227 protein-coding genes, 3 tRNA genes, 1 other RNA gene, 7 pseudogenes and 1 riboswitch (2 of these 239 only partly in view) are annotated in these 220,427 nt (G+C 68.4%); of the genes and pseudogenes, 104 read left to right on the top strand and 134 right to left on the bottom strand.

The window, feature by feature from the left end:
* The 4 genes from FGL25_RS01370 to FGL25_RS01355 all read right to left on the bottom strand — a co-directional run.
* On the bottom strand, positions 1-19 hold the 5' portion of the coding sequence (locus tag FGL25_RS01370) for a tryptophan 2,3-dioxygenase (protein WP_252969947.1). 824 nt of this gene lie to the left of the window's left edge; the window shows 19 of its 843 coding nt (coding positions 1-19); the start codon lies at positions 17-19; its stop codon lies off the left edge, out of view.
* Positions 20-75: 56 nt separating this feature from the next.
* Positions 76-606, bottom strand: a complete 531-nt coding sequence (locus FGL25_RS01365; RefSeq protein WP_046652349.1) for a CHAP domain-containing protein — start codon at positions 604-606, stop codon at positions 76-78.
* A gap of 32 nt (positions 607-638) precedes the next feature.
* Positions 639-1,772 carry an acyltransferase family protein gene (locus FGL25_RS01360; RefSeq protein ID WP_088410522.1) on the bottom strand — a complete coding sequence of 378 codons (1,134 nt, stop codon included), beginning with the start codon at positions 1,770-1,772 and terminating at the stop codon, positions 639-641.
* A gap of 82 nt (positions 1,773-1,854) precedes the next feature.
* Positions 1,855-2,319, bottom strand: a complete 465-nt coding sequence (locus tag FGL25_RS01355; RefSeq protein ID WP_040346237.1) for a COG3650 family protein — start codon at positions 2,317-2,319, stop codon at positions 1,855-1,857.
* Between the two features lie 96 nt (positions 2,320-2,415).
* Here FGL25_RS01355 and FGL25_RS01350 point away from each other — a divergent pair, with 96 nt between their 5' ends.
* Positions 2,416-3,576, top strand: a complete 1,161-nt coding sequence (locus FGL25_RS01350; protein WP_050796733.1) for a DNA cytosine methyltransferase — start codon at positions 2,416-2,418, stop codon at positions 3,574-3,576.
* Positions 3,577-3,580: 4 nt separating this feature from the next.
* On the opposite strand, the gene FGL25_RS01345 is transcribed toward FGL25_RS01350, so the two are convergent.
* From FGL25_RS01345 to FGL25_RS17130, 5 genes are all read right to left on the bottom strand, one after another.
* Complete coding sequence (locus tag FGL25_RS01345) at positions 3,581-3,889, bottom strand: hypothetical protein (RefSeq protein WP_138140738.1); 309 nt, start codon at positions 3,887-3,889, stop codon at positions 3,581-3,583.
* An 8-nt stretch (positions 3,890-3,897) separates the two neighbouring features.
* Positions 3,898-4,257, bottom strand: a complete 360-nt coding sequence (locus FGL25_RS01340) for a YdbL family protein (protein ID WP_046652354.1) — start codon at positions 4,255-4,257, stop codon at positions 3,898-3,900.
* 19 nt (positions 4,258-4,276) lie between these two features.
* Complete coding sequence (locus FGL25_RS01335; RefSeq protein WP_040346241.1) at positions 4,277-4,465, bottom strand: YnbE family lipoprotein; 189 nt, start codon at positions 4,463-4,465, stop codon at positions 4,277-4,279.
* Between the two features lie 88 nt (positions 4,466-4,553).
* Positions 4,554-5,903, bottom strand: coding sequence for an intermembrane phospholipid transport protein YdbH family protein (locus FGL25_RS01330; protein WP_436835257.1), 1,350 nt, complete (start codon positions 5,901-5,903; stop codon positions 4,554-4,556).
* 92 nt (positions 5,904-5,995) lie between these two features.
* Positions 5,996-7,684 carry a hypothetical protein gene (locus FGL25_RS17130; protein WP_252969946.1) on the bottom strand — a complete coding sequence of 563 codons (1,689 nt, stop codon included), beginning with the start codon at positions 7,682-7,684 and terminating at the stop codon, positions 5,996-5,998.
* Positions 7,685-8,100: 416 nt separating this feature from the next.
* Between FGL25_RS17130 and FGL25_RS01325 the strand changes: the two genes are divergently transcribed.
* Positions 8,101-9,456 carry a M23 family metallopeptidase gene (locus tag FGL25_RS01325; RefSeq protein WP_138140736.1) on the top strand — a complete coding sequence of 452 codons (1,356 nt, stop codon included), beginning with the start codon at positions 8,101-8,103 and terminating at the stop codon, positions 9,454-9,456.
* 21 nt (positions 9,457-9,477) lie between these two features.
* Here the strand turns inward: FGL25_RS01325 and FGL25_RS01320 are convergent, their stop codons facing one another.
* From FGL25_RS01320 to FGL25_RS17120, 6 genes and pseudogenes are all read right to left on the bottom strand, one after another.
* Entirely contained in the window at positions 9,478-11,130 is a 1,653-nt protein-coding gene (locus tag FGL25_RS01320; protein ID WP_252969944.1) for a TadG family pilus assembly protein, read from the bottom strand.
* Between the two features lies 1 nt (position 11,131).
* Positions 11,132-11,551, bottom strand: a complete 420-nt coding sequence (locus FGL25_RS01315; RefSeq protein WP_197733789.1) for a TadE/TadG family type IV pilus assembly protein — start codon at positions 11,549-11,551, stop codon at positions 11,132-11,134.
* 114 nt (positions 11,552-11,665) lie between these two features.
* Positions 11,666-12,073 (bottom strand): hypothetical protein, encoded by a 408-nt coding sequence (locus FGL25_RS01310; RefSeq protein WP_003166223.1) that lies wholly within the window; start codon positions 12,071-12,073, stop codon positions 11,666-11,668.
* A 26-nt stretch (positions 12,074-12,099) separates the two neighbouring features.
* Positions 12,100-12,456, bottom strand: a complete 357-nt coding sequence (locus FGL25_RS01305) for a hypothetical protein (protein WP_167493272.1) — start codon at positions 12,454-12,456, stop codon at positions 12,100-12,102.
* A gap of 99 nt (positions 12,457-12,555) precedes the next feature.
* Positions 12,556-12,840 (bottom strand): hypothetical protein, encoded by a 285-nt coding sequence (locus FGL25_RS17125; RefSeq protein WP_223850704.1) that lies wholly within the window; start codon positions 12,838-12,840, stop codon positions 12,556-12,558.
* Positions 12,841-12,958: 118 nt separating this feature from the next.
* Positions 12,959-13,126, bottom strand: a pseudogene (locus FGL25_RS17120) (response regulator transcription factor); the annotation flags it as partial.
* A gap of 370 nt (positions 13,127-13,496) precedes the next feature.
* On the opposite strand from FGL25_RS17120, the gene FGL25_RS01295 reads away from it, so the two are divergent.
* The 3 genes from FGL25_RS01295 to FGL25_RS01285 all read left to right on the top strand — a co-directional run bounded on the left by FGL25_RS01295 (position 13,497) and on the right by FGL25_RS01285 (position 17,058).
* Positions 13,497-14,870, top strand: a complete 1,374-nt coding sequence (locus FGL25_RS01295; protein ID WP_138140734.1) for a transposase — start codon at positions 13,497-13,499, stop codon at positions 14,868-14,870.
* Positions 14,871-15,082: 212 nt separating this feature from the next.
* The gene (locus FGL25_RS01290; protein ID WP_138140733.1) at positions 15,083-15,553 is read left to right on the top strand and encodes a hypothetical protein; all 471 of its coding nucleotides are present in this window, start codon (positions 15,083-15,085) and stop codon (positions 15,551-15,553) included.
* A gap of 41 nt (positions 15,554-15,594) precedes the next feature.
* A complete protein-coding gene (locus tag FGL25_RS01285) occupies positions 15,595-17,058 on the top strand; it encodes an N-6 DNA methylase (protein ID WP_252969943.1) in 1,464 nt (487 codons plus the stop codon).
* On the opposite strand, the gene FGL25_RS01280 is transcribed toward FGL25_RS01285, so the two are convergent.
* A protein-coding gene (locus tag FGL25_RS01280; protein ID WP_095046155.1) for an IS3 family transposase occupies positions 17,003-18,375 on the bottom strand; the annotation gives its coding sequence in 2 pieces (ribosomal slippage) (positions 17,003-18,018 and positions 18,018-18,375; 1,374 coding nt in all). The two genes, FGL25_RS01285 and FGL25_RS01280, sit on opposite strands and share 56 nt — an antisense overlap.
* A gap of 80 nt (positions 18,376-18,455) precedes the next feature.
* Between FGL25_RS01280 and FGL25_RS01275 the strand changes: the two are divergent.
* Positions 18,456-19,388: pseudogene (locus FGL25_RS01275) on the top strand (IS3 family transposase); the annotation flags it as partial.
* 4 nt (positions 19,389-19,392) lie between these two features.
* Here FGL25_RS01275 and FGL25_RS01270 read toward each other — a convergent pair.
* Both FGL25_RS01270 and FGL25_RS17865 read right to left on the bottom strand, forming a co-directional pair.
* Positions 19,393-19,989, bottom strand: coding sequence for a DEAD/DEAH box helicase (locus FGL25_RS01270; protein WP_252969942.1), 597 nt, complete (start codon positions 19,987-19,989; stop codon positions 19,393-19,395).
* The gene (locus FGL25_RS17865) at positions 19,986-20,585 is read right to left on the bottom strand and encodes a type IIL restriction-modification enzyme MmeI (protein WP_354702783.1); all 600 of its coding nucleotides are present in this window, start codon (positions 20,583-20,585) and stop codon (positions 19,986-19,988) included. Before FGL25_RS17865 ends, FGL25_RS01270 begins: the two co-directional genes overlap by 4 nt.
* Here FGL25_RS17865 and FGL25_RS01260 point away from each other — a divergent pair.
* Positions 20,487-21,859 (top strand): IS3 family transposase gene (locus FGL25_RS01260; protein ID WP_095046155.1). Its coding sequence is split into 2 segments (ribosomal slippage): positions 20,487-20,844 and positions 20,844-21,859, totalling 1,374 coding nucleotides; the frame shifts between segments, so codons are not numbered across the junction. The two genes, FGL25_RS17865 and FGL25_RS01260, sit on opposite strands and share 99 nt — an antisense overlap.
* A 636-nt stretch (positions 21,860-22,495) precedes the next feature.
* Here FGL25_RS01260 and FGL25_RS01255 read toward each other — a convergent pair.
* The gene (locus FGL25_RS01255; protein WP_138140731.1) at positions 22,496-22,786 is read right to left on the bottom strand and encodes a helix-turn-helix domain-containing protein; all 291 of its coding nucleotides are present in this window, start codon (positions 22,784-22,786) and stop codon (positions 22,496-22,498) included.
* A gap of 76 nt (positions 22,787-22,862) precedes the next feature.
* Between FGL25_RS01255 and FGL25_RS01250 the strand changes: the two genes are divergently transcribed.
* The 4 genes from FGL25_RS01250 (at position 22,863) to FGL25_RS01240 (ending at position 25,944) form a co-directional block, all read left to right on the top strand.
* Positions 22,863-23,243, top strand: coding sequence for a hypothetical protein (locus tag FGL25_RS01250; RefSeq protein WP_138140730.1), 381 nt, complete (start codon positions 22,863-22,865; stop codon positions 23,241-23,243).
* Positions 23,240-23,680: a hypothetical protein gene (locus tag FGL25_RS16760; protein ID WP_167493271.1), complete on the top strand. Its 441-nt coding sequence runs from the start codon at positions 23,240-23,242 to the stop codon at positions 23,678-23,680. The genes FGL25_RS01250 and FGL25_RS16760 overlap by 4 nt, the downstream gene beginning before the upstream one ends.
* On the top strand, positions 23,677-23,928 hold the full coding sequence (locus FGL25_RS16755; RefSeq protein ID WP_167493270.1) for a sigma-70 region 4 domain-containing protein: 252 nt from the start codon (positions 23,677-23,679) through the stop codon (positions 23,926-23,928). Before FGL25_RS16760 ends, FGL25_RS16755 begins: the two co-directional genes overlap by 4 nt.
* Positions 23,929-24,264: 336 nt before the next feature.
* Complete coding sequence (locus FGL25_RS01240; RefSeq protein ID WP_138140728.1) at positions 24,265-25,944, top strand: recombinase family protein; 1,680 nt, start codon at positions 24,265-24,267, stop codon at positions 25,942-25,944.
* Here FGL25_RS01240 and FGL25_RS01235 read toward each other — a convergent pair.
* Positions 25,915-25,991, bottom strand: a tRNA-Arg gene (locus tag FGL25_RS01235). The two genes, FGL25_RS01240 and FGL25_RS01235, sit on opposite strands and share 30 nt — an antisense overlap.
* Positions 25,992-26,128: 137 nt before the next feature.
* Here FGL25_RS01235 and FGL25_RS01230 point away from each other — a divergent pair.
* Together FGL25_RS01230 and FGL25_RS01225 are read left to right on the top strand one after the other, a co-directional pair.
* Positions 26,129-27,415 carry a hypothetical protein gene (locus FGL25_RS01230; RefSeq protein ID WP_138140727.1) on the top strand — a complete coding sequence of 429 codons (1,287 nt, stop codon included), beginning with the start codon at positions 26,129-26,131 and terminating at the stop codon, positions 27,413-27,415.
* Between the two features lie 70 nt (positions 27,416-27,485).
* Positions 27,486-27,791: a hypothetical protein gene (locus FGL25_RS01225; RefSeq protein WP_040346247.1), complete on the top strand. Its 306-nt coding sequence runs from the start codon at positions 27,486-27,488 to the stop codon at positions 27,789-27,791.
* 52 nt (positions 27,792-27,843) lie between these two features.
* On the opposite strand, the gene FGL25_RS01220 is transcribed toward FGL25_RS01225, so the two are convergent.
* On the bottom strand, positions 27,844-28,482 hold the full coding sequence (locus FGL25_RS01220) for a TlpA family protein disulfide reductase (protein ID WP_138140726.1): 639 nt from the start codon (positions 28,480-28,482) through the stop codon (positions 27,844-27,846).
* Here FGL25_RS01220 and argH point away from each other — a divergent pair.
* From argH to lysA, 3 genes are read left to right on the top strand one after another with little or no spacing between them, the layout of a single operon-like run.
* On the top strand, positions 28,481-29,899 hold the full coding sequence (gene argH, locus FGL25_RS01215; protein ID WP_088410526.1) for an argininosuccinate lyase: 1,419 nt from the start codon (positions 28,481-28,483) through the stop codon (positions 29,897-29,899). The genes FGL25_RS01220 and argH overlap by 2 nt on opposite strands.
* Positions 29,896-30,147 (top strand): LPS translocon maturation chaperone LptM, encoded by a 252-nt coding sequence (lptM, locus tag FGL25_RS01210; protein WP_223850705.1) that lies wholly within the window; start codon positions 29,896-29,898, stop codon positions 30,145-30,147. Before argH ends, lptM begins: the two co-directional genes overlap by 4 nt.
* Before the next feature lie 36 nt (positions 30,148-30,183).
* Positions 30,184-31,458, top strand: a complete 1,275-nt coding sequence (gene lysA, locus FGL25_RS01205; protein WP_138140725.1) for a diaminopimelate decarboxylase — start codon at positions 30,184-30,186, stop codon at positions 31,456-31,458.
* A gap of 3 nt (positions 31,459-31,461) precedes the next feature.
* Here the strand turns inward: lysA and FGL25_RS01200 are convergent, their stop codons facing one another.
* Positions 31,462-32,001 (bottom strand): phosphoribosyltransferase, encoded by a 540-nt coding sequence (locus FGL25_RS01200; protein WP_046652372.1) that lies wholly within the window; start codon positions 31,999-32,001, stop codon positions 31,462-31,464.
* Between the two features lie 70 nt (positions 32,002-32,071).
* Entirely contained in the window at positions 32,072-32,869 is a 798-nt protein-coding gene (locus FGL25_RS01195; protein ID WP_138140724.1) for a DUF3426 domain-containing protein, read from the bottom strand.
* A 69-nt stretch (positions 32,870-32,938) separates the two neighbouring features.
* Here FGL25_RS01195 and FGL25_RS01190 point away from each other — a divergent pair, with 69 nt between their 5' ends.
* The 7 genes and pseudogenes from FGL25_RS01190 (at position 32,939) to FGL25_RS17105 (ending at position 36,782) form a co-directional block, all read left to right on the top strand.
* Positions 32,939-33,682: a cell division ATP-binding protein FtsE gene (locus tag FGL25_RS01190; protein WP_088410529.1), complete on the top strand. Its 744-nt coding sequence runs from the start codon at positions 32,939-32,941 to the stop codon at positions 33,680-33,682.
* On the top strand, positions 33,679-34,560 hold the full coding sequence (locus tag FGL25_RS01185) for a cell division protein FtsX (protein ID WP_046652374.1): 882 nt from the start codon (positions 33,679-33,681) through the stop codon (positions 34,558-34,560). Before FGL25_RS01190 ends, FGL25_RS01185 begins: the two co-directional genes overlap by 4 nt.
* A 10-nt stretch (positions 34,561-34,570) precedes the next feature.
* A complete protein-coding gene (locus FGL25_RS01180) occupies positions 34,571-35,227 on the top strand; it encodes a YdcF family protein (RefSeq protein WP_003166233.1) in 657 nt (218 codons plus the stop codon).
* Positions 35,224-35,937, top strand: a complete 714-nt coding sequence (locus tag FGL25_RS01175; protein ID WP_003166234.1) for a lysophospholipid acyltransferase family protein — start codon at positions 35,224-35,226, stop codon at positions 35,935-35,937. Before FGL25_RS01180 ends, FGL25_RS01175 begins: the two co-directional genes overlap by 4 nt.
* A gap of 51 nt (positions 35,938-35,988) precedes the next feature.
* Positions 35,989-36,411, top strand: a complete 423-nt coding sequence (locus FGL25_RS17115) for a hypothetical protein (protein ID WP_252969941.1) — start codon at positions 35,989-35,991, stop codon at positions 36,409-36,411.
* A 22-nt stretch (positions 36,412-36,433) separates the two neighbouring features.
* Positions 36,434-36,580, top strand: a pseudogene (locus tag FGL25_RS17110) (MipA/OmpV family protein); the annotation flags it as partial.
* 79 nt (positions 36,581-36,659) lie between these two features.
* On the top strand, positions 36,660-36,782 hold the full coding sequence (locus FGL25_RS17105) for a MipA/OmpV family protein (RefSeq protein ID WP_252969940.1): 123 nt from the start codon (positions 36,660-36,662) through the stop codon (positions 36,780-36,782).
* Positions 36,783-36,846: 64 nt separating this feature from the next.
* Here the strand turns inward: FGL25_RS17105 and hisC are convergent, their stop codons facing one another.
* The 3 genes from hisC to FGL25_RS01155 are packed head-to-tail and all read right to left on the bottom strand — an operon-like array spanning position 36,847 to position 39,766.
* The gene (gene hisC, locus FGL25_RS01165) at positions 36,847-37,962 is read right to left on the bottom strand and encodes a histidinol-phosphate transaminase (RefSeq protein WP_138140723.1); all 1,116 of its coding nucleotides are present in this window, start codon (positions 37,960-37,962) and stop codon (positions 36,847-36,849) included.
* A gap of 30 nt (positions 37,963-37,992) precedes the next feature.
* Positions 37,993-38,685: a hypothetical protein gene (locus tag FGL25_RS01160; RefSeq protein ID WP_138140722.1), complete on the bottom strand. Its 693-nt coding sequence runs from the start codon at positions 38,683-38,685 to the stop codon at positions 37,993-37,995.
* Positions 38,686-38,698: 13 nt separating this feature from the next.
* Complete coding sequence (locus FGL25_RS01155; RefSeq protein ID WP_138140721.1) at positions 38,699-39,766, bottom strand: DUF2125 domain-containing protein; 1,068 nt, start codon at positions 39,764-39,766, stop codon at positions 38,699-38,701.
* A 102-nt stretch (positions 39,767-39,868) separates the two neighbouring features.
* Between FGL25_RS01155 and FGL25_RS01150 the strand changes: the two genes are divergently transcribed.
* The gene (locus FGL25_RS01150; RefSeq protein ID WP_088410535.1) at positions 39,869-40,303 is read left to right on the top strand and encodes a VOC family protein; all 435 of its coding nucleotides are present in this window, start codon (positions 39,869-39,871) and stop codon (positions 40,301-40,303) included.
* Between the two features lie 5 nt (positions 40,304-40,308).
* On the opposite strand, the gene ybaK is transcribed toward FGL25_RS01150, so the two are convergent.
* On the bottom strand, positions 40,309-40,782 hold the full coding sequence (gene ybaK / locus FGL25_RS01145) for a Cys-tRNA(Pro) deacylase (RefSeq protein ID WP_138140720.1): 474 nt from the start codon (positions 40,780-40,782) through the stop codon (positions 40,309-40,311).
* A 2-nt stretch (positions 40,783-40,784) separates the two neighbouring features.
* Positions 40,785-43,634: an ATP-dependent DNA helicase gene (locus FGL25_RS01140; protein ID WP_138140719.1), complete on the bottom strand. Its 2,850-nt coding sequence runs from the start codon at positions 43,632-43,634 to the stop codon at positions 40,785-40,787.
* Between the two features lie 58 nt (positions 43,635-43,692).
* On the opposite strand from FGL25_RS01140, the gene FGL25_RS01135 reads away from it, so the two are divergent.
* Positions 43,693-46,323, top strand: coding sequence for a ligase-associated DNA damage response DEXH box helicase (locus FGL25_RS01135; protein ID WP_138140718.1), 2,631 nt, complete (start codon positions 43,693-43,695; stop codon positions 46,321-46,323).
* 166 nt (positions 46,324-46,489) lie between these two features.
* Entirely contained in the window at positions 46,490-47,233 is a 744-nt protein-coding gene (gene pdeM / locus FGL25_RS01130; RefSeq protein WP_138140717.1) for a ligase-associated DNA damage response endonuclease PdeM, read from the top strand.
* 24 nt (positions 47,234-47,257) lie between these two features.
* On the opposite strand, the gene FGL25_RS01125 is transcribed toward pdeM, so the two are convergent.
* Entirely contained in the window at positions 47,258-47,746 is a 489-nt protein-coding gene (locus FGL25_RS01125) for an Lrp/AsnC family transcriptional regulator (protein WP_003166242.1), read from the bottom strand.
* 148 nt (positions 47,747-47,894) lie between these two features.
* Here FGL25_RS01125 and FGL25_RS01120 point away from each other — a divergent pair, with 148 nt between their 5' ends.
* The 5 genes from FGL25_RS01120 (at position 47,895) to FGL25_RS01100 (ending at position 54,691) form a co-directional block, all read left to right on the top strand.
* Positions 47,895-49,124, top strand: coding sequence for a 3-methyl-2-oxobutanoate dehydrogenase (2-methylpropanoyl-transferring) subunit alpha (locus FGL25_RS01120; RefSeq protein ID WP_138140716.1), 1,230 nt, complete (start codon positions 47,895-47,897; stop codon positions 49,122-49,124).
* A gap of 3 nt (positions 49,125-49,127) precedes the next feature.
* On the top strand, positions 49,128-50,231 hold the full coding sequence (locus tag FGL25_RS01115) for an alpha-ketoacid dehydrogenase subunit beta (RefSeq protein ID WP_197733788.1): 1,104 nt from the start codon (positions 49,128-49,130) through the stop codon (positions 50,229-50,231).
* Position 50,232: 1 nt separating this feature from the next.
* Entirely contained in the window at positions 50,233-51,882 is a 1,650-nt protein-coding gene (locus FGL25_RS01110) for a 2-oxo acid dehydrogenase subunit E2 (protein ID WP_138140715.1), read from the top strand.
* On the top strand, positions 51,882-53,279 hold the full coding sequence (gene lpdA / locus FGL25_RS01105; protein WP_138140714.1) for a dihydrolipoyl dehydrogenase: 1,398 nt from the start codon (positions 51,882-51,884) through the stop codon (positions 53,277-53,279). The genes FGL25_RS01110 and lpdA (FGL25_RS01105) overlap by 1 nt, the downstream gene beginning before the upstream one ends.
* 1,055 nt (positions 53,280-54,334) lie before the next feature.
* Positions 54,335-54,691, top strand: coding sequence for a YciI family protein (locus FGL25_RS01100; protein ID WP_138140713.1), 357 nt, complete (start codon positions 54,335-54,337; stop codon positions 54,689-54,691).
* A 3-nt stretch (positions 54,692-54,694) separates the two neighbouring features.
* On the opposite strand, the gene FGL25_RS01095 is transcribed toward FGL25_RS01100, so the two are convergent.
* Together FGL25_RS01095 and clpB are read right to left on the bottom strand one after the other, a co-directional pair.
* Positions 54,695-55,030, bottom strand: a complete 336-nt coding sequence (locus FGL25_RS01095) for a GIY-YIG nuclease family protein (RefSeq protein ID WP_138140712.1) — start codon at positions 55,028-55,030, stop codon at positions 54,695-54,697.
* A gap of 242 nt (positions 55,031-55,272) precedes the next feature.
* On the bottom strand, positions 55,273-57,858 hold the full coding sequence (gene clpB / locus FGL25_RS01090; protein ID WP_138140711.1) for an ATP-dependent chaperone ClpB: 2,586 nt from the start codon (positions 57,856-57,858) through the stop codon (positions 55,273-55,275).
* 182 nt (positions 57,859-58,040) lie between these two features.
* Between clpB and FGL25_RS01085 the strand changes: the two genes are divergently transcribed.
* Positions 58,041-58,673, top strand: a complete 633-nt coding sequence (locus FGL25_RS01085; protein ID WP_046652396.1) for a LysE family translocator — start codon at positions 58,041-58,043, stop codon at positions 58,671-58,673.
* A gap of 16 nt (positions 58,674-58,689) precedes the next feature.
* Here FGL25_RS01085 and FGL25_RS17100 read toward each other — a convergent pair whose 3' ends face one another.
* Both FGL25_RS17100 and FGL25_RS17095 read right to left on the bottom strand, forming a co-directional pair.
* Positions 58,690-60,144, bottom strand: coding sequence for an outer membrane beta-barrel family protein (locus FGL25_RS17100; RefSeq protein WP_252969939.1), 1,455 nt, complete (start codon positions 60,142-60,144; stop codon positions 58,690-58,692).
* A gap of 136 nt (positions 60,145-60,280) precedes the next feature.
* Entirely contained in the window at positions 60,281-60,967 is a 687-nt protein-coding gene (locus FGL25_RS17095) for a TonB-dependent receptor plug domain-containing protein (protein WP_252969938.1), read from the bottom strand.
* 164 nt (positions 60,968-61,131) lie between these two features.
* Between FGL25_RS17095 and FGL25_RS01075 the strand changes: the two genes are divergently transcribed.
* The 3 genes from FGL25_RS01075 to FGL25_RS01070 all read left to right on the top strand — a co-directional run bounded on the left by FGL25_RS01075 (position 61,132) and on the right by FGL25_RS01070 (position 64,751).
* Positions 61,132-62,796, top strand: a complete 1,665-nt coding sequence (locus tag FGL25_RS01075; protein WP_252969937.1) for a BCCT family transporter — start codon at positions 61,132-61,134, stop codon at positions 62,794-62,796.
* Positions 62,724-63,026, top strand: coding sequence for a hypothetical protein (locus FGL25_RS17090; RefSeq protein ID WP_252969936.1), 303 nt, complete (start codon positions 62,724-62,726; stop codon positions 63,024-63,026). Before FGL25_RS01075 ends, FGL25_RS17090 begins: the two co-directional genes overlap by 73 nt.
* A gap of 72 nt (positions 63,027-63,098) precedes the next feature.
* Positions 63,099-64,751 carry a serine hydrolase gene (locus FGL25_RS01070; protein WP_138140710.1) on the top strand — a complete coding sequence of 551 codons (1,653 nt, stop codon included), beginning with the start codon at positions 63,099-63,101 and terminating at the stop codon, positions 64,749-64,751.
* A gap of 40 nt (positions 64,752-64,791) precedes the next feature.
* On the opposite strand, the gene FGL25_RS01065 is transcribed toward FGL25_RS01070, so the two are convergent.
* The 6 genes from FGL25_RS01065 to prmC form a co-directional block, all read right to left on the bottom strand.
* On the bottom strand, positions 64,792-65,193 hold the full coding sequence (locus FGL25_RS01065; protein WP_003166255.1) for a hypothetical protein: 402 nt from the start codon (positions 65,191-65,193) through the stop codon (positions 64,792-64,794).
* A 72-nt stretch (positions 65,194-65,265) separates the two neighbouring features.
* On the bottom strand, positions 65,266-65,991 hold the full coding sequence (locus FGL25_RS01060; RefSeq protein WP_138140709.1) for a DUF4893 domain-containing protein: 726 nt from the start codon (positions 65,989-65,991) through the stop codon (positions 65,266-65,268).
* 48 nt (positions 65,992-66,039) lie between these two features.
* A complete protein-coding gene (locus tag FGL25_RS01055) occupies positions 66,040-66,765 on the bottom strand; it encodes a DUF4893 domain-containing protein (protein ID WP_138140708.1) in 726 nt (241 codons plus the stop codon).
* A 104-nt stretch (positions 66,766-66,869) separates the two neighbouring features.
* Positions 66,870-68,228, bottom strand: a complete 1,359-nt coding sequence (locus FGL25_RS01050; protein WP_138140707.1) for a hybrid sensor histidine kinase/response regulator — start codon at positions 68,226-68,228, stop codon at positions 66,870-66,872.
* 82 nt (positions 68,229-68,310) lie between these two features.
* The gene (locus tag FGL25_RS01045) at positions 68,311-69,195 is read right to left on the bottom strand and encodes a DUF4167 domain-containing protein (protein WP_252969935.1); all 885 of its coding nucleotides are present in this window, start codon (positions 69,193-69,195) and stop codon (positions 68,311-68,313) included.
* Between the two features lie 277 nt (positions 69,196-69,472).
* Positions 69,473-70,381, bottom strand: a complete 909-nt coding sequence (gene prmC / locus FGL25_RS01040; RefSeq protein ID WP_138140705.1) for a peptide chain release factor N(5)-glutamine methyltransferase — start codon at positions 70,379-70,381, stop codon at positions 69,473-69,475.
* Positions 70,382-70,459: 78 nt separating this feature from the next.
* On the opposite strand from prmC, the gene FGL25_RS01035 reads away from it, so the two are divergent.
* A complete protein-coding gene (locus tag FGL25_RS01035) occupies positions 70,460-71,731 on the top strand; it encodes a YihY/virulence factor BrkB family protein (RefSeq protein ID WP_223850622.1) in 1,272 nt (423 codons plus the stop codon).
* On the opposite strand, the gene recR is transcribed toward FGL25_RS01035, so the two are convergent.
* On the bottom strand, positions 71,728-72,330 hold the full coding sequence (recR, locus tag FGL25_RS01030) for a recombination mediator RecR (RefSeq protein WP_003166259.1): 603 nt from the start codon (positions 72,328-72,330) through the stop codon (positions 71,728-71,730). The genes FGL25_RS01035 and recR overlap by 4 nt on opposite strands.
* A complete protein-coding gene (locus FGL25_RS01025; protein ID WP_003166260.1) occupies positions 72,330-72,659 on the bottom strand; it encodes a YbaB/EbfC family nucleoid-associated protein in 330 nt (109 codons plus the stop codon). The genes recR and FGL25_RS01025 overlap by 1 nt, the downstream gene beginning before the upstream one ends.
* A 174-nt stretch (positions 72,660-72,833) precedes the next feature.
* Between FGL25_RS01025 and FGL25_RS01020 the strand changes: the two genes are divergently transcribed.
* The gene (locus FGL25_RS01020; protein ID WP_138140704.1) at positions 72,834-73,448 is read left to right on the top strand and encodes a malonic semialdehyde reductase; all 615 of its coding nucleotides are present in this window, start codon (positions 72,834-72,836) and stop codon (positions 73,446-73,448) included.
* A gap of 32 nt (positions 73,449-73,480) precedes the next feature.
* On the opposite strand, the gene nudC is transcribed toward FGL25_RS01020, so the two are convergent.
* Positions 73,481-74,404, bottom strand: coding sequence for an NAD(+) diphosphatase (gene nudC / locus FGL25_RS01015; RefSeq protein ID WP_138140703.1), 924 nt, complete (start codon positions 74,402-74,404; stop codon positions 73,481-73,483).
* Positions 74,405-74,474: 70 nt separating this feature from the next.
* Between nudC and ffs the strand changes: the two genes are divergently transcribed.
* The 3 genes from ffs to FGL25_RS01000 all read left to right on the top strand — a co-directional run bounded on the left by ffs (position 74,475) and on the right by FGL25_RS01000 (position 77,105).
* An RNA gene (ffs, locus tag FGL25_RS01010) (signal recognition particle sRNA small type) lies at positions 74,475-74,570 on the top strand.
* Between the two features lie 213 nt (positions 74,571-74,783).
* Positions 74,784-75,182 carry a DUF3597 domain-containing protein gene (locus tag FGL25_RS01005; protein WP_138140702.1) on the top strand — a complete coding sequence of 133 codons (399 nt, stop codon included), beginning with the start codon at positions 74,784-74,786 and terminating at the stop codon, positions 75,180-75,182.
* A gap of 57 nt (positions 75,183-75,239) precedes the next feature.
* Complete coding sequence (locus tag FGL25_RS01000; protein ID WP_138140701.1) at positions 75,240-77,105, top strand: DNA polymerase III subunit gamma/tau; 1,866 nt, start codon at positions 75,240-75,242, stop codon at positions 77,103-77,105.
* On the opposite strand, the gene FGL25_RS00995 is transcribed toward FGL25_RS01000, so the two are convergent.
* On the bottom strand, positions 77,106-77,828 hold the full coding sequence (locus FGL25_RS00995) for a 3-deoxy-manno-octulosonate cytidylyltransferase (RefSeq protein ID WP_138140700.1): 723 nt from the start codon (positions 77,826-77,828) through the stop codon (positions 77,106-77,108).
* A 148-nt stretch (positions 77,829-77,976) separates the two neighbouring features.
* On the opposite strand from FGL25_RS00995, the gene FGL25_RS00990 reads away from it, so the two are divergent.
* Positions 77,977-78,684 carry a c-type cytochrome gene (locus FGL25_RS00990; protein ID WP_046652421.1) on the top strand — a complete coding sequence of 236 codons (708 nt, stop codon included), beginning with the start codon at positions 77,977-77,979 and terminating at the stop codon, positions 78,682-78,684.
* Between the two features lie 78 nt (positions 78,685-78,762).
* Here FGL25_RS00990 and FGL25_RS00985 read toward each other — a convergent pair whose 3' ends face one another.
* Both FGL25_RS00985 and FGL25_RS00980 read right to left on the bottom strand, forming a co-directional pair.
* The gene (locus FGL25_RS00985; protein WP_138140699.1) at positions 78,763-79,563 is read right to left on the bottom strand and encodes a C40 family peptidase; all 801 of its coding nucleotides are present in this window, start codon (positions 79,561-79,563) and stop codon (positions 78,763-78,765) included.
* Between the two features lie 80 nt (positions 79,564-79,643).
* Positions 79,644-81,026: a leucyl aminopeptidase family protein gene (locus tag FGL25_RS00980; RefSeq protein WP_138140698.1), complete on the bottom strand. Its 1,383-nt coding sequence runs from the start codon at positions 81,024-81,026 to the stop codon at positions 79,644-79,646.
* A gap of 89 nt (positions 81,027-81,115) precedes the next feature.
* On the opposite strand from FGL25_RS00980, the gene FGL25_RS00975 reads away from it, so the two are divergent.
* From FGL25_RS00975 to arfB, 6 genes are all read left to right on the top strand, one after another.
* Positions 81,116-81,928, top strand: a complete 813-nt coding sequence (locus tag FGL25_RS00975; protein ID WP_138140697.1) for a tetratricopeptide repeat protein — start codon at positions 81,116-81,118, stop codon at positions 81,926-81,928.
* A 209-nt stretch (positions 81,929-82,137) separates the two neighbouring features.
* Entirely contained in the window at positions 82,138-82,608 is a 471-nt protein-coding gene (locus FGL25_RS00970) for an iron-sulfur cluster assembly scaffold protein (protein ID WP_138140696.1), read from the top strand.
* Positions 82,609-82,688: 80 nt separating this feature from the next.
* A complete protein-coding gene (yidD, locus tag FGL25_RS00965) occupies positions 82,689-82,937 on the top strand; it encodes a membrane protein insertion efficiency factor YidD (protein ID WP_040346297.1) in 249 nt (82 codons plus the stop codon).
* Complete coding sequence (gene thrS, locus FGL25_RS00960) at positions 82,934-84,874, top strand: threonine--tRNA ligase (protein ID WP_138140695.1); 1,941 nt, start codon at positions 82,934-82,936, stop codon at positions 84,872-84,874. Before yidD ends, thrS begins: the two co-directional genes overlap by 4 nt.
* Positions 84,875-85,026: 152 nt before the next feature.
* Entirely contained in the window at positions 85,027-85,485 is a 459-nt protein-coding gene (locus tag FGL25_RS00955; RefSeq protein WP_138140694.1) for a YaiI/YqxD family protein, read from the top strand.
* Positions 85,482-85,883, top strand: coding sequence for an alternative ribosome rescue aminoacyl-tRNA hydrolase ArfB (gene arfB, locus FGL25_RS00950; protein WP_046652431.1), 402 nt, complete (start codon positions 85,482-85,484; stop codon positions 85,881-85,883). Before FGL25_RS00955 ends, arfB begins: the two co-directional genes overlap by 4 nt.
* Here arfB and FGL25_RS00945 read toward each other — a convergent pair whose 3' ends face one another.
* The 3 genes from FGL25_RS00945 to FGL25_RS00935 are packed head-to-tail and all read right to left on the bottom strand — an operon-like array spanning position 85,884 to position 88,761.
* The gene (locus FGL25_RS00945) at positions 85,884-86,381 is read right to left on the bottom strand and encodes a hypothetical protein (RefSeq protein ID WP_167493269.1); all 498 of its coding nucleotides are present in this window, start codon (positions 86,379-86,381) and stop codon (positions 85,884-85,886) included.
* A 23-nt stretch (positions 86,382-86,404) separates the two neighbouring features.
* Positions 86,405-87,988, bottom strand: coding sequence for a 2-polyprenylphenol 6-hydroxylase (gene ubiB, locus FGL25_RS00940; RefSeq protein ID WP_138140693.1), 1,584 nt, complete (start codon positions 87,986-87,988; stop codon positions 86,405-86,407).
* Positions 87,976-88,761 carry a class I SAM-dependent methyltransferase gene (locus FGL25_RS00935; protein ID WP_040346301.1) on the bottom strand — a complete coding sequence of 262 codons (786 nt, stop codon included), beginning with the start codon at positions 88,759-88,761 and terminating at the stop codon, positions 87,976-87,978. The genes ubiB and FGL25_RS00935 overlap by 13 nt, the downstream gene beginning before the upstream one ends.
* A gap of 135 nt (positions 88,762-88,896) precedes the next feature.
* Here FGL25_RS00935 and FGL25_RS00930 point away from each other — a divergent pair, with 135 nt between their 5' ends.
* Both FGL25_RS00930 and FGL25_RS00925 read left to right on the top strand, forming a co-directional pair.
* The gene (locus FGL25_RS00930; RefSeq protein ID WP_138140692.1) at positions 88,897-89,193 is read left to right on the top strand and encodes a 4a-hydroxytetrahydrobiopterin dehydratase; all 297 of its coding nucleotides are present in this window, start codon (positions 88,897-88,899) and stop codon (positions 89,191-89,193) included.
* The gene (locus FGL25_RS00925; RefSeq protein WP_138140691.1) at positions 89,190-89,975 is read left to right on the top strand and encodes an SDR family oxidoreductase; all 786 of its coding nucleotides are present in this window, start codon (positions 89,190-89,192) and stop codon (positions 89,973-89,975) included. Before FGL25_RS00930 ends, FGL25_RS00925 begins: the two co-directional genes overlap by 4 nt.
* Before the next feature lie 103 nt (positions 89,976-90,078).
* On the opposite strand, the gene FGL25_RS00920 is transcribed toward FGL25_RS00925, so the two are convergent.
* The 5 genes from FGL25_RS00920 to FGL25_RS00900 all read right to left on the bottom strand — a co-directional run bounded on the left by FGL25_RS00920 (position 90,079) and on the right by FGL25_RS00900 (position 95,165).
* Positions 90,079-91,422, bottom strand: coding sequence for an amidohydrolase family protein (locus FGL25_RS00920; RefSeq protein WP_046652436.1), 1,344 nt, complete (start codon positions 91,420-91,422; stop codon positions 90,079-90,081).
* 3 nt (positions 91,423-91,425) lie between these two features.
* Positions 91,426-92,922, bottom strand: a complete 1,497-nt coding sequence (locus FGL25_RS00915) for an amidohydrolase (RefSeq protein WP_088410567.1) — start codon at positions 92,920-92,922, stop codon at positions 91,426-91,428.
* Positions 92,923-93,038: 116 nt separating this feature from the next.
* Positions 93,039-93,320 (bottom strand): DUF167 family protein, encoded by a 282-nt coding sequence (locus tag FGL25_RS00910; RefSeq protein WP_003166274.1) that lies wholly within the window; start codon positions 93,318-93,320, stop codon positions 93,039-93,041.
* Positions 93,321-93,471: 151 nt separating this feature from the next.
* A complete protein-coding gene (locus FGL25_RS00905) occupies positions 93,472-94,401 on the bottom strand; it encodes an electron transfer flavoprotein subunit alpha/FixB family protein (protein ID WP_138140690.1) in 930 nt (309 codons plus the stop codon).
* The gene (locus FGL25_RS00900; RefSeq protein ID WP_046652441.1) at positions 94,401-95,165 is read right to left on the bottom strand and encodes an electron transfer flavoprotein subunit beta/FixA family protein; all 765 of its coding nucleotides are present in this window, start codon (positions 95,163-95,165) and stop codon (positions 94,401-94,403) included. Before FGL25_RS00900 ends, FGL25_RS00905 begins: the two co-directional genes overlap by 1 nt.
* Before the next feature lie 125 nt (positions 95,166-95,290).
* On the opposite strand from FGL25_RS00900, the gene FGL25_RS00895 reads away from it, so the two are divergent.
* A complete protein-coding gene (locus FGL25_RS00895; protein ID WP_076222848.1) occupies positions 95,291-95,632 on the top strand; it encodes a hypothetical protein in 342 nt (113 codons plus the stop codon).
* 9 nt (positions 95,633-95,641) lie between these two features.
* On the opposite strand, the gene FGL25_RS00890 is transcribed toward FGL25_RS00895, so the two are convergent.
* Together FGL25_RS00890 and FGL25_RS00885 are read right to left on the bottom strand one after the other, a co-directional pair.
* A complete protein-coding gene (locus FGL25_RS00890) occupies positions 95,642-96,214 on the bottom strand; it encodes a cob(I)yrinic acid a,c-diamide adenosyltransferase (RefSeq protein ID WP_138140689.1) in 573 nt (190 codons plus the stop codon).
* A gap of 34 nt (positions 96,215-96,248) precedes the next feature.
* Positions 96,249-96,452, bottom strand: coding sequence for a twin transmembrane helix small protein (locus tag FGL25_RS00885; RefSeq protein WP_076222851.1), 204 nt, complete (start codon positions 96,450-96,452; stop codon positions 96,249-96,251).
* Positions 96,453-96,608: 156 nt separating this feature from the next.
* On the opposite strand from FGL25_RS00885, the gene FGL25_RS00880 reads away from it, so the two are divergent.
* Together FGL25_RS00880 and FGL25_RS00875 are read left to right on the top strand one after the other, a co-directional pair.
* The gene (locus FGL25_RS00880) at positions 96,609-98,750 is read left to right on the top strand and encodes a TonB-dependent receptor domain-containing protein (RefSeq protein WP_197733787.1); all 2,142 of its coding nucleotides are present in this window, start codon (positions 96,609-96,611) and stop codon (positions 98,748-98,750) included.
* A 116-nt stretch (positions 98,751-98,866) separates the two neighbouring features.
* On the top strand, positions 98,867-99,991 hold the full coding sequence (locus FGL25_RS00875) for a hypothetical protein (RefSeq protein WP_167493268.1): 1,125 nt from the start codon (positions 98,867-98,869) through the stop codon (positions 99,989-99,991).
* Positions 99,992-100,055: 64 nt separating this feature from the next.
* On the opposite strand, the gene ahcY is transcribed toward FGL25_RS00875, so the two are convergent.
* Complete coding sequence (gene ahcY, locus FGL25_RS00870) at positions 100,056-101,447, bottom strand: adenosylhomocysteinase (protein WP_003166281.1); 1,392 nt, start codon at positions 101,445-101,447, stop codon at positions 100,056-100,058.
* A gap of 235 nt (positions 101,448-101,682) precedes the next feature.
* On the opposite strand from ahcY, the gene FGL25_RS00865 reads away from it, so the two are divergent.
* From FGL25_RS00865 to FGL25_RS00850, 4 genes are all read left to right on the top strand, one after another.
* Positions 101,683-103,176, top strand: coding sequence for a globin-coupled sensor protein (locus tag FGL25_RS00865; protein WP_138140686.1), 1,494 nt, complete (start codon positions 101,683-101,685; stop codon positions 103,174-103,176).
* Positions 103,177-103,379: 203 nt separating this feature from the next.
* Positions 103,380-104,615 (top strand): metal-dependent hydrolase family protein, encoded by a 1,236-nt coding sequence (locus FGL25_RS00860; RefSeq protein ID WP_138140685.1) that lies wholly within the window; start codon positions 103,380-103,382, stop codon positions 104,613-104,615.
* Positions 104,616-104,682: 67 nt separating this feature from the next.
* Complete coding sequence (bioB, locus tag FGL25_RS00855) at positions 104,683-105,699, top strand: biotin synthase BioB (protein WP_138140684.1); 1,017 nt, start codon at positions 104,683-104,685, stop codon at positions 105,697-105,699.
* On the top strand, positions 105,696-106,205 hold the full coding sequence (locus FGL25_RS00850; protein ID WP_138140683.1) for a GNAT family N-acetyltransferase: 510 nt from the start codon (positions 105,696-105,698) through the stop codon (positions 106,203-106,205). The genes bioB and FGL25_RS00850 overlap by 4 nt, the downstream gene beginning before the upstream one ends.
* 3 nt (positions 106,206-106,208) lie before the next feature.
* Here the strand turns inward: FGL25_RS00850 and FGL25_RS00845 are convergent, their stop codons facing one another.
* The gene (locus tag FGL25_RS00845; RefSeq protein ID WP_088410574.1) at positions 106,209-106,406 is read right to left on the bottom strand and encodes a hypothetical protein; all 198 of its coding nucleotides are present in this window, start codon (positions 106,404-106,406) and stop codon (positions 106,209-106,211) included.
* Positions 106,407-106,504: 98 nt separating this feature from the next.
* Between FGL25_RS00845 and FGL25_RS00840 the strand changes: the two genes are divergently transcribed.
* On the top strand, positions 106,505-106,696 hold the full coding sequence (locus FGL25_RS00840) for a hypothetical protein (RefSeq protein ID WP_138140682.1): 192 nt from the start codon (positions 106,505-106,507) through the stop codon (positions 106,694-106,696).
* A 257-nt stretch (positions 106,697-106,953) separates the two neighbouring features.
* Here the strand turns inward: FGL25_RS00840 and FGL25_RS00835 are convergent, their stop codons facing one another.
* The 10 genes from FGL25_RS00835 to FGL25_RS00790 form a co-directional block, all read right to left on the bottom strand.
* Positions 106,954-108,156 carry a divergent polysaccharide deacetylase family protein gene (locus FGL25_RS00835; protein WP_138142330.1) on the bottom strand — a complete coding sequence of 401 codons (1,203 nt, stop codon included), beginning with the start codon at positions 108,154-108,156 and terminating at the stop codon, positions 106,954-106,956.
* Positions 108,157-108,361: 205 nt separating this feature from the next.
* Positions 108,362-109,780: a S41 family peptidase gene (locus FGL25_RS00830; RefSeq protein ID WP_046652452.1), complete on the bottom strand. Its 1,419-nt coding sequence runs from the start codon at positions 109,778-109,780 to the stop codon at positions 108,362-108,364.
* A 149-nt stretch (positions 109,781-109,929) separates the two neighbouring features.
* A complete protein-coding gene (locus tag FGL25_RS00825) occupies positions 109,930-111,024 on the bottom strand; it encodes a murein hydrolase activator EnvC family protein (protein WP_138140681.1) in 1,095 nt (364 codons plus the stop codon).
* On the bottom strand, positions 111,024-111,488 hold the full coding sequence (gene rlmH / locus FGL25_RS00820; RefSeq protein WP_003166290.1) for a 23S rRNA (pseudouridine(1915)-N(3))-methyltransferase RlmH: 465 nt from the start codon (positions 111,486-111,488) through the stop codon (positions 111,024-111,026). Before rlmH ends, FGL25_RS00825 begins: the two co-directional genes overlap by 1 nt.
* Positions 111,489-111,515: 27 nt before the next feature.
* Positions 111,516-111,965 carry a ribosome silencing factor gene (rsfS, locus tag FGL25_RS00815; protein WP_197733786.1) on the bottom strand — a complete coding sequence of 150 codons (450 nt, stop codon included), beginning with the start codon at positions 111,963-111,965 and terminating at the stop codon, positions 111,516-111,518.
* A 135-nt stretch (positions 111,966-112,100) separates the two neighbouring features.
* Positions 112,101-112,763, bottom strand: coding sequence for a nicotinate-nucleotide adenylyltransferase (locus tag FGL25_RS00810; protein ID WP_040346317.1), 663 nt, complete (start codon positions 112,761-112,763; stop codon positions 112,101-112,103).
* 116 nt (positions 112,764-112,879) lie between these two features.
* Positions 112,880-113,497 carry a DUF6655 family protein gene (locus tag FGL25_RS00805; protein WP_003166294.1) on the bottom strand — a complete coding sequence of 206 codons (618 nt, stop codon included), beginning with the start codon at positions 113,495-113,497 and terminating at the stop codon, positions 112,880-112,882.
* Positions 113,494-113,934, bottom strand: coding sequence for a VOC family protein (locus tag FGL25_RS00800; RefSeq protein WP_003166295.1), 441 nt, complete (start codon positions 113,932-113,934; stop codon positions 113,494-113,496). The genes FGL25_RS00805 and FGL25_RS00800 overlap by 4 nt, the downstream gene beginning before the upstream one ends.
* Before the next feature lie 8 nt (positions 113,935-113,942).
* Positions 113,943-114,182 (bottom strand): zinc-finger domain-containing protein, encoded by a 240-nt coding sequence (locus FGL25_RS00795; RefSeq protein ID WP_040346318.1) that lies wholly within the window; start codon positions 114,180-114,182, stop codon positions 113,943-113,945.
* Positions 114,183-114,239: 57 nt separating this feature from the next.
* Positions 114,240-114,530: a hypothetical protein gene (locus tag FGL25_RS00790; protein ID WP_003166297.1), complete on the bottom strand. Its 291-nt coding sequence runs from the start codon at positions 114,528-114,530 to the stop codon at positions 114,240-114,242.
* Positions 114,531-114,719: 189 nt separating this feature from the next.
* Between FGL25_RS00790 and FGL25_RS00785 the strand changes: the two genes are divergently transcribed.
* Positions 114,720-115,694, top strand: a complete 975-nt coding sequence (locus FGL25_RS00785) for an ABC transporter ATP-binding protein (protein WP_046652455.1) — start codon at positions 114,720-114,722, stop codon at positions 115,692-115,694.
* An 18-nt stretch (positions 115,695-115,712) separates the two neighbouring features.
* On the opposite strand, the gene FGL25_RS00780 is transcribed toward FGL25_RS00785, so the two are convergent.
* A complete protein-coding gene (locus FGL25_RS00780; RefSeq protein ID WP_138140679.1) occupies positions 115,713-116,123 on the bottom strand; it encodes a Tat pathway signal protein in 411 nt (136 codons plus the stop codon).
* A gap of 77 nt (positions 116,124-116,200) precedes the next feature.
* On the opposite strand from FGL25_RS00780, the gene FGL25_RS00775 reads away from it, so the two are divergent.
* Positions 116,201-116,677, top strand: a complete 477-nt coding sequence (locus tag FGL25_RS00775; protein WP_138140678.1) for an RNA pyrophosphohydrolase — start codon at positions 116,201-116,203, stop codon at positions 116,675-116,677.
* 225 nt (positions 116,678-116,902) lie between these two features.
* Here FGL25_RS00775 and FGL25_RS00770 read toward each other — a convergent pair whose 3' ends face one another.
* The 5 genes from FGL25_RS00770 to FGL25_RS00750 form a co-directional block, all read right to left on the bottom strand.
* A complete protein-coding gene (locus tag FGL25_RS00770; protein ID WP_003166300.1) occupies positions 116,903-117,172 on the bottom strand; it encodes an ATP synthase F1 subunit epsilon in 270 nt (89 codons plus the stop codon).
* Between the two features lie 3 nt (positions 117,173-117,175).
* Positions 117,176-118,717 carry a F0F1 ATP synthase subunit beta gene (gene atpD, locus FGL25_RS00765; protein WP_076222865.1) on the bottom strand — a complete coding sequence of 514 codons (1,542 nt, stop codon included), beginning with the start codon at positions 118,715-118,717 and terminating at the stop codon, positions 117,176-117,178.
* A gap of 38 nt (positions 118,718-118,755) precedes the next feature.
* A complete protein-coding gene (locus tag FGL25_RS00760) occupies positions 118,756-119,625 on the bottom strand; it encodes a F0F1 ATP synthase subunit gamma (RefSeq protein ID WP_138140677.1) in 870 nt (289 codons plus the stop codon).
* A gap of 37 nt (positions 119,626-119,662) precedes the next feature.
* Positions 119,663-121,195 carry a F0F1 ATP synthase subunit alpha gene (atpA, locus tag FGL25_RS00755; protein WP_046652460.1) on the bottom strand — a complete coding sequence of 511 codons (1,533 nt, stop codon included), beginning with the start codon at positions 121,193-121,195 and terminating at the stop codon, positions 119,663-119,665.
* 67 nt (positions 121,196-121,262) lie between these two features.
* Positions 121,263-121,817 (bottom strand): F0F1 ATP synthase subunit delta, encoded by a 555-nt coding sequence (locus FGL25_RS00750; RefSeq protein ID WP_138140676.1) that lies wholly within the window; start codon positions 121,815-121,817, stop codon positions 121,263-121,265.
* A gap of 332 nt (positions 121,818-122,149) precedes the next feature.
* Here FGL25_RS00750 and FGL25_RS00745 point away from each other — a divergent pair, with 332 nt between their 5' ends.
* Positions 122,150-122,980, top strand: coding sequence for a TerC family protein (locus FGL25_RS00745; protein WP_128114898.1), 831 nt, complete (start codon positions 122,150-122,152; stop codon positions 122,978-122,980).
* 2 nt (positions 122,981-122,982) lie between these two features.
* Positions 122,983-123,792, top strand: coding sequence for a glutaminyl-peptide cyclotransferase (locus tag FGL25_RS00740; protein WP_252969934.1), 810 nt, complete (start codon positions 122,983-122,985; stop codon positions 123,790-123,792).
* A gap of 161 nt (positions 123,793-123,953) precedes the next feature.
* On the opposite strand, the gene FGL25_RS00735 is transcribed toward FGL25_RS00740, so the two are convergent.
* Positions 123,954-126,134: a primosomal protein N' gene (locus FGL25_RS00735; protein WP_197733785.1), complete on the bottom strand. Its 2,181-nt coding sequence runs from the start codon at positions 126,132-126,134 to the stop codon at positions 123,954-123,956.
* 162 nt (positions 126,135-126,296) lie between these two features.
* Between FGL25_RS00735 and fsa the strand changes: the two genes are divergently transcribed.
* From fsa to FGL25_RS00715, 4 genes are all read left to right on the top strand, one after another.
* Entirely contained in the window at positions 126,297-126,950 is a 654-nt protein-coding gene (fsa, locus tag FGL25_RS00730; protein WP_003166309.1) for a fructose-6-phosphate aldolase, read from the top strand.
* Between the two features lie 24 nt (positions 126,951-126,974).
* On the top strand, positions 126,975-127,676 hold the full coding sequence (locus FGL25_RS00725) for a DUF484 family protein (protein WP_138140674.1): 702 nt from the start codon (positions 126,975-126,977) through the stop codon (positions 127,674-127,676).
* Between the two features lie 11 nt (positions 127,677-127,687).
* Positions 127,688-128,602, top strand: coding sequence for a tyrosine recombinase XerC (locus tag FGL25_RS00720; protein WP_138140673.1), 915 nt, complete (start codon positions 127,688-127,690; stop codon positions 128,600-128,602).
* A gap of 135 nt (positions 128,603-128,737) precedes the next feature.
* Complete coding sequence (locus FGL25_RS00715; RefSeq protein ID WP_138140672.1) at positions 128,738-129,706, top strand: pepsin/retropepsin-like aspartic protease family protein; 969 nt, start codon at positions 128,738-128,740, stop codon at positions 129,704-129,706.
* A gap of 5 nt (positions 129,707-129,711) precedes the next feature.
* Here the strand turns inward: FGL25_RS00715 and FGL25_RS17085 are convergent, their stop codons facing one another.
* Positions 129,712-130,119: an SDR family oxidoreductase gene (locus FGL25_RS17085; protein WP_252969932.1), complete on the bottom strand. Its 408-nt coding sequence runs from the start codon at positions 130,117-130,119 to the stop codon at positions 129,712-129,714.
* Positions 130,120-130,186: 67 nt separating this feature from the next.
* Positions 130,187-130,504 (bottom strand): annotated as a pseudogene (locus FGL25_RS17080) (SDR family NAD(P)-dependent oxidoreductase); the annotation flags it as partial.
* 69 nt (positions 130,505-130,573) lie between these two features.
* On the opposite strand from FGL25_RS17080, the gene FGL25_RS00705 reads away from it, so the two are divergent.
* Positions 130,574-131,140, top strand: a complete 567-nt coding sequence (locus FGL25_RS00705) for a GNAT family N-acetyltransferase (RefSeq protein WP_138140671.1) — start codon at positions 130,574-130,576, stop codon at positions 131,138-131,140.
* Here FGL25_RS00705 and FGL25_RS00700 read toward each other — a convergent pair.
* The 3 genes from FGL25_RS00700 to FGL25_RS00690 all read right to left on the bottom strand — a co-directional run bounded on the left by FGL25_RS00700 (position 131,115) and on the right by FGL25_RS00690 (position 136,794).
* Positions 131,115-132,200 (bottom strand): DUF5694 domain-containing protein, encoded by a 1,086-nt coding sequence (locus tag FGL25_RS00700; RefSeq protein ID WP_138140670.1) that lies wholly within the window; start codon positions 132,198-132,200, stop codon positions 131,115-131,117. The two genes, FGL25_RS00705 and FGL25_RS00700, sit on opposite strands and share 26 nt — an antisense overlap.
* 138 nt (positions 132,201-132,338) lie before the next feature.
* The gene (gene lpdA, locus FGL25_RS00695) at positions 132,339-133,751 is read right to left on the bottom strand and encodes a dihydrolipoyl dehydrogenase (RefSeq protein ID WP_138140669.1); all 1,413 of its coding nucleotides are present in this window, start codon (positions 133,749-133,751) and stop codon (positions 132,339-132,341) included.
* Between the two features lie 199 nt (positions 133,752-133,950).
* Complete coding sequence (locus FGL25_RS00690) at positions 133,951-136,794, bottom strand: TonB-dependent receptor (RefSeq protein WP_138140668.1); 2,844 nt, start codon at positions 136,792-136,794, stop codon at positions 133,951-133,953.
* A gap of 253 nt (positions 136,795-137,047) precedes the next feature.
* On the opposite strand from FGL25_RS00690, the gene FGL25_RS00685 reads away from it, so the two are divergent.
* Positions 137,048-138,154 carry a phytase gene (locus FGL25_RS00685; RefSeq protein WP_138140667.1) on the top strand — a complete coding sequence of 369 codons (1,107 nt, stop codon included), beginning with the start codon at positions 137,048-137,050 and terminating at the stop codon, positions 138,152-138,154.
* 125 nt (positions 138,155-138,279) lie between these two features.
* Here FGL25_RS00685 and FGL25_RS00680 read toward each other — a convergent pair.
* Together FGL25_RS00680 and FGL25_RS00675 are read right to left on the bottom strand one after the other, a co-directional pair.
* A tRNA-Gly gene (locus FGL25_RS00680) sits at positions 138,280-138,354 on the bottom strand.
* A 272-nt stretch (positions 138,355-138,626) separates the two neighbouring features.
* On the bottom strand, positions 138,627-139,409 hold the full coding sequence (locus tag FGL25_RS00675) for an SDR family oxidoreductase (protein ID WP_138140666.1): 783 nt from the start codon (positions 139,407-139,409) through the stop codon (positions 138,627-138,629).
* A gap of 54 nt (positions 139,410-139,463) precedes the next feature.
* On the opposite strand from FGL25_RS00675, the gene FGL25_RS00670 reads away from it, so the two are divergent.
* Complete coding sequence (locus tag FGL25_RS00670; RefSeq protein ID WP_003166321.1) at positions 139,464-139,868, top strand: YkvA family protein; 405 nt, start codon at positions 139,464-139,466, stop codon at positions 139,866-139,868.
* A 157-nt stretch (positions 139,869-140,025) separates the two neighbouring features.
* Here FGL25_RS00670 and FGL25_RS00665 read toward each other — a convergent pair whose 3' ends face one another.
* Positions 140,026-141,027, bottom strand: coding sequence for an NADPH:quinone oxidoreductase family protein (locus tag FGL25_RS00665; protein WP_138140665.1), 1,002 nt, complete (start codon positions 141,025-141,027; stop codon positions 140,026-140,028).
* A 109-nt stretch (positions 141,028-141,136) separates the two neighbouring features.
* Between FGL25_RS00665 and FGL25_RS00660 the strand changes: the two genes are divergently transcribed.
* Both FGL25_RS00660 and FGL25_RS00655 read left to right on the top strand, forming a co-directional pair.
* The gene (locus FGL25_RS00660; RefSeq protein WP_076222880.1) at positions 141,137-142,012 is read left to right on the top strand and encodes an isoaspartyl peptidase/L-asparaginase family protein; all 876 of its coding nucleotides are present in this window, start codon (positions 141,137-141,139) and stop codon (positions 142,010-142,012) included.
* Between the two features lie 107 nt (positions 142,013-142,119).
* Positions 142,120-144,975: a M16 family metallopeptidase gene (locus tag FGL25_RS00655; protein ID WP_138140664.1), complete on the top strand. Its 2,856-nt coding sequence runs from the start codon at positions 142,120-142,122 to the stop codon at positions 144,973-144,975.
* 160 nt (positions 144,976-145,135) lie between these two features.
* Here the strand turns inward: FGL25_RS00655 and FGL25_RS00650 are convergent, their stop codons facing one another.
* From FGL25_RS00650 to rlmN, 3 genes are all read right to left on the bottom strand, one after another.
* Complete coding sequence (locus tag FGL25_RS00650; RefSeq protein ID WP_003166325.1) at positions 145,136-145,960, bottom strand: S1 family peptidase; 825 nt, start codon at positions 145,958-145,960, stop codon at positions 145,136-145,138.
* 10 nt (positions 145,961-145,970) lie between these two features.
* On the bottom strand, positions 145,971-146,414 hold the full coding sequence (locus tag FGL25_RS00645; RefSeq protein WP_003166326.1) for a DUF350 domain-containing protein: 444 nt from the start codon (positions 146,412-146,414) through the stop codon (positions 145,971-145,973).
* 130 nt (positions 146,415-146,544) lie between these two features.
* Positions 146,545-147,708, bottom strand: a complete 1,164-nt coding sequence (gene rlmN, locus FGL25_RS00640; RefSeq protein ID WP_138140663.1) for a 23S rRNA (adenine(2503)-C(2))-methyltransferase RlmN — start codon at positions 147,706-147,708, stop codon at positions 146,545-146,547.
* Between the two features lie 118 nt (positions 147,709-147,826).
* Positions 147,827-148,016: riboswitch (yybP-ykoY riboswitch) on the top strand.
* On the opposite strand from rlmN, the gene FGL25_RS00635 reads away from it, so the two are divergent.
* The 4 genes from FGL25_RS00635 to FGL25_RS00620 all read left to right on the top strand — a co-directional run bounded on the left by FGL25_RS00635 (position 148,005) and on the right by FGL25_RS00620 (position 150,068).
* Entirely contained in the window at positions 148,005-148,595 is a 591-nt protein-coding gene (locus FGL25_RS00635) for a manganese efflux pump MntP (protein WP_083673858.1), read from the top strand. It overlaps the preceding riboswitch by 12 nt.
* A 108-nt stretch (positions 148,596-148,703) precedes the next feature.
* A complete protein-coding gene (locus FGL25_RS00630) occupies positions 148,704-148,931 on the top strand; it encodes a hypothetical protein (protein ID WP_138140662.1) in 228 nt (75 codons plus the stop codon).
* Between the two features lie 344 nt (positions 148,932-149,275).
* Entirely contained in the window at positions 149,276-149,515 is a 240-nt protein-coding gene (locus tag FGL25_RS00625; protein ID WP_138140661.1) for a hypothetical protein, read from the top strand.
* A gap of 265 nt (positions 149,516-149,780) precedes the next feature.
* The gene (locus FGL25_RS00620) at positions 149,781-150,068 is read left to right on the top strand and encodes a hypothetical protein (protein ID WP_138140660.1); all 288 of its coding nucleotides are present in this window, start codon (positions 149,781-149,783) and stop codon (positions 150,066-150,068) included.
* Positions 150,069-150,694: 626 nt separating this feature from the next.
* On the opposite strand, the gene FGL25_RS00615 is transcribed toward FGL25_RS00620, so the two are convergent.
* Together FGL25_RS00615 and FGL25_RS00610 are read right to left on the bottom strand one after the other, a co-directional pair.
* Positions 150,695-152,067 (bottom strand): IS3 family transposase gene (locus tag FGL25_RS00615; RefSeq protein WP_095046155.1). Its coding sequence is split into 2 segments (ribosomal slippage): positions 150,695-151,710 and positions 151,710-152,067, totalling 1,374 coding nucleotides; the frame shifts between segments, so codons are not numbered across the junction.
* 9 nt (positions 152,068-152,076) lie between these two features.
* Positions 152,077-152,451: a hypothetical protein gene (locus FGL25_RS00610; protein WP_138140659.1), complete on the bottom strand. Its 375-nt coding sequence runs from the start codon at positions 152,449-152,451 to the stop codon at positions 152,077-152,079.
* A gap of 302 nt (positions 152,452-152,753) precedes the next feature.
* Here FGL25_RS00610 and FGL25_RS00605 point away from each other — a divergent pair, with 302 nt between their 5' ends.
* Positions 152,754-153,809, top strand: a complete 1,056-nt coding sequence (locus tag FGL25_RS00605; protein ID WP_138140658.1) for a GNAT family N-acetyltransferase — start codon at positions 152,754-152,756, stop codon at positions 153,807-153,809.
* Between the two features lie 484 nt (positions 153,810-154,293).
* Here the strand turns inward: FGL25_RS00605 and FGL25_RS00600 are convergent, their stop codons facing one another.
* Complete coding sequence (locus tag FGL25_RS00600) at positions 154,294-155,157, bottom strand: DNA adenine methylase (RefSeq protein WP_138140657.1); 864 nt, start codon at positions 155,155-155,157, stop codon at positions 154,294-154,296.
* A 187-nt stretch (positions 155,158-155,344) separates the two neighbouring features.
* Between FGL25_RS00600 and FGL25_RS00595 the strand changes: the two genes are divergently transcribed.
* A complete protein-coding gene (locus FGL25_RS00595; RefSeq protein ID WP_167493267.1) occupies positions 155,345-156,103 on the top strand; it encodes a type II toxin-antitoxin system HicB family antitoxin in 759 nt (252 codons plus the stop codon).
* On the opposite strand, the gene FGL25_RS00590 is transcribed toward FGL25_RS00595, so the two are convergent.
* Genes FGL25_RS00590 through FGL25_RS00580 form a run of 3 tightly spaced genes read right to left on the bottom strand, consistent with a single transcriptional unit; the run spans position 156,100 to position 157,095 of the window.
* Positions 156,100-156,324, bottom strand: a complete 225-nt coding sequence (locus tag FGL25_RS00590) for a hypothetical protein (RefSeq protein WP_138140655.1) — start codon at positions 156,322-156,324, stop codon at positions 156,100-156,102. The genes FGL25_RS00595 and FGL25_RS00590 overlap by 4 nt on opposite strands.
* Positions 156,290-156,661, bottom strand: a complete 372-nt coding sequence (locus tag FGL25_RS00585; protein ID WP_138140654.1) for a hypothetical protein — start codon at positions 156,659-156,661, stop codon at positions 156,290-156,292. The genes FGL25_RS00590 and FGL25_RS00585 overlap by 35 nt, the downstream gene beginning before the upstream one ends.
* Complete coding sequence (locus FGL25_RS00580; protein WP_138140653.1) at positions 156,658-157,095, bottom strand: M15 family metallopeptidase; 438 nt, start codon at positions 157,093-157,095, stop codon at positions 156,658-156,660. Before FGL25_RS00580 ends, FGL25_RS00585 begins: the two co-directional genes overlap by 4 nt.
* Positions 157,096-157,189: 94 nt before the next feature.
* Here FGL25_RS00580 and FGL25_RS16750 point away from each other — a divergent pair, with 94 nt between their 5' ends.
* Positions 157,190-157,351 carry a hypothetical protein gene (locus FGL25_RS16750; RefSeq protein ID WP_167493266.1) on the top strand — a complete coding sequence of 54 codons (162 nt, stop codon included), beginning with the start codon at positions 157,190-157,192 and terminating at the stop codon, positions 157,349-157,351.
* Between the two features lie 39 nt (positions 157,352-157,390).
* Here FGL25_RS16750 and FGL25_RS00575 read toward each other — a convergent pair whose 3' ends face one another.
* The 29 genes from FGL25_RS00575 to FGL25_RS16740 form a co-directional block, all read right to left on the bottom strand.
* Entirely contained in the window at positions 157,391-157,903 is a 513-nt protein-coding gene (locus tag FGL25_RS00575) for a hypothetical protein (protein ID WP_138140652.1), read from the bottom strand.
* Complete coding sequence (locus FGL25_RS00570) at positions 157,900-158,235, bottom strand: hypothetical protein (protein ID WP_252969931.1); 336 nt, start codon at positions 158,233-158,235, stop codon at positions 157,900-157,902. The genes FGL25_RS00575 and FGL25_RS00570 overlap by 4 nt, the downstream gene beginning before the upstream one ends.
* A 174-nt stretch (positions 158,236-158,409) precedes the next feature.
* Positions 158,410-158,970 (bottom strand): DUF4376 domain-containing protein, encoded by a 561-nt coding sequence (locus FGL25_RS00565; protein WP_138140651.1) that lies wholly within the window; start codon positions 158,968-158,970, stop codon positions 158,410-158,412.
* A 239-nt stretch (positions 158,971-159,209) separates the two neighbouring features.
* Positions 159,210-159,812: a hypothetical protein gene (locus FGL25_RS00560; RefSeq protein ID WP_138140650.1), complete on the bottom strand. Its 603-nt coding sequence runs from the start codon at positions 159,810-159,812 to the stop codon at positions 159,210-159,212.
* A gap of 3 nt (positions 159,813-159,815) precedes the next feature.
* Positions 159,816-160,127 (bottom strand): hypothetical protein, encoded by a 312-nt coding sequence (locus tag FGL25_RS00555; RefSeq protein WP_138140649.1) that lies wholly within the window; start codon positions 160,125-160,127, stop codon positions 159,816-159,818.
* Positions 160,128-160,162: 35 nt separating this feature from the next.
* A complete protein-coding gene (gpJ, locus tag FGL25_RS00550) occupies positions 160,163-164,704 on the bottom strand; it encodes a TipJ family phage tail tip protein (protein WP_138140648.1) in 4,542 nt (1,513 codons plus the stop codon).
* 111 nt (positions 164,705-164,815) lie between these two features.
* On the bottom strand, positions 164,816-165,271 hold the full coding sequence (locus FGL25_RS00545; RefSeq protein WP_138140647.1) for a C40 family peptidase: 456 nt from the start codon (positions 165,269-165,271) through the stop codon (positions 164,816-164,818).
* Complete coding sequence (locus FGL25_RS00540) at positions 165,271-165,732, bottom strand: hypothetical protein (protein WP_138140646.1); 462 nt, start codon at positions 165,730-165,732, stop codon at positions 165,271-165,273. The genes FGL25_RS00545 and FGL25_RS00540 overlap by 1 nt, the downstream gene beginning before the upstream one ends.
* A gap of 8 nt (positions 165,733-165,740) precedes the next feature.
* Positions 165,741-166,655, bottom strand: a complete 915-nt coding sequence (locus tag FGL25_RS00535; protein ID WP_138140645.1) for a hypothetical protein — start codon at positions 166,653-166,655, stop codon at positions 165,741-165,743.
* A gap of 7 nt (positions 166,656-166,662) precedes the next feature.
* The gene (locus FGL25_RS00530) at positions 166,663-169,401 is read right to left on the bottom strand and encodes a phage tail length tape measure family protein (RefSeq protein ID WP_138140644.1); all 2,739 of its coding nucleotides are present in this window, start codon (positions 169,399-169,401) and stop codon (positions 166,663-166,665) included.
* 1 nt (position 169,402) lies between these two features.
* Positions 169,403-170,104: a DUF6441 family protein gene (locus FGL25_RS00525; protein ID WP_197733784.1), complete on the bottom strand. Its 702-nt coding sequence runs from the start codon at positions 170,102-170,104 to the stop codon at positions 169,403-169,405.
* A gap of 160 nt (positions 170,105-170,264) precedes the next feature.
* Positions 170,265-170,819, bottom strand: a complete 555-nt coding sequence (locus FGL25_RS00520) for a hypothetical protein (protein WP_138140643.1) — start codon at positions 170,817-170,819, stop codon at positions 170,265-170,267.
* Between the two features lie 15 nt (positions 170,820-170,834).
* On the bottom strand, positions 170,835-172,142 hold the full coding sequence (locus FGL25_RS00515) for a phage tail tube protein (RefSeq protein ID WP_138140642.1): 1,308 nt from the start codon (positions 172,140-172,142) through the stop codon (positions 170,835-170,837).
* 38 nt (positions 172,143-172,180) lie between these two features.
* Complete coding sequence (locus tag FGL25_RS00510) at positions 172,181-172,606, bottom strand: hypothetical protein (RefSeq protein WP_138140641.1); 426 nt, start codon at positions 172,604-172,606, stop codon at positions 172,181-172,183.
* Positions 172,603-172,917: a head-tail joining protein gene (locus FGL25_RS00505; RefSeq protein ID WP_138140640.1), complete on the bottom strand. Its 315-nt coding sequence runs from the start codon at positions 172,915-172,917 to the stop codon at positions 172,603-172,605. The genes FGL25_RS00510 and FGL25_RS00505 overlap by 4 nt, the downstream gene beginning before the upstream one ends.
* A gap of 4 nt (positions 172,918-172,921) precedes the next feature.
* Complete coding sequence (locus FGL25_RS00500; RefSeq protein WP_138140639.1) at positions 172,922-173,290, bottom strand: hypothetical protein; 369 nt, start codon at positions 173,288-173,290, stop codon at positions 172,922-172,924.
* Positions 173,291-173,332: 42 nt separating this feature from the next.
* Positions 173,333-173,674, bottom strand: coding sequence for a DUF2190 family protein (locus FGL25_RS00495; RefSeq protein WP_138140638.1), 342 nt, complete (start codon positions 173,672-173,674; stop codon positions 173,333-173,335).
* 86 nt (positions 173,675-173,760) lie between these two features.
* Positions 173,761-175,818 (bottom strand): prohead protease/major capsid protein fusion protein, encoded by a 2,058-nt coding sequence (locus FGL25_RS00490; protein WP_138140637.1) that lies wholly within the window; start codon positions 175,816-175,818, stop codon positions 173,761-173,763.
* Positions 175,819-175,829: 11 nt separating this feature from the next.
* A complete protein-coding gene (locus FGL25_RS00485) occupies positions 175,830-177,368 on the bottom strand; it encodes a phage portal protein (protein ID WP_138140636.1) in 1,539 nt (512 codons plus the stop codon).
* Positions 177,369-177,370: 2 nt separating this feature from the next.
* Positions 177,371-177,589: a phage head-tail joining protein gene (locus FGL25_RS00480; protein WP_138140635.1), complete on the bottom strand. Its 219-nt coding sequence runs from the start codon at positions 177,587-177,589 to the stop codon at positions 177,371-177,373.
* Entirely contained in the window at positions 177,589-179,760 is a 2,172-nt protein-coding gene (locus FGL25_RS00475) for a phage terminase large subunit family protein (RefSeq protein ID WP_138140634.1), read from the bottom strand. Before FGL25_RS00475 ends, FGL25_RS00480 begins: the two co-directional genes overlap by 1 nt.
* Positions 179,757-180,371 carry a hypothetical protein gene (locus FGL25_RS00470; RefSeq protein ID WP_138140633.1) on the bottom strand — a complete coding sequence of 205 codons (615 nt, stop codon included), beginning with the start codon at positions 180,369-180,371 and terminating at the stop codon, positions 179,757-179,759. The genes FGL25_RS00475 and FGL25_RS00470 overlap by 4 nt, the downstream gene beginning before the upstream one ends.
* Positions 180,372-180,569: 198 nt before the next feature.
* Positions 180,570-181,250: a hypothetical protein gene (locus FGL25_RS00465; RefSeq protein WP_167493265.1), complete on the bottom strand. Its 681-nt coding sequence runs from the start codon at positions 181,248-181,250 to the stop codon at positions 180,570-180,572.
* A 312-nt stretch (positions 181,251-181,562) separates the two neighbouring features.
* A complete protein-coding gene (locus FGL25_RS00460; protein ID WP_138140631.1) occupies positions 181,563-183,125 on the bottom strand; it encodes a DNA primase family protein in 1,563 nt (520 codons plus the stop codon).
* A complete protein-coding gene (locus tag FGL25_RS00455; protein WP_138140630.1) occupies positions 183,122-183,568 on the bottom strand; it encodes a hypothetical protein in 447 nt (148 codons plus the stop codon). Before FGL25_RS00455 ends, FGL25_RS00460 begins: the two co-directional genes overlap by 4 nt.
* 23 nt (positions 183,569-183,591) lie before the next feature.
* Positions 183,592-184,335: a DUF7146 domain-containing protein gene (locus FGL25_RS00450; RefSeq protein WP_138140629.1), complete on the bottom strand. Its 744-nt coding sequence runs from the start codon at positions 184,333-184,335 to the stop codon at positions 183,592-183,594.
* A complete protein-coding gene (locus FGL25_RS16925; protein WP_197733783.1) occupies positions 184,332-184,685 on the bottom strand; it encodes a DNA methyltransferase in 354 nt (117 codons plus the stop codon). Before FGL25_RS16925 ends, FGL25_RS00450 begins: the two co-directional genes overlap by 4 nt.
* A gap of 334 nt (positions 184,686-185,019) precedes the next feature.
* On the bottom strand, positions 185,020-185,727 hold the full coding sequence (locus FGL25_RS16745) for a hypothetical protein (protein ID WP_167493264.1): 708 nt from the start codon (positions 185,725-185,727) through the stop codon (positions 185,020-185,022).
* Positions 185,724-186,086: a hypothetical protein gene (locus FGL25_RS16740; protein WP_167493263.1), complete on the bottom strand. Its 363-nt coding sequence runs from the start codon at positions 186,084-186,086 to the stop codon at positions 185,724-185,726. The genes FGL25_RS16745 and FGL25_RS16740 overlap by 4 nt, the downstream gene beginning before the upstream one ends.
* Before the next feature lie 89 nt (positions 186,087-186,175).
* On the opposite strand from FGL25_RS16740, the gene FGL25_RS00440 reads away from it, so the two are divergent.
* Both FGL25_RS00440 and FGL25_RS00435 read left to right on the top strand, forming a co-directional pair.
* Positions 186,176-186,643: a hypothetical protein gene (locus tag FGL25_RS00440; RefSeq protein WP_138140628.1), complete on the top strand. Its 468-nt coding sequence runs from the start codon at positions 186,176-186,178 to the stop codon at positions 186,641-186,643.
* A 547-nt stretch (positions 186,644-187,190) separates the two neighbouring features.
* Complete coding sequence (locus FGL25_RS00435; RefSeq protein ID WP_167493262.1) at positions 187,191-187,958, top strand: LexA family protein; 768 nt, start codon at positions 187,191-187,193, stop codon at positions 187,956-187,958.
* Here the strand turns inward: FGL25_RS00435 and FGL25_RS00430 are convergent, their stop codons facing one another.
* Positions 187,959-188,360 carry a hypothetical protein gene (locus tag FGL25_RS00430; protein ID WP_138140626.1) on the bottom strand — a complete coding sequence of 134 codons (402 nt, stop codon included), beginning with the start codon at positions 188,358-188,360 and terminating at the stop codon, positions 187,959-187,961.
* Between the two features lie 248 nt (positions 188,361-188,608).
* Between FGL25_RS00430 and FGL25_RS00425 the strand changes: the two genes are divergently transcribed.
* The 13 genes and pseudogenes from FGL25_RS00425 to FGL25_RS00380 all read left to right on the top strand — a co-directional run bounded on the left by FGL25_RS00425 (position 188,609) and on the right by FGL25_RS00380 (position 195,005).
* A complete protein-coding gene (locus tag FGL25_RS00425) occupies positions 188,609-189,037 on the top strand; it encodes a hypothetical protein (protein ID WP_138140625.1) in 429 nt (142 codons plus the stop codon).
* Entirely contained in the window at positions 189,037-189,456 is a 420-nt protein-coding gene (locus FGL25_RS00420) for a hypothetical protein (protein ID WP_138140624.1), read from the top strand. The genes FGL25_RS00425 and FGL25_RS00420 overlap by 1 nt, the downstream gene beginning before the upstream one ends.
* Positions 189,453-189,698 (top strand): hypothetical protein, encoded by a 246-nt coding sequence (locus FGL25_RS00415; RefSeq protein WP_138140623.1) that lies wholly within the window; start codon positions 189,453-189,455, stop codon positions 189,696-189,698. The genes FGL25_RS00420 and FGL25_RS00415 overlap by 4 nt, the downstream gene beginning before the upstream one ends.
* On the top strand, positions 189,698-189,859 hold the full coding sequence (locus FGL25_RS16735; protein ID WP_167493261.1) for a hypothetical protein: 162 nt from the start codon (positions 189,698-189,700) through the stop codon (positions 189,857-189,859). Before FGL25_RS00415 ends, FGL25_RS16735 begins: the two co-directional genes overlap by 1 nt.
* A 1-nt stretch (position 189,860) precedes the next feature.
* Positions 189,861-190,352 (top strand): annotated as a pseudogene (locus tag FGL25_RS17075) (ParB N-terminal domain-containing protein); the annotation flags it as partial.
* Positions 190,353-191,744: 1,392 nt separating this feature from the next.
* A pseudogene (locus FGL25_RS17070) lies at positions 191,745-191,993 on the top strand (MucR family transcriptional regulator); the annotation flags it as partial.
* Complete coding sequence (locus FGL25_RS00405) at positions 191,993-192,415, top strand: hypothetical protein (RefSeq protein ID WP_138140621.1); 423 nt, start codon at positions 191,993-191,995, stop codon at positions 192,413-192,415. The pseudogene FGL25_RS17070 and the gene FGL25_RS00405, both read left to right, overlap by 1 nt.
* Positions 192,415-192,858, top strand: coding sequence for a TetR/AcrR family transcriptional regulator (locus FGL25_RS17860; protein WP_138140620.1), 444 nt, complete (start codon positions 192,415-192,417; stop codon positions 192,856-192,858). The genes FGL25_RS00405 and FGL25_RS17860 overlap by 1 nt, the downstream gene beginning before the upstream one ends.
* Complete coding sequence (locus FGL25_RS00395) at positions 192,851-193,216, top strand: hypothetical protein (protein WP_138140619.1); 366 nt, start codon at positions 192,851-192,853, stop codon at positions 193,214-193,216. Before FGL25_RS17860 ends, FGL25_RS00395 begins: the two co-directional genes overlap by 8 nt.
* A complete protein-coding gene (locus FGL25_RS16730; RefSeq protein WP_167493260.1) occupies positions 193,216-193,365 on the top strand; it encodes a hypothetical protein in 150 nt (49 codons plus the stop codon). Before FGL25_RS00395 ends, FGL25_RS16730 begins: the two co-directional genes overlap by 1 nt.
* Positions 193,362-194,270: a hypothetical protein gene (locus FGL25_RS00390; RefSeq protein WP_138140618.1), complete on the top strand. Its 909-nt coding sequence runs from the start codon at positions 193,362-193,364 to the stop codon at positions 194,268-194,270. Before FGL25_RS16730 ends, FGL25_RS00390 begins: the two co-directional genes overlap by 4 nt.
* Positions 194,263-194,682 (top strand): hypothetical protein, encoded by a 420-nt coding sequence (locus FGL25_RS00385; protein ID WP_138140617.1) that lies wholly within the window; start codon positions 194,263-194,265, stop codon positions 194,680-194,682. The genes FGL25_RS00390 and FGL25_RS00385 overlap by 8 nt, the downstream gene beginning before the upstream one ends.
* Entirely contained in the window at positions 194,679-195,005 is a 327-nt protein-coding gene (locus FGL25_RS00380) for a hypothetical protein (protein ID WP_138140616.1), read from the top strand. Before FGL25_RS00385 ends, FGL25_RS00380 begins: the two co-directional genes overlap by 4 nt.
* Here the strand turns inward: FGL25_RS00380 and FGL25_RS00375 are convergent.
* Positions 195,002-195,277 carry a hypothetical protein gene (locus FGL25_RS00375; protein ID WP_138140615.1) on the bottom strand — a complete coding sequence of 92 codons (276 nt, stop codon included), beginning with the start codon at positions 195,275-195,277 and terminating at the stop codon, positions 195,002-195,004. The genes FGL25_RS00380 and FGL25_RS00375 overlap by 4 nt on opposite strands.
* A gap of 236 nt (positions 195,278-195,513) precedes the next feature.
* Between FGL25_RS00375 and FGL25_RS17855 the strand changes: the two genes are divergently transcribed.
* Positions 195,514-197,142, top strand: coding sequence for a recombinase family protein (locus FGL25_RS17855; RefSeq protein WP_354702814.1), 1,629 nt, complete (start codon positions 195,514-195,516; stop codon positions 197,140-197,142).
* On the opposite strand, the gene FGL25_RS00360 is transcribed toward FGL25_RS17855, so the two are convergent.
* A tRNA-Met gene (locus FGL25_RS00360) sits at positions 197,099-197,175 on the bottom strand. The two genes, FGL25_RS17855 and FGL25_RS00360, sit on opposite strands and share 44 nt — an antisense overlap.
* A gap of 184 nt (positions 197,176-197,359) precedes the next feature.
* The gene (locus FGL25_RS17850) at positions 197,360-197,569 is read right to left on the bottom strand and encodes a hypothetical protein (protein ID WP_354702782.1); all 210 of its coding nucleotides are present in this window, start codon (positions 197,567-197,569) and stop codon (positions 197,360-197,362) included.
* Here FGL25_RS17850 and FGL25_RS00355 point away from each other — a divergent pair.
* From FGL25_RS00355 to FGL25_RS00345, 3 genes and pseudogenes are all read left to right on the top strand, one after another.
* On the top strand, positions 197,568-198,608 hold the full coding sequence (locus tag FGL25_RS00355) for a PQQ-dependent sugar dehydrogenase (protein WP_354702781.1): 1,041 nt from the start codon (positions 197,568-197,570) through the stop codon (positions 198,606-198,608). The two genes, FGL25_RS17850 and FGL25_RS00355, sit on opposite strands and share 2 nt — an antisense overlap.
* Positions 198,609-198,899: 291 nt before the next feature.
* Positions 198,900-200,106: pseudogene (locus FGL25_RS00350) on the top strand (acetyl-CoA C-acetyltransferase).
* A 17-nt stretch (positions 200,107-200,123) separates the two neighbouring features.
* Positions 200,124-202,316: a 3-hydroxyacyl-CoA dehydrogenase NAD-binding domain-containing protein gene (locus FGL25_RS00345; protein WP_088412000.1), complete on the top strand. Its 2,193-nt coding sequence runs from the start codon at positions 200,124-200,126 to the stop codon at positions 202,314-202,316.
* Between the two features lie 149 nt (positions 202,317-202,465).
* Here the strand turns inward: FGL25_RS00345 and FGL25_RS00340 are convergent, their stop codons facing one another.
* The 3 genes from FGL25_RS00340 to FGL25_RS00330 form a co-directional block, all read right to left on the bottom strand.
* Positions 202,466-203,284 (bottom strand): TIGR02186 family protein, encoded by an 819-nt coding sequence (locus FGL25_RS00340; RefSeq protein ID WP_076222980.1) that lies wholly within the window; start codon positions 203,282-203,284, stop codon positions 202,466-202,468.
* The gene (locus tag FGL25_RS00335) at positions 203,284-204,207 is read right to left on the bottom strand and encodes a sulfite exporter TauE/SafE family protein (protein ID WP_040346327.1); all 924 of its coding nucleotides are present in this window, start codon (positions 204,205-204,207) and stop codon (positions 203,284-203,286) included. Before FGL25_RS00335 ends, FGL25_RS00340 begins: the two co-directional genes overlap by 1 nt.
* A gap of 116 nt (positions 204,208-204,323) precedes the next feature.
* Complete coding sequence (locus tag FGL25_RS00330; protein ID WP_252969929.1) at positions 204,324-207,116, bottom strand: SEL1-like repeat protein; 2,793 nt, start codon at positions 207,114-207,116, stop codon at positions 204,324-204,326.
* Between the two features lie 244 nt (positions 207,117-207,360).
* Here FGL25_RS00330 and FGL25_RS00325 point away from each other — a divergent pair, with 244 nt between their 5' ends.
* Positions 207,361-207,579, top strand: a complete 219-nt coding sequence (locus tag FGL25_RS00325; RefSeq protein WP_003166340.1) for a hypothetical protein — start codon at positions 207,361-207,363, stop codon at positions 207,577-207,579.
* A 64-nt stretch (positions 207,580-207,643) separates the two neighbouring features.
* Complete coding sequence (locus FGL25_RS00320; protein ID WP_040346328.1) at positions 207,644-208,150, top strand: pyridoxamine 5'-phosphate oxidase family protein; 507 nt, start codon at positions 207,644-207,646, stop codon at positions 208,148-208,150.
* A 42-nt stretch (positions 208,151-208,192) separates the two neighbouring features.
* Here the strand turns inward: FGL25_RS00320 and argF are convergent, their stop codons facing one another.
* The 4 genes from argF to FGL25_RS00300 all read right to left on the bottom strand — a co-directional run bounded on the left by argF (position 208,193) and on the right by FGL25_RS00300 (position 212,416).
* Complete coding sequence (argF, locus tag FGL25_RS00315) at positions 208,193-209,110, bottom strand: ornithine carbamoyltransferase (protein ID WP_003166342.1); 918 nt, start codon at positions 209,108-209,110, stop codon at positions 208,193-208,195.
* A gap of 155 nt (positions 209,111-209,265) precedes the next feature.
* Positions 209,266-210,441, bottom strand: a complete 1,176-nt coding sequence (locus FGL25_RS00310) for an aspartate aminotransferase family protein (protein ID WP_138142324.1) — start codon at positions 210,439-210,441, stop codon at positions 209,266-209,268.
* A gap of 134 nt (positions 210,442-210,575) precedes the next feature.
* Entirely contained in the window at positions 210,576-211,490 is a 915-nt protein-coding gene (locus tag FGL25_RS00305) for a M20/M25/M40 family metallo-hydrolase (protein WP_138140614.1), read from the bottom strand.
* A gap of 86 nt (positions 211,491-211,576) precedes the next feature.
* Positions 211,577-212,416: an ABC transporter permease gene (locus FGL25_RS00300; protein WP_138140613.1), complete on the bottom strand. Its 840-nt coding sequence runs from the start codon at positions 212,414-212,416 to the stop codon at positions 211,577-211,579.
* 235 nt (positions 212,417-212,651) lie between these two features.
* Between FGL25_RS00300 and gcrA the strand changes: the two genes are divergently transcribed.
* From gcrA to FGL25_RS00285, 3 genes are all read left to right on the top strand, one after another.
* Positions 212,652-213,194: a cell cycle sigma 70 cofactor GcrA gene (gcrA, locus tag FGL25_RS00295; protein ID WP_088410612.1), complete on the top strand. Its 543-nt coding sequence runs from the start codon at positions 212,652-212,654 to the stop codon at positions 213,192-213,194.
* Between the two features lie 323 nt (positions 213,195-213,517).
* Positions 213,518-213,967 carry a redox-sensitive transcriptional activator SoxR gene (gene soxR, locus FGL25_RS00290; RefSeq protein WP_138140612.1) on the top strand — a complete coding sequence of 150 codons (450 nt, stop codon included), beginning with the start codon at positions 213,518-213,520 and terminating at the stop codon, positions 213,965-213,967.
* A gap of 82 nt (positions 213,968-214,049) precedes the next feature.
* A complete protein-coding gene (locus tag FGL25_RS00285; protein ID WP_138140611.1) occupies positions 214,050-215,489 on the top strand; it encodes an MFS transporter in 1,440 nt (479 codons plus the stop codon).
* Here the strand turns inward: FGL25_RS00285 and apaG are convergent.
* Entirely contained in the window at positions 215,469-215,876 is a 408-nt protein-coding gene (apaG, locus tag FGL25_RS00280; RefSeq protein WP_003166348.1) for a Co2+/Mg2+ efflux protein ApaG, read from the bottom strand. The two genes, FGL25_RS00285 and apaG, sit on opposite strands and share 21 nt — an antisense overlap.
* Positions 215,877-215,969: 93 nt before the next feature.
* Between apaG and FGL25_RS00275 the strand changes: the two genes are divergently transcribed.
* Positions 215,970-217,007 carry a 2'-deoxycytidine 5'-triphosphate deaminase gene (locus FGL25_RS00275; RefSeq protein WP_003166349.1) on the top strand — a complete coding sequence of 346 codons (1,038 nt, stop codon included), beginning with the start codon at positions 215,970-215,972 and terminating at the stop codon, positions 217,005-217,007.
* 193 nt (positions 217,008-217,200) lie between these two features.
* Here FGL25_RS00275 and FGL25_RS00270 read toward each other — a convergent pair whose 3' ends face one another.
* Together FGL25_RS00270 and FGL25_RS00265 are read right to left on the bottom strand one after the other, a co-directional pair.
* Complete coding sequence (locus FGL25_RS00270; RefSeq protein ID WP_197733782.1) at positions 217,201-218,469, bottom strand: MFS transporter; 1,269 nt, start codon at positions 218,467-218,469, stop codon at positions 217,201-217,203.
* Complete coding sequence (locus FGL25_RS00265) at positions 218,466-218,954, bottom strand: cupin domain-containing protein (protein WP_138140610.1); 489 nt, start codon at positions 218,952-218,954, stop codon at positions 218,466-218,468. Before FGL25_RS00265 ends, FGL25_RS00270 begins: the two co-directional genes overlap by 4 nt.
* A gap of 50 nt (positions 218,955-219,004) precedes the next feature.
* Here FGL25_RS00265 and dapE point away from each other — a divergent pair, with 50 nt between their 5' ends.
* Both dapE and FGL25_RS00255 read left to right on the top strand, forming a co-directional pair.
* Entirely contained in the window at positions 219,005-220,198 is a 1,194-nt protein-coding gene (dapE, locus tag FGL25_RS00260) for a succinyl-diaminopimelate desuccinylase (RefSeq protein WP_046652516.1), read from the top strand.
* Positions 220,199-220,276: 78 nt separating this feature from the next.
* On the top strand, positions 220,277-220,427 hold the start of the coding sequence (locus tag FGL25_RS00255) for a carboxymuconolactone decarboxylase family protein (protein ID WP_138140609.1). Its footprint extends 314 nt past the window's final position; only the first 151 of its 465 coding nucleotides appear in the window; the start codon lies at positions 220,277-220,279; its stop codon lies off the right edge, out of view.

The following is a 220,427-nucleotide window of genomic DNA, read 5'->3' as shown; positions in this document are numbered from 1 at the left end:
TGTCGTTTGCTTCGGTCATGCGCCAGCTATCGCCCGATCAGCCGGGCGGGGCCAGACCCTTTTTGACTTGAGAAACTAGTTGGCGGCGCGGTCGTCGGCGACGGCGTTGGCGGCCATCTGACGGCCGTTGGCGAAGGCGTCGCGGGCGTTGTTGTAGATGAAGCCGTAGGTCGGATAGACGGTCGTGCCCAGATCGTTGATCGGGTTGTACCAGACCTTCACCCGGCTCCAGTCGCCCGAGGACGAGACGTCGACGACGGTGACGTTTTCCTCGACCTTGCCGCGGCTGCCGCCCCAATTGGCGTGAGTGACGCGGATCACGCGGTCGGTCAGGACGTCGGAGACGACGGCGACGTGGCCGGCGCTCATGCGGCCGTGGGGCTGGAACACCAGCACCGAGCCGGTCTCAGGCGCGTCGCCGGTGCGGAACTTGCTGACGGCCTGACGCCACCAGGTCCAGGCGTCGCCGAAGATCTGAATCCCCGAGAACATGCGCGCGAAGGTCACGCACTGCCAATAGGGGTCGCCGGCCTGAGCCGGGGTCGTGCTGAAGGCGAAGAAGCCAAGGGTCGCCGCAAGGGCGGCGGCTGTGAGCCGTTTCATCATCTGGCGTGCTCCCGACTGAACGCGGACAAGCCTTAGACGATAGGGTCAGAATGTTGAAGAACTGTTTCCGACTGTTTCCCCGGCTGATCCACAGATGATCGCCGCTTCGCCGCCCATCCACGCAGGAAACGACGGGCCGGGCGCTCGATCAGCTGGTGAACAATCGCCGCCGCGACAATCAAGCCCGCGATGACCGCCAGCCACAATACGAGAGGAAGCTGCTTGTCTTCCGCTCCGGTCAGGCGCGCCGCGACATTGACCGCCAGGATCTGCCACGGGGCGCACAGCATATAGACCGCATAGCTGATCTCGCCGAGATAGACTGCGGGCGCGGAGCCGAGAACGCCCGCCTTGTTCGCCGGAATGCTAGCCAAGGCCAGGATCAGCAGGCCGCCGGACAGGACGGTGATCCCGTCCCAGCTCATCAGCGAGGCGCTGAGCGCCATCACGACCGCCGCCGCCAGGGCCAGCAGGCCCGCGCGCGGCAAGGGCGCCCGGCGATAAACCAGGTAGAGGGCGCAGCCGTAGGCGAAGCAGGGCACGATCCGCAGCGCGCCCCATTTGAAGGTCGCCTCGGTCAGGCGATAGCCGGCGACGCGCTCAAAACCGACATAGAGGGCGGCAAGGAACAGCGCCGCCGCCCCTGTCGCCAACCACGGCCGGTTCCGCAACTTCCACGCTGCGGCGGCGAAGACGGGAAAGGCCAGATAGGCGAACCACTCGGCCGAGATCGACCAGGACGGGTGGTTCCAGCCTGCCTCGCCCGCAAACCCCCAGGCGTGGACCATCAGCAGGTTGGGCAGCAGCGTCTTCCAGCTGAGGATGCTGGCGTCGATCGCCATACCCGCCGCCGTCGCCGCCAACCCCAGGGCCATGACGCCGAAGAGGGTCAACAGGTGCAGCGGATAGACCCGCGCGATGCGCGCCCACAGGAAGCCCCTGTAGCCGAAGCGTTTCTCGCCGAACGCTTGCAGATAGACGTGGCTGAGGATGAAGCCCGACAGGACGAAGAAGAGCTCGACCCCCAGGTAGCCCTTGGCGGCCAGGGCGGGCATGCCGCCGACCGCCAGATTGGGCCACATCAGATAGACCACGACCCACAGGGCCGCGAGGAACCTGAGCGAAGTCAGGGGACGGATGTCGATCGGCGTCGCTACGGGCGTCATGGGACCATCCTGGCCGGTGAACCGACCGGGGACAGCCCGGCCGCATAACAGCGCTCAATGCAAGCCGGGCGCCAGCTTCGCCTTACTCTACGCGGCCGCTCTCCCCGGCCCTCTCGATGGCGGCCGTGGCGGCGGCGCAGCCGGTCAGGGTCTCATCCCCGATCTCGACCTTGGCGGTCAGGGGGTAAGTGCGGTCGCTCATGCCGTCCGAGCAGTCCGTCGCCGTCAGGGTGACGGTCAGATCCGTTCCGGCCTCGGTCTTGGCGGTCCAGCTGGCGACCGTGCCCTGCAAGCTCGGACCGGGATTGGCGGCCTTCTGCTCGGCCCGGTCGACGCCGGAATAGGTCAGGCCGTCCGGCTTGATCTCCACCGCCCAGAAGGGCTCGGTTCCCAGCACGCGCACCGGCTGGTCCAGATCGACGCCCGCCAGGGCGCGCGGCTCGACCTTAGCGGGCGCGGGCGCCTTTTCAGCGGGCTGCGAGCAGGCGGCCAGGGCCAAAGACAGAGTCAGGGACAAGGCGGCGGCGGAGAGGAGGGCGACGCGCATGGCGGTCCTTTCTGAAAACTCGCGGCCAAAGTCCCGGTTTGCCCTCCCCCCGTCAAGACAGGCGCCAAAGCGGCTCGCCTGGGTTAATGTCCCCCCATGCCGATTCGCCCCGCCCCGATTGCACACGCAGGCGCCGCCTTCACAGCCTGCGAATTCTTCGCGGGAGGCGGTCTGGCGGGGCTGGGGCTGAACCTGGACGGCGTCGGCTTCCGCACCGTTCTGGCCAACGACATCGACGCGGCCAAGGCGCGCGCCTTTCGCGCCAACCACCCCGAGACCTCGCTGATCCACGCCGACGTCTGGGCGGTGACGCCGGATCAGGTTCCGGGCGCGCCCGACCTGTGCTGGGCGTCGTCGCCGTGTCAGGACGTCAGCCTGGCGGGCGCGCGCGGCGGGCTGAAGGCCCAGCGCTCGGGCGCCTTCTGGGGCTTCTGGAAGCTGATGCAGGGTTTGGACGCCGAAGGCCGCGCCCCGCCCATCATCGTGCTGGAGAACGTCGTCGGCCTGCTGACCTCGGGCGAAGGGCAGGACTTCGCCGCTGTGTGCGGGGCTATGGCTGAGGCGGGCTATACGGTCGGCGCCCTGGAGATCGACGCCGGGCTGTGGCTGCCGCAGTCGCGCCCGCGCCTGTTCATCATCGCCATGCGGGGCGTCGAGGGGCCGCGCCTGCCCGCCCCCGCCCAACCCTTCCATTCCTCGCGCCTGATCTCCGCCTGGGAGCGCCTGCCCGAAGCGGCGAAGGCGAACTGGGCCTGGTGGCGGCTGGCCGTTCCGCCGCGCCGCAACCTCGACCTGGCGACCGTTCTGGAAGCTGAGACGCCCTGTTTCAGCGAAGCGGAGACGCAGACTCTGCTGACCATGCTGTCGCCGCTGCACCGGGCGCGGCTGGAGACGCTCAAAGCCTCAGGCGAGCGGCGCGTCGGCGCGGCCTTCCGCCGGGTGCGAACCAAGGACGGAAAAAAGCTGCAACGGCTGGAGATGCGCTTCGACGGTCTAGCCGGATGCCTGCGCACGCCGTCAGGCGGTTCATCGCGCCAGTACGTCGTGATCGTCGACGGCGGCCGCGTCGCCATGCGTCGGCTGACCGGGCGCGAGGCCGCCCGCCTGATGGGGGTGGACGACGCCTATCGCCTGCCGGCCAGCGAAAGCGCGGCGCTGAAGCTGATGGGCGACGCCGTGGCCGTGCCGGTGGTGGACGCCCTGGCGCGCGGCCTGTTCCTGCCCGCCCTCTCCGGCCAGGCGGAAGCCGCCGCCTGAAGCCTTAGTAGTAGAGGTCGTCGTCCTTGCGGTCCTCGGCGCTCTCGATGCCGGGGTCGAAGCTATTGTCGACCTGATCGTCCCAGCCGTCGCGATCAGAGCGGAAGGCCAGGGCCATCAGCCCCCAGGCCAGGCCGACCGCGCCCAGCACGCCCAGCCCCATGGCGATCCAGCCGTGCAGGCTCATCTCGCCCCCGCCGATCAGACGCCAATAGGCCGCCAGCCCAAGCGTGCTGACGGCCGATATGGCGACGGCGAGGAGCAACGACCGCAGAAGCCGGACCAGCCGCCCGCCTCTGGAGGTCGATGTCATGGCTCAGCTCAGCGCTGGACCCACTGGCCCTGGGCGTTCTTGTACCACTGGCCCGAGCTGATGCGCGGCAGCAGCTGGGTCTCGAACATCCGGGCGCCGGCCACTTCGGCCGAGGTGCCGGCGTCGGCGGCGCTGCGGGCGTAGGCCTGGCGGCGGCCGGCGTTGGTCGCGCTGATGGCGGCCTGGGTAGGACCGTCGACCGAGGTGCGCACGCCGACGTAGCCGTCGGCCTGCTCGCCCGCCGCGCCGGCGGCCTTGGCCTGATCGACCAGAGCCTTCTGCGAGGCGGTCTGAGCCACGGCGGCGCCGGCGGCGACGCCCAGAGCAGCGACAGCGGCCACAGCCACGAAGAGTTTGCGGTAAGTCATGTCAAAGCCCCCTTTCGTATCAGAACAGGTTGGGGTTTTCGCGGAGCAGGTTCTGCAGTTCCTGGTCCAGCTTGATGCGGATGTCGGCGTCCAGCTTGGCGTAGATCTGCAGCGGCTCGCTGAACTTGATGTTCACCGTAGGCGCGCATGCGGCCAGGCTGACGGCGCCGAGGCCGAGCATGGCGACGATCTGACGCTTGCTGATCATGGGGCCGGTCTCCGAAGGCGGCGTTGGAAGTCATCGCCACTAAACGCTGCGGCGTGTGAATGGGTTCTGAACAAAGCGCGGCCGCGACTCAAGGCGTTTCATCCGTCGTCAGCACGGGCGTTTCGCCGCGCCGGGCGTATTCCAGCAGATCCGAGATGATCTGGTTGGCGTTCCACGTCGTGTCCAGCGTCAGATCGATCGGCGTATCCGACGGCAGATTCAGCTTCTTGTTGAGGAAGTCGCGACGGATCAACTCCATGAAGGTCAGGCGAAGCTGCTCGCGCTCCGGCGGATCGTGGCGGCCGTTGATGCGGAAGCGAACGCCGAGCCGTCCCTGGTCCAGGCTGTTGACCTCGGCGGTCAGGTCGCTGATCGCCAGATCCTGCATGGCCTGATAGGCCAGATCCTGCATGGTGTTGGGCGGCACGCCCGTCTCGCCTCCGCCGCCGGCGGACAGGTCGTCGAACACCTGGGGCTGGATCGACAGGCGGCCGGGCCGCACCCCGTTCAGCACGCCGCCGACGATGCGCCAGCCGCCCTTGGGGTCATAGGTGAAGGGCAGCCGCCCCGACACCACGGCGTCGAACTCAGCCTTGTCCTGAAGATTGGCGCTCTTCAGCAGTTCGTTCAGCTGCACGCCCTCGACCACGACCACCCCGCCCCAGCCTTCGCCCGGCGTCAGCGGCAGCGAAAGAGGCTCGACGCTGATGCGCCCGCCCGCCGCCTGGATCTGGCCGCCGCCGATGGTCAGGGCCTTTTCGTCCAGGCCGAAGGAGAGCTGAAGATCGGTCAGCGGCGTCACCGTCTGCACCCGGTCGGCGGTCAGCGTCTGGTTCGGGGCGGTGATCAGCGGCGTCAGGCTGGTGAACTCCACCCGCCCCTTCAGCCCCTGGACCTTGCCCGCCGGGCTGGTGAAATCCAGCTCCGGCACCGTCAGGACGCCCGAACTGGTCGCGCCCTCGGCCGCCCAGTCGAACCGCCCCTCGAACCCGGCCGAACCTTCGACCGGCGACTTCACATAGTCAGCAACGAGCGGACTGAGGTCGTCCGGCTGAAGCCCGTGCTCGGTGAAGGCCAGGCTGGGCGCCGAGATCACCGCCTCGCCCGCTTCGGCCTGAACGTCGTGACGCACCTCGACGCGGCCGACGGCGTGGCCCAGTCGGCTGAGATCAAAGCCGGCCGTCCAGACGTCGCCCGCCAGCCGCGCCTCGCCCTTGGCCTGAAGCGGCAGGAAGCGGACCGGATCGGCCGTGTCCGCGACCTGGGCCTTGCTGACGCCCACCCGCATCGACAGCCCCTTGGCCGCGCCGTCGACGACCAGATCGCCCTCGGCGCCCGTGAAGCCGACCTCGAAGACGGGCGCCGTCGCCGCCACCTCGGCCAGACGAGCCTGAGCGCGCCAGGCGCCGTTGCGGGCGGTGAACAAGGGCGCCGACATCGGGCACACGCGGCCGGACACGGCCTCGACCGAGTTCTCGCCCAGGTCGAGCTTGTCCAGCGTCACCGGAATGCAGTCGCTCGCCGTATAGGTCAGGCTCCCGCCCGCCGAGGCCAGTTCGCCCTGGGTGCTGAAGGCGATCCCGCGCGCCGGACGAAGTCCAGCGCCGCCTGCCCCTTCAGCTTCGCCGCGAATCCGCCCGGCGTCAGCCGCCATTCAACGCCGTCGAAGCGCGCCTCGGGCAGGCCGCCGCCGCGCATCGACGCCACGCTGAAGGCCCCGCGCGTCGCCCCGCCCGCCGTCAGGGACAGGACCGGCCCCGTCGCCGCCGACAGCCTCAGCTCGCCGCCGTTGGCGGGGCGGGCGGTGATCGGCCGCAGCAGGGTCAGCTCGACCCCGGCGTTGTCGCTGACCAACCGCACCTGAGGCGCGTCCAGGGCGAAGGCGCCCAGCGCCCGCTTCAACTCGGCCAGTTCCGGAAGATCGTCTGCCAGCGGCGCGCCCAGCACCGGCGCCGAAACCCGATCAGCCCCCAGCGCGCCGGTCGCGCTGATCCGCGTGATGGAATCCCGCACCAGATCGAAGTCCAGACGACCGCGCGCGCCGTCCAGGGTCACGTCGCCGGTCGCCAGCCGTCCCGCGGCCAGGGTCGCCGGTCCCCGCACCTCGAAGGCGGCGCCCTTGCCGCCCGCCTCGATCGCGCTCGAAGCGACCACCGCCTGGGTCAGGCGGGCCTCGCCGAACCGGCCCGACGCCGCCGTCAACCGCAGGGGCGAGGCCGCGCGCCATTTCATCTCCTGCCCCTCGGTCCCGCCCGACGTCGACAGGGTCAGGCGATTAAGGTCCAGCGCCGCCTGGCGAACCTCCATACCCTCTCCCTGAAGCCGGTCCGCCGTCGCCGACGCCTTCGCCTCGCCCTTGAGGCTATAGGCGTTGAGCCAGCCTTCGACCGCCCCGGCGAAATTCATCGTCGCCGCCGCCTGACGCGCCGTCGTCCCGGCGCCGGCCAGTTCATCCGCCGTCAGCCGCGCGGTCAGACCGATCCGCCCGTCGCCGCGCCGGGTCTTCATGTCCGGGTAGGGCAGGTCGCCGCTGAGGCTGAGGGCCGCCCCCTGCCCGCCGACGCCCGCCACGGCGAAGCGCTCGGCCTGGGCGTCCAGCTTCACCGCCGTACGGTCGCCCACGGTCGTCACCTCAATGACCCCGGCCAGGCCGCGCGCCTCGGTCTCGCCGCTCTTGAGCGAGGCTGCGGGCATCCGCCCCGACAGCCGCATCAGCTTGCCGTCGTCGATCCGCGCGTCCGCCAGCAGGCGAACCGGGCCGTATTCGGTGTCGAGCCGCGCCTGGCCGCCTTCGACGATGACCAGAGGCGCGCGGGAATCCGGCTTGGGCGGCTTGCCGGTGAACTCCTCGACCAGGGGATCAAGGCTGCCCAGCGACAGCTTGCCGTCCTTCCACGCCGCGCGAACGATCGGGCGGACCAGACGGACGCGGCTGGGCGTCACCCCCAGCCCGGCCTTCGACCACGGCAGGCCCACGGCGTAGTCGACCTCGACTCGCTCGACCTTGAAATCGGGGTTCTTGGGGTCGCCGATGGAGACCTTGCCGACGAAGCCGTTGAGCTCAAGCCGTTCGACCTCGACGTCGGCGTCTATGCCCTTGCGATCCAGCCAGCCGACCAGCAGTTCGCGCGCCGCCGCCCGCCGGTTCAGATAGAGGGTCGCGGCCAGCACCAGCAGCAAGGCCAGCAGGATCAGCAGCATCCGGGCCGCCAGCCGCATCCGCGGCGGCCTTCCCTTGCCGGACGGCGCGCCAGAGGAATGAGGGGGTCCAGCGTCGGACCCTGAGGTGGCGATGTCGTCGGTCAAGGGGGCGCGGCGTTCAACTTAACAGGAAGGGCAACAACGCCACAGAATGCGCGACAACAACAGTCGTTGCAGAATGAGCACTGCGGCGTGACACCTCCGCCACTACCAATCGACCTCGACTACAAGAAGGCGAAGTTTGGCGTGAGACTCACGCAGAACGCTAAATTACTGCCCATCATCGCCGCCACGTTAACCAAACGTAACATTCCATCTTCCCAAGATGGGACGTGCGGGCTATACGGCTCGCTTCGCGTTCGCTGGGCGATCGGCAGACGCATCGAGATTCGACTGTTTTGGCGCGTAACGCGTCGCCGACTTGCCGGGGACCCATGGCTCAGTTCGATCCTCGCCGCCAGCCTGTTCGGCTCGCGCCGCATCTGCTGACGACCTGCGCTGCTGTAGGCATCGCTCTGTTAGCCGGTCGTGGATATGAACAGGTGAAGGCCGAGGAAGTTCCGGCCCTGACCGCGGCGCAGATCGAATCGCTGGAAGCCCAGGCCTACGCCGCCGCCGCCGCGCCGGCCGGCATGACCGCCCCGGAAGCCATCCCCGTCCAGATTCGCCGCGGCGAGACCTTCGAGCAGGCCGTGCGCCGCACCGGCATCGGCGCCGACGAGGCTCGCGCCGTGGCCGCCACCATCGCCAGCGCCTTCGACCTGAAAGACATGCGCGCGGGCCTGCGCTTCGAAACCGCCGTGTCCAAGCCGCGCGGCGGTCTGGGCGACGCCCGCCTGATCGGCCTGACCATGCGCACCGGCCCGGCCAGCCAGCTGACCGTGTCGCGCAGCTTCGACGGCGCCCTTCGCCTGCGCTCGCTGGACGAGAAGATCACCGAGGAAACCGTCGTCGCCAACGACAAGGTGCAGCGGTCCCTGTCGGCCAGCGCCCGCGAACTGGGCGCCACCTCCGCCGTGGTGCGTCGCGCCAGCCAGCTGTTCGCCCACAAGTTCGACATGCAGCGCGACGTGCGCGCGTCGGACGAGTTCACCCTGGTCTTCGACCGCACGGTCACGGAATCGGGCCGCACGGTGGAAACCGGCGAACTGCTCTACGCCGAGCTGAAGGGCCACGCCTTCTACCGCTTCCAGCCCGCCGGCTCGAAGACGGCCCAGTATTTCGACGCTACGGGCAAGAACACGCGCACCGCCATGATGCGCACCCCGCTGCAGAACTTCCGTCGCGTCAGCTCCAACTTCGGCGTCCGCACCCACCCCATCTCGGGCTATCGCAAGATGCACCAGGGGATGGACTTCGCCGCCTCCACCGGCACGCCGGTCGTGGCCCCCGCCGACGGGGTGGTGGTCGAGGCCCGTCGCTGGGGCGGTTACGGCAACTGGCTGCGCATCCGCCACTCGAACGGCCTGGAAAGCGGCTACGGCCACCTGTCGCGCTTCGCCTCGGGCATGCGCGCCGGTCAGCGCGTGACCCAGGGCCAGGTCGTGGCCTACGTCGGTTCGACCGGCGCCTCGACCGGACCCCACCTGCACTATGAGATCTGGCGCAACGGCCAGCGGATCAATCCGGCCGGCATCAAGACCCAGGAAGGCACCGTCCTGGCGGGCGCCGATCTGGCCGCCTTCCGCGCCGAGAAGGCCCGCATCGACCGCGTCATCGCCGCCGGCGGCCAACGCCGTCCGGCCGCCGTGCAGCAAGCCGCCAACGGCCTGCGTCCCGCCGAGGGCTGATCCGTCTTCCAAGCGCTGATCTCAGCCTACCAGTTGCGGAACGCCGCCCTGGTTCGGACAGCGCACGCCATGCACCCAGACGTCGGCCTCGCCTAGCCGAACGCCGAGCAGCTCCAGCAACGGCTGAACCACGCTGTCCAGCACCGGCCCCAGCGGCGTCAGAACGGCCGCCAGAAGTTGGGTCACCAGATGCAGCGGTATGCCCAGGGCCGTCAGCTTGGTGTCCCGCAACAGGGTCGTCAGCAGCCCATTCGCAAACCCCTTGGCCTTGACGCTCTGGGGCTGCGCCGAACCGATCTCAGCCCCTGTAAAGCGCAGCTCGCTCCATTCCATATCCGCGACCTGAATATCGGCGCTGCCCTCGACGGCGATCAGCAACACAGACACCAGCCTGGCCGGGCTGACCTTAAGCTCGGACTTGAAGTCACGCAGGCGCTTCTCGTCAATCTCGCCCAGGCGCACGCGGGCCACGCCGGGCCGCGTTTCGATCAAAACACGCGGCTCGCCCTGGCACTGCACCGCCTTCAGCCGCGCCTCGGCGCTGGCCGCCTCGACCAGGATGGGAACCTTGACCTGCGCCAGCAGGCCGACCAACGGGACTTTGTCCAACGCCGTCGCCTTCAGATAGAGGCGCGTCTGCACCGTGCGGATGATGGGCTCGCCGGTGCTGGTCACGGTCAGCCATGGCGCGCGATTGGGCCGCTCGCCGATGGCCAGCATGACGTCGATATCCGCCAGCCCCGTGCGGGCGCCCACGTCCAGGGCCAGCTGACGCTCCTGATTGGCGGTCTGCAGCGTCGCCATCAACAGGTCCATGGCCGAAACCTCGGCGTTCAGTCCGCGCCGAAAGCCTTCGCGCGCATCTGTCTCGACGCCGACCAGTTCATCCAGCTTCACCGTCGCGCTCGCCGGAAGGCGAGTCAGCTTGCCCAGCGCGCTCTGGGCGCCCGAGCCGGCCACGGCCTCCAACGCCTTCAGCACCTGGCCGGTCTGGGCTTCATGCGCGAGCAAGGCGTCATAGTCGCCCGCGGTGACGCCCAGCTCCGCCGCCAGGGCGTCCGAGAATTGCAGCAGATTGACCCGCGCGTCGGCCAGGGCGCGATAATCCATCACCGTCAGCGACACATGGCTCCCCAACAGGCCGGACAACAGGGCGTTGGCCAGGCCCCCGTCCAGGCTCGCCAGCCGCGAGCCGATGGAAAACATGGCGCTGGGTTGGCCGCCCGGCAGGGCCGCCGTCGCCGACTTGGACACCGTCACGCTGTCACGCCCCATGATCCAGCGGCCGAAATAGAGCGGCGCCGGCGCGCTCAGAACCACGCGGGCGGCGTTGGGGCGGGCCGCGCCCGGGGTGAAGCGTGCGTCGGGCTTCAACCGACGATCCGGCGTATAGCCGCCGAGCTGAAGCCGCACGCTCGCCAGATGCGCCAGATTGGCGCGTGCGGTGTCGGCGGCGGCGGCCTCCGTCCGCGCCAAAGGCTGCGACAGGGTCTGGGCGGCGGCCAGGGCCGACAGATCCGCCGCGCCCTGCACCTCGCGCCCCTTCAGCACCATGGAGCCCACATCAACCGCCAAGGCGGCTGCGATACAGATCAGAGCGCCGAACACGGCCGCCATGACGGCCACCCCGCCCCGGTCGTCGCCCCAGCGGTTCATACGTCGGCGCGGGCGCATCTCAGCTCTCCTCGACGCGGATGACGGCGGCGCGGCGAATGGTGCGGGGCGGCGGCACGGTCAGCGGCGACAGGGCCATCAGCGGATGACCACCCGCATCATAGGCGACCTCCACCCTGACCCGCCCCGGCTCGGCCCGCACCCCCACGACGGCGTCGGCGGCCTTCAGGCCGAGAGCCTTCAGCTGCGTCTCGATCACCTCTCGTGCAAGTTGTTCCCGCTCGGCCGCATCCAGCCCCGCGATCGCCGCCCTCGCGCCCTCGGATACGGCCGACTGGACCGAATGCGCCATCCAGAACCAGGCGCCGTAGACGACCATCCCCACCAGCAGCAGGAAGAACACCGGCCCTACAAGGGCGAACTCAACCGCCGCTGCGCCCTCGCGCTCTGCGCCCCGGATACGTGCATAGCTTCGCATCATCGCACCTCATGACGCGACGATCATCATATTTACAACTTAAAGGAGAATGTAGGCGCGTGATGAATACGCCCTAACCCTCGCTGGCGTTCAACAAGCGCCCAGCGGCGCGCGGGCTTAAACTCGCGACCGGCTGCGCCTTCTCGTGAGGCTCCCGATCATGAGAGAGCCGATCACGCCGATGTTCCAGACATAGTAGGCCGAGATATAGCCCCACTGCTCCAGCTGCAGATTGGAGGCGAAGGCGTAATGGGTGGCCAGCACCAGGAATTGGAAGCCCGCCGCTGCGATCAACCACCGACGGCCGCTGCTGACGACGCCGTACAGAAGGAGCAGGAACACCCCCGCGTCCGCTCCGATCGCGAACCAGGGCGGCGACCGATGATCGAACGGGGCGACGGCCGAGATCACCCCCGCCACGATGATGGCGATCGCTACAGCGCGCTCCCAGGGGCCGCCGCGAACGAGGGCGAGCCCCGTCGCAACGGCCAGCAGGATGATCGTGAACAGGAAAATGGGCGACATGACGCACCATGCCACCCACAGATGATTCAGCCCACCCGTTCGATAAGCGAGAGACGGACGTTGCGCGGAATCTGCTGGTCCTCCTTGTCCAGACCTACCAGTTGCACGCCGCGGAAGCGCGTCGTCTCCTTCACATTGGCGAGGGCCTCGTGCAGCTCGACCATTGCGGCCTGGGCGGCGACCTGGGCCGCCATCGCCCTGGCCAGGGCGTCAAACGCCGGCTGGCCGACGGTGGCGGCCAAGCCCGCGTCCTTTCGACCGCGCGTCAGGGCTTGGGCGAGGCCCCCGAGACGTTCGATCGATTGATCCTGCCCGTCCTCGGCCCGTTTGAGCGCGCGCTGTATGCGCGAGGCGATCAAGGTCGCCTGCTCGGTTCTCTTCATCAGTTCAGTGTCTTCCGGTATTGAAGCCGGCGAACCTTCAGGAGCCGTACCGCAGCTTCTGCAGTACGAAGGCGAACTGTTCGGCGCCGGCTGCGGCTGTCAGGATCCAGGCGGCTGCGGCGGCGACGCCGAAGACGATGAGGATGCTTCCCAGACGCCCGAGTCCGACTGGGTCGGCGCGAAGTTCACGTCCAACATGGCCGCTGCGATATAGGCCAGCTCCCTCATCACGCCGCTCGGCGTCAGGAACGGCGCCTGCTTGCGCGCCCCCTCCATGAGGAGAGGCAGCATCCGGCGCTTGGCGGAGGTCGTCGCCATCTTCATGAAGAGGGCTTCGGCCTCGCCCCAACGCAGGGTGGGGATGGGATCGTTGCTCGAAAACATAGGGCGTCCTTTCGGCGCCCCCAGTCGATGCGATCAGCCCCTCGGCGGGTATTGGGAACGAGCCCGATTGGGAACCGCCCCCAACGCCTTCGCGGGCCGCTAGGGCCAGTGCGGCGGCGATGCGGTTCTCGACCTGCAGCTTTCTTGTCGCGTTCTCGCAATGACGGTCCACCGTGCCGGGGCGAATGCCCAGCTCCCGCGCGATCTGCTTCGAGTTGAAGTGAGCATGGACAAGCCGGAGGCACTGGCGCTCTCTCTCGGTCAGCAAGGCTACGGATTCAGTCACGCCTTCCACCTGCGACGATCGTTCGACGATGAATGTCGCCCGCCGCCCTGAGCGACACAAGCCGGCATGACCGTCGCACACACTGTCGAGGTCCGGCTAATGGAACGGACGCATCTGCCCGCCGCATTGGCGATGCGAATGCTCTCAGACCGGGGCCAATCGCAGTGATTATACACGCGCCTAAGGGATTCAGCATCATGCTTGAAGAAGTGGCGCGCCGCCGTGGATGATCCTGAGAACTATTCAGCTAAGGTCGGGTGGGCGGCGTAGGTCGGAGAAGCGCCGATTTCGTTGAAAAAGGCGGCCTTCGGCAATTGGCATGAGGGCGCCGCGCTGATTCACTCTGGTCGTTGATACCGGAGGTGCAGCGATGATGGGCGAACGGCGGGTCGATCAGTCGGCCCTGTTCTACGAGTTCTCGCTGGAGCGTCATGTGCCGGGAGATCACATGCTGCGCGCGATCGACCGGTTCGTGGAACTGGACGGACTGCGGGCGCATCTGGCGCCGTTCTACAGCGCCATCGGCCGGCCTTCGATGGATCCGGAGTTGCTGATCCGCATGCTGCTGGTCGGCTACTGCTTCGGCATCCGTTCGGAGCGACGGCTGTGCGAGGAGGTTCACCTGAATCTGGCTTATCGCTGGTTCTGCCGGTTGGGCCTGGACGGGGATGTGCCGGACCACTCAACCTTTTCGAAGAACCGCCACGGCCGTTTTCGCGACAGCGATCTGCTGCGGCAGTTGTTCGAGACGGTCCTGCGCCGCTGCATCGCCGAGGGCCTGGTCGGCGGCGAGGGTTTCGCCGTCGACGCCAGCCTGATCAAGGCCGACGCCAACCGCCAGCGCTGCGTGCCCGGCGACGAAGGGCTGCCGCCCGAGGCCGCCAGCCGCGCCATCGACGAGTATCTGGCCGTGCTGGACGACGCGGCCTTCGGTGGAGCGACCCCGGTGACGCCCAAGTTCATCTCGCCGGCCGATCCGGCCTCGCGCTGGACCGGCGCCAACAAGGGCCTGGCCTTCTTCGCCTATGCGACCAACTATCTGATCGACCTGGACCACGCGATCATCGTCGATGTCGAGCCGTCCACGGCGGTGCGCCAGGCCGAGGTGACGGCGGCCCGCACCATGATCGAGCGTGCGCGCGAGCATCATGATCTGTGGCCCGCCCGGCTGGCGGCGGACACTGCTTATGGCTCGGCCGAGATGCTGGACTGGCTGGTCCACGACCAGGGCATGGAGCCCCACATCCCCGTCATCGATAAGTCCGAACGGATCGACGGGACCTTCTCGCGCGCCGACTTCGCCTATGACCACACCGCCGACCTCTACCGCTGCCCGGCGGGCAAGACGCTGGTCCACGGTCGGCGCGTCTTCTCGACGCCTCGGAACCAGGCGCCGCCTGATGACACCCTGCGCTATCGCGCCAGCACGGTCGACTGCCGGGCCTGCGCCCTCAAGCCCCGCTGCTGCCCCAACACGCCGATGCGCAAGGTCACGCGCTCCATCCACGAAGGCGCCCGGGACTTCGCTCGCGAGATCGCCAGGACCGACGCCTACGTCGTCTCCCGGCGCGAACGGAAGAAGGTCGAGATGCTGTTCGCCCACCTCAAGCGCATCCTGAAGCTAGATCGTTTGCGCCTGAGAGGCCCCAACGGCGCCAAGGACGAGTTCCTCCTCGCCGCAACCGCCCAGAACCTGCGCAAACTCGCAAAACTGATCCCGCCACCGACGCCGGCGACCGCGTGAGGCGCGAGCAAACCGCCACGTCCGTTGCTAGCGGCGATCTCAGCAGCCGCCTTTTTCAACGAAATCCGCCAGATGCGGACTTTGATTTCGCTCCGCACAGGCGACATTGGGCCCTCCACGCCGCCTGAGCTCGTCAGCCACACGCCCGTTGGGCGGCACGTCTTTCATGCGTTACAGCTTGCAGATTTTCCTGTCGTCTGCGACAAGTGTTCATGTCGCTTCAAACGATTCAGTTCACCCAAGAGCAAGCGCGCGATCTCGCCGGCGTCTCGCCGGGTGAAGTGCGTGCGTGGCGTAAGGCCGTGAGCTACCTCGCCGACAAGCCGGGTAAAGCCGCGCGTTTTACTTTCGCAGACATTCTCGGACTGGCGATCACGCGGCGGATCACCAGCGACTTCCACGTTCGCATCAGTGACATCGGCGACAGCATGGACGCGCTTTTTCGCGCCCTGTCAGAGACTCGTCCCTCCGATCTTGAGGGCTCGGTCGCTTTGATTGACGCCCAGACTGCGCGTTTGGTGTCCGGCGCGGACCTCGGAGCCAAGTCGCTTAAAGATCCGACTTTTGTCGTCCCCTGCGACCAGCTCATCCACGATTTGAGCCAGAGGGTGATGCCGCTTGCGCCCGCCTCGTTCCAGGCGGCCCTGCCCTTCGCGCCCCAAATGGTGAAGACGGGACGATGACTAGCGAGGCGCTTCGCCAAGTCCTGTCGGCAACCGGCTATATGGCCGACGGCGAAGCTGCGCCGGGCGTTCTGCTCGGCGACGAAGCTCGCCTGGGCCGTCGAGGCCGATCCTTCACGCCCGACGCCTTGTGGCGCGGCCAGTCCTCGCTGACGGTGTATTTCAAGTTCACTTCGAGCCCGCCGGCCGATGCGGAATTGGCCGCATGGCGTCAGGAAATCTGGAACGAGGGTTTCGCGCCCCTTCTCTGGGTCGTGTCTCCAGACCGCATCGATCTCTATAATGGCTTCGGCAGGCCTCTCCCCAAGGCCGATCCGGCCAAGAACCGTCTCGCGACCTTCCTGACGATCGCCTCCGGACTGGAGGAGCTCGACGCGCTCGCTGGCCGCTTCGCGATGGAGACCGGGCAGTTCTGGACCAAAACGAAGCAGGTGGATCGCAAGACCGCGGTCGATCAACAACTGCTCTCGGACCTTGCCGTGCTCGAACGTGACCTGGTCTCGGCGCACCTCGTCCGGGACGAGGCCCAGGCGCTGATCGGCCGGGCGATCTTCACGCAGTATCTGCTTGATCGCGACATCATTACCGCAGAACGGATGAACAGTCTATGCGGAACGACACGTCTGTCGGCCGCGCTGCGCGACCGGCAGGCAACCAGCCAGCTGTTCCAGTGGCTTGCCAAGACCTTCAACGGCGACATGTTCCCGCCGTCCTCGGCGGCCCCGCCCGCGCCAGAGCATCTGTCCCGGGTCGCTAACTTTCTGGACGCCGTCGATCCGGTCAGCGGGCAGACCACCTTCTTTCCGTATCAGTTCGACGTCATTCCGGTAGAGCTGATCAGTTCGATCTACGAACAGTTCGCACACTCCGGCGCCGCGCCCATCACCGGACGCGCCCGGTCCACGGAGGCCACCCGCGCAGGCGTCTATTATACCCGCCTGCCCGTGGTCGCCTTGATCCTTGACGAGGTCATGGACGGCCTCGACGGCGAACAGACCGTGCTCGACCTGACGTGCGGGTCGGGCGTCTTCCTTGTTGAGGCGTTTCGGCGGTTGGTCCACCTGCAGGGCTTGAAAACGCCGCTGACGAGGACGGGCATCCGCAAGGCGCTCTACACCCAGGTCTACGGCGTCGACATCAGCGAAGCTGCGATCCGGGTGGCCGCTTTCAGCCTCTATTTGGCGGCCCTAGAACTCGACCCCGATCCGCAGCCTCCGGAAGGCCTGACTTTCGAGCCCCTGATCGGCCGAACGCTATTCGTTGGCGACGCCAGGACCATCGAGAAGACAGACGCAGGGACCGAACATCTCATCGAAGATGACGGCCTGAAGTCGTTCGACGTCATCGTCGGCAACCCGCCCTGGAGCTTCAAGGGTGTCCGTCGTCGAAACATTTGGCGCAGGTTTGGCGTGGCGTTAACGGAGAGCGGGCCTCGTCAGGGGTTGGCTTTTAGGCGGCGAGCTTGCGGTGCTGCAAGCGGCGATGTTCGATGGTCTGTTTCTTGATGGCGGCGCGCTGGGCGTGGATCTGCCGATCGCGGCCAAAGTAGGCATCTGCGGGCGTCACATTGCCCAGGCTTTCGTGATAGCGCTGGTGGTTGTAGTGCTCGATGAAGGCTTCGATCTGGGCTTCGAGATCGCCGGGCAGGTAATAATTCTCCAGTAGGATGCGGTTTTTCAAGGTCTGGTGCCAGCGCTCGATCTTGCCCTGTGTCTGGGGGTGAAAGGGGGCGCCGCGCACGTGGCTCATGGACTGGGCCTCGATATAGGCGGCCAGTTCGCCCGCGACATAGCTCGGGCCATTGTCCGAGAGCAGGCGCGGCATGTGCAGCACGGTGGCGCTGTCACAACCTGATGCGGCCAGCGCCAAGTCCAGCGTGTCGGTGACATCGCCCGCCGTCATGGTGGTGCACAGCTTCCACGAGATGATGTAGCGGGAATAGTCGTCGAGCACGGTTGAGAGGTAAACCCAGCCCCAACCGATCAGCTTGAAATAGGTGAAGTCGGTCTGCCACATCTCGTTTGGTCGCATCGTCTTGGTGTGGAACTCGTCGCGGGCCTTGATGACGATATAGGCTGGGCTGGCGATCAGATCCTGTGCCTTGAGCAGGCGATAAACCGTGGCCTCGCAGACAAAGTACTGCTTCTCATCGGTAAATTTGGTGGCCAACTCGCGGGGCGAGAGTTCGCTTTCCTCCAGCGCCATGTCGATGATCTGTTTGCGCACATTCTCGGGCAGCCGGTTCCATACCCGGCTTGGCGCCGAGGGGCGGTCTTCCAGCGCCTCAGGCCCACCATCAAGGTAGCGGGCATACCAGCGGGCAAAGGTGCGGCGTGGGATGCCCAGTTTCTCCAGCGTCTGTCGGGTGGGCAGATGGGATTGCTCGACGAGGCGGATGATCTCGAGCTTTTCTGCGGCGGGATACCTCATTCTTGGTCGCCCCCATCCGCGATCATGCTTTTTTTAAGCAGGCGGTTCTCGAGCGTCAGGTCGGCCACGCATTCCTTGAGAGCCAGTGCTTCACGGCGCAGATCCTTGACCTCGTCACTGGTGGCGGCACGGGCCGTGTCCCCGGCCAGACGGCGTTTGCCAGCCTCAAGGAATTCTTTTGACCAGGAATAATACACGCTCTGGGCGATGCCTTCGCGGCGGCACAGTTCAGCGATGCTCTCCTCGCCGCGCAGGCCTTCGAGCACGATGCGGATTTTATCCTCGGCCGAGAAATGCCGGCGTGTGGCACGGCGAATATCTTTCACCACCACCTCGGCGGGCTTCTTGGTGGGCTTGGCAGCCAATTTTGGGCTGGAGGGATTGGGTCTCATCTGCGTTCCTTACGTCACTGCGACGAGACCCAATCCCTCCATTATCCGCAACCCCAGATCTGTGCCAAAGGCGCTGACGCCGAACAGTGGTAAGGCCCGCGGCGATGCGCCAGGCCGTCGCCCATCTGAAGGCGGCGTTCGGCGTCAGCGAGCGGCGGGCCTGCTCCATCATCAAGGCCGATCGCAAATCGGTGCGCTATCGCTCCTGCCGTCAGCCGGACACGGCGCTGCGGGAGCGGCTACGCGCGCTGGCTGTGGAGCGGCGACGGTTCGGCTATCGGCGGCTGTTCGTGCTGCTGCGACGTGAGGGTGAGGCCTCGGGCAAGAACCGGATCTACCGGCTCTATCGCGAGGAAGGCCTGACGGTGCGCAAGCGCCGCTCACGTCGTCGCGCCATAGGCACGCGGGCGCCGATCCTGGTCGAGGCCAGGCCGAACGCCCGCTGGTCGCTGGACTTTGTGCACGACCAGTTCGCCACGGGCCGCCGCTTCCGCATTCTCAACGTGGTCGACGACGTCACCCGCGAGTGCCTGGCGGCGATCCCCGACACCTCGATCTCGGGACGCCGCGTCGCGCGAGAGCTGACAGCGCTGATCTCTCGGCGGGGCCGTCCTGCCATGATCGTCAGCGACAACGGCACGGAGTTTACGTCCACGGCCATCCTGGCCTGGGCGCAGGATCAAGGCGTCGACTGGCACTACATCGCGCCGGGCAAGCCGACCCAGAACGGGTTTGTGGAATCCTTCAACGGGCGGATGCGCGACGAACTGTTGAACGAAAGCCTGTTCTTCGGCCTCGACCACGCCCGCCAGAAGGTCGCCGCCTGGGCGCTGGACTACAACACCCGCCGGCCGCATTCATCGATCGGCTACCTCACCCCGGAGGCTTTTGCCGCCAGTCTGACCGCAACAGGCCGACCCGCTGCGCAGGATGAAAGCTGCGCGGTCCGGCCTGTTGCTCATCCCACGCTGCGAGGCGTAACTAACCCAAGGACTCTGGTCGCCGCTGGATGAAAATTCAGGGGCACGTCACCGTCATGGCGACGATGTGCACCCGGTCGCGTGCAATGAACTGACCCAAGTGGGCTCCCAGCTTGTTATCCGGGTTTGCCGAGACGTGGTGGAACTCATCGACGGCTATCAGCCGGTTGTCGAAAGCGTCCACGCCAAACTTGTCGACCGCGAAACGGAATGTCGCGTGGGTGCAGACAAGGACTTTGTCATCACTCTCAAGAAAGGCACCGACAGAGTTGACCTTGCCCCCGTCCTCGCCCGGCGCATTGCAGAGGTTCCACTTCGGCGCGACCGTCCAGTCAGCCTCGAATCCGTAACGGCTCAGAGGCTCATCGTTGAAGCTCGCGCCAATAGATTTTTCCGGGACGACGATGATAGCCTGCTTCAAGCCCTGATGAATGAGCTTATCAAGTGCAATGAACATCAGGGCGCGGCTTTTGCCGGAAGCGGGAGGCGATTTGATAAGCAGGTAGGGCTCGCCACGCTTCTCATAGGCGCGCTCTTGCATCGGTCGCATCCCGAATGCGTTGGATTTTGTAGACGCGCCGTTGCTCGAATAAGCGACCGAGACGGATGGAACCATCTTTTTGGAATCTGTCATGCGGTCGCCCCCACTTTCTGCTTGATCGCTGTCGCTCTGGAAGCGGTCATTTTCGTGTACAGTTCAAATAGCTTGTCGAGCCGCTCTGTATCGTTCCTGAATCTCCGGCCCAGGTATATGCGCTCTAAAACTTCATCATTGCGCTCGTGAGCGGCTAGAAGGTCTGGGGGAATTTTGCTCTCACCGTTCTTCGTCTCGTAAAGGTCAGATACTGACAAAGGAAAGTGACCTTCTCTGGCTAAAACAATTTCTTGGGCTGAGCGAGACAAGTCTGCTTTGTTCTTGTCGGTTAGGTTGGGTAGTGGGAATGTGTTCCAACCAAGAGTGTTCGAATAAGAGAAGTCATTTCTCATACGCACGCAGACAGTACCGATCCAAACCCAATGCAGACGGGAGGCTATTATAGCCATATGTTCGGCGTCAGCGCCTTTGGCACAGATCTGGGGTTGCGGATAATGGAGGGATTGGGTCTCGTCGCAGTGACGTAAGGAACGCAGATGAGACCCAATCCCTCCAGCCCAAAATTGGCTGCCAAGCCCACCAAGAAGCCCGCCGAGGTGGTGGTGAAAGATATTCGCCGTGCCACACGCCGGCATTTCTCGGCCGAGGATAAAATCCGCATCGTGCTCGAAGGCCTGCGCGGCGAGGAGAGCATCGCTGAACTGTGCCGCCGCGAAGGCATCGCCCAGAGCGTGTATTATTCCTGGTCAAAAGAATTCCTTGAGGCTGGCAAACGCCGTCTGGCCGGGGACACGGCCCGTGCCGCCACCAGTGACGAGGTCAAGGATCTGCGCCGTGAAGCACTGGCTCTCAAGGAATGCGTGGCCGACCTGACGCTCGAGAACCGCCTGCTTAAAAAAAGCATGATCGCGGATGGGGGCGACCAAGAATGAGGTATCCCGCCGCAGAAAAGCTCGAGATCATCCGCCTCGTCGAGCAATCCCATCTGCCCACCCGACAGACGCTGGAGAAACTGGGCATCCCACGCCGCACCTTTGCCCGCTGGTATGCCCGCTACCTTGATGGTGGGCCTGAGGCGCTGGAAGACCGCCCCTCGGCGCCAAGCCGGGTATGGAACCGGCTGCCCGAGAATGTGCGCAAACAGATCATCGACATGGCGCTGGAGGAAAGCGAACTCTCGCCCCGCGAGTTGGCCACCAAATTTACCGATGAGAAGCAGTACTTTGTCTGCGAGGCCACGGTTTATCGCCTGCTCAAGGCACAGGATCTGATCGCCAGCCCAGCCTATATCGTCATCAAGGCCCGCGACGAGTTCCACACCAAGACGATGCGACCAAACGAGATGTGGCAGACCGACTTCACCTATTTCAAGCTGATCGGTTGGGGCTGGGTTTACCTCTCAACCGTGCTCGACGACTATTCCCGCTACATCATCTCGTGGAAGCTGTGCACCACCATGACGGCGGGCGATGTCACCGACACGCTGGACTTGGCGCTGGCCGCATCAGGTTGTGACAGCGCCACCGTGCTGCACATGCCGCGCCTGCTCTCGGACAATGGCCCGAGCTATGTCGCGGGCGAACTGGCCGCCTATATCGAGGCCCAGTCCATGAGCCACGTGCGCGGCGCCCCCTTTCACCCCCAGACACAGGGCAAGATCGAGCGCTGGCACCAGACCTTGAAAAACCGCATCCTACTGGAGAATTATTACCTGCCCGGCGATCTCGAAGCCCAGATCGAAGCCTTCATCGAGCACTACAACCACCAGCGCTATCACGAAAGCCTGGGCAATGTGACGCCCGCAGATGCCTACTTTGGCCGCGATCGGCAGATCCACGCCCAGCGCGCCGCCATCAAGAAACAGACCATCGAACATCGCCGCTTGCAGCACCGCAAGCTCGCCGCCTAAAAGCCAACCCCTGACGAGGCCCGCTCTCCGTTAACGCCACGCCAAACCTGCGCCAAATGTTTCGACGACGGACACGTGGGAACAACACTTTGAACCGGGCCGAAGCTTTCGTTTACCGCCGCCGCGGCTTAGGCCGATCTGGCAGCGTCAGGAAGCTCGATTCATAGCGCTCAGTCCCGGGCTACTTGGTGCCCTTGAGGAAGCGCCGAGCGGCTTCACGTGGCCACTCCATGAAGTAGCAGATCGTGGCCCCCGCGTAGAGGCTGGTTGATCGCAGACACCGTTCCTAATCGGGCTAGGTTTTGAGCCTGATTGCGAGGCGAGGGCGAGGGCGAGGGCGAGGGCAAGATAAAAGCCACAAGGTGCGGCGGGGGTGGGGCGACGATTTCTCGTCGTATTTCAAACCAATAGGACAAGGCGTGCGCCAGACGCGTACCTTGCCTTGGCGGTTATGCCTTTGAAGCGGCGTAGCAAATCGCGCCTTTTCTGTGCGTCTTGGCTATCTAAGCGGACCGGACCGCTTCCGGCCGGTCAAGGGCGGCTGCGCCGTCGCGGGGCGATGAGCGCGTGCCGCGCTCACCCCTGACAGTCCTCTCTCGGCCCGGTAAGTGGCCGCCGCAACGACGTTGGTGAAGGTCAGGCTTTCATCCGAACCCCGGGCCCGCCCGCGGCGTCTGCGGGTATGAAGATCACACCGGCGCCTTCTAGGGCCTGTTGCACCTTATCCAGAGTGCGAGATTGCATGTCGCCGCGTCCGGACTCGAATCGCTGGATCGTTGAGGGAGCGACGCCAGCTTCCTGTGCCAGTTCTCTAACGCCCAGCCCTACAGCGGTGCGGGCCAGCTTGACCTGAAGCGGCGTAATTGTCGGCACGGTGTGCTCCCATGTGAATACACCGTATTGACTATGTCGGGTCGGTGTGATCATCTTCGCGTACATCGTGCTGAAATACTAGCGGGCGGCCGCCGCTCGCTTGCCGTGCAGTCTTCACGGAGGACCCCGCATGCCTGATTTCCAGGGGGTTTCCTGGCATCGACAATGGCTGGCGCTCAATGATGAGTATGCCCGGCAGTTAGACATTTGGGCGGTGGCCTTGGCGCGCCTTGAGCGTCAGCGGGGTTGGTTCGCCATGTCAGACGCGGATCGCGATCGGGCGGAGCGGGCCAGCGGGCTTACTGACATGAACACCCGCCTGCGGTTGATGGATCGCCGCCTGCGCCGCTGGTTGCGCTTCCTGCCCAAGACACCGGCTATCGATATCGAGGGCGTCGTTGCGAACCTCCAAGTCGCCGAACGCCTCCTGGCGCCGGAGGAAAACCGCATTGTGCATGGACTGATCGTCCGCGCCGCCCGCGATCTCTCACGTCTGAAGCCTACGTCATGACCCGCGCTCGTCGGGACCCTGACCGACGTTTGGCCCAAGTGCTTGCGAGGAATGCTCGGGCTTTCAAGGAAATGGCCCAAGCCGGAGGCTCGGAGATTGACGGGTCTCGCGCCTACTTTCTGGCCATCGCCATCGAACTGGCTCTGAAAGCCTACCTTCTCCAGCGCGGGATCTCGGACGACTGGAACCGCATTCATCTGCGGCACGATCTGAACAAGGCGCTGCGATGCGCTCGTATGGCAGGCCTGCGCCATCTGCCGGACAGCCTTCCTCAACTGATCTCGGCTCTCAGCCCGCTCTATGCTTCGGGGGCGTTGTCCTTTGGCCAGGGCAGGCCCGTGCTCCTGATGACGCCGGAAGCCGCAGACGAAGTGGTCAGCGGCCTCCTATCGGCTGTGGCGGCCGCAATGGACGACAACGGGCAGGCAGACACATGAACCGCCAGAAGGCCTCACCACGGCGCATTTTAAGGCGCTCGGCTGCCGCTGATCAGAAGCGCGCCCTAGCCAAGGCGATCCTGCAACTCCCGGCCGATCTGCGGGACGTGTTCCTGCTGCACCGGATGGCGGGACTGTCCTTTGAAGAGATCGGCCAGCAACTCGGTATCGAGCGCACCGTGATTCAGGCCTATCTGGCGGAAGCCTTGGCGCGGATAGTTCGCGCGGCGCCGCCCACCGAGACCTGACGTGGTCTTCCTGTCAGAACTACGCTTGGGTTGTCGCCGGTGGGCGGAACTAGCCGCCTGCCTGTGTTTGCGCGCGACAGCGCGAAGCGTGCGCTCTCGTAATATTGGGTTGTGTGAGATCCGGCATACCCGCCCGATCATGACGGGATGCCGATCCCGCCGCACGATGAACGTCCAGGGCCACCCGAACAGCAAGGCAGCGCGCTGGCCGTCACTGATGACCTCCCTCGCGATATCCCGGTCACTGACGAAGAGGTCCGCGTTCTCGACGCGTGGTTCGGAAATCTTCTGGATGCGTTTTGGGGGCTGGAAGACTGACCATCACAGGAGGACGGCATGACGCAGGCGCTGAACTCTTTGGAGGCGCTGGCGAACGTCCAGACTCGCGCCGCTCTCTATCTGCGGGTTTCAACCGGCCGTCAGGCCGACAGCGATCTGTCGATCCCTGATCAGCGGCGTCAGCTGGAAGCCTACTGCCAGTCCAAGGACTGGGAGACGGCGGCGGAGTATGTGGAGCCGGGGAACACCGCGACCGACGACCGGCGTCCCTCCTTCCAGTCCATGATCGAAGCAGCGCTTACCAAGCCCGCTGCATTCGACGTGATCGTGGTGCACAGCTTTTCGCGGTTCTTCCGCGATCAGTTCCAGTTTGAGTTCTACGTCCGCAAGCTGGCGAAGAATGGGGTGAGACTCGTCTCCATCACCCAGGACCTCGGCGACGATCCGATGAGCACCATGATGCGGCAGATCATGACGCTCTTCGACGAATACCAGTCGCGAGAGAACGCCAAGCACACCCTGCGGGCCATGAATGAAAATGCACGGCAGGGCTTCTGGAACGGTGCCCGGCCTCCCATCGGCTATCGGATTATCGAGGCCGGACAGCGCGGCGCCAAGATCAAGAAGACGCTGGAGGTGGACCCGCTTCAGGCTGAGACGGTTCGCACCATCTATCGCTGGGCGCTGCGGGGTGATGGCCAGAGCGGACCGATGGGGCTCAAGACCCTCGCAACCACGCTCAATGACCGCAACATCCGCACGCGCGATGGCGGGCGTTGGGGCATCGCCGCCGTTCATCTGATCCTGACCCGCTCGACCTACATGGGCGAGCACCGGTTCAACACGCGCGATCACAAGACCCGGCAGCCCAAGCCGGAATCGGAACACGCCGTCATGAAGGTTCCGCCCATCATTTCGCGCGAGGAGTTCGAAGCGGTTAGAGCGAAGCTCAAGGCTCGCAATCCCAAGTGGACGCCGCCGGGCGTGTCGAGCGGCCCGAATCTTCTGACCGGCATCTGCTTCTGCGCCGCCTGCGGCGGCGCGATGACATTGCGGACGGGGCGAGGACAGGCGGGGGGCCAGTACCGCTACTACGCCTGCTCGACCAAGGCGCGCATGGGCGCGGCGGGCTGCAAGGGCATGGCGGTGTCCATGGACAAGCTGGACGAGGCCGTGATCGCCCACCTCGAGGATCGGCTCTTGGAGCCGCAGAGGCTTGAGAGGTTGATGGAGCAGCTTCTGGATCGTCGGCAGGAATGGGCGGACCAGAGACGCACCCATGTCACCGAACTACGCAAACGGGCGACGGAGGCGGAGGCCAAGCTTAACCGACTTTACGAGGCCATTGAGGACGGCATGCTGCCCCCGTCCGATGGCTCGTTGAAGGACCGAGTGGATGAACTGACCCGGATTCGGGATCAGGCTCGGATCGACGCGGAGCGGATCGTTTCTTCAATCGAGCGTGTCGCTCCGACCATCACCGCCGACAGCCTTCACCGCTTCGCGGCGGCGGCACGCCACAAACTGAGGGACCGGGAGTGCGGGTATCGCCGTGACCACCTTCGCGCTCTGACTCAACGCGTGGAGGTCGTCAGCAAGACCGAAGCACGCATTATTGGCTCGCGGACAGATCTTCTGCGGGCCTTGGCGTCCAGTGATGACGGGAATTTCGCCGCCGTTGGCGGAGTTCTCGGCTTTAAACCGAAGTGGCGCACCCGACAGGATTCGAACCTGTGACCTCTGCCTTCGGAGGGCAGCACTCTATCCAGCTGAGCTACGGGTGCGTGCGCGGCGCGAGGGCCGGACGGCGGTGCTTACAGCATGGGCCGGATCGCCTCAATCCCTGAATCTCGGCGCGACGTCCCTTCTTGGCGCATGGCGCGCGACGGCCTAGCGTGCCGGTTGAAGAGAGGGAGCATCCATGCGCGTCACCACCATCGCCGCCCTGGCGGGCGCCGCCGCCCTGCTGGCCGCCTGCGCCGCATCGCCGAAACCGGGCAGCGACAGCCTGGACGCCGTAGCCCGCGACTATGTCGCCCTGACGCTGGAGATCGGCGAGCGCGAGCCGGGCTATGTCGACGCCTATTACGGCCCGGCCGAATGGGCCGAGGCGGCCAAGGCCAATCCGCGCGCCCTGCCCCAGTTGGCCGAAGGCGCGGCCGCCCTGACTCGACGCCTTGAGGCCCTGCCCGAGCGGGGACTGGACGACCAGAGCCGCCAGCGCCGCGCTTATCTGTTGGCCCACGTCTCAGCCGCCTCGGCGCGGCTGCGGATGCTGCAGGGCGAGAAGCTGGGGTTCGCCGACGAGGCCGAGGCCCTGTTCGGGGTGCGGCCGGAGCTGCGGCCGCTGTCCTCCTATGATCCGGTTCTGGCGCGCATCGACGCCCTGGTCCCCGGCGAAGGGCCGCTGGCCGAGCGGGTCGCCGCCTTCCGCGCCCGCTACGTCATCCCCAAGGACCGGCTGGATACGGTGATGCGCGCGGCCATCGCCGAGTGCAAGGCGCGCACGGAACGCCACATCACCCTGCCCGCCGGCGAGACCTTCACGCTGGAGTTCATCAACGACAAGCCGTGGTCGGGCTACAACTGGTTCAAGGGCGGCGCCTTCAGCCTGATCCAGGTGAACACCGACCTGCCCATCTACATCGACCGGGCGGTCGATCTGGGCTGCCACGAAGGCTATCCCGGCCACCACGTCTACAACGTCCTGCTGGAGCAGACCTTCGTCAAGGACAAGGGCTGGGTCGAGATGAGCGTCTATCCTCTGTTCAGCCCCATGTCCTTCATCGCCGAGGGCAGCGCCAACTACGGCATCGACCTGGCCTTCCCCGGCCATGATCGCACCGATTTCGAAGCGCGCGTGCTGTATCCGCTAGCGGGGCTGGACCCGGCGACGGCCGAGGCCCAGACGCAGCTTCTGGCCCTGACGCGCGAGCTGGCGCGGGCGGAGTATACGGTGGCCGACGACTATCTGGCCGGGCGCATCGACCGCGAGACGGCGCTGGACCAGCTGCAGAAATACAACCTCGTCGCGCGCGACCGGGCGGCGCAGCGGCTGAGCTTCATCGAGACCTACCGCTCCTATGTCATCAACTACGGCCTGGGCCGGGACATGGTGCAGGCCTGGGTCGAGCGACAGGGGCCGGACCACTGGAAGACGACGGAACGGCTGCTGGCCAGCCAGACGCTGCCGGTCGATCTGGACTGAGGCGGTTCGCAACCCGCGGCGGGCCAAAGGCGTTAACGCCAAGGTTCAAATCTCAGAGGGGCTTTCACCCATGCGTATCCGTATGCTGACCATCGCCGCCGCCTCGGTCCTGGCGCTCGGCGCCGCCGCCTGCACCCAGGCCGAACAGCAGAAGGCCGAGGCCAACGCCGAAGCCGCCGGCGACAAGGCCGCAGACGTCGCCGCCCAGACGGGCGAAGTCGTCGAGTCCGGCGCCATGAAGGCCGCTCAGGCGGTCGAGGAAGGCGCGGGCAAGGTCGCCGACAAGCTGGAAGACAAACAGGCTCAGGCCGCCGCCGAGGGCCGCCCCGGCGCCGTCGATCCGGCCACCGACACCCGCGTCCCGGCCAAGAACTAGGACATCAACCAGGGCCCTCCCTTCGCCTGCAGGAGGGAGGGCCTTCGTCGGCTTACGCCTCCGCCAGCAGGTGATCGACCAGGGCCTTGGCCTCGGCGCTGGCCCAATCGGCCTCGCCGGTCAGGACGGCGCGCACCCGGCCCTGGCGATCCAGCAGAATGGTCTGGGGCATGGCGCCCTTGCCCGGAAACTCGAAGGCCAGCTGGAATTTCGGGTCGATGTAGAATTCCAGCGGGGCGTTTTCGGCGATGAAGGCCCGCGCCTCGCCCGCCGTCTTCTCGACATCCATGCTGACGGTGACGACGGCGAAATCCTCGCGCGCCTTGTAGTGGTCGGCCAGGGCCGCCAGGGTCGGCATCTCGATCTTGCACGGCGCGCACCAGGTGGCCCACAGGTTCACCACCGTCACCTTGCCCGCGAAGTCGGCCAGGCGGACGTCGCCGCCGTCGGCGTTCTTGAACACATAGCCGGACACCGCCTGAAAGGCGTCTTGAGAGGCGGGTGTCTGCAGCGCCGCCAGCGATCCCTTGGCGAAGGCCGCCAACTGCGGATCGACAGCCTCGGCCGCAGCAGGCGCGGACTCTTTGCCTCCGCCCTTCTGATTGACGTATAGCAGCGCCGCGCCCACGCCGATCACGCCGATCACCGCGAACGTCGCCACGCCCGCCCAAGTCCGCCCAGAGCCGCTCATGTCCGATACGCCTTCCAAACCACAGCAAGATGTCCCCGCTCAGGGGCAGTCTCTATGGGGCGGACGCTTCAGCGCCAAGCCCGCCGACATCATGCAGGCCATCAACGTCTCCATCGGCGTCGACAAACGCCTGTGGGCGCAGGATCTGGCCGGATCGCGGGCCCATTGTCGCATGCTGGCCCAGCAGGGCATCATCCAGCCGGCCGACGCCGAGGCCATCCTGGGCGGTCTGAACGTCATCGAGGGCGAGATCCGAGACGGCTCCTTCCCCTTCCGCGACGCCTATGAAGACATTCACATGAACGTCGAGGCGCGCCTGTCGGAACTAATCGGCGAGCCGTCGGGGCGCCTGCACACGGCGCGCAGCCGCAACGATCAGGTGGCGACGGATTTCCGCCTGTGGGTGCGCGACGCCTGCGACCGCACCGTGGCCCAGTTGAAGGATCTGCAAGGCGCCCTGCTGGACCGGGCGGAACAGCACGCGGGCGACCTGATGCCGGGCTTCACCCACCTGCAGACGGCCCAGCCAGTGACCTTCGGCCACCATCTGATGGCCTATGTCGAGATGTTCGGCCGCGACGCCGGGCGCTTCGCCGACGCCCGCACCCGCATGAACGAGAACCCGCTGGGCGCCGCCGCCCTGGCCGGGTCGCCCTTCCCCATCGACCGCCACATGACGGCCGAGGCCCTGGGCTTCGACCGCCCCATGGCCAACAGCCTCGACGCCGTGTCGGACCGCGACTTCGCCCTGGAAAGCCTGGCCGCCGCCTCGATCGCGGCGGGCCACCTGTCGCGTCTGGCCGAGGAGATCGTAGTGTGGATGACGCCGATGTTCGGCTTCGCCACCCTGCCCGACGACCTGACCACCGGCTCGTCCATCATGCCGCAGAAGCGCAACCCCGACGCGGCCGAGCTGGTGCGCGCCAAGACGGGCCGCATCAACGGCGCCCTGATCGCCCTGACCACGGTGATGAAGGGCCTGCCGCTGGCCTATTCCAAGGACATGCAGGAGGACAAGCCGCCGGTGTTCGAGGCGTTCGACGCGCTCGACCTGGCGCTGACGGCCATGACCGCCATGGTCGCCGTGATCCGCCCCAACACCGAGAAGATGGCCGCCGCCGCCGGCGCGGGCTTCTCGACCGCCACCGACCTGGCCGACTGGCTGGTGCGCGAGCTGAACCTGCCCTTCCGCCAGGCGCACCACGTCACCGGAGCCGCCGTGAAGCGGGCCGAGGCCCTAGGCCTGGGTCTGGGCGAATTGCCGCTGACGGAATTGCAGGCGCTGGATGGCCGGATCACCGAAGGCGTGTATGAAGTGCTGACGCCCGAAGCCTCCTGCGCCAGCCGCCAGAGCTTCGGCGGCACGGCGCCGGAACAGGTCCGCGCGCGCATCGCCGACTGGAGAAGCCGCCTGTGACGAAGACGTCTGTGAAGAAGACCCTGATCCTGGCGGGCGCCGCCGCCCTTCTGCTCTCGGCTTGCGGCCGCATGGCCGACCTCGAACCGCCGCAAGGCGCCACGCCGAAGAAGCAGACCGAGCGCGCCATCCGCGACAAGTCGGCCGCTCACCTGCCGGAACCGGCCATGCAGAACCTGCCGCCGCGCCAGATGCCCATCGACAACGGCACGTCCGACCCGTTCGGCAAGCCGCCGCCGATGAACTGAGCCTTCGTTCCGACCTTCTGACTGGACTCCCCGCCGGTGCACCATTTCGATCTCAAGGACGGCGTCCTGCATGCCGAGGGCGTCTCGCTGGAAGCGCTGGCGGAGACGGTCGGCACGCCGACCTACGTCTATTCCTCGGCCACGCTGCGCCGTCACTACGGCCTGCTGCGCGAGGCGTGCGACGCGCATAAGGACGCGCTGGGCGAGGCCCTGATCGCCTTCGCGGTCAAGGCCAACTCCAACCTGTCGGTGCTGGCCACGCTGGCGAAACTCGGCTGCGGCGCCGACACCGTCTCCGAGGGCGAGATCCGCCGTGCCCTGGCCGCGGGCGTTCCGGGCGAGCGCATCATCTTCTCGGGCGTGGGCAAGACCGACGCCGAACTGGCCTTCGCCATCGACGTCGGCGTGCGCCAGATCAACGTCGAATCCTCGGCCGAACTGGACCGGCTGATCGCCGTCGCGGCCGCCAAGGGCGCGGCGCCCGCCATCGCCATCCGCGTGAACCCCAAGATCGGCGCGGGCGGCCACGCCAAGATCACCACCGGCGGCGCAGGCGACAAGTTCGGCGTGCCGGTGGAAGAGGCGATGGCCCTCTACGCCCGCGCCTCCGCCTCGCCTCACGTCACGCCCGTGGGCCTGGCCTGCCACATCGGCAGCCAGATCACCGACCTGGCCCCGCTGGAAGCCGCCTTCCGGGTGCTGCGCCAGATGACGGAGAGCCTGCGCGCTGACGGGCACAACGTCACTCGGCTCGACCTCGGCGGCGGCCTGGGCGTGCCCTACTACGGCGAGACGGCGACGCCCTCTCCGGCCGACTATGTGGCCATGGCTGCGCGCGTGCTAGACGGGCTGAATGTCGAGGCCGCCTTCGAACCCGGCCGCCTGATGGCCGCCAACGCCGGCGTCCTGCTCAGCCGGGTCATTCAGGTCAATGAACGCACCGATAGGCGCCGCTTCCTGGTGCTGGACGCGGCGATGAACGATCTGATGCGCCCGGCCCTCTACGACGCCTTCCACGACCTGAAGCCGGTCCGCCCGGTCGAGGGCGCCGCCCTGCCCTACGATGTCGTCGGCCCCGTCTGCGAGACCGGCGACACCTTCGCGCGCGATCGCGACCTGCCGCCGCTGAAGGCGGGCGACCTCGTCGTCTTCATGAGCGCCGGTGCCTATGGCGCGGTGATGAGCGGCGAATACAACACCCGCCCCCTGGCCGCCGAGGTTCTGGTCGACGGCGAACGCTACGCCGTCATCCGCCCGCGCCCGACCTATGAGCAAATGTTCGCCCGCGAGCCGATGGCCGACTGGCTTTAAGCCTCAGTCCAGAGCGCAGATGTCCGGCAGGCCGCGCATGCCGCCCGCGTGGTCCAGGCCGTAGCCGACCAGGAAGCGGTTCGGCGCCTCCCAGCCGACGAAGTCGGGCTCAGGCGCACGGGGCTTGGGCCAGGGCTTGCGGGCGAAGACGCAGGTCAGCACCTCGGCAGCGCCCGCCTCCTTGGTGATCCGCACCGCCTCGGCCAGGGACAGGCCGGTGTCGAACACGTCGTCCAGGATCAGCACCTTCCGCCCATCGAGCGAGCGCTGATAGGGGGCGCGGACCTCGATCCTGCCTCGGCTGGTCTGCTCATCACCGTAGGAGGCCAGCCATAGGGCGTCGAAGCGGACGTTGCGGCCCTCGCGCGCCAGGGCGCGGGTCAGGTCGGCGGCGAACCACAGCCCGCCGGTCAGCAGTACGGCGGCCACCGTCTCGTCGTCGACATGGGGGGCGATGCGGCGCGCCAGATCGGCCACGACGGCCTCGATCTCAGCCTGGGACAGAAGAACCGTGGGGGCGGGGGTCGCTTGGATGTCAGCCATGCCCCCGCCGATACCGCCTGGACGGGGGCGGTGTCGAGAGGCGAAGCGGCTGGATCAAGGTCGAGACCGCTCAGCGGCGCAAACCGCCGTCTTCCCGCACGGCGCTGTCGGCCGAGGTCTTTGCGCGCGGCGCGGAGGGCGACTTGGAGGACGCCTTGGCGGCAGGTCGGGGCGCGTCTTCGAGCAGATAGTCGACGCTCAATCCCGCCACCCGCCCCTGCGGATCAGGAATGACCACGGCGAAGCCCTGAACCTGCCCCGGCAGGATGGGCGGCCCGTCCAGCCGCAGGACGCGGCGCGTCACCGTGGCGCCTTTGGCGTCCTTGAGGACCACGACCAGCGGCGGCGGGACGACTTCGATGTCGCGAATATTGCGCAGCGCGCCTGACACCAGGGTGCGGCCGGGATCGTGCGGCGTCGTGCGGCCCCGCAGCGCCTCGACCTCCAGCCCGACGGTGTTCACGTCCAGACCCAGCGACTTGTAGACCCCCGCCGCCGGGGGGAAGGCGCGGGCGATCTCCTCGCGGAACAGGACGCCGCCGGTCAGCAGGCCCAGCACCACCGCCGACGCCGCCGCCCAGGCCGCCCCCGCCGCCGCCGCCTGGCGCACGCGACGCTTGCGCTCGGCCTTGGCGCGGAAGGCGCGGGGCAGTTCCGGCGCCGGGGTCTCGGCGAAGGTGTCATAGTGCGGCGCGGCCTCGGCCTCAGCGGCCGGAGCGGCGGCCGGCTCCAGCTCCAGAGGGGCGTCTTCCAGCGTCGCGCGCCAATCATGGCCGCACGCCTTGCAGCGCACGCGACGGCCGTTCGGGCCGATCGCCTCGTCGGAAACGAAATAGCTAGTGGCGCAGGCGGGGCAGGTCAGTATCATGTCAGCTGACTGCGAGGCTTATCGCCCCCTCCTGTCGCGGCGCAACGCCCCGGTCCAATACGAAACTCGATGCCCGATCCGATCCGCCGCGCCGCCGACCCTGAATCCGCGCCTGACGCCGTCCGCCTCAGGGGCGTGGGCTTCGGTTATGCGGACAGGCCCGCCGTGCTGCGGGACGTTAACCTTACTCTGCCAAACGGCTCTTTCCACTTCCTTACCGGACCCTCGGGCGCGGGCAAGTCCTCGCTGCTGCGGCTGCTGACCCTGGCCGCGCGACCGCAGGCGGGGCGAATCAGTCTGTTCGGCCAGGATGTGACCCAACTGCCTCGCCGCGAGGTTCCCGCGCTTCGCCGCCGCATGGGCGTCATCTTCCAGGACTTCCGCCTGCTGGACCACCTGTCAGCCTTCGACAACGCGGCCCTGCCGCTGCGCCTGGCGGGCGAGCGCCCGGCCGAATACGCCGCCGACGTGCAGGAGATGCTGCGCTGGGTGGGTCTGGGCGCGCGGCTGGACGCCCTGCCGCCGACCCTGTCCGGCGGCGAGAAGCAGCGCCTGGCCATCGCCCGCGCCGTGGTGGCCCGCCCGCGCCTGATCCTGGCCGACGAGCCGACCGGCAGCGTCGACCGGCCGATGGGCGAGAAGCTGATGCGGCTGTTCCAGTCGCTGAACAAGCTGGGCGCCACCGTGCTGATCGCCAGTCACGACGAGGCCCTGGCCGAGCGCAGCGGCGCCGCCGTGCTGCGGCTGGAAGGGGGGCGACTGGCGCAGATCGCGCCCGCCCTAGCGCCCGCCGCGCCGGAGGGCCTCGCATGATCGGCCGCTTCCGCAGCGCCCAGCCCGAACTGCTGCCGCGCGAGGCGGGCGGCGAACGCTGGCTGGTCGTGGTCATCGCCGTGCTGTGCTTCCTGGCCTCGATCGCCGCCGTCGGGGCCCTGGCCGCCGATAGGGCCGCGCACGGCTGGGCGCGGCAACTGCGGGCCGAGGCGACCGTGCAGGTGCGCCCGCGCGTCGACGAGACCGGCCCCGCCGCCGCCGCCCGCGCCGCCGAGACCCTGGCCGGGGTCGACGGCGTGGCCGAGGCCCAGGCGATGGACCGCAAGGCCGCCGAGGCCTTGCTGCGCCCCTGGGTCGGCGAGGCGGCCCTGCCCGACCTGCCCCTGCCCTATCTGGTCATCGTCCACCTGGACCCGAAGGCGCCCGCCAGCGCCCCCAGCCTGAGCCGCGCCCTGGCCGAGGCCGGGCTGGACGCCACCGTCGACGACCACAGCCTGTGGCGCGGCGAGGTCGAGCGGTCGGCGGGCCTGATCACCGCCCTGGCCGGAGCCGCCTTCCTGCTGATCGCGGCGGCGACGGCGGCGGCCATCGCCTACGCCACCCGCGCGGGCATGGCGGCCCAGGCGGCGGTGATCGAAACGCTGAGCCTGAACGGCGCCTCGGACGGCGCCGTCGCCACCCTGTTCCAGAAACGCTTCGGCCTGCTGGCCGCGACCGCGGGCGCGGCGGGCGCGGGGCTGGCGGCGTTGATGCTGGCCGGGCTACGCCTGATTGGCGGCGAAGGCGGGCTGACTCCGGCCCTACCGCTGGCCTGGGTCGATCTGCTGGTGCTGATCGCCTGCCCCTTGCTGGCGGGCGCCGTCGCCGTCCTGGCCGCCCGCCTCACGGCGCTGGCGAAGCTGGGCCAGCGTAGCTAGTTAGTCTCCTATGAAGTTCCTGACGCTGATCGCCGTGGTGGCGCTGATGTGGCTGACGGGCCTGTTCGTCTTCGCCGAACGGGTGCGCGGCTTCACGCCTGCGCCCGACCCCGCGCGCGCCGACGCCATTGTCTCTCTGACCGGGCCGTCGGCCGAGCGCGTCAACGCCGCCATCCGCCTGCTGGAACAGGGCAAGGGCGACCGGCTGCTGATCTCGGGCGTCAACCGTGAAGTCCGCCGCCAGGAGCTGCGCGCCCTGACGCCGGGCTCCAGCAAACTGTTCAACTGCTGCGTCGACCTGGGTTTCGAGGCCGAGAACACAGTCGGCAACGCCCAGGAGATCGCTGCCTGGGCGCGGTCCAAGGGCTATGACGACCTGATCGTCGTCACCTCCGACTATCATATGCCGCGCAGCCTGCTGGAGATCCGCGGCGCCGCGCCGGGCGTGCGGCTGACGCCCTACGCCGTCTCCACCCCGTCGCTGGACAACGCCGGGTGGTGGCGCGCGACCGAGACGGCGCGGCGCATGACGCTGGAATACATGAAGTACCTAGCCGTGCTCGGCCGCGAGGGGATGCACCGCCTGACCGGCCGTCACCCCGAACGCCCCGGCCCGACCGCCGAGGCCGACGCTGACGCCTCCGAACCGAACAAGGCCGCCGCATGACGACCGTCCGATCCCTGATCTTCACCCTGTGGCTCTACCTGTCGATGCCGCTGTTCGCCATCGGCCTGTCGCCGGCGCTGCTGATGCCGCACGGCGTCGCCATTGCGGTGATCAAGCTGTGGGCGCGCTTCGTCCTGTTCGGCCTGCGCTGGATCGCCGGGGTCAAGGTCGAGGTGCGCGGGCTGGAGCATCGCCCGACCGGCCCGGCCCTGATCGCCGCCAAGCACCAGGGCATGCTGGACGTCATCGCCCCCTTCGCCTTCCTGGACGACGCCTGTTTCGTGATGAAGAAGGAGCTGATGCCCCTGCCCTTCTTCGGCTGGTTCGCCTGGAAGACGAAGATGATCGCCGTCGACCGCGCCGCCCACGCCAAGGCGCTGAAGGACATGGTGCGCCAGACCCGCGCGCGTCTGGCCGAAGGCCGTCAGATCCTGATCTTCCCCGAGGGCACCCGCACGACGCCGGGCGAACCGGCGGACTACAAGCCCGGCGTCGCCGCCATCTATCGCGACGTGGACGCGCCCTGCTGGCCGGTCGCCACCAACTCGGGCGTGCATTGGCCGGCTCACGGCTTCAAACGCTATCCGGGCACGGTCGTTTTCGAATTCCTGCCGCCGATCCCGGCCGGGCTGAAGCGCGCCGCCTTCATGGCGGAATTGGAAAGCCGGATCGAAACGGCCTCAACCGCCTTGTTGCCGCCCAAAACCTAGGCTTTGGAGAGCGAGACCCTATATCATCAGCTGTTGACCTGGGACTCGTTCATGACCGCACACAGCCCCCTCCGCCTCGCGCTGCTGGCGGCGACCCTCTCAGTCCTGCCGGTCTCGGCCTTAGCGCAGTCGCAGCCGTTCATACCGGCCGAGACCCCTCAGACGTGGAAGGTCGATGTCGGCGGCGGCGTGGTGCGCGGCTTCAGCGCCACCGGCAGCAACAGCGACGAGGCCAACGTCACCGCCTGGGGCTCGGCCTCCTATCGCGACATCGTCTACGCCAACGGTCTGGACGGCCTGGGCTGGAATGCGGTCAAGCGCGACGGCTTCCATGCGGGGGTGCAGTTGCGTCCGCGTTTCGCCGCAGGCGACATCGACGGCATGGATCGGCCGGACCTAGGCGCCGACGCGGCGCTCTACGCCTTTCAAACGGCTGCCGGGGAATATCGTCGTGGGCGGCCGTATCCAGCATGACGCCACCGGCGACGACGCCGGAATGGAATACTACGGCTCCATCAGCCACCAGCGCGTGACTCGCGTCGGCCTGTTGCAGACCATGGCCTATATGCGCGGCGCCAGCGACGAGCGGGTTCAGCGTTACTACGGCGTCAGCGCCGCCGAGGCCGCGAGCAGCGGCTTGACCGCCTTCGAACCTTCGGGCGGACTGTCGGCGGCGGGGGGCGGCGGCCCTGCTGGCCATCCCGATCGGCGATCGCTACGGCATGGGCGCCTTCGTCAACTACGAACAGCGCCTGGGCGACATCAAGGACAGCCCCCTGATCGAGGACGACTACATCTGGCGCGCCGGGGTGATCGGCGTGTTGCGCTTCAACAGCGGGGACTAGACCATTATCGATCGGGATTGATCCATCCCGATCCAGATCAATGGTCCGCTTAAGTCCTAACGCGTCAGCGCGCCGCGAACTCGCTGAGGGCGTCGAGGACGGCGCGGTTCTGGTCCGCCGTCCCGACCGTCACCCGCAGGCAGTCCGGCAGGCCGTAGCTCGCCACGCCGCGCACGATGATCCCCTGGGACTGCAGATAGTCCTGCGCCGCCGAGGCCGGGCGTTTCGCATCCGGGAAGCGGATCAGGATGAAGTTGCCCGAGGCGGGCAGCACCTCGAACCCGAAGCCGCGCACGGCCTGGATCAGGCGCGGCCGCCACTCGGCCACCAGATCGCGCGAGGCCTTCTGGTGCGCCTCGTCGCCCAGGGCGGCGATGGCCGCCTCGATCCCCGGAACGGAGACGTTGAACGGCAGGCGGATGCGGTCGATGGCCTGCTCGACCGCCAGCGGCGCATAGCCGAAGCCGACGCGCAGGCCGCCCAGGCCGTGCAGCTTGGAGAAGGTGCGGGTGACGACGATGTTGGACGCCGTGCGCGCCAGGTCGAAGGCGCTCTCCCAGTCCGGTTCGGTGACGAACTCGGCGTAGGCTTCGTCGACCACCAGGATGACGTGGGCGGGCAGGCCCGCGTGCAGGCGGCGGATCTCCTCGCCCGTGGCGTAACTGCCGGTCGGATTGGCGGGGTTGGACAGATAGACCAGCTTGGTCCGCTCATCGACCAGGGCCAGCATGGCGTCGACGTCGGCACGGAAATCCGGTTCGGCCGCCAGTCTGACTTCGGCCTGACAGGCGCGTGCGGAAATCTGATAGGCGACGAAGGCGTACTGGCTGGTGACGATGTTGTCCCCGGCTTCCAGGTAGGTCTGGTTCAGCAGGGCGAAGACCTCGTCCGAGCCGTTGCCGAAGATCAGACGTTCCGGCTCCAGCCCATGCGCCTCAGCCACGGCGGCGCGCAGACGGTCGGCCCGGCCGTCGGGATAGAGGTGGATCGAAGACACGGCGGCGGCGAAGGCCTCGCGCGCCTTTTCGCCTGCGCCCAGAGCGTTCTCGTTGGAGGACAACTTGATCGGCTTGGCCACCCCGGCGATGGCGCTCTTGCCGCCGACATAGGGGGCGATGTCCAGCACGCCGCGCTTGGGTTGAGGCGCGCCGTCGGACGGCGCCTGTTTCGCTTCGGTCATGCGCGCGTCATCCCCTGCCGGCCGCAATGTTCAGAAGACGGGAGCGGCGCCGATGACGCCGGTCAGGCCGCCGGGCGCGCCGTCCAGCCTGACGTCTTCCGCCTGCACATAGCCCGTCAGGACGAACAGCTTCAACCCGCCTCCGCCCGACAGAAATTCGGCCGCCAGACCGGCCTGGCCCAGGGCCTCGACGATGCGCGCATCCGGCCAGCCGCTGTCCGTGACCCAGAAGGTGCGGTCGTCGCCCGTCGGCCCCGGCGCCTCGGTCCCGACCATCAGCGCGCGCGGCGTCCCGGCCGCGTCATCCGGCAGGGCCGCGATGACCTTCAGCATGGGCAAGGCCAGCAACCGCCCCCACCACGGCCGCGCCGACAGATCGATCAGGGCGCGCGTCTTCTGCGCCGCCCCGTCTCGCACGGCGATCAGGGCCTGGTCCGCCTCGACCATCGGCCGCGCCGCCAGACCCCAGCGGTCAGACGCCAGCATTTGCGACAACGATCCGCAGGCGATCAAAGGCCGCCCGTCCGCCGCTTCCAGTCGTCCCAGCACGGCGCGCACCGCCGACTTTTCCGCCAGGCTCGCACCTTGCAGAACCGCGCGCAGGGCGATGGCGTCGCCGTCGACCGAGCCGCGCGGCCCCGCCGCCAGCCGGGCGCGGACGGCCTCGGCCACGGCCCGCTCCAGCGACAGGCGCGCTTCGTCGGCGGGCGGCTCGATCAGCATGACAGGGGCAGAATCAGAACAGCTGCGGCGCGGGCGCCAGGGCGAACGGCCCCAGATAGGTCCGCCCGCCACGGAACAGGATGGCCAGCTCCACGCCCTGACCTTCGTCGCCGGTCCCGCCCTGCGGCGTGGCGGCGGCGGCCTTGGCGGCGGCGGCGCGATCCAGCGCCCCGCCCTGCTGGGCGCCCGCCAGACCGACAATGGCCGCCAGCGGCTTCTCGGCGCGCACGAAAACCTCGCCTTCCAACTGGCCCTTGCCGTCCGCCGACAGGGCGTCGCTGGAAACGAAGGCCTTGCTCTCGCCCGCCTGAAGCTGCCCCTTCACATTGATGAAGCGGCCGCCCGCCGCCGTCCAAGCGGTCAGCAGACCCTTGGCGTCCGCGCCCTTGCGCAGGGCCGAGGCCTTTTCAATCACCGCCTCGATCTGGGCGTTCAGCATCCCCGATTGGGTGAAGCCTTCGACCGGGCCGTTCGTCCGGCCCTCGCCGTCGACCAGACGGAACAGCACGTCTACGTCATCGGTCGGGGTGTCCGAACCGACCATGTGCGGCCGCATGTAGAACTGCACCAAAGCGGCCTGTTTCAGCGGAAACGGCTCGGCGTCCGGCAGGGCGGTGAAGACCGGCTTCTCCAGCTCCAGCGCCACATTGGGCCAGCGCTGCGTCAGGCCGTGCACGCTCATGCGGATGCCCTCGGCGCGGATGGCGGTCTTGCCCTTCTCGCCGCGCGTGACGGTCAGGCCGTCGGGCGCCGCCAGCACCCAGCGCGTGGGGTTGTAGGCGTTGGCCTGGGCGATCATCTCGGGCGCCGCGATCGCATGGCCGGACGGAGCGACGACGTCCAGGTGCTTGATCGTCACCCGCGCGTGCATGGGCCAGCCGGTGGTGGCGATTCCGGCGTGCTCGATGATCCAGCCGCTCTCCTTCAGCCCGGCGATCTTGGCCTCCATGCGGCGCTCGATCTGCTGGGTCAGGAAGAACCACCAGCCGGTCCACAGGACCAGGCCCACGGCGACGATAACGAAGGGGATGATCAGCCCCTTGCGGCTGTGATGCGGGGCGGCGGCGCTCGTGTCGGTCATGTGCGCGCTTTAGCAGGACGCGAGGCTGCTGACACGTCCTGTCAGCAGGAACAGGCCAGGTTGCCGTCCGTTCGAATCGCAATCTGACAGGAGACGAAGACCATGGAGACGCAGCAGCTTCATCGCGGTCGGCTGATCGATCATCTGCAACTGGTGACGCCGGACCTTGAGGCCAGTCGTCGCTTCTACGGCGCGGTGCTGGAGGCCCTTGGCGTGCCGATCGCCGGCGAGGCCGAACGCTTCTTCTGGGCCGACGAACTGTTCGTCTCGGCGGTGGACAGCATCGCCGCGCAGGGCCGACCGACGGGCCGCTGCCACCTGGCCTTCCAGGCCAAGGACCGCGCCATGGTCGAGGCCTTCCACAAAGCGGGCCTGGCGGCGGGCGGAACCGACAACGGCGCGCCCGGCGAGCGGCCCTATCACCCCGGCTACTACGCCGCCTTCCTGCTCGACCCGGACGGCAACAACATCGAGGCGGTATTCCACGGCGAAGCCGAACGTTCCGCCGACAGCGTGGTCGTGACGTTCGAGAGCTAGGCCGATCAGGCGGTCAGGTCCGCCCAGGTCGCCGCGCTGGCCCGCGCGGCTTCGTCCGGCGCCAGCTCCAGCAGCAGGCCGCGCTGGCCGCCGTTGATCAGCACCCGGTCGAACAGGATCGCCGTCTCGTCGATGAAGGTCGGGACGGCCTTCCGCTGGCCGAAGGGACTGACGCCGCCGACCTTGAAGCCGGTCAGACGCTCGGCGTCGGCGGGCTTCATCATCTGCGCCGACTTGCCCCCGGCGGCGGCGGCCAGCCTCTTCATGCTGACCTCGCAGTCGGACGGCACGACGACGCAGACGGGCTTGGCGTCCACCAGGGTCATCAGCGTCTTGAACACCTGCTCGGGCGCCCAGCCGAGGGCCTCGGCCGCCTGCAACCCCACGCGCGGCGCATCGGGATCGTAGTCGTAAGGGTGCAGTTCGAAAGCGACGCCGGCCTTGCTCAGGGCGACGGTGGCGGGGGTGGTGCGCGACATGGTCAGTCGGTCTGCTCCGCCAGGAAGCCCTTGGTCAACTCCACCGTCTCGGCCAGACCCAGACGCAGCACCTCCGTCCCCGGCGGCAGGGCGGCGAACAGGCGCGTCGGGCAGGCGGCGTCCAGCATGACGAAGACGCCCCGGTCGTCGGCGCGGCGGATCAGGCGGCCGAACGCCTGAGCAATCCGCCCGCGCGCCAGAGCGTCGTCCCACGAGCGCCCGCCCGAGCCTGTGCCGAACCGCTCTCGCCGCGCCTTGTGCAGCAGGTCCGGGCGCGGCCACGGCACGCGGTCGAAGGCCAGAACGCGCAAGGACCGCCCCGGCACGTCCACCCCGTCCCTGACGGCATCGGTGCCCAGCAGGCAGCTGTCCCGCTCGGCCCTGAAGACATCGACCAGCGCTCCGACCTCCAGCGGATCGACGTGCTGGGCGTAGAGCGGCAGACCCGCCCGCGCCAGTTCCGGCCCCAGCCGCTCATAGACCGCCTTCAGCCGCCGGATGGCGGTGAACAGGCCCAGGCCTCCGCCGCCCGCCGCCAGAAACAGCTCGCGCATGGCCGCAGCGATCTGGCGCGGGTCGTCCTTGACCAGATCATTGACGACGATGACCCGGCTGTTGGTGGCATAGTCGAAGGGACTGTCGACCTTCAGCGTCCGCGCCGGTTCGATCAGGCGCGCAGCCCCGGTCCGCATCCGGGCGAGATCGAAGGGGTCTTCGGCGGCCGGGTCGGTCAGGGTGGCCGATGTCACCAGCACCCCGTGTGACGGCATAACCACCGCCGCCTCCAGCGGCACCGTCGGGTCGATCCAGTGGCGGCGCAGGGCCACGTCGTGGATGCGGCCGAAGGCGGCTTCGGCTGACAACCAGTCGACGAAGTCAGGGTCGGGTTCATCTCCACCCTCCTCCAGCGCCGCCAGCATCGAGCGCCAGCCGGGCAGGGTCATGCGCGCGCGCCGATCCAGCCCGCGCAGCGAGCCCTCGATGCGGGCGCGGGCGGCGCCGTCCAGTTCGGCCGCCTCCTCGTCGAGGATGTCTTCCAGATGGCGCGACAGGGCCAGCAGGGGCGCCTCGACGGCGGCGATGGCGCGGGCGGCCTCGCGCGCGGCCTCCAGCACCGGCTCGGCAACGGGGCGCAGGGCGCATTCCAGACCGAACTCAGCCCCGCCGCTCTCGGCCGCGCGCGCGCGAAGCTGCTCCAGCGCCGCGACTAGAAACCGCTCGATCGGCCCGATGGGGTTCACCTCGCCCGACGCCGGGGCGATACGGCCCGACACCCCCTCGCCGGGCAGTTGGGCGGCGGCCTGCAGCGCGTCCTTCAGAGCCTTAGCGGCGGCTTCATTGTCGGCGGTCAGGTCGCCCAGCCGCTGTTCAAGCCCCCGCCCGCGACGGCCGCGCCCTTCCGGCCCGCGGATCCAGCGGCGCAGCTCGGCCGCCTCCTGCCCCGACAGACACGCTGAGAAAGCGCTGTCGGCGGCGTCGAACAGGTGGTGGCCCTCGTCAAAGACGATGCGCTTCAGCGCCGCCGTCTCGCCGTCCTGCTTCAGTCCGCGCGCCGTGCGGGCGCCGTCGAAGGCGGCTTGCGTCATCACCAGCGCATGATTGGCCACCACCAGATCGGCTCGACGGCTGGCGCGAATGGTCTTTTCGACGAAGCACAGGCGATAGTGGGGACAGGCGGCGTGGACGCACTCCCCGCGCCGGTCGACCAGATTGGCCGGGCCCGCCTGATGCGTGGGCGCGGTCGCATAGAGGCCGGACAGCCAGCCGGGATAGTCGCCGCCGGTCATGTCGCCGTCGCGGGTGTGGGCGGCCCAGCGCGCGGCCAGGGCCATGCCGATCAGGTCGCCGTTCCCCAGTTGCGCCGCCTGCACCATGTCCTGAAGATTGAGCAGGCACAGGTAGTTCTCGCGCCCCTTGCGCACCACAGTCTTTCGCCGCCGCTCGGCCTCGTCGGGCCACAGGGCGCGGCTTTCGCGGTCGATCTGACGCTGCAGGGCGCGGGTGTAGGTCGAGATCCACGCCGCCCCGGCGTTACGCTCGGCCCACAGGCTGGCGGGCGCCAGATAGCCCAGGGTCTTGCCCGTGCCGGTGCCCGCCTCGGCCAGCAGGACGCGCGGACGGCCTTCATCATTGCGGGGCGAAAAGGCGTAGGCGGCCTCGGCGGCGTAGTCAGACTGGGCGGGCCGCGTCTCGTCCAGACCCGAGGCCTGAAGCAGCTTGTCCAGACGGATGCGGGCGCTCTCGGAATCGACGGGGGCCGACCCGGCCTCGCCGCGCGGGGCCTCGTCCTCCCACTCCTGCAGGCGCGCCCAGACGTCGAGGCCCGAGCCGCGCTGCTGGCGGCTCCGGAGCGGCCCGGCGCGCAGGGCCTGAAGCACCCGCGACGCCCAGCCCCAGCCCGCCCGCTCCAGCGTCAGGGCCAGCGTGTAGGCCTCCTCCCGCCCCGGATAGGCGGGCGCCGCCAGTTCGACCAGCAGGTCGGCGGCGGCGGTCCTCAGCGCGGCGGCCTGCGCCTCGGCCCCCCTCGGCTCCTCGCGCCCGAGCGCCAGCGCCAGCCCGGTGGCCGATGGGGCGCAGAACCGGGCGGGACGCACGAAGGCGAACAGCTCCAGCGCATCCAGCATCTCGACCGAGCGCGGCGGCGGCGCCAGACCCAGACGCCGCGCAGTCAGTCCGGCGTGGGCGACGATGACGTCGCCGCCGGTGAACAGGCCCTCGGCGGCGCCCCGCCCGATCTTGCGCGCGCCCTGATCGTCGCACACGGCTCCCGCCCCCGGCGGCGTGGCCAGCGCGGGCGGCAGGTCGAACGTCAGGGACGACGCAGTGCTGGTCTCGGCGGATTCGACGGTCACTTTTGCTAGATAGCGTCGATGGTGACGAAACGGAACGGGAACATGTTATAGGCGTGGCGTGACGCCGCCGATCACCGCAACGCTTCCCTCCCTGTTCGCCGACTGGTTCGCCGGTCGGGGCTGGTCGCCGCGCCGGCATCAGCTGGAGATGATCGCGGCGGCGAAGGCCGGGCAGCACGCCCTGCTGGTGGCGCCGACGGGCGGGGGCAAGACGTTGGCGGGCTTCCTGCCCAGCCTGATCGATCTGGCCGAGCGTGGGCCGAGGCCGCAGACGGGGCCGGGGTCGGGCGTCCATACCCTATATCTGTCGCCGCTGAAGGCCCTGACCACCGACGTCGAACGCAACCTGATGACGCCCATCCGCGAGATCGGGCTGAACATCCACGTCGAGAGCCGCACCGGCGACACCAAACAGTCCAAGAAGCAGCGCCAGCGCGACTTCCCGCCCGACATCCTGCTGACCACGCCGGAGCAGTTGGCCCTGTTCTGCGCCTGGGAAGGGGCGAGGGACTATTTCGCCGACCTGAAATGCGTGGTGCTGGACGAGGTCCACGCCATCTGGAGCGGCAAGCGCGGCGACCTGCTGGCGCTGGGGCTGGCGCGGTTGCAGACGTTCGCGCCGGGGATGCGGCGGGTGGCCTTGAGCGCCACGGTGGACGATCCGGGCAAGATCGCCGCGTGGCTCTCCCCTTCTCCCCTTGTGGGAGAAGGTGGCTCGCGAAGCGAGACGGATGAGGGGTCTCGCGACATTGCCGAAATCATCCCATCCGACGGCAAAGAAACCCCTCATCCGAGCCCTTCGGGCCCACCTTCTCCCACAAGGGGAGAAGGAGTTCGCATTGTGCTCGGCGATCCGGGCGCGCCGCCGGTGGTGGATGTGCTGGTCAGCGAAGGCCGCGTACCCTGGGCCGGCCACACCGGCGTCCACGCCATCCCGGAAGTCTATGACGCCATCCGCCGCGCAGGGCTGAGCCTGATCTTCGTCAACACCCGCTGGCAGGCCGAGTTCGTCTTCCAGTCGCTGTGGGCGATCAATGAGGACGACCTGCCGATCGCCCTGCACCACGGCTCCCTGGCCGCCGAGCAGAGGCGCAAGGTCGAGGCGGCGATGGCGCGCGGCGAGCTGAAGGCCGTGGTCTGCACCTCGACGCTGGACCTGGGCATCGACTGGGGCGACGTCGATCTGGTCATCCAACTGGCCGCGCCGAAGGGGGCCAGCCGTCTGGTCCAGCGCATCGGCCGAGCCAATCACCGGCTGGACGAGCCGTCGCGCGCCCTGATGGTCCCGGCCAGCCGCTTCGAGATGCTGGAGTGCCAGGCCGCGCGCGAGGCCGTGGCCGAGAACGCCTTCGACTGGGAGCCGGAGCATACCGGCGCGCTGGATACGCTGGCCCAGCACGTGATGGGCTGCGCCTGCTCCGAACCCTTCGATCTGGCCGACCTATACGCCGAGGTGACGACAGCCGGCCCCTATCGCGGCCTGACCTATGAAGCCTTCGAGGAGGTCGTCGATCTGGTCGCCACAGGCGGCTATGCGCTGCGCACCTATGACCGCTTCGCCCGTATCGTGCGCACCCGCGACGGCAAATGGACCGTCCGCAACGCCCAGATGGCCCAGCGGCACCGGATGAACGTCGGCGCCATCGTGTCGGCCGCCAATCTGAACGTGCGGGTCGCGGGGCGGCGCGCGGGCGGCAAGCACCTGGTCGCAGGCCGCAAGATCGGCGAGGCAGAGGAATGGTATTTCGAGCAGATGACGCCCGGCGACACCTTCGTCTTCGGCGGTCAGGTCTGGGCCTTTCAGGGCATCGTGAAAACGGACGCCCTGGTCTCGCCCGCCGTCGATAAAGACCCGAAGATCCCCTCCTACGGCGGCTCGAAATTCCCGCTGGGCACCTCTCTGGCCGAGCGGGTGCGGCGCATGGTGCAGGACCGCGACCACTGGCGCGTCCTGCCGCCCGACGTGCAGGAGTGGCTGGAACTTCAGGCGGTCCGCAGCGCCATCCCGGAGTCGCAGACCCTGCTGGTCGAGACCTTTCCGCGCGGGACGCGGCATTTCATGGTCGCCTATCCGTTCGAGGGGCGGCTGGCGCATACGACGCTGGCCATGCTGCTGACGCGGCGGCTGGACCGGATGGGCGCCGGGCCGCTGGGCTTTGTGGTGACGGACTACTCGCTGGCCATCTGGTCGATCCGGCCGATGGACGGCCTCGATCTGGACGCCCTGTTCGAGCCGGACATGCTGGGCGACGATCTAGAGGCCTGGCTGGAGGAAAGCTTCATGATGAAGCGGTCCTTCCGCAACTGCGCCCTGATCTCGGGCCTGATCGAGCAGCGCCAGCCGGGGGCGGAGAAGACCGGACGGCAGGTGACGTTCTCGACCGACCTGATCTACGACGTACTGCGGCGCCATCAGCCGGACCATCTGCTGCTGAGGACGGCGCGGGCGGATGCGGCGACAGGCCTGTTGGACGTGGCGCGACTGGGCCAACTGTTAAGCCGCATCCACGGCCGCATCGTGCACAAGAGGCTGGACCGGCCCTCGCCCTTCAGCGTGCCGGTACTGGTGCAGATCGGGCGCGAACGCGTCGGGGGAGACGCCGCCGAGATGATCCTGGACGAAAGCGCCGAGGCCCTGATCGCCGAGGTCATGGAAGACGCGCCCGAGGCGCTAAAGGGGGCCGCGTGATGACATCCTGCGTCCTTCTCCCCTTGGGGGAGAAGGTGGCTTGCGGAGCAAGACGGATGAGGGGGACGCCAGCCGCGTGTTCGTCGTTTAGCGCTTTGCCTGCGGATACAGCCCCCTCATCCGAGCGGCTCCGCCGCCCACCTTCTCCCCCAAGGGGAGAAGGACGATGAACGCAGCCTTGCGCGCGGCCCTATCCCCGTTCCGCCATCCATGCGGCGGGCTGAAGCTGACGGTCAACGGCGAGCCTTGCGTGCTGCGCTGCTCCGGCGCCCTGTGGTTGCCGACGCATAAGACCCTGATCGCCTCGGACCTGCATCTGGAGAAGGGCTCGGCCTTTGCGGCGCGCGGGCAGATGCTGCCGCCCTATGACAGCCCCGCGACCCTGGCCAGGCTCGAGGCCGAGATCGAGGCGCTGGATCCGCGCACGGTCGTCCTGCTGGGCGACAGCTTCCACGATTCAAAGGCGGTGTCGCGTATGGACGGCGCCCAGCTGACGCGGCTGGAAACCCTGGCCGCCGGGCGCGACTGGATCTGGCTGGAGGGCAATCACGACCTGGACGCCCTGGCCAGCGCGCTGGCCAATCCCTTCAAGCGCCTGCCCGGCCGGATGGTCGAGACCCTGGCGCTGGGCGGCCTGTTCCTGATCCATGAGCCGCAGGCCGAGCCTACGCCGGGCGAAGTCGCGGGCCACCTGCATCCCGCCGCCCGCGTCGCCGCCTATGGCCGGGGCGTGCGCCGGCCCTGCTTCGTCACCGACGGGCGGCGGCTGATCCTGCCCGCCTTCGGCGCCTTTACCGGCGGGCTGGACGTGCGCGATCCAGCGATCGCAAGCCTGTTTCCCGTCCCGCCGCTGACCGCCCTGCTAGGGCGGGACAAGGTTCACGCCGTCGCCTTCGACCGCCTGAGCTGACCAAGGGCGACGGCGCGATCAACCTCAGCCGACGTGCGGCGTGATGATGCCCAGCGGCAGGGTGGTGACGTTCTTCACCCCGCGCGTGACGATATGGCTCTCGCAGTTGGAGACGATGCCCAACGTCAGCAGCTTGTCGCGCAGGAACTGGTCGAAGGCGTGCATGTCGGTGGTGATGATGCGCAGGACGTAATCCTCGCGCCCCGTGATGGTGGCGCACTGCACCACTTCGGGCCAGCTTTCGACGGCCTGTTCGAAGATCTGCAGGTTGTCGCGGGTCGGCAGGCTCAGCTTGACGATGGCGTAGACTTCGAAGTCCAGGCCCAGAAGACCGGCGTCCAATAGCGTGACACGCTTGCGTATCAGGCCAGAGTCCTCCAGTCTCTTGATCCGGCGCCAGCACGGCGAGGCCGACAGGCCGACGCGATCGGCGACCTCGGCGACAGACAGGCCTGCGTCCTGTTGAAGGATGTCGAGGATGCGCGCGTCGATAGGGTCGAGGTCGTCGGCCAAAGGCTTTCTCCGAATTAGCTTTCTGCGCAATAAAATACCCCAAAATGCCATTTGGCAAGGGTATTTTTAGGAGAGCCAACAATCATACGCCATGCTATGCCCTCATCCATAAGGAAACGCGGCCGGTTCAACCGGACGGGAGGCATTGATGAAGAACACCCCGACGCTGTCGCTGCGCGTGCCGGAGCCTTCGGGTCGGCCGGGCGACACGCCTGATTTCAGCCACCTGAAGCTCGATGCGCCGGGCGCCGTCGACCGCCCGGAGGTCAGCACGGAGCCCGCCGAGATGCGCGATCTCGCCTTCCGCCTGATCCGCGTGCTGGACGATGAAGGCAAGGCCGTGGGCCCGTGGGATCCTAAGCTGGACCCTGAGACGATGCGTCGCGGCCTGAAGGCCATGATCCTGACGCGCGCCTTCGACGACCGAATGCACCGCGCCCACCGTCAGGGCAAAACCAGCTTCTATATGAAGTGCACCGGCGAAGAGGCCATCGCGGTCGCCCAGGGCATGATCCTGAGCCGCGAGGACATGGGCTTCCCCACCTATCGCCAGCAGGGCCTTCTGATCGCGCGCGACTATCCGCTCGCGACCATGATGAACCAGATTTATTCGAACGCCGAAGACCCCATCAAGGGCCGCCAGCTGCCGATCATGTATTCGGCCAAGGACTACGGCTTCTTCACCATCTCGGGCAATCTGGGCACGCAGTATGTTCAGGCCGTGGGCTGGGGCATGGCCTCGGCCATCCGCGGCGACGACAAGATCGCCATCACCTGGATCGGCGACGGCTCGACGGCCGAAAGCGACTTCCACTCGGCCCTGACCTTCGCCGCCGTCTATCGCGCGCCGGTCATCCTGAACATCGTCAACAACCAGTGGGCCATCTCGTCCTTCCAGGGCATCGCCGGCGGGCTTGAGACCACCTTCGCGTCCAAAGGCATCGGCTACGGCCTGCCCGCCCTGCGCGTCGACGGCAATGACTTCCTGGCCGTCTGGGCCGCGACCCAGTGGGCCGAGGAACGCGCCCGCACCAACCAAGGCGCGACGATCATCGAGCTGTTCACCTATCGCGGCGCCCCGCACTCGACCTCGGACGACCCCAGCCGCTATCGCCCCGGCGACGAACACGAGAAGTGGCCGCTGGGCGATCCGATCGCCCGCCTGAAGCAGCACCTGATCGGTCTGGGCGAATGGTCGGACGAACAGCAGGAAGAAGCCGAGAAGGAAGCGGTCGAGAAAGTCCGCGCCGCCGCCAAGGAATCCGAGGCCATCGGCACCCTGGGCCAATCGCGCCCCAGCGTGAAGACCATGTTCGAGGAGGTCTATGCGACCGAGGACTGGCGTCTGGTCGAACAGCGCCGCGAAGTAGGAGTCTGAGTGATGGCCGAGATCAACGACAAGATTGAAGCCGACATGGTCGACCAGAAGGACGCCCCGGCGTCGGTCGCCCCGGACGCGCCCGCTATCGCCGCGATGAACATGATCCAGGCCCTGAACTCGGCCCTGGACGTCAAGATGGCCGAAGACCCCACCGTCGTCTCCTACGGCGAGGACGCGGGCTATTTCGGCGGCGTCTTCCGCGTCACCGACCACCTGCAGAAGAAGCACGGCCTGAGCCGCAGCTTCGACGCCCCGATCTCGGAATCCGGCATCGTCGGCACGGCCATCGGCATGGCCGCCTATGGCCTGCGCCCGGTCGTCGAGATCCAGTTCGCCGACTACATCTATCCGGCCTACGACCAGATCGTCTCCGAAGCGGCCAAGATGCGCTATCGCTCGGGCGGCCAGTTCACCACGCCGATGGTGGTGCGCAGCCCCTACGGCGGCGGCATCTTCGGCGGCCAGACGCACAGCCAGTCGCCCGAAAGCCTGTTCACCCACATCGCCGGTCTGAAGGTGGTGATCCCGTCCAACCCCTATGACGCCAAGGGCCTGTTGCTGGCGGCGATCGAGGACGACGATCCGGTCATCTTCTTCGAGCCCAAGCGCCTCTACAACGGCCCCTTCGACGGCTGGCACGAAAAGCCGGTCAGCCCGTGGAAGGCGCAGGAACTTGCCCAGGTCCCGACCGGCAAATACGTCGAGCCGATCGGCAAGGCCCGGGTGATGAAGGAAGGCGCCGACGTCACCATCCTGGCCTACGGCACCATGGTCTGGGTGGCGCTGGCGGGCGCCGAACATGCGGGCGTGGACGCGGAGGTCATCGACCTGCGCACCCTGGTCCCGCTGGACATCGAGGCCATCGAGGCCTCGGTCAAGAAGACCGGCCGCTGCGTCATCGTGCACGAGGCGCCGAAAACATCGGGCTTCGGCGGCGAACTAAGCGCCCTGGTTCAGGAGCGCTGCTTCTATCACCTGGAGGCGCCGGTGGCGCGCGTGACCGGCTGGGACACGCCCTATCCACACGCCTTTGAATGGGAATATTTCCCCGGACCGCAGCGGGTCGCCGACGCGCTGAAAGCCGTCATGTCGGGAGGCCGTTAAGATGGGTCGTTTCGTCTTCAAGCTGCCCGACGTGGGCGAAGGCACTGCCGAAGCCGAGCTCGTCGGCTGGCACGTCAAGGTCGGCGATACGGTCGCCGAGGATCAGATCGTCGCCGACGTCATGACCGACAAGGCCACGGTCGAACTGACCAGCCCGGTCGCGGGCGTCGTCACTGCCCTGCACGGCGAGCCCGGTCAGATGATGGCCGTGCGCGGCCCGCTGGCCGAGTTCGAGGTCGAGGGCGAAGGCAACGCCGCCGCCGACGAACCGGCCGCCGCGTCCGTCGCCGCCGCGCCGGAACCTGCTGCGGCTCCGATCGAAGCCCCCAAGGCTGAAGCCGCCCCGGCCCCGGTCGCCGCCGCTGGCGCGAACCACGTCTTCAAACTGCCCGACGTGGGCGAAGGCACGGCTGAGGCCGAACTGGTCGGCTGGCACGTCAAGGTCGGCGACGCGGTTCAGGAAGACCAGATCCTGGCCGAGGTCATGACCGACAAGGCGACGGTCGAACTGACCAGCCCCGTCTCCGGCGTCGTCGTCTCCCTGCACGGCGAAGCCGGTCAGCAGATCGCCGTCGGCGGTCCGCTGGTCAGCTTCAAGGTCGAGGGCAAGGGCAATGTCGCCGAAGCTCCCGCCGCTGCCGCGACGCCTGTCGCCAAGGCCGAGAAGGCTGCGCCGGCTCCTGTCGCCGCACCGACCGCCAAGCCTTCCGCTGCGCCCAAGGCCGACGCCAAGCCCGTTCCGGCCCTGACCGGCCGCCAGCCGGGCGAGCGCCCGCTGGCCTCGCCCGCCGTGCGCAACCGCGCGCGTGATCTGGGGATCGACCTGGTCTTCGTGCCGGGCAGCGGCCCCGCGGGCCGTATCGAGCATGCCGATCTGGACGCCTTCGTCGCGCGCGGCGGCACGTTCGCCCCGGCTGCGGCCTCGGGCGGCTCGCTCTACGCCAAGGCTGAAGGAACCAACGAAGTCCGCATCATCGGCCTGCGCCGCAAGATCGCGGAGAAGATGGCCGAGAGCGTGCGTCGCATCCCGCACATCACCTATGTCGAAGACATCGACATGACTGCGGTGGAGGAACTGCGCGCCCACCTGAACGCCCAGAACAAGGGCACGGGAAAGGCCAAGCTGAACGTCCTGCCCTTCATCGCCCGCGCCATCGTCGTGGCCCTGAAGGATCAGCCGAACATCAACGCCACCTATGACGACGAGGCGGGCGTGCTGACCCAGCACAACGCCGTGCATCTGGGCATCGCCGCCCAGACGCCGAACGGCCTGATGGTCCCGGTCGTCCGCCACGCCGAGGCGCGCGACGCCTATGACACCGCCGAAGAGATCGCCCGCGTCTCGGGCGCCGCCAAGGACGGCAGCGCCAAGCGTGAGGAGCTTTCCGGCTCGACCATCACCATCACCTCGCTGGGCACGCTCGGCGGCGTGGTGCACACGCCCATCATCAACCACCCCGAAGTCGCCATCGTCGGTCCGAACAAGATCGAGGAGCGCGTCGTGGTGCGGAACGGCCAGATGGTCGTGCGCAAGATGATGAACCTGTCCTCCAGCTTCGATCACCGCATCGTCGACGGCCACGACGCGGCGGTCTTCGTGCAGAAGATCAAGACCCTGCTGGAGAACCCGGCCACGCTCTGGATGAACTGATGACCCAGACCCTCAAGACCAAAGTCCTGATCATCGGCGCCGGGACCGGCGGCTATGTGGCGGGGATCCGTTGCGGCCAGCTGGGGCTGGAGACCGTGCTGGTGGACGCCTCGCCGGGCCTCGGCGGCACCTGCCTGAACGTCGGCTGCATCCCGTCCAAGGCCATCATCCATGCCGCAGGCAAGTTCGAGACGGTGGCCAAGGCCGCCGGCGACGGCACGCTGGGCATCACCGCCTCGACCCCGGCCATCGACCTGTCCAAGACCGTCGAGTGGAAGGACGGCGTGGTCAAGAAGCTGAACGCCGGCGTCGCCGCCCTGCTGAAGAAGGCCAAGGTCAAGGTCATCAAGGGCTGGGCCGATTTCTCGGACGCCAAGACCTGCACGGTGAAGACCGACGACGGCGACATCCGCATCACCGCCGAGCACGTCATCCTGGCCACGGGGTCCGAGCCGGTCGAGCTGCCCTTCCTGCCCTTCGGCGGCGACGTGATCTCGTCCACCGAGGCCCTGAGCCTGCCGGAAGTGCCCAAGAAGCTGGTCGTCGTCGGCGGCGGCTACATCGGCCTGGAGCTGGGCATCGCCTTCCGCAAGCTGGGCGCCGAGGTGGCCATCGTCGAGATGGCCGAGCGCATCCTGCCGCTCTACGACAAGGCTCTGACCGACCCGGTCGCCAAGTGGCTGGAGAAGCATGGCGTGCAGTTGCTGCTCGGCGCCCGCGCGGGCGGTTTCGGGGACGGCAAGCTGAACGTCACCGACAGGGACGGAAACCCGATGCAGCTGGACGCCGACAAGGTGCTGGTCACTGTCGGCCGCCGCGCGCGGACGAAGGGCTGGGGCCTGGAGAACATGGGCGTCGCCATGAACGGCCCGTTCGTGAAGATCGACGAGCGCTGCGCCACCAGCATGAAGAACGTCTGGGCCATCGGCGACCTGACCGGCGAACCCATGCTGGCGCACAAGGGCTCGGCCCAGGGCGAGGTCGTGGCCGAAATCATCGCCGGCCACGACCGCGTGTTCGATCCGACTGCGATCGCCGCCGTCTGCTTCACCGAGCCGGAGATCGTCTCGGCGGGCCTCGGCCCCGACGACGTCAAGGGCCGCGACGACGTGATCCAGGCGGTCTTCCCCTTCGCCGCCATCGGCCGCGCCCTGGCCATCGAGGCGGGCGAGGATGGCGGCTTCGTTCGCGTCATCGCCTCCAAGGCGGATCACCGCCTGCTGGGCGTTCAGGCAGTCGGCCAGCACGTGTCGGAGCTGTCCAACAGCTTCGCCCAGATGCTGGAGATGGGCGCGGTGCTGGAGGACGTGGCTGGAACCATCCACGTCCACCCGACCCTGGGCGAAGCCTTCCACGAGGCGTCCCTGCGCGCGCTGGGCCACGCCATACATATCTGAGGGCGCTATGCTCGGGTCGCGGACCCTCGCGACTTGAGCGCGTCTTCCTTCTCCCCCTGCGGGAGAAGGTGGCAGCCGAAGGCTGACGGATGAGGGGTCGCGCGGCGGTCTAAGCGCGCCTTCATCCGACCTCGGAGAGACCCCTCATCCGGCCCTGACGGGCCACCTTCTCCCGCAGGGGGAGAAGGAACGCGTCTGTCCGCCTCGGGGTGACCGGGCGGTGGAAGGGCTGGGCGGGGCGCCGGGGCTTCGCCCGGAGAAGATGTGATTTACCGTTTCGACGAAGGCCGACGCCCCGCGCGAAGAGTCGGACATGAGCTCGGGGCAGGCGCCGTTGTTCGCGGCTACCCCCGGCGCCCATGACGGGCAGGCCGCGCGACGACGCGGTCCTGGAACGGTCCGAGTAACCCCCTCGACCCTGGCCGGAGCCTCTCTGGCGGACGGGTCGAACGCCCCGTCGCTAGGCCCCGTCGGCTCCGCGTCCTGATGTCTGCGGCCGGTCGCGCTTGCGCGCGGCGTGAGGCCGCGGAACGGCGTTGGAGGCGTTCGCCTCGTTCCGCCGCCCGCAGGACATCCTGAACCGCCCGCCCGAACCGTCGCCGCCTTCCGCTGGGGTTCCCCTTGCCCGGCGCGCGCGATGGGAGGCCGACGATCCGACACGGACCCCGTTCTCTCCGCTCCCGCCGCCGCTTCGGTTCGCCGGCCGAGCGAGCCCTCCCCTGCGACGGGACGAGGGACAGGATGCGGCAGGCGGGAGGTGGGGCGGGGAGATGAGGACGAGCGGGGCGCGGAGGCGGGAAATATCAGGCGCTGCGAAGCCTTGATGTGAGGGCCGGCGGATTTTCCTTCTCCCCTTGTGGGAGAAGGTGGCAGGCGGAGCCTGACGGATGAGGGGTTGCGGGACGTGAACCCCATAGCCCCGCCATCAGATTTCGGAGAGACCCCTCATCCGAGCCCTTCGGGCCCACCTTCTCCCGCAAGGGGAGAAGGGACAGGGAGGCCCGCTTGCCCACGGCCGACGAAAGACCGACCCTTGGCGCAAACGGGAGGCTTCGATGAGCGCGCAGACCCACTACCTGGCCGTCTTCACCAGCGACAAGACCGGCCCCAAATGGCGGGCCTGGCGCGCCATGAGCGAGGCCGAGCAGGCCGAGACGGCCCGCCTCGGCGTCGCCGCCGTCGCCGCCTGGGAGGAGGCGCACCGCGACTCCATCGTCTTTCAGGGCGGCCCGCTAGGCCCGACCAAACGCATCGACGACGACGGCGCCGTGACCGACGTGGTCAACCTGCTGACCGTCTTCATGGTCGTGCGCGCCGACAGCCACGAGGCCGCCGCCCGCCTGTTCGAGAACCACCCGCATATGAACCCCTTCCCCTGCGACGGAGTGGAGGTGATGCCGGTGCTGGGGTGAGGCTCAGTCGGCGCCCGGCGGCGGGGTCCAGGTCGGATCGGAAAACCAGTCGGCCGCGAGGTCGCGCCAGTCCGGGTTGGCCTTCTCGATCAGGGCCAGCTTCCAGTCGCGCAGCCACTTCTTGATGCGCCGCTCGCGCCGGATCGCATCCAGCATCAGGGCGTGCTGCTCGAACCAGACCAGACGAGTGCAGTCGTAGGCGTCGCTGAAGCCGGGAAAGGCGCGCGTTCTGTGCTTCCACACGCGGCTTTCCAGATTGGAGGTCGAGCCGGCGTAGAGCGTCCCGTTGCGCCCGCTGGCCATGATGTAGGTCGCGATGAAGGTGCGATGGGTCGCCATGCACACAGCCTATGCCGCTCCCCCTCTTTCGTCATCCTCCGGGCCGCGCGCAGCGCGGAACCGGGGGACCCAGCGGCGCCGAAGGCGATCTTAGGGCGGCCGTCGAGCGTGGATCTTTCGCGCTCCCGCGCGCCGCTGGGTCCCCCGGTCTGCGCCGCTGACGCGGCTTGCCGGAGGATGACGAAAGAAAAAAGGGGCCGCAATGACGCGGCCCCTTTCTCGGATCGACGCTGGAAGGCGCGTTAATGCACCCGCGCCTTCCCGATCTCCAGCCCATCGCTACCCGCTGACACAGCCACCACGCTGCCGTCCTCGATCTCGCCGGCCAGCAGCTTCTTGGCCATCGGGTCGACCAGCTCCTTCTGGATGACGCGCTTCAGCGGGCGGGCGCCGTAGACGGGGTCGTAGCCCTTGTCGGCGAGCCAGGTCAGGGCGCTGTCGTCCAGGGCCAGCGTCAGGCGGCGATCGGCCATCAGCTTCTCCAGACGCGCCAGCTGGATGCGGACGATGCCGCCCATCTGTTCGCGGCCGAGGCGGTGGAACAGGATGATCTCGTCGATGCGGTTCAGGAACTCGGGCCGGAAGTGGGCGCGGACCTGCTCCATGACCAGCGGGCGCACGGCCTCGACATCCTCGCCCTCGGGCTGGTCGGCCAGATACTGGCTGCCCAGGTTGGAGGTCATGATGATCAGGGTGTTCTTGAAGTCGATGGTGCGGCCCTGACCGTCGGTCAGGCGGCCGTCGTCCAGCACCTGGAGAAGCACGTTGAAGACGTCGGGGTGGGCCTTCTCGACCTCGTCGAACAGGACGACCTGATAGGGGCGGCGACGCACCGCCTCGGTCAGGGCGCCGCCCTCGTCATAGCCGACATAGCCCGGAGGGGCGCCGATCAGGCGGCTGACCGAGTGCTTCTCCATGTATTCGGACATGTCGATGCGGGTGATGGCGTTGTCGTCGTCGAACAGATAGCCCGCCAGCGCCTTGGTCAGCTCAGTCTTGCCGACGCCCGTGGGGCCGAGGAAGAGGAAGCTGCCCAGCGGCTTGTTCGGGTCGTTCAGACCGGCGCGGGCGCGGCGCACGGCGTCGGAGACGGCGGCCAGGGCCTCGTCCTGACCCACCACGCGGCGACCCAGTTCGTCCTCCATCTTGAGCAGCTTCTCGCGCTCGCCTTCCAGCATCTTGTCGACGGGCACGCCGGTCCAGCGGCTGACGACGGCGGCGATCTGTTCAGCGTCGACGACCTCAGGCGTCAGGGGGGCGGCGACCGCCGCCGGGGATTCGGAATCCGCGAGTTGCTTCTCCAGTTGCGGGATCTGGCCATAGGCGATCTCTGAGGCGCGGCCGAGGTCGCCGGCGCGCTGGGCGGCGGCCAGTTCGGCGCGCAGGCGGTCAAGCGTTTCGCGCAGTTGCGCGCCCTGCCCCACCTTGTCCTTTTCCGACTTCCAGCGGGCGGTCATGTCGTCCGACTGGCCTTCGAGGTCGGCGATCTCGTCCTCCAGCTTTTCGAGACGCTGCTGCGAGGCGCTGTCGCTCTCCTTCTTCAGGGCCTCGCGCTCGATCTTGAGCTGGACCAGACGGCGGTCGATCTCGTCCAGCGCCTCAGGCTTGGAATCGACGGCCATGCGGACGCGCGAGGCGGCCTCGTCAATCAGGTCGATGGCCTTGTCGGGCAAGAAGCGGTCGGTGATGTAGCGGTTCGACAGGGTGGCGGCGGCGACGATGGCGCTGTCGCTGATGCGCACCCCGTGGTGGACTTCGTATTTTTCCTTGAGGCCGCGCAGGATCGACACCGTGTCCTCGACGGTGGGTTCCGAGACGAAGACCGGCTGGAAACGACGGGCCAGGGCCGCGTCCTTCTCGACGTGCTTGCGATATTCATCCAGCGTGGTGGCGCCGACGCAGTGCAGTTCGCCGCGCGCCAGGGCGGGCTTCAGCAGGTTGGAGGCGTCCATGGCCCCGTCGCCCTTGCCCGCGCCGACCAGGGTGTGCATTTCGTCGATGAAAAGCACGATCTGCCCCTCGGCGGCGGCGACCTCGTTCAGCACGGCCTTGAGGCGCTCCTCGAACTCGCCGCGGTATTTGGCGCCCGCGATCAGGGCGCCCATGTCGAGCGACAGAACCTTCTTGTCCTTCAGGCTTTCCGGCACGTCGCCGTTGACGATGCGCAGGGCCAGACCCTCGACGATGGCGGTCTTGCCGACGCCGGGTTCGCCGATCAGGACGGGGTTGTTCTTGGTGCGGCGGGCCAGCACCTGAATGGTGCGACGGATCTCCTCATCGCGGCCGATGACAGGGTCGACCTTGCCGTCGCGCGCGGCCTCGGTCAGGTCGCGGGCGTAGCGTTTCAGGGCGTCGAAGCTGTCCTCGGCGCCCGCGCTGTCGGCGGTCTTGCCCTTGCGGATTTCGGCGACGGCGTCGTCCAGCTTCTTGGCCGTGACCCCGGCGGACTTCAGCGCCTCGGCGGCGGCGCCGCCCTCCTTGGCGATGGCGGCCAGCAGGCGTTCGGTGGTGACGAAGGCGTCGCCCGCCTTTTTCGCGGCCTCCTCGGCGGCGCTGAAGACGCGGGCGGTGTCGCCGTCCAGATAGATCTGGCCCGAGCCGCCCGAAACCTGGGGCCGCTTCTTCAGCAGCCCCTCGGTGACGAGTTCGACGGCGGACGGGTCTCCGCCCGCCTGATCGATCAGCTTGCGGGCCAGGCCGTCGCGCTCCTCGAGCAGCACCTTGAGCAGATGCTCGGGCGCGAACTGCTGGTGGCGGCGGGCCAGGGCCAGCGACTGGGCGGACTGGACGGCCTGTTTGGCGCGGTCGGAATAGAGGTCGAGATTCATGTCGTTCGGTTTCCCCTCGGGAGGCGGATTTCGACTCAATGCGCCCTTTCACGAAGCGACGCCTTGAGCTGTCGCAAAGGAGGTGGGTGTGGCCTATGGGACACGCAAGAGGGCCGGCTCGCGATTGATGACGCCGCCCGTCACGGCCTAGCGTGGCCGCAGGAAAAGGATGGAAATCGCCGATGCAGCCGCCCATCGATCCCACCGTGGTCGCGCCCTTCCTGGTCGCGGTCGCGCTGATGGAGCTGACCCCCGGCCCGAACATGGGGTGGCTGGCGCTGGTGTCCCTGTCGCAGGGGCGCGCGGCCGGGCTGGCCGCCGTGGTCGGCATCACCCTGGGCCTGACGCTGTGGATGGTCGCCGCGGCCTTCGGGCTGACGGAAGTGGTGCTGCGCTGGCCCGCCTTGTATCAGGCCATCCGCTGGGCGGGCGTAGGCTTCCTGCTGTGGCTGGCCTGGGACGCCTGGCGCAGTGCGGGCGACGGCGCGGGCGTCGCCCCGGTCGCGATGCGGCGACGCGCCCTGTTCCGACGCGGCCTGATCGGCAATCTGCTGAACCCCAAGGCCGCCTTGCTCTATGTGGTGCTGCTGCCCGGCTTCATGCGCCCCGACCACGGCTCGACTCTGGCGCAGGCCCTGACGCTAGGCGCGCTGCACGTTCTGGTCAGCGTCGTCGTCCACACGACCATCGTGCTGACGGCGGCGCGCGCGGGCGGCGCCCTGTTGACCCGCGCCCAGGGTCCGATGCTGCGCGCCGCCATGGCCCTGGGCCTGGTCGCCATCGCCGCCTGGACCGCCTGGGAGACGCGAGCCTGAGCGGGTCATATCCGCGTCAGCCGCCCGTCGGGCCGGTCGAGAAGTCGAACTGCTCGGGCTGGCGCCGCGGTCCTCCGCCGAAGGACCAGGTCAGGCCCAGATAGAAGGCGCGCAAATTCAGATCCTGGTCGAAACGCTCGCGGAACTGAGGCGTGTCATAGGTGGTGGCGCCGCCGAACGAGTTCAGGATGTCGCGCGCGGTGAACTGCAGGGACAGGGTGTCGCTCAGCTTGCGGCGATAGCCGAAGTTCAGCATGCCTCCGCTCTCGCGCGTGCCCTGGGCCAGAAGTTGATCGCCCTGCCAGAAGCCCATCAACTGCACGAAATCCTTAGGCGTGGCCTGCCAGTTCAAGCTGAGACGCCCTGTCAGCATCTCGCCCTCACGGTCGCGACCGCCCACGATGCCCGCAGCGTCGATCTCCTGACGGAAAGCGTTGATGCTGGCGTTGTAGCGCAGGGTCGGGTGCAAGCGGCCGCTGGCGGTCAGCTCGATCCCCAAGTCGCGCCGGGCGCCCAGGTTCTCGGGTCGCGTCAGCAGGACGCCGCCGCCCACGTCGGCCGCCACGTCGGTGAAGGCCTTGGTCGTGTCGCGGAAGTAGGCTGTCGCCTGATAGAAGCTCTGACCGCGCCGCATCTGCCACATGGCCTCAAAGCTGTCGGTCTCCTGCGGCTCCAGGTCCGGATTGCCTGAACGCAGGTTCAACGGATCGCCATAGACGACGAAAGGATTCAACTGCGACGGCTGAGGCCGCTGGATCCGCCGCGAATAGCTGCCGCGCAGCGTCTGAGTCTCGGTCAGCTGATACTGCAGGTGGAAGGTCGGATAGGCGCGGAAATAGTCCTGGGACGCGCGCACGGCGTTGGTGACGTCCTCGACCTCGATGTCCGCCTGCTCCAGGCGCAGTCCGAACTGGCCGGACAGCTTCTCGCCGAACGGCCTTTCATAGGTGGCGTATAGGGCGTGGACGATCTGCTCCGCCTCGAACCGATTGCTTTGCGACGGCACGAGGACCAGAGCCTTCTCGGACGGCCCGCGCCGCACCTCATTCTCCTGATCCGGCCGGATCAGGTTCAGCTCATATCCTGCGCGCAGCTTGGCGCCCTCGCCCATCGGCCGGGTGTAGGCGCTGGTGAAACCGATTGTCTGCTGAGCGTTCAAACCCCGCTGAGCCTCATAAAAGGCCGGCTCTGTCGGGAGGCTGAAGATATTGGCGGCTAGCGAGTCATTTTCATGGTCGTTGCGATCGTAGCGCAACTCATTCGACCATTCATGCCCCGAGGCGTCGAACTGGTGCAGCACCCGGCCGGTGACGCCCCAACCGTCCATTGCAAAGCCGCCCGAACCGTTGCGGGCGTAGGCGCGGGTCAGGGCCCCGGAGCCGTCGCGGGTTTCGAACAAGCCGCGAACGTCGCTGTCGACCTCGAAACGGTTAGCGCGCACCTCGCCGGTCAGCATGGTCTTGTCGGTCAACCGGTATTCGGCCGCCACCCGACCGAAGAAACCACTCTGGGTCGAGTCGATGTTTTGAGCCGTCGTCGTCGTGCCGACGGTCGCGCCGGAGGCGTTGAGCTGTTCGCGCAGACGGTTGAAGGCCAGACCCTGATCATCATGGGCGATAGCTGAGATCGCCTGTCAGGGTCAGCTTGCCGCGCTGCCGCGAACCGCTGGCGCCGACGTTCCATCGCCCATTGTCGCCGACATTGGCGCGCAACGAGCCGGTCGTGACTGTCGCGCCCGACGCCCCCGCAGCCGCGGCGGCGGCCACCGCCGCCGGAACCGGCTTGGTGATCAGGTTGATGACCCCGCCGGAGCCCTCGGGACTGTAGGCGGCGGACGGATTGGTCATCACCTCGATGCGGGCGTAGCGATCGGCCGGCAGTTGCAGCACCGCGTCGGCGCGGTTCGGGCCCGACAGAATGGCGGAGGGACGGCCGTCGACCAGGATGGTGACATTGCCGTCGCCGCGCAGGGAGACGTTGCCCTGAGGATCGACATCGACGGAGGGCACGTTGCGCAAGGCCTCGGCCAGGGTGCCGGTCGCCGCTTGAAGATCGTCGGCCAGGCTGTAGCTGATCGAGTCGATCGACGTGCGGACATCATTGGAGCGGGCGCTGACGACGACATCGCCCACGGCCGCAGGCTGGTCATCCTTGTCAGCCTTTTTAGGCGGACTCTGGACCTGCTGTGCGCGGGCGGCTGACGGCGACGCGGGTTGCGCCGTCTGAGCGAGAGCGCCTGCCGCAGGCAAGGCCAGAACGGCGCCCAACAAGGGCGCGAACTTGTATTTCTTCATATCTGGGCGTCCTCGCACGGACGTCCCTCAACGTCCTCCAGACCGCCGATACCAGCGCCACGACGCATAACCGAGTTACATCTTTTTCATTCCGAAGGCGGGTCTGTGACCCTGATGGAACCTTAAGCGTTGCCGTGCGCTTGGAGCCCATGCTGAGCTCAAAAATGAACCCTCGGGTCTTCTGGGGGGCCAGCGCCATCGCAGGCGGGCTGCTGCTGCTCGCCCTCATGGCGCCCGCGACGTCCGACCTGTTGTTCGGACGCGCCCAGGCCTGGGTGGTGGAGACGTTCGGCTGGTTCTATGTCGCTTCGGTCGCGGGCTTCATGCTGTTCGTCGCGGCGTTGGCCCTGGGACCGACAGGGCGGCTGAAGCTGGGGCCGGACGACGCCGAGCCGGACTTCCCCTATGTCTCCTGGCTGGCCATGCTGTTCGCCGCGGGCATGGGCATCGGCCTGATGTATTTCGCCGTCGCCGAGCCGGTCCAGCACTACATCGCCCCGCCCGAGGCGCAGCCCGGCACGCTGGAAGCCGCCCGCGAGGCCATGGTCATCACCTATACCCACTGGGGCGTCCACGCCTGGGCCATCTACGCCGTGGTGGGTCTGAGCCTGGCCTATTTCGCGCACAGGAAGGGACTGCCCCTGACCATGCGGTCCAGCCTCTATCCCCTGCTGGGCAAGCGGGTGAACGGCTGGCTGGGCGACCTGGTCGACATCTTCGCCATCTGCGGCACCCTGTTCGGCATCGCCACCTCCCTGGGCTACGGCGTGGCGCAGATGACCTCGGGCCTGAACTACGTCTTCGGCCTGCCCAACGACGTGATCATGCAGGTGGGACTGATCGTCGTGGTGATGGGCGCGGCGACGATCTCGGTGCTGACCGGCGTGGACAAGGGCGTGCGGCGGCTGTCCGAGCTGAACCTGTTCATCGCCGTCTGCCTGATGCTGTTCGTGCTGATCGTGGGGCCGACGCTCTTCCTGCTGCGGGCCTATGTGCAGAATTTCGGCCTCTATCTGGACCACTTCTTCGAGCGCACCTTCACCCTCTACGCCTATGAGCCGCGCGCCTGGATGGCGGACTGGACCCTGCTCTACTGGGCCTGGTGGATCTCCTGGTCGCCGTTCGTGGGCATGTTCATCGCCCGCATCTCACGCGGGCGGACGGTGCGGGAGTTCCTCATCGGCGTGCTGCTGGTGCCGTCGGGCTTCACCTTCCTGTGGATGACGGTCTTCGGCAACACGGCCATGAGCCTGGACCTGGGCGTGGCGGCGGGGGCGATCTCGGACGCGGTGCAGACGGACCTGTCGACGGCCCTGTTCCGTTTCTTCGAGTTCCTGCCGGGCACGGCGATCACCTCGGTCCTAGCCATCGCCCTGGTGGCGGTCTTCTTCGTCACCTCGGCGGACTCAGGCTCGCTGGTGATCGACACCCTGGCCTCGGGCGGGGCCGAGGAGACGCCGCGCTGGCAAAGGGTCTACTGGTGCGGAATGGAGGGGCTGACGGCGGCCCTGCTGTTGTTGGCCGGGGGCCTCGGCGCCCTGCAGGCGGCGACCCTGGTGGCGGCCCTGCCCTTCGCGGTCATCATGATCCTGGCCTGTTTCGGCCTGGCGCGGCAGATGAACGCCGACCTGAAGGGCGAGGCCGTCGAGACCGAGGCGCCGCCCTGCGCGAACAGCTCAAGCGCATCCTGGCCCCGGCCAGCCGTCGCGACATCGACCGCCAGATCGCGCGCCACGGCGTCCCGGCCCTGGAAGAGGTGCGCGCCGCCGTCGCCGCCGAAGGGCTGGAGAACAGCGAGGTCCAGAGCGACGACAACGGCGTCTGGCTGAGAGTCGAGCACGCCAACGGACGGGACTTCCTGTATCGGCTGGGCGCGCGCTCGCGGCCCCTGCCCGCCCTGACCGCGCTGGAGGCGCCCGAAAGCCGCCGCGCCCTGGAATGGCGGCTGAGCGCCGTGACCGGCGACGGCACGCGCCCGCGCGACGTGACCGGCTTCACCCGCGCCCAGATCGTGGCGGACGTGCTGGAGCATCTGCAAAGGTGGCGGCTGGCGGCGTAGGACGCTTTACGCCCCTTGGCCCGGCGGACGGGCGGCGTTAGCGTCGCCGTTCAGTCTTCGGGAGCGTCCTTGATGTCCATCCGCCTGTCGCGCCGCGCCGCGCTGATCTCTTCCGCCGTCGGCGCCGCCGGCGCGGCCCTGCCCGCGACCGGCTGGGCCCAGACCAGCGCCGATACGCGTTCCGACGACGAGATCGCCGCCGCCGCGGACGCCTGGGTGCGGCGTTGCATGGCCGCCTGGCCGGACCAGCCCGCCGTGTCGCTGGCCCTGGTCCGCGACGGCAAGACGGTGCTGGCCAAGGGTTATGGCGTGCGCCGTCAGGGCAAAAATGAACCCGCCGACGAACACACCCTGTTCGCCATCGCCTCGAACTCCAAGAACGTCACCGCCGCCTGCCTGGCCATCCTGGTCGATGAAGGCAAGGTGAAGTGGGACGAGCCGATCCGCACCTATCTGCCTAGCTTCACCCTGTCGGACCCGATGGTGGGCGAGCGCATCACGGTGCGCGATACGCTAAGCCACCGCGCCGGTTTCGGCCTGGGCGCGGGCGATCTGCTGTTCTGGCCCAACAGCGACCGGACCCGCGCCGAGGTTCTGGCGCAGGCCGCCTTCGTGCCCATCGAGGACGGCTTCCGCGAGGACTACCACTACTGCAACCTGATGTTCGTGGTGGCGGGCGCGGTGATCGAGAAGGTCTCGGGCCTGTCGTGGGAGGCCTTCGTCCAGACCCGCATCTTCGACCGCGTGGGCATGAGCGAGAGCGTGCCCCTGGCGCGTCTGGCCGACCCGAAGAAGAGCGCCCTGCCTCACGGCCGCGTCGGCCCGCCCCTGCGCTATCAGGGGGCGATGACCCAGATCGCCGAGTCGATCGTCGAGGTGTGGAACTGGGATTCGGCGGCGGCGGCGGGCGGCATCTGCGCCAGCGCCCACGACTGGGCCAAGTGGATCGCCGTGCGCCTGAACGACGGCAAGCTGGCCGACGGCTCGCGCCTGTTCTCCGAAGCCGCCGCGAAGGAAATGTACAAGCCCAACATCGTCGTCTCCTCGTCCAACGGGCCGACGGCGACCCTGCCGAACCGGGCCGTAGCCTCGACCTACGCCATGGGCTTGCAGGTGCAGGACTATCGCGGCGAACGGCTGGCGACCCACGGCGGCGGCTCGCCCGGCGGCATCTCGGCCACGGTGCTGATCCCCGGCCGCAAGATCGGCTTCTCGGTCTTCACCAACGCCGAAGAGAGCTTCCTGCTGCGCGCCCTGCGCTCGGGCCTGTCGGACATCGCCATGAACAAGGTCGACGTCGACTGGATCGCCGATTCCAAGCGGATTGAGGCCGAAGGGACCGAGAAGTCGCTGAAGGCCGCCGTCGAGATCGACGCCAAACAGGCGGCGGGCGCGGCCCCCTCCCTGCCGCTGGAGGCCTACGCCGGAACCTGGCGCGATCCCTGGTACGGCGACATCGTCATCGAGCCGAAGACGGAAGGGCGCGGCCGCAACCGCAAGTCCGGCCTGTGGCTGCGCTTCACCCACACCCCGGCGCTGCAGGGCTGGCTGGAGCCCTATGATGGCGAAACCTTCCGCACCCGCTTCCCCGACAAGCGCGAGGAAGACGCCTTCATCACCTTCAGCATCGCCACGGCCAAGCCCGCCACCGCGACGGTCAAGGGCGTCTCGCCGGACATCGACTTCAGTTACGACTATCAGGATCTGCGGCTGACGCGGGTCTGAGCGCCAATGCCCTTCTCCCCTTGTGGGAGAAGGGTTCAGGTCAGCGCGCCGGACGTTGGCCCGCTTCCAGGATCGGCATCCCCGCCTCGGTGGGGATGTAGATGGTCTGGCGGCCTTCCTTGCCGGCCGTCTCCTGCAGCATGTTGATGTAGGACCAGCGCAGATAGGCCTCGGGGCCGCCCAGGGCCTCGGCCATGATGCGGTTGGCCTCGTTGGCGCCCTTGGCGCGCTCGATCTCGGCGGCGGCGGTCAGCTTGGCCGAGTCCAGGGCGGCCTGGGCCTCCAGCACGCGGATGCGGCGGTTCTGCACCGCCTCTTCATAGGCCGCCTTGCCCGCCATCTGCTTGGAATAGACGTTGTAGGTGGGGAAGCCGATCAGCACGACCGCCAGGACGACGGCGATGGCGATGATGGATCCGAGCGTGAGGCCGACGCCGCGCATGAGGGTGCTCCGAAGGTAAAGGCGATGAGGCGCTCAGGGTGAAGGGCGCGCCCCTGAACGGTCAAGCTGCGATCAGCGCGTCAGCTCCAGAATGTCGAGCTTGGATTCCTGCTTGGGAAAGGGAATGACCAGGCGCCAGCGTTGCGGGCCGATGCGCTCGAACACGCCCAGCTGGTCGCGCTCGGCCTGGGCGCCGTAGGCGGGGAAGCCGGTCTCGTCGCCCCAGGCCTGGGCGCCGACATAGACCAGGCGTCGATCAGTGTCGGGATAGAGCAGGCCGCGCGTGCGCTGGCTGCCCGTGGTCTTCTCCAGGATCAGGTCGCCGCCGGGCGTCAGTTCGACGCGGCAACGGAAGGCCGGATAGGCGACGTAGGCCAGGCCCTGCGCCTCGCGCGCGCCCAGTTTGACGGTGCGGCAGCGGTAGTCGCCCGGCGGCGGTTGAAGACGACCGGCCTGCCCGGCGTTGGGATCGACCAGGACGCCGAGAGATTCGACCTCGTCGGCGAAGCCGCGCGCCTCGGCCTCGGCGCGGGCCAGGCTCCAGGCCTGGTCGAGGCGGCCCAGCAGGCTGGCGTCGGCGGGCGCGGCGACTGCACGCCAATCGTCGCCGCCGCCCTGCTCGCCGGGAGACGGGGACGGCGCCGCGGTCCCCGGCGGAGGCGATACGGCTTCAGACGGCGCCGCCACAGGCGCATCCGGAGAAGAAGGGGGCGACGGGGTCGGCGCGGCGTCGCGGTCGCAGCCGGCCAGGGCGAGGACGCTCGCGAACAGGGCGGCGGCGACGGGGCTGAAGCGCATCGGGCTCTCTACTGTCATCCAGTCCTAACGGACAGGAACGGCGACGGTTCAGCGCGACGGCGGCGCCGGGACCAATTCCAGCAGATCGAGGTTGGATTCCGCCGCCGGCCAGGGCGTGACCAGGCGCCAGCGCCGCTCGCCGATCCGCTCCAGCACGCCGACCAGGTCGCGTTCGGGCCGCTGGCCGTAGCTGCGGGCCGTCGGCTCGGACGCCAGGGCCATGGAGCCGAGGAAGACCATTTCGCGGTCGTTCTCGGGGAAGAGCAGGCCTGCGGGGCGTTGCGAGCCGGTGCGCTTGATCAGCTTCAGCCCGCCGGGCGTCTGTTCGATGCGGCAAGCGAACCAGCCGTAGACCACATAGCCGAGCCCGCCTTCATCCCCCTGAGAGCCCAGTTTGACGGTGCGGCAGCGATAGGCGCCGGGCGGCGGGGCGACGTCGGGACGGGCCGCGTCAGGATCGATCAGTTCGCCCAAGGCCGACAGGTCGCCCGAACCGGGCTGACGCCGGGCCTGTTCCAGCGCCAGGGTCCAGGCGGCGGCGCGGCGCTGATAACGGGCGCGGTCCGCCGAGGTGATGACGCCCCGCCAGTCGTCCAGGACGGCCCCGATCGGCGCCTCGGGCGCGGCCGGAACCGCCATCGGCAGCGGAGGCGGCGGCGGAGGCGGCGTCGTGGCGCAGGCGGCCAGGGCCGCCGAGGCCAGAGCCGGGCCGATCAGGGTCTTGAACAGGGGCTGGAAAGCGAGCCGGAAAGGTCGGTTCGGCGTACGCGGCATATCGATCTTCTCAAGCAACGAGGATCGAAAGCCCCGTTTCTCTTTAGGAAGCCGCCATGAGGCGCGGCGTCAACCCCGTCCGTCGTCGCGACCGCGTGAAGTCGTCAGGCCTGCGCCGTCTTCGGCACGGTCCGCGAAGGGGCGTCAGACGGCGCCAGAAGGCGCGACAATCCCGCCGTCAGATCGGCAAGCCCGATCGGTTTGATCAGGTATTCGGCGAAGCCCGCCGCCTGGGCGCGCCGCACCTCGTCCGGGGCGATCGCCGCCGACAGGGCCATGACGGGCAGGTCGCGGGTCAAAGGCTCCTGCGCCAGAGCGGCCTTGACCGCCAGGCCCTGCCCGCCGTGCAGATCGAGATCGAGGATCACCGCGTCGGGCCGAAGATCGCGCGCCAGATCCGCCCCCTCTTGGCCAGTCGCCGCGACGTGGAGTTGGATCGAACCCAGACCCTGCAGAAGATGGCGCATGAGGGCGACCGCAGCCGCGTCCTCGGCGATGTAGAGCAGGACGGCCTGCGGCAGGCGCGGCAGCGGCAAGGCGGCGTGAAGCGCGGCCTGCGGCTCGGATTGGGGCGAGGCGGGCAGGCGCAGGATGAAGGCCGCGCCCTCGCCTTCCTGGCTCTCGACCGTCAGATCACCGTCCATGGCGGTCGCCAGGCGTCGCGCCGCCGCCAGGCCGACGCCCGCGCCGTCGACGGAAGAGGCGGCCCGTCCACGCCGTGCGAAGGGATCGAACAGGGTCTCGATCCGGCCGGGGGACAGGCCCGGCCCGGTGTCGCGCACGGTGATCCAGACCTCCTGGGCGACGCGGCGCCCTTCGATCACGACCGTCCCACCCGGCCGATTGTGCTGCACGGCGTTGCGGATCAGGCGAGTCATCACCTGATCCAGGGCGCGCGCCTCGGCCTGAACGGTCAGCCCGGCCTGAAACGGAGGCGGACGCAGATCGACCCCCGCCGCCTCGGCCTGACCGGCCAGGGACTGGCAGATGCGCCGGGCGACCAGCAAAGGGTCCAGGCGCTCGCGCGCGGCTCCGACGCCCGAGTCCTCCGTAAAGGCGGTCAGCCCCTCGACCAGGGTCTGAAGCCGGGTCGCGCCTTCGCGTATCTGATCGACGGCCTGGCCCTGGCGACGACTGAGCGGCTCATTGACCGCATTGATCCGAAGCAAGTCGGCGAAGCCCAGTATGGCGTCCAGAGGCCCGCGCATCTCGCGGCTGAAAGCGGCGAGCAGGGCCGTATGGGTGCGACGTCCGGCCGCCTCGATCGCCTGGACGCGCAACAGACGCGCCTCGACGTCGCAGACCGCATCTTCCAGATCGGTGATGCGGCGGCGGGCGGCCGCCGCCTGTCCGTCATGCAGCCGCTGCACCGCCCGGATACGCCCGTGGGCGCCGAGCGACAGTCTGACGCCCGCGACGCCTGCCGCCAGTCCGAGGGCGATCGCCAGTAGAACGAATTCCATCACACGTCCTCCCGATAGATCGAGAGTAACGCATCAATAGTTGTATTAAAGTGAACACACCAGCAAAGGTTGTGCGGTCGCCTTATTCGTCGTCGGCGACCGTCTCAGCCTTGCGGCGCGGACGGCGGGTGCGCGGGGCGGGCGTCTCGTCGTCCTGGGCCGCTTCCTCGATCGCCGCGGGGCGGGTCAGGAAGCCCGGCAGAGCCGCGGCGTCGTCGCCGGCCGCTTCATCCTTGGCCGCCGCGGCGCGAGGACGGCGCGGGGCGCGCGGCGCCTTGGCGACCGGCGCGTCGGCGTCCGCCTCGGCCTCGACGGCGGGCGCCTCATGCGCACGCTCTTCGGTCGGAACCTCGGACGCCGGGCCGCCATCCTGACCGGACTCATCGGCGTCGGCGATCTCGGATTCGCCGTTCTCGAAACGACGGTTGCGCTCCTCGCGGCGGCGCTCCCAACGCTCGCGACGGGATTCGCGGCGGCCGCCTTCGCGGTTGTCGCCGTCACCGTTTTCACGCGGTTCGCGGGGCTCACGCGGCTCGCGGTCTCGGTTGGCCTCGCGCTCGGCGCGTTCAGCCTGACGGCGAGCCTCTTCCTCGACGCGGCGCTCCTCGGCCTGCTGGGCGGCGATGATGGCCGCCGCCTGGGCGCCCGACTCGTCCTCGAAGTCGATGTCGAAGCCCTGGCCCGCCTGTTCGCGCTGGGCGATCTCGCTGACCGAGCGCTGCGGCTGGAGCGCGCGCAGGACGCGGAAATAGTGTTCGGCGTGCTGGGTGTAGTTTTCGGCCAGAACGCGGTCGCCGGCGGCCGCGGCGTCGCGGGCCAGCTGCATATAGCGTTCATAGACGGTCTGGGCGTTGCCCCGGACCTTGATGTTCTCGGGGCCTTGCGAGTCCCACGAACGGTTCGGATTGGTCGCGTTGGCGTTATTGCCGCCGCCGGGCTTACGGTTGCGTCCGCGTTGACGCTTCATGCCCTTGAAATCTCTCATCGGAGCTTACCGTGCTGGTGCGGGCCGCCGTCGCAGAAGACGGGCGAGACCCTGTTCGTCGTTCCGTTCGTTCGGGGCCGATCCCCGGTGCGAGCTGTTCGGAAAACCGTGCGTCCCCCGTGGTCCGCCACGTCCGTCTGAGGGGCGCGGCCGTCACTGAACTCCGACACGCTTAATCGAGCGAACCGGCTCGAAAAGGGTGCGTCTGAGTGGGGAACACCACGGACTTAGCGCGCGCCGAGACGCTTTCCAAGGGTTTTTATTGCAACGGCGCTTCGGCTTCGGGGATCGGGCCCACGCGCGGGTCCGGGCCGTTGGTGACGACGCGGTCGCGGTCCGCCAGATCCTTCACGACCTTGACGTCGGTGAAGCCCGCCGCTTCGAACAGGGCCTTGACCGCCTGGCCCTGGTCCCAGCCGATCTCGACGGCGAAGACGCCTTGCGGGCGCAGGATGCGGGCGATCTCGGGCGCCAGGTCGCGATAGGGCTGCAGGCCGTCCGGACCGCCGTCCAGCGCCAGATGCGGATCGTGCTCGCGCACCTCGGGGTCCAGACCGGCGATGTCCGCGGTCGGGATATAGGGCGGATTGGACACCACCAGGTCGAAGCTGTCGTCGGCGAAGCCCGCCGCCCAGTCGGTGCGCATGAAGGTGCAGCGGTGGTTCAGATCCAGATTGGTCGCGTTCTCGCGCGCCACGGCGATGGCTTCGGTCGAGATGTCGGTGCCGACGCCGCGCGCGCCGCGCCGCTCGGCCAGGGCGGCCAGCAGGATGGCGCCCGAACCCGTGCCCAGGTCGGCCATGTCGAAGGCGGTGTTGGGCGGGAAGGCGCGCACGATGACGTCCACCACCGTCTCGGTGTCCGGGCGCGGGCTGAGGACGTCAGGAGTGACGTTCAGCATGATCTTCCAGAACCCCTTGCGGCCCAGAATGCGCGACACCGGCTCGCGGCGCAGGCGACGATCCACCATGGCGTCCAGCGCCAGGGTTTGCTCAGGCGAGAGCGCGCGGTAGGGGTCGTTCAGGATGTCGACGCGGCCTGCGCCCGTCGCCGCCTCGAGCATCAGGCGGGCGTCGATGGAGGGGCTGTCGATGCCGGCGGCCTTCAGGCGCGCCTGGGCGCCTTTCCAGGCGGTCAGCAGGGTCGGTTGGGTGTTCTGATCGGACATTCCGGGTGATTGGGGTCTGCGACGGATGATTTCAAGACGGAACGGCCGGCTAGCGTGGCCGTTGAAGGGCGAATGGGGATGAAACCACAGTCGAATCATCGCGCGTCGCGCGCCCGGAAGCGTCGTCCGGCGCGTCGCGCGCCCGGCGCGGCCGGCGGGCTGCTGCGCTATCTGGCCGCAGCGGCGGGCGGACTGGCGACAGGCGCGACGGCGGCCCACCTGCTCTACACTCAAGGCCACCGCTTCGGCCTGGAGTTGCGGCCCCCGCGTCCCGAGCCCCTGCCCCCGCGCGACCCCACGCCCGAAGACTATGACGCCGAAGAGCCCGGGCGCGGCCGCCTGGCCCAGCGGCCGTTGCAGATCCCGCACAAGGGCTGGGTCGATATCCTGTGGCGCACGGTCATGGGCTATTTCGGCGATCGCGTCGGCTTCGTCGCCGGGGGCGTGACCTTCTTCCTGCTGCTGGCCCTGTTCCCGACGCTGGGCGCCTTCGTCACCATCTACGGCCTGTTCGCCGATCCGGCCGACGCCTGGGGCCAACTCAGCTTCCTTTATGAGGTGCTGCCGTCGAACGTGGCTCAGTTTCTCGGGGCGGAGATGACGCGGCTGGCGGGCAGCTCCACCGGCCAGCTGACCTTCACCCTGATCTGGACCCTGCTGCTGACGCTGTGGGCGGCCAACGGGGGGATCAAGACCCTCTTCTACGGCCTGAACCTCGCCTATCACGAGGTCGAGCGGCGCAATATCGTCATCTACAACCTGGTGTGCATGGGCTTCACCGTCTCGGCCATGGCGGCGGTGATGCTGAGCTCGGCCCTGGTGGTCGGCGTGCCCGTGGTGCTGGCCGTGTTCGGCCTGGAGGACGAGTGGGCCTATCTGGCGCCGCTGCGCTGGCCCCTGTTGTTCCTAGGCTATGCCGGGGCGCTGGCCCTGATCTATCGTTACGGGCCGAGCCGGGCGCGGGCGCGCTGGCGCTGGCTGACGCCGGGGGCCCTGTTCGCGGCCAGCCTGAGCCTGCTGGTGTCCTTCCTGTTCAGCTGGTTCCTGACCACCTTCGTGCGCACCGATTCCTACGGCCCGCTGGCGGCGGCCATGGGCTTTCTGCTGTGGACCTGGTTCTCGGTGCAGGTGATCCTGATGGGCGCGCGGCTGAACGCCGAGATCGAACACCAGACCGCGCTGGACACCACCACGGGCGCGCCCCGGCCGCTCGGCGAGCGCGGCGCTGTGATGGCCGATTCGGTCGGTCCCCGGCGCGGCAATCCCGCCGCCCTGGCCTTCACCCTGAAATACGCCGAGGCGCTGGGCGATCGGGTGATGCGGCGGCGGATGAAGAGACGGAGGCCCTAAGCGGGCCGTCGCGCCCGCAGGGCCTGGATGATGGTGCCGTCGTCCAGCCAGTCCAGTTCGCCGCCGACGGGCACACCGCGCGCCAGCGACGTGACCTGCACCCCCGCCGCCGACAGGCGTTCGGCCAGATAGTGCGCCGTGGTCTGGCCGTCGACCGTGGCGGGCAGGGCCAGCACGACCTCCTTCGCCTCCCCGCCCTTCGCCCGGCCGATCAGTTCGGCGATGCGCAGTTGTTCGGGGCCGACGCCGTCCAGCGCCGACAGCAGGCCGCCCAGGACGTGATACTTGCCGCGAAAGGCGCCCGACCGCTCCATCGCCCACAGGGCGCCGGCCTCCTCGACCACGCAGATCAGGGCGTTGTCGCGGCTCTGGTCCGCACAGACCGAGCAGGGATCGCGCGTGTCCGGCGAACCGCAGACCGAGCAGTTGACCACCTTGTCCGCCGTCTCGGCCAGCGAGGCGGCCAGCGGGACCAGCAGCTGCTCGCGCCGCTTCAGCAGGGCCAGGGCCGCGCGCCGGGCCGAGCGCGGGCCCATGCCCGGCAGCTTGGCCAGCAGGCTGATGAGCCGTTCGATTTCCGGCCCGGCGGAGGCGGCCATCAGAAGAGTTTCGGCATTCCGGGGATGTTCATCCCGGCCATCGGCCCGGCGGCGTCGCGCATCAGGGCGTTGTTGATCTCGTCCAGCTTGCGCTTGGCGTCGGCGTGGGCGGCGACGATCAGGTCGGCCAGGATCTCGCCCTCGCCGGGCGCCATCAGGCTGTCGTCGATCTTCACCGAGGTGATCTCGCCGGGGCCTTTCAGGGCGATGGTCACAAGGCCGCCGCCCGAGGTGCCCTCGGCGGTGGATTCGGCCATTTTCGCCTGGGCGTCCTGCAGCTTCTGCTGCATCGCCTGGGCCTGTTGCATCAGGGCGTTGAGGTCTTTCATGCGCCCTAGATAGGGCCAAGCGCCGCGCGGCTCCAGACCCTGACGAAGAAAGCCTGTCGCGCCCGCCCCCTCCATATTCGTCACAAAATCGGTTGCCGATCTCTTGACGACGGAGTCGTGCAAGCCTAATTGGCCACAACTGAAGTTACCAATCAGTTTTCTGGAGAAGCCCTGATGGCCTTTGACGCCCTTTCCGCCCGCGACCTTCCGGTTTCCGACGCCGTTCTGGCCCAGCTGTTCACCGAGGCGCGCACGCGCAACGGCTGGAGCGACCGGCCCGTGTCCGAAGACCTGATCCGCAAGCTGTATGACCTGACCAAATTCGGCCCGACCGCGGTCAACATGACCCCGGCCCGCTTCGTCTTCATCACCTCGCCCGAGGCCAAGGCCCGGCTGTCGACGCACATGGCCGAAGGCAACCGCGCCAAGACCCTGGCCGCGCCGGTCAATCTGATCATCGCCCAGGACATCGACTTTCACGACACCCTGCCCAAGCTGTTCCCGCACGCGCCGGGCGCTCGCGGCTGGTTCCCGGAAGAAGCCGGCCGTCGTGAAGCCGCCTTCCGCAACGCCTCGCTGCAAGGGGGCTATCTGACCATCGCCGCACGCGCCCTGGGCCTGGACGTGGGTCCGATGTCGGGCTTCGACACGGCGGGGGTGAAGGCCGAGTTCTTCCCCGACAGCAACGTCGAGCCGAACTTCATCATGAACCTGGGCTACGGCACGGATGAGAACCTGTTCCCGCGCTCGCCTCGCCTCGACTTCGAGGAAGCCGCCCAGATCCTGTAAGCCGGTCAGCCCTCGGGCCTTGTCCCGAGGGCTTAGTCCTCGCCGTGCGCCCAGCTTTCCAGCAGCCGTCGCGCGATGGCGTAGGGCGGCGGGGCATGGATGGTCGGGTGCGTCTCGTCCAGCACGGCGCGGGCTTCGCTGCGCGTCAGCCAGGCGACGGCTTCCAGCTCGGTCTGGTCGGGGGCCGCCTCGTCAGTCGTGACCTCGGCGATCAGGCCGATCATCAACTGGGCGGGGAAGGGCCAAGGCTGGCTGGAGTGGTAGCGTACGTCCGACACCGTCAGCCCCGCCTCCTCCATCACCTCGCGGGCGCAAGCCTCCTCGATCGCTTCGCCCGGCTCCATGAAACCGGCCAGGGCCGACATCCGGCCCTCGGGCCAGGCGGCCTGACGGCCCAGCAGGCAGACCGGTTCGGCCCCGCCCTTATAGACCGGCAGCATGATGACGACCGGATCAACGCGCGGGAAATGCTCGGTCCCGCAGGCCGGGCAGACGCGCTTCCAGCCGCCGGACGCCTGATCCGTGGCCTTGCCGCAGGCGGCGCAGAAGCCGTGGCGGCGGCGCCAGTCGAACAGGCTCTTGGCCGTGGCGGCGATGCCGGCGTCGGCCTCGGGCAGGACGATGGCCGCCTCGCGCATCTCGACGAAGCGGCCCAGGCCCCCGGCGGGTCCGCTGGTCGGGTCGATGGAGCCTTCGAACTCGGCGGCGAAAACCGGCGCGCCCTTCCACAGCCCCAGGAAGATGTCGCGGTCGCGCGCCAGATCGCGCGCATGACCCAGCGACAGCCAGACCAGCCGCTCGGCCCCCTCATGGGTTTCGATCAGCGGACGCCCCTCCCACAGGATCATGGCCAGGGCTTCGGGGTTGGCCTCCTGCTCGGCCAGCCAGGCGGCGTCGTTGCGAAGGTCGCCGGAGCGGTCGAGCGGATTGCCGGAAAAGACGTTGCGATGGGACATGACGCTTCATAGCCTTGAGCGCGCGTGCAGGGGAGGGCTTGATTCCCGCGCCGTCCGCCTTCATATCCCCTCTCGGAGATCGCGGGCGAAGGCTTCGCCAACCTGGTCAGGGCCGGAAGGCAGCAGCCACAACGAATTCACCTTCGGGTCGCGGTCTCTACTTTCCTGATATTTAAGTGCGCTATCGTCGATCACGCGGTGATCGACTGCTTGAGTGCGTTTGTGCGCTACCACTCGTGACGCGGTCACGAGCTGCTTGAGCGCGTTTGCGCGTAGCCGTTCCCTGCCACGAATGAGCTGCCGTCGCGCAAGCTTCACGGAACCGGGCCGCGCCTCATTCGCTGAAAGGACTTCGATCCCCACGATCAGGAGCAGGCGAATGAGCATACTCGGCAAGATTCTCGGCGGCGTCTTCAGGAAGAAGGAAGCCCCGGCGGCGACCCCCGCCGCCCCCGCGCCCGAAGCGGCCGCCCCGACCCCAGCGCCCGCGCCTGCCGCAGCCGCCGTTGCGCCCCAGCCCGCCGCCGAGGTCGATGTCGCCGGCATCCTCGACTTCATGAACGAGCAGCGCGCGCAGAAGCTAAACTGGCGCACCTCCATCGTCGACCTGATGAAGCTGATCGGCCTGGAATCCTCGCTCGCCGAGCGCAAGGAGCTGGCTGACGAATTGGGCTACACCGGCGACAAGTCGGACAGCGCCAGCATGAACATCTGGCTGCACAAGCAGGTGATTCAGAAGATCCGCGACAACGGCGGCCAACTGCCCACCGATCTCTAAGCCTCTCTGCGGCGCGAGGGGGTGCGCGAGCGCGCTCCTTCGCGCTAAGAGTGGGCCATGAGCGACGCCGATCACAGTCTCGATGGTCCTCCGTGGGAGGAAGACGCGCCCGAAGTCGAGGTGCGCGACCCCAACACCGACGACATGTTCGGCGCCCCGCCGCCCGTCGCTGCGGCCGAACCCGCGCCTGAACCGAAGGCGGAGCCCGCGCCCGTCCCCGCTCCCAAGGCTTTCGAGGCGCCGCCCGCCGAGGGCGAGGCCTACACCGTCCTGGCCCGCAAATACCGGCCGCGCGCCTTCGAAGACCTGATCGGTCAGGAAGCGATGGTCCGCACCCTGACCAACGCCTTCGCCACCGGCCGCATCGCCCACGCCTTCATGCTGACCGGGGTGCGGGGCGTCGGCAAGACGACGACCGCGCGCCTGCTGGCCCGCGCGCTCAACAATGAAACCGAGACCATCGACAAGCCATCCCTGGCGCTGACGCCGACCGGGCGGCACGACGCCGCCATCATGGCGGGCCAGCACATGGACGTGATGGAGATGGACGCCGCCTCGCACACCGGCGTCAACGACATCCGCGACATCCTGGAAAGCGTCCGCTACGCGCCGGTCGAGGCCCGCTACAAGGTCTATGTGCTGGACGAGGTCCACATGCTGTCGACGCAGGCGTTCAACGCCCTGCTGAAGACGCTGGAGGAGCCGCCGCCCCACGCCAAATTCATCTTCGCCACCACCGAGATCCGCAAGGTGCCGGTGACGATCCTGAGCCGCTGCCAGCGTTTCGACCTGCGCCGGGTCGAGCCGGAGGTTCTGGTCGGCCATCTGGGCCGCGTCGCCGATCGCGAAGGCATGAAGATCGAGCAGGAGGCCCTGGCCCTGATCTCGCGCGCGGCCGAGGGGTCGGTGCGCGACGGCCTCAGCTTGCTGGATCAGGCGCTGGTTCAGGCCGAGCGCGGCGCGGTGGTCGAGACGGCCACGGTGCGCGACATGCTGGGTCTGGCCGACCGCACCCAGACCATCGCCCTGTTCGAACAGACGATGGCGGGCAAGACGGCCGAGGCTCTGACGACCTTCCGCACCCTCTATGGCTACGGCGCCGATCCGGTGCAGGTGGCCAACGACCTGCTGGAGCACTGCCACGCGGCCTCGGTCGCCAAGATGCTGGGACCGAACGCGACCCGCCTGCCCGGCGATCAGGCGCAGAAGCTGGCGGCGTTGGGCGCGGCGATTTCAGCCGGGACGCTGTCGCGGACTTGGCAGATGCTGCTGAAGGCGCTGGACGAGGTGCGGCGCGCGCCCAATCCGGCCGATGCGGTGGAGATGGCCATCGTGCGTCTGGCCTACGCCGCCGACCTGCCTGGCCCCGAAGAGGCGCTGAAGGCGATCCAGTCGGGCGGCGTCCCCGGCGGCGGCGCGGGCGGGCCTCGCGGCGGGGGCTCAGGCGGCGGAGGCGGCGGCGCCTCGGCCATGCTGGCGGCGCGGCCGATGGCGGCGCCCGCCCTGCCCGATCCGCAGAGCTTCGAGGCCGTGGTCGCCCTGATCGGCGAGAAGCGCGAGATCACCCTGCAGATGGACGTGGAGCGCTACGTCCGCGTGGTCAGCTTCCGCCCCGGCGCCATCACCTATGAACCGGCCGAGGGCTCGCCCCATGATCTGGCGCGGCGTCTGGCCGGGCGGCTCAAGGAATGGACCGGCCGCACCTGGCTGATCGCCGCCAACGGACAGGGCGGCGGCGAGACCCTGATCGAGGTCGAGAAGAAGGCCCGCGCCGCCCGCCGCGCAGCGGTCGAGGCGGACCCCTTCGTGGTGTCGATCATGCAGGCCTTCCCCGGCGCCGAGATCAAGGAGATCGTCACCCTGGCCCCGGCCGTCGAGATGCCCGCCATCCCCGACGACGGCGAGGCGGGCGACGACGACTGATCAGGCCAGCGCCCGCGCCGCCTCCAGGTCCGCCGGGTTGTCCACGGACAGCGGCGCCGCTTCGATCACCGAAGCCCAGATCTGCAGCCCCATCTCCAGGGCGCGCAGCTGCTCCAGCTTTTCGCGCTTCTCAAGCGGCGACGGCGGGGCGGCGCAGAAGCGGGCCAGGGCTTCGCGGCGGTAGCCGTAGATGCCGACGTGACGCCAGACCGGACCCTCCCCGTACAGGGTCGAGCGGGTGAAGTAGAGGGCGCGGCCGCTCGTCTGGCCGTCCGCCAAGGCCAGCACCGCCTTGACCACATCGGGATTGGCCCGGTCCGAGACGTCCGCCTCGGTCGCGACCAGGGTGGCGATGTCGCAGGCTGATTCGCGCGCCAGCAGCGCGGCGCAGGCTTTCGCCAGATCCGGCGAGGCGAACGGCATGTCGCCCTGGATGTTGATGACCACCTGATGGGCGCCGTCGGGATCGACCGCCTGGGCGGCCGCCAGGATGCGGTCCGAACCGCTGGGCAGGTCGGGATCGGTCAGCACCGCCTCGCCGCCCGCCGCCTGCACCGCCGCGACGATCTCCGGATCGCCCGCCGCCACGGCGACGCGGAAACCCGAAGCCATGGCCTGCTCCCACGCCCGCACGATCATCGGCTTGCCGCCGATGTCCGCCAGGGGTTTGCCGGGCAGACGGGTGGCCGCCATGCGAGCGGGTATCATTATCAGCGGATTCATGGTCGCCTAGCGCCTTGAAAGCGCCCGGAAGCGTCCGGGCCGGTTGCGAAGGTCGCGCTAGCGTGTAAGAGACGCCCACGCAAGAATACGCCTGAACGCCGCTTCGCGGTTGGGGGGCTCACCTAGAGACGGGATGCGACGACGCGGAATGAGCGGCGATCTGAAGTGGAACAAGATTATGGGCGCGTGCCTGGGCACCGCCTTTGCGATCCTGGTGGTCCAGCAGGTTTCGGGCATGGTCTACCACACCAAGCAGCCCGAGAAGATGGGCTACTTCGTCGACGCGCCGGATGAAGCGGCTGCGGGCGCGGCCGAAGCCGCCCTGCCGATCGACTGGGGCACGGTCCTGCCGACCGCCGACCTGGCCGCCGGTGAAGCCGCCTTCGCGCGCTGCCAGGCCTGCCACACCGTCAACTCGGGCGGCGCCGACGGCATCGGCCCGAACCTGTTCGCCGTGGTCGGCGGCCCCGCCATGCACCGCGCGGGCTTCGCCTATTCGGACGCCATGGCCAAGCACAAGGCCGAAGCCCCGACCTGGAACTATGACGAGCTGGATCACTTCATCAACGCGCCGGGCCGCTATGTGCCGGGCACCAAGATGTCCTTCGCCGGCATCCGCGACGAGAAGACCCGCATCAACCTGATCGCCTGGCTGCGCACGCAAGGCTCGGCCGGTTTCGCCATCCCGGCGCCGGACCCCGCCCGTCAGCCGGGCGCCGCCGCCCCGGCCGCCGCCGAAGGCGAGGCTCCGGCTGCTGAAGGCGCCGCTGCGACGGAAGCCGGCGCCGCTCCGGCCGAGGCGCCCGCCGCCGACGCCGCCGCGACCCAGGCGACGCCTCCGGCTCCGAAAGCCTAAGGGCGGACGGACACGACAGACGACGGAAAGGCGGCCTTCGGGTCGCCTTTCTTCGTTTCAGGATCAGGCTTTTGGGTTTCAGACCCGACGGAAAATCGCGGAGGCGAAGCCGTCGGCGGTCAGGCGGGCCTCGACCTCGGCCAGGGTCTCGACCACCACGCCGCCGCGCGCGCCCGTCGCGTGGATGATGCGCTCGGCGTCCAGCATCAGGGCCGAATGGCCGGTCCAGTCGCCCTCGGCCTGCGACAGCCAGATCGCCAGGTCGCCGCGCTGGGCGTCCTCGCGCGACACGGCGCGGCCGAGACCCGCCTGCTCATCCGCGCGGCGCGGGCCGGGCCGGCCGCAGGCCAGCAGAGCCTGCTGCACCAGGCCCGAACAGTCGGTCTCCAGCGAGGAACGGGCGCCCAGGGCGTGCGGGCGGCCCAGCAGGCGCTCGGCCACCGCTACCAGGTCGCGCTCGAACGCGCCGATGGATTGCAGGTCGCTGTCGGCCAGGCCCTGAGCGTCGTCGCCGATCAAGGCGTTCAGCGGCAGGGCGGCGGAAACAGAAGCGACGCGGCGCGTCGCCAGGGGCGCGCCGGGCGCCAGGGCCTCCAGCGAGACCCAGCCGACCACGCCGTCGCGTCGGGCGCGGCCCCAGGCGCGATCCTGACGGCGCTCCAGCACGTCGAAGGCCTCGCCGAACAGCAGCTGATCGATGCGCTGACCATCGTCGGCGACGATGTCGGCGACCGGCAGGCGGCAATGGGCGGGATCGGTCCGGCGATAGGCCTCGGCCCGCATCAGACCTTCCAGCGCCTGCTCGGCCAGCACCACGCGATCCCCGTCCCGCAGGATCAGGGGCGCGCCAGGCGGCAGCAGGGCCAGGACATCGGTCAAGCGGCGGTCTCTAGACGGCTCGGACAATTCGAGCCGCCCACCCTAGGCGCCGATCCCGAAGGGGGCGTTAACAGCCTTGGCTATTTGACGAATTTGTCGCTGAGGTAGCGGAAGCAGGCGCGGATGGCCTGGGCCTCGCCGCCTTCGGGCCAGCCGGGCCGGGCGCGCGGATTCCAGGCGAAGACGTCCATGTGCGCCCAGCTGCCCGTCGTCGGGGCGAACTTCTGCAGGAACAGGGCCGCCGTCACCGACCCGGCCTGGGCCCAGGCGGCGGAATCGTTGCGCACGTCGGCGATCTCGCTGTCCAGCGAAGCGCGATAGCCCGCCCACAGAGGCATCCGCCACAGGGGGTCGCCCACGGCCCGACCGGCGTTCAGCACGCCCTCGGCCAGGGCGTCGTCGTCGGTGTAGAGCGGCGGCAGTTCGGGACCGAGGGCGATGCGGGCGGCTCCGGTCAGGGTGGCGAAGTCCAGCGTCAGATCCGGCTGATGCTCGCCCGCCCGCGTCAGGACGTCGGCCAGGATCAGCCGCCCTTCGGCGTCGGTGTTGCCGATCTCGATGGTCAGGCCCTTGCGGCTGTTCAGAATGTCGCCCGGTCGGAAGGCGTCGGCCGACACGGCGTTCTCGACCGCCGCGACCAGCACCACCAGCCGCACCGGCAGACCGGCCTGCATGATCAGGCGGCCCAGGGCCAGGGCGTGAGCGGCGCCGCCCATGTCCTTCTTCATGTTGCGCATCCCGGCGGCGCCCTTGAGGTCCAGACCGCCGGTGTCGAACACCACCCCCTTGCCGACCAGGGCCACCAGCGGCCGGTCCGCCTTGTCCAGATTCCAGCCGATCTCCAGAACGCGCGGCGCGCGGTGCGGGGCTGCGGCGCGGCCGACCGCGTGAACGGCCGGATAGTTCTCCTCCAGCAGGGCGTCGCCGGTCGTGACGGTCAGGCTCGCGCCCGCGCCCTCGGCGATCTCGCGGGCGATGGTTTCGAGCTGCAGCGGCCCCATGTCGGCGGCGGGGGTGTCGACCATCTCGCGGGTCAGGGCGCAGGCGGCGGCGATGTTCAGCGTCGCCGTCAGGTCGAGGCCGTCCGGCGCGACCAGACGCGCGCGGCCGCGCTCGGGCCGGGCCTTGTAGCGGTCGAACAGATAGCCCCCCAGCGCAAAGGCCAGCGCCGCCAGATGCGCCGCCTCGCCCTCGACGCCCTCCAGCCGCCAGTCGCCCGCGGGCAGGCGCGTCGGCAGGCCGCGCGCCGTCATGGGGTCGAAGGCCTCGCCCGCGCCGAACAGGGCCTGCTCCGGCGCGCCGTCGGCGGTGGGGACCACCAGCAGTTGGCCTGTCTTGCCGGTGAAGCCGTTGGCCTCGGCCCAGGCGGCGATGCGTTCCTCCAGCGCCGCGCCCGCCTTGACGATGCGAACCGGGCGCGCGGTCGCGGAAGCGGCGATCAGCAGTTCGGACTGAGGGGACATGGGGCGACCTTTCCGACGCTTAACGCCGATTAACCAAACCTTGACCCGTCGGCGCGACCATAAGGGCAGAACCGCCACGGACCCCTTCCATGTCGCGCAACGCCGCCCTCGCCGCAACCGTCAGCCTGATGCTTCTGGCCGTCGCCGCCCCGGCCCTGAGCCAGACCGCGCCCGCAGCGCGCGCCCCCGCCGACGCCGCGACGCGGGCGGGCTATGATCGGGCCGACGCCCTCAGCCGCTCGGTGTTCTGGACCCAGGAGCAGCAGCTCAATCCGATGGACCCGATCGCCGGAGTCAAGCTGGCCCAGGCCCTGCGCGAACTGGGTCAGTTCGATCAGGCGGCTGAGACGGCGCAGGGCGTGCTGGTCGTCCAGCCCGCCAATGTCGAGGCCATGCTGGAGGTCGGCCGCGCCCACATCGCGCGCGGCCAGGCCTTCTACGGCATCGCCGCGCTGGAACAGGCCAAGGCCGCCGCGCCGCGCGACTGGCGGCCCCTGTCGCTGCTGGGCGTGGCCTATCAGCAGGTGCGCCGCTCCGACGACGCCAAGGCCGCCTGGAACGAGGCCCTGCGCCTGTCGCCCGACAACGCCGACGTCCTGACCAACGCCGCCATCGCCCGCATCGGCGAGGGCGACGCGCCCTCAGCCGAGATCCTGCTGCGTCGCGCGGCGGCTCAGCCGGGCGCCGGTCTGCAGGTGCGCCAGAACCTGGCCCTGGCGTTGGGGCTGCAGGGCAAGACCGCCGAGGCCGAGGCCATCCTGCGCCGCGACCTGCCGCCCGAAGCCGCCGACCAGAACCTGCGCTGGCTGGCCGCGCGGATGCAGCCGGGGCAGGCGCCCTCCCCCGCCGTCGCCGAGGCGTCGCCGACGGCGCGGACGTGGTCATCGTTGCAGGGCGGATAGGTTCACCCCGCTCATACTGCCGTCATCCTCGGGCTTGACCCGAGGATCGGACCATCCGCCTACGCCTCCTTGGACAGGTCACGCGCCCCGCCACGCTCGATCCTCGGGTCAAGCCCGAGGATGACGGCGGGGTGGAGCAAGGCCCACGCGACCGAGGGAGAAGCGCCGCCTCTCTTCACCTTCCGCCCTTGAGGGCCTATCTTCATCCCGTGATCGACGACCTCTACAGCGCGCGCATCCTGTCGCTGGCGGCCAACCTGCCGCACAGCGGGCGCCTGCCTGCGCCCGAAGGCTCGGCCGAGCGGGTCGCCAAGCTGTGCGGGTCGAAGGCCATCGTCGACGTGGTGCTGGACGCCGACGGCCGCGTCAGCGGCTTCGCCCAGACGGTCAAGGCCTGCGCCCTGGGCCAGGCGGCGGCGGGCGTGGTCGGGGAAAACGTCCTTGGCGCCTCGGTTGAGGAGATCGAGGCCGCGCGCGACGCCATGTCCGCCATGCTGAAATCCGGCGGCGACGGTCCCGAGGGCCGCTTCGAAGCCTTACGCGTCCTGAAGCAGGTCGCCGACTATCCCGCCCGCCACGCCTCGACCATGGTGGCGCTGGAAGCGACGCTGGAGGCGGCTCAGCAGGCGTTGGCCAAACACCACAGCGATACGCGAACTCGTCTCGCCGGCGCGGCCTGAACGGCGCGTCGGTTGATCCCCCTGCCGTGAAGAGGGATAAGCGCGACGAACCCGAAGCAGAGCCCCCGGCGAAGGGACCGATGTCTCTCTACGAACGCAGCGTCCGCGCGGCCCATCGGGGCTATAAGCTGACGCTGTCCCCCCTGATCGGCCAGCAGTGCCGGTTCATGCCGACCTGTTCGGATTACGGGCGCGACGCCCTGATCCAGCACGGTCCGCTGCGGGGGGGATGGCTCACCGTGCGGCGCCTCTGTAAATGCCATCCCTTCGGCGGTTCGGGCTATGATCCCGTTCCGCCCGCCAAGACCGAAAAAGAACGACCGTCATGATCGAACTGAAATTCCCCGACGGCGCCGTGCGTCAGTATCCGGCCGGCTCGACGGGCCGCGACGTGGCCGCCGCCATCTCGCCCTCGCTGGCCAAGAAGGCGGCCCTGGTCGTCTGGAACGGCGAGCAGCGCGACCTGGACCGCGTCATCGACGGCGACGGCGACTTCCGCCTGCTGATGCGCGACGACCCCGAGGCGCTGGAGACCATCCGCCACGACGCCGCCCACGTGCTGGCCCAGGCGGTGCAGGAGCTGTTCCCCGGCACCCAGGTGACGATCGGCCCGGCCATCGAGGACGGCTTCTATTACGACTTCGCCCGCGACGAGCCCTTCTCGACCGACGACTTCCCGAAGATCGAGAAGAAGATGGCCGAGATCATCGACCGGGGGGCCCCGCTGGAGCGTCAGGTCTGGAACCGCGACGAGGCCATCGCCCACTTCGAAAAGATCGGCGAAGAATATAAGGCCGAACTGATCCGCGACCTGCCCGAGAGCGAGACGATCACCGTCTACAAGCAGGGCGAATGGGCCGACCTGTGCCGCGGGCCGCACTTCCCGACGACCAAGTTCGTGGGCAAGGCCTTCAAGCTGACCAAGCTGGCGGGCGCCTATTGGCGCGGCGATTCCAACCGCGCCCAACTGCAACGCATCTACGGCACGGCCTGGGCGACCAAGGAAGACCTGGACGCCTATCTGCTGCGTATCGAGGAAGCCGAGAAGCGCGACCACCGCAAGCTGGGCCGTTCCATGGAGCTCTTCCATATGCAGGAAGAGGGCCGGGGCATGGTCTTCTGGCACCCCAAGGGCTGGGTGCTGTGGCGCGTGCTGGAAGCCTATATGCGCCGCCGTCTGGACGCCGCCGGGTATGTCGAGGTCAAGACGCCGCAGGTGCTGGACCGGAAATTCTGGGAGGCCTCGGGCCACTGGGACAAGTACCGCGCCAATATGTTCGTCTGCGAGACGGTGGAGGGCGAGACGCTCAGCCTCAAGCCGATGAACTGCCCCGGTCACGTGCAGATCTTCGATCAGGGCCAGCGCTCCTATCGCGAACTGCCGCTGCGCATGGCCGAGTTCGGCGCCTGCCACCGCTATGAGCCGTCGGGCTCGCTGCACGGCCTGATGCGCGTGCGCGGCTTTACGCAGGACGACGCCCACATCTTCTGCCGCGAGGACCAGATCGTCGAGGAGACGGCCGAGTTCATCAAGCTGGCCTATTCGGTCCACGCCGACCTGGGCATGGAGACCAAATACATCAGCCTGGGCACCCGCCCCGAACTGCGCGCCGGCACCGAGGAGTTCTGGGACAAGGCCGAGGCCCAGATGCTGGAAGCCGCCCGCGCCGCCGGGACCGAGCCGGTCGTCACCGAGGGCGACGGCGCCTTCTACGCGCCCAAGCTGGACTTCATCGTCAAGGACGCCATCGGCCGCGAATGGACCTGCGGCACGATCCAGCTGGACTATGTGCTGCCCGAGCGTCTGGATGCGACCTACATCGCCGAGGACGGCCAGAAGCACCGCCCGGTCATGCTGCACCGCGCGATCCTGGGCTCGTTCGAGCGCTTCATCGGCATCATGATCGAGAACTACGCCGGGGCCTTCCCGCTGTGGCTGGCGCCGACGCAGGCCGTGGTGGCGACCATCACGTCCGACGCCGACGGTTACGCCGAGGAAGTTCTGGCCAAGTTCCGGGCGGCGGGTCTGCGCACCGAGATCGACCTGCGCAACGAGAAGATCAACTACAAGATCCGCGAGCACTCGGTCGCCAAGGTGCCCGCCATCGCCGTGGTCGGCCGCAAGGAGGCCGAAGAAGGCAAGGTCGCCATCCGCCGCTTCGGCTCTCAGGCCCAGACCATCGTCACGGTGGATGAAGCCATCGCCATGCTGACGGACGAGGCCCTGGCGCCGGATCTGAAGCGCATCCGCGACGGCGTGGCGTAAGACTGAGCGCGCTTCTCCTCTCCACTTTGTGGGGAGGTGGCGCGGCGCCGCAAGGCGACGTGACGGAGGGGCGGCCGGTCGCGCTGGCCCCTCCACCACTTCGTGGTCCCCCTCCCCATGAAATGGGGAGGAAAAGGCGCCATAAGCCTGTCATGGCCACCACCCTCTACATCGACGCCGACGCCTGCCCCGTGAAGGAGGAGGTCTATCGCGTGGCGCGCCGCTGCGGGCTGAAGGTCTTCGTGGTGTCCAACGCCTGGATCAACACGCCGCGCGAGCCGCTGATCGAACAGGTGGTCGTCGACGCCGGGCCGGATGTCGCCGACGACTGGATCGCCGAGCGCGCCGGGCGCGGCGACATCGTCATCACCGCCGACATTCCGCTGGCCGACCGGGTGCTGAAATCCGGCGCGCAGGCGCTGAAGTCGAATGGCCAGCCCTTCACGGCGGACTCCATCGGCTCGGCCCTGGCCGGGCGGATGATCGGCGAACACCTGCGCTCCATGGGCGTGCCGACCAGCGGGCCGCCGCCCTTCTCGGCCGCCGACCGCTCGCGCTTCCTGCAGGCGCTGGACGCCGCCGTGGTGCGGGCGCGCAGAGACGCGTCATGAGCCGTATTCCTGAAGACGAGCTGGAGTTCCGCTTCTTCCGCGCCGGCGGACCGGGCGGGCAGAACGTCAACAAGGTCTCGACCGCCGTGCAGATGCGGTTCGACGTCAAGAACTCGCCCAGCCTGACCGAGCCGGTGAAGGCGCGGCTGATGAAGCTGGCGGGCAGCCGCCTGACGCTGGACGGGGTGATCGTCATCAGCGCCGTGCGCTTCCGCACCCAGGAGCGCAACAAGGCGGACGCCGTCGAACGGCTGGAGGCCATGGTGGCCGAGGCCTCGATCAAGCCGGTCTACCGCGTGCCGACCCGCCCGACGCGCGCGTCGAAGGAGCGTCGGCTGCAGGCCAAGTCCAGCCGATCCTCGATCAAGAGCGGACGCGGCAAGCCGTCGCTGGACTGATCAGTCCTGGGCCGGACGGAACAGCAGGGCCGCGATCTGGTCCTGGTCGTCGAAGGCGATGACCCAGTCGGTGGCCTGCTTCTCGAACACCACGCGGAACATGTCGGCGCCGCTCTGCTGGCCGCGATGCTCGATCGTCTTCAGCGCGCCGAACTGCTGGATCAGGGGCGTCACCGCGCCGGACTGGGCGCGGATCTGCTCGGCCATGTCGGTGCTGAACACCGAATAGTCGATCTGATTGGTCTGGAAGGCGGCGATGACCCGGCGCAGGGCCTCTTCCGAGCGGGCGATGTCCGGCGCCTGGGCGGCGGGACCGGCGATCGGCGGCGACGCGGGCGCGGTCGAAGCGGCGGGCGCGTCTCCCTCGAAGGCGTCGGGCAGGGTCGCCGCAGCCGCGCCCTGAGCCGGCGCCCGGCTCGGAGCGGCGGTCTGGGCCAGCGCCGGGGCGGCCAGCAGGAGGGTGCCCGACAGGACGAGGGCGAAGGAAGAGGTCTTCATGAAACGCAGGCTCCGAAGAAACGTCAGGCGACGATCATCGGCCAAAGCGTCAGCACCAAGGCGGCCGCCGACGCGCAGACTGCGACGGTGACGGCGGCGACCACCCAGGGCCGCGTTCCGGCCTTCTCGATCACCAACGTCTGAGACGACGGCGGGTTCTGCACCAGACGCGACAGGGCCCTGAGAGCGGCCATCGCCTCCTCGACCGTTTCCTTGATCTGGGCCTGCGGGCCCAGTTCGCGCTTGATCCAGCGCTCGACCACCGGCTTGGCGGCCTCCCACAGATCGTGATCGGGGTTCAGGCGGCGCGCCACCCCCTCGACCGAGACCATGGTCTTCTGCAGCAGCACCAGTTCGGGGCGCATATGCATGTCGAACAGGGCGGTGATCTCGAACAGCTGGCCCAGCAGGCGGCCCATCGACACCTGGCTGGCCTGGCGGCCGATCACCGGCTCGCCGACCGCGCGCAGGGCCTGGGCGAAGGTGTCGACCGAATGGTGCGGCGGCACGTATCCGGCCTCGAAATGGACGCGGCTGATGCGGTCGTAGTCGCGGCTGATGAAGCCCCACAGGATCTCGGCCAGATAGCGTCGCTCGGCCGGGCCCAGCCGCCCGACGATGCCGAAGTCGATGGCCGTCAGCTGTGCAGGGGCGTCGGCGAACAGATTGCCCTCGTGCAGGTCGGCGTGGAAGACGCCGTGGTCCAGCGCCTGAACCAGGAAGGCGCGCACCACCTTGTCGGCCAGGGCGTCCTTGTCGAGGCCGGGCAGATCGACCAGGGCCGGGTCCGTCATCGGCAGGCCGGGCGCCCACTCCAGCGTCAGCACCCGCTTGCCCACCCCGTCCCAGACCACGGCGGGGGCGGACATATAGCCGTCCTTGGCCATGACCTCGGCCAGTTCGGAGGCGGCGGCCGCCTCCAGCCGCATGTCCAGCTCAAGCTGCAGCGACTGGGCGATGATCTCGACGAAGGCGCGCGGCTCCAGCCGACGGGCCGGCTCGACGAAGCGGTCGACCAGCTTGGCCCCCAGCCGCATGGCGTCCAGCCCCTGGGCCACGCGGCGCTCGACGCCGGGGCGCAGCACCTTGACCGCCACCTTGCGCCCGTCGGCCAGCCAGGCCGGGTGCGCCTGAGCCAGCGAAGCGGCGCCCATCGGTTCGGTCAGATCGATGAACAGGCTCTCGGCCGGACGGCCCAGCGAGCGTTCGATCTCGCGCTTGGCCTCTTCCAGCGGGAAGGGCGGCAGCTTGTCCTTCAGACGCCCCAGATCCTGGGCGAACTGCAGACCGAAGATGTCGGCGCGCGTGGCCAGCACCTGGCCCAGCTTGATGGCGACGGGGCCCAGATGCTCGAACGCCTGACCCACGCGCTGACCCGGCCGCCCCGCGCGGTGCTTGCGGCTGGCGAACAGCTGGACCAGGCGGGCGAAGGGGCGGCCCCAGGCGGGCAGCAGGGGGTTGGCCTCGCGCGGGATCAGGGCGTCGTGGCGCGCCAGCACCCAGCCCCAGCGCACCATGCGCAGGGCCGCGCCCACCGGATGGCGGACCGGCTGGGCCTGCGGCGTCGGCGGCGGGGCGTTGAAGGTCAGCCGGCTCAGATCGCCCACCCATGGTGGATGGCGGCGATCCCGCCCGACAGATTGGTGACGCTGACGCGGCTGAAGCCCGCCTCCTCGATCATCCGCTTGAAGGTCTGCTGATCGGGGAAGCGGCGGATGCTCTCGACCAGATACTGGTAGGAATCGCGGTCCTTGGCGACCAGCTGGCCGATGCGCGGAATGGCGTGGAAGGACCAGGCGTCATAGGCCTTCCTCAGCGCGCCGGTCGTGGGCCGCGAGAACTCCAGGCAGATGAAGCGGCCGCCCGGCTTCAGCGCACGACGCGCCTCGCGCAGGGCCTGCGGAATGTCGGCCACATTGCGGATGCCGAAGCTGATCGAATAGGCGTCCAGGCAGGCGTCCGGCAGCGGCAGGTGCATGGCGTCGCCGACGCCCCAGGCCATCTCGGGCTCGCCGCCCTTGGCCACGCCGTTCAGGATCATCTCGGCGTTATAGTCCATGACGATGACGGTGGCGTCCTCGCCGCCGCGCCGTTCCTGGGCCGCGCGGGCCATCCTGGAATAGCGGCGCGCCATGTCGCCAGTGCCGCCGGCCATGTCCAGCACCACCTCGCCCGGCCGGACGTTCAGCTTGGCCGCCGTAGCGTCCTTCCAGATGCGGTGGACGCCCGCGCTCATCAGGTCGTTCATCAGGTCGTAGTTGGAGGCGACGGAGTTGAACACGCCGCGCACCATCTGCACCTTTTCCTTGGCGTCTACGTCACGGAAGCCGAAGGAGGAGGTCTTGCCGGAAGCGTCGGAGGAGGGATCGGCCTGGGTCATGGATGGCGGTGTAACGCCTCCCGTCGTCGCCGTCATCCGGGGAAGCGTCGCATGATGGCGCCATCTGACGCAGGCTTGCCGCTTGTCGCGTCACGGGGCGCGCGATACGCCTGAACAAAATCCAAGGAGACGCCCATGACCGCCGCCCTCGACGTGACCGAAGTTCTGGCGGGCCTGCCCGACTGGCGCCGCGCCGACGATCCGCGCCCGGCCATCGCGCGCACCCTGCGCTTCGCCGATTTCAACGCCGCCTTCGGCTTCATGACCCGCGTCGCCCTCTTGGCCGACAAGGTCGACCATCATCCCGAATGGTCCAATGTCTACAACCGCGTCGAAGTGCTGCTGACCACCCATGACGCGGACGGAGTGACGGAGCGCGACGTGGCGATGGCCCGCTTCATCGACGAGGCGGCCAAGGGTCTGGTCGAGTGACGGGCGGGCGCGTCGCGGGCAAGGCGGCCCTGATCACCGGCGCCGCAGGGGGGCTGGGCCAGGCCATGGCCCGGATGCTGGTCCGCGAAGGGGCCAGGGTGGCGCTCAGCGATCTGGACCTGAACGGGGCCCGCGCCCTGGCCGAGGCGATCAACGCCGACCACCCCGGCATGGCCTTCGCCTATGAGCACGACGTCACGCGCGAGGACGACTGGGTCCGCGTCGTCGGCGCGGCGGTCGAGGACATGGGCGGGCTCAGCATCCTGGTGAACAACGCCGGGATCGGCGGCCAGCTTTTGTGGGCCGAGCAGGACACGCTGGAGAACTGGCGCAAGGTCCAGGCGGTCAATCTGGAATCCGTCATGCTGGGCTGCAAGCACGCCATGGCGCCGCTCAGGGCCTCGGACGCGGGGTCGATCGTCAACATCTCCTCGATCGCGGGGCTGGCGGCGGCGCCGGGCATGGGCGCCTATAACGCCACCAAGGCGGCGGTCTGGCTCTACACCAAGACGGTGGCGCTGGAGGCGGCCAAGGCGGGCTGGAACGTGCGCGCCAACTCGGTGCACCCGGTCTTCATCAAGACGCCGATCCTCGACCCCTTCATCGCCATGGCGGGCGGAGACGAGGCGAACGCGCACGAAAAGCTGGCGCGCGGCATTCCGCTGAAGCGCATCGGCGAACCGGACGACGTGGCCTATTGCGTGCTGTATCTGGCGTCGGACGAGTCCAAGTTCGTGACCGGCGCCGAGTTCAAGATCGACGGCGGGCTGACGGCACAGTAACGCTGCCTGCCCCCTTCCCCCTCAATGGGGGAGCTTCAGGATAGAAAAGAAAAAGGGCGCTGCGGTCTCCCGCAGCGCCCTTCCGTCTTCAGACTGTGAAGCCTCAGTCGCCGTAGGCAGGCGGCATGGCGCCTTCGCCGCCGGTGCGGTAGCGGTCGCGCAGCAGCAGGTTGCGCGCCTGCAGCGGCTGCTCCACCCCGTCGATCAGCACGGCCGAGGGCTGGCTCAGCGGCTCCAGCGGATCGCCCGACCAGACCACGACGTCGCCTGCGGCCCCGGCCTTCAGCTCGCCGAACTGGCCGTCGAAGCCGAAGATACGGGCCGGATTGACCGTGATCGCCTGGATGGCCGCCGCGAACGGCAGGCCGTGCGACACGGCGTTGCCCGCGTTGTAGCGGATGTCGCGAGCACGGTGGGCCGAGCCCTCGTTGCCCTTGATGGCGATGACCACGCCCGCTGCGTTCAAGGCCGCCGCATTCTGCATCCGCGCCGCCCGCATCTCGAAGTTCGAGGGCAGGTTGGTGGTCGGGTGCAGGATGACCGGAACCTTGGCCGCCGCGATCTCATCGGCCACCAGCCAGCCTTCGGCGGCGCCGTCCAGGATGACCTTGACGCCTTCCTCGCGCGCCAGACGCAGCACCTGCTGGATGTCCGAGGCGCGGTTGACGGTGACGATCAACGGCATGGCGCCGTTCGCCACCGGGATCAGGGCCTCCATATCGGCGCGAGACAGCGACAGAGCGCGCATGTCGGCCCGCTCATAGGCCGCCTTGTTCCGGGCGTAGGCCCGAACCTCGGCCAGGGTCTCCTTGAACAGGACGAACTCGGCGCCGCGGGCGCCGCCCGCCACCGTCGCCCCGGCCTCGCCGAAGGGCGCGACCATGGCCACGCGCGGCTTCACCAGGATGTCGGCGCCGCCCAGCTTGATGACCGCCGCCTGGCCGGCGAACAGGCCCGGCGACTGGAAGCCGCCGTGACCCGCGCCGGCGAAGTCGGAATCGTCATGGCTGTGCCCGCCGCCCGAGCCGCCGTGCTGCGGCGTGACGACGGCGCGGGTGACGCCGCCCAGACGGGCCACCGGCAGGGTGAAGGACCAGGGGTCCAGGCCGTAGGACAGGTCGAAGGCTGCGGTCAGGGTGTTGGCGCGATTGGCCAGGTCGTTGGTCCCGCGCACCGAGCCGACCTCGGTCCCGGCCAGGCCGGAATCCACGGCGACGAAGCCCGGCGTGACGATCTTGCCGCGCGCGTCGATGACGCGCAGACCGGCCGGCGCGCCGCCGGTTCCGACCGAAACGACCTTGCCGTTGCGGATGACCACCGTGCCGTTCTCGATCACCGAGGTTCCGGTCAGCACCCGGCCGCCGGTGATGGCGACGTCCTGCGCCAGGGCGGGGCCGGTCAGGGCCAGGGCTGCGACAGCGCCCGCGAGGAGAGTTTTGATACGCATGGTTCAGCGAGCTCCCTGGGCGACGCCGGCGGCGGCCTGGCCGAAGCCGGGCTGGCCCAGTTCGAAATCGGACACGGGCTGGAAGGCGGGGTTCTGGCGATCGAAGGCCAGGCCGCCGTCGATGAAGACCTGGTCGGCGCGGGCGTAGATCGAGAAGGGATCGGCGCTCCAGATCACCACGTCGGCGCGCTTGCCGCTCTCGAGCGAGCCGGTTTCCTTGTCGATGCCGATGGACCTGGCCGCATTCAGCGTGATCCAGCTGATGGCGTGCTCTTCGGAGATGTTCATCCCGGCGCGGCGACCGGCCGACAGGGCGGCGGCGGCTTCCTGGTTCAGGCGCTGGATCAGTTCGGCGTCGTCCGAGTGGATGACGGCGCACGAGCCCTCGGGCGCGTCGGTCAGGGCGGCGTTCTCCTCGATGCCGTCCAAGGCCTCCATCTTGAAGCCCCACCAGCCGGTCCACATGGCGGCGCAGACGCCTTCACGCGCCAGCAGGGGCGCGATCTTGTAGGCCTCGACCGCGTGGTGGAAGGTGGTGATCTTGTAGCCGAACTCCTTGGCCACATCGAGCATGACCGCCATTTCATCGGCGCGGTAGCAGTGGTTCTGGATCAGGATCGAGCCGTCCAGAACGCCCGCCAAGGTCTCGAGCTGCAGGTTGCGGGTCGGGGGCGTGCCCTGACCGTCCTCGCGCCACTTGTCCCACTTGGCCTTGTAGTCGCGCGCGGCGATGAAGCCGGCGCGATAGCCCGCGACATTGCCCATGCCGGTGGCCGGCGACTGGTTGCGCGAGCCATAGACCCGCGACGGGTTCTCGCCGCAGGCCATCTTCAGGCCGTAGGGGGCGTTCGGGAACTTCATCCCCTGCATCGTCACCGAGGGGACGTTGCGCAGGGTCACGCCGCGGCCGCCGAACAGATTGGCCGAGCCGGGCAGAATCTGCATCGTCGTCACCCCGCCCGCGCGGGCGGTGTTGAAGCCGGGATCCTGCGGCCAGATCGAGTGTTCGGACCAGACCTGGGCGGTGTTGGGGTTGGTGGCTTCGTTGCCGTCGCTCATGCCCATGACGCCCGGCGAGGGATAGACGCCCAGGTGGCTGTGGATGTCGATGATGCCCGGCGTGACGAAGCGGCCGCGCGCGTCGACCACCTGATGGCCCGCCGGGACCGGGGTGTCCGCCCCGCCGACGGCGGCGATGCGGCCGTCGGTGACGACGACGACGCCGCCCTCGATCTTCTGACCGGCGCCGGTCAGCACCGTCGCGCCGACGATGGCCATGTTCTGGCGCGGCAGGCCGCGATAGGTCGAGGGATAGGGGTCCGTGTTGGCCCAGCCGTCCAGACCCGGCGCCATCGTGCGGTCCTTGGAGGACGACGCGGCGGAAGCCGTCTCGGTCTTGGGCGCGGCGTCGCCGGTCGTGGCGCAGGCCGACAGGCTGAGCGCGCCGAGCGCGCAGGTGAGAACAGCGAGGCTTGGACCCCGCAGGCGACTGAACAACATGGGCGAGCCCCCTCGCGCCCGCGAACTGCGGGCAGACAATGGCGTGTATACAATCGCCAGTTTCCGTCAGGGTAAAGCTCTAAAAGCCGCCGCTCTCGGCAAAGTCAGGCGCGCGCTCAATCCGCAGGCAGGCGGGCGCGGACCTCCGCGTCGGTCAGGCCGTCGACCTCGATCATCTTCAGCCGCGACTGGCCGCCGCGCGCCAGCGCCACATCGCGCTTGGGCACGCCCAGGGCCTTGGCGAGGAAGGCGGTCAGGGCGGCGTTGGCCTCGCCCTCCACCGGCTGGGCGCGGACGCGGACCTTCAGCACCGGGCGGCCGTCCGGGTCGACATCCCAGCCGTCGATGCGGTCGGCCGAGGCGCGCGGGGTCAGCTTGACGGGAATGCGGGCGGTCATGGGAGGTGTTTGGCCCGATCCACCAGCTTTGGCCAACCCCTCTCCGCTCATCCCGGCGGACGCCGGGATGAGCGGGCAGAAGGCGCACAAAAAGAAAACGCGCCGGACAGTCTCCCGTCCGGCGCGCGTCTTGTTCAGTCTGTGACTGCCCTTAGCCCAGGGCGGCCATCAGTTCCGGCACGGCGGTCTTGTAGTCGGCGACCCAGCCGTAATCGGCGACCTGGAAGATCGGGGCGTCGGCGTCCTTGTTGATCGCAACGATCACCTTGGAGTCCTTCATCCCGGCCAGGTGCTGGATGGCGCCCGAGATGCCGATGGCGATGTAGAGGGCCGGAGCCACGACCTTGCCGGTCTGGCCGACCTGATAGTCGTTGGGGGCGTAGCCCGCATCGACCGCCGCGCGCGAGGCGCCGACGGCGGCGCCCAGCTTGTCGGCCAGGGGGTCCATGACGGCGTGGAATTCTTCAGCCGAGCCCAGGGCGCGGCCGCCCGAGACGACGATCTTGGCGGCGCCCAGTTCCGGGCGGTCCGACTTGACCATTTCTTCCGACACGAAGGCGGTCTTGGGCGCTTCGCCGGCGGCGACGCTCTCGACCGAGGCCGATCCGCCTTCGGCGGCGGCGGCGAAGGCCGTCGGCCGCACGGTGATGACCTTCTTGGCGTCGGCCGACTGGACCGTCTCCAGCGCATTGCCCGCATAGATCGGACGCACGAAGGTATCGGCCGAGACGACTTCCACGATGTCCGAGATCGGCGCCGTGTCCAGCTTGGCGGCGATGCGCGGGGCGAAGTTCTTGCCGTCGGTGTTGGCCGGGGTCAGGATGGCGTCGTAGGCGCCGGCCAGCGGCAGGACGGTGGCCTCGACGGCCTCGGCCAGACCGTGGGCGACGGCGTCGCCTTCGGCCAGCAGCACCTTGCGCACGCCCGCGATCTTGGCGGCGGCGTCAGCCACAGCCTGAGCGCCCTTGCCCAGCACCAGAACGTCCACGTCCGACGACAGGGCCAGGGCGGCCGTCACGGTCTTGTGGGTGGTGTCGCGAACAACCGAGCCGTCGTGGTCGGCGATGACGAGAACGGCCATTACAGAACCCCTGCGTCTTTGAGCTTGGAAACCAGTTCGGCCGCATCGGCGACCTTGACGCCCGCCGAACGCTTCGGCGGCTCCGTCACCTTCAGCACCTTGAGGCGGTCCGCCGTGTCGACGCCGTAGTCGGCGACCGCCTTCATGGCGATCTCCTTCTTCTTGGCCTTCATGATGTTGGGCAGCGACGCATAGCGCGGCGTGTTCAGGCGCAGGTCGACCGACACCACGGCCGGCAGTTCGGCCGCGACCGTCTGCAGGCCGCCGTCGACTTCACGGGTGACGACAGCCTTGCCGCCTTCGATCGCCAGCTTGCCGGCGAAGGTGGCCTGCGGCCAGTCCAGCAGGGCGGCCAGCATCTGACCCACGGCGTTGTTGTCGCCGTCGATCGACTGCTTGCCCAGCAGCACCAGGTCCGGCTTCTCTTCGTCCACCACGGCCTTCAGCACCTTGGCGACGGCCAGCGGCTCCAGATCCGTGTCCGACTGCACCAGGACGCCGCGATCCGCGCCCATGGCCAGGGCCGTGCGGATGGTTTCCTGCGCCTGGGTCACGCCGATGGAGACGACGACGATCTCGGTCGCCGTGCCCGCGGCATGGTGTTCCTTGCCTTCCTTCAGGCGCACGGCCTCTTCGACGGCGATTTCGTCGAAGGGGTTCATGCTCATCTTGACGTTGGCCAGGTCGACGCCGGTCTGGTCCGCCTTCACGCGAGCCTTGACGTTGCTGTCGATCACCCGTTTCACCGGGACGAGTACCTTCATGAGCCTATCCACTTGGTCATCGAAATGTCGGTCGAGGGATTGGACCGATGAAACCGGCCTGTCAACGTAACGCTACGTGAACTGCGGTCGTGTCGCGGACGCATTTTTGATCTATTGAGACGAGCATGAAACGCTTCCTGACGATCCGGCGCCTCAGCTTCATCTTCTTCAGCCTGTTCGCGGTGACGCTGGCGGGGGTGTTCATCCTGCAGCGTTTCTGGGTCGATCCGGGCGAGCGCTGCGCGGCCAAGGGTTATTGGTACGATCTGGAGACGCGCATCTGCGCCCAGCCCATCTACATCCCCGACATCACCGGCCGCCCGGCGGGCACGACGCGCGCCGAGGCCTCGAACAAGGCCAATCAGGAGCTGCTGGTCCTGGAAGACCAGGTCAACGCCCAGAAGCGCGCCCGCGCCGCCGCCACCGAGGCCGAGCGCGAGCGGGTGAACGCCCTGCGGTCGCAGTAGGCCCGCGCCTCAGCGCGTCACGCCGGGCCGCCACAGAACATCGCCGGCGCCATTGGCGTTGGCGCGGCGGGCGGCGACGAACAGCAGGTCCGACAGGCGGTTGAGGTAGCGCACCGCCTCAGGGTTCACGACCTCGCCCGCTTCCATCAGACGCACGGCCTCGCGCTCGGCCCGGCGGCACACGGTGCGCGCCAGGTGCAGATGCGCCGACAACGGCGAACCGCCCGACAGGATGAAGCTGTCCAGCGGCTTGAGGCTCTCATTCATCCAGTCGATCTCTGATTCCAGCCGCTCGACCTGGGAGGCGATGATGCGCAGGGCCTCCCACTTGGGCGCCGGCTCCATCGGCGTGGCCAGATCGGCGCCCAGGTCGAACAGCTCGTTCTGGATGCGGCCCAGCATGGCGTCGATGCGGTCGTTCTGGCCGCTGTTCAGGCGCGCCACGCCGATGACGGCGTTCAGTTCGTCCACCGCGCCATAGGCCTCGACCCGCGCATCGGTCTTGGACACCGGAGCGCCCGAGGCCAGCCGCGTCTGCCCGGCGTCGCCGGTGCGGGTGTAGATCTTGTTCAGCGTCACCATGACGCGCCCTCCCCTGTTCCTGTTGGTGCGCGCCTCAGCCCGCGTGCGTCCGCTTCAGCCACATGCCGACCATCAGCAGCAGCACCGCCACCGCCTGAAGGATGATGCGCAGCCGCATCAGCTTGTTCGAGCGAACGCTCGCGCCTTCCCCGCCCTTGTTCAGGTTGTAGAGGCCGAAGCCCAGGGTGACGACGACGCCGGCCACGGCGATCAGGATCAGAATGTCGATGAGGTCCATGACCGCTTCTTAGGCCCGCCCGCCATCCCGCGCCAGACATGTCGAAACGAGATCGCAATTGCGACCTATTCGCACACCCCTATTGCGTTGAGAATGCGAACGCTGTTGAGAGGCGTTCTCATTTTAAAGGCCCCTCCCCGAATGTCCCCTTCACGCATGTCCCGCCGTTCGTCCCTGCTGGCCGCCACCGCTCTGATGACTGTGGGCGCCGGCGCGCCCGCCCTGGCTGACGAGACCGCGGACATGATGGAGCAGACGCACAAGGTCGCCGACGTGGTCGTCACCGCCTCGGGCTTCGAGCAGAAGATCACCCAGGCGCCCGCCTCGATCAGCGTCCTGCCGCGCGAGGAGATCCAAGAGATCCGCGCCGCCTCGATCGCCGAGATCCTGAACAACATCGAGGGCGTCGACACGGGTTCGGGCGTCGGCAAGACCGGCGGCCAGACCATCAACATCCGCGGCATGGGCTCGGACTACACCCTGATCCTGATCGACGGCCGCCGCCAGAACACGGCCGGCAGCGTGACCCCGAACGGCTTCGGCGAAACGGCCAACAGCTTCCTGCCGCCGGTCTCGGCCATCGACCGTATTGAGGTGGTGCGCGGCCCCGTCGCCACCCTCTACGGCTCGGACGCAATGGGCGGGGTCGTCAACATCATCACCCGCAAGGTCGGCGACGCCTGGACGGGCTCGGCCTCGGCCAACTACACCCTGCAGGGCGACGACGAGTTCGGCGACTTCTGGGGGATCAACGGCTACGCCTCGGGTCCGCTGATCGCCGACCGCCTGGGCCTGGCCCTGCGCGGCTCCTGGTCCGAGCGCGAACAGTCGGACCTGAAATACCGCGACGTGAACGGAAACGAGGTCGACGTCACCGGCTTCGGCCGCAGCGCCACCGCCTATGAGATCTGGACCCTGGGCGCCCGCCTCAGCCTGACGCCGAACGCGGACCACGACCTGTGGCTGGACGTCGACGCGGCCGGCCAGTGGTACGACAACGCCAAGGGCCAGATGGGCACCAACACCGTCGCCGGCGGCTACAAGGACTTCCTGGAGTTCAACCGCGAGCAGTACCTGCTGGCGCACAATTGGCGCCTGGATTTCGGCACGCTGGAATCCACCCTGTCGCACAACAAGACCGAGACGGTCGGCCGCATCATCCCCCGCGGCGTGCCCGGCGCCGGGGGCGACCGCACCCTGGAGACCACGACCACCCTGTTCGACACCAAGCTGAACAGCCAGTGGCGCAACCACACCTTCACCGTCGGCGGCCAGTACATGGACGCCGAAATGACCGACGGCGTGGCGGCCGGCAACTTCACCTTCGAGCAATGGGCCCTGTTCGCCGAGGACGAATGGCGGCTGCGCGACGACCTGGCCCTGACGGTCGGCCTCCGCTACGACGACCACTCCAGCTTCGGCGACCACGTCAGCCCGCGCGCCTATCTGGTGTGGAACGCCAATGAGCAGTGGACGCTGAAGGGCGGCGTCAGCGGCGGCTACAAGACCCCGCGCCTGGAACAGCTGACCCCCGGCATCAACGGCTTCGGCCGCCAGGGCGCTTTGCCGCTGATCGGCAGCCCCGGCCTGACCCCGGAAACCAGCGTGGCCTATGAGTTCGGCGTCTATTTCGACAACGGCTCGACCTTCCGCGCCAACGCCACCGTCTTCCGCAACGACTTCGAGGACAAGATCGCCTCGGGCCAGCCGATCGCCAACTGCACCTTCGGCCTGACCCAGGCCCAATACGACGCCGGCGACTACTCCAAGACGGGTTGCGCCGACGTCGGCTTCTGGTCGGCGATCAAGGAGTTCGGCCAGAGCGTGAACATCGACGAGGCCACGACCCAGGGCCTGGAAGTCGTCGCCCGCTGGCGCTTCGCCGAAGCCTGGAGCCTGCACGGCAACTATACCTACACCGACAGCGAGCAGAAGACCGGCGCGCAGGCCGGCCGCCCCCTGACCGATACGCCCGAGCACATGATCAACGCCCAGCTGCGCTGGCAGGCCACCGACCGTCTGTCGACCTGGCTGCGCGGCGAGTATCGCTCAGAACGCTGGCGCGGCGAGGGCGCGGCCCGCGACGCCCTTGGCGACTTCAAGGCCTATGAGCTGTTCCACATCGGCGGCTCGTACGAAGTCAATGACCGCGTGACCCTCAATGCGGCCATCTACAACCTGTTCGACAAGGACTTCGTCCGTCTGGCTCCCTATGGCGCGCCGGTCGCCTATTCGCCGGAATACGCCAACAATCAGGAGCCGCGTCGTCTTTGGATGTCGGTGACGACGACCTTCTAACCCCTCTTCAGTTTCCTCCCCGACTGACCGGGCCGCCTCCTTGAAGGAAGCGGCCCGTTTTTTTGACCTGCGCCAAACTAAGCCGTTGGTCATTTTTGACTGGCAGGATGGTCGTCATGACTGATCGCGCCATCCGCAACCTCGAACACCTGCGCCGCACCGCCTCGACGGCGCGCGTGCTGAATCTGCTCAAGGTCTATGACGAGCACGGCGACAGCGACGACTGGGCCGAGCGCCCCATGTTCCGCAACCCGGCCCTGAACCGCGCCCTGATCATCAAGCACAGGCTGCGGCGCAATGAGACCGACGCCTTTCCGGGCCGCCGTCAGGTGGCGACCAAGATCGTGGTGCCGATCGACAGCACCGACCTGAAGACCGGCGGCCGCTTCATCTTCGTCAACCAGATCGGCTTCGAGCGCGCCATGCACGAGGCCTTCGGCGTCGACCCCGACCACCCGGACCTGAAGACCCTGCGGCTGATGGATCAGCTGCCGTCGCTGGACCCCTTTCTGCTGCGCGAACAGCTGCGGCGCGGCAATGTGGACGCCGCCCCCTGCTATTTCGCCCTCAGCGAGGCCGACCTGGAGCGTATGCTGGAGTTCGTCCAGAAGGAGATCGAGCCTCTGGTCACGCTCAGCGTCGGCGACGGGGTGGCAGCCGCCGGTTCGACCGCCCGCATGGCGTCGAAGATCCTGTCCAACGCTCCCGGCGACCGATTGGAGGCGCTGCGCCTGACGCTGAAGCTGGAGCCCGAGCAGTATCAGGAAGGCGTCTTCTGCTGGAAGGGCTTCCTCTACTACAAATGGGCGCTCGCCAGTCTGATGGCCGACATCGTCCATGTGGCCGATGAAGTGGGCACGATCCAGCCCGCCGGCCCCAGCGACCAGGCGGCCAAGGACTATATCGCGCGCGGACGCGGCGTGCTGCGCGGCCGCATCATGAAGACCTGCGAAGAGGTCAGCCGCACCCTGCGCTATTACGACGACGCCTATGCGGGGCTGACGCGCGAGGGCAATCCGGTGGCGTTCCGCGACTTCCTGCTGGAGGCGCCCGCCCTGTTCACCCGCCTGGGCGACCAGCTGGGGGCGGTGCAGCACATCGTCAGCTTCTGGCGCTTCCGCTTCAACCCCAAGGCGCCGCCGGTCGGGGTGGATGAGCTGATCGACATCTTCATGGACTTCGAAACCGGCCTAATGGGCCGCGGGCCTGACGAGTTCGATCCACGCGACGTCGCAGCGTAAGTTCAAAAGAAAACCCCGCGCCGTCGCCGGCGCGGGGTTCTGTCTTTCAGACCCGAGACAGGTCTCAGTAGCGGTAGTGTTCCGGCTTGAACGGCCCCTCGACCGGCACCGAGATGTAGTCGGCCTGATCCTGGCTCAGCGTCGTCAGCTTGGCGCCCAGCTTGGCCAGGTGCAGGAAGGCGACCTTCTCGTCCAGGTGCTTGGGCAGGGTGTAGACCTTGTTGTCGTAGGCCTTGGCGTTGGTCCACAGCTCGATCTGGGCCAGCGTCTGGTTGGTGAAGGACGCCGACATCACGAAGGACGGGTGGCCCGTGGCGTTGCCCAGGTTCACCAGACGGCCTTCCGACAGCAGGATGATCTTCTTGCCGTCCGGGAACTCGACGTGGTGGACCTGATCCTTGATCTTGTCCCACTTGAAGTTCTTCAGGCCCGCGACCTGAATCTCAGAGTCGAAGTGGCCGATGTTGCAGACGATGGCGTTGTTGCGCATGGCGCGCATGTGCTCGACGCGGATGACGTCCTTGTTGCCCGTCGTGGTGACGAAGATGTCGGCCTTGTCGGCGACGTCTTCTAGGGTCTGGACCTCATAGCCTTCCATCGCCGCCTGCAGGGCGCAGATCGGGTCGATTTCCGTCACGATCACGCGGGCGCCGCCGTTGCGCAGCGAAGCCGCCGAGCCCTTGCCCACGTCGCCGTAGCCGCAGACCACCGCCACCTTGCCCGACAGCATGACGTCGGTGCCGCGACGGATGGCGTCGACCAGGGATTCACGGCAGCCGTACAGGTTGTCGAACTTCGACTTGGTGACGCTGTCGTTGACGTTGATGGCGGGGAAGGGCAGTTCGCCGCGCTCGGCCATCTGATACAGGCGGTGCACGCCCGTGGTCGTCTCTTCCGACACGCCGCCGATGGCGTCGCGGATAGCCGAATAGAAGCCCGGCTTTTCCTTCAGATAGCGCTTCATGACCGAGAAGAGGGCTTCCTCTTCCTCGTTCTGCGGGTTGTCCAGAACAGAGGCGTCCTTCTCGGCCTTCGGGCCCAGCACGCACAGCAGGGTGGCGTCGCCGCCGTCGTCCAGGATCAGGTTCGGGTAGCCGCCGTCGGCCCATTCGAAGATCTTGTGGGCGTAGTCCCAGTACTCCACCAACGTCTCGCCCTTGAAGGCGAAGACCGGCGTGCCCGACGCGGCGATGGCGGCGGCGGCGTGGTCCTGGGTCGAGAAGATGTTGCACGAGGCCCAGCGCACTTCGGCGCCCAGGGCTTCCAGCGTCTGGATCAGCACGGCCGTCTGGATGGTCATGTGCAGGCTGCCGGCGATGCGGGCGCCCTTCAGCGGCTGGGACGCGCCGTATTCCGCGCGCAGCGCCATCAGGCCCGGCATCTCGGTTTCGGCGATGGCGATTTCCTTGTTGCCGAAGTCGGCCAGGGAGATGTCGCGGACGATGTAGTCGGTCATGCAGAAATGTCTTTCGGCCACTGTCGGGGGATCGCCGTCGCTATAGCGCGGCGCGGCGGCGGGAGCAATCAAGACATAAGGATATCTTTATATGAGCGGCCGCTCACCTGAATCGCGGGCCCTCCGAAGCGGTTAAGGGAATCTACGCAATCCGGGCTTAACCCGGCCAATACCCTCTTGATGACAAGGGGCATTAAGGGCTCTCCCCCGCCCTGCCGTTAAAACGAGTTGCGTCATGGCTTCCCACGAGATCGACCGTCGCATGAACTTCATGGGGCTGGGTCGGCCGTCCGCCGGTTACAGCGCCATCTCGGGCCTGCTGCGTCAGGCCGTGCCCCAGGCCCTGACCGCCTTCTACGACAAGGTGCGCGCCGAGCCCGACACCCGCCGCTTCTTCCGCGACGAAGGCCATGTCGCCGCCGCCAGCAACGCCCAGCAGCGCCACTGGGCCGCCATCATCGACGGTCGCGCCGACGAAGACTACGCCGCCTCGGTGCGCACCATCGGCCGCGTCCACGCCCGTATCGGTCTGGAGCCGCGCTGGTACATCGGCGGCTACAGCGTCATCCTGGCCCACCTGACCCGCGCCGTGGTCGAGCGCCCCAGGAAGCTGTTCGCCAACCGCCGCGCGCACGACCGCATCACCGCCGAAGCCCTGGCCGAGCTCAACCAGCGGGTCATGCTGGACATGGACCTGGCCATCTCCATCTATCTGGACGCCCTGCAGGAAGAACGCGACCGGGTGCAGGCCGAGCACGACGCCGCCGAAGCCCGCCAGGCCGAGGTCGTGCGCGCCCTGGGCGCCGCCCTGCACAGCCTGGCCGACAACGATCTGTCCGTAACCATCCCGGACGTCTTCCCCGAGGAATACCGCTCGCTTCAGAACGATTTCCACGCCGCGACCCGCGCCCTGCGCACCGCCGTGCGCGCCGTGGCCGACAGCGTCGAGAGCCTGAGCGCCGGGTCCAGCCAGCTGGCCGTCGCCTCCGAAGACCTGGCCAGCCGCACCGAGCGTCAGGCCGCCAACCTGGAGCGCACCGTCAACGAGGCCGACGCCATCGCCCGCCAGGTCGCCTCGACCGCCGACGGCGCGCGCCAGACCGCCGAGGCCCTGGCCGCCGCCCGCGCCGATGTCGAACACACGACCCAGGTGGTCGGCGACGCCGTATCCGCCATCCACGCCATAGCCGAATCCTCGACCGAGATCGCCCGCTTCACCAGCCTGATCGACGAGATCGCCTTCCAGACCAACCTGCTGGCGCTCAACGCCGGGGTCGAGGCCGCCCGCGCCGGCGACGCCGGGCGCGGCTTCGCCGTGGTGGCCCAGGAAGTGCGCGCCCTGGCCCAGCGCTCGTCCGAGGCGTCCGGCGAGATCCGCACCCTGATCTCCACCTCCTCGGCCCAGGTGGCGCGCGGCGTCGACCTGGTCGAGCGCACCGGCGCGGCGCTGGAGCGCATCGGCGCCAAGGTCTCGGCCGTCGACGGCCTGGCGGGCGGCATCGCCGGCTCGGCTCAGGAACAGGCCGACGGCCTGGCCCGCGTCCGCCGCGCCATGGGCGAGATGGACGACATCACCCAGCAGAACGCCGCCATGACCGAAGAGGCCACCGCCGCCGCCCGTCAGTTGGCCAATGAGGCCGTCAGCCTGAACCAGCAGGTCGGCCGCTTCCGTCTGGACCGCTCGGTGGCCGCCGGCGCCGCCGCGACGGGCCCCCGCCTGGTCGCCTGATCCGCAGACGCAAATCCGACTGGCGTCAGGCGACGGACGCGGGCTAACACTCTCCCCGAGTTTCGAGGGGGGAGTATCCATGATGAAGACCTTGCTGACGACGGCCGCCTGCGCCCTGGCCCTGGCGGCCGCGGGCGCGCCCGCAGCCGCCCAGACCGCCACGCCCGTCGCGCCGACGGGCGCCGCGCCCCGCGCCGGGCGTCGTGACCCTGATCCAGGCGGGGCGCCTGCTGGATCGTCCCGGCCAGGCCCCGCGCGGGCCGTCCACCGTAGTGGTGCGCGACGGCAAGGTGGTCGAGATCCGCGACGGCTTCGTCGACGCCGCCGCCTTCCCCGGCGCCGTGGTGGTGGACCAGCGCGACCGCTTCGTCCTGCCCGGCCTGATCGACAGCCATGTGCACCTGGTGTCCGACGTGGCGGGCCAGGCCGGTTTCCTGGCCGAGATCACCGACAACCTGCCCTCGCGCGCCTACAGCGCCGCCATGAACGCCCGCAAGACGCTGATGGCGGGCTTCACCACCGTGCGGAACCTGGGCGACAGCGGCGGCGTCACCCTGGCCCTGCGCGACGAGACGGCGGCCCACCGCCTGGCCGGACCGCGCATCATCGACGCCGGGAACAGCATCTCGACCACCTCGGGCCACATGGACGGGCGTCTGGGCTTCAACGACGACTTCCGCGAACACGTGGCCCACGACAACGTCTGCAACGGCGCCGAAAGCTGCCGCGAGGCGGTCCGTCTTCAGGTCGGACGCGGCGTCGACGTCATCAAGATCGCCACCACCGGCGGGGTCAACAGCCGCATCGGCGCCGGACTGGGCGCCCAGATGTTCGATGACGAGGCCAAGGCCCTGATCGACACGGCCCACCTCTACGGCAAGAAGGTCGCCGTCCACGCCCACGGCGCCGACGGCATCAACCTGGCCCTGCGCATGGGCGTCGATTCGGTCGAGCACGGCACCATCTTCGACGACGAGACCCTGCAGCTGCTGCGCCGCACCCGCGCCTATTACGTCCCGACCCTGTCGGTGGTGAACGGCTACACCGAGCGTCTGGCCGCCGACCCCGAGGCCTATCCGCCGGAAGTCCTGGCCAAGATCCGCTGGCGCATCGAGATCACCGGCCAGTCGCTGCAACGCGCGGTCCCGGCGGGCGTCCGCATCGCCTTCGGCACCGACGCGGGCGTGTCCAAGCACGGCCGCAACGCCGATGAGTTCGAGCTGATGGTCAGGAACGGCATGACCCCGGCGACCGCCATCGAGGCGGCCACCGTCAACGCCGCCGATCTGCTGGGCGTCTCGACCGAGGTCGGCACGCTGGAGCCGGGCAAGCGCGCCGACGTCATCGCCGTGGCGGGCGATCCGCTGGCTGATGTGACGACGCTGAAGTCCGTCGCCTTCGTCATGCGCGACGGCCGCGTCTACAAGGACGAACGCTGAGCCAAAGAACGGCGACGCGTCACTTCCGGCTTGGCCGCGCCCGCGCGCGCGGCTAAGCCGTCGTCCCATGGCTGACGACGCATCGATCCGACCCGCCCGCGATCTCTCGATCCCCCGTCACGACTGGACCCTGGAGGAGGTCGAGGCTCTGTTCGCCCGCCCCTTCATGGAGCTGGTGTTCGAGGCGGCGACCGTGCACCGGCGCACCTTCAACCCGAATGAAGTCCAGAAGTCGCAGCTGTTGTCGGTCAAGACCGGCGGCTGCGCCGAGAACTGCGGCTACTGCTCCCAGTCGGCCAGCTTCAAGACCGGACTGAAGGCCGAGAAGCTGATGGAGCCGACCGCCGTCATCGCCGAGGCCATGGCGGCCAAGGCCGGCGGGGCCAGCCGCTTCTGCATGGGCGCCGCCTGGCGCGAGCTGAAGGACCGCGACACGCCCAAGCTGGCGGCCATGATCTCCGGCGTGAAGGCGCTGGGTCTGGAAACCTGCGCCACGCTCGGCATGCTGAACGCCGACCAGGCGAAACAGCTGAAGGACGCGGGCCTCGACTACTACAACCACAACCTCGACACCGGGCCCGAGTACTACGCCGAGGTGGTGACGACCCGCACCTATCAGGACCGGCTGGAGACCCTGCAGCACGTTCGCGACGCGGGCATGAACACCTGCTGCGGCGGCATCGTCGGCATGGGCGAGAAGCGCCGCGACCGCGCCGGCCTGCTGCATGCGCTCGCCACCCTGCCCGTCCACCCCGACAGCCTGCCGGTCAACGCCCTGGTCCCCGTCGGCGGCACGCCCCTGGGCGAGCGGGTGCTGAAGGAAGGCGAGATCGACCCGATCGAGTTCGTCCGCACCGTCGCCGTCGCCCGCCTGGTCTGCCCCAAGTCGATGGTCCGCCTGTCGGCCGGTCGCGAAGGCATGACGCCGGAGATGCAGGCCCTGTGCTTCCTGGCCGGCGCCAACTCCATCTTCGTCGGCGGCAAGCTGCTGACCACGCCGAACCCGGAAGAGGACGACGACGCCAAGCTGTTCGCCCTGCTGGACCTGAAGCCCATGCCCGCCAAGGGTTGCGACGCCCATTGATCCGGGTCCGCCCGACGCGCGGAACGGACATCGGCCGTCTGGAGGCGGTGGAGCGGTCGGCGGCGACGCTGTTTCGCACCCTGCCCGATCTGGCCTGGCTGGCGGAGGACCGCACGGCCGGGCCTGAAGCCCATGCGCGCGCCGTAGCGCAGGGCCTGTCCTGGGTCGCCGTGGACGAAGCGGATCAGCCGGCCGGCTTCCTGATCGCCGCCGTAGAGGACGGCGCAGACCTTCACGTTCTGGAGTTGTCCGTCGCCGCCGACCATCAGGGACGCAGCGCCGGGCGGGCGCTGATGCAGACGGCCCGGCGCGAGGCCGAAGCCCGCGCCCTGTCGGCTCTGACCCTGACGACGTTCGCAGGCGTCGCGTGGAACGCCCCCTTCTACGCCCGCCTCGGCTACGCCGTGCTGACCACTGAAACGACGCCCGCCTATCTGCGCGAGGCCTTGGCCGCGCAAGCCCGGCATGGCCTCACCGACCGCATCGCCATGCGGCTCACGCTCTGACGCCTATTTGCTCATCCAGGGACGCGACGCCCCGCTCTTGATGCGGGCCGCCTGCTCGCGCTGGAAGCGCCCGCCGCGCGGCGGCTTGGGCCGGGCGTCGATCGCCGCCTTCTTGAGCCGCAGCGCCCGCTGCACGGGCGTCTCGCCGGGAACGGCGTCCGCAGGTTCGGCGGCGGGCGTGTGATCATCATCAGTGCTCATGCCGCTTCTGTAGCACGTCCACGGCCCACGACGACCAAGGGCATAGACAGGCTCGCACATAAACCGCTTATCTCATTGTTCGAAGCACGAGGGTCGGCATGCAAACCAGCAAAGACACCGTCTGGATCGGCGAGCCGACGCCGGGCGACGCCCTGTTCTTCCCTAGCCTCGAGTTTATCCAGACGCCGTGCGCGCTGGGCGTGCTGGCGAGGGGCAACCCGATCGACCGAGGCGCTCCATTCGTTCAGATGTTTCGTCTTCCGCGACGTGCAGGTGTTCAGCGCCTTTGACGAAAGCCTCTACTGGTCGCATGCGGAAACCGCGGACAGACCCCGCCATTTGCTTAACCGCGTCGAGACCAGCCCCTTGCGTGATGCGGTCATGAAACTGCGCGGCGGCGACGACTGCGCCGACCACTGGATCGTCCACCATTTTGTCATCTGCGGCGGCGACTTTTGCGGCGAGGTTCTCGCCTCGCCCCACTTTGAGAGCGCGGTTTTTAAGACGGAAGCCCATGCGCGCGCGGCGTTGCGTCAGATGACGACGTTTAACGCCCCGGCCGCCGGGTCATCGCCGAGGCGGGGGCCAACTGGAGGCCGCGGGCTTCGAGGCCCGCCGTCCAGCGGGCGGCGGCCTCGACGGTGACGGGGTAGGAGAAGCCGGTCCCTAAGGCCGCGCCGTTGGTCTTGGCGGCGGCCTCCAGCGCGTTGAACTGGCGCAGGATGGCGGCGGGGGTCTGTTCCTCGTCGACGACGCGGTCGGCGCTGGCGCGGGCGAAGGCGCCGGGACGCCGACGCATGGAGCCGTCGTCGAGGAAGGCCAGGCCCCGCTGGCGCAGGTTGGTCATCAGGGCGCTCACCCCCTCGTCCGAGGTCGCGAAGCGGTCGCCCAGATAGTTGGTCACGCCGAAATAGCCCGTGGCGCGCGCCAGCAGCCAGTCCAGCTTGACCGCTACGTCGTCGGCGCCGCCGGACGACAGCAGGGTGTAGGGGCCGGGGTCGTTGTCGGGATAGCCGGTCGGCTCCATCGGCAATTCGATCATCACCTCATGGCCGTGGGCGCGGGCCAGGTCGATCCAGGTCTGAAGGCCCTCGGCGTAGGGCACGAAGGACAGGGTCACTTCGGCGGGCAGGCGTTCGATCGCCGCGCGCGTCGTGGCGCTGTTCAGGCCCAGCCCGCCGACCACCAGGGCCACCATCGGCTTGCCGTTCGAGCGGAAGGGCCGGGCGTAGGCCTGGGCCGGGACGCGGCCGTCGGCGGCGATGCGCGGCAGGGGGCCGTTGGGGCCGGGCTGGAACAGGCCCGCGATCGGCGCCTTGGGCAGGGGATTGGAGGGCGCGCGCACCGGGGCGCTGAAGCCCTGGCCCGAGGCCACGCTGGCGCCGTCCGGCAGGGTGATCAGGGCCTCGCCCCCGGCGGCTCCGCCCTCGCCCATCAGGGCCGGATCGATGGGGCCGAGATCCTGATAGATGTCCAGACCGCTGAAACCGAAGGCCTCCGCCCCGGTCGGCGCCGTGTCGGCGGCGACGGGCCGCTCCAGAACGGCGCTGGCCGTCGGCGCGCCCGCACGCGGGTCGCCCAGCACGGCGACGAACAGGGCGGCGGCGCCGATGACGAAGACCCCGGCCGCGCCCGCCGCGACGGGCGGCTTCTTCAGGGCGTTCAGGACCGGCTCCATGGCGACGCGCGACCGGGGCTCCGGCGGTGCGCCTGCGGCGGCGGCGAGGGCGGACTGGCGCTTGGCGAACATGGTCAGGGCGGCGGCTCGGGCTTGCAGGCGCCGCACAGACGCGGCGCCCCTCAGCCTCAGTTAAGCCCTGCGTCGGTTAAGAAAGCCTAACGGCGCGTTCACCACGTTCTTGGCCGCCCTAAACCGCCCTTACTCGCGGGCTTATGAACAGCGCGGCGCCGATCCCCGGGACAAGCCCGGGGCGACGAAGAAAGGCGAGAGGCCCTTAATCAGGCTTCGGCTTGTTCTCTGGCGTGATGTCAGGCGGCAGCATCGGGCGTTCCGTCGGCGTTTCGGCCTCCGCCGTCTCGACCTTCTCTTCGCCCGGCTCGGTGATGACGATCCCCTCGGGCGCAGCAGCCAGCTTGGTCAGGTCGCCGCCGGCGCGCAGCACGTCCAGCGCCCGCTCCAGCTGATAGTCCTTGTCCTTGGCGTAGTCGGCGCCCGGCGCTTCGCGCGGTGTGTGCGGCCCCTTGCGCTCGGCCCCGATGGAGGAGTCCAGCGCCGTCGAATAGGCCGCCTCGGAATAGATGAAACTGGAGCGCGAGACGATGCGCGCCTCGGCCTCGGAGCGCGCGACCTCCAGGTCCGGCTCGATGCCGATCTTCTGGATCGAGCGGCCCGACGGCGTGTAGTAGCGCGCCGTGGTGATCGACAGGGCGCCGTCCTGGCCGCCGCGCAGCGGGATCACCGTCTGCACCGACCCCTTGCCGAAGCTGGTCAGGCCGACGACCGTCGCCCGCTCCTGATCCTTCAGGGCCCCGGCCACGATCTCGGACGCCGAGGCCGAGCCGTAGTTGATCAGCACCACCACCGGCAGGCCGCCGGTCAGGTCGCCCGGCTTGGCGGCGTAGCGTTCGATGTCCTCGGGCTTGCGGCCGCGCTGGCTGACGATCTCGCCGCGCTCCAGGAAGGCGTCCGACACGTCGATGGCCGCCGTCAGCAGGCCGCCGCCGTTGTTGCGCAGGTCCAGCACATAGCCCTTGAGGCCCGGCTTCTCGCGCTTCAGCCGCTCGATCGTCTCGGTCAGCTCGCGGCCGGTGTTCTCGTTGAAGGTCGAGATGCGCAGATAGCCGAAGTCGCCTTCCAGACGGCCGGTGACGGATTCGACCTTGATGACTTCGCGCGTCAGCACGACCTCGCGCGGCTCCTCGCCGTCGCGCAGGAAGGTGACGGTGACGCTGGTGCCCGTGGCGCCGCGCAGCTTGTCCGAGACCTCGGACACCGTCAGACCGGCCGCGTTCTGGCCGTTGACGGCGCTGATGACGTCGCCCGCCTGAACCCCCGCACGGCCCGCCGGGCTGTCGTCCATCGGCGAGATGACCTTCACCAGCCCGCCCTCTGAGGTGATGGTCAGGCCGACGCCGGAATATTCCCCCGAAGTCCGCTCGCGCAGGTCGCCGAAGGCCTTGGCCGGCAGGTAGTTGGAGTGCGGGTCGAGCGCCGTCATCATGCCCTGCAGGGCGGCCTCGATCAGCTTCTTGTTGTCGACCGGAACGACATAGGCCTGCTCGACGATACCCAGCACGTCGCCGAACATCTCGAGCATGCGGAAGGTCTCGTTGCGCGGAGTCTGGCTGGCCACGGCCGCCGCCGATCCGCCCAGCGCCAGGGCGGCGGCGCCCACGAGAAGCAGTTTACGCATTCGGTCTCTTTCCATCGGATCCGCTTTCGGCTCCGGTCGTCCAGGGCGGCGCGGGCGCCACGAACGGCGCGCACGACAGTTCCGGCGATACAAACAGCGTCCGCGCCGATTTGAAAGGGATTTTGCGCGGTTGGCCCTCGGAGGGCGGCCTACTGCAGCCAGGGCGCGGGATCGATGGGCCGTTCCTGGCGGCGCAGTTCGAAATAGGCCTCGCCGTCCTCGCCGGTGCGGCCCAGAGTCTGGCCGTCGGCGACGCGCTGTCCGGTCTCGACCTCCAGACGATCCAGGCCCGCAATCACGGCGCGCCAGCCGGGGCCAAGGTCGAGGATCACCACCTCGCCCCACTCCTTCAGCGGCCCGGCGTAGGCGACGCGGCCCGCCGCCGGGGCGCCGACCGCCTCATGGCTGGAGCGCCAGCTCCAACCCGCCGAGCGGCCGCCGAAGCGTTGAGAGGGCGTCCCTGCGATGGGCGGGGTCAGGCGGCTGCGGCCCGCAGGCAGGCGGGCGGCCGGGGCTTCTTCCGGCGCCTCGGCGATCCGAGGCGTCTGGCCGCCCAGTTCGCGGATGCGCGCCTCCAGCGCCTTGGTGGCCCGCTCGGCCCGCGCCGCCTCGGCCCGCAGGACGGACCGCAGGGCGGTCTTGCGCGCCGTCAGCCCCTCGATCTCGGCGCGACGGTCGTTCTGGGCGCTTTCGACGGTGAACAGGCGCTCGCTGGACAGGGCGGCCAGGCGGCGGATGCGGCCGATCTCGGCCTGGCGCTCGACCAGGGTTTCGGCCCGGTCCTGAAGCTCAGGCGTGATGGCGCGGATCAGGATGGAGGCGCGCACCGTGTCCACCGCCTTGTCCGCCGGGATCAGCAGGGGCGGCGGCGGCTCGCGGCTCATCATCTGCAGGGCGGACAGCAGCCGTCCCTGCGCCGCGCGCTCGCGCGACAGGGCGGCCAGCAGGGCCGCTTCACGATCGCCGAGCTCCTTCAGACGGGCGCGCTGGGCCTCCATCTGCACGTCGTCCTCAGCCTCGGCGCGGCGTAGCTCGCGCAGCTGGCGGTCCAGGTCGACGATCTCCTCGGCGGCGGCGGCGGCCTCGGCGCGCAGGCGGCGGGCGCGGGCGGTCTCGTCGCGATACTCGGCCTGAAGCCGGGTCAGCTCGGGGTTCGGCTGGGCCGCGCGCTGGCTGGCCGCCGGCCCGGCCAGGGCCAGCAGCAGGCTGGAGGAGGTCAGAAGAAGAACGGCCCCGGATCGCATCAGTCGCGATGATAGGGCGAACCGGCCAGGATGGTCACGGCCCGATAGATCTGCTCGGCCAGCATGGCGCGGGCCAGGGCGTGGGGCCAGGTCTGCGGCCCGAAGGCCAGGGTCGAGCGGGCCGCGCGGCGCACGCTTTCGTCCAGACCGTCGGCGCCGCCGATGACGAAGACCAGCCGCCGCTCGCCCTGATCGCGCAGGGCCGCCACATGATCGGCGAAGGCGCGCGAGGAATAGGTGCGTCCCCGCTCGTCGCAGGCGATCAGGTGCGCGCCCTCGGCGGCGGCCAGCAGCAGCTCGGCCTCCGGCGCCTTGCCGGGCTTCTTCGGCTCCAAGTCGATGAGTTCGAGGGGGCCCAGACCCAAGGGCCGCCCCGACAGGGTGGCCCGCCGGGCGTAGTCGTCGGCCAGGGCGGCCTCGGGACCGCGGCCCGGCTTGCCGATGGCCGCGATCGCCAGCTTCATGAGGTCAGCCCGCAGTCAGAGAAAGGGTCAGCCGCGGACAGGGCCGCCGCGGTGGGCGCTGTCGACCGCCCAGATCTTCTCGATGTTGTAGAAGGTGCGCACTTCCGGGCGGAACAGGTGGACGACGACGTCGCCCGCATCCAGCAGCACCCAGTCGCAATGCGGCAGACCCTCGACCTTCACCTTGCCCAGGCCCAGTTCCTTGAACAGGCGCAGCAGGTGGTCGGCGATGGCGCCGACGTGACGGTGCGAGCGACCCGAAGCCACGATCATGGCGTCGGTCATCGGGCTCTTGCCGCGCAGGTCGATCAGGACGATGTCCTGGGCCTTGTCGTCGTCGAGTTTGGCGAGGACGGCCTGCTCCAGCTCGGTCGCGCCGACCGGCAGAGGCTGGCGCCCGTCGCTGCCGGAGTCGTCGCTACTGGGGCCGTCCTCGGCCTGACCGTCTTCGGAATGGACGGAATCCATCAGGTCCATTTCGTGCGCCGCATTCGAAACGGCGTCTTGCGCATCGTGCGCGGTCGAGGGGGTCAGCGGAGGGCTCCGAGGCGATTACTAAAAGCCGATCATAGCACGCCCGGCGCAAAAGGTCACCCAGCCTGCGACGACTCTTCACCCCGCCGCGCGCGTCGCGCGGATGGCGGTGGAGGAGCGGTGATTCAGCGGCGCCGTCAGATAGGTCCAGGCGGGCGCCTCCAGATTGGGCAGCAAACCGGCCTGGGCGGCGGGAATGCGATAGCGGGCGAACCTCGCCGCCGCCGGGGCCGTGCGGCTGTCCAGCAGGCTGCCCGGCCGGGCGATCACCGCCACCGGCATCAACCGCATGATGTCGGTCCAGCCCCTCCAGCGATGGAAGCCCGCCAGATTGTCCGATCCCATCAGCCAGACGAAGTGCACGCCCGGATGGCGGGCGACGACGGCGCGCAGGGTGTCGACGGTCCAGCGCGTGCCCGCCCTCGTCTCGAAATCCGAGACGATCATGGCCGGTCCGACGCTCGCCGCCACGGCGCGCGCCGAGGCCATGCGTTCGGCCAGGGGCGCGGTCTCGTGCTCGGATTTCAGCGGATTCTGCGGCGAGACCAGCCAGACCACCCGGTCCAGGTCCAGCCGCTGCATGGCGGTGGCCGCCACATGGGCGTGGCCGTCGTGGGCCGGATTGAACGAGCCGCCAAACAGGCCGACCTTCATCCCCGGCGCCAGATCCAACCCGTCGCGCAGGGCGCCTCGGCGAAGACCGGAGCCTTTCGGCGCAGGACCGGCGTGGAAGAAGGACAAGGGCGTCTCTTGCGGCGGCGGCGAACGGATGAGCGCGGCCAACGCCTTATGCTCACCTGCGCCCTAACACGGTCCGAAGCGGCTGTCTCGCTCCGCGAACGGACTGAGCGCTCGCGCTAGAATTCCTTCCAGCTCGAACCCGGATCGCGCTCGCCCGGCTGGGCCAACTGCTGGCCCCAGGTGATCATCATCAGGGCCTTGTGGCTGCGGATCTTGTACTGGCCGATCATCGGCGTGACGGCGCCCAGCGGCATCCCGGTGCGGGCGTCATAGAGGAAGCCCGAGAACTCGGCCACGCCCATGCGGTCGCGGTTGGAGTAGAGCGACAGCTCCGGCAGGGAGACGACGTTCAGGCTCTCATTGATCGGCACCCGCATGTCGGGAATGCCCACCACCCGGCGCAGCTGGTCCAGCGACAGGGCGCCGGCGCGCACCTCGAAGATGGCGTCGGCCTCGCCGCGTTCGCGCACGATGGCGTAGCCGGCTTCCGACAGGGCGGCGCGGATGGCGCTCAGCGCATAGCGGGCGTTCTCGGCCTGGAAATAGGTCTCGTCGACGAAGACGCGCGCGCCCTGGGGGATCGGCAGGGTCAGGCCCTCGACCGCCCGGTCGGCGGCGCGGTTGACCAGCAGCATGTCCGTGGCCGTCCGCGACGGATTGGTCTCCGTCACCGAGGCGCAGGCGCCCAGGCTCAGGACCGCCAGACCCAGGATCAGCCGCGCCGAAACGCTCACCAGGCGCCCACGTTCGGCATGGAGGCCCAGGGCTCGGCCGGAGCCAGACGCTCGCCCGACTGCAGCAGCTCGATCGAAATCCCGTCCGGCGAACGGATGAAGGCCATGTGGCCGTCGCGCGGCGGACGGTTGACGACCACGCCGCCGTCCATCAGCCGCTGGCAGGCGGCGTAGATGTCGTCGACCTGAAACGCCAGGTGGCCGAAGTTGCGGCCGCCGTCGTAGTCCTGATCGTCCCAGTTATAGGTCAGCTCGACCTCGGGGGATTGCTCGGCCTCGGCGCGAGCCTTGTCCGCCGGCGCGGCCAGATAGACCAGGGTGAAGCGCCCGGCCTCGTAATCCGCGCGGCGCGTCTCCACCAGACCCAGCAGATCGCGGTAGAAACGCATCGAAGCGTCCAAATCCTTCACCCGGACCATGGCGTGCAGATAGCGCATGATCGGACTCAGTGCGCCTCGGGCGGACGGGCCGCCGGATCGAGGTATTCGCTCTCGGGGTGCGGATGGGCCGACAGCACGAAGCGGCGGTCGCAATAGCCGCACTCGATGAAGTCGTCCTCGCCCATGTCCATGTAGACCAGCGGGTGGCCCAGGGCCCCGCCGCCGCCGTCGCAGGCGACGCGCTTGGTCGAGACCACGATCTCTTCGGGCGGAGGAATGACGGCTTCGAGATGACGGGGAGGCATGATCCGGTCCGGTCTGGAAAGGCTTTGCGCCGTTCCTAGGCGGACCGGACCGTCAGGTCAAACCTCCGAAGGCGCGGCCTTGCGGCCCATCACCTTGTCGAACAGGGCCTTGCGCTTCTTGAACAGGGTCAGGCCCAGGCAGCCCGCGCCGACCCACAGGCCGATCTCGCCGATCACGGCGGCGACCGCGGCGATGATCGCCGCCTGGGTCATGGGCAGATAGTCCAGCTTGCCCGCCAGCAGGGCCAGGGCGAAACCGGCGTAGCCGATGGCGCAGACCCCCATGGCGATGAAGCCGATCAGGCGAATGCGGGTCAGCGGCTTACGGGTGGCGACGGCGGTGGTCATGGCGTGTCCTCATCCAAGGGAAGTTGTCTTTCTGACAAGCAAGCTAGACACATCACCCGCACACGTCAAGCACCATTTACATATCGTCTCGCAACCTTGTCCCCGTACGCACGGCGACGGCTTGGCGAACGGCCCCGCGCCCCCTACCTATGCCGTCCGCCCCGCCTTGCCCGAGTTGAAGTCCGCGCCATGACCCAAGAGCCCCGCCTGCCCGTCAACGCCATCGAGGTCAGGGGGCTGAAGAAGACCTACAAGGGCTCGCGCAAGTCGCCGCCGAAGACGGCCCTGCGCGGGGTCGATCTGACGGTGCCGCGCGGCTCGATGTTCGGCCTGCTGGGGCCCAACGGCGCGGGCAAGTCGACCCTGATCAACATCATCGCGGGCGTTGTGAACAAATCGGAGGGCACCGTCCGCATCTGGGATCGCGACATCGACCATGAGGCGCGCGACGCCCGCTCGGCGCTGGGCGTGGTGCCGCAGGAGATCGTCGCCGACGTCTTCTTCACCCCGCGCGAGGCGCTGGAGGTCCAGGCCGGCTTCTACGGCGTGCCCGCCGACGAGCGCCGCTCGGACGAGCTGCTGGCGGCGCTGGGCCTGTCGGACAAGGCCAACGCCTATGTCCGCGCCCTGTCCGGCGGCATGAAGCGGCGCCTGATGGTGGCCAAGGCCCTGGTCCACAATCCGCCGGTGCTGATCCTAGACGAGCCGACGGCGGGCGTGGACGTCGAGCTGCGCCGCCAGCTGTGGGAGTACGTCCGCAAGATCAATGAGGAAGGGGTGACGGTGATCCTGACCACCCACTACCTCGAAGAGGCGCAGGAGCTGTGCGACACCATCGCCATCATCAACCGCGGCGAGGTCGTGGCCTGCGAGCCGACCGAACAGTTGTTGAAGCGGCTGGACACCCGCAACGTCGTGGTGACGCCCGAGACGGCGCCCGAGACCCTGCCCGCCCTGAACGGCTTTGCGGTCGCCCCGCGCGCCAACGGCGCCTTCGTCGTCACCTATCGGACAGGCGAGTCGAGCGTCGAACAGGTGCTGGCCGCCGTGCGCGCGGCGGGCGTGACCATCAAGGACATCGCCACCGAAGACCCGGACCTGGAGGACGTCTTCCTGGCCATGACCTACGGCGACACGAGCCGCCCCGACCCGACGCAGGACTAGGGAGGGGGCCTAGCCCCTTCACGCCACCATCACCGTTCCCAGCAACAGCTTCGCCCCCGGCTTGCCCAGAATGGCGTCCGTCGCGTGCTGCAACGCCACCACCAGCCATTCGACGTTGGGCGGGGCGTCCGGCAGCAGCCGCTCGGCGGCGATACGGACGATCTCGTTGTAGGCGGCGCTGAGACGCGGCTGGGACAGCTGCGCCCGTTCCATCAGGGCGCCGTCGGCGATGTCGAGGCCCGTCTCGACCGTCATCACCCCGCGTCGTCCGTCACGCCTCAACACGGTGGCCGTGGCGGTGGGCAGGGACAGATAGCCCCCCTTGCCGCCGCCGCTCTTCTCAGGCGAAGCGTGCGCGGTGCCGGCCGCCGCGAGGCCGCCGAGCGCCACGCCATGCAAAGTCAGGCCGATCAGATGACGTCTGTCCATGACGCCACCCTAGTCGCGCCGCCTTTCCCGGACGTTGACGCCTAGCCCGCGACGAGACGGCGGCGTATGCGAAGGGCATGAGCATCGACCTGTCCCTCTATCGCCCCAACGTCGGGGTCGTCCTGTTCAACCCGGCCGGCCAGGTCTGGTTCGGCCGCCGCGCCGACACGCCCGAGCCGTGGAACTGGCAGTTCCCCCAGGGCGGCGTCGACGACGGCGAAGACCTGGAAGCCGCCGCCCGCCGCGAACTGCACGAGGAGACGGGCGTGCGCTCCATCGCCCTGCTGGGCCGCACGAGCGAGTGGATTCCCTATGACTTCCCCGAGGGCCTGCCCAGCCCCAAGAGCTGGAAGGGGCTGAAAGGCCAGCGCCAGCAGTGGTTCGCCTTCCGTCTCACCGGCGCTGAGGACGAGATCGACCTGAACGCGCACGGCGAGCCGGAATTCGACGCCTGGCGCTGGGGGCGGCTGGAAGAGGCGCCCAGCCTGATCGTGCCGTTCAAACGGCCGGTCTATGAGCAGGTGGTGCAGGCGTTCGGAGGATGGGCGCAATAGCTCCCTTCCCCCTCGATTGGGAAGGGCCGGGGATGGGGGTGTGGGCGCGACATTGAATGTCCGCGCGCGCGAGACGCGCCCGCGCCGCCGGAGCCTGACAGGAAACCGCCTGCCTTCACCCCCACCCAACCCTCCCCCATCGAGGGGGAGGGCTTGAGAAGCGCGCACGAAAAAGGCCCCTCGCCGCAAGCGAGGGGCCTTTGATCGTTTCAGCCGTGCGAACCTTTAGTTCGCGACGAGCTCCGAAGCCTCTTCGGCCAGGATGGTCAGGCCTTCGCCGTTGACGTCGGCGAAGCCGCCCTTGACCTCGAAGCGGCGGCGCTGGGCGCCGTCATAGACCGTCACCACGCCTTCGCGCAGGGTGGTCATGAAGGGCGCGTGGCCCGGCAGGACGCCGAAGTCGCCCTCGACGCCCGGCGCATCGACCTGATCGACCGAACCGGCGAAGACTTCGCGTTCCGGGGCGACGAGGGAGAAGTTCAGCTTACCGGCCATGGCTTAGGCTTCCGCAGCCATCTTGGCGGCCTTCTCGACGGCCTCTTCGATGGCACCGACCATGTAGAAGGCGGCTTCCGGCAGGTGGTCGTATTCGCCGTCGCAGATCGCCTTGAACGAGCGGATAGTGTCGGCCAGCTCGACGAACTTGCCCGGCGAGCCGGTGAATTGTTCGGCCACGAAGAAGGGCTGCGACAGGAAGCGCTGGATCTTGCGGGCGCGCGACACGACCAGCTTGTCGTCTTCCGACAGCTCGTCCATGCCCAGGATGGCGATGATGTCCTTCAGCGCCTTGTACTGCTGCAGGATTTCCTGGACGCGGCGAGCGACCTGATAGTGCTCCTCGCCGATGACCAGCGGGTCCATGATCCGCGAGGTGGAGTCCAGCGGGTCCACGGCCGGGAAGATGGCCTGGGCGGCGATGTCGCGCGACAGAACGGTCGTGGCGTCCAGGTGGGCGAACGAGGCGGCCGGGGCCGGGTCGGTCAGGTCGTCGGCGGGGACGTAGATGGCCTGGACCGAGGTGATCGAGCCCTTCTTGGTCGAGGTGATGCGCTCCTGCAGGTTGCCCATCTCGGTGGCCAGCGTCGGCTGATAGCCCACGGCCGAGGGGATGCGGCCCAGCAGGGCCGACACTTCCGAGCCGGCCTGGGTGAAGCGGAAGATGTTGTCGACGAACAGCAGCACGTCCTTGCCTTCCTCGTCACGGAAGTATTCCGCGATCGACAGGCCGGTCAGGGCGACGCGGGCGCGGGCGCCCGGCGGCTCGTTCATCTGGCCGTAGACCAGGGCGCACTTGGAGCCTTCGGTCGAGCCGTTGTTCTTGGCCGGGTCCACGTTCACGTTGGACTCGATCATCTCGTGATACAGGTCGTTGCCTTCGCGGGTGCGTTCGCCCACGCCAGCCAGAACCGAGTAACCGCCGTAAGCCTTGGCGATGTTGTTGATCAGTTCCTGCATGGTCACGGTCTTGCCCACGCCGGCGCCGCCGAACAGGCCGGTCTTGCCGCCCTTGGTATAGGGGCAGATCAGGTCGATGACCTTGATGCCGGTGACCAGGATTTCCGCCGAGGTCGACTGTTCGTCGAAGGTCGGGGCTTCCTTGTGGATCGGACGGTATTCAGTGGTCAGGATCGGACCGGCTTCGTCGATCGGCTGGCCGACGACGTTCATGATGCGGCCGAGCGTGCCGGGGCCGACCGGGGCCATGATCGACTTGCCGGTGTCGACGACGGGCTGACCGCGGGTCAGGCCTTCGGTCGTGTCCATGGCGATGGCGCGGACCATGTTCTCACCCAGGTGCTGGGCGACTTCCAGAACCAGGGTGAAGGGCTCGCCCGTCTTCTGGTCGACGTTCTGGGTCTCCAGGGCGCTCAGGATCGCCGGCAGGTGGCCTTCAAACTCGACGTCGACGACGGCGCCGATGACCTGGGCGATCTTGCCCTGGCCCGCGACGGTCGCGACGGCGGCCTTCGGAGCGGCGGCCTTCTTGGGAGCGGCCGGCTTCTTGGCGGCGGGTTTCTTGGGGGCGGTGGTGTCGGTCATCGGGTTTTTGTCCGTGTCGAATGTCAGCTGTGTCGGGATCAGAGCGCTTCAGCGCCGGCGATGATCTCGATCAGCTCGGTGGTGATCTGAGCCTGGCGGGAACGGTTGTACTGCAGCGTCAGGGCGCTGATGAGGTCGCCCGCGTTGCGCGTGGCGTTGTCCATCGCGGCCATCTGGGCGCCGAAGAAGCCGGCCTGGTTCTCCAGCAGGGCGGCCAGGATCTGCGTCGTCAGGTTGCGCGGCAGCAGGGTCTCGAGGATGTCCTCTTCCGACGGCTCATACTCATAGAGCGCGCCGGCCTCGGCCGAGGCGTCCGCGTCGACTTCGGCCGGGGCCAGCTGACGCGACGACGGGACCTGAGAGATCACCGACTTGAACTGGCTGTAGAAGAGGGTGACCTTGTCGGCCTCGCCCGCCTCGAACTTTTCGGCCAGCAGCTCGGCGATCGGCTGGGCCGAATGCAGGCCCACCGTCTTGTGTTCGCTCAGCTCGAAGGTCTTGACGACCTTGTCGCCGAACAGACGGGTCAGCTGGTCGCGCGACTTGCGGCCGACGGCCACGATCTCGACGGTCTTGCCGTTGGCGATCAGGCTGTTGATGTGATCCCGCGCGGCGCGGATGACGTTGGTCGAGAACCCGCCCGCCAGGCCCTTGTCGGCCGTGGCGACGACGACCAGATGCTTCTGGTCGGCGCCGGTCCCGGTCATCAGGCGCGGGCCGTCGTCGCCGACGCCGGCCGCCAGGTTGGCGATGACCGAGGCCATCCGCTGCGCATAGGGCCGGGCGCTTTCGGCCTGGTCCTGGGCGCGCTTCAGCTTGGCCGCGGCGACCATCTGCATGGCTTTCGTGATCTTCTGCGTCGCTTTGACGCTTCCGATCCGATCGCGCATTTCCTTGAGGCTAGCCATCCGGCTCTGCTCTTCCTTTGACTACAGGGCCGAACGATCAGGCGAAGGTCTTGGCGAAGGCCGCCAGGATGTCCTTCAGCTCGGCTTCCAGCTCGGGCGTCAGGGCCTTCTTGGTGCGGATGCCGTCCAGCAGCGAGGCGTGGTTGGCGTGGATGCGCGCCAGCAGTTCGCTCTCGAAACGGCCGACCTGAGCCACTTCGATCCCGTCCAGGTAGCCGCGCGTGCCGGCGTAGATGGACACGACCTGCTCTTCGACGGCCAGCGGCGAGTACTGCGGCTGCTTCAGCAGCTCGGTCAGGCGGGCGCCGCGGGCCAGCAGGCGCTGGGTCGAGACGTCCAGATCCGAGCCGAACTTCGCGAAGGCGGCCATTTCACGATACTGGGCCAGCTCGCCCTTAATCGAACCGGCGACCTGCTTCATGGCCTTGATCTGGGCCGAGGAGCCCACGCGCGACACCGAGATGCCGACGTTCACGGCCGGACGGATGCCCTGATAGAACAGGTCCGATTCCAGGAAGATCTGGCCGTCGGTGATCGAGATCACGTTGGTCGGGATGTAGGCCGACACGTCGTTGGCCTGGGTTTCGATGATCGGCAGGGCGGTCAGCGAGCCCGAGCCGTAGTCCTCGTTCAGCTTGGCCGAACGCTCCAGCAGGCGGCTGTGCAGGTAGAAGACGTCGCCCGGATAGGCTTCACGGCCCGGCGGACGGCGCAGCAGCAGCGACATCTGGCGATAGGCCACAGCCTGCTTGGACAGGTCGTCATAGATGATCAGGCCGTGCATGCCGTTGTCGCGGAAATACTCGCCCATGGCGGTGCCGGCGAACGGGGCCAGGAACTGCAGCGGGGCCGGCTCCGACGCCGTGGCGGCCACGACGATGGTGTATTCCAGCGCGCCGGACTCCTCGAGGGTCTTGACGATCTGGGCCACGGTCGAACGCTTCTGACCGATGGCGACGTAGATGCAGTACAGCTTGGCCGACTCGTCGTCCGACTTGTTGACGGCCTTCTGGTTCAGGATGGTGTCGATGGCGACGGCGGTCTTGCCGACCTGACGGTCGCCGATGATCAGCTCGCGCTGGCCGCGGCCGACCGGGATCAGGGTGTCGATCGCCTTCATGCCCGTCTGCATCGGCTCGTGAACCGATTTGCGCGGGATGATGCCAGGGGCCTTCACGTCGACGCGGCGGCGCTCGGTGAACTGGATCGGGCCCTTGCCGTCGATCGGCTCGCCCAGCGGGTTGACGACGCGGCCCAGCAGGCCCTTGCCGACCGGCACGTCCACGATCTCGCCCAGGCGGCGCACGTCGTCGCCTTCGGCGATGGCGGCGTCCGCGCCGAAGATCACGGCGCCGACGTTGTCGCGTTCCAGGTTCAGGGCCATGCCCTTCACGCCGGCCTTGGTGAACTCGACCATTTCACCGGCCTGGACGTTGTCCAGACCGTGAATGCGCGCGATGCCGTCGCCGACCGACAGCACCTGGCCGACGTCCGAGACGTCGGCTTCCACGCCGAAGTTGGCGATCTGCGACTTGAGGATGGCCGAGATTTCGGCGGCGCGGATATCCATGATTGGCTCTTTCGGCTTTCGTCTTCGGTGCGGGCCCGCTGGCCCGGCTTGATCTGGAATTCGGGGCTTAGGCGCGCTTCAGCGCAAAAGTCATCTGGTCGAGCTTGGTCTTCAGCGAGGCGTCGAACAGCTTCGAGCCCACCTTGACCTTCAGGCCGCCCAGGATCGTCGGATCGACGCGGGCGGTCAGTTCGGGATCACGGCCCAGGGCGGCGCGCAGCTCGGCCTGGATCTTCTTGGTCTGGGCGGCGCTCAGCGCCACGGCCGAAACCACCTCGGCGGCCACGACGCCCGCCTTCTTGGCGTACAGCGCCTCGAAGCCGGCGATCACGCCCGGCAGGTCCGACGCGCGGCCGTTCTGGCCCAGCAGACCCAGGAAGTTGCGCGTCGTCGCATTGAACTTGGCCTTGTCGGCGATGGCGGCCAGGCCCTTGGCCTGATCAGCCGACGCCACGATAGGCGAGGTGGCGAGACGGCGCAGATCCGCGCTGTCCAGCCAGACCGCCTTTAGCGCAGCCAGATCGGCGCGCACGGCGTCCAGCGCCCCCGTCTCGTCCGCGAGGTCGAACAGCGCCTGTGCATACCGTCCGCCGACTTCCGTCGTCCTGAAATCGTCCGCCACTTATATTTGGTCCGCGTCTGAAGCGTTTGGATCAAGACCGGCCGCAGTCGCCTGCGCCAGCCAAGGGCCTGAAATGCTTGTAGAAAGCACGCTGGGGACGCATCTTTCGATACGCCCTTCGCTAAAGCCGCGCGGCTGATACCATGCAAGGCCTCGCCTCGCAACCGAGGGGCGCGGAACGATAACGCCGCACCCGCGCTCTCTTTGGTCGAATAGGACCGGTCAAGCTGGGTTCGACAGGAGGGCCTGCGACGACGACGACGCCATCCGACGCTTGATGCGCGCTCACGCTCCCGTTACCGAAAACCTTCCAACACCCATCAGGACACCCGATGCTCGAAAGCATAACCCCGCTGTTGACCGATCCCGCCGCCTGGGCGGCCCTTGTGACCCTCGTGGTCATGGAGGTGGTGCTGGGGATCGACAACCTGATCTTCATCTCGATCCTCTCGAACAAGCTCCCGCCCGAGCACCGCCAGCGCACGCGCCGTATCGGCATCGGCCTGGCCCTGGTCATGCGCCTGGGCCTTCTGGCCGCCATCGGCTGGATCGTCGGCCTGACCCAGCCGGTCTTCGACCTGGGCATCCACGGCGAGACCTTCGACACCGCCTTCTCCTGGCGCGATCTGATCCTGATCGCCGGCGGCCTCTTCCTGGTCTGGAAGGCGACGAAGGAAATCCACCACGCCGTCGACACCACGCCGTCGAACGACCACCTGCTTGAGAAGGACAAGAAGGACGTCGTCATCAACAACGTCGGTTCGGCCATCTTCCAGATCATCCTGCTGGACCTGGTGTTCTCGGTCGACTCCATCCTGACCGCGGTCGGCATGACCGATCACGTGCCGATCATGATGATCGCCGTGGTCATCGCCGTTCTGACCATGCTTCTGGCGGCCGACCCGCTGGCGAACTTCATCGACAAGAACCCGACCGTGGTCATGCTGGCCCTGGGCTTCCTGCTGATGATCGGCGCCGTGCTGATCGCCGACGGCTTCGGCGTCCACGTGCCCAAGGGCTATATCTACGCCGCCATGGCCTTCTCGGCCCTGGTCGAGGGCCTGAACATGTGGTCGCGCAACGCCCAGATCAGAAAGAACCAGGCCGAGGAAGCCGCCCAGGCCGCCCTCAACAAGGCCGAAACCGCCGAGCCCGGCGTCTAAGCGTGCGTATCGGGCCGGTCCTGGCGACGCTTCTGCTGGCGCTTCCCGCGTCGGCGGCGGCGCAAGCGCCGGGGCCGGCCCCTTCTTCTTCCACTCAGCCCGCACCGTCCCGCGTTCCGGTCTACGGCTATGAGGTGGTGCGGACCTTCCCCCACGACCCGACCGCCTTCACCCAGGGGCTGGTCATCCGCGACGGCGTGCTGATCGAGAGCACCGGCCGCAACCCTTCCAGCGTGCGCCGCGTGCGGCTGGAGGACGGCGTCGTGCTGCAGAAGCGCGAACTCGAGCCCGAGTTCTTCGGCGAAGGCCTGACCGAGAAAGACGGCCGCGTCTTCTCCCTGTCGTGGATCAACGGCGTCGGCTTCATCTGGAATGCGGACGACCTGAAGCCCGTCTCCCGCTTCGCCTACGCGGGCGAAGGCTGGGGACTGACGCACGACGGAACGCGCCTGATCCTGTCGGACGGATCGGCTGCCCTGCGCTTCCTCGATCCCGACACCCAGGCCGAGACCGGCCGCGTCTCCGTCACCCTGAACGGCCGCCCGGTGCGCCAGTTGAACGAACTGGAATGGATCGACGGCGAGGTCTGGGCCAACGTCTGGCGGACCGACTACATCGTCCGCATCGACCCTGCTTCCGGCCGAGTGGTGGGCGTCATCGACCTCAGCGGCCTGCTGCCCAAGGATCAGGTGAAGGATCCGGTCGACGACGTGCTGAACGGCATCGCCTGGGACGCGCAGAACCGCCGCCTGTTCGTCACCGGCAAGAACTGGCCCAGCCTGTTCGAGATCAGGCTGACCGGGCCGAGGTAGGCGCGGCTCTCGCCCTTACCCCTCACTCCACCGTCATCCTCGGGCTTGACCCGAGGATCGAGCGGCGGGCGCGCTCGCCCTCTCCAAAGTCGCGGAGGCGGATGGACCGATCCTCGGGTCAAGCCCGAGGATGACGGAGAGTGGGTAGGCGCCAGCACGCCTTACAGGAAACTATAAGGATCCACGTCCACCGTCAGCCGCACCGAGGCTGGAACCTTCACCCGCGCCAGCCAGGCGCGCAGGAAGGCCTGCAGGTTCACGTCGCGGTCGGCGCGCACCAACAGCCGCTTCCTTCGCCGCCCGCGCACCAGCGCCAAAGGCGCGTCGGCGGGGCCATAGACCTCCAGCCGTTCGGCGTTGGGGATGGCCTCGGCCAGATCGCGGGCGACCTTCTCGACCGCCATCGCGTTCTCGCTGGACAGGATCAGCGCCGCCAGACGGCCGTGCGGCGGCAGGGACGCCGCCTCGCGCTCAGCCATCTCCGCCTCGACGAAGGCGTCGCGGTCGCCCGCCGCCAGGGCCTGCAGCACCGGATGCTCGGGCGTCCAGGTCTGCAGCAGGGCGCGGCCCGGCTTGTCCGCCCGCCCCGCCCGGCCCGTAGCCTGGGCCAGCAGCTGATAGGTCCGCTCGGCCGCGCGCAGATCGCCGCCGCGAAGCCCTAAGTCCGCATCGACCACCCCGACCAGGGTCAGGCGCGGGAAGTTGTGGCCTTTCGCCGCAGCCTGGGTGGCGACCAGGATGTCGATCTCGCCGTCGGCCATGCTTTGTATGAGGGCGCGGGCCGACTTGCCGTCCGGCACGGTGTCCGAGCTGAAGACAGCCGTGCGCGCCTGCGGGAACAACTGCCGCACCTCCTCCTCGACCCGCTCGACGCCCGGCCCGACCGGGACCAGAGTATCCTCGGCCCCGCATGACGGGCAGGCCTTGGGCTTGGGCATGGAGAAGCCGGTCAGGTGGCAGACCAGCCGCCCGGTGTAGCGATGCTCGACCAGCCAGGAATCCGTATCCGGCGCCGTCAGCCGGTGCCCGCACGACCGGCACAGCACCACCGGCGCATAGCCGCGCCGGTTGAGGAACAGCAGGCTCTGCTCGCCCCGCGCCAGCGTCTCGCCGATGGCTTCGCGCAAAGGCTGGGACAGCCAGGTCTGCGGGTCGGGCGGACATTCGCGCAGGTCGATCAGGCCGATCTCGGGCAGCACCGCCGCCCCATGCCGCGCCGCCAGCTTCAGCCAGCGATACCGTCCCTGATGGGCGTTCCACAGCGTCTCCAGCGACGGGGTGGCCGAGGCCAGCACCACCGCCGCCCCCTCGATCCGCGCCCGCGCCACGGCCAGGTCGCGGCCGTGATAGACCAGCCCCTCCTCCTGCTTGAACGAGCCGTCGTGCTCCTCGTCCACCACGATCAGGCGCAGGTTGGCGTAGGGCAGGAACAGGGCCGAGCGCGCGCCGACCACGATGTTGCAGCGCCCGGCGACCACCGCCTCCCACGCCTGTCGTCGGCGCGGCGGGGCGACGCCGGAATGCCATTCGGCCGGTGCGACGCCGAAGCGGGCGGTGATGCGCTCGATCACCGCCTGGGTCAGGGCGATCTCAGGCAACAGGATCAGCACCTGCGCCGTCGGATCGGCCCGCAGCGCCCGCGCCGCCGCCTCCAGATAGGCCTCTGTCTTGCCCGAGCCCGTCACCCCGTCCAGCAGGAAGGGCGCGAAGCCGCCCGCCGCTGTCGCCTCGGCGATGGCCGCCGCCGAGGCCGCCTGATCCGGGTTCAAGGTCGCCGGCGCATGGTCGGGATCGGGCGCGTCGAAGGCGGCGACAGCCTCGACCTCGAACGCCTTCAGCACGCCTTCATCGACCAGCCCCTTGACCACGCCGGACGAGACGCCCGCCGCCCGCGCCAAATCAGGGCCGGGCATGGACCGCGCGCCCAGCGCCTCCAGCACCGCCGTCCGCGCCGCCGTGGGGCGGGCGGGATTGCGCCCCTCGACGCGCCGCACCCGCCGCTCGGGCCGGGGCCGGGGCGCGCGCAGCCCCTTCAGCGCCGTCGCCGCCATCTCGCCGGGCGGGCTGAGGGTCCAGCGCGCCGCCCATTCGACGAAGTCCAGCGTCCGCTCCGGCAGGCGCGGATCGTCCAGCACCTGCTCGACCGCCTTGAGGCGCCGGTTGGAGCCGGTCGTCTCGAACACCTCGGCCACCACGCCCCGGATCAGGCGCGGGCCCAGCGGCACGGCGACCTGATCGCCGCGCGCGACCGACAGCGCCTCGGGAACCGCATAGTCGAAGGCTTCCGGCACCGGCAGGGGAATGAGGACGGAGGCGACCTTCACGCGGCTTCTCCTCCCCATTTCGTGGGGAGGTGGCGCGGTCGCGCAGCGACCGTGACGGAGGGGCTGCCTGGTTCTGCTGACAGAAGCCCCTCCACCACTACGTGGTCCCCCTCCCCACAGAGTGGGGAGGAAAAGAATGAGAGTCGCCCTTCGCGTTGGTCAGGGTTAGAACTCTTCTCCATGAAACTCTTTCTCGACACCGCCGACGTCGCCGTCATCAAGGATTTGCTGCCCACCGGGATGGTGGACGGCGTCACCACCAATCCTAGCCTGATCGCCAAGTCGGGTCGCAACATCGCCGAGGTCATCGCCGAAATCTGCGCCCTGGTCGAGGGGCCGATCTCGGCCGAGGCCGTGGCCACCGATTTCGAGACCATGGTCAAGGAGGGCGACAAGCTGGCCTCCATCGCCCCCAACGTCGTGGTCAAGCTGCCGCTGACGTGGGACGGCCTGCGCGCCACCCGCGCCTTCGCCGACAAGGGGATCAAGACCAACGTCACCCTGTGCTTCTCGGCGGCCCAGGCCATGCTGGCGGCCAAGGCGGGCGCGACCTTCATCTCGCCCTTCGTCGGTCGTCTGGACGATGTCGGCGCCGATGGCGTGGGCCTGCTGGAAGACATCCGCACCCTGTACGACATCCACGACTTCAGCACGGAAATCCTGGCCGCCTCGGTGCGCAATGCGGACCATGTGACCGCCGCGGCGCTGGCCGGCGCCGACGCCTCCACCATTCCGGCCGACGTTTTCAAGGCCCTGGTAAAGCACCCGTTAACCGACAAGGGGTTGGATGCCTTCCTGGCCGACTGGGGCAAGACCGGTCAGTCGATTCTGTAGTTTCTGACCCGACGAGAGGTCCGTTTGAGCACTTCCCTGGACCTCTCTTCCGACCCGGCGGCGGGCCTGCACTGGCCGCAGGTGCGCGCCTGGCTGGGCGATCACGCCGAACACCTGCTGGATGATCGCGCCCTGCTGGAAGAGCTGGGCCTCGCCGCCACCGGCCGCAACGTCGTCGACTTCGGCCGCGCCGCCCTGGCGCGGCTGGAGGCCGTCGCCCAGCGCGAGGCCGGGGCGCGCAAGCTGATCGAAGAGATCGCCCGCGCCAACTTCGCCGCCCAGACCCAGACCCACGTCGCCGCTCTGGACCTGATGGAGGCCCAGACCCACGCCGAACTGGCGCGCTGCCTGGACGCCGTGACGCAGGGGCGTTTCGGCCTGGCCGGCGCCGCCGTGGCGATCGAAAAACCGGGCGCCGTCCCCTTCGGCTGGAAGGCGCTGGAGCCGGGCCGCGTCGACGCCCTGCTGGGCGAGGACGGCCTGCACTGGCTCGGCCCCAACTTCACCGGCCTCAGCCTGTTCGGCCCGGCCGAGGGCGAGGTCGCCTCGGTCGCCCTGGTGCGGATGAACCTGCGCCTGCCGGGCGCCGCCGCGCCCCGCGCCGCCCTGTGCGCCTTCGGCTCGGGCGAGGAAGACGGCTTCACCCCCGCCATGGGCTGCGAACTGGTGGCCTTCGTCGCCCGCGTGGTCGAACGCATGGCCGAGCGATGGCCGCTGGACGCCTGAACGCCCCCTCCATGACTTCGCAGGACGCCCTGGCCGCCTGGCTGGAGCATCTGGCCCATGAGCGCCGCCTGTCGCCGCGCACGCTGGAGGCCTATGGCCACATCGGCCGGCTGTATCTGGCCTTTCTGGAGCGCCATCGCGGCGGCCCCCAAAGCGCGGCCGACCTGGGGTCCGTCACAGCGGCCGAGGCGCGCGCCCATCTGGCCGAGCGCCGCAACGGAGATCGCCCGCTGAACGCCCGCTCGCTCAGCCAGACCCTGGCCGCCATCCGGGGCTTTCACGCCTTTCTTGACCGGCGCCTCGGCGTAGCGACGCCCCAGCTGGCTCTTGTACGGGGGCCCAAGGTCAAGCCGTCCCTGCCCCGCCCGGTCAGCGAGGATCAGGCCAAGGGCCTGCTGCACGAACCCGAGGCTGATCCCGACATGGAGCCGTGGGAGGCCGCGCGCGACCGCGCCGTCCTGACCCTGCTCTACGGCTGCGGCCTGCGGATTTCGGAGGCTCTGTCGCTGAAGCGGTCGGACACCCCACTGCCCGAATCCTTGCGCATCACCGGCAAGGGCGACAAGACGCGGATGGTCCCCGTCCTGCCGCAGGTGCGCGAGGCGACGCAGGCCTATCTGGCGCTGCAGCCCTTCGTCATCGACGCGGATCAGGCCCTGTTCCGGGCGCGGCGCGGCGGCCCCTTGAGCGCCCGTCATGTGCAGGCGACCGTGCAGCGGCTGCGCGGGCGCCTCGGCCTGCCCGCCTCGGCCACGCCCCACGCCCTGCGCCACAGCTTCGCCACCCACCTGCTGGGCGCCGGCGCCGACCTGCGCTCGATCCAGGAGCTGCTGGGCCACGCCAGCCTGTCTACGACGCAGAAATACACCCAGGTCGACGCCGCCCGCCTGCTGGCCGCCTATGCTCAGGCCCATCCGCGCGGCTGACCCTCCGCAAACGGACTTTTCAGCACCTCGAAAAGGCGCCAGAATTCCGGCCTGGGGATCGCGGAACGGGAGTTCACGCGCGTGCACAGGCCGATTCTCGTTTCTGAGACCGATCGCCTCGCCCCCAGCCGTCGCATGGCCCTGAGCCTGCTGGCCCAGACCGGGCTTGTTCTGGCCGCCCCGGCCTGGGCGCAGGATTCGACGAGACAGACGCCTCCCGCTTCGCCCGACGCCGAGGCGCGCCTGCTGGCGAACCTGCTGACCCGCATCGGGGTCGAGGTCGATCTGGACGGGCGCAAGGCGCTGTTCGTCATCGACACGGGCGCAGAGCGCAGCGCGATCTCCGACCGGCTGGCGCAGGCGCTGGACCTTCCGCCCGGCCCGCCCGTCCTGGTGCACGGCATCACCACCGCCCAGATGACGCCGACCGTGCGCCTGCCCCATCTGGCCTTTTCCGAGCGACGGTTCGCCGACCTGGTCCTGCCGGTCTTTCCCTATGGGCTGCTGGGGGCCGACGGTCTTCTGGGGCTGGACGTGCTGTCGCGCTTCCGGCTGACCCTGGACCTGCGGCGCCGCCGGGTCATGATCGCGGCCTCGGGCGTCGACGTCGTGCGGCGCGGCCTGTCCTTCGGCGGACGCGCCAGCCGCGTGGGTCTGGACATCACCGATGTCCGCTCGGGGCGTTTCAGCCAGTTGATCCTGACCCAGGTCGCGGCCGACGGCGTCCCGGCCGTCGCCTTCATCGACAGCGGCGCCCAATATTCGATCGGCAACCGCGCCCTGATGCGGGCGCTGGATTCGCGCCTGGGCCGGGTCGAGCGTCCCTTGGTGCGCGTCTATGGCGTGATCGGCCAGTCCTTGCTGGTGCGGTCCGGCGAACTGGCAGATCTGCGCCTGGCGCGGCGCGATCTGGGGCCGACGCCTCTGTTGTTCGGCGACCTGCACGCCTTTCGCATCCTGAACCTGATCGACCGTCCCGCCCTGTTGCTGGGCGCCGACGTCCTGACCCGGTTCAGCCAGGTGACGCTGGACTATGGCCGGGGCCGCATCGCCCTAGGCGGCCTGGCCCGTCGTCCGACGCCGCAGGCCGCGCCTCGGTCCTAGGCCAATCAGATCGCCTTGACCGCTCCGCCATCGATGCGGATCAGGGAGCCGGTGACATAGCCCGCCAGCGGACTGGCCAGGAAGGCGGCGACGGCGCCGAACTCCTCGGTCGCGCCGATGCGTCCGGCGGGGATGGACTTGACCGATTCCGCACGGGCCTCGGCGGGTTCGACGCCAGTCGCTGCGGCGCGGGCGGCGTCCAGCCGCTCGATGCGCGGGGTGTCGATCCGGCCGGGCAGAAGGGTGTTGACCGTCACCCCATTGGCCGCCACCTCGCCCGCCAGGGTCTTGGCCCAGGCCGCCACCGAGGCGCGCAGGGTGTTGGACACGCCCAGCGTCCCGATCGGTTCGATCACGCTGGTCGAGGCGACGTTCAGCACCCGCCCCCAGCCCATGGCCCGCATCCCCGGCATGACCCCGGTCGGTCAGGCGGAAGACCGACAGCACCATGGCCTCGAACTGCTCGCGCCACAGCGCCGGGTCCAGCCCCGCCACGCCCGACGGCGGCGGCCCGCCCGTGTTGTTCAACAGGATCTGGATCGGCCCGCCCAGCCCGGCCTCAGCGACGTCCACCGCCTTCAGCAGGGCCTCGTGATCGGCCAGATCGGCCGGGGCGATGACCGCCCGGCCCGGCCCCATGGCGTTCAGTTCGTCGGCCACGGTTTGAAGCCTGGCCGCATCGCGCGACAGCAGGGCCACGTGCGCGCCCTCGGCCACAAGCGCCGTCGCCACCGACCGCCCCAGGCCGCTGGAGCCGCCGCAGACCAGGGCGCGCTTGCCGGTGAGTTGAAGATCCATGCGAGGCTCCTGTTGCGAAACACCCAAGGCTCCACATGTACGTGGCCCTCTCGTCCAGACAAGGCCGCCATGTCGCTTCCCGTCCTGCCCATCGAAACCGAACGCCTGTCGCTGCGCGCCTTCCGCCCGGACGATTTCGACGCCTATTACGCCTACCACGCCCTGCCCGAGGTCTATCGCTACCTCTACGCCGCGCCGCCGAGCGCCGAAGAAGCGCGCAAAACTCTGCAAACAGCGAACGCCTTCACCGAGGACGGCGACGTCGCACGGCTTGCGGTGACGCGACGCGCGGATGGAGCCCTGCTGGGCGAGCTTTTCCTTAGGCTGGCCAGCAAGGCGGCCCTGCAGGCCGAGATCGGCTACATCTTCAACCCGGCCTTCGCCGGCCAGGGCTACGCCGCCGAGGCGGTGCGCGCCCTGGTCGGCGTCTGCTTCTCCAGCCTCGGCCTGCATCGCCTCTACGCCCGCCTCGACACGGACAACCAGGGCTCCATCGGCCTGGTCGAGCGGCTGCGCTTCCGGCGTGAGGCGCACCTGATCCAGAACGACCGTTTCAACGGCGTCTGGGGCGATGAATTCATCTACGCCGTGCTGGCCGCGGAATGGGCCGCTAACGCAGAACCGCGTCGGAACTGACCAGCCGCACGTCGTGCATCTGGTTCAGATAGGCCTCGTAATAGCCTTTGTGCGAGGCGCCGACGATGGTCAGCATCCGCGTGCCCGGATAGCGCCCCAGCACGTCGCGGATGTTGGCGACCATGCGCAGGTTGCGAGTCTCCCAATAGCCCAGGTAGCGTCGCCCGAACGCCTCGGGCGACGGCTCCACATGGGTCGCGCCGAAGTCGGAGCGATAGGCCGCTACGGCTTCAGCCGGATCATTGTAGGCCCGATACATCGCCAACAAGCCGCCTGGACGCTCCAGACCAGCGCCCAACGCCGCTGAGGCTTCCTTTCGCGCCTTTGAATTCGGGTTGTCCCAAGATCCCATGATGGCCTGGCGATAGCCCTCCTGCTCGTCCGGTCGAATGTCGGAAGAAGCCGTGTGGTCATCAACGGCCCACAACCTCTCCAGGCCCAGACGCGCCGCCAGAGCCGCGGCGATCAGCTCGGTCTCATTGCGACGCGTCATCCGACGGTTCAGTTCGGCAACCAACTCCTCCGTCAGCCCGTCCTGGGCCAACCGCTCGCTTTCAGGCAGGCGCAGCCACTGGACCACGGCGGACGGCGCTTCTCCGGCGGCCAGAAAAAGTAGGGCGAGCTGTCGCCTCTGTGTTGACGAAAGCGTCTCCGGCCAGTCCGCCAGAACGCGCTCGACTTCGACATTGGCGCCCGGAACATCCAATGCAGCGGCTTCACCGGCCTTGGCCGGATCATAGCAATAACTTCTAATCGTCGAGGCATAGCGTGTCGGCTGGCGTTTCATAGCATCGCACTGCAGACCCGATAGGTTCTCGACCGCAATCGCCGTCGGTCGCCAAGTCGCCAACCGATCAAGCAAGGGCTCCAACAGCTCGGGCCGGAAGCTGTCCGGCAGGGCGGAAAGGTGCGGCGAGCCCAGCACCAGAACCTCATTGAACGCGCCTGCCGGAGGGCCTTTCAACTGGTCAGGGTGAAACGTGGGTCGATAGTCCTGCGCCGAGGCGACAGAACCGATCACCGCCCAGGCCGCCGCCGCCAATCCAATCGCCAAACGCATCGCTTCACCCTCGCTCCCGCCGTTTCGCGGTGAAACTGAAGACGCCCGCCGAGGCCAGCAAGTTAAGTTTCGGCAACGAAAAACGGCGCGCCCCGTGCGGAGCGCGCCGTTCAGATCGCGGTCTGAAGCCGGTGAGGCTTACGCCTGCATCGTCCAGCCTTCGACGCCCATGGCGGCCTGACGGAAGGCTTCCGAGCGGGTCGGGTGCGGGTGGCAGGTGCGGGCCACGTCTTCCGAGGCGCCGCCGAAGGCCATGGTCATGCAGGCCTCGCCGATCAGCTCGCCCGCCTGCGGGCCGTAGATGTGGACGCCCAGAACCTTGTCGGTCGCGGCGTCGGCCAGAACCTTCACGAAGCCCTCGGTCTCATGGTTAATCTTGGCGCGGCTGTTGGCGGCGAAGGGGAATTTGCCCTTCTTGTAGTTGACGCCTGCGGCCTTCAGCGCCTCTTCGGTCTTGCCGACCCAGGCCACTTCCGGGCCGGTGTAGATGACCGACGGCACCAGGTCGTAGTCGACGTGGCCCGGCTTGCCCGCGATCAGTTCGATCACGGCCACGGCGTCTTCCTCGGCCTTGTGGGCCAGCATCGGGCCGTGCGTCACGTCGCCGATGACCCAGACGCCCGGCGCCGAGGTCTTGAAGTGGTCGTTGGCGATGAAGCCGCGCGCGTCCGGCGTGACGCCGACCGTCTCGAGCCCCAGGCCTTCGGTGTAGGGACGGCGGCCGATGGCGACCAGCACCACGTCGCCCTTCAGGGTTTCCGCCTCGCCGCCCTTGGCGGGTTCGAGGGTCAGCTCCACGCCGTCCTTGGACGTCTTGGCGCCGGTGACCTTGGTGCCCATGCGGAAGGTCATGCCCTGCTTGGTCAGGCCGCGCTGGAAGGCGGTGGCGACTTCGCCGTCCATGCCCGCCCCGACCTTGTCGAGGAACTCCACGACCGTGACCTGGGCGCCCAGACGACGCCAGACCGAGCCGAGCTCAAGGCCGATGACGCCCGCGCCGATGACGATCAGATGCTTGGGCACCTTGGGCAGGAATAGGGCGCCGGTCGAGTCGATGACCTTGCCGTCCTCGAAGGCGACGCCCGGCAGGGGGGTCGGCTCGGAGCCGGTGGCGATGACGATGTTCTTGGTCTCGAGCGTGGTCTTGGCGCCGCCCTCGGCTTCGACCTCGACCTTGCCCTGGCCGACGATGCGGCCGAAGCCCTTCACCACGTCGACCTTGTTCTTCTTCATCAGGAATTCGATGCCCTTGGTCAGAGCCTCGACGCTGTCGTCCTTGGCCTTGTGCATCTGGGCCAGGTTCAGCTTGGGCTTCACTTCGATGCCGATGCCGGCGAATTCGACGTTGGCGGCCTCATACAGTTCCGAGGCGTGCAGCAGGGCCTTCGACGGCATGCAGCCGACGTTCAGGCAGGTGCCGCCCAGGGTCGCGCGCTTTTCGATCAGGGCGGTCTTCAGCCCCAGTTGTCCGGCGCGGATGGCGGCGTTGTAGCCGCCCGGCCCGCCCCCGATGATCACCACGTCGTAGGTCTGGGAAGCGGCGTCGGCCATATGGTCCTCTGATCGTTCAGGCGCTGGGGAAGAGAGCGGCGCGGACACTAGCGCCGACCCCGGCGGGGTCAACCGCCACGGTCCATATAGGCCCGGATCGCGTCGGGGACCATGCCGAGAAAGACTAAAGGAGGGGCCGACGAAAGCAAAAGGCCGGGCGTCGCCGCCCGGCCTTCCATTTTCAGCCGCTATGGACCGATCAGTATTTGAAGCGCACGCCCATGAAGACGTTGTAGCCGAACTTCTCGTACTCATAGGTCCGCTCGCGCGAGCCGTAGTAGCGAACGCCCGCCGAGTCGGTCAGGTTCTTGGCCTCGCCGAACACCTCGACCCCGTTGCCGAAGTCGTAGGAGGCGGTGAAGTCCAACTGCTCACGGCCTTCGACGAACAGGTCGAAGTCGGGATCGTCGGCGTTGATCTCTTCCAGATAGTCGCTGCGCTTGGTGTAGCTGAGGCGGGCGCTGAAGCCGGCCATCTCGTAGAAGAGGGCCAGGTTGTAGTTATTCTCCGACTGACCCGGCAGCGAGAACTTGTTGCGGCCGCCATAGGCCTGGGCCGTTTCGATCTCGGCGTCGGTCCAGGTGTAGTTGGCGAAGACGCCGAAGCCCGAGGCCCAGCCCGGCAGGAAGCTGAACTTCTGCTGCCAGTTCAGCTCTAGGCCCATCAGGTGGCCGTTCGGGGCGTTGATGGGGGTCTCGAACTCGGCGTCGAACTCGGTCCCGTCGATCGTCACCTTGTCCTCGTATTTGAGGATGTAACGGTAGTCGGTCAGATCCTTGTAGAAGGCGTTGGCCGACACCACGCCCAGCGAGGCGAAGTAGTACTCCAGCCCGAAGTCGACGTTGTTCGACAGCGTCGGCTGCAGGTCCGGGTTGCCGATCTCATACGAGATGTCCGTGCCGTCGGTCTCTTCGATACGACGCGGGACGATCTGGTTGAACTCGGGGCGCGAGATCGAGCGCGTCAGGGCGAAGCGGCCGATCAGATTGTCCGAGAAGCTGTGGCGGACCGTCAGGTTGGGGAAGAACTCGGTGTCGTCGCGATCGACCCGCGCCATGTCATAGGGCTTGGTGCCGTCGTTATCGATCAGGCTGGCGGCCTCGCCCTCGAACTTGGTGTTCTCTACGCGCAGGCCGAAGATGATGTTGGTCGCGCCGATGTCCAGGCGGCCCTGGGCGTAGGCCGACAGAATGTCTTCCTTGGCCGTATAGTCCGCCGCGATGGAATCCGCCGGACGGATCGGCGACAGCGGGCGCATCTGGCCGAAGTAGTCGTCCACCAGGCCGTTGTTGAACTTCTTGCCCAACAGATAGTCGTAGTTGCGCGAGTCCGAGCCCGTCAGCAGGTCGGCGTAGGACTGCGACGGCGCATGGGCGGCGTCACGGCTGCGGAAGCGGTCCTCGTCGGCCGAGATGTCGCGGGTGCGGTATTTGCCGCCGAATTTCCAGGTGATCTCGCGGCCGCCGATGACCGAAGGCAACTCGAAATTGGTCTGGAAGGTCAGTTCGTCCTGCTCGGTCGTGCTGGAACGGAAGGCGTTCTCGCGGAAGCGGTATTGCGCCGCATCCATGTGTTCGCCGGTCGTGAAGATCGAATAGGTCGGCTGGTAGTGATCGCCGGTGAAGTCATAGGTGACCGACGGCTTGGCCCGCGACCGGAACAGCAGCTCGTTGCGGTTCGGATAGGTCTGCTCGCTGCTGGCCCACGAGATGTTCGCGTCCCACACCGCGCCGTTGCCGAAGATGCGCTCGGCGCCGGTCGTCAGGGTCAGGATTTCGTTCTTCTGGGTGCGGTGGCGCAGCTGGCGCTCGACCGTCACCTCATTGAAGGTCGCCTTGCGGTCGGTGGCGCCGGCCTGAAGCTTTCCTTCGTCATAGGTCAGCAGCAGCTGGTTGCGGTATTCGTCGTCCTCGAACTGGGCGAACGAGCCGCGCACCCAGGCGCGATAGGCGTCCGACGGTCGGAACTCCAGCGAGCCGTTGATCGACTGGCGCGTGCGCTCGGTGTCGTAATCCTTGAACAGGCTTTCCTCGAGGGCGAACACCTCGCCGCCTTCCGGCGTCTTCATCTTGGTCCAGCCGGACTCGACGTTGTCGGGGCGGCGGTTGGTCTTGGAGTAGGAGTAGGACAGCAGGCCGCCGAAGGTCTGGTCCGCGCCGAAGACGTTCGACGCCGTGGCGCCCGCGCGGATGTCCTCGCCGCCGTAGTCGTTGTAGCTGCCGCCGGCATAGCCGCTGACGGCCAGGCGACGCTGGTCGAAGGGCGAGCGGGTCTTGATGTTGACGGCGCCGGCGATGGAATCGGCGTCCTGGCTCGGCAGCAGGGTCTTGGAGATCTCGATGTTGGAGACGATGTCGCTGGGCAGGGTGTCCAGGTCGACCGCGCGCGTGCCCGGATCGACGGCCGGAACCGTCACCCCGTCCACCGACACAGCGGTGAAGGCCGACGGCGCGCCGCGCACGTTGATGTAGCGGCCCTCGCCCTGGTCGCGCTGGATGGCGATGCCCGGCACGCGCTGCAGGGATTCCGCCACGTTCGGATCGGGGTAGCGGCCGATGGCGTCGGCCGACAGGACGTTGATCACGCCGTCGGCGTTCTTCTGCTGGTTCAGCGAGCGGGCCACGCCCTCGGTGATGACGCCGTTGACGATGACGTCGGCCACGGCGACCGCATCGCCCGAGCCCATCATGACGGTGACCGAGGTCAGGCGGCCCGGCGCGGCGGCGACCGTCTGGGTCGCGGTCGGCAGGCCGATGTAGCGGGCCTCCAGCGTGACCTGGCCCGAGACGCCGCCCAGGTTGAACTCGCCCTGGCTGTTGCTGACCGCGCGGCGGCCGCTGACGCGGTCGATGATCTCGGCGCCCGGCAGGGGCGAGCCGTCGGCGTTGACGACGCGACCGATCAGGCCGTCGCCCGCCGGGGCGGCCGCGACGGCCGGAGCGGCGTCAACCGCGACGTCGGCAGCCCTGGCGTCAGCAGCTTGGGCGGCGACAGCGAAAACCAGCGGCAGGCTCGCCGCGCTGAGAAGAAGTCCGAGCTTCATGTCCATATCCCCGAAGGCCAGCGCCGCTTCTGGCGGCCCGGTTCCGGCGGGATGGCTAATGCGCCGCGACGACGCGGCCGCGACGGTTTCACGAAAAGGAATCTGCGAGCGGAACACGGGATGACGACAGTTCGTCCCGATCCGGATCATCCGTTGTCGAACCATCGCCGAACCGTCGCGGCGGCGCCGTTGACCGTCCTTTCGCGCGCGTGTTTCGGGCGGGCATTCCTCATTCGGACGGAAAGCTCCGCTCATGCCCGCCTCCCTGCCCCTGCGTTCGCTCGCCGGCCTTCTGGCCCCCGCCCTGCTTCTGGCCGCCTGCGCCGGACACGAGGCGGACTATCAGGGCGAGGGCGGCGGCTTCGTCGGCCAGGGCGCGCCCGTGCGCGCCGTGCTGGAGACGCCCTCGGTCGGCACCGTCGGCGACGACGCGGCCGACGATCCCGCCGTCTGGGCTTCCAAGACCCCCGTGACCATCGGCGACGTCCAGACCCCCGGCTTCGTCGTCGGCACCGACAAGAAGGCGGGCCTCTACGTCTACGGCTTCGACGGGGCCATTCTGCAGTTCATGCCCGAGGGGCTGCTGAACAACGTCGACGTGGTCGAGGGCCTGAGCCTCGACGGCCGCCCGCAACTGCTGATCGGAGCCAGCGAACGCACGCCGGGCCGCACCGGCGTCGCCCTCTATCTGTTCGACCCGGCCGGGACCGGCGACAACAAGGTGCGCTACTGGGGCTCCATCGCCACCGACGTGGTCGAGCCCTACGGCTTCTGCTTCGCCCGGCGCGGCGAGGAGGTGCACGCCGTCCTGGTCGGGCATGAGGGCGAGCTGCGTCAGTTCATCGTCGCCGCCGGGGCCGACGGCCGCCCCTCCGCGCAACTGGTCCGCCGCGCCGAGATCGGCTCCATCTCCGAAGGCTGCGCCGCCGACCCGGCGACCGACGCCCTCTATATCGCCGAGGAGAACGTCGGCCTGTGGCGCTACGGCCTCGACCCGGCCTCGCGCGGGGCGCGCACCCTGGTCCAGCCGGTCGCGCCGGGGCTGCTGGTCGCCGACGCCGAGGGGCTGACGACGCTGACCGACGGCGAAGCGCGCTATCTGATCGCCTCCAGCCAGGGCGACTCGACCTTCCCCGTCTGGCGCATCGACGGCGCAGAGCCGCAGTTCAAGGGCCGCTTCGTGGTCGTGGACGGGACGGTCGACGGGGTGACGGGCACCGACGGCCTGGCCGCCCTGGGCGGTCCGGTCGGACCCTTCCCCGAGGGCCTGGTGGTCATCCAGGACGACGTCAACGACACCGGAACCCAGAACTTCAAATACGTCGACTGGCGCGACATCCGCGCCGCGCTGGGGCTGTAAGGTCGGAGGAGGGAATGCGAAAAGGCCTGACGGGATCGTCGGGCCTTTTTCACGTGCGGCGATGGACAGGGCGCAAAAGGAAACGGGGCCCGACCTTGCGGCCGGACCCCGTTTTCCCTTTCGACTGGAGCGGGCGAGGCGATTCGAACGCCCGACCCTCACCTTGGCAAGGTGATGCTCTACCCCTGAGCTACGCCCGCACTCCGTTGGGAGCGATGTGCTGCTCCCCGTCGAGGAAGGGGCGTATAGCGGACCGACTTCGGATCGCGCAAGCCCCTTTTTCGATTTTCGTCCAATCCGTCGATTTTTTTCGAATAGCCCTGAAACTTCACACGAAAACGGCCCCCGAAACGCCCGCTCGGACGCCTCGGAGGCCGCTTCAAAGCGCAGCTGCTGCCGCCGCTACGCGCCCTGCCCGCTCAAGCAGCGAGCCGCCGCGCGGCGAGCGTTAGCGGCCTTGCCGCTCATCGCCTTAGCGAGGCGCGAGACGGATCGCCCCGTCCAGACGGATGCACTCGCCGTTGATGTAGGTGTTCTCGGCCAGATGCAGGGCCAGGGCGGCGTAGTCGGCCGGCGTGCCCAGGCGCTTGGGGAAGGGGATCATGGCGGCCAGGGCGTCCTGCACCTTCTGGTCCATGCCCGCCATCATCGGCGTCCACATGATGCCCGGCAGGATGGTGTTGACCCGCACGCCTTCGTTCATCAGGTCGCGCGCCACCGGCAAGGTCATGGCGTAGACGCCGCCCTTGGACGCCGAATAGGCGGCCTGGCCGATCTGGCCGTCCTGGGCCGCGACCGAGGCGGTGTTGATGATCAGGCCGCGCTCGCCGTCCTCCATCGGCTCCAGCGTGACCATGCCCGCCGCCGACTGCGACAGGACGCGGAAGGTGCCGAACAGGTTGATCGAGACGGTGCGCTCGAACTGGGCCATGTCGTGGGCGCGGATCTCGCCGGTGTCCTTCTTGCGGCTGACGGTCTTCTGGCCGGTGGCGATCCCGGCGCTGTTGACGGTCAGGCGCTCCTGGCCGTGGGCGGCGCGAGCCTTGGCGAAGCCGGCGGCGACGCTGTCGTCCGAGGTCACGTCCACCTTGCAGAAGACGCCGCCGATCTCCTGGGCGATGACCTCGCCGCGCTCTTCGTTCAGGTCGAACAGGGCGACCTTGACGCCCTTGGCCGCCAGGGCGCGCGCCGTGCCTTCGCCGAGGCCCGAAGCCCCGCCCGTCACCACTGCTGCGATCGAAGCGTCGAGTTTCATGAAAGTCGTCCTATATTCGATTGAACCGAGTGCTCGTGCGAGGATTTAGCGGCCATGACCGCAAAGACCAACGGGGTGTCGCCTGATGACGCCATCAATCCTGAAAAGGCCCTGGTTCCCGCCGTGCAGAAGGTGAACGAGATGCGCGTGCGCAAGGGCTTCTGGCCCAAGATGCGGCGCACCGCCGCCCGCATCCCCTTCGCCGGACAGGCGATGGCCGCCTGGTACGCCGCCCAGGATCCCAAGACGCCGCTGGCGGCCAAGGGGCTGATCCTGGGGGCGCTGGCCTATTTCGTCATGCCGGTGGACGCCATTCCCGACATCTTCGCCGGCATCGGCTTCACCGACGACGCGGCGGTGATCGCGGCGGTGCTGGCGACCCTGGGCGCCCACCTCAAGCCCCGCCACCACGATCAGGCGGCGCAGGCGTTGAAGCGGCTGCGAGAGGACGAGGAATAAACCCTTCTCCCCATGCGGGAGAAGGTGGGCGCCGAAGGCGCTCGGATGAGGAATCTCTCCGAAATCGGATGAAGGCTGCGAGGCCGAGGTCCCGCAACCCCTCATCCGTCAGGCTTCGCCTGCCACCTTCTCCCGCAAGGGGAGAAGGAAGCAACGATCAATCCTCCACCTTCACCACGATCTTGCCGACGGCCGAGCGGTCGCTGAGGGCCTGGATGGCCTCATGGGCGCGCTCCAGCGGGAAGGTGCGGCTGACGCGCGGCTTGATCTTGCCCTCGGCGTAGAGCTGCATCAGCTCGGCCATGTTGGCGGCGTGGGCCTTGGGATCGCGGGCGACGGCGGCGCCCCAGAAGACGCCGACCACCGACACCGACTTCAGCAAGGTCAGGTTCAGCGGCAGGGTCGGAATCCCCGCCGGGAAGCCGACCACCAGATAGCGGCCGTTCCAGTCCATCGCGCGCAGGGCCGGCTCGGCGTAGTCGCCGCCCACCCCGTCGAACACCACATCGGCGCCGTCGCGGCCGGTCGACAGCTTGAACTCGCCCGACAGCTCCTTCTGGGCCGCCTTGTCCATCGGGCCGGAGGGGTAGATCAGGCCGTTGTCCGCGCCCAGCTCCAGCGCGAACTCGACCTTGTCGTTGGTCGAGGCGGCGGCGACCACGCGCGCGCCCATCGCCTTGCCCAGTTCGACCGCAGCGGCGCCGACGCCGCCCGCCGCGCCCAGCACCAGCAGGGTCTCGCCCGGCTGCAGGTTCGCCCGGTCCTTCAGGGCGTAGTAGCTGGTGCCGTAGGTCATGATGAAGGCGGCGGCGGTCTCATAGTCCATGCCCTCGGGAATGGGGATCAGGCTGTCGGCCTTGACCTTCAGCCGCTCGACCATGCCGCCCCAGCCGGGCACGGCGACGACGCGGTCGCCCCGGAACACGCCCTTCACCCCCTCGCCGACGGCGTCGATCACGCCCGCGACCTCGGCCCCCGGCGCGAAGGGGCGCTCGGGCTTGAACTGGTATTTGTCGGCGATGATCAAGGCGTCGGGATAGTTGACGCCCACGGCCTTGACCTCGATCACCACCTCGCCCGGACCGGGCGTGGGGTCCATGACCTCCTCGACGACAAGCAATTCCGGGCCGCCGGGGGCCTTGGACAGGACTGCACGCATAGGAACTCTTTTCAGCTTTCCCCCATCGGCCATGGCGCCGACACGCCGGCGACGCTAATCAGCCTGCGGCCCGATGCAAAGAGGTCGAATAGGTTCTGAGGAGACGATCATGGCGAAACCCGCCCTCATTCTTCACGGCGGCGCCGGCGCCCGGCGCGAGCGCAACTACGACGCCGAGGTCGTGCACATGCGCGAGGTCGTCGAGGCGATGAAGGCGCGGCTGGACGCCGGGGCGTCGGCCCTGGACGTGGCGGTCGAGGCTGTCGTCATGCTGGAGGACTCCGGCCTCTACGTCGCCGGGCGCGGGGCCTCGCCCAATCTGGCGGGCGACTATGAGCTGGACGCCAGCCTCATGGACGGCGCCTCGGGCAAGGCCGGGGCCGTCGCCGCCCTGCAAGGGTTCCGCAACCCGGTCGTCGCCGCCCGCGCGGTGATGGACCGCACCCCCCACGTCATGCTGGCCGGAAACGGCGCCGCCCGCTTCGCCGCCGAACAGGGCCTGACCCGCGTCGAAGATCCCGAGGCATGGTACACCCGCGCCGGCAAGGGCGAGGACAACCATCCGCCCGGCGGCCTGAGCCACGGCACCGTCGGCTGCTGCGTGCTGGACAGCCAGGGCCGCCTGGCCGCCGCCACCTCGACGGCGGGCGTGTTCGGCAAGATGCCGGGCCGCGTCGGCGACACCCCCATCCCCGCCGCCGGCACCTGGGCCGACGAACACGCCGCCGTCTCCTGCACCGGCCAGGGCGAATACTTCATCCGCGTCGCCGCCGCCGCGCGCACCGCCTTCGGCGTCGCCGCCGGTCAGTCTCTGGCCGAGGCGTCGCAAGCCGTCATCGACCGCATCGGCGCCCTGGGCGGCGACGGCGGCCTGATCGCCCTGGACCGCGAGGGCAACATCGCCGCCCCCTACAACAGCCAGGGCATGAAGCGCGCCTGGCTGGCGACCGACGGCGGCGTCGGCGTCGAGGTGTTCGGGCGGTAGAGCTCCGCCCCTTTCATTACAGCTCCGTAAGGTGCGCGGCGGCTCTTCGCCCTGCTAGGCTTTCAGCGCCCGTTTCTTCGACTGCGGGCGTTGGAAAGCCGCCCCTCATGAAGAATCGCCTGATCCTGACCGCCTGCGCCTCGGCGCTGCTGCTCGGCCTGCCCGCCGCCGCCCCGGCCTGGGCCAAGGCGCCGCCCGCCGTCGCGTCTGCCGCCCAGGGCGGGGTCGAGGTGCCGCCGCTGGGCTTCGCCAAGCGGGTGCTGGCCAACGGCATGGAGGTCTATACGGCGCGGGACGCCTCGACCTCCAACGTCACGGTCCAGGTCTGGTATCGCGTGGGGTCGAAGGATGATCCGGCGGGCCGCTCGGGCTTCGCCCACCTGTTCGAGCACCTGCTGTTCAAGGCGACGAAGAACATGCCGTCCGAGACGTTCGATCGTCTGACCGAGGACGTCGGCGGCTTCAACAACGCCTTCACCGCCGACGACGTGACCGCCTATTACGAGGTCGTCCCGGCCAACCACCTGCAGCGCATCCTGTTCGCCGAGGCCGACCGCATGGGCTCGCTGGTCGTCGACGAGGCGAACTTCGCCTCCGAGCGCGACGTGGTGAAGGAAGAATACCGCCAGCGCATCCTGGCCAGTCCCTATGGCCGTCTGTTCGGCCTGTTCACGCCCGAGACCATCTACCAGGACCACCCCTATCGTCGTCCGGGCATCGGCTCGATCGAGGAGCTGGACGCCGCGACCCTGGACGACGTGCTGCGCTTCCACGCCACCTACTACCGGCCGGACAACGCCATGCTGATCGTGGCGGGCAATTTCGATCAGGCGCAGCTGGACGGCTGGGTCGACGAATATTTCGCCCCGCTGAAGCGTCCGGCGACGCCCATGCCCGCCAACGACGTGAAGGAGCCCGAGCCGACCGGCCCGCGCACCGCCACCTACTACGCGCCGAACGTGCCCCTGCCCGCCGTCGCCCTGGCCTGGAACACCGTGGCCTACAAGGACGCCGACCGCGCGGCCCTGACGGTGCTGGACGGCATCCTGTCGACCGGCGAAAGCAGCCGCCTGTACCGCTCGCTGGTCTATGACAAGCAAATCGCCGCCTCGGCGGGCTCCAACCCCGACTTCGCCCAGCAGGCGGGCAATCTGGCCGCCTACGCCATCATGGCGGGCGGCCAGACGGTCGAGACCGGCAAGGCCGCGCTGGAGGCCGAGATCGCGCGTCTGCGCGACGAGCCCGTCACCGCCGCCGAACTGGCCGAGGCCAAGAACGAGCTGGTCGCCGACGCCCTGCGCGGCCGTGAAAGCATCGACGACCGCGCCACCACCCTGGGCATGGCGCTGATCATGACCGGCGACGCGACCGCCGCCGACCGCGAGATCGCCGAGATCCAGGCCGTCACCGCCGCCGACGTGCAGCGCGTGGCCCGCCGCTATCTGACGCCGCAGCGCCAGATCACCATCAACTACCTGCCCGCCGACGACGCCAATGCGCCCAGCGAGCAGAAGAAGAACGTCGACGCCCCCGTCACGGTCGCGTCCCTGGCCCCGGCCGGCCCGGTCGCCGTCCTGCTGCCGGAGGCCGAGCGCGCCCGCCTGCCCCAGCCGGGGCCCGAGGTGTCGCCCGCCACCCCGGCCATCGCCGACTTCCGCCTGGACAACGGCCTGCGCGTCCTGGTCGCCCCGACGCAGGGCCTGCCGCTGGTCTCGGCGCGGCTGAACTTCAACGCCGGTTCGGCTCACGATCCGGCGGGCAAGCCGGGCGTCGCCTCCATGACCGCCGCCCTGCTGACCCAGGGCACGACGACCAAGGCGGCCCCGGAAATCGCCACCGCAATCGAACAGCTGGGCGCCAGCATCGGCGCGGGCGCGGGCGCCGACTTCACCAATGTCTACGCCAATGCGCCCAAGGACGTGTTCGGCCGGACCCTGACCCTGATGGCCGACCTGGTGCGCAACCCGACCTTCGCCGCCGAGGAGTTGGAGCGTCAGCAGTCCCAGACCCTGGACGGCCTGCGCGTGGCGCTGAGCCAGCCCGGCTCCATCGCCTCCCAGTCGGTGGGCCGCGTGATCTACGGCGACGCCCCCTACGGCGCGCCGGGCTCAGGCACGGTGAACAGCATCCCCGCCCTGACGCGCGACGATGTGGCGGTGTTCCACTCCGACCGCTTCCGTCCGTCGCAGGCGACCCTGGTGTTCTCGGGGGACCTGACCCCGGCCGAGGCCCGCGCCCTGGCGGATGAAGCCTTCGGCGACTGGCGCGACGCCGGTCCCGCCCCGGCCGCCGTCGACAAGGCGGGTCAGGCTTTGGCTCCGCGCGTCGTCGTCATCGACCAGCCGGGCGCCGGCCAGGCGGCGGTCGTCGCCGCCATCCGCGGCGTCAGCCGCACCGACGCCGACTTCTTCCCGCTGACGGTGGGCAACACCCTGCTGGGCGGCGGCTATTCCTCGCGGCTGAACCAGAAGATCCGCATCGAGAAGGGCCTGTCCTACGGCGCTGGATCGGCGCTGGGCGCGCGGGCCGAAACGGGCGTCTTCACCGCCTCGACCCAGACCAAGAACGAGTCGGCGACAGAGGTGGTCGAGCTGATGCTGGCCGAGATCGGCAAGCTGGGCGACGCCCCGGCGACCGAGGCCGAACTGGCCCCGCGCCGCGCCACCCTGATCGGCGCTTTCGGCCGCTCGCTGGAGACGGTCGACGGCCTGGGCGGCCTGGTCGCCAACCTGGCCCTCTACGACCTGCCGATGAGCGACCTGGCCGACTACGCCGGGCGCGTCCGCGCGGTCACGCCGCAGCAGGTCGAGGCCGCCTTCGCCGAACACCTGCCGACCGACCGGGCCAGCCTGGTCGTGGTCGGCGACGCCTCGAAGTTCATCGACGGCCTGCGGGCCAAGTATCCGAACGTCGAGGTCATTCCGCTGACCGAACTCAATCTGGACAGCGCGACGCTGAAGTAGGGCGCCGGGCGATCTTTTCCTCCCCATGCAAATGGGGAGGGGGACCGCGAAAGCGGTGGAGGGGCTAGGACGGCGGAACCAAGCGGCCCCTCCGTCTCGCCGGCTTCGCCGCCGATCCACCTCCCCGTCCGCTTCGCGAACAGGGAGGAAAATCATTCGCTCACGTCGTCAGGCAGACCACCTGGGCGACGCGCAGATCCTGACGCAGGCGATCGGAGACGGCGCCGTAGTTCTGGGTCGTCACCGCCTGGCCGAGCGCCGCTTCGTCGGCGCGCTGCTGGGCGCCGACCGTGGGGACGAAGGTGTCGGGCGCCGTGGTGTAGATGCGGCCGCGCCGGGGCGACTCGGCGATGGTCACGCCCAGCACCCGTCCGCGACGATCCAGCACCGGCGCCCCGGACAGGCCAGACAGCGTGCCCTTCAGCCCCCGCGTGCGTCCGGCCTCGGCCCAGGCCAGCACCGGCTCGTCATAGGAGCGGTGGCCGCGAATCTTCAGCGTCTCGCGGCCGATCAGGCGCGAGGCCACCTCGCCCGGCCGCCCCTGGGGGAAGCCGGGATGGAAGGCGCGCTGGCCCTTGTAGAGCGGCGCCTCGGGCGCGATCGGCAGGGCGGGCGGCCCGCCGTCGGTCAGCAGCAGGGCCACGTCCGCCCGCGCGGCCAGGCGCACGTCGGCGGCCAGGGCGCGGGTCTTGTCGATCACCAGGGCCGGCTTGCGACAGCCCTCGACCACATGGCGGGCGGTGATCCAGCGGCCGTCCCCGGCGATGGAGAAGGCCGTGCCCGACACCGGCTCGTGCTCGTCCGAAGTGTCGACGGTGACGGACGGATCGAAGGGGGTGATCGGCCCCAGCAACGGTCCTGTCGGCTCTTCGGCATGGAAGTCGTGCGGCGCATCAGCCCGCTCGCCCCGGTTCAGCGACGCAATCAGGATCACGCCGATGACGGCGGCGTAGATGGTCCAGTCAGGAAGATGGGGAAAGCGCAAGGCCGCCCCCTCAACCCGTCAGGGCGGCCGCCAGGATCAAGGCGGTCGACAGCTTGGCCCCGGCCAGGACCACGGCGGCGGAGGTCTCGCCCTTCTCTATCCGTTGCGGCAGGCCGTGCAGCAGGAAGTCGACGACGCGGAAGGCCAGCAATTGCAGCACCACCGTCGCCACGCCCCAGATGGCGATGTCGCGGATCGAGGTCGACACCGACAGGGACACCGCCAGCGGAATGGCCAGGCCCACCAGCACCCCGGAAAAGGCCACGGCGGCGGCCGGATTGCCCTGGCGGATCAGGGCGATTTCGCGCCACGGCGTCAGCAGGGCGTAGACCGCCGCCCCCGCCGCCAGCAGGCCGAAGGTCACGGCCAGATGCAGCATCAGGATCGGAAAGCCCGTCGCGAACGCCTGGAGTTCAGGAGTCGACAGAACGCCCGGCAACGACGAGGTCTCCATGACGACGAACCCTAGCCTCCCAGCCTGAAGGGGAACGAAACCAAAACACCCTTGCCCGAAAGCCTGACCATTCCGCTAGGGCGCCCGCGCCACAGTCGAAGGACAAAGCGTCCAGACGGACGGTCGGGCCTCAGGCTGCGTCCGCCTCTTCGCGCTCGGCCTTCAGGCGCGCAGAGGCCCGCTGCTTCTCGCTCTCAGACTTCAGCTGGCCGCAGGCGGCCAGGATGTCGCGGCCGCGCGGGGTGCGGATGGGCGAGGCGTAGCCGGCCTTGTTCAGGATGGCGGCGAAGGTCTCGATCGTCTTCCAGTCCGAGCACTGATAATCGGTGCCGGGCCAGGGGTTGAACGGGATCAGGTTGACCTTGGACGGAATGCCCTCGATCAGCTTGATCAGGGCGCGCGCCTCGGCCGGGCTGTCGTTGACGCCCTTCAGCATGACGTATTCGAACGTCACCCGGCGCGCGTTGGACAGGCCGGGATAGGCGCGGATGGCGGCCATCAGCTGATCCAGCGGATACTTCTTGTTCAGCGGCACCAGCTGGTCGCGCAGCGGGTCGTTGGTGGCGTGCAGGCTGATCGCCAGCATGGCCGCCGTGCGCTCGCCCAGGGCGTTCAGCTGCGGCGCCACGCCCGAGGTCGATACGGTGATCCGGCGCCGCGACAGGGCGATGCCTTCGTTGTCGGAAATGATGTCGATGGCGTTGGCGACGTGGTCCAGATTGTAGAGCGGCTCGCCCATGCCCATGAAGACGATGTTGGACAGGCGGCGGTCTTCCTTGGGCGAGGGCCACTCGTCCAGGTCGTCGCGGGCCACCTGGACCTGGGCCACGATCTCGGCCGTGGTCAGGTTGCGGACCAGCTTCTGCGTGCCGGTGTGGCAGAAGGTGCAGTTCAGGGTGCAGCCCACCTGGGACGAAACGCACAGGGCGCCGGCCCGGCCCACGTCGGGGATGTAGACGGTCTCGATCTCGATGCCCGGCGCCGTGCGGATCAGCCATTTGCGGGTGCCGTCCTTGGACACCTGACGCTCGACGATCTCGGGGCGAGCCAGGGTGAAGGCCTCGGCCAGCTTGGCGCGCGTGTCCTTGGCCACATCGCTCATCAGGGCGAAGTCGGTGACGCCGTAATGGTGGATCCAGCGCCAAACCTGGGAGGCGCGCATCTTGGCCTTTTCGGGCGGACAGATTTCGGCATCGATCAGGGCCTGGCGCAGCTCGTCGCGCGTCAGACCGCTGAGGTTGACGGGCGTCTTTACCGGGGCGCTGGCGCGCGAGAGATCGAGCGAAATGCTCAAGGGCGGATGTCCTGCGGCGAAGAGTGAAGCGGCGGCGTCTAGCACAGATGGGGCGTCTTGTCGCCTTTGGCCATGCGCGGGTTGATAGACTCGGAACGAGGCGTTAGAGGGGCGGCCGTTGGGGAGTAGCTTCCGGCATATCCCAGCCGGGGTCGCGTCAACACACTTGCTCCTGTCGTCAGGAGCATGGCGCGATCAGCGGATCACCTCCGCCTAGCGAGACCAGCATGCTGCACCTGCGGGGCCGGCCCGTGCGTGGAGCGTGCTGTCATGCGTCCGGCCGAGTGTGTTTTCCCATGATGTCCCCTGTCGCCATCGCCGTCCTGTCCGTCAGCATGTCCGCCGACGCCTTCGCCGCCGCCATCGGGCGCGGCGCCCAGCACCGACCGACGGTGCCCCAGGCCCTGCGCTCGGGCCTGGTGTTCGGCGTGATCGAAGCCATCACTCCCCTGATCGGCTTCGCCCTGGGCGTGGCGGCCGCCGGCTTCGTCGCGGCGATCGACCATTGGATCGCCTTCGGCCTGCTGGGCGCGGTCGGGGCCAAGATGATCTGGGAGGCGCTGAAGCGCGACGAAGAAGCCGTCGAGGCGGCTGACGCAGGCGGCAAGGCCGCGTCGCGCGGCCTGCTGGCCCTGGTCGCCACCGCCGTCGGCACCTCGATCGACGCCGGCGCGGTCGGGGTCGGCCTGGCCCTGCTGGACGCGAATATCTGGTTGATCGCCGCCTGCATCGGCTTCACCACCTTCGCCCTGGCGACCCTGGGCCTTCTGGTCGGCAAGGCGGCGGGCGCGCGGCTGGGCAAGATCGTCGAGCTGGTCGGCGGCGTGGCCCTGATCGCGCTGGGCCTGAAGATCCTGCTGGAGCATCTGGGCGTGCTGGCGGGCTGACGAGGCGCCCTTTCTTCTTGCTCTGCGCCGCCCCCTGTCGGAACGTCAGGCGGGATCGGCCGTTTCGCCGTCGCCGCAGCCGCCGTCTATCGCCGAAGGAGACCTCCCATGCGCTCGCCTCTCATGCTCATCGCCGTCATCGCCGCGCCCCTGGCCCTGACGGCCTGCGCCACCGGCCGTGACCTGCCGACCTATCAGGAAGAGATGTCCAAGCTGGACGCCGACTGCATTGCCCGCGGCGGAATCCTCACCCCCAGCGGCATGCAGACAGGTCGCCCGCAAGCCGACTACGTCTGCAAGATCGCAGGCGGCGCGACTCGCATCCCGCAGACCTGACCGCTACAGACCTCTAGCCGGACCATGAGGCTCGTCCGGCTCCCCGTCCTGATCACGATCCGGCAGGCGCCGTTCGCTGGTGACGGCACGGTCGACCCCAGTGAGGACAACGGCCAAAAGGATAGCGCCAAAGGCGAAAAGAGCGAGAGGCATGCCCCATACAATGGGCTAGATCGCCTGAGGTTCAAAAAGCATATCAGCGGCGCTTCTTCGCCTCGCCGGCGTCGCGCGTCAGAGAACGCCAAGGACTTGAAACTCACATCAAATTCTCGCTGGACAGCGTTCAACGATCTGGGCCATAGCACGAGATAAGGGATGCCGATGGGCAGGTTCGAGGGGCTAGAATGCAGACGGCGGTTATCCTTCGCGTGTCGCGCGCGGCGGCGATGGGCGAACCTCACGTCTGGTATGAATACGCCCTGCTCGTGAACAATCAGATCGAGCGACAGTCGCCGCACATGATGGCGACCGCCGAAAGCGCCGCCCGCTTCGCACGCCAACAAGGGCATGTCCCCAGCGGCGACATCATCGACATACAGTTGGGGGCCGCCGCAGCGCCCCGACCGTCACGAGCCATCGCCTGATCGCGTCTCTGCGCGCTCTACTCAGCCGCCGCTCAAATCCATGATCGCCACGCAAGCGGAAAGACGACGTCGCACAAGCTAACGGATTTCAGGAAAAATCCGCGGTGGTTAGAGGCGGCTAGAACTGCAGCCCTAATACTGGGCCTTGCTGTGAAGATCGCTATTTGAGGACGCATTCCAGCGCACCGTACAATGTCTGCCTTCGACCCAAAGGCGACCTCGCCAAGTCTTTCGTAAGAGCACAAGCTCTCGTAGCCTTTGCTAAATGAGCCAGCTACCTGCGAGCCAAAAGCCTTGGGTCCATTTCCTCGCCCTGATCGGCAAGGTCATCCTATTGTCGTGGCCTATTGGCGCCCTGCTTCTGGCGCTGAACCCTCTCGTCGTGGTCGTCGAGAACATTCTGACGTCAAAAGGACTATGGCTAGGGGTACCCTCCTCGCTGATCTCTGCCGCAAAGCTATGGGGGCTGTTCGTTAGCGTGATGGTGGTCGTTTCCGGTTTCAGGTTTTGGTCGGGGATCAAGACAAGCCGCGCCGGAACGAAGGTCCGCTAACCACCCGTTGCGGACCTTGCAAGGGGTTGGTTGCATGCGAGGACTTTTACGCTGAAGCTGCGGAAAATGGAGTCATCGGATGCAGCTGATTTGGATGGCCATTATTACGGTTGGCTTGGGCGAAAGCCGGTCATCCTCGCTGCTATCACACTGTTGCTGGCAGGATGCGCGTCCGCTCCACAGGGAGCTGCCGCCTTGGGCTACCCAATCACTGTTGAGCTTCGCGAGAACCAATGCCGTTACCTCATCCAGGATATGTGGATGTCCGATGCGGCTATGGTCGAAAGCTGGTTTGCCGCGCTCCCCGCTAAGCCAGATCAAGTGGATGTAGTGTGGGGTGATGACCCAGACCGACAGTGCGTCGAAATGGCGCAAAGGGCAGTCGAACGGTCGGGTTTAACTAGAATCGTAGTCCGGCAGGGCAGCCGCGAGGATTACCCCGACCTGCTGCGGCAACCCGCTAGACCCACCGTCCGCTAGCCGTGTTCAGGCCATTGTCGCCTTCCGACCCTCAGTGGACCTTCAACGCGCCCGGCGGAAGGCTGGATAGATTGTCCGTCGTCGAAACATTTGGCGCAGGTTTGGCGTGGCGTTAACGGAGAGCGGGCCTCGTCAGGGGTTGGCTTTTAGGCGGCGAGCTTGCGGTGCTGCAAGCGGCGATGTTCGATGGTCTGTTTCTTGATGGCGGCGCGCTGGGCGTGGATCTGCCGATCGCGGCCAAAGTAGGCATCTGCGGGCGTCACATTGCCCAGGCTTTCGTGATAGCGCTGGTGGTTGTAGTGCTCGATGAAGGCTTCGATCTGGGCTTCGAGATCGCCGGGCAGGTAATAATTCTCCAGTAGGATGCGGTTTTTCAAGGTCTGGTGCCAGCGCTCGATCTTGCCCTGTGTCTGGGGGTGAAAGGGGGCGCCGCGCACGTGGCTCATGGACTGGGCCTCGATATAGGCGGCCAGTTCGCCCGCGACATAGCTCGGGCCATTGTCCGAGAGCAGGCGCGGCATGTGCAGCACGGTGGCGCTGTCACAACCTGATGCGGCCAGCGCCAAGTCCAGCGTGTCGGTGACATCGCCCGCCGTCATGGTGGTGCACAGCTTCCACGAGATGATGTAGCGGGAATAGTCGTCGAGCACGGTTGAGAGGTAAACCCAGCCCCAACCGATCAGCTTGAAATAGGTGAAGTCGGTCTGCCACATCTCGTTTGGTCGCATCGTCTTGGTGTGGAACTCGTCGCGGGCCTTGATGACGATATAGGCTGGGCTGGCGATCAGATCCTGTGCCTTGAGCAGGCGATAAACCGTGGCCTCGCAGACAAAGTACTGCTTCTCATCGGTAAATTTGGTGGCCAACTCGCGGGGCGAGAGTTCGCTTTCCTCCAGCGCCATGTCGATGATCTGTTTGCGCACATTCTCGGGCAGCCGGTTCCATACCCGGCTTGGCGCCGAGGGGCGGTCTTCCAGCGCCTCAGGCCCACCATCAAGGTAGCGGGCATACCAGCGGGCAAAGGTGCGGCGTGGGATGCCCAGTTTCTCCAGCGTCTGTCGGGTGGGCAGATGGGATTGCTCGACGAGGCGGATGATCTCGAGCTTTTCTGCGGCGGGATACCTCATTCTTGGTCGCCCCCATCCGCGATCATGCTTTTTTTAAGCAGGCGGTTCTCGAGCGTCAGGTCGGCCACGCATTCCTTGAGAGCCAGTGCTTCACGGCGCAGATCCTTGACCTCGTCACTGGTGGCGGCACGGGCCGTGTCCCCGGCCAGACGGCGTTTGCCAGCCTCAAGGAATTCTTTTGACCAGGAATAATACACGCTCTGGGCGATGCCTTCGCGGCGGCACAGTTCAGCGATGCTCTCCTCGCCGCGCAGGCCTTCGAGCACGATGCGGATTTTATCCTCGGCCGAGAAATGCCGGCGTGTGGCACGGCGAATATCTTTCACCACCACCTCGGCGGGCTTCTTGGTGGGCTTGGCAGCCAATTTTGGGCTGGAGGGATTGGGTCTCATCTGCGTTCCTTACGTCACTGCGACGAGACCCAATCCCTCCATTATCCGCAACCCCAGATCTGTGCCAAAGGCGCTGACGCCGAACATGGATAGATAGTTGGAAATCGCTTCGACCGTAGCCTTCGCACGAGAACTGGTCGTTGAATTCCGCGTCAGTCCAATGTGCCCGACCTCGGCATCCTCAAGATAAGCGGACACGTCCGCAAGAGACTCGCCACGCCCCAATCGACCCACGACTTGGAGGAGATAGCCGTCGTATTCGTCGGCGCATCCTCCTCCGTCTTGCCACTCGCCATCGCTGAGTTCTCGCAGGCCGATGGGATCCCAGAGCGACCAACCGATCTCGCGCAAGCGCGATAGCTTCACTTTGGGCAAGTCGCTCATGTCAGCAAGGTGGCCCCAAAACCGAAGGTCGGCAATCCACCCTCAAGCGAACTTCGCTTGCCGGCCTTTAGCCCTGCTCTAAGCCGCTCTACTTGCGTGGCGTTGGGACACAGATTACAGGGACAGAACCTGCGAAATAATCGCAGCATTTTTATTGATACGCGGGGTACCAAGATGGCAGCCAACACCATGCCGAGCGCCGGCGGGCGTATGCCGGCTGCCTGCGGAACAGACGATCTGTTCCACTTGTCACCATCGATGGTGCAGGCGCAAAGCGCCGCATCCATAGGATCGCTTAATCAATGCAAAAAATCGAGCAAGAGGCCTATTCGGTCGCTCAGACTACTTTAGCTGAACTCTCTTCGATCCATGTCGCTGTCGCGTCCGCCCTGGACGGTACGATTGACGGCGAGGTCTGGGTAGACAACCCAGCCAATCCTCAGGTGGCGGTCGTAGCCAACGGCGACGCCTACTATCTGGGCGGAAACCCTGACGCCGGGGCCGAAACTTTCGACGGCCTCCGAGAGATAATCCCTGACTGGGCCTATCTCTTTACAGAACCCCGTTGGAGTTCACGCCTTCCCAAGGCGTGGAACAATGCGTTCGCAATACCTCACCCCCGTGTTCGCATGGGGTATATGGCAGGCGTTGCGTTGCCGGCGCCGCGCCAGCTCGACTCAGGATTTGAGATCCTGCCTATCGATCGTGCGCTGTTCGACCGGAATCCCGGCAACATTGAAGCGCTGGAGGACTGCGTTGAAGGGTGGACCTCTCCAGAGGCGTTCTTCAACCTCGCTGTCGGGTACTGCGCTCTGCACAATGGGCGGATTGTCAGCCACAGCCTGACGGACAGCGTCAGCGGCCAGCGGTGCGAAGTGGGCGTCGGCACGGAATCTGACTTCCGGCGACAGGGGCTTGGACGCATGGTCGCCTCGATGACGATCGCCGAATGCGTTCGGCGCGGTCTTCATGGCGTCGAGTGGCACAGCCATGCGTCCAACAAGGGCTCCATTGCGATTGGCGGATCAATCGGCCTTTCCGAACTGGATCGGCATGTCGCCTATAGCTGCAGGCTGCCTGCCGAGAATGTCGGCGACCTAACCCCCGATCACTGTCGCGATCTGGCCGTGCATTTCGAGCGGGCCAGCGAGCAGATCAACTGGAGCCGTTTTCATGCCGCCGGAGCACGAGCGCTCGCTGGCGACCATGAAGGCGCACTGGCGAATGTTCGGCTTCTGATCGAAAGCGACTGGGAGGGCGAAGCGGAGTGGCTGGAAGAATTCTGGGCCCTGCAAACCCTCGCAGATGATCCGGCGTTCCAGGCGCTCCTCGCGCGCAAGCGCGAATTGGACCTCTAGCTAACCAACACCTTCTGGCCGCATCATCAGATGCGGCCAGATTTTTACGTGTCCGCCATCAACGCTTCCGGCGCCATTTGACGTGCCGCCGAAGTGCAAGCACGACTGCGGCGGGCTACAGGCCGCCAATCCTTCAGCCGCCCGGAACTGCATCTGGCGACGGCGGGTGGCGCCGCGTGAGCGCCGCGAAACGACTGGAGCCTTAGCTCGTTCTTCCAAGGATCGCTTTTCCAGAAAGCAGAGAAGATAGGCATTTCGCTCCCTCTTTCGTAGACGAAGAAGAACGTCGCCCGAACTTCCTCCGGAACTATTCCAGGACTTCACTCCCGGAGCGGCCCGTTCGATCCCCAAACGTTCTCAAGGCGATGACGCCCCAGATCTGGACGTCCACCTAAGCTTTTGATCTAGTGAAAATCCATGGTGGTTGGAGGCGGCCACCAACGCACACCCACATTGGAACGGACCGTGAAACTGGCGGTTTGACCTAGAACAGGCTCGCCTGCGCCGCCGCCGGCGCCAGCTCGACGCCCTTTCCGATCAGCAGCTCGGCCGCCGTCGAGGCCTTGTCGCCGCCGGCGATGGAATAGGTCGTCTGCACGGCCTCCATATCCGCCCAGGCGAACAGCTCGCGGATCTCAGGTCGGTCATTGATCGATAGCAAGAACCGCCCCTCGATCGCGCGCAGCTTGTCCGCCATGCGCTGAAAGTCGCCACGGATGAAGACGCCGGCGCCATAGTCGCTTTCCCCGCCGAAATAGGGCGGGTCGAGGTAGAACAAGGTGCCCGGCCGATCATAGCGGGCGATGATGTCGAGCCAGTCCAGGTTCTCGATCACCACCCCCGCCAGCCGGTCATGCAGGCGCCTTAGCCGAGGCTCCAGCCGCGTCAGGTCGAAGTTGTGCGCGCCCTTGGTGCTGACCCCAAACGACCGCCCCGACATCTTCCCCCCGAACGCCAGCGTCTGCAGATAGAGGAACCGCGCCGCCCTCTCGATGTCGAGCAGGTCGCAGTCCCGCGCCTCATTCAGCCGGGCGAACTCGCTTCGCATCGCCGGCCGCCAGCGCAGTTCGCGCAGCAGGGCCTCGGGAAACCGCTGCAGAACGCGGAAGAGGGTGACGATATCGCCTGATATGTCGTTGATGACCTCGACGTGAGGCCGCACCCTCCGGCGCAAGAAGACCCCGCCCATGCCGATGAACGGCTCGACGTAGGCGTCGTGCGGCGTGGAGGCCAGGACATGGCAGATGCGCTTGGCCAGATGGCGCTTGCCGCCCAGCCACGCGGCGGGCGGCTCGGCCGCGGCCACGGGGCGCTGGTCGACATAGAGAACATTACGGGAACAATTCATTTGCGGGCAGGTCCTTCGCACGGTTAGGAGAACCCCTCTCGCGAGAGCGGGGCGGCGACCGGCCGGGCGGCCGATCGGTCCAGTCGTGCGGGGTCCTGCCCGCAGGTCGACGCGTTGGCGCGCGTCGATCCCGCCCCGGACGTGAGGCGGAATGGATGTTGGCGCACGGCGTGCGCGGGAGCAGACGATGACGCCCGCTGAAGAGTATTTCCTGAGCGCGCCCGACGGCGCATTTCCGAACGTCCCTCGCGCCTGGGAGGGACCGTTGCTCATGGCCGTGCGCTTCGGTTGGATCGTGAGCGTCCACTGCTGGGGATGCCGGCGAACCATCGACTTCAACGGCCGCGATCTCTGCACGCACTTCCCGGACTGGCTTACGCGTCCGCGCACCGATTGGGCGCGCGCTCTTCGGTGCAGCGTCTGCGGTTCCAAGCGCCTCCAAATCCATGAACGGAACGACGAGGCCGCCCAGGGCGAGTTTTTGGGCTTTGGAAGCCACCTGGCATTGGCCGTTTCCCTGTTACGGCTCCGCACCCGTTTGGCGGAGGTGGGCCTAAATCTCTTGGAGTTTCTGCCCCAGCTGGGAGACATCCCGCCGCCGGATCACCTCCATGCTGTCGGTCTGGAAGAGGTTGCCGAGGCGCTTGAAAAAAATGTGATCGAAGCCCTGACGGGACACCTAGAGGTCATGGCCGATGAAGGCATGGTCATTCCCCCGCCCAGCTTCACGCACAGCCGGGAGGACTTCGCCGATCTTGATGTCGTCGCCCTCCCGTTGATCGAGACGGCCGGACCGGCGAAGCCGAAGACGAACCCGGTTCGCCTCAATGTCTCCCTGCCCGAAGGCCTGGTGGGCCGGATCGACGCCGCCGCCAGCGCCCATGGCCTGACCCGCTCGGGGCTGCTGGCCGTCGCGGCGCGACAGTGGATCAACGCGAACGCCTAACCAGGTCTAGGCGGCAGTTCAGGCGGCGGCGGGCAACTCAGTCCCTTCATGCCGTTGTCGGCCGCCCAGCGGCACAGTCGCCCGACTGCATCCCACCCCCGCTCGCCCCAGCCTTCGACGGCGATGTCATGGGCGATGCCGGCGGCCTCGCTGCGCACCGCCTCGGCCGGCATGATCGGCTTGGCCTCAACGGCCAGGTCGGCACTCGGGGGGTAGATCACCGTCACGCGTTCCCTGCTCGCGCAGGCGGTGACAAGCAAGAGCGACGCGGCCAGCAGTGGGGCGAGCGTCAGGGATCGCAGAGACAGCATCGGTCCGTTCCTTTTCCAGTCGGGTATTGATCTTCAGGTCGGTCAGCCGCTGGTCGGCCGCCCGATCGCGGGCCGCCGCGTCCGTGGCGCGGGCTTGGGCGTTTGCGGCCTGGACGGCGCGCTCTTGCCTGGCGCGTTCGCGGCCGCCCGCCGTGGCGGACCACCAGATCAGGACGATCATCAGCAGCAGGCAGATCGCCGCCAACGCCCAGCCAGCGGCGGTCAGGGTGCGGAATGCTTCCTTCATCGCGCCAGCTCCCAATGAGGGCTGTCCGTCTCTCCCCGCTCGCGCGGCTTGCCGTTGCGGTTCCAGTCGGCGCCCCAGCGGATCGGAACGCCCAGCTCGGCCGACGCCGCGAACATGGCCTTGGCGATGGCGTCGAACTTCGGGAACCGCACCGGCCCCTCCCAGTCCACCGGGAACGGGATCAGATCGACAGCGTGGCCATAGCCCGTCTGGGCGTTGACGAAGTGGTTGCTGGTCAGCGTCCAGGTGACCTTGGGGCCCGGCTTGGTGCGGCCCTGTGCGTAAAGCTCCCGCTGGCGCTGCGGCGTGCGAACGCCTTCCAGCACAGAGAAGTCGACGGTGGATAGCTGGATGGCCCGCTCGACCACGCGGATCAGATCCGGGTGAACGCCAGCGAGCCGGGCGCGCGACTGCGCACCAAGGCGAAAGGCCATGATGGGCTCCAGTTCAGATTGTGAGGAACAGAAAGCGCCGTTTCAGCGCTGCTTATGGGCTGGGCGGCAGCGCGTAGGAGTAGGAATGCTATCGGTGAAAGAGCAGATCGTTGCTGACGCTTGGATGCAGCACTTTGGAGAGACTTTGCCTGTGCTCGGATGTACCGAACTCGCGGCCCAGATTCTCCGCGATTACGGTGTGAACATCGAACTGGCGGCTCATCGCGCCGATCCCATCTGGAAACGAGCGGCGTGAGCAGGCGAAGCTAACAGCTTGCTCTAGCGAACGGGACTGTCACGCCGCTGTAAGCAGCACCGCCACGATGACCAGAATGACGAGACCGGCCCCCGCCATCATGCACAGGCGCACGCAGCGGCAAGGCTCGTGTTCGCTGGCGGGTCGCCCGTGCGGCTCGGGAGGCAGGGCGAAGGCCATCTCTGCAACCGCTTGATCGGAGACGCCCCGACGCACGGCAAAGCCCAGCAGCCGCTCTGTCCACGGCGGCGGCGCCCGGTCCCGCATCACCCATTCCAGAAGGACCAGCGACAGGCCCAGCACGACAAAGCCCGAGGCGGGCACTAGGGCGCTCATGTGCTGGACCGCGAAGGCCCGGCCGGGGAAGACGAACGACAGGCCGCGCGCCACCAGAATGAGCGTCGAGGCGAAGAAGAAGCCCCGCACCGCCCAATGGGCCGTGATCTTGGTGTGATAGGTCGGCCCGAGCAGGCGGAACACCTGGCTCAGCACCGCCCCGGCCGACAGGAAAACAAGCCCCGTCGCCAGAACCATCCAGTCGTGAGCGGTCATCGCTGTGTCTCCTTCAGAACCGCGTGAAGCGCCGCATAGATCAGGCGCTTGGTGAAGCCGAAGAAGCCGCGAGGGTCGTTCGCCGCGATCCAGCCCAAGGTCATCGCCACCCCGCGCATATCCAGCGCGGGAACGACGGCGATCAGGCTGGGCGTGAACGCTTCGGCCAGAATGGGACCGGCCACGACGCCGAGTCCCAGATGCAGCCACGCCTTGCGCTGGGCCAGCGGATTGCCGGCCTTGGCGGAATAGGCGGTGACCAGACCGACGGCGCCGAAAAGCACGCCGCCGCACAAGCCCCAGAACGCGGGGAAATCCCTCGGGTCGAGCATCCGCCCCTCCAAGAATGTCGGCCATAGGTGAGAGGCAGCCGACGCTCAGGGCGCGGGCTTCAGGGGACGAACCGGGTTCGTCAGCGCCGGGTCAGCCGCCCGGCCGCAAATCCAGCAGCGAACACCGCCAGCAGGATCAGGCCTGCGATCAGGCTGACTTCGAGGATCAGGCGGTCAAACATCGCCGGGCCAGCCGGCCATCCAGTCGACAGAGGCCGGGTCTTCCGCCGCCCGCACCTGTGACTTCAGCGCCCCCCCGTGGAACAGCAGCGCCGAGGCGTGGGCCGTCATGGCCGCCAGAACCTGGAGCACCTGCGCCGCCGTGGTCTGGATGTTCCAGTTGTCCTCAGCCCGCATGGGCAGGGTGGTGTCCGGCGCGCCCGATACGATGGCCGTCAGGGCCGCGCCTTGCAGGGCCTGCCAGTTGCGCTGATCCTCGGGCCGCATCTGCAACAGGCGCTCGCCCGCTGCGATCTGAGCGCCGCTGTCGTCCACAGCAGGGGTCGCCCCGAAGTCATAGGCGAAGTCCAGAGCCGTGCGTCGGTCCCGCTCGGCGTCGATCTGGCGGCAGATTTCCTCGGCGGTCCGTGCGGGGGGCTCCGGCTCGACCCATTCCAGCCCCAGCGCCAGCAGGTCGTCATGCGGCCAGTCGGGCGGATACTGCACGTCGTCGATGATCAGCCAGCCGGACGACGGGTCGCGCGGCGCGGGGGCGTTGTTGAGGTGCCAGGTCATCGCTTCACCATGTGTAGGGCGCAGGCCCCGCGCCCTCTAAGGGGTTCATCTCGAACACGCCCTCGGGCGTCCAGATCAGCACCCGCGTCATGCGCAGGCGTCGAAGCTGGAGGCGTAGCCAAGAGAAGTGTAGCCGTTACCGGTCTTGGCGAGGAAGTTTGAGCGATGTAGGCCTGAAACTGAGCATAGGTCTTGCCGCCGCCCCCCCGCCGCCAGCATCCCCGGATTAGGAAGAAACATCAGGCGCTCCACTTTGAGGCAGGGAACAGGATCACAGCACCGGTGTCGGCGATCATGAAGGGGATGCGCGTAGAGGCGTTGACGCCCGCCTCGATGGTGATCCCGCCATTCGGCATCCGGTAGGCGGAAGCAAAGGCCATGGTCGCAGAGCCGGTGGCGTTGAATACGTTGATAGTTCCGCTCTTGCCGGGATATCCGCCGCTAGGTGGCCCTAGCGTTCCATTAGCGTCGAGCGAAATGTTGCAGTTGATGAAGCTGTCGAAGTTCACCCCTGCCGCCGCCGCAGTGCGAACGATGGTGACCGGCCAGAGCGCGTCCGCTGCGGTCTGTGGGTCGATTATTTTTCCGGTCGTCTTCCCAGCGCGAACCTCACCTTCCGTGGCGAATGTCGGGACGGTCGGAGTCACCCCCACCCCCGGCGGCCAGCCCTCAGCGGTCTTGGGGCCATACCAAGTGCGCTCTTCGGCCCAGAACGCCGAGGAACCGATGGCCCCCAGCGTATTGGCCGGCGGGCCTGTCACCGTGATGACGCCCGGTATCCGACCGGCGACGATCAGCAGCTGATTGGCAAGCTCGATCAGCTCTCCCGGCGTCATCGACATGGATCAGGCCTCCAGGGAGTCGAGGAAGCGACGGGCCTCGGTCAGGCCCTGCTCCGCCAGAGCCGACACATTTCCGATCTGCACCGACGCGCCGCCGGGAGCCTGCATCTTCAGGGCGTGGTGGCCGAACTCGCTGACCAGATCGCCACACAGGGCCTCCAGAGCCAGCGTCGCTTCCTTGGCGACGGCCGCCTGGGCGACGATCTTCTCCAGCGTCGCCGCATCCAGTTCGGCGCGAATGCGCTTAGTCGCGGCATCACTGGCCTTCAGCTCAGCCAGAATTTCTTCTTCGGTTTTGTCTTGGGTCTTCGGCATGGCAGGCGTCTCCTGTTGAAAAAGGCGGTTTGGGTTCAGTTGGGCCAAGACGTGAGCTCGGCGGCGTAAAGCCCCCAGAGGCGGGCTTTTCGGATCGTCACGCCGGTCACCGGGGGGTTGCTCCAGGCGATGCTAAGGCGCAGGCGGCGCTCTCCGGTGCGGCGGCCTAGCCCCGGCAGATAGGCCGAACGCCCTGTCGTCCACGGTATGATGTTGGCGGGCAGCAAGAAGCCGCCCTGTGCGACGATGACCGGATCACCGCCTGATGCGTTCACAGACTCCACGACCCAGCTCACGCTGCCGTCGGCCGTCGATGACGAGACCAGCGCCTCAATCGAGGCGGCTGTCATAAACACGCCCTCTCGCATGTAATGCAGGGAGGTCTCGGCGATCACCGTCCAGGTGTCCGGCTGGATGACGATTGCAGTGTCCGACCCTACGCCCGTATCAAAAGGGCGCGATAACGTCAGACCGTTGAACTGGCCTCCTCCTGGCACGCCGGGGCCAAGCGCGATGACCCCGTTTTCAGCGGTCTCCGATCCATCCGGGACAGAGGTGGGACCCGACCAGAAGCGGACCCCGCCCGATGCCTTCATCAAGGTCTTCTGACCGTCGCCGAAGATCTTGAAGACCTTGCTGGCCGCGCTGTAGCTGATGCCGTTCCCGCCCTCGGCCGTGACGTTGAAGGTCTCGGCAAGGAAGTCGATGGCGCGGGTGACGCCGTCAATCCGCATCGAGGTGAGCCGCCCGCCAGATTCGGCCGTCAGCGCCGCATACGCCTCGTTGCCGTTGGCTGCCGACAGGGCCAGCGCCGCCGTCGACGACGCGTTGTTGGCCGTAGACTGCACCGCCAGCAGGGCCGCGCCTGAGGCGAACCGGCCGTCCGACCACGACTGGAGCGACAGCACCGCCGCGCCTAGCGCCGCTTCTCGCGCAGCCACCGAGTCCAGGCCGACGATCGACCGCGCCGCAGCGTCGTCGGCATACGCCTCCCACTGGCCCTTGGCCGTGGCCAGACTGCCCGCGACATAGGCCGTGCTGGCCAGTCCGGTCACCGACTCCGAGATCCGGCCATTGGTCCAGTTGCGCAGCGACACTTCGCTGTTGCTGATTGCCGTGCCCATCTGGGTGGACGAAACCAGATTGGCCGTCGCCGAAGCGATCTCGGCCGTCACCTGCCCCCGGATCACGAGCGCATTGGCCGCTATCGCGTCGCCCATGGCGTTATAGGTGGCGAAGGCGGCATAGCTCTCCGACCGGAGCGCGTTGATCTTGGCCTCGGCCGTGATCAGGGCCTGCGCGGTGTTGGCCGTGTTGGCCGCATCCGCCGCCACCAGCCGGGCCGACATCTGCACCAGCGTCTCAGGCAGGCCGCCCGGTCCCACGCCCTCGACAACCGTCTCCGACTTGATCAGCGCCGTGCGCGTCACCGGGTCCAACAGGAAGCCGAGCCCCAGCCGGTCGAGGATGTCGTTCACCTCGATCTGGCGCCGCTGCTCTTCGTCCAACAGCGCCTGAGCCGCCTCGATAGCCGAGCGCAGGGCCTGCTTGGTCAGGTCGTTCAACTGGCCCCAGATAGGGCTTTCCGGCGCCAGCCCGCCCGCCAGGAGCGGCGCCGGCACCCGCGGGCCGATCACCAGAAACTGGCTCGGCACGCCCTGCGCCGACAGATGGGTGACGGCTACGTAGTGATCGACGCCGGGCGTCAGATTGCCGATCTCCAGCGCCTTCGTCAGCGGCGCGCCCTGATAGGCATCGGTCCACGGCCCGTTGTCTGTCAGCCCCCAGGCGATGCGCACCGCCGCGACCGCCGGATCGTTCACCTCGCCGCGCACCACCAGGATCGGCTGCGAAACGCCGTCCGCCCCTGGGCCTTTCTCCTCGACCGTCCACACTGCCGCCTTCGGCTTCGCCGGAACCGGCTTGACCACCGTCACCTGCAGCGGCTTAGACGCGCGCCCGTCGACTGTCGTCGCCGTGATCTCGAACTCGACCTTCGTGGCCTCGACGCCCTCGATCGGGGCTTCGCGCAGGGGCGGCGCCATCAATTCGCGCGCCGTGCCGTCCAGAGGCGGGAGCGGCGCCCAACCGGCGGTTTCGCCGGCGACCGAAACGCCCCGCCAGCGGACGGTGAAGCCGTTGATAGGCGAGCCCCGCCAGGCAGGCACGGAGAAGCTGACGCGCACGCCGTGCGCATCCTCCTGCACCCCCAACAGAGTCGGCCGCGGCGGATTGGCGTTGCGATCCCCCGAAAGACGCGAGGGCAGCGAAGGGATCGGTCCCGTCTCTCCGGCCATCAACAGGGGCGCGACATAGCGCACCCCCGTGATCACCGCCGTCAGGTTCTCGCCTGGCTCGATACCGACGATCTCGACATCTTCGCTGACCCGCTCCGACACGCCAAAGGCGATCAGGTCGTCGGCCTGTGGGCATAACGCAGGGCTGCGCGCATTCGTGAAACGGATCTCGCGCGTCTCGCCCACGACGGTCTCGACGGGAACCGAGACGTGCAGCCCGTCCTTGGTCCGCAGATCCGCAGCGTACTCCTGCCCCGCCTCCATCCTTACCGGCTGCGTCAGCCGCAATCCGATCACCGCGCTGCCGTCGGCGGTCCAGCGGCGGCAGCGAACCCGCGCCTCCGCGCCGTTGACGGGCCGCCGCCACGCCAGGCGCACGCGATCGCCGTACTGCGACACCAGATGCTCGATGTCGGCCGTCCAGGTATCGACCCGACGTTGCAGCTTCAGCGACCCCAGGGCCCATCGGCCGTCGCGAAAGGCGCGGTTCGGGGTCGCCTGACCGTCCAGACGCAGCGCCTCGACCAGCGTGGCCGCCTTGATCCCATTCGCCGGGTCCGCGATCTCGCCATAACCATCGGCATAGACGAACAGTTCGTCGGCCTCGCCGCCCTTCTCCAGGTTCAGGAACTCGACGCGAAGGGCGTGAACCGGGTCCGGATAGGCGATTTCCCAGCGGTGATCGCGCAGATTCGCTCCGGTGAACAACTGACGCGGCGCCGGCTTTTCAACCCAGGGCGAGGCCGCAACCTGAACGCCATCCCAGAACAGCCAGGCGCGCCCGGCGCGCTCCAGGATCTGCAGGACTTCGGCCTGCGTCTTGGTTTCCGTCAGATAGACGTGGCATTTCCAGTCGTACTGTTCGCACAGGCCCGACCACGCCCGCAGGCGCAGATCCGCCTGAGCGGGCAGCAGGGGCTTGGCGGGCGCCGGTCCGGTCAGCAGCCAGCGCGCCAGGGCGGCCGGGTTCGACGTCGCGACCGCCGGTCCCCAGCTACTGCCCGTCCAGATCGGACATTTCGGCTTGATGCGGCAGGTGATCGGCGCCAGCCCGCCCTGATTGATGGCCGAGGCGCGCACCGCAAACTCGATCAGGGACAGCGTCTCGTCCGTCACCGGCTTGCGGAAGGCGACCGCCTTGATGGCGCTGAGCAGAATCCGGTCCTGGCGCTTGGCGTTGTCGTCATCCGGGCGGCTGCGCGTCAGTTCGAACTCGTAACGACCGTGCGGCAGGCTCACCCAGTGGGTGATGCGCATCGGATCCTTCGAGCGCGCGCGCCGCGACATCGTCGGCCCGTTCTGCCACGGTCCGGTGGCGGCCCCCGTCATGTCGATCGGGCGATAGCGCACCGCGACCGAAACAGTCGCGTCGATCAGCCGGCCGTCATCCTTCTGAAAATGCAGGCCCGCCGGCAGGAAGAAGTCGAAGCCGAAGCGGCTCCCGTCCGAGGACGCCGCTCGCACCAGCGGCGTCGCGCTGCCCGGCGTCGCCTGCAACTCCTCCTGGAGATCCAACTGGTCGACATCGTTGGGATAGAGCTGGAAGGCGCGCGGGCCCGGCTCCAGATGCTGGACCATCCGAAAATCGCCCGGCCCCATGGTGCTGACCAGGGTGTCGCCGATCTTGACCTCGGAAACTTCGCACGGGCCGTAGTGGACGCCCAGGATGCCGTACAGCCAGACGTCGTCGCCTTCGCTCTGGGTAAAGGTCTTCACCGCTAGATCCGGCGCCGCCACCACCTCGCCGAGCGCCAGAGGCATGGTGCCCCACTGCCGGTACTGGTTCGACGCGCTCTGCAGCGCGTATCGGTCATTGGCCCGGGCTGGCGTGTCGCGCTGCCCCATGGAGGAGACCAGCGCCGCCCCGCCGACCAGCACCCCGACCTGAAGCGCCGTGCGCGCGATCAGCTTGGCCACCAGCATGGCCTGATTGGAGGCGAACAGGGCCATGCCGCCGATCCAGGACGACACCGCCAGCACGGCCAGGGAGACGAGAATCTGTCCGATATCCTTCCCGCCGCCGCCACCGCCGCCCAGCGGCTCAACGACAAAGTGGACCAGCTCGCCGGACTTGAGGACTCGATCGAGCGCGACCTCGCGAGGCAGGCGCGCCCCATCGATGTAGATCTCCGTGCGGTCCAGCAGGTTGACGGGAAGCCCCGCCTTGACCGCCTCGACCAGCGCGCCGCGGACCGTCAGGCCTTCGATCACGGCCAGATCGAAACTGCCGCGCCCGAAGGCTTCAGGCGTCACGACGATGGGCAGCGAGCCGTCAGCCACGGGCGCCTCCTCCTCTTGGGTGTCGATGGGATGCGCACGGCGTGCGCGGCCTGCGTCGGGTCGAAAAGGCGAACCTTTTTGAGCGCAGGCGGCTCAGAAACTCCGGCGCGGCTAGAGCGCCGTGACGATGTCCGTGACGAAGGCGGGAACGAAGGCCGCCTTCAGGCCGTACCGGCTTCGCGGCGCATCCAGATCCAACAGGGTCGTCCCCATCGGGCTGTCGGCGTGCAGCACCAGGCGCGGCGTCAGCATGTAGCCGACGTGGCCGGCCTTCCCCATCCAGGTCAGCCAGGCGACCACGCCAGCCTGGGGCTCCACCATCCGCCACGACGCCAGGCCCTGCGCCAGAAGCCGGGCCCGCGCTTGACCCCCGGCCGGGCTGACGATCGCCGCGTCATACAGTTCCAGATAGTCGGGAACCTCGATCCCGCTGAAGGTGCGCAGGCACCAGCGGGTCAGGCCACGGCAATCCCACCCCTCGGGCGTATCGCCCTTGGCCTGAAACGGCGCGCCGATCAGCACCGACGCCCGCGCGATCAGATTGCCCGGTACCAGCATAAGCGTCATCAGAACTGGCCTGGCGCGGTCGCTGGCGTATAGCTGACGGCGCAGGCGGGTTCTTCGGTGAAGCTCCTCGGCTGGATCACCGCCGTGGCCTTCGTCTCGTCGCCTTCGGTCGCAGAGACGCGCGCGTCCATCAGTGCGCGCTCCAGGACATCAGGCTCCGCGACGCGAACCACGGCCAGGTCAATCCGCGGCGGATCCTGCGCCGCGTCGCACGCTTCCTCGATCCTCTGATCGACATTCGCGATCGTCAGCCGCCCTTGTCCGAACGGGTTGTCCTGGCTCGCCCCCGCCCATTTCAGTTGAAACGGGTAGTGGACGTGATCGACGCCGTTGGAGCGCAGTCCGCCGGGCCAGTCCGTTACCGCGATAGGCTCGTCCAAGGCGTCGCTGTAGATCGTCACCAGCTGCGCCGCAGCATCAGGCTCGCCCCGGAATGCGGCCTCGACCAGGGCCTCGGTCACCTCCGTCATCAGGCGGTCTCCAGCCACAGCGTGAAATCCATCAGGTGCAGCGCGCCGCGCGTTTCGGACAGGCGCGGGGCGCCGTCTGCGGCCCAGCTGGCCACGCACAGTCGTTCGCTGCCCGGCTCGACCATCCAGAACCCGTTGGCTCCAGCAGCGAAAGCCTCCAGCGCGGCGCGCTGCACCACGTCGCCGCGAATGCGCCCCGCCAACTTCCGCGCAGGATCAGAGGCGATCGGGCGGCTCATCGGCCGTCCCGGCCCGGCGTCGAACTCGATGCGGCCGGCCTTGGGCTCAAAGGTGGCGCCGACCTCGATCTCGCGCAGCCAACCGGGCCAGGCCGCGCGCTGCAGGTCCGGCGCGCTGTGCAGCCCCGGCGACCAGAGAAGGGGATGCGACAGGCCCGCAGGCGGCACCGCCACCATCGGCTTCAACAGCACGGCCTCGACGTGCTGCCCCGCGGCCTGCGCCACGGCGCCCGCCTCCAGGATGGCTGCGACCGCCAGGGTGGGCCGCGGCAGACGGGCCCAGGCGGTGAAATAGGTGTCGCGCAGGCCTTCTCTGGCCACGCCCCACCGCTCTAGCACCGGCCGGCGGACCTGCAAGTCATAGGACATGACGGTGTCGCCCGCCTCATCCACAAAGCGGACCCGCACGAAGGGCGCGACGGCCGCGCCGTTGATGAAAGCGGCCGCGGCGGCCGACACCTCGACCACGGGCGCATCACGGATGTCCGCCGCCGCATTCGCCGCCGTGGCCACGCCGAAGGCCTGCCCGGGTGCCGCCGACGCCCCGTCGGCCTTCAGCACGATGCGGCCGGGCGCGCCCCGGTCGGCCTCGTCGACTCGGAGGTTGAGCCCGGCCGGAAACCGCGTCCAGCCGCTCGCCCCATCCAGCGCTCCCGCATTCGTCAGCCGGTTCATGATGCTCCTATCGACGGCGCGGCCGCGGCGAGGCGTTCAGGGACCGCGCCAGGGAGCCGTCCCGCCCCGCCTTGGCCAGCTCGTTCTTGAACAGAGGCTCAAGCTCCAGCTCCATGCCGCCGCCGGGCGCCTTCGACAGGCGGCCGGTCATCGGCTCAGAGCCGTAGTTCTTGATGGTCAGGCCGCCGAGGCTGACGTTCATTGCGCCGCCGCCGGCGGCCGCCTGCAGGGCCCGGTTATGCTCCAGCACGCGCGAGCCGCGCGGCAGGTTCAGCAGCTCGGGCCCGCGCTCCCCGACCCACTTCCAGCCGCCGGGCGAGAAGTCTGTGCCGGCCGCGTGACCTTCGCCGCCCGAGAACAGCGCGCCCAGGGCGCCGGACATCCCGCCCCCGCCGCCGAACATAGCTTTCAGCGCCCCGCCCCAGTCCAGGCCGGCGAGCATGTCCGCCAGCTTGTCGGCCCACTTGTCCGTGGCGCGCTCAAGCTGCCCGGCCAGGGCGTCGCCGATGCCGCCGCTGCGGATGTCCGACAGCATGTCGCGCATCCACGCCCGGCGCGCGCCCAGGGCAGTCGCGTCCAGCTCTTCCTTGATCTCCTGCTCGGCCTGCTTCTGGGCCTCGCCGCGATTCAGGCCGCCGCGTTGCTCAATCTCGCCCGCGCGGCGCTGCACGCGGTCTGCAACGCTCAGGCGGCGGTATTCCTCATCGTCGCCGGACAATCGCAACAGGTTGAGACGGTGTTCAGTCTTGGCATCCTGGAGCGCCCGCTTCATCGCGACCGTGCGGGCCTCAACCAGCCGGTTGCGCTCCGCCTCTGCCAAGTTGGTGGCCGTTAACAGATCGTAGCCAGCCTTCTGGAAGGCCTGAACTCTTTCCTCCTGCGCGATGCGGTCCTGAAGGTTGCGCAGGGACCTCTCCTCCCCGAGCAAGCGCATAACGTCCATCTCCCCCTGACGCTGCAGCTTCAGCCCTTCTTCGTCGCGCTGAACCTTCATCGCCTCTAGGATGCGCTGCTCCTCCTGCATCGCACGGCTCTTGGCCTCGGCGGCCGCGACCCCGTCATCCTCCAGCTGCCGAACGCGGGCCCGAACCCGTACTTCAGCTTCCAGTGACCGTACACGATCGAAATCATTGGTCGCCTTCGCCTCCTGCAGCGACAGATTGGCGCTGACATCCTCCTCGCGCCGCGCTCGTTGCAGCAGCTCGCGCGCCTGACGCTCGGCCTCGCGCCGCGCCCGCTCGGCATCGCGCGCGGCCTTGTCGCGATCCTTCTTGCCGGCGTCGGCGCGGTCCTTGGCCTCCTGCGCCGTCTGGTTGGCGGCGGCAGAGTTTGCGGCGGTCTCGCGCTCGCGGTTCTCCCAGTCGCGAAGGAAGGTCTCCGTAAAAAGCTTCGTCTCCGCCTGCCGGCGCGCGAACGGGGTCGCCGCCAAATCCCGACGCAGCTCCAGATTCTCAATCCGCTCGTCGCGCGTCGTCTGCAACCACTCGCCCAGCTTGGTCCAGTAGTTGGACATGCTGCGGGTCGCGACATCCCAGAAGCTGCTCAGGTCGTCGACCTTGTCGGCGTGGCCGCTCATCGCGCCGGTCAGCGCTTCCATCAAAACCTTCTGGGCCGCCGTGCGATCGCCCAGTTTGATCAGGCTGTCGATGTGATCCAGCGTCTTCTGGTCCAGCAGGCCGAACTGACGCGTAAAATCGCGTGCAGCCTTGTCCGGCTCCGACATCGCCTTGGCCAGCATCTCGGTCGCAGACTTCGCGTCGACCCCCATGAAGGCGGCGAAATCCTTGGTGATAGCGACCAAGCCGCTCATTACCTCCCCGCCGATCTTACCCGTCGAGACATAGGCCGAGGCCATGTCGCGGGCGGACTTCAAGGAGATGTTGCCAGCTTCAGCCCCCGCGTCAGCGGCGGCCTTCAGCTCGGCGCCGGACATCTTGGCCGTCCGCCCAAGACCCGTCGCGGCCCTGTCCAGCGCCGCCGTCGATTTCTCCGCCTGGGCCCAAGCCACAGCCATGGCGCCGGTGGCGCCGGCCAGCAGACCGACGCTGCCGACCAGCAGCGTCAACGGCCCTGTCAGCTTGATGGCCGAGGTCGACCAGGCGTCCAGGATCTGCGGCCCCTGCTGGATCGCGATCATGGCCGGGTTCATCCCCATGGCGGCCGTGGTGAACACGTCCGCCCCCTGACGCGTCAGGTTCAGGCGCGACGCCATGACGTTGCGGCTCAGCCCCTTGCCCTGCCGCTCCAGCGCCGCCGTCGTCTCGTTGAAGCGCTGCCGGGCCAGGGTCTGCGCCTGGGCCATCTGCTCCGTGGAGATTTTCCCGCGCTTGGCCAGCGCGTCGTACTCGGCCAGTTCCTGATTGAGCTTCTGCTGCGCCGCCCACAGCGGGTTAAGCGTTTCCAGCAGCACCTGGGCCCGGCGATCATATCCCCGTTCCGCCGCCTCGAAGGTGCGTGCGGCTGCGGATGCGCGGGCATTGGTCCCGCCCGTCACGCCGGTAGCGGCGTTGATACGGGCCTGCACCGACGATGCCTGATCATTCGCGGCCCGCTCCGCATTACGCGCAGCCGCTGCGTAGTCGAGCAAGGCCTGCACCTCACGCTTCTTGGCGACAGCAGCTTTGTCGGAGCCGGACTCGGCGCTCTTGTTCATGCGCTCGACCGCGTTCTCCACCGTCTGCGCGATGCGCACGGCGTCCTGACCGCCCTGTGCCTCGATGCGGAGAGCGATTTGTTTGGTGGTCATTTCAGCTGCTCCTCTTGCGGACGATCAGTCCGGCGGTCCTGGCCCCGACCTCATTGGCGATGGCGTCTAGGTCCAGTCGTTTTCGTGTGACGATCTGCGGGACCAGGATGAAGACCACGATGGTCTGGCCGGCCGGGCCGTAAAGCCTCGAGCCCCGCCCCCGGGACTGATAGGGCCTGGCCACACGTCCTGCGCCCAGCATGGCCTGATCGGCGACCAGGAAGGCGCGACGCCCTCCCTTCTTGCCGCCCTCATAGACGAAGCGAAGCTTCATGCCGGTGCGGCGCTCAAAGCCGCCGGGCGTGATCCGCTCGCGCGCGCCGCGCTTGTTGACCGTGGCGCCCATGCCGTTGGCCCCGCGCTTTAGGCCGAACTTGCCGGCCGCCTCGGTCGGAATCGCCAGCCAGCGCCCGCCTTTGGCCCGAATGACGGTCGCCTCGATCGCCGTCTCGATGATTTCGGCCGCCTTTTTTCGCACCGCGACAAAACCGGCGGCGTCGATGCTGTCCTGTCCTTTTGGGTAGACGTTGCCCCGCCAGGCTTTCGGCAATCGGTTACCCTTGAAGGCCGACTGGGTGTCGGCCCGCAGCCGCCCCTTCAGTAGATCCGTTCCCTCGCGAATGCTGGCGGTGATGTCCCGTGCCAGCTCCTTCTCGATCTCGGCCGCCAGGCCATCGGCGCTGATGCTCGTTCTGATCCTCATGCGTCATCCTCCCGCCGCAGCCCCTTGACGATCTGCCCCTCGACCAGAGGCAGGGCCTCGGACATCAGCAACCGGGTCGCCGCGTCCATCGGCCCGCCCAGTTGGGCGAAGGCGACGACGGCGGCATAGTCCAGAGCGAAGGCGCCGAATCCGCTTGACCTCAGCTGGCCGGCGCAGGCGTCGAAGACGTCCCAGACGCGCCGCCCCTGCGCGGTTTGCGGCGCGTGCTTGTCAAAGGGACAGGGCTCGCCGTCGCCGCCGCAGTATTGTCGTCGGCAACTGTCCCGGCAGTAGGATCCGCCTCCCTCTCCGAACTGCCACTCGGCGAGGGAGACGATCCGTTTTTTTCCGAGTTCAGGGCGTAGACCTCTGCCGCATACCCCTTGTCGAAGAAGTCGAAGATATTCGGCCGCTGCGCCAGCAGCGCCAGCACCTGTTCCGGCGTCAGCGTCTTGATCGGCGCGCCGGTTTCGTCCGCCACGCCCTCCCACTCGACCGCCCCGGCCGCGACATAGGCCGCCGTCATGACGAACAGCCCCTGCCCCAGGTGACTGAGGCCCTCCTCGTTCCATTCGACGCCTTGGGCCCGCATCAGGTCGGCGCTGATATGGCGCGCCTCCAGGATGACGGGGGTCGAGGGCGGCAGCATGCACACGCGCACGCCGTGCGCCGGCTCCAGCCATTCCGGCTGGGCGGCGATCTTCAGCTGAAGCATGGGTCAGATCTCCGCTCAGGCTGCGCCGTAGGCCGAACCGGCCACGTCGTTGTCCAGGATGACGGTCAGCGCACGGCCGAGCGTCGGGTCCACGGCGGCCTGATAGCCATAGTCCGCCTGGATCCCGCCCGGGCCCGTGACCGGCCGCTTCGCCTTCGGCAGGAAGACCCGGTGCAGCACCAGGCGCAGCGAGAAGTCGGTGCCCGGCAAGGTCCAAAGGTACTCCAGATCGCTGGCCTCGCCGTTCTCCGCCTGCAGCTGCAGTTCGGGCCCGCTGTAGCGCACGCCGATCTGCCCGGTCAGCGCCAGGGCGCCCTCATCGATCCCGCTGACCCGACCGTCGCTGCGGATGGCGGGCACGGGGTCCAGCCCGTTCGACAGGTTGAACTGGCCGCTGACCAGGTCCGCGATCGGCACGCCATGGCGCAGCACCGATCCCGAGAACTGCGAGAACCGGGCGACCGCCATTTCCGCCGCCACGGCGCCCGCCGCTGACGCCGTGTCTACGGATTCGCCTTGGGCGATCAGGCCCAGCGTCGCCGTCAGGTTTCCGCCCCGCTGCATCTGAACGCCCAGGGTGTTGGCCTTCACGCCGTAGTTCATGTTGAACGCCGGAACCTCGGGGTGCTGGATCTCGATCGAGGCCGAGGGCAGGACAGCCGCTCCGCTGGTGAAGGTGTGGCGATAACCGCCGGACGCAGCCCCGCCAGTCAACGTCGCGCCCGAGACGCTCGCGTTGGAAGCCGGCGTGGTGCTGGCCTCGAGCGCAAACGCATTGCCTGCCACGCCCAGGGCGTCGTGCTGGATCAGGATGGCGTTGCCGCGATCGTTCTGCCGATAGCTGGCGGCCTGAACGCCGGTCGCCGCGCTGGCGTTCAGGACGCGCACGGCGTTCGCCACCGTCGCCGGCAGGGTCGCGCCGATCTGGATCTGATTGGCCGTCGGCGTTCCGGTGACGAAGGTGAACGTCTGGCCCCCTACCCCAATGGTCCCATTGTTCGCCGGTTGGGCGGCGAAGGTGATGGCGCCGCGCGCCGCCTTGCCCACCGCGCTCGTCGGCGCGCCCAGCAGCAACCGCAGCCACACGCCGATCTGACGCGCACACATCGGCACGACGGCGTCGCCCGTATTCGTCACCGCGTCCCGCCCGGGTTCGCTCGGCTCGCGCCCGCGGCCCAGCAACTCGCCGTCGATCAGCGGCTGCTCCTCGCCCAGCGACGCCGAGACGAAAGCCATCAGGCCAAAGCCGGCGGCTGGAGCGAAGCCGAAAGTCTGTTCAATCGCCAATGCCATGCGGGCGTTGGCGCCGCGTGCGCGTGCCATGTCAGTTCTCCGTTAATGCCGAACCGATGGGTCGGGCGTCAGTGCAAGGGGGAAGGAATCGTGTAGGTCGCGATCAGGTCGAACATCGCGGTCGCGACGCTGGGCGCTCCGGCTGCGGCCAGATCATCAAGATCCGGCGCGGTCGCCTCCAGCCACTCGGTCAGGCCGCCCAGATCGCGCGCGCCCTCGATGACTTCGCCCAGCTCGGCCAGCATATCGCCCAACCCATGGCTTCCGGTCGCGCTCGGAGAGACGATCTCAACGCCGAAGGCGTGGTTGTAACTGTAGGAAAGCGGCGACAGGGTCACCTCGGGCTCGCCGGGGTCGCTGTCGCGAAGGATCACCAGGCCTCCGGCGGGCGGGCGCGACGGGGCTTCGGCGTCGCGCTTGACCTCGGCGTTTGGGAAGACCCGCTTGAGAAGCGCCTCCAGCGCATCGGCTACGGCGTGGCGATGCAGGGTCATTCGATCGTCTCCGTCACCGGGCAGAGCCACACGCCGTTGCGATCCAGCAGCGGGTCCGCGAAGATCGTGAACCGCCGCCCATTCGTCAGCCGGAAACCCTTACCCTCGGCAGGTGACGACACCTCGCTGCGCCGCACGCGCATGGTCATCGCCCCGAAGATGAGACGGCCGCCGTCGCCGAAGCCGGCCGTCTCGTCGCCCTCGGCCAGCCGCACCCGCACAGGCTCGGGACGGTCGTCATAGAAGGCGTCCTCCCCCAGGCGCGCGAAGATCGCCGCCTGGAGATTCTCGCGCACCTGGGGAAAGGACATTGGCTCAGACGCTCTCGAAATGGTCGACGGAGACGTCGCCCTTTTTGGCGGCCTTGATCTCGGCCTCGGACGCGAAGCGGGCCCGGCCGGCCCCGCGCAACATCTCGGCCTTGGCCGGCGGCGTGGTGAAGATCTGGCCGACGCCGAGCGCATCGTGACCCGGCTGGACCCACACGCAGAACGTCTTCTTCCCGGTCTTGACGGCCGCCTCCGGGCTGGACGGCGGGTTGGGATTGGCGTCCGGCGCATTGCCGATCGGCGGAGCCCCGCCCTCGATCGAGGCGGCCGCGGGAGGGGTCTGGTCCGACGTTTGCGGGGCAGGAGTCGGGGAGGCCTGCCCGGAGGCCGTCGTTTGCGGATTTTTGATCGTCATCGGTCTGTCCTTTGAACAGGGAGCGAGGGGACCAGCGCCGGCCTAGGCCGGCTGCTGGAGACGGAAGCGGCCGACGGTGGCCGCCGTGGCTTTTGCGGCCACGGCCTTGCCCACCTTGGTGTTGCCCGCCGACGTCTTGGTCAGGCGCTTGGCGGCGGCGTCGAAATAGACGTCGTCGCCCACCGCCCAGGCCTGGCCGGATCCGGCCCCTTCAGCGGCGTGATCGAACACGCCCTCCGCATGGCCCGCCACCGTGTCGCCGGCGGCGTTGGAGGTGGCGGCGATCAGGAACAGCGTGCCGAACAGCACGCCGACGCCCGAGGTGGTGCCGCCCGACGGCGCGGTGAAATCGATGACTTCGCCGCTCTGGATCTTGGTCTTCATAGTGCAGGTCCTCTGCTGGAAGCGAGAAAGGCCAAGGGCCGCCCATCTCTGGAGCGGCCCTTCGCGAGTTTGCCGGTCGTCGGAGGTTACTGGCCGGGGTTCTGGTAAAGGCCGCGGAAGTCGATCGCCTTCACCCCGAAGTCGAGGCGCGCCTTGTATTCGATGCCGTCGACGTCGAAGCCTTCCCGCTCATCCAAGAAGACGCCGTCTTCGCCCTCGAGATAGGCGTACTCGATCGTATCGATCACACCGGAGTCGGCGGCCATGAACCAGGGCGTCGCGCCCGCCGCGCGGTTGAGGCGCGACTCCACGATCAGTTCGAACGCCCCCGCATAGACGTTCACGTCCGAGGTCGCGGTCGCCTGGATGGCCTTCAGCAGCTTGGCGGCCCTGACGCGGTCCTTGCGGGCGACGATCAGATACTTCGGCTCCAGGTTCAGAACCTCGCCCTGAAGCCCCTTCTGAGCGCCCATGGCGATTTCCGCTGCCTCCAGCGATTCCTCGCTGATGGCGGCCCCGACGCCGAGGTTGCCGTGATCGCCGTGGAACAGGGCGACGCCGTCCGACATGTTCGGATTGGCGATCAGCGGCGCATAGGCCGCGTCCGACTCGAAGCGGGCCGCCGCGGCGCCCATCAGGCTCGGAATGCGGGTGAAGGCGTCCACGTCGTCGTTGATGAGGGTCTGACGGGTGATGGCGAACTTCCGGCCGTACGTGGCCAGGGCGTAGACCTCCTTGCCGTCGCCGATCGTGCCCATCTTGAACTCGCCGCCTTCCGGCACCAGCAGGAAGTTCGGAGCGGCGCCCAGCTGCAGGCGCGACACCTGACGGAAGTCCTGCACCGTGGCACGCCGCTGCCAGCGTTTGAAGGTCTGACCCGCCTCGGTGTAGCCGGCGCGCAGGGTGGCCCGCGTGACGTTCGACAGGACGTTCGGGAAATCCGACGTCGTGTGCTGACGGCTCAGCGCCATGTCAGCCAGTTCGCGACGGCTGAGGCCGCGCACCCTCTCGCCGTTCGCCTCCAGGTTGGCCCGCGCCATCTCCAGCAGGCTCATGCCGCGATACTCGCGAGCGCTGTCTTCCAGCTCCACGCCGTCCGGGTTGAACCGATGCTGCAGGGCGTTCGCCATGGCGGCTCGCTGCGTGTCGCGCTGGTCGCGGCTGACCCGCGCCGCCGACATCGCCGGCGTCACCGGCGCTTCGCCGCGTTGCTGGGCGCCTGCGGCCTCCAGCATGGCCCGGCGGGCGGCGTCGGGCGTCATGGTTTCGGCCCAGGTGCGGATCTGGCTTTCCTCCAGCCCGAACGAGCGGCCCATGGCGGCGAAGTCGATGGCCTCTGCGGCCGAGAAGCGCACGGCGTTCGCTTCGGTCGGGTTGGCCGGGGCCGGCGCCGGGTCCGCCCGGCTTTCCGCCGCCGCCGTCGGGGCGGCCGCGTTCGCTTCAGTCGGGTTGGTCGGGGCGGCCCTGGCCCCGGTATCGGTTTCGGGAGCGAGCGCAGCGGCAGCGGCGCTGCCCGGCAGGCGGGAGCGGATCATATCATCGTCCTCTTGAGGGGTGGCGTTAGCGCCGTCAGCGCCGGGAGAAGAAACCGCAGAGCGCACCCCGGCGCTCGCATCTGCGGGTACGGCGACAAGGCTCGCCTCGAGCAGCTCCCAGCGCGTGGCGCGCCAGGTTTCATGCCCTTTGTCATCCACGGTCACCGCCACCCACTGGGTGACGCGGTAGCCGATGGAAACACCGGTCAGTTCCCCGCGCGACACCATGCCTTCGGCGGTGCGACCGCGGTCGGTGTCGGCGAAGGTGAAGACGCCGATCAGTCGACCATTCTCGATACGGGCCGAGGTCACGGACCCCAGAACCGCATCCATCTCCCACTGATTGTGCGAGTCCAGCAGACGGCAGATGCCCGCCGTCACCCGGCCCAGGTCGATGGCCTGGTCGCTGATCTCCAGCTCCTCAGTGAAACTCCAGCGCCGCACCGGCGACCCGGCCGACAGGACGGCCTCAACTGTGCGGGCGGCGGCGTCGTAACTGGCCGCGTTGAACACCAGGGCGCGCGTGCCCTGGCTGTTCTCGCCCGAGGGCGGGGCGCGACGTTCGGCGTCGAGCGCAGCATCCTGCGCCCGCTGGGCAGAGCGGATCATGATTTTTTCCTTCAGTCTTCGCTGTCGTCGCGGGGCCGGGCGAACCCTGCCGGAGGCTGCAGCGCGCCGGAGCGCGCGGTCTTGCGAGGATCGCCGTCCAGGACGAGCCCGAGCCGGTCGACCAGATCGTTGAACTCGGCCATGGCCTTCAAATGCTGGTCCGGGTCCAGGCCGCGGGCCGAAAGCATGTCTGGATAGCTGAGCGAGCCCAGCCGCAGTTCCATTTCCATGGCCAGCAGATCCTTGGTCGGATCCAGAAGACGACGGACCGGCATGGCGAACTGGGGCTTCACGTCCAGATAACGCGCGTCGCCGGTCTTCATCGCCAGCCTCCGCATGCACCGCATCACCGCCGGCTGGCAGAAATGCGGAACCATCATGTTCTGCTGCCAGTCGTCCAGGTTCGCCCAGAAGCCGAGCATCTGCGCCCGCTGGCTCGAATAGTTGGCCTGCGAAGCATCGCCCGTCATCAGGAAGTAGGGCACCAGATTGGCCGCCACGCCCTTCAACTTCATCCGCATGAAATCAACGCCGTCGCCTCCCGACGACGGATTGAGCGAGGTGGCGGTCTCGCCGGGGCGGGCGCGAAACACCATGCCTGGCCGGATGCGGTCGGTCCCCCGCCCCCGGCCGCCTTCGGCCCCGGCCGCGCCTTCGGCTCGGACCTCATCAAACGGACTGCTCGGGCCTCCGCTGTCCGGCGGCGTCAGCACCAGGGCGAGGCAGGCCTCGACCTTGCGTTTCATCAGGATGGCGTCCTCGTAGTCCCCGCCGTCTCGCAGATCCATCGCCACCGGCGCGAACCAGCTGACGCCTCGCGTCTGCCCCGGGCGAAGGGCCTCGAAGACGTGGTCCACATGGCGGGCATCGAAGCGCCGGCTCTGTCCGACGTAACCGCGACCGTCGCCCGGATGCTTGTCGAACAGCCAGAAGGCGCAACGAAAACCCGCAGCGTCGTATTCGACGCCCTGCACTATGCACCCGCCGTTCGGCAGACGTTCGACCTCCTTGGTGTGGTCCAGAAGGTCCCCTTCCACTACGAAACAACGGCCGTCGGGCCCTCGATCATCCGGGTTCCAGATCGCCAGCCCTTCGCCGCCTTCGACCACAGCGCGGATCAGCATCTTCTGCTGCCCGTAGTGATCTTCGCGTCCGTCGAGCCGGCTCTCCGCCGTCCGATCCCATTCCTCCTGAGCCTTCCTGGCGACGGCCTTGTTCTTGTGCGTCATCCGCGCCGTGATGCCGTCGCCGACGACATTCGCCGCGATCTGGCGCACGGCGGACGCCGCGTATTTGTTGTTGCGCACCAGCTCCCGGGCGCCGTTGCGCAAGCGCGGCAGCGCTCCGCGGATCTCCCGATCGGCGCTGCCGCCGGTGCGCTTCCAGCCGTCGGTGCGCCGCCCGCGCGCGGCCGCGTCGTACTGACGCATTTCCGCCAGGGCCAGTCGCTCGGCCATACGGCGACGGACCCGCTCCGGCGCGAACGGCTCGATCAGCCCGTCGATGAAACGGCTGGCCTGGGCCGCAAAATCGACCGTGCTTTGCGCCATCGTCAGTCCCTCGTGAAGCTGGGGGCGGAGAAGCCGAAGCCGTCGCCCCTGCCAGCGGCGCGCTGCGACGCCGCCAGCTTTTCGGTGAAGTAGGCGAGGGCCTCGCGCAGGTCCTTGATCGAGCGATAGGTGACCCGATCGCCCTGCGATTCCACCGTCAGTTCTCCCGAGCCGAGCGCGGCCTCGAGGGCGGCGACCTTCGCCTCCATTTCTTGCGACATCAGTCGAGCCATCCTGCGTTGTCGTCGATCCAGTCGTCGTCACCGGCCGCCGGGCTTCGGCCAGGCGCGTCGGCGCTCGCGCTGGCGGCCGCGAGCGCCGACGGTTCCGGCGGCCTCTCGCCCTCGGGCGACGACGACGCGGCGGGAACGGGGCGATTGGCCAGGGCGATCAGATCGCCCTGAGCCGGGTCGGGGGACGCGTTTCGGAAGGCCGCCAGGGCCAGCCAGTCCGCGTCCGATTTGAGGTCCAGCGCCATCGCCTCGGCGGCGGCGCGATTATAGATGCGGCAGTCGAGCCAGTGGTTCTGGCGGCCGCTCTCGACTTCCCACACTCGGGTCGGCTGACCCGACTTCATCTTCACGACCACGCTCTCGCTGGTCAGCTGATCGAAATAGTCGTCGGTGGCGTCTCGGCCGAAGTGGACCCGCCCCTTGATCGCCTCCGGACGCTCGCCCCGCTGCTCGGCCTCGGCCTGCTCGATCGACGCGCGCAGGAAACCGAACCAGCTGAGCTTGGCCCCATAGGTGCCCACCAGGTGCGCCTCTTCGCCCGCAACCTTGCGGCGCCGCGCCTTCTGTCCTTTGCCGGGGTGAAAATGGATCGGTTGACCGCGGCCGAGGATCGGCAGGGTCCAGCCGGGCCGGCCGTAGACCGGAATGCGCTTCGGCGAGCGGCGACAGAAGGCCTTGGTGGAGTCGGTGTTGTAGCCGGCGTCGACGCAGATCATGTCGAAGCCGAAAGATTTCCCGCCCGGCAGAGTGAACGTCTGCTGTGCATATGCTTCCAGCAACGCCCAGGCGCCCTGTCCCGGAACGTCTGTGGTGCCCGGAAGGAAGCGGTGATCGAGGCTCCAGTTCTCCAGCCCCGCCGCCCAACCGAGCGCCTCTAGATAAATCCCGTCGCCCTGGACGTCGCAGCCCAGAGTGAAGACCAGCGGACCCCAGGGCACTTGCCCCTTGCCCCACTCCTGTTCGCGCAGAACGGCCAGCGATTCCGCCGGCGGCGCATCGCCCTTCAGGACGAAGCTCTCGCCCAGCATCAGGTTCGTCCAGCTGCGCAGCCGGTTCACGTCGCCCTGCGCCGCCACGAACCCGGCGCACAAATCCGCCCATGTCAGGAAGGCCGAGATGATCCCTGTGATGCAGTAGCCCGGGTTGCGGCCCTGAACGTCGCGGCCGCGCAGCCGCTGGAAGTCCTCTTCGCTCAGCACCCGCGCCGGCCGCTGCCCGTCGATCTCGACCGTGGGCAGCCAGCCGTCCGGCAGGGACATCGCCTCCTTTTCCCAGTGCTGGATCACGACGCCGCAGCAGGGCGCCTCCAGATGCGCCTTGGCCGGTTCCCCGTCAGGCCATTTAAGATCTGCAAACACCAGGTCGAAGCGGTCGCCGCAGTGTTGGCACTTCAGGTAGTAACGACGCTGGTCGCTTTCGCCGTAGGCCCGCTCGCTCTTGGACGCGCCCTTGTTCGTCGGCGTCGAGATCTTCAATCGCTTGGCGATGCCTTGCCGGGTGAAGACCGTCAGTCGCGCGGTGATCATGCTTTCCGGCGAGCCCTGGTTGTCCAGGTCGTCGGGAAACTGATCCAGATCGTCCTCGATCACGTACCGGATCGAGTGCTGGCGCAGCGTGGCGGCAGAGTTGGCCCCGGCGATCAGCATCCAGCCGCCCTTGCGGAACCGAACCCGCAGCGCCGTCGTGCCCTGGCCGTCGCGCGAGCGCTTCGGCATCACCACGCCGTCGCGACGGTCCGGGCTGAGCCGGGGCGAGGCCTCGACCATTGGCCAGAACTTTTCGGCCAACCAGTCCTTCGCGGCGGAGATGGTGGGACCGACATACATCATCGGACCCGGGGCCACGTCGGCGATGTAGCCGATCCAGTTCTCGCCCGTGACCGACCCACCCGACTGGGCACATTTGATGATCGTCACCTCGCTGCATGGATCATGCGGCGACAGCCGGTCCATTGGTTCGACCAGATAGGGCGCCTTCTCATTCCGGAACGGCCCAGGCACCGGGCTGTCGTCCGAGAAGTGCCTGTGCTGGGCGGACCAGTCCGACACGCTGATGCGCGGCGGCGGCCTCAGGCCCTGAGCCAGCGATCGATCCACGCGCACGGCGTTCGCCGCCAGGATCGCGCCCGCATAACCATCAAATCTCACGGCGGCGTTCATGCTGCCTCCGCTTCTTCGTCCGCCTCCTCGTCCAGACCGGCCAAGGCAACATCAGCCTGCGCCTCGGCGCTGGCCTCGCTCTCAATGTCATCCGCCAGCCGGGCGAACACGGCGTCTAGCTCGGCGCTTAGCAGCGACGTGATCGTGCGCGGGTCCGTCTCGGCCGCGAGCCGTTCGGCCAGATTGCGCACGGTGGCCTGGACGCGCTCCCGGATCATCCGCCCGCGCTCCGCCGTCCGCCGCTCGACCTCGCCCAGCGAGACCAGGTTGCCGAGCGCCTTCTCGTTATCGATCCGGCGGCCGATGATGCGCTCGCGCGCCTCTTCCATCCGCACCGCCTCGGCGCCGGTCATCGTCGCCGCGCGGGCCGGCGCTGTAGCCGGCGCCTCGCCCGCCTCTACTAAGGCCGCCTCAGCTGAACGAGGCCGGCCCCGCGTCTGATCGATCGAGCCTCGAACCAGCAGATCAGACTTCTCGGCGTCGACCAGTTGCTTGCCAGGGCGCATCGGATCTTCACCGAAGACCAGCAGCCCCTTCCGGGCCCAGTTGGAAACAGCCGAGGCACCCACGCCATGGCGCTTGGCAAACTCGGACTTCATGAGCAGCGTCATGGAGTTCACCGACTTCAGAATGTTTCGAATGCTGCAGCTAACGCGAAGTTGCGCTCAGCCCCACCGCATAGGGGCTACCCCGGCCAGAAGGGACCCGCTGTCGCCCTAAGTCATTGATGCGCCAATGAAAAACCCGCCTCGGCCGGGATGGCTGGGCGGGCTTCAGACGCAACTTCAAGCGATGACTAAATGCGTGAACTAACGTGCCGTGATTCGCAAGCCCCACAGTGAAGCGCCCGCTCGACCCGACGTTGCGGTCAGTCGCTTGGCCGCCGTATCGAGGCCGAGACGGATGGCCTTGAGCCGCAGCGCATACCCGTTGCCGCCCGTCGCCAGTGACCGGAGCGTTCGGCCCTCGCCGGCGATGGCGCGCAACACCACCAGGCTCAAGCCAGACGGATCGGCCGCCCGAACGCTCTCCTCGACGTCGCGCACCCGTACGCCGGCGTAGGCGCGCAGCAAGCCTTGAGCGCATGCCCCATCCGTGGACTTGGCCGGGATGCGGGTCTCGCCCACGCGGCCCAGCTGCGAGCCCAACACCTCGGCCTCCGTGGCCTCCAGCAATCGGCGATAGAGCAAGCCGACGTTGAACTGCGCCTCGCTGATCTGCCCCCGCTCGAACATCTGAGCCAGCCCGTCCCGGTCGACCACGCGCTTGGCCTTGGAGCGACGCGCATCCGTGACCGCCTCGCGCCGCGCCCGGGCAGCGGCGAGCACCGCTTCCAGATCGGCGGCCAGTTCGTTTCGCACGCGCTCCGCCATGCGGCCCGCCTGGGCCCGTTGACGGCTATCGCCCAGGCTAAGGGCCGCAGCTTCTCTCAGCGCCCGGCGCTGCTGGGGCGAGACCCCCAGGGCGTCAGCGTTGCGATGCAGGTGCATCGCCAAGCTCTCGTTATTTTCTCTTTCGATGAAGGTCATCTCATCCACACCTAAACGCACCGCACCATCCGCACCGCACACCACAGACGGACGATCGCCTGCGCATCCGCACCCGCTCCGCCCGCGCGCCGCGCGCTTATGAGGCCGAACCCGCCTCGACCGTCTGTTTCGTCTGTAAGGTCTGTAACGCTCGCCTTTTCAGCACCTTGGCTGACAGGCCTTGCGCCGCGCTACAGACCGACAACCCTCTGCACGGCCCGCCGCCTCTCAGTTCTCCGCCCCGCCGATGGTCTGTTCCTCTGTGATCGTCTGTCATTGGCCGTCCCAGTTGGGCTCGAGGAACGCAGCATCCCCCTCCGAGCCGCCGGCGCCGGACTCATCGTCAACCGCGCGCGAGGGGATGAACTGCCCCTTGAGCTTCAGCCCTCTGCGGGTGACCCGCCCATTGGCGTTCATCCCGGCGGTGAGGATCTGCAGGTCGCCCAGGGCCGCCCCGAACGACTTCTGCGACATCGGCTTGTCGTGGCCCTGATCCTCCATCCACGACTTGTAATCGCGATAGAGCGAGCTGGCCTCGACCCGGCTGTCGGGATCGCGCTCTGTCCGCGCGTCCAGCCATTGCACGAACGGGTTAGACCCCTTGCGGTAGTCCTCCAGCGCCTCCGCGACGGATGCGGGATCTTTCAAGCCCTCGGCCATCCAGATCCGCGTGCCCTCGACGATCCACGCCAGAATGCCTTCGGCCTCCGCTTTCAGTTTGCGCGGCAGCGCGCCGTCGCGTTCCTCGGGGGGCACCTGGACGCGGAAGGGCACGATCTTCAGCCGTCGCCAGATGCCGTCGTCCGTGTCGTTGATCGTCGGCCGCCGGTTGCACTCGATGAAGGGCTTGCCCAGGGGGTCGAACTCAAACAGCCCCTGGCGCAGCTCGCGCGCCTTGATCCTGCCGCCGCCGGTGAACTGCTTGATCGCCCCCGTGGCCAGCTTCGACCCTGACGGCGGCTCCCCGGCCGAGATCATGCGCGTGTCGCCCGCCAGCGCCGCGATATCCGGACTGGCTTCGCTCCCGCGTTTCACGCCGGTGTCGAGGAATGTCTCGATCGCGGCCACCGTGGAATAGCTGCCCAGGGTGTCGCGCACGGCGTTGACGATGGTCGACTTGCCGTCGCCGCCCTTGCCCTGAAACACGAAGAACTTCTGCTCCTCCGTGCTCCCGGTCGCCGCATAGCCCAGGGCCTTGTGGACATAGGTCCGATCCTCTTCGTTCGGCAGACTGAAATCCACCACCCCGCGGAACAGAGGCGCCGCCGCTTCCGGGCGATAGTCACAGGCGGTCATGCGCGTGAACCGGTCCCGCGGATCATGTCCCGGCTGAAACTCGATGACCGGCGCCCCATCGGCCTGGCGCCGCCAGCGCACCACCCCATTGCGGCAGTTCAGCGCGAACGGATCCCGGTCGAACTCCTCGATATCGACCGTCAGATAGGGCGCCGCCACATTCATCATGCCGGCCAGCTTGCCGCTGTTGCCGCTGCTGACGGCGAAGTCCCTCAGGGACTGACAATACTTCGCTGAGAACCCCTGCTCCTCCGCCTGCGCGGCTCTCAGCTGCATCTGCTCGACCAGGCCGGCCACGACCCGGGTGGCGTGACGGTGGGCCAGGTCCTCGCCCCGATCGAGGTTGAAGGCGCCCTTGTAAAAGGCGATCCACCCGCGCCGGCGCAGATACAGCACCGTGCAGGCCGACAGGTCCGGATCGCCCCATTCGTCGAACACGCCGCCGGCCATCCTGATGAAGCGCTTGGCGTTCCCCAAGTCGCTCAGCTCATAGTTGGCCAGTTCCTCGACGCCGGCCGCAGATGCAAAATCGAAACTCAACACAGCCCCCTGGCCGCAAGTCGCGCCCGCAGCTCATCATTGAAATCCCGGCCCGGCGCGGGGGCCCAGATGCGCACGGCGTGCGCCCCGGCCTTCCGCCACGCCTGTTCGGCCAGACCCGCGCAGATCCGCGCCCGCGTTTCCGCGTCCAGCGGCCGCTTCCACGTCCCGCCGGTCGCCTTGCGCGCCTTGACGCGGATCTCGCTCATGTCCCGGTCGATGCAGATCCGCACCTCGCCCCAGGGCGCGCACGCCGGCTCAGTCCAGGTGAACGCCGGCTTTTCCGGATCGCCCGCCGGGGCGTCCGGGTTGACCCGACCGAACCGATCGCTCGCCCAGCCGCCCTGCAGGGCGCCGAGGCTCAGCGCCGCCGCCGCCCGGCACGGCTCACCGGCCAGGATCGCCGCCGACAGCGACGATTCGATCCCTTCCGCCACGATCAACGGGCCCTCTCCCGTCGGGGGCGTCAGCCACACCCCCCCGGCCGCGTCACGCCGTCGGCGCGGGTCCAGCCCTGCGGGCCCCACATGCGCTTCGCGGGCTCCAGCTCGGCTTTTCCTCGCCCGTCGGCCGACAGATAGGTGACATGCACGCCCCCGGTCGGCATGGCCGTCCCGGCTGGCCCGATGACCATCACCAGACCGATCATGGCCCCGGCGGTGCGCGGCCGATCCAGTCGGCCCGAGTGATAGGCGCGCGGATGAAAACGCAGCAGGCCCAGGGCCAGATCAAGCACGCGCCCGGTGATCCCGCGGGCCCGCAGATAGGTCTCGACCAGGGTGCCTCGGGCAGGCTTGGCTTCCCGCCACAGCCGCGCAGCCAGTTCGGCCTTCCACCGTTCATCGGCCTCAATGTCCGGCTGAGGGCGAACAGCCCGCCGGGGCCGCTCCGGCTTGGCCTGGGCGAACCCCTGCGCCGGGACAAAGTTCTCGCCCGCCAACCGCGCTGCCGCATCGCGCAGGCCCTCCGCGCCGGTCCCGTGCAGCAGATGCTCCAGCTTGATGACGTCGCCGCCCTCGTTGCAGGCGAAGCATTTGAACACCTTCGAACGCGGCTCGACCGAGAACGCCCCGCCGGCCTTCTTGCCTTTGGACGCGCCGCACAGCGGACACTCGCCGCGCATCTGCCGGCCAGCGCGGAACAGCTTCACCCCGGCCACCGCCTCAATGTCCGCCGCCGCGAAGGCCCGTTCGAACAGGTCGTCGCTCATATGCTGACGCCCTCTGCCGCGCGCACAGCCTGTTCGATCCGCCGGCAAGCCGTGTCGAAATGTTTGCCGTCCAGCTCGATGCCGGTGAAGATCAGGCCGCGTTTGACGGCCGCCACGCCGGTTGAACCGCTGCCCATGAACGGGTCGCAGATCCGCGCGGCGTTGATTGTCGCCAAGACCTTGTCCATCACCGCCTCAGGCTTGACGGTCGGGTGATCGACGCCGGTGAAGCGCCCGTTCTCGCTCAAGATCCAGCGAGCCTTGTCGGCCAGCGTCCCGATCGGGTGAGCGCCCGACAGCCAGGCGTGAATCCAGAACTCGGTGTCGGGCCGATAGTGCTTGTTGGCCACCGCAGGGCGTTGGTTTTGTGCCAAGCGCAGACGACCGTCCGGTAGAAACGGGCAGCCAAACGCGGCAGAAGCTGCGGCAGCTGATCGTTGTGACAGAAAACCGCGATGGACCGGAACTGCGCCGGCGAACAGATGACGTCGTCGAATCCGCGGTCCAGACCGCCGGCGGCGATCTCATCCATGTTCGGCCGCGCCTTGCGAAACCGCCCGCCGCCAGCAGTGCTGAAAGCATAGGGCGGATCGAACACCCCGGCGTCCTGGTCCCCCAACGTCGGCAGAAGCTCATAGCAGTCGCCCAGGTACAGCGTTGCCGGGCCTATGACCTCGACACGGCTCATGCCGCCACTCCGAACTCGAGCGCGTCCGCCATGGCGTCGTCGTGGACGTCGAACAGGTCCGCGACCTCCTCGACGTCCCAGCCGGCCGCAACAAACCAGCGGGCGAACCGCAACTTCTTTGCGGTCATCGGCCTCAGCCGACGCACGCCGTGCGCCATCGGCCGCGCCGCCGCGGCGGGCGCGGCCGATCGCTGCGGCTGCGCGGCGGCCTTGGCGTTTCGAGCTGCGCTCGCCGCCTTCGGCGGCTGCCGGCGTCGCCGCCCGCCAGCCGCCGCGTCATCTGTCGACCGACCGTCCCGGCCAGGCTTGCGCGCCGCCGCCGCCCGCTCGGACTTACGCGCAGGCGCGCTCGCCTCCGCCGCCGGCGAAAGAGGGCGCGGCGGGCTCGCCTGATGCCCGGCCGTCAGGCCCGCGCCCTGCAGGGCCTCCGCGACCGTCAGCATGTGATCCAGGGTGATCCCGGCCTTGGCCAGCATGGTCGGCGCCAGCCTCTGCGCCTCCAGCCGGAACAGGCGCGCTGCGGCGGCCTTGCTGCAGCCCAGTCGGGCGCAACAGCCGGCCGCCGCCATCATCCGCGCCTTCTTGTGCCCGCGGCCGGGCGCGAACACCTGCGCCGCGTCGATCCCGACCTGTCCCGCCGCCGCGACGATCGCCACCGCCACGTGCGCCGCCGTCAGCTGCACGGCCTGCCCAGCCCCGCTCATCCGTCGATATCCTTACGCTCGCGGCGCGCCGCCGCGCCCTGATGTCCGGCCAGCGCCTCGCGCGCCGCCTGGGCGGCCGCCTTCAGCGCGCCCTGCAGCTCGCGCCGCCCCGCCGTCGTCTCGGCGCAGTACCGCCGCGACAGGCGCGACAGCTGCACGCAGGGGTTTGATTTGGTCACCACGCCCGGCGCGCAGGCGTTGCGGGCTGCGTCAGCCACCCGCGCCAGCGCGCTTGTCGGCTTGCTCGGCGCCGCATCCGCCGCCCCTTCGGCCTGGGCGATCAGCTCGTTCCAGCAGGCCTCGTCGTCGGCTGTCATACGGCCATCGGGGCCGCCGCGCAGATTGCCGAAGCGGCTCATGGCTGGCCCTCGGGCTTCGTCGGGGGCGAGGTTTCCCTCGCCCCCGACTCGGCCTTCTCTCTGCGGTTCCACGCACAGGAGAGAAGACGATGGACGAGGTTGTGAAGTGGGCGCTTCAGGTCGTGGCCGCCCTCGGCGCTCTCGGCGTCTTCTGGCAGCTCTGGGTGGCCCATCGCGCCCAACGGACGGCCCGGCTGGCGCTTCTTCAGCTCGCCTGCCGGGGCGACGGCGAGGTTTTCGTTGTCGAGGTCATCTGGCGCGGCCCCAGCGTGGCTGAGGGCCTCCAGATCGAGGCCCGCCTGCTGGCACCCCGCGACGCGGTGATCGCCCCAAACGAGACCCTGCAGCAGGGCGCACCCTCGCGCCAGGCGTCGGATATGCTCTGGCGACCCATCTACACCCGCCAGCGGGTCCACCGTGCCCAGGACGTCATGACCCGCTTCCGCGTCACCAGCCCCCATCAACTGACGCGCGTACGCCTTCAGTTGACGCTGAAAAGCACAGCGACAAAACGATCCCTCATAAAGGTCACACGCTGGCTCAGCCCCTCGGCCTGACCAGCGCTGATAGTCGCTATAAAGCGCGGCCGCTCCGTCGGCCACGGCGTGGCCCTCGCTCAGGCCCGCCGCCTCGATCAGTTCGGGGCCCCGGATTCCGGCCTGATAACGAACGGCGCCCGTCCCGCCGCGCTGATTTCCGAACCGGCTCATGGGCGGGCCTCTTGGGGCAGAAGACGGTTGAGGTGCGGCGGATAAAAGTCAGCCGCCGTCACCTCTCCGTTGGTCCACTCCACGATGCGCGCCAGAAGCGCTTCGTGAGGAACCGTGCGGCCCGCATCACCGAAAGGCCGCGATATATTGCGCACAGTCTGCCGGGAGCAGCCCAGAGCGGTCGCGGCTGATGCGACCGAGATGCTCCGAGCGAACATCCAGCCAGCGAGTTTCGGCTTCAAAATGGGGTCGGGGGTATGGCCCATAGCGGCGTCCTAATCCAAAGACGCCGGCAAATCGCAAGTGATTTGCTGGACAAGGCAAGAGTTTTCTTGTCAACTGCACAATGATGTTAGCCGTCGCATACACCGCGAGCCGTGGGCAACTTCCGTTTATGATGGAAGAAACCCTTGCTGCGCCTGACGATGATGCAGAGGCTAAGGCCTTGGGCGAGGCGCTCCGAGCCCTACGTCAACGGGCGGGCATGTCACAAGCCGAAGCCGCCAGCGCCATGGGATTAGGCTCAGGCGAGGCCTGGCGTGTTTACGAGATCGGTAAAGCTCCGACAATTTTCAAACCGGGCGTGCAGTTCCGATTGGCCTCAGCGGTGAACGCCAACCTCGCCGATCTCCACGCGGAACGTGACCGCATCGCGGGGCGCGCACCCGTTGCAGCGCGCTTGGCCGGCGACCCATTCCGCGGCGGGGAGCGCACCGAGTTGCCGATCCGCGACCGCATCCAGGCAGGGGCTTGGCTTCTGGCCGATGACACGATCCAGGAGTTTCCGCGCACGTTCCCTGCCGCGCGCGACGGCCGCTACCCATTTGCCAACCAGTGGATTTCGGAAGTCGCGGGCGACTCCATGAACCTGCTCGGCATCTACAACGGCGACTTCGTCCACTGCGTGGACGCCATCGATATCTCTTACTACCCCCGACACGGGGACGTTGTAGAAGTTGAGCGGCTTCGAAATGCCGGCCGCGAGCGCGAACTGACGCTCAAGCAGATCGAGATGACGCCCTCCGGCTTCGTCCTGTCGCCAAGATCCACCAATCCCCGCTATCAAGAACCGCTGCGACTGAACGACGGCGTGGCGAACGACGATGAAGAGTACGAGGTGCGCATTCGTGCCCTGGTCGTAACTTCAATGCGCCGCTTCTGATCAGAACATTGCCGTCGGAAATCCACTGAAGGGCGCTGGCCGGCAGGTACCTTCCACCTTGTAGTATCGCGGCACGATGCTGATCGTGATCGACAGCAGCTTATGAGCCCCCGTGGTTCTCGATACGTCGTGCCAGACGGACTGACGCTCCCTTCGCGTCTCAGAACTTTTCTCATCGAAGACCAAGCGATCCGGATTGACCTCTTTGAGGTCGAAGATCCGTTCGCAGTGCGCCCAACACCACTTGCCAGCATCAAGATCGACTCTGAAGCCGTAGCTGTAGGGCGCCTCAGGGCCGTTTAGCTCCTCGCTGCGCGTGCCTTCGCACCGCAAGTCGAATCGCTGGGCAGTCTGCGCAGCCGCCGGGAACGCTCCCAGTAGGCTTACGGTCAGCGCAACCATCGTGGATCTCATAAGCTCTCCCGCCATCCCTCTCAGGGCAACTTTTCACATCAGATATCAACGCTCAACCCAACCAGACGACTGCATGTAGCAAGCGAAACACTGGCGACCGGCCAAAGATCGCTTGACGATACAAACAAACGCTTGGCATGTTTGCGCCGTCCCGCGCCGTTCGGTTGGGTTTGCCCCCATCCCCCTCCCGGCGCTCTTCCGTTTCGGCGCGGGGCGTCCCTTTGGAGGAGCGCCCCATGGCCCACGGATTTTTCCAACCGTCCACCGCCCCGACGTCAGTTCCGGACGCGCACGCCGTGCGCCCGGCTCAAGACCATGATTTTTACGGCGCCGTCCCGGTCGTCAGCATCGATGACGACCTGCTGGACATCATCGCCCAGCTGCACAGCGCGCCCATTCGGTCCTTCGACCTCTCGACGGCCGCGGTGATCTCGGGCCCCTTCGTCGAAGGGCGCATCTGCATCCGCATGGACGGCCGGTCCTGGTCCCTGCCGACCGTCTCCTGCTCCGTCCTCGCCCTGCTGGTCCGACTGGAGCGGTCCCTGCGCGCCTGCGACCTCTTCGCGGACGCCTTCAACGCCGCCGTCGTCCAGGCCGAGGCCAAGGTCGACGCCGTCAACGCCTGGTCCGCCCGGGTCCGTCCGACTGATGGGGATGAAGGTTGATGGCCTCCGCCCTTTCCTTTGCCGACGCCACCGCCATGCGCGCCGCCCTGGCGGGCAACGATGAAGGCCCCCTGGTCGTCATCGAACTGCGCCCGCCCTGCCCTTCCGAACGGATCGAGATCTCGGGCGGCTTCGACGGTCCCGACCCCGTCCACGTCGTCAAATCCCTCTGCCGCGCTCTTGAATGCGGCCCCGGCGCCCTCTTCGCCGTAGTGGATCCGAACGCCCGCGACCTGAGGGGCGACGCGGCCCGTTGCTACGTCCTGAACGCCGCCGAACAGCGCGTCGCACGCATCTGCGGACTCAGCTTCGCCTATGTGAACGTCGCCGCCTCGGCCCTGTTCAACCGCAACTGGCGGCCGGGCCAGAACAGGGAATGGGCCGACCAGGGAATAAGCTGCGGGGAGGCGGGGATATGAGCCCGCTCGCCTCCGCCGGCGCGGCCCTGCTCATTCTGACGCCTCTCCTCGCAGAGCGAGCCCTGGGCTGGATGCTCCAGGCCGGGATGGCCGCCGCCTACTCCGACCTTGGATCGGCCAAGCCCTCGCCGGGCGTGCCCTGGGATCGCGCGGCGAAGATCCGCTGCCTCCAATCGTGGATGCTGACCGCTCTGGCCGTCTCCGCCGCCTTTCTCGCCGGCTTCTGCTGGGGGCGGCTCTGATGCCCGCCCGGCCACGCCGCACCGGCCCCGTCCTGACCGACGCCGCGCGCGAAGCCTTCGCCGCCGCCCTGGTCGTCCTTCTGGCCATCGCCTTCGCCGGCGCCGCCCTCGAGCGGGCGGGACCGGCCCAACCTCTTCCCGATCAATACCGGATCCGCTGACATGGCTTCTTCCGCACAGGCTTCCCCCGCTCAGCGCGAAATGCGCAAGCCCGACTTCCCGGCCGTCGTTCACACCTACACCGACCTGCTGCGCCTCTTGCGCGAACAACCGCACGGCGACGCCGCCCATCTGGCCGGCCTGACCGGCCGCGTCACGTCAAACGTCCGCCGCGACATGCACAAGCTGATCGATGCCCAGGTGGTCGAGCACGACGGCGCCTGCTGGCTTCTGACCGACAAGGGCCGCCAATGGGTCGCGGGCCAGGACGTGGCCGAAGGCCTTGCTTCGGCCGACGGCTCCGCCGCGCCTGTCACCCGCTGGCCGGTCGACAAGATCCGCCCGAACCCGGCCAACCGTCCCGTCGATCGCGAAACCATCCCCGACCTCGCCCTCTCGATCATCGGCGCCGGCGACGTTCTCCAGCCGCTGATCCTGACCCCGGCCGATGCGAACGGCGTGCGCATGATCCTCGCCGGTGAACGTCGCTGGCGCGCCGTCCGCCTCATCATGGATCAGGACGCCGAGACTCATAACGAAAACATCCTCGACGGCGAACCGGCCCTCTTCAACGACAGCCTGCCCGTCGACCTCGAACCCGGCGTCCCCTTCATCGAGCGCGAGGCGACCGAGGCCGAGGCGCTGCAGATCACAATCATCGAGAACAGCCAGCGCCAGGACCTTTCCCCCTGGGAAGACGCCCAGCTGCTGCTGCAGCTCCAGACCGCCACCGGCTGGAACGCGTCCGAGCTGGCCCGCAACATCGGCCGCGCGGCCGAGGGCGAGCGCTCCGGCCTGCGCGACGTCCAGACCAAGCTGAAGGTCGCCCGCGAAGCCTCGCCCGCCGCCATCGCCGCCTATCTCGAAAACCGCAGCTGGGACCAGCTCCGCAACAGCGTAAGCCAGCCCAAGCCGCAGACCACGTCCGACCTGGTCGCGGAGTATGGCGCCAACGTCATCGCAACTTTGACGCCAGCCGTCACGCCGCTGGAGCAGGCGATTGCTGCGACCGACAGGGGCCCAATGCGCGCCGCCGCGTTCGGCGTACCTGAAGATTTCACCTGCTTCGCGGACGGGAAATACGGCAACGACGCCTTCGCCGTCGCTGCTGAATGGATCGAGCCAGGCTCGCTGGAAACCTTCGCCCTCGACCACAAGACCCAAGGCGACCACGATTTCCCACGCGCACAAATCCAGGTCGCCCGCATCAGAGGCTCGGACGGATGGATCGAGGACAGCGGCTATTCCCTGTCCAACATTGGCCACCACGCCCGCCTCAAGGGCGTCCACTCGGCCAACACCACTGCCTTCGCGAGCCGCGCAGAGGCGCTTGAACACGCCGCCGAACGCATCCGCAGCAGCATCGGCCGAAATGAACGCAAGGGCGTGCCGGCGGACATCGAGGCTTGGCTGCGCCAAATCCTCGGCCAGCCCGCCATGCCCACCGGTCCCCACGTCGTCAACGGCGTCGACTACGGCAACGCCACGCGGGCCCAGGAAGCCCGCTATGCCGCCGGCATCCTCCAACGCCCGGCCGCAAACTACGGCGCGTCTTCGCGCAGCGAGACGCCGGCGCTGTCGGCCGAGCCCGGCGCCGAAGCGACGCTGCCGGCGACGACGATCGAACGGCTCCCCGCCACGGCCCGCGAAGAACTGGCGGAACAGCGCCTCGAGCGCCTCGGCGCCGCCCTGCAGATCCTGACCGACCGGCTGGAGCCCTTGCTCGCCGTCCTCCGGGGCGATCGCACTGAGGACGGCCTGATCACCATCGAGACCGGCGACGCGGACTACTACGAGCGCGAGATCTCGGAGGCCTGCGCCTGGGCCGAAGACGCCTTGGCCGAGACCACCACGGTCTTCGACGGCCACGGCGAAGAGATCGGCCGACCCGACATCGGCGCCCCGGCCGTGCCGATCCGCAAGTCGATCACGGCCGACTTCATCGTCTGCCTTGAGGATGGCCGAAAGTTCAAGTCGCTGAAGCGCCACCTGCGCACCCGCTACAACCTCTCGCCGGAGGAGTATCGCCGGCGCTGGGGCCTCCCGGCCGACTACCCCATGGTCGCGCCCAACTACGCCAAGGCCCGCGAGGATCTGGTCCGCCGGATGGCCCTCCGCCAGGCGGGGACGCGCTGATGTCCGCCCGCCCATGGATCGAAGGCGCCGCCCTTCTGGCCGCCCATCACCGCGCCGCACCGGCGCCCCGAACTCTTCACCGCAGGAGCTATCCCGTGTCCCCCGACGTCCGCTTCGCCCTGCTCAGGGCTGACCCCCAGGCCAAACCTCTGGCCTTTCCCGACATCGGCGCCCTGGCGCGCCACATCCAGCGCGAACGCGCCGGACGCTCGATCGAGCTGGTCGACATCGAGGACCTGCGCTTCGACGGCGACGCCAACATGCGCGAGGGCGTCTCGGTCTACGTCCTGGACCTCGGCGGCGATCGCGACGGCCTGATCGGCCACTGCTGGCTGGACCGCCAGGGGCAGGACGCGCTGCGCCACGCCCTCGCCCGCAACCAGCTGACCTGCGTCAGCAGCCCTTCGGCGAGGGCCGCCTGATGGACGGCGCGACCTTCTCCTCCGCCCCGGCCACGCCCGGCGCCGCTGCCGAACTTCCTGCCCGCCTGAACCGGCGTCAGGCCGCCAAGCTGCGGACGCGTCAGCGCGTCCTTGCCGCCGCTACGGACCTTTTCAAGGACGTCGGCTACGCCAAGGGCACCATCCGCGCGATCGCCAAGAAGGCGGGCATGTCCACCGGCGCGGTCTTCGCCAACTTTGACGACAAGGATGACCTCTACGTCGCCGCCTTCGGCCACCCGCCGCTGACGCCCGAACAGGGCCTCTGCCTGGCCGCCGCCCTGCGGCAGGCCGAAGCTTTCATCCGCGGCTTCGACGACGACCCTCTGCAGGAAGGCATCCCTGAGCTGCTGCAGGTCATCACGGCGGCCCTGCCGCCTCCGCCGCCCGCACCGGCTCCGGCGACGGGAGGCGCCGATGCATGACCGCCTGCCTGGGCTACGCGCTCTCGATCATTCACGCGGCCCTGATGCGCCTGTTCGGCCGCCGGCGCCTGCTCTGACGCCATCGGCCCCGCCCCCGGCCTATGTGGACCGGGGCTACCATCCCGGCGGCCGGTGGGAGCGGATCCTGCGCACGATCCAGGACCGGCCGCTGACCGAGAGCGAGATCCTCCGCGCCGTCCACGACGGGCGCTACCCGCGCAAAATCGAGCGCCGCAAGGTCTACGCCGCGCTCGGCGCCATGACCCGGCACGGACTGGCGGCGCGCCTGCCCGGACGGCCGCCGGCCTTCACCGCCACCGCGCACGGCGTGCGCGTCCTGCTCGATCCGGCCGCCTGATGCTGGATCTGCACCCCATCCCCGACCGCCACCCGCGCCTGATCGTCTGGTGCGGCTGGTTCCGCCGCGAGGGCTATCCGCTCCGCGACATCGCCCACCTCTTCAACATCTCGATCGGCGAGCTGATCGAAGCCGGAGTCGAACCATGACCAAAGCCATCATCAACGGACCCGGCGCGCGCCCGTCCGCTCAGCTGAAGCGCTTTCTCGCCATCCAGGACATCCTGATGGGCTTCTCGGAGGGCGTGGACGGCGACCGCCTGCAGGCCGCCATGGCCTGGGCGCTGGACGGAAAGGCCAACTATACGCGCCCGCACCTGATCAGCCTCTTCGCCGCCCCGTGGGTCGCGGCGCAGGAAGAGGCGGGATGGCAGGGCGACGCCATCCTCCAGGGCGAAAAGGATCTGGACGAGATCACCGCCGTCGCCCTGCAGGCGGATCCCGTCGAGGACTTCCTCGACCAGGTGCGGGCCGAGCTGACGCGCGCCCGCGCCCTCTTCCCCGGCGACCGGATCATGACCCTGGCCATGGCCGAGGAGTTCGGCGAGCTGGTCAAGGCCGTCCTGGACGAGCCCGCGGCCAACGTCCGCAAGGAGGCGGTCCAGACCGCCGCCATGGCCGCCCGCGTCGTCCTCGATGGCGACGGCTCGGTCGACGCCTGGCGGGCCGCCAAGGGGCTGGATCCGCTGACCGGAAGCGAGACAGCCACGGCCCCGACGCCCGGAACCCTGCTCCGCCATGACGACGGGAGAACCGGGACCTTCGCCAGCCTGGAAGAGGACGGGCGCTACCGCGTCCGCTCTCTCAAGGGCCCCGGCTTTTGGGTCTTCCATCCCGCTGACTGCCGGCTTTCCGCCCCGGATCTAACCTCGCCCGCGCCAGCGCGAGACGCTGAGAAACTGCGGGAGGCGCTGAAGCACTACGCCTGTTCGTGTGAGCCGGGTCACTGCGCCATGTCGGCCGATGAGACCGACGTCCCTGTTGACGACCAGATGTGCGGTCGCCGCGCTGCCGAAGCCCTCTCCGCAGCACCTGGTGAGGGCGGCGGTGACTGACGCCTCAGCACCCCACTGGAGCCTCTACGAGGTGACCGTCACCGTCGGCGACTATGCTGCTACCTCGACGCTCTCGGCCGCCTCACGGTCAGGGGCCGTCTACCAGGCCTTCCTCAGCTACAGCGACGTCTGGACGATCAGTTTCCGCGACTTCCTGACCATGGTCAGGGCCCGCCGGGTCACCAGCTGCGCTGATGACGGCTACGGCTATGTGCGCCGCGCCTATGGCGTCGATCCCCGTATCGGCGCCGAGGTCGAGCTGGTCGATGAAGGCGACTGGACCGCCAAACGCGGTCGGATCGTTCACCCCGGCAAGTCATCCACCGCCTATGTCCATGTCGCCTTCGCCGGCATTAGGCACGCCCTGAGCTGCCACCCGAACAGCGTCCGCATGATCGAGGGCCAGCCATGACCGCTATGCCGCCTCGATCGGCCGGCCTCGAAGGAATCCCGCTTCAGCACGACGGCGTCGTCGTCGGCATGGTGCCCGTGCGCGGCGTCGGCTTCCGCGTCGGCCTGCAGGGCGCCGGTCAGGCGTTGATCATGAGCCCGGCCAAGGCCCGCCGCATGGCCTCTGCCTGGCGCAGTCCTGAAGCCAAGGCGGCCGGGCTCGACTGGATCGCCGACGCGCTGGAGGAGGCCGCGCGCGACATCGACGCCATGCCGGCGGCCGAACAGATCCAGAAGGCCAACGACATGTGGGCCGCGATCGCCGCGACGGGGTCGCAGCACTAGTCATGGCCCCCGCTCCTCGCCGCGCCAGCGAAGCGATCGAGCCCCCCTCCGGCGGGCTCGATCCCGCTCTCCTGCGCATCGTTCAGGCCATGGCCCGTGCGGATGCGCGCCGCGACTTCCAGGCCGCCAGCGCCGCCCCCTTGCCGAACGACAGGCTCGCGAGTCACGATTAGCGCCACGGCCACGGCGACGATCGCCGCCGCCACAATGGCCAGGGCGATCAACCCGACGCTGTTCGAGACTTCCAGATCGAGGGTGTGATGCAGTTTCACGACGACAGTTCCTCAGCGATGACGCCGCCAGTCTCGAACCGTTCGAGATCCGGCAACGCGCTGATCGTCACCTCGCCTTCAAGGGGGGCGGACGCTCAACGCACGCCCAGCCTGTCGTCACGACGCGAAATCGCACAATGCACCGCTGTTGTCGCAACCGCCCCGCACAACAGAACTTGCTCAAGCCCCCGTCGTGACAGCGCCGCGACACACGCCCATTGGGAGGGCGGACGGCCATGACCCGCGTCGCCCTTTACGCCCGCTACAGCTCCGATCGCCAGAACGAGCGCTCGATCTCCGACCAGCTGAATCTGCTGATCCAGCACGCGGCCGCCAAGGGCTGGGCGGTCGTCGCCACCTATACCGATGCGGCCATCTCCGGCTCGGCCATGGCGAATCGCCCAGGTCTCCTTTCGGCCCTGGCGGCGGCCGAGCGGGGCGAGTTCGACCTGCTGCTGGCCGAGGACGAAGACCGCCTGGCCCGCAACCTCGAGCACCTGGCGCACGTGGCGAACCGGCTGGCCGACATCGGCGCCGGCATCGCCACCCTGTCCACCGATCGCCTCCAGGACATGCACGTCGCGTTCAAGGGCCTCATCGCCCAGGACTTCATCCGCAACCTCAGCCTGAAGACCAAGCGGGGCATGGCGTCCAACGCCGAAAAGGGCCTCGCTACCGGCTCGCGCCTCTACGGCTATCGTTCGCAGCCCGGCGGCGCCGTCGAGATCGTCCCGGAGCAGGCCGAGGTCATCCGGCGCATCTTCGCCATGTATGTCCATGACCGGATGTCGTCGCGCGAGATCGCCGAGCGCCTGAACCAGGACAGGATCCCGTCGCCGGCCGGCCGGGAATGGAACGCCTCGTCCATTCAGGGCTCGCGCCAGCGGGCCAACGGCATCCTTCACAGCGAGATCTACGCCGGCGTGAAGGTCTACAACCGCGTCGAGATGCGAAAGGACCGCCAGACCGGCCGCAAGATCACGATCTGCAAGCCGCCCAGCGAGCACAAGCGGATCGACGTCCCTCACCTGGCCATCATCGACCGCGACCTGTGGAACGCCGCCCGCCAGCGGCTGGACAGCCGCCAGACGGCCGATCCGTCACAGCGGGCCAGCCTGCGCCGCCGCCCGGGCTTGCTGTCCGGCCTGACCAAGTGCGGCTGCTGCGGGGCCTCCTACACCTCGCTCAGCCAGGGCCGCCTGGTCTGCGCCGCCTATCGCGAGAAGGGCGCGTCCGCCTGCGACAACAACCGCCACGTCAGCCGCGCCGAGATCGAGCAGCGCGTGCTGGACGGCCTGCGCACGCGGCTACTGGCCCCCGAGGCCGTCGCCGCCTACGTCCGCGCCTATCACGCCGCCTGGGCCGAGCAGGCCGCCCAGGTCGAAGACCGCCGCCGCCCCCTGACGCGGCGGCTGGCCGAGGTCGAGAGGGCGATCGAGCGCGGGGCCGAAGCCCTGCTCTCCGGCGCGACGGCGGCCGCCGTCATCGGCAAGAAGCTGGAGACCCTCGAGATCGAACAGGCCGAACTGAAGGCGGCCCTGCAGCAGCTAGACGCCGACGGCGCCCCGCCGGTCCAGCTGCACCCGCGCGCGGCCGAAAACTACGCCCGCAAGGTCGAACAGCTGCAATCGCGCCTGGCCCAAGCGGCTGACAGCACGGAAGTGGCGGACAGAGAGCTGATCGGCAGCGTCAGGGACCTGATCCAGCGAATCGATATCGAGCCGGTCAACAAATCCCGGGGTGCACCGGTGCGGGTCACCCTGCACGGCGACCTCGCCCGGTTCATTCGCCCGCAGCAACCACCCATTGGTGGGTGTGCGTTGGTGGTTGGAGGCGGGATCGAACCGCCGACCTGTGGGTTATGAATCCACCGCTCTAACCATCTGAGCTACCCAACCCCTTACGGAGCATCGCGCCGGATCGAGAACGACCCCTGAGCGCGAGAGGGGTGCGTATATCGCCGCCTTCTCTCCGGTTCAAGCCGCTTCGATGCGGATTTCGTGCGGGACTATCGGTCGCGGCGCGTTTCGGCTCGCGCAAAGCGCGTCGAGGCGGCATCCTGACCGTTCAAAGCCACGCTGTTCAGGAGCCGCCATGCTGCGCCCCGCCCTCTTCGCCGCTTCCGCCGCCGCCCTGGTTCTCGCCGCCTGCGGGGCCAATGGACAGGATGAGGCGCCGTCCTCCGCCGCCACGGGCGCGCCGGTCGAGACCCGCCCGCCCAACAACCCGGATCAGAAGCCGGCGCTCGAAGGCCAGACCCCGCGCCCCGTCGGTCAGCACCACGATCGCCATGCAGCACGCCGTCGTGGCCGAAGGGCTGGAGCATCCGTGGGGCCTGGCTCTGCTGCCGGACGGCCAGTGGCTGGTGACGGAAAAGCCGGGCCGGATGCGCGTCATCAGCGCCCAGGGCCGGATCGGCGCGCCGATCGGCGGCCTGCCCGCCGTGGCGGCGCGCGGCCAGGGCGGCCTGCTGGATGTGATCCTGAGCCCGACTTTCGCCCAGGACCGGATGATCTACTGGTCCTACGCCCAGCCGCGAGACGGCGGCAACGGCACGGCCGTGGCCCGCGGGCGCCTGTCGGACGATCTGAGCCGCGTCGAGAACGTGCAGGTCGTCTTCCAGGTCAAGGACACCTATGACGGGGACAAGCATTTCGGCTCCTCCCTGGTCTTCGGCCCGGACGGCAAGCTGTACATCACCATCGGCGAACGCTCGGACAAGCCGATGCGGCCGACGGCCCAGAGCCTGGCCTCGCACCACGGCAAGGTCATCCGCATCAACGCCGACGGCTCGGTCCCGTCCGATAACCCCTTCGTCGGCCGCGAAGGCGCCCTGCCCGAGATCTGGTCCTACGGCCACCGCAACCCGCAGGGCATCGCCGTCCAGCCGGGAACCGGCGCGGTCTGGAGCATCGAGCACGGCACGCGCGGCGGCGACGAGCTGAACCTGGAGAAGGCCGGCGCCAACTTCGGCTGGCCCGGCGCGGCCTACGGCATCGAATACAGCGGCGACGCCATCCCCGGCGCGACGACGACGCAGGAAGGCACCGTCCAGCCCGTCTACTACTGGGACCCGGTGATCGCGCCGGGCGGCATGGTCTTCTACGACGGCGCCATGTTCCCCGGTTGGAAGGGGAACGCCCTGATCGGCGGCCTGGGCGGCAAGCATCTGGTTCGTCTGGTGCTGCAGGACGGCCGCGTGGTCGGCGAAGAGCGCCTGCTGACCGGCCTGGGCGAGCGCATCCGCGACGTAGCGGTCGGGCCTGACGGCGCCGTCTGGGTCGTCACCGACGAGGAGAACGGCAAGCTGGTGCGGCTGGCGCGCCGCTGAGACTGAGAACACAGGGCGGGCCGCACACAACGGCCCGCCCTTTTGACATCCGGCGACCTCACGCGCCTTGTTACTTGACGTTGACGTAAACGTCGGCTTTCTAACGCCCTGAGTTTCAATTCCAGACGCGATGATCGGATCCGTCCGCTCGTCACGCCGCCCAAGACGCCACCCCGTCCCTTATGCAGCGAGGCGCCGCGCGCCGAGCGATAGGGACACCAAGAACCCGTCCCTCATGCAGTTCGCTGCCGCGCAGCGAACGGTAGGGGCACAACAAGAGAGAGACGCTCCATGGCCGACGCCTACATCTACGACGCCGTGCGCACCCCGCGCGGCAAGGGCAAGAAGGACGGCAGCCTGCACGAGATCACGGCCCTGAGCTTGGCGACCCAGGTTCTGGAAGCCCTGCGCGACCGCAACGGCCTGGACACCGCCAAGGGTCGACGACGTGATTCTGGGCGTGGTGTCGCCGGTGGGCGAGCAGGGCTCGGACATCGCCCGCACCGCCGTGCTGTCGGCCGGCTGGGGCCAGGAGACGGCGGGCGTGCAGATCAACCGCTTCTGCGCCTCGGGCCTGGAAGCCGTGAACATGGCCGCCGCCAAGGTGAAGTCCGGTGAGGCCGACATGGCCGTCGGCGGCGGCGTCGAGGCCATGAGCCGCGTGCCCATGGGTTCCGACGGCGGCGCCTGGCCGACCGACCCCTCGGCGGCCTTCCCGACCTATTTCGTGCCGCAGGGCGTCTCGGCCGACATGATCGCCACCAAATACGGCTTCAGCCGCGACGACGTGGACGCCTATTCGGTCGAAAGCCACAAGCGCGCCGCACAGTCCTGGGCCGAGCGCCGCTTCGATCGATCGGTGATCGCGGTCAAGAACCAGCTCGGCCTGACCCAGCTGGACCGTGACGAGACCATTCGTCCGAAGACGGACATGCAGACCCTGGGCGGGCTGAACCCCTCCTTCGTCATGATGGGCGGCATGGGCTTCGACGCCGTGATCAACCAGCGCTACCCCGAGGCGGCGGGCGTCAACCACGTTCACACGCCGGGCAATTCGTCCGGCATCGTCGACGGCGCGGCGGGCATCCTGGTCGGCTCCAAGGAGATGGGCGAGGCCCTGGGCCTGAAGCCCCGCGCGAAGATCCTGGGCGGCGCCTCGATCGGCTCCGAGCCGTCGATCATGCTGACCGGCCCCGAGCCCGTCACCCGCAAGCTGCTGGGCAAGCTTGGCATGCAGCCGGGCGACATCGACCTGTATGAACTGAACGAGGCCTTTGCCGCCGTGGTGCTGCGCTACATGCAGGCGCTCGACATCCCGCACGACAAGATCAACGTCTGCGGCGGCGCCATCGCCATGGGGCACCCGCTGGGCGCCACCGGCGCCATGATCCTGGGTACGGTGCTGGACGAGTTGGAACGCTCGAACAAGTCGACGGCCCTGGCCACCCTGTGCATCGGCGGCGGCATGGGCACCGCCACCGTCATCGAACGCGTCTGATCCGGGAGCGAATGACTATGGAAAACTTCAAGATCGACATCGACGCCGACGGCATCGCCACAGTCGCCTTCGACGTGCCGGGCCGTTCGATGAACACCCTGACCTCGGCCGTGATCGCCGAGATCCCGGCCCTGGTCGAAAAGATCAAAACCGACGACGCCATCAAGGGCGTGGTCCTGACCTCGGGCAAGACGACCGGCTTCTGCGCCGGTGCGGACCTGGGCGACATGGCCTCGGGCATGCTGGCCGGCGGCGGCGACCTGCAGAAGGCGTTCGACACCGGCTGGGCGCTGAACGGCGCCTTCCGCGCGCTGGAAACCTCGGGCAAGCCGGTGGCGGCGGCCATCAACGGCCTGGCGCTGGGCGGCGGGCTGGAGTTCACCCTGGCGTGCCACTATCGCGTCGTCGAGAACGACCCGAAGATCCAGCTGGGCCTGCCCGAGATCAAGGTCGGCCTCTTCCCCGGCGGCGGCGGCACCCAGCGCCTGACGCGCCTGATCGGGGTCCAGACCGCCCTGATGCAGATGGCCGAGGGCAAGTCCTGGCGCCCGAACGACGCCAAGGGCGCCGGCGTCGTCCATGAGGTCGTCGAGAAAGGCCAGTCGGTCGCGGCCGCCAAGGCCTGGATCAAGAACGGCGGCAAGGCCGTCCAGCCGTGGGACGATCCCAAGTTCAAGATCCCCGGCGGCGGCCCCTACCACCCGGCGGGCGCCCAGGTCTTCATCATGGGCAACGCCATCCTGCGCAAGCAGTCCTACGGCAACTATCCGGCCGTGCTGAACATGATGAAGGCCGTCTATGAAGGCGTGCAGGTGCCGATCGAGGCCGGCCTGCGCATCGAGACGCGCTACTTCATCAAGACCCTGATGACGCCGCAGGCCCAGGCCATGATCCGCAGCCTGTTCCTGTCCAAGCAGGAGCTGGACAAGGGCGCCGTGCGCCCGGCGGGCGTACCCAAGTCCGATCCCAAGAAAGTCAGCGTCCTGGGCGCCGGCATGATGGGCGCGGGCGTGGCCTATGTTCAGGTCATGGCCGGCATCGAGACCGTGCTGATCGACCAGACCCAGGAAGCCGCCGATAAGGGCAAGGCCCACGTCGAGGAGCTGCTGAAGAAGCGCCTGTCGCGCGGTCAGATGACCCAGGAGAAGTTCGACGCCACCTTGGCCCTGGTCACGGCGACGACGGACTATGACCTGATCAAGGGTTCGGACCTGGTCATCGAGGCCGTGTTCGAGAACCGCGAGATCAAGGCCGACGTCACCAAGCGCGCCGAGGCTCAACTGGCTGAAGGCGCGGTGTTCGGCTCCAACACCTCGACCCTGCCGATCACCGGCCTGGCCGAGGCCAGCGTCCGGCCCGAGGACTTCATCGGCATCCACTTCTTCTCGCCCGTCGACAAGATGATGCTGGTCGAGATCATCATGGGCGAGAAGACCGGCGACGCGGCCCTGGCCAAGGCGCTGGACTATGTCCTGAAGATCAAGAAGACGCCGATCGTCGTCAACGACAGCCGCGGCTTCTACACCTCGCGCTGCTTCTCGACCTTCCTGATGGAAGGCATGGCCATGCTGGAAGAGGGCTATTCGCCCGTGCTGATCGACAACGTCGGCCGCATGACCGGCATGCCGCGCGGCCCGCTGGAGATGCACGACGACGTGGCCCTGGACCTGTCGTACAAGATCGCCAAACAGACCCGCGAGGATCTGGGCGACAAATACGTCCCGACCGAGGGCGAGCAGATCGTCGCCACCATGGTCGAACAGGGCCGCTACGGCCGCAAGAACGGCAAGGGCTTCTACGACTACGACCAGAAGCCCAAGGTCATCTGGCCGGGTCTGGCCGAGCTGGCCCCGACCACCAAGGGCGACGCCTTCGGCGAAAGCCCCGAGGCGCTGGCCGCCATCGACGAGCTGAAGACCCGCCTGCTGTATCGCCAGGCGGTGGAAGTGGCCCGTTGCTGGGAAGAGGGCGTCATCGACGACCCGCGCGAGGGCGACCTGGGCGCCATCCTGGGCTGGGGCTTCGCGCCCTGGACCGGCGGCCCCATCACCTTCATGGACCAGACCGGACTGAAGGCCTTCGTGGCCAAGGCCGACGAACTGGCCGCCAAATACGGCGACCGCTTCAAGGTTCCGCAGCTTCTGCGCGACATGGCCGCCAAGGACGAGACCTTCTACGGCCGCTTCGCGCCGCAGACCAAGGCGGCCTGAGGCTCAGGCACAGACTGAACGGAAAGGGCGGCCTTCGCGGGCCGCCCTTTTTTGTTGGCGCTACCCTCGCGACGCAGTCGCTCGCTGCTTGAGCGCCTTGCCCTACTTCCCGCTCATCCCGGCGTCCGCCGGGACGAGCGGGAAAGGGCCTATCTACTCCTGAACACCCGCGACGCCGCATAGCCCGTCATCGCCGCCAGCAGCACGCACAGCACGCCGTAGCTCCACGGCCGGCGGTGGGCGAACTCATAGATGTCGCGCTCCAGCCCCACCTTCTCGACCGTCAGGGTCAGGTTGGACACCGACACCGGCGTCCCTTCCTGGAACAGCCAGACCTCGGCGTAGTATTTGCCGGTCGGGGCCACGGCGGGCAGCTTGACCTCGGCGCGGAACAGGCCTCGATCGACGAACTCCACCCCCTTGGGATCGGTGTCGTAGAGGGCCGCCGCCTCCTTCAGCCGGATCACGGCGCGGCGCCAATCCAGATAGTCCTCGCCCAAGCGGCTGATGACCACGTCGCGCACGCCGTAGCGGGTGACGGTGCGGGCCTCTTCCGGCGCGTCGATGCGCAAGTGGTCCACCCCCACGCCCAGACGGCGCAACTGGCCGAAGTCGGCGATGTCGCTCAGCGGCCGCGTAGAAGCGGTCATGTAGAAGCCGGGCGCTCCCTCGAACAGCACCGGGCGGCTGTTCAGCCAGACCCCCATGTTGCGCGTCTTCTTGACCAGGCGAACCGGCGCGTCGGGGCCGCGCACCACCACCACCACGTCGGCGGGCGTATCGGTCGGGTTGAACACGGCGCCGTAGAGGACGATCGACGCCCCCTTGAACCCGGAGTCCACGTCCACCCGCGCGTCCGTGAGGGCGGCGGCGATCCGCACATCCTCGGTCGTGGCGGCCGAGCGTTCGATGATGATCTCGGGCGCGGCGGCGACGGGCGGCGGCTCGGGCGGCAGAACCTGGAACATCAGTCCGCCACTCCCGGCGCCAGCAGGAACAGGTCGCCAGGCCGCACGAATAGCTCCAGCCCCATCTGGATGCCGACCAGCAGGACGATCAGCCCCAGGGCCGCGCGCATTTCCTCGGCGCGGAACCGGCCTGACAGCTTGGCGCCGTACTGGGCCCCCACCACCCCGCCCAGCAGCAGGATGGTCGACAGGACGATGTCCACCGTCTGATTGCGCCCGGCTTGCAGCACCGTCGTGATGGCCGTGGTGATGATGATCTGGAACAGGCTGGTGCCGACGACCACGCTGGCCTTCATCCGCAGCACATAGAGCATGGCCGGCACCAGGATGAAGCCGCCGCCCACCCCCATGATGGCCGACAGAATCCCTGCGAACACGCCCAGGCCGAGCGGCGGAATGGCGCTGATGTAGAGGCCCGAGCGCGGGAAACGCATCTTGAACGGCAGGCCGTACAGCCACATGGGGCGGCGACGTTCCTTGCGCGGCGGCGTCTCGCCCCGGACGCGGTGCAGGATCTGCGTCAGGCTTTCGTACAGCATCATGCTGCCGATCGAGCCGAGGAACAGCAGATAGGACAGGGCCACCACCAGGTCGGCCTGGCCCAGCAGGCGCAGGTAGCGGAACAGCTCGACGCCCAGCACGGCGCCCAGCGCCCCGCCGACAGCCATGATGCCGCCGATGCGGTAATCGACCGCCTTCATGCCGGAATAGCGGATGACGCCCGAGGTCGAGGAGGCCACGACGTGGCTGGCCTGGCTGGCCACCGCCACCGTCGGCGGGATGCCCAGAAAGACCAGAACCGGCGCCATCAGGAAGCCGCCGCCGATGCCGAACAGACCGGACACGAATCCGACCAGCGCCCCCAGCAGAACCAGGAGCGGCCAGTTCACCGAGACTTCGGCGATCGGCAGGTAAATATCCACGGCACGCGCCTTCGGCTGGAAGGACAGGCAATCGGCGCCGGAAAGGCGACTAGGCTTCCGGTCTTAGCGGCCCCTGCGGCGAACCGCCACCCCCGGCTGAACGCGTCGTGCGCCGATCAGGCGGCCGGCGCGGTGAAGGCGTCGGCGGCCTCGCGCGCCGTGCGGCGGTCGGCCGCCGACAGGCCAGAGGTCAGGCGCTGCACCGAGGCCAGGGCCTGCTGGTCGCCGCGTCGGGCCGCGATCATGTACCACTTGAACGCCTCGACCCGATTGGGGGCCACGCCCTGGTCGCCCTTCTCCAGCAGTTGGGCGACGTTGTACTGGCTGTCGACCCGCCCGGCGGTCGCCGCCTTGGTCAGCCAGGCCAGGGCCTCGGCGCGGTTCTGCGCGCCGCCCACGCCGTCATACAGCTGCATGGCGTAGAAATGCATGGCCTTGGCGTCGCCCGCCTCGGCGGCCCGGCGGGCCCAGGCGCGCGCCTCGGCCTCATCCGCCGTCAGCCCGGCGGCGCCGTCCTGATATAGGCTGGCCAGGCGCAGCTGCGCCGGGGCGTAGCCCAAGTTGGCGGCGCGGGTCAGGGGCTCCAGCCCGCCGTCGTCGCCGTTGTCCAGCATCTGCACGGCGCGCGCGAACAGGCCCGCGCCCTCGGTCGCCGCCGCATCGGGCGACGGCACGGCGTCGGTCGGCGCGGCGTCCAGCGCCAGGGCCGCGATCGGCGCCGTCGTCTCAGCGGGCGCCGCATCGTCGCTCGACGTCGGCGCCAGGGTGAAGCCGCCGGGCAGGGTCAGGCCCGAACCGCCCGCCACCTGCAAGGTGGCGTAGCCGCCGACGACGCCCAGAGCCGCCACCGCCATGGCGCCCAGCGCCGTGCGCATGGTCGAGCTCTGACGGCCGGCCTGCTTGTCCAGACGCTCCTGCAGCTTGGACTTGCCGCCGCGCTTGGCCAGGCCGAAGGCCTGACGCGGCGCGGCCTCGTCTTCGGGCGCCATGGCCGCGCGAGCGGCCTCCAACACGTCGCGGGTCGAGGCCGCAGCAGGCTCCTGCGCCGGCTCTTGCGGCGTGACGAAATCCAGCTCGGCCGAGAAGTCGTCGACGTCCGCCGCCTCGCCGAGGTCGAACGGCTGACGGTCGGCGTCCTGATCGGCCGCAGCGTTCAGAATGTCGCTGACGTCGGCGCCGCCGAACAGGTCTTCATCCTCCAGAGACGCAGCCTGCGGCCAGGCGTCGGCCGCGACCCGGCCGAACGGCGCAGCCGTCTTCGGTTCGGTCTCCAGAAGGTCAGTCTCCAGCGGATCGCCGAAGATGTTCTCAGAGCCCGATGCGAAATCCGACACGGTCGTCGGGGCGTCGCCCATCACAGGCTCGACGGACCAATCCTCGACCGGATCGGCGAAGGCCGTCGCACGCCAGTCGCCGCTGGCGGTTTCCGCCGGGGTCCAGGGCGCGGGGTCGGGGCTTTCCAGCGGCGGGGCGCGACGCGGGGCGCGATCGGCGCGCTGCTCCATGCTGTCGCGGGCGTCGGCCAGCAGGCGCGCCGTGCGCTCCTCGCTCTGACGCATCCGTTCGGCCAGATCGCCCGAGGCGCTCTCGTGACGCTGGTGCATCTTGTCGGCGCTCTCCGACAGACGGCGGCCGATATCGTCGATAGCCTGGGCCGAGCGGCGCTCGGACTGGGCGATGCGTTCGCTCAGGCGATCCGAGATGCGGGCGATCTCGCCGCCCAGACGCTCCAGCGCCAGGGCGTGCTGATCGTCGGCCTGGGTCAGACGCTGGTCCACCGTCTCAGCATGGCGGGCCAGGTCGCGCTGCAGCTTCTGCTCCAGCGCCGTGATGCGGGCGTCCGACGGCCCCACGCCGCCGGCTTCGACCTTCTCGACCCGGCCGTTGAGGTTGCGGGCGATCCGCATGATCTCGCGGCCCATGCCCTCGACCGCGGCGGCCGAGCGCTGCTCGGCGGCGCGGGCCTGATCGCCGATGGCGGCCAGGGCGCGTTCGATCCGTTCGACGCGTCCCTCGGTCTCGACGGCGTCGAGACGGCGGATCATCTCGGTGCGGCTGGACTCGACCTGGCGCGTCAGGCTCTCGGCCAGCTTCTCGAAACGCGAGGCCTCGCGCGCGTGGTCCGGCTCGATGCGGCGCTCGGCGTCGCGCATCCGCAGATCCAGGGCGGCGAACGACCGCTCCAATCCCTTCAGCGCATCAGAGGTGCGCGACTGGGCGTCGTCCAGACGCACGCCGACCTGCGACAGCAGGGAGGTTCCGGCGCCCGGCCCAGCCGCCTTCTCGACCGCCTCGATGCGGTCGCGCAGCTCGCTGACGCCCGCGCGTTGGCGCTCGTCCATCTCGTAGAGACGGGTGGAGACGGCGGTCAGGGCCGCGTCCAGCTTGTCCAGGCCTTCGCGCGCCTCGGTCCCGGCGTCCTGCTCCAGACGACGCAGGCGACGATGGCCCTCGCGCAGCTCTTCGGCGATGTCGTCGATGCGGCGGGTCTTGGCGGCTTCGGCTTCGTCCTGCGTCTCAAGACGGCGCACCAGACCGGCCACGGCCTGGTCGATGCCCTGGATCGCGAGGGTCGAGCGGCGCTCCGCCGCCTCCAGACGCTCGGCGATCACCTCCAGCGAAGCGCCCATGCGGCCCAGGTTCTCATGGCGGCCCAGGCCTTCATGCCGGTGCGCATCCTCGCCATAGACGTCGTCCAGGCGGCGCGAGCGGCTGCGGCGGTCATAGGGGTCCGGAATGGGCGACCGGCGCGGCAGGGTGGCGACGCCGTCGTCGTCGTCCGGCTCGTCCATGATCATGGAGTTCAGCCACTCGCCCAGGGTCATGCCCGAACGTCGCGCCAGATCCTTGGCGATCTCGCGCGCCTTGGGATCGATGCCCTTCACGCTCCACGGCGCCGCTGCGGTCACTGATTCGCCTCCCGACCCATGGCGCGAACGGTATCCTTCCAGATAAAGCGTGTAAACGTGTCGTTAACCGCTAGATGTGGCGCCTCGTCGCGAGTCGCCGACGGCAGCCGACAGGCCGCTGATGCGCCCGGCATGGTTAATGCCGCGTTTAGATTAACCGCGCATCAAGAAATACGGCCACGCTGGCGATCCTGCGCGCCCGAGCGCTTGCATCGCCGCCTCGGGCGCCCCAACTGGCGGCGTCATGGACGCCACGCTCACCCTGATCCTGCTGATCGTCTCGATCGCCGTCGTCGTCTTCGCGGGGTGGCGAGGGTCGCGGCCGACAGACATCATGCGCGGCCCGCGCATGATGCCGTGGCGCTTCATCATGCTGCTGGCGGCCGCCCTGGTCTTCTTCCTGCTGATCCACCTGCTGGCGGAGCTGAGCGGGCGGCCTCTGCCGTCCGCGGCGCCGTTCTAGACGGGAACGCTCCGACGCCGGGTTGGTTGTCCTGTCTCCCCGAACGACGAGACAGGAGACGATCTTGACCGACAAGCACCTGACGCCCGCCGAGGCCGAAGAGGCCTTCTGGAAAAGCCTGAAGTCCAGCAACACCGGGATGCTGGGACTGGATCGCCCCGGCTATCACAGCCAGCCGATGACCGCCTTTCGCGAGGCCGAGACCGGAACCATCTGGTTCTTCACCCGCGACGACACCGACCTGGCGCGCGACGCGGCGACGCCGGGACAGACGGCCATGTTCAGCTACGGCTCCAAGGACCAGAAGGTCTGGGCCTGCATCCACGGCGCCCTGTCGGTGCATGGTCACGACCGGGACGTCATCGAACGCTACTGGAACCCGGTGCTGTCGGCCTGGTATCCGGACGGCAAGGACGATCCCCGCCTGACCCTGTTGCGCTTCGACGGCGACGACGGCCGGGTCTGGGTCAGCGACGGCGGCTTGATGAAGTTCGCCTTCGAGATCGCCCGCGCCAACCTGACCGGCAAGGAGCCGGACGCGGGCGACGTGGTCGACGTCAACCTGCGCTAGGCCTAATTCGCCCTCAAGCAGCGCGAAGCGCGTTAGGGCGATCTAGAAAGCTCCGAAGCACCAGGCCAGGACCGCCTTCTGAGCGTGCAGGCGGTTCTCGGCCTCGTCCCAGATCAGCGACTGCGGGCCGTCGATGACGGCGTCGGTCACCTCTTCGCCGCGGTGGGCGGGCAGGCAGTGCAGGAAGACCGCGTCGTCGGCCGCCTCGGCCATCAGGGCCTCGTCGACGCCGTAAGGCTCGAAGGCGGCCAGGCGGGCCTCATAGTCCTGATCGCCCATCGACACCCAGGTGTCGGTGACGACGACGTCGGCGCCCTTGACCGCCTCGCGCGGATCGCTGGTCAGGTGGACGTGGGCGCCGCCCTTTTCCAGATCGCGCAGGTCGGGGTGGTACTCCGCCGGGCAGGCGACGTGCAGGTGGAAGCCGAACTTGGGCGCGGCGTGCATGAAGCTGTGGCAGACGTTGTTGCCGTCGCCGATCCAGGCGATCGTCTTGCCCTCGATCGGGCCGCGATGCTCTTCGATGGTCATCAGGTCGGCCAGTATCTGGCACGGGTGGCTGCGGTCGGTCAGGCCGTTGACCACCGGCACGGTCGAGACGCGAGCGAAGCGCTCGACGTCTTCATGATCATTGGCGCGGATCATCACGGCGTCGACCATGCGCGACAGGACGCGAGCCGTGTCCTCGACCGGCTCGCCCCGGCCCAGCTGCATGTCCGCGGCGGTGGCGATGATGGAGTCGCCGCCCAGCTGGCGGATGGCCGCGTCGAAGCTGAAGCGGGTGCGCGTCGAGTTCTTCTCGAAGATCATGGCCAGGACGCGGTCCTTGCCCGGCGCATCGGCGTCGGCGCGGCCCTGGGGCCAGCCTTTTCGGGCGCGTTTTCGGGCGTGGGCGTCGTCCAGAATGGCGCGCAGATCAGCTGCGTCCAGGCGGTGGATGTCGAGGAAGTGACGAACCATGACCAAGCCTTCTCCCTCCCCTTCATGGGGAGGGTGGTCCCGCAGGGACCGGGTGGGGGCGGCCCTGCGAAAGTCTGGAGGTAGAAGAAAGCGTCCCCACCCGGCCTCGCCTCGCGGCTCGGCCCCCTCCCCATGAAGAGGAGGGAGAAACAGCGTCAGCCCGCGACCTTGGCGCGGGCGAACTCGCAGGCCTTCTCGAACTTCTCGATGGCCTCGCGGGCCTCGTCGAGGGTGATGTTCAGCGGCGGCAGGACACGGACCAGGTTGTCGCCGCCGCCGGCGACCAGCAGCCTGGCCTCGTCACGGGCCCAGCCCATGAACTCGCGGTTGTTCGGAACCAGCTTGACGCCCAGCAGCAGACCCTTGCCGCGCACCTCGACGATCACGTCGGGGAAGCGCTCCTTGAGGCCGTGCAGCTGCTGGGTCAGGTAGCCGGCGACCTCATTGACGTTGTCCAGGATGGCGTCAGACGAGACTTCGTCGAAGGCGGCCTGGCCGACGGCCATGGCCAGCGGGTTGCCGCCGAAGGTCGAGCCGTGGACGCCGACCGTCATGCCCTTGGCCGCCTCGGCGGTGGCCAGGCAGGCGCCGATGGGGAAGCCGCCGCCCAGGGCCTTGGCGACAGCCATGATGTCCGGCGTCATGCCGGCCCATTCGTGGGCCCACAGCTTGCCGGTCCGCCCCATGCCGCACTGGACTTCGTCGAAGATGATCAGGACGCCGTACTTGTCGGCCATCTCGCGCATCCAACGCAGGTCTTCCTCAGGCGTGGCGCGGCAGCCGCCCTCGCCCTGGACCGGCTCCAGGATGATCGCGGCCGTGTTCGGGTTCTCGAAGGCGGCGGTCAGGGCGGCCTTGTCGCCCCACTTCAGCTGATGGAAGCCTTCCATCTTGGGCCCGAAGCCCTCGGTGTAGCTGGGGTTGGCGGCGGCGTTGATGGCGCCGTAGGTGCGGCCGTGGAACGAGCCGTCGAAGCCGTAGATGTCGATGCGCTCAGGCTGGCCGTTGGCGACGTGGAATTTGCGCGCCGTCTTCAGGGCGCACTCGATCGCCTCGGTGCCCGAGTTGGTGAAGAAGACGACGTCGGCGAACGACTTCTCGCACAGGGAGTCGGCCAGGGCGTCCTGCCCCGGAATCTTGAAGATGTTGGAGACGTGCCACAGCTTCTCGGCCTGATCCTTGACCGCCTGCACCAGCTTGGGGTGGGCGTGGCCCAGGGCGTTGGTCGAGATGCCCGAAACGCAGTCCAGGTATTCCGTGCCGTCGGTGGACCAGAGGCGGACGCCCTGGCCGCGCTCCACTTCCAGCGGCGCGCGATTGTAGACACCCATCAGATGACCGGACACTTGGCAGACTCCATAAAGCGAGACGGTCCCGACGCGTCTGCGACGGGACCGCTTTGGAAAAGGGCGACGAACTTGTCGGGCGCTATTTCCGCTTAGTCAACACCGCGAGGGGCGCGAATTCAGCGCAGTTGCGCATCCAGCTTCTGGATCAGGGCCGCATAGGTCCGGCCCGCCAGGTCGATGGTATGGCCCTCGACCGCTGCGATGGCGTCGTCCTTGGAGTGGATGACGCGGAAGACCTGAGGGACGAAGCCCTCGGCGAGGCCGTTGGTCTCGCCGCCGTTGAAGGCCAGCCACATCTGGTGGGCGCCGACCTCATCCTGAAAGCCCAGCGAGACCACCGGCGCGCCCGCCGCCGAGAAGGCCCGGTCGTCGGACGGCGGATACTCGGGGAAGCCGACGCACTGCTGGGCGCGCTCGGCGCACAGCTCCTGCACCGCGCGGGTGACGAAGGCCGACTGCGCCCCGTTGTTCTCGCCGTACATCATGGTGTCGCCGTAGGCGGCGACGTCCGAGTTCACCACGGCCGCGATATTGGCGACCCCATGCGCCTCGATCCACTTCTTGGCGCCGATCAGGCCCAGCTCCTCCTGGTCGAAGAAGATGATGCGGATGCGGTGCGACAGCGGCGCCTCGCGCAGGATCTTGGCCGCCTCGATCAGGGCGACCACCGAGCCGGCGTTATCGACCAGACCGTCCGCCATCGTCCCGTCGGGCAGCTTCACCGCGTCGTAGTGGGCGGTCAGCAGGATCTCCTTCTCGCCCTCGCCGATGACGACGACGACGTTGGAGCCCTGCATCGGACCGGCGCGGCCGCCGCCTTCGAAGGTCTCGACCGTGGGCGCAAAGCCCTCGGCTCGCAGCTGGCTCAACAGCACCTCCAGACGCTCGGCGTTGGACGGCTTGGCGTAGGCGCCGACCTGTTCACGCAGATCGGCGGCGCGATCCTGGGCGAGAGACGGCGCGGCCGTCAGGCAGACGACGGCCAGGCAGGCGCCGCTGACGGCGGCTTTCAGGCGAAGGTGAAACGACATGGCGAGGCCCCTTTCGCGAGACCCCTCGCCTCGCGCTCGACGCCTTGCTTAAAGCGAAATCGGTTCAGATGCGACCGCATCTGGACTCAGCTCTTCAGCCGCCAGCCCGAACGGAACACCAGCCAGCAGGCTGCGCCCATGACCATGGTCAGCACGGCGCTCATGACCACGCCGACCATCAGGCTGCCCTCGGCATGGCCGATGAAGCCCGCCCGGAAGCCGTCGATCAGGTAGAAGAAGGGATTGAACTTGCTGATGCTGGCGAAGGGCTCGGGCAGGCTGTCGACCAGGTAGAAGGTGCCCGACAGGAAGGTCATCGGCATGACCACGAAGTTCTGCACCGCCGACAGGTGGTCGAACTTCTCGGACCACAGCCCCGCCAGCACCCCGACCATGCCCATCAGCAGGGAGGCGATCAGGCCGAACCAGACGATCAGGGCGATGTTGGCCAGCCCCAGCTTCGCAAACGGCATGACGCAGATCGCCGTCACCAGCCCCACCGCCACGCCGCGCGTCGCCGCGCCCAGGGTGAAGCCGACCGTCAGCTCCAGCGGGCTGAGCGGCGGAGTCAGAAAGTCGGTGGCCGTGCCCATGATCTTGGCCTGGATCAGGCTGGACGAAGCGTTGGCGAAGGCGTTCTGCAGAATGGCCATCATGATCAGGCCCGGCGCGACGAACTCGGCGAAAGGCGTGCCGTGCAGAGGCGGCCGCGCCCCCTTCAGGGCCACCACGAAGACCATCATGTAGAGCAGGGTCGTCACCACCGGCGCCGCCACCGTCTGGGCGCCCACCTTCCAGAAGCGGCGGACCTCCTTCAGGTAGAGGGTGCGCAGCCCCACCCAGTTGATCCCGTCATAGCGACGAGGCTGGGGCAGGCCGTGAGGTGCGGCGGAAGAGGCGTCGGAACCGGCGATCAGGTGCGTCATGCCGCCTCAGATGCGACAGCCAAGCCGGTTTCGCAAGGCGCAGCCCCTGTGGATGACGCCCAAGAAATTGAGTCAAATCGGGACATTAACCATACTAGATGTAGTTTCTGTGGACAGGTGAATTCCCACATATTGCGTGTTTTAAGGGGTGATTTACGATTAGAGGCGTGATGAGGGACCGAAATTCGGACTCCGGCACAAGATATTGAATCCGACTTCTCCGCAGGAGGGCGACATGAACCCAGGCTGGACCGAAGACCGCGTCGGCGCGCTCAAGAAGCTGTGGCTGGAAGGCCAGTCAGCAAGCCAGATCGCCAAGGCTCTGGGCGGCGGCGTGACCCGCAACGCCGTGATCGGCAAGGTGCACCGCCTCGGCCTGTCGGGTCGGGCCGCCCCGTCGCAGCCCGCCCGCACCACCTTCCGCCCGGCCCGTCCGCGCGCCGCCGCCCCGGCCGCGCCGGTGCAGGCTCCGTCGGCCCCGCGCCGCATCGAGGCCGTGGCTCCGCGCCCCATCGTCGCCGCCGCGCCGCAAGCTTCGGTCCCGGCCCCCGCGCCGGAACTGGCGGGCACCGCCACCGTGCTGACGCTCGGCGCCCACATGTGCAAATGGCCGATCGGCGACCCCTCGACCAGCGACTTCAGCTTCTGCGGCCGTCGCGCGTCGGAAGGCGTCTACTGCGTCGAACACGCCCGCGTCGCCTACCAGCCCCAGGTCCGCAAGAGCGCCGGCAAGGACGCCTCGTCCGACCTGGCCCGCAGCCTGCGCCGGTACATTTAAGCCTGCTATCGCTCGCCGCGCGGCGGCTCCCCGCTTGAGCAGGGAGCCGCCGCGTCGTCGAGTTTCGGCCCTATGGCCGACACGAACGCCTCCTAAAGGGGCCGCCGTCCGCCCCGTCGGCTTCCGACGGGCTCCGGGGCGGGACTGCGGTTCATCCGGGTTGACGCAGTCCCATCCCCTCGCCTCCAGCGAGGGGTTTTTTGTTTGGCCTTACGCCGCCCTACCGCGCCTCGCGCTGCTTAAGGGCTGGATTGACCGCACAGCCGACCGGTTGCGCGCCGCCGTCGCCCCCGCCATACCTCAGCCATGCTCGAGGTTTGCTCATGTCCGCGCTGAAATCGGCCCTGTCGGTCGGCGAAACGGCGCGACGCAGCGGCGTGGCCGTCTCCACCATCCACTTCTACGACGCCGAAGGCCTGATCGCGGGCTGGCGCACCGAGGGGAACCAGCGCCGCTATCCCCGCGCCGTCCTGCGCCGCATCGCCATCATCCGCATCGCCCAGCGTGCGGGCATTCCCCTGGCGACGGTGCGCGAAGCCCTGGCCGACCTGCCGCATGAGCACGCGCCCAGCGCCGCCGACTGGCGTCGTTTCTCCGAGACCTGGCGCGCCATGCTGCAGGATCGGATCACCGCCCTGACTCAGCTGCGAGACCAGATCACCAGCTGCATCGGCTGCGGCTGCCTGTCGCTGGACGAATGCCCGCTTCGCAATCCCGATGACGTGCTGAGCCTGGAGGGACCGGGGCCGCGACACCTGACCTCGCCGGTTTGACGCCCGCTTGACCTCAAGTGAACTTGAGGTTCTAGAGGCTCATCGGCTTGCGGCAGCCTCGCCGCCCTCCCCGAGAGCCGACATGACCGACTTCCCCAACGACGCCCCGCCGGGGTGGAGCGCCCTTCTGACCGGGCGCAACGGCGTCTACGCCCTGGCCCTGGCGGGCGGCGTCATCCTGCATTCCGTCAACCTCTATATCGCCACCACCGTCATGCCCTCGGCGGTGCAGGACATCGGCGGGCTAGACTTCTACGCCTGGACCACGACCCTGTTCGTGCTGGCCTCCATTCTGGCGGCGGCCCTGACCGCCCCCTTCCTGCGCGCCACGGGTCCGCGCGCAGCCTATGCGGCGGCGGCCCTGGTCTTCGCGGGCGGCTCGCTGATCTGCGCCCTGGCGCCTTCCATGCCGGTGATGCTGGGCGGGCGCTTCATCCAGGGATTCGGCGGCGGCCTGCTCTACGCCCTGGCCTACGCCGTGACGCGCATCGTCTTTCCCGAGGCCCTGTGGGGCCGGATCATCGGCGTCATCTCGGCCATGTTCGGGGTCGCCACCCTGATCGGCCCGGCGGTCGGCGGCCTGTTCGCCGAGATGGGCGCCTGGCGGTTGGCCTTCGGCTCTCTGGTCCCGGTGGCAGGCCTGTTCATCCTGCTGGCTCTGAGCGCCCTGCCCGGCCGCGACAGCGCGCGAGACGGCGGCGGCCGCCTGCCCCTGCCCCAGCTGGTTCTGCTGTCCGGCGCCGTGCTCAGCGTCTCGGCCGGCAGCCTGTCGTCGGCGCTGGCGTGGAATCTGACCGGGTTGGGCGCTGCTGTCATCCTTGTCGCCCTGATCGCCGTGGTCGACGGACGCTCCGAGACGCGCCTGCTCCCGCGCCGGTCGTTCAGCCTGAAGACGCCGCTGGGCGCGCTCTATCTGACCATCGCCCTGCTGATGGCGGGGATGCAGGCCGAGATCTTCGTGCCCTATCTGCTGCAGACCCTGCATGACCAGTCGCCACTTCGGGCGGGATATCTGGCCGCCCTGATGGCCTTCGGCTGGACCTTCGCCACCCTGGTCAGCAGCCGCTGGCAGGCAGGATCAGGGACGCGCCTGCTATTCGCCGGTCCCCTGCTGATGCTGGGCGGGCTGATCCTGATGTCGGTCTTCCTGCCGATCGAGACGGCCGGAGGCGCAGGCGTGCTGGCGGGCGTGTGCCTAGGCCTGTTCCTGGTCGGTTTCGGCATCGGCCTGGTCTGGCCGGCCCTGGTGACGCGGGTTTTCCAGAACGCCCCCGACGGCGAGCGCGACCTGACCAGCGGCGCCATGACCACGGTCCAGCTGTTCGCCATCGCCATGGGCGCAGCGGGCGCAGGCATGATCGCCAACGTCGCCGGGATTTCGGCGCCTGGCGGGGTTCAGGGCGCAGCCTCGGCGGCCTTCTGGCTGGCCGCCCTGTTCACCGCGGCCCCCATTCTGGCGCTGTTGCTGACGCCGCAGCTGTTGCGGCTGACGGCGGCGCGGCTAGTTCAGAACGCGCCGTGAGTCTGGCACGTCCAGGCTGAAGGCCGGGATGGCGGCCTCGAACATCCGGCCTTCGGCGTCCTGCATGAAATAGGCGCCGACCATGGAGCCGGACGGCGTCGTCAACGGACAGCCCGAGGCGTAGGCGTAGCTGTCGCCCGGCTCGATCACCGGCTGTTCGCCGACCACGCCGGGGCCGCGCACCTCCTCGACCCGGCCCAGGGCGTCGGTGATGGTCCAGCGCCGGGCCACCAGCTGCACCGGGCCGCCGCTCAGATTGACGATCTCGACCTGATAGGCCCAGACCCAGCGGCTCTCGGCCGGGTCCGACTGGCCCGCCAGATAGGAGGGGCGGACGCGAACGACGACGCCTTCGGTCTCGGCGGTATAGGCAGGAGCGGAGTGCATGCGCTATATGCGTCCCGCCGTACGCGGGGTTCAAGCGTCTGTCGTCGCCGACAAGCTACACAGACGAGAAAATCCGTGTGAGAACAGGACGGCATGACCCGCTTTTCCATTCCCGACCAGCCCGGCATCCTTCCCTTCCAGGGCATTGAGACCCTGATCGCGATCGGCGCCATCGCCTCCGACACCCCGTTCGACGTCGATCAGGTCCAGCCGGCCAGCCTGGACCTGCGCCTGTCCGACCGGGCCTGGCGCGTGCGCGCCTCCTTCCTGCCCGGCCAGCGCCGCGTCGAGGAACGCATCGCCGACGTCGCCATGCACGCCATCGACCTGCCCGACAGCGGCTATGTGATGGAGAAGGGCTGCGTCTACATCGCCCGCCTGCAGGAGCGCCTCAGCCTGCCCAAGGGGCTGAACGCCCGCGCCAATCCAAAGAGCTCGACCGGCCGCGTCGACGTCTTCGTGCGCCTGCTGACCGATCAGGGCGGCAGCTTCGACGACGTGGACGAGGGCTATGACGGCCCCCTCTATCTCGAGATCGCGCCCCAGACCTTCTCCATCCTGGTCAAGCCGGGCACCCGCCTGAACCAGCTGCGCCTCAAGGCGGGCGAGCCGCCCAAGCTGGAGACCCGCAGCGTCGGCGTCGACCTGCGCGCAGGCGACAACGGCGTCGTCGGCTATCGCGGCCGCCGTCACGCGGGCGTGGTCAACATGGACCACATCGACGGCCACGACCCGCGCGACTTCTGGGAGCCGCTGACCCTGCGCCGGGGCGAACTGCTGCTGGATCCGGGCGAGTTCTACATCCTGGCCTCGTCGGACGATGTGGAGATCCCGGTCGATCAGGCCGCCGAGATGACCCCGATCGACCCCTCGGTCGGCGAATTCCGCGTCCACTACGCCGGCTTCTTCGACCCCGGCTTCGGCACGGATGAAGCCCACGGCGCCGGCTCCAAGGGCGTGCTGGAAGTCCGCACCCACGACACCCCTTTCCTGCTGGAGCACGGCCAGATCGTCGCCCGACTGGTCTATGAGCCGCTGACGGAACGGCCCTCGCGCCTCTATGGCGAAGGCGGCAGCCACTACCAGAGCCAGGGTCTCAAGCTGTCGAAACACTTCCGCCCCTGGGGCTGACGTAAATCCTTCTCCCCTTGTGGGAGAAGGTGGGCGCCGAAGGCGCGCGGATGAGGGATGTGAGCGCTGCGGTCAGCTGATCGCGGCGCTTTTTCTATGCGCCGCACGACGAGCGACGCCGCCGCCACCCCTCATCCGTCATGCTTCGCATGCCACCTTCTCCCACAAGGGGAGAAGGGTCGTTTTGAGCGCATCAGGTCAGCTTGTTCGCCTTCCTCAGACTGGGGAAGACCTTGGCCCAGACCCCGGTCGCGGCCAGGGCGCCGAAGCCGCCGAACACCGCCGCGCCGATCGGGCCGAGCAGGCGCACCATGACGCCCGAATAGGCCTCGCCCAGTTCGTTCGAGGCGCCGATGAACAGCATGGACACCGACGACACCCGCCCGCGCATATGATCGGGCGTGGCCAGCTGGATCAGGGTCTGGCGGATGTTGACGCTGATCATGTCCGCCGCCCCGCCCAGGAACAACACCGCCCCTGACAGCCAGACGCTCTTGGACAGGCCGAAAATCAGGGTGCAGACGCCGAACACGGCCACCGCCCCGAACATCCACCGCCCGCCGTGGCGCACGATGGGGAAGCGGCTGAGATACAGGGCCATGATCAGCGCCCCCACCCCGAACGAGGCCCGCAGCAGGCCGAAACCGACAGCCCCGACATGCAGGATGTCGCGCGCGAAGATCGGGGTCAGCAGGGCCACGCCCGCCAGAAGGACGACGACCAGATCCAGCGAGATCGCGCCCAGCACGATCTTGGTCTTCCACACATAGGCCAGGCCTTCCCTGACCTGCTGCACCGGGCCCAGCTTAGACGGATCGACCTGCGGCTTGCCCTTGGTGCGGATCAAGATGAAGCAGGCCATCGCCGCCAGGAACAGCGCCATGGCCGAGGCGTAGGCCATCGGCACGGACACGGCGACGATGACCCCGCCCAGGGCCGGACCGGCGATGGCCCCGGTCTGGAAGGCGATGGACTGGGCGGCGATGGCGGGCGGAAGGGCCTTGCGCCCCACCACCATCGGCAGGAAGGCCTGGCTAGCTGGAGCCAGGAAGGCGCGCGCCGCGCCGAAGACGGCGGCCACCGCCAGCAGGCCCCACAACGGCGGCGCGCCGTGCAGCGCCATCAGCAGGAAGGCGCCCGCGCACATGCCCTCGACGATGATCGACAGGGTGACGGTGTGCTTGCGGTCGCGCCGGTCGGCCATGGCCCCGGCGGGCAGGGTGAAGGCGAGCAGCGGCAGGAACTGGCACAGCCCCACCAGCCCCAGATAGAGGCTGGCCTCCTCGATCGGACGGTCGCGCCGGGCGATCTCATAGACCTGCCACAACAGGGCCGAGGACTGGATCTGGATGCCCAGAACCGCCGCCACGCGCCCCAGCCACAACAGGCGGAAGTCGGGAATGCTCCAGGGACTGGACGGGCCGTCGTCAGGGCGAGAAGCGGAGGTATTGTCGGTCGTCACGTTCGTCTGGGCGTCTTCGGATAGGGGGTTCCGTCGCGGTGGAAATAGCGATCGGCGCCCAGAGGAGGGGCATGGGGGAGGATCATGTCGATGTCGGGATAGTCGCAGGCGTCGTCGGCCGGGCGGCGCGAGCCGACCTCCAGCAAGACCGCCTCGCGATCGCTGCGGTTCTCGATCTTGTGGCCATTGGGGACGCCCGCCTTGAAGCCCGCACAGTCGCCGGCGCGCAGGATCGTCTCGCCCTCATCCTCGACCAGCACCACCTCGCCGTCCAGCACCCAGACGAACTCGTCTTCGGCGGCGTGCCAGTGGCGCTGGCTGGACCAGGCCCCGGCGGGCAGGCGCAGCAGATTGACCCCGAACTGGTCCAGGCCGACCGCATCGCCAAGCCGCCAGCGGCGCCGCAGCTTGCACGGCGCAGCGAATTCCTTGGGGTAGCCGGTCCCATGGCCGGTCGGCGCATTGTCAATGTCGATCTTCGGCACGGTTTTCGGGCCTTCTCGCGAGTGCGGGATATGCCTAAAGCAATAGCCTCATGAACGCCGCATCACATTCCGTCATCGATCCTGTCGAACTGACCCGCGACCTGATCCGCATTCCCTCCGTCACCCCCGCCGATGAAGGGGCCATGGACGTACTGGAGCGCGCCCTGACCGGCCTGGGCTTCGCCTGCCGCCGCATGGTGTTCGAAGGACCGAGCGGCGTCGGCCACGACGCGCGGATCGAGAACCTCTACGCCCGGCGCGGCACCGCCTCGCCCAACCTCTGCTTCGCCGGCCACACCGACGTGGTGCCGATCGGCGACCTGAAGGCCTGGAGCGCCGGCCCCTTCGAGGGCGAGACCCGCGACGGCGTCCTGTACGGCCGCGGCGCCGTGGACATGAAGGGCGGCATCGCCGCCTGGGTCGCCGCCGTCTCGCGCGTGCTGGCCCGAGACGAGATCGAAGGATCCCTGTCCTTCCTGATCACCGGCGACGAGGAAGGCCCGGCCCTGCACGGCACCAAGCGGGTGGTCCAGACCCTGGCCGCCGAGGGCGAGGTCATCGACGCCTGCGTGGTCGGCGAGCCCTCCTCGGCGCACCACCTGGGCGACATGATCAAGGTCGGACGGCGCGGCTCTCTGAATACCTGGATCACCGTCTTCGGCAAGCAGGGCCACGTCGCCTATCCCGACCGCGCCGCCAATCCGGCCCCGGTCATCGCCAGGCTGCTGGCCCGTCTCGACGCCCACGTGCTGGATGAAGGCTACCCCGAGTTCCCGCCGTCGAACCTGGAGATCACCACCATCGACGTGGGCAATCCGGCGAGCAACATCATCCCCGCCGAGGCCAAGGCGCGGCTGAACATCCGCTTCAACCCGACCCACACCGGCGACGGCCTGATCGACTGGTTGAACCGCGAGGCGGGCGCGCTTCAGGCCGAGACGGGCTTGCGGATCGAGCTGGAGCACATGTGCTCGGGCGAGGCCTTCCTGACCGAACCCGGCGTCTTCGTCAGCGCCGTGCAGGACGCGGTGGAAGCCGTGCTGGGCCGCCGTCCGGAAGCCTCGACCACCGGCGGCACCTCCGACGCCCGCTTCATTCGTTCACTGTGCCCGGTGCTGGAGCTGGGTCTGGTCGGCCAGACCATGCACCAGGTCGACGAGCGCGTGCCTGAGGCCGAACTGCGCGCCCTGACCGACGCCTATGAGCGCGTCATCACCACGGTGCTGGAGCGTCTGCAGCCCTGATCCGCGTGGTCATGTCACACTCCGCCGCCCTGTCTCGTCATGGAGGCGACGCGCACTCACGCTCGTAGGAGACATGACATGACCCCACGCCTCGCCAGCCCCGCCAAGGCCGCCCCCGACGCCTATCAGGCGATGCTCGACCTGGAGCAGACCATCGCCGCCGGCGGCCTGGAGCACAGTCTGCTGGAACTGGTGAAGATCCGCGTGTCCCAGATCAACGGCTGCGCCT

This window comes from Brevundimonas vancanneytii (assembly GCF_901421975.1).
Classification (GTDB): Bacteria; Pseudomonadota; Alphaproteobacteria; order Caulobacterales; family Caulobacteraceae; genus Brevundimonas; species Brevundimonas diminuta.
The sequence above is the reverse complement of the archived record's forward strand: the minus strand, read 5'-3'. Positions and strand labels throughout refer to the sequence as shown.

Coding starts and splice junctions, on each gene's coding strand:
- FGL25_RS00340 (WP_076222980.1), bottom strand. CDS start 203,284: ATGTTCCAGGTTCTGCCGCCCGAGCCGCCGCCCGTCGCCGCCGCGCCC.
- FGL25_RS01100 (WP_138140713.1), top strand. CDS start 54,335: ATGAGCGCGCAGACCCACTACCTGGCCGTCTTCACCAGCGACAAGACC.
- FGL25_RS00700 (WP_138140670.1), bottom strand. CDS start 132,200: ATGCGTTTGGCGATTGGATTGGCGGCGGCGGCCTGGGCGGTGATCGGT.
- FGL25_RS00545 (WP_138140647.1), bottom strand. CDS start 165,271: ATGACGCTTATGCTGGTACCGGGCAATCTGATCGCGCGGGCGTCGGTG.
- atpA (WP_046652460.1), bottom strand. CDS start 121,195: ATGGATATCCGCGCCGCCGAAATCTCGGCCATCCTCAAGTCGCAGATC.
- FGL25_RS00345 (WP_088412000.1), top strand. CDS start 200,124: ATGGAAAACTTCAAGATCGACATCGACGCCGACGGCATCGCCACAGTC.
- FGL25_RS00735 (WP_197733785.1), bottom strand. CDS start 126,134: ATGGGGAGGAGAAGCCGCGTGAAGGTCGCCTCCGTCCTCATTCCCCTG.
- FGL25_RS00705 (WP_138140671.1), top strand. CDS start 130,574: ATGTCGCTTCCCGTCCTGCCCATCGAAACCGAACGCCTGTCGCTGCGC.
- FGL25_RS00595 (WP_167493267.1), top strand. CDS start 155,345: ATGACGCCCGCTGAAGAGTATTTCCTGAGCGCGCCCGACGGCGCATTT.
- FGL25_RS01240 (WP_138140728.1), top strand. CDS start 24,265: ATGACGCAGGCGCTGAACTCTTTGGAGGCGCTGGCGAACGTCCAGACT.
- FGL25_RS01220 (WP_138140726.1), bottom strand. CDS start 28,482: ATGAGCGGCTCTGGGCGGACTTGGGCGGGCGTGGCGACGTTCGCGGTG.
- FGL25_RS01345 (WP_138140738.1), bottom strand. CDS start 3,889: ATGACATCGACCTCCAGAGGCGGGCGGCTGGTCCGGCTTCTGCGGTCG.
- FGL25_RS00670 (WP_003166321.1), top strand. CDS start 139,464: ATGACCGCAAAGACCAACGGGGTGTCGCCTGATGACGCCATCAATCCT.
- FGL25_RS00930 (WP_138140692.1), top strand. CDS start 88,897: ATGACCGCCGCCCTCGACGTGACCGAAGTTCTGGCGGGCCTGCCCGAC.
- soxR (WP_138140612.1), top strand. CDS start 213,518: ATGTCCGCGCTGAAATCGGCCCTGTCGGTCGGCGAAACGGCGCGACGC.
- FGL25_RS00505 (WP_138140640.1), bottom strand. CDS start 172,917: ATGTCCTTTCCCCAGGTGCGCGAGAATCTCCAGGCGGCGATCTTCGCG.
- arfB (WP_046652431.1), top strand. CDS start 85,482: ATGAGCCGTATTCCTGAAGACGAGCTGGAGTTCCGCTTCTTCCGCGCC.
- FGL25_RS00655 (WP_138140664.1), top strand. CDS start 142,120: ATGAAGAATCGCCTGATCCTGACCGCCTGCGCCTCGGCGCTGCTGCTC.
- FGL25_RS00980 (WP_138140698.1), bottom strand. CDS start 81,026: ATGTCCCCTCAGTCCGAACTGCTGATCGCCGCTTCCGCGACCGCGCGC.
- FGL25_RS01195 (WP_138140724.1), bottom strand. CDS start 32,869: ATGATACTGACCTGCCCCGCCTGCGCCACTAGCTATTTCGTTTCCGAC.
- FGL25_RS16735 (WP_167493261.1), top strand. CDS start 189,698: ATGCCCGCCCGGCCACGCCGCACCGGCCCCGTCCTGACCGACGCCGCG.
- FGL25_RS01110 (WP_138140715.1), top strand. CDS start 50,233: ATGGGTCGTTTCGTCTTCAAGCTGCCCGACGTGGGCGAAGGCACTGCC.
- FGL25_RS01180 (WP_003166233.1), top strand. CDS start 34,571: ATGAAGTTCCTGACGCTGATCGCCGTGGTGGCGCTGATGTGGCTGACG.
- FGL25_RS00790 (WP_003166297.1), bottom strand. CDS start 114,530: ATGACCACCGCCGTCGCCACCCGTAAGCCGCTGACCCGCATTCGCCTG.
- FGL25_RS00875 (WP_167493268.1), top strand. CDS start 98,867: ATGACTGATCGCGCCATCCGCAACCTCGAACACCTGCGCCGCACCGCC.
- FGL25_RS00425 (WP_138140625.1), top strand. CDS start 188,609: ATGGCCCACGGATTTTTCCAACCGTCCACCGCCCCGACGTCAGTTCCG.
- FGL25_RS17850 (WP_354702782.1), bottom strand. CDS start 197,569: ATGGCGATCGTGGTGCTGACCGACGGGGCGCGGGGTCTGGCCTTCGAG.
- FGL25_RS00715 (WP_138140672.1), top strand. CDS start 128,738: ATGGCCCTGAGCCTGCTGGCCCAGACCGGGCTTGTTCTGGCCGCCCCG.
- FGL25_RS00600 (WP_138140657.1), bottom strand. CDS start 155,157: ATGAATTGTTCCCGTAATGTTCTCTATGTCGACCAGCGCCCCGTGGCC.
- FGL25_RS00485 (WP_138140636.1), bottom strand. CDS start 177,368: ATGGCGCAAAGCACGGTCGATTTTGCGGCCCAGGCCAGCCGTTTCATC.
- FGL25_RS16755 (WP_167493270.1), top strand. CDS start 23,677: ATGAACCGCCAGAAGGCCTCACCACGGCGCATTTTAAGGCGCTCGGCT.
- FGL25_RS00665 (WP_138140665.1), bottom strand. CDS start 141,027: ATGCGTGCAGTCCTGTCCAAGGCCCCCGGCGGCCCGGAATTGCTTGTC.
- FGL25_RS00305 (WP_138140614.1), bottom strand. CDS start 211,490: ATGTCGTTTCACCTTCGCCTGAAAGCCGCCGTCAGCGGCGCCTGCCTG.
- FGL25_RS01330 (WP_436835257.1), bottom strand. CDS start 5,903: ATGTCGGCGCCCTTGTTCACCGCCCGCAACGGCGCCTGGCGCGCTCAG.
- FGL25_RS00605 (WP_138140658.1), top strand. CDS start 152,754: ATGCAAAAAATCGAGCAAGAGGCCTATTCGGTCGCTCAGACTACTTTA.
- FGL25_RS00900 (WP_046652441.1), bottom strand. CDS start 95,165: ATGAAGGTACTCGTCCCGGTGAAACGGGTGATCGACAGCAACGTCAAG.
- FGL25_RS01190 (WP_088410529.1), top strand. CDS start 32,939: ATGCCCGATCCGATCCGCCGCGCCGCCGACCCTGAATCCGCGCCTGAC.
- FGL25_RS17865 (WP_354702783.1), bottom strand. CDS start 20,585: ATGCCGGCGTGTGGCACGGCGAATATCTTTCACCACCACCTCGGCGGG.
- FGL25_RS01305 (WP_167493272.1), bottom strand. CDS start 12,456: ATGAAGAGAACCGAGCAGGCGACCTTGATCGCCTCGCGCATACAGCGC.
- FGL25_RS17130 (WP_252969946.1), bottom strand. CDS start 7,684: ATGCGGCTGGCGGCCCGGATGCTGCTGATCCTGCTGGCCTTGCTGCTG.
- FGL25_RS16745 (WP_167493264.1), bottom strand. CDS start 185,727: ATGAGCGGGGCTGGGCAGGCCGTGCAGCTGACGGCGGCGCACGTGGCG.
- lpdA (WP_138140714.1), top strand. CDS start 51,882: ATGACCCAGACCCTCAAGACCAAAGTCCTGATCATCGGCGCCGGGACC.
- FGL25_RS00675 (WP_138140666.1), bottom strand. CDS start 139,409: ATGAAACTCGACGCTTCGATCGCAGCAGTGGTGACGGGCGGGGCTTCG.
- argF (WP_003166342.1), bottom strand. CDS start 209,110: ATGGTTCGTCACTTCCTCGACATCCACCGCCTGGACGCAGCTGATCTG.
- FGL25_RS00795 (WP_040346318.1), bottom strand. CDS start 114,182: ATGCCTCCCCGTCATCTCGAAGCCGTCATTCCTCCGCCCGAAGAGATC.
- FGL25_RS00555 (WP_138140649.1), bottom strand. CDS start 160,127: ATGCCGAAGACCCAAGACAAAACCGAAGAAGAAATTCTGGCTGAGCTG.
- FGL25_RS00660 (WP_076222880.1), top strand. CDS start 141,137: ATGGCGAAACCCGCCCTCATTCTTCACGGCGGCGCCGGCGCCCGGCGC.
- FGL25_RS00685 (WP_138140667.1), top strand. CDS start 137,048: ATGCCCGCCTCCCTGCCCCTGCGTTCGCTCGCCGGCCTTCTGGCCCCC.
- apaG (WP_003166348.1), bottom strand. CDS start 215,876: ATGCACTCCGCTCCTGCCTATACCGCCGAGACCGAAGGCGTCGTCGTT.
- FGL25_RS00995 (WP_138140700.1), bottom strand. CDS start 77,828: ATGAATCCGCTGATAATGATACCCGCTCGCATGGCGGCCACCCGTCTG.
- FGL25_RS00920 (WP_046652436.1), bottom strand. CDS start 91,422: ATGCGTATCAAAACTCTCCTCGCGGGCGCTGTCGCAGCCCTGGCCCTG.
- FGL25_RS01020 (WP_138140704.1), top strand. CDS start 72,834: ATGGCCTTTGACGCCCTTTCCGCCCGCGACCTTCCGGTTTCCGACGCC.
- FGL25_RS00285 (WP_138140611.1), top strand. CDS start 214,050: ATGACCGACTTCCCCAACGACGCCCCGCCGGGGTGGAGCGCCCTTCTG.
- FGL25_RS00275 (WP_003166349.1), top strand. CDS start 215,970: ATGACCCGCTTTTCCATTCCCGACCAGCCCGGCATCCTTCCCTTCCAG.
- FGL25_RS01115 (WP_197733788.1), top strand. CDS start 49,128: ATGGCCGAGATCAACGACAAGATTGAAGCCGACATGGTCGACCAGAAG.
- FGL25_RS01350 (WP_050796733.1), top strand. CDS start 2,416: ATGCCGATTCGCCCCGCCCCGATTGCACACGCAGGCGCCGCCTTCACA.
- FGL25_RS00620 (WP_138140660.1), top strand. CDS start 149,781: ATGAGCCAGCTACCTGCGAGCCAAAAGCCTTGGGTCCATTTCCTCGCC.
- FGL25_RS01060 (WP_138140709.1), bottom strand. CDS start 65,991: ATGCGCTTCAGCCCCGTCGCCGCCGCCCTGTTCGCGAGCGTCCTCGCC.
- FGL25_RS00865 (WP_138140686.1), top strand. CDS start 101,683: ATGGCTTCCCACGAGATCGACCGTCGCATGAACTTCATGGGGCTGGGT.
- FGL25_RS00565 (WP_138140651.1), bottom strand. CDS start 158,970: ATGACCTGGCACCTCAACAACGCCCCCGCGCCGCGCGACCCGTCGTCC.
- FGL25_RS17860 (WP_138140620.1), top strand. CDS start 192,415: ATGGACGGCGCGACCTTCTCCTCCGCCCCGGCCACGCCCGGCGCCGCT.
- FGL25_RS17115 (WP_252969941.1), top strand. CDS start 35,989: ATGACCGCACACAGCCCCCTCCGCCTCGCGCTGCTGGCGGCGACCCTC.
- FGL25_RS00885 (WP_076222851.1), bottom strand. CDS start 96,452: ATGGACCTCATCGACATTCTGATCCTGATCGCCGTGGCCGGCGTCGTC.
- FGL25_RS00430 (WP_138140626.1), bottom strand. CDS start 188,360: ATGGTTGCGCTGACCGTAAGCCTACTGGGAGCGTTCCCGGCGGCTGCG.
- FGL25_RS00610 (WP_138140659.1), bottom strand. CDS start 152,451: ATGAGCGACTTGCCCAAAGTGAAGCTATCGCGCTTGCGCGAGATCGGT.
- FGL25_RS00495 (WP_138140638.1), bottom strand. CDS start 173,674: ATGAAGACCAAGATCCAGAGCGGCGAAGTCATCGATTTCACCGCGCCG.
- FGL25_RS01320 (WP_252969944.1), bottom strand. CDS start 11,130: ATGCGCCCGCGCCGACGTATGAACCGCTGGGGCGACGACCGGGGCGGG.
- FGL25_RS00830 (WP_046652452.1), bottom strand. CDS start 109,780: ATGCGTAAACTGCTTCTCGTGGGCGCCGCCGCCCTGGCGCTGGGCGGA.
- argH (WP_088410526.1), top strand. CDS start 28,481: ATGTCCGATACGCCTTCCAAACCACAGCAAGATGTCCCCGCTCAGGGG.
- FGL25_RS00510 (WP_138140641.1), bottom strand. CDS start 172,606: ATGACCCTGCATCGCCACGCCGTAGCCGATGCGCTGGAGGCGCTTCTC.
- gcrA (WP_088410612.1), top strand. CDS start 212,652: ATGAACCCAGGCTGGACCGAAGACCGCGTCGGCGCGCTCAAGAAGCTG.
- FGL25_RS01050 (WP_138140707.1), bottom strand. CDS start 68,228: ATGGAATTCGTTCTACTGGCGATCGCCCTCGGACTGGCGGCAGGCGTC.
- FGL25_RS00465 (WP_167493265.1), bottom strand. CDS start 181,250: ATGCACCTGCATCGCAACGCTGACGCCCTGGGGGTCTCGCCCCAGCAG.
- FGL25_RS00405 (WP_138140621.1), top strand. CDS start 191,993: ATGTCCGCCCGCCCATGGATCGAAGGCGCCGCCCTTCTGGCCGCCCAT.
- FGL25_RS00560 (WP_138140650.1), bottom strand. CDS start 159,812: ATGTCGATGACGCCGGGAGAGCTGATCGAGCTTGCCAATCAGCTGCTG.
- FGL25_RS01315 (WP_197733789.1), bottom strand. CDS start 11,551: ATGATGCGAAGCTATGCACGTATCCGGGGCGCAGAGCGCGAGGGCGCA.
- FGL25_RS01230 (WP_138140727.1), top strand. CDS start 26,129: ATGCGCGTCACCACCATCGCCGCCCTGGCGGGCGCCGCCGCCCTGCTG.
- FGL25_RS00780 (WP_138140679.1), bottom strand. CDS start 116,123: ATGGACAGACGTCATCTGATCGGCCTGACTTTGCATGGCGTGGCGCTC.
- FGL25_RS00520 (WP_138140643.1), bottom strand. CDS start 170,819: ATGCTTCAGCTGAAGATCGCCGCCCAGCCGGAATGGCTGGAGCCGGCG.
- FGL25_RS00310 (WP_138142324.1), bottom strand. CDS start 210,441: ATGGGTGTCTACAATCGCGCGCCGCTGGAAGTGGAGCGCGGCCAGGGC.
- FGL25_RS00745 (WP_128114898.1), top strand. CDS start 122,150: ATGCTCGAAAGCATAACCCCGCTGTTGACCGATCCCGCCGCCTGGGCG.
- FGL25_RS00435 (WP_167493262.1), top strand. CDS start 187,191: ATGATGGAAGAAACCCTTGCTGCGCCTGACGATGATGCAGAGGCTAAG.
- FGL25_RS00535 (WP_138140645.1), bottom strand. CDS start 166,655: ATGAACCGGCTGACGAATGCGGGAGCGCTGGATGGGGCGAGCGGCTGG.
- FGL25_RS00380 (WP_138140616.1), top strand. CDS start 194,679: ATGACCGCTATGCCGCCTCGATCGGCCGGCCTCGAAGGAATCCCGCTT.
- FGL25_RS01335 (WP_040346241.1), bottom strand. CDS start 4,465: ATGATCAGCAAGCGTCAGATCGTCGCCATGCTCGGCCTCGGCGCCGTC.
- FGL25_RS00420 (WP_138140624.1), top strand. CDS start 189,037: ATGGCCTCCGCCCTTTCCTTTGCCGACGCCACCGCCATGCGCGCCGCC.
- hisC (WP_138140723.1), bottom strand. CDS start 37,962: ATGACCGAAGCGAAACAGGCGCCGTCCGACGGCGCGCCTCAACCCAAG.
- FGL25_RS00440 (WP_138140628.1), top strand. CDS start 186,176: ATGGACGAGGTTGTGAAGTGGGCGCTTCAGGTCGTGGCCGCCCTCGGC.
- rsfS (WP_197733786.1), bottom strand. CDS start 111,965: ATGGACCTGATGGATTCCGTCCATTCCGAAGACGGTCAGGCCGAGGAC.
- FGL25_RS00835 (WP_138142330.1), bottom strand. CDS start 108,156: ATGTTCGCCAAGCGCCAGTCCGCCCTCGCCGCCGCCGCAGGCGCACCG.
- FGL25_RS00770 (WP_003166300.1), bottom strand. CDS start 117,172: ATGGCCGGTAAGCTGAACTTCTCCCTCGTCGCCCCGGAACGCGAAGTC.
- FGL25_RS01055 (WP_138140708.1), bottom strand. CDS start 66,765: ATGCCGCGTACGCCGAACCGACCTTTCCGGCTCGCTTTCCAGCCCCTG.
- FGL25_RS01005 (WP_138140702.1), top strand. CDS start 74,784: ATGAGCATACTCGGCAAGATTCTCGGCGGCGTCTTCAGGAAGAAGGAA.
- atpD (WP_076222865.1), bottom strand. CDS start 118,717: ATGACCGACACCACCGCCCCCAAGAAACCCGCCGCCAAGAAGCCGGCC.
- FGL25_RS01325 (WP_138140736.1), top strand. CDS start 8,101: ATGGCTCAGTTCGATCCTCGCCGCCAGCCTGTTCGGCTCGCGCCGCAT.
- FGL25_RS00800 (WP_003166295.1), bottom strand. CDS start 113,934: ATGCGCTATCTGCACGCCATGGTCCGGGTGAAGGATTTGGACGCTTCG.
- FGL25_RS00880 (WP_197733787.1), top strand. CDS start 96,609: ATGTCCCGCCGTTCGTCCCTGCTGGCCGCCACCGCTCTGATGACTGTG.
- FGL25_RS00515 (WP_138140642.1), bottom strand. CDS start 172,142: ATGGCACGCGCACGCGGCGCCAACGCCCGCATGGCATTGGCGATTGAA.
- lpdA (WP_138140669.1), bottom strand. CDS start 133,751: ATGGCCGACGCCGCTTCCCAGACCTACGACGTGGTGATCATCGGGGGC.
- FGL25_RS01200 (WP_046652372.1), bottom strand. CDS start 32,001: ATGGCTGACATCCAAGCGACCCCCGCCCCCACGGTTCTTCTGTCCCAG.
- FGL25_RS00905 (WP_138140690.1), bottom strand. CDS start 94,401: ATGGCCGTTCTCGTCATCGCCGACCACGACGGCTCGGTTGTTCGCGAC.
- FGL25_RS00935 (WP_040346301.1), bottom strand. CDS start 88,761: ATGACCCAGGCCGATCCCTCCTCCGACGCTTCCGGCAAGACCTCCTCC.
- FGL25_RS16740 (WP_167493263.1), bottom strand. CDS start 186,086: ATGAGCCGCTTCGGCAATCTGCGCGGCGGCCCCGATGGCCGTATGACA.
- FGL25_RS01225 (WP_040346247.1), top strand. CDS start 27,486: ATGCGTATCCGTATGCTGACCATCGCCGCCGCCTCGGTCCTGGCGCTC.
- FGL25_RS00475 (WP_138140634.1), bottom strand. CDS start 179,760: ATGAACGCCGCCGTGAGATTTGATGGTTATGCGGGCGCGATCCTGGCG.
- FGL25_RS00480 (WP_138140635.1), bottom strand. CDS start 177,589: ATGTCGCAAGAAATGGAGGCGAAGGTCGCCGCCCTCGAGGCCGCGCTC.
- ahcY (WP_003166281.1), bottom strand. CDS start 101,447: ATGACCGACTACATCGTCCGCGACATCTCCCTGGCCGACTTCGGCAAC.
- FGL25_RS17855 (WP_354702814.1), top strand. CDS start 195,514: ATGACCCGCGTCGCCCTTTACGCCCGCTACAGCTCCGATCGCCAGAAC.
- FGL25_RS00630 (WP_138140662.1), top strand. CDS start 148,704: ATGCGCTCGCCTCTCATGCTCATCGCCGTCATCGCCGCGCCCCTGGCC.
- FGL25_RS01035 (WP_223850622.1), top strand. CDS start 70,460: ATGAAACCACAGTCGAATCATCGCGCGTCGCGCGCCCGGAAGCGTCGT.
- FGL25_RS00355 (WP_354702781.1), top strand. CDS start 197,568: ATGCAGCACGCCGTCGTGGCCGAAGGGCTGGAGCATCCGTGGGGCCTG.
- FGL25_RS00785 (WP_046652455.1), top strand. CDS start 114,720: ATGACCCAAGAGCCCCGCCTGCCCGTCAACGCCATCGAGGTCAGGGGG.
- prmC (WP_138140705.1), bottom strand. CDS start 70,381: ATGTCCGATCAGAACACCCAACCGACCCTGCTGACCGCCTGGAAAGGC.
- pdeM (WP_138140717.1), top strand. CDS start 46,490: ATGAACGCAGCCTTGCGCGCGGCCCTATCCCCGTTCCGCCATCCATGC.
- FGL25_RS00395 (WP_138140619.1), top strand. CDS start 192,851: ATGCATGACCGCCTGCCTGGGCTACGCGCTCTCGATCATTCACGCGGC.
- FGL25_RS01065 (WP_003166255.1), bottom strand. CDS start 65,193: ATGCGCGGCGTCGGCCTCACGCTCGGATCCATCATCGCCATCGCCGTC.
- FGL25_RS01160 (WP_138140722.1), bottom strand. CDS start 38,685: ATGCTGATCGAGCCGCCCGCCGACGAAGCGCGCCTGTCGCTGGAGCGG.
- FGL25_RS01095 (WP_138140712.1), bottom strand. CDS start 55,030: ATGGCGACCCATCGCACCTTCATCGCGACCTACATCATGGCCAGCGGG.
- FGL25_RS00390 (WP_138140618.1), top strand. CDS start 193,362: ATGACCAAAGCCATCATCAACGGACCCGGCGCGCGCCCGTCCGCTCAG.
- FGL25_RS00470 (WP_138140633.1), bottom strand. CDS start 180,371: ATGACGCTGCTCATGAAGTCCGAGTTTGCCAAGCGCCATGGCGTGGGT.
- FGL25_RS00690 (WP_138140668.1), bottom strand. CDS start 136,794: ATGAAGCTCGGACTTCTTCTCAGCGCGGCGAGCCTGCCGCTGGTTTTC.
- ybaK (WP_138140720.1), bottom strand. CDS start 40,782: ATGTCGCGCACCACCCCCGCCACCGTCGCCCTGAGCAAGGCCGGCGTC.
- rlmH (WP_003166290.1), bottom strand. CDS start 111,488: ATGAAGCTGGCGATCGCGGCCATCGGCAAGCCGGGCCGCGGTCCCGAG.
- FGL25_RS01340 (WP_046652354.1), bottom strand. CDS start 4,257: ATGACTTACCGCAAACTCTTCGTGGCTGTGGCCGCTGTCGCTGCTCTG.
- clpB (WP_138140711.1), bottom strand. CDS start 57,858: ATGAATCTCGACCTCTATTCCGACCGCGCCAAACAGGCCGTCCAGTCC.
- FGL25_RS01070 (WP_138140710.1), top strand. CDS start 63,099: ATGTCCATCCGCCTGTCGCGCCGCGCCGCGCTGATCTCTTCCGCCGTC.
- nudC (WP_138140703.1), bottom strand. CDS start 74,404: ATGTCCCATCGCAACGTCTTTTCCGGCAATCCGCTCGACCGCTCCGGC.
- FGL25_RS17125 (WP_223850704.1), bottom strand. CDS start 12,840: ATGTTTTCGAGCAACGATCCCATCCCCACCCTGCGTTGGGGCGAGGCC.
- FGL25_RS00915 (WP_088410567.1), bottom strand. CDS start 92,922: ATGTTGTTCAGTCGCCTGCGGGGTCCAAGCCTCGCTGTTCTCACCTGC.
- FGL25_RS00575 (WP_138140652.1), bottom strand. CDS start 157,903: ATGACCGCTCACGACTGGATGGTTCTGGCGACGGGGCTTGTTTTCCTG.
- FGL25_RS00945 (WP_167493269.1), bottom strand. CDS start 86,381: ATGAAGACCTCTTCCTTCGCCCTCGTCCTGTCGGGCACCCTCCTGCTG.
- FGL25_RS00570 (WP_252969931.1), bottom strand. CDS start 158,235: ATGCTCGACCCGAGGGATTTCCCCGCGTTCTGGGGCTTGTGCGGCGGC.
- FGL25_RS01270 (WP_252969942.1), bottom strand. CDS start 19,989: ATGACAGATTCCAAAAAGATGGTTCCATCCGTCTCGGTCGCTTATTCG.
- FGL25_RS00890 (WP_138140689.1), bottom strand. CDS start 96,214: ATGGTGACGCTGAACAAGATCTACACCCGCACCGGCGACGCCGGGCAG.
- FGL25_RS01255 (WP_138140731.1), bottom strand. CDS start 22,786: ATGATCACACCGACCCGACATAGTCAATACGGTGTATTCACATGGGAG.
- FGL25_RS16730 (WP_167493260.1), top strand. CDS start 193,216: ATGCTGGATCTGCACCCCATCCCCGACCGCCACCCGCGCCTGATCGTC.
- FGL25_RS00300 (WP_138140613.1), bottom strand. CDS start 212,416: ATGACGCACCTGATCGCCGGTTCCGACGCCTCTTCCGCCGCACCTCAC.
- FGL25_RS00955 (WP_138140694.1), top strand. CDS start 85,027: ATGGCCACCACCCTCTACATCGACGCCGACGCCTGCCCCGTGAAGGAG.
- FGL25_RS00775 (WP_138140678.1), top strand. CDS start 116,201: ATGAGCATCGACCTGTCCCTCTATCGCCCCAACGTCGGGGTCGTCCTG.
- FGL25_RS01310 (WP_003166223.1), bottom strand. CDS start 12,073: ATGTCGCCCATTTTCCTGTTCACGATCATCCTGCTGGCCGTTGCGACG.
- FGL25_RS01085 (WP_046652396.1), top strand. CDS start 58,041: ATGCAGCCGCCCATCGATCCCACCGTGGTCGCGCCCTTCCTGGTCGCG.
- FGL25_RS00325 (WP_003166340.1), top strand. CDS start 207,361: ATGGACGCCACGCTCACCCTGATCCTGCTGATCGTCTCGATCGCCGTC.
- FGL25_RS17085 (WP_252969932.1), bottom strand. CDS start 130,119: ATGCCGGGGATGCGGGCCATGGGCTGGGGGCGGGTGCTGAACGTCGCC.
- FGL25_RS17095 (WP_252969938.1), bottom strand. CDS start 60,967: ATGAAGAAATACAAGTTCGCGCCCTTGTTGGGCGCCGTTCTGGCCTTG.
- thrS (WP_138140695.1), top strand. CDS start 82,934: ATGATCGAACTGAAATTCCCCGACGGCGCCGTGCGTCAGTATCCGGCC.
- FGL25_RS00415 (WP_138140623.1), top strand. CDS start 189,453: ATGAGCCCGCTCGCCTCCGCCGGCGCGGCCCTGCTCATTCTGACGCCT.
- FGL25_RS00825 (WP_138140681.1), bottom strand. CDS start 111,024: ATGCGATCCGGGGCCGTTCTTCTTCTGACCTCCTCCAGCCTGCTGCTG.
- FGL25_RS01185 (WP_046652374.1), top strand. CDS start 33,679: ATGATCGGCCGCTTCCGCAGCGCCCAGCCCGAACTGCTGCCGCGCGAG.
- FGL25_RS17105 (WP_252969940.1), top strand. CDS start 36,660: ATGGGCGCCTTCGTCAACTACGAACAGCGCCTGGGCGACATCAAGGAC.
- bioB (WP_138140684.1), top strand. CDS start 104,683: ATGGCTGACGACGCATCGATCCGACCCGCCCGCGATCTCTCGATCCCC.
- FGL25_RS01295 (WP_138140734.1), top strand. CDS start 13,497: ATGATGGGCGAACGGCGGGTCGATCAGTCGGCCCTGTTCTACGAGTTC.
- FGL25_RS00895 (WP_076222848.1), top strand. CDS start 95,291: ATGAAACGCTTCCTGACGATCCGGCGCCTCAGCTTCATCTTCTTCAGC.
- FGL25_RS01290 (WP_138140733.1), top strand. CDS start 15,083: ATGTCGCTTCAAACGATTCAGTTCACCCAAGAGCAAGCGCGCGATCTC.
- FGL25_RS00845 (WP_088410574.1), bottom strand. CDS start 106,406: ATGAGCACTGATGATGATCACACGCCCGCCGCCGAACCTGCGGACGCC.
- FGL25_RS01355 (WP_040346237.1), bottom strand. CDS start 2,319: ATGCGCGTCGCCCTCCTCTCCGCCGCCGCCTTGTCCCTGACTCTGTCT.
- FGL25_RS00635 (WP_083673858.1), top strand. CDS start 148,005: ATGATGTCCCCTGTCGCCATCGCCGTCCTGTCCGTCAGCATGTCCGCC.
- FGL25_RS01365 (WP_046652349.1), bottom strand. CDS start 606: ATGATGAAACGGCTCACAGCCGCCGCCCTTGCGGCGACCCTTGGCTTC.
- FGL25_RS01285 (WP_252969943.1), top strand. CDS start 15,595: ATGGCCGACGGCGAAGCTGCGCCGGGCGTTCTGCTCGGCGACGAAGCT.
- FGL25_RS00910 (WP_003166274.1), bottom strand. CDS start 93,320: ATGACCGCCCGCATTCCCGTCAAGCTGACCCCGCGCGCCTCGGCCGAC.
- FGL25_RS01360 (WP_088410522.1), bottom strand. CDS start 1,772: ATGACGCCCGTAGCGACGCCGATCGACATCCGTCCCCTGACTTCGCTC.
- yidD (WP_040346297.1), top strand. CDS start 82,689: ATGTCTCTCTACGAACGCAGCGTCCGCGCGGCCCATCGGGGCTATAAG.
- FGL25_RS01250 (WP_138140730.1), top strand. CDS start 22,863: ATGCCTGATTTCCAGGGGGTTTCCTGGCATCGACAATGGCTGGCGCTC.
- FGL25_RS00500 (WP_138140639.1), bottom strand. CDS start 173,290: ATGACGATCAAAAATCCGCAAACGACGGCCTCCGGGCAGGCCTCCCCG.
- dapE (WP_046652516.1), top strand. CDS start 219,005: ATGAACGCCGCATCACATTCCGTCATCGATCCTGTCGAACTGACCCGC.
- recR (WP_003166259.1), bottom strand. CDS start 72,330: ATGGCCGCCTCCGCCGGGCCGGAAATCGAACGGCTCATCAGCCTGCTG.
- FGL25_RS00720 (WP_138140673.1), top strand. CDS start 127,688: ATGACTTCGCAGGACGCCCTGGCCGCCTGGCTGGAGCATCTGGCCCAT.
- FGL25_RS00525 (WP_197733784.1), bottom strand. CDS start 170,104: ATGAGGATCAGAACGAGCATCAGCGCCGATGGCCTGGCGGCCGAGATC.
- FGL25_RS00990 (WP_046652421.1), top strand. CDS start 77,977: ATGAGCGGCGATCTGAAGTGGAACAAGATTATGGGCGCGTGCCTGGGC.
- FGL25_RS00450 (WP_138140629.1), bottom strand. CDS start 184,335: ATGAGCGACGACCTGTTCGAACGGGCCTTCGCGGCGGCGGACATTGAG.
- FGL25_RS00840 (WP_138140682.1), top strand. CDS start 106,505: ATGCAAACCAGCAAAGACACCGTCTGGATCGGCGAGCCGACGCCGGGC.
- FGL25_RS00625 (WP_138140661.1), top strand. CDS start 149,276: ATGCAGACGGCGGTTATCCTTCGCGTGTCGCGCGCGGCGGCGATGGGC.
- FGL25_RS01000 (WP_138140701.1), top strand. CDS start 75,240: ATGAGCGACGCCGATCACAGTCTCGATGGTCCTCCGTGGGAGGAAGAC.
- FGL25_RS00645 (WP_003166326.1), bottom strand. CDS start 146,414: ATGGAGACCTCGTCGTTGCCGGGCGTTCTGTCGACTCCTGAACTCCAG.
- FGL25_RS00490 (WP_138140637.1), bottom strand. CDS start 175,818: ATGATCCGCTCTGCCCAGCGGGCGCAGGATGCTGCGCTCGACGCCGAA.
- FGL25_RS00760 (WP_138140677.1), bottom strand. CDS start 119,625: ATGGCTAGCCTCAAGGAAATGCGCGATCGGATCGGAAGCGTCAAAGCG.
- FGL25_RS00580 (WP_138140653.1), bottom strand. CDS start 157,095: ATGGCCTTTCGCCTTGGTGCGCAGTCGCGCGCCCGGCTCGCTGGCGTT.
- FGL25_RS00585 (WP_138140654.1), bottom strand. CDS start 156,661: ATGAAGGAAGCATTCCGCACCCTGACCGCCGCTGGCTGGGCGTTGGCG.
- FGL25_RS00530 (WP_138140644.1), bottom strand. CDS start 169,401: ATGACCACCAAACAAATCGCTCTCCGCATCGAGGCACAGGGCGGTCAG.
- FGL25_RS01025 (WP_003166260.1), bottom strand. CDS start 72,659: ATGAAAGACCTCAACGCCCTGATGCAACAGGCCCAGGCGATGCAGCAG.
- FGL25_RS01045 (WP_252969935.1), bottom strand. CDS start 69,195: ATGAAGCGTCAACGCGGACGCAACCGTAAGCCCGGCGGCGGCAATAAC.
- FGL25_RS01155 (WP_138140721.1), bottom strand. CDS start 39,766: ATGACCGACACGAGCGCCGCCGCCCCGCATCACAGCCGCAAGGGGCTG.
- FGL25_RS01075 (WP_252969937.1), top strand. CDS start 61,132: ATGAACCCTCGGGTCTTCTGGGGGGCCAGCGCCATCGCAGGCGGGCTG.
- FGL25_RS01150 (WP_088410535.1), top strand. CDS start 39,869: ATGGAGACGCAGCAGCTTCATCGCGGTCGGCTGATCGATCATCTGCAA.
- fsa (WP_003166309.1), top strand. CDS start 126,297: ATGAAACTCTTTCTCGACACCGCCGACGTCGCCGTCATCAAGGATTTG.
- FGL25_RS01175 (WP_003166234.1), top strand. CDS start 35,224: ATGACGACCGTCCGATCCCTGATCTTCACCCTGTGGCTCTACCTGTCG.
- FGL25_RS16760 (WP_167493271.1), top strand. CDS start 23,240: ATGACCCGCGCTCGTCGGGACCCTGACCGACGTTTGGCCCAAGTGCTT.
- FGL25_RS00975 (WP_138140697.1), top strand. CDS start 81,116: ATGTCGCGCAACGCCGCCCTCGCCGCAACCGTCAGCCTGATGCTTCTG.
- FGL25_RS01120 (WP_138140716.1), top strand. CDS start 47,895: ATGAAGAACACCCCGACGCTGTCGCTGCGCGTGCCGGAGCCTTCGGGT.